The sequence below is a fragment of the Duganella sacchari genome, from assembly GCF_900143065.1.
Lineage (GTDB): Bacteria > Pseudomonadota > Gammaproteobacteria > Burkholderiales > Burkholderiaceae_D > Rugamonas > Rugamonas sacchari.
Genome location: NZ_FRCX01000015.1, coordinates 1 through 161,938 on the forward strand (window position 1 = coordinate 1; position 161,938 = coordinate 161,938).

Consider the following 161,938-nt stretch of genomic DNA (forward strand, 5'->3'; position numbering starts at 1 on the left):
GAGACCAACGAGGAAGGCGAACCGGAAGATATCTCCCTGATGGACCACTACCAGCCGCTGACGCCGGTGCCGCCCTACCGCATCAGCGTACCGTCGCGCGGGGTGTTTGCCGAGGCGGTGCAAGGCGCTTGCAATGCCTGCGAAAAAATCGAGACCGATCGCCTGCAGGACTGGAACCGCTTGCCCAACACCGACGAGCCCACCGCGTTCCTGCCGGTGCAGACGCCGACCCCGCAGGTCACCGACTGGAAGGCGGCATTCAAGGACTTCACCACGCCGCTGGTCAGCATCCAGAACGCGCCAGCGACACCAGCACCAGGCGCGGGCCTGGCTGGCCTGTCGGAGCTGCTGGGCAAGAGCGATGTGTTCAAGGACATCACGGGGCTCGACGGCAACCAGAAAAACGTCATGGCGACCTATTTGTCGAACCAGGAGAACGCCAAGGCCTTCGCCCAGATGGCCAAGGACATGGCGATGCAGGCCCACAATACGCAGAACTCCGACAAGATCATGGATTCGCTCAAGTCGGCCAAAGCCAGCGGCGCCATCAACCAGGACGACTACGGCAAGCTGGTCAAAGAACATTTGCAGCAGCAGATCGACGGCGGCGAAACTGCCAAGAAAGAAGCGGAGGCAGCCAAGCCCACCAAGCCCACGCTCACCGATGCGGCAGTCAAGGCAGTCGAGCAAGGCAAGGACGTCAAGGCGCAGAAAATCGACGCCGAAGGCAATGCGGAATCCGTCGATATCAGCGGTGGCAATGGCGACAATGTGCTGGCCAAAGCCGATGGCATCGTGCCCAGGCTTAAGCAGGACAGCAGCAATACCTGCTGGGCGACAGCCGCCGCCATCATGGTCGGCTGGAAGCGCAACAAAGTCATGGCCGTCAAGGACGTCATGACGGAGGCGGGCGATGTGTATCTGCAAAAGTACCTGAATAACCAGGGCCTGGTCTCCAGCGAGAAAGCCGATTTCATCTCGACCTTGAAGATGACCGGCGAGGCGCCCGCCAACTACACGCTGCAGCAGTACATCGACTGGCTCACTACCTACGGACCGCTGTGGGTGACCACCGACTCCTCCGTGACCACCGGGCCGTTCTCGCCGCATGCGCGCATCCTGACCAGGATCACCGGCACGGGCACGCCAAATGGCACGGGCACCAAGTTCATCTTCGTCAACCCCGCCACGGGCAATGAAGAAACGGAGAACTTCCTCGACTTCATCGACGTGTTCGAACAAATGGTGACCGACAATGCCGACGATCAGCTATTTGTTCAAATCGTCCACTTTGAACAGGCGATCCAGCCATCGGGTGAAGGCTACCAGGTGCAAGGACCGTGGAATATCAACCAGCCCATCCACGAGAACATTTCGCTGGCGGCGCTGATCAACTGCACCAGCAAGATCGTTCCCGCCGGGACCAAGGTCGGTTCGCCACAGGACGTCAATGAATTCCTGCGCGGCGTATTCTGGAACGACGATCCCGAAGTACTGCTGTTCGACGATAACAAATGGGACAACTGGGACTTCTCCAGCGGCATCACCTGGAAGAAGCATTTTGATGCCGCCGCCAAAGCTGCCAGCAATGATCTCAACAACCTCACGGGGCGCTCGCATTACTGGGACCTGCAGTTTGTGCACGCCATGGCGTCGGCCGTCGGCGAAGATCCCAAGGACACGCGCGCCAAGATCCTGCTGTGGGCCGAGACCATGTACAAGTTTGCGGTCGGCGAAGGCATTTCCGCTGGCGATACGCTGAAGTCGATTCCGGTCACCAGCGCGTTTGGCGCCAGCACCTATTCGATGAATACATTCTTCACCGCTGCCAGCACGCCGTCCGAGACGCAAACCATCGGCTATCTGATCAACCGCGGCACCAGCTACGTCGCCGTCAACAACGGCCGCCGTGCGATTGGGTCCCTGCTGCACCTGATCCAGGACTCGTATGCCAAAGGCCATGTCAAACGCACCTTGCTGAATCCGGGCGATCTGCTTGCCGGCAAAACGGACCAGTTCAAGCCCGGCACGTACGGCAAGTATGGCGACGTCGAGAACTTCCACTGCTATAAAGGACAGAACCATGCCGATCACGACAAGTACGACAACTTCGACGCCAGCAAACTGGATACCGGCAAGCTGGAGACCTTCAACCCATTAACCGGCAGCCGCGATGCGATAGACCAGTGCATGAAGCTGCTCGACTTCTGGAAGACAGGTACGCCGTACGCCAGCGGTCCCAAAGACCTGTTTGAAAACAAGATCTTCAAACTGTCCGGCGGTGCAACGCCAGCGGATGCGTTAGTGGACTAAGTAGTGGAATCGCCTTCGGGGCAGCGCACGCATCAGCAGCGCTGTCCCGGAGCTTGTGTATCAGTGATGGCCGCCGACCAGGAACACCACAATGGCCACGCCAGTGGCGATCAGCAGTACCTGCGGCACGGATTCGCGCAGCGTCGCACGGCGCTGCATCTGCGGCATCAGGTCGCTGACGGCGATATAGATGAAGCCGGACGAGGCAAACACCAGCACATAGGGAATCAGGCTGCTGGCGCGGTCCAGCGTGTAGTAGCCCAGCAGGCCGCCGGCAATCGCCAGCAGGCTGCACAGCAGGTTGTAGACATAGGCGCGTGTGCGCGAGAAGCCCGCATTCAGCAGCACGATGAAATCGCCGATCTCCTGCGGGATCTCGTGCGCGATGATGGCCAGGCCGGTCACCAGGCCCAGTTCCGGGTTGGCCAGGAAGGCTGCCGCAATCAGGATGCCGTCGGTGAAGTTATGCATGCCATCGCCCACCAGGATCATCCAGCCCGCCTTGCCGGCCTCGCTCTTGTCATGGCCGTGATGGTGGTGGTGGCCGTCATGCTCATGATGGTGCGAATGGCGCAGGATGGCCAGCTTTTCAAGCAGGAAGAACGCCAGCAGGCCGCCCAGCAGGGTGGCAAACAGGCTGCGCGCGCTGGCCTGCGATTCAAACGCCTCCGGCAAGGCATGCAGCAGCGAAGTCGATAGCATAATGCCAACCGACAGGCTGACCATGCGCTCGACGACTTTGGACAGCAGCGTAAACGAGAACACGGCTGCCGCAGTGATGCTCACTACGCCAGCCAGTGTGGTCGCTAACAATATGGAAATGAGTACGGGATCGATGTTATAGCCTCTGGTACCTGGAGCCGCGCACGCTGCTGCGCAAGCCGGGGCGCTATTTTACCGCCCGGCATGCTTTTCTGCTTAAAAACCCGTCAATTAACGCCGTTTTGCCTGAACCAGGCTAGTGTACGCTGCCAGCCATCTTTGGCATCCGCCTCCACATAGCTGGGTCGGTAGTCCGCATGGAAGGCATGGCCAGAGTTGGGATAGATCACAAACGCCGATTTGCTCGGTCCCAGCGCCAGCGCCGTTTCCATGGCCGCAACCGAGTCCTGCGGAATACCTGTGTCCTTGGCGCCGTACAGGCCCAGCACCGGGACTTTCAGAGTGCCAGCAACATCGATTGGGTGCCTGGGAAAGTTGGCGTTGACGTCCCCCTTGAGCCGTCCATACCACGCCACGCCGGCTTTAATCGCAGGGTTATGCGCCGCATACAGCCAGGTAATGCGGCCGCCCCAGCAGAAACCGGTGATGGCGATTTTGTCGCCGTTGCCGCCGTTGGTCCTGGCCCAATCCACCACCGCGTCGAGGTCGGCAAACACCTGCTCATCGGGGGTTTTGGCAATGATGTCGCGCTGCAGATCGGCGATGGAGGCCACCTTGGTGGCATCGCCCTGGCGCACGAACAGGTCCGGCGCCAGCGCCAGATAGCCTTGCTTGGCAAAGCGCCGTGCGACGTCGGCAATGTGTTCATGCACGCCGAAGATTTCCGACACCACCAGGATAACCGGCAGCTTGGTCTTGCCTTCCGGCTGCGCGCGGTAGACGGGCACGTTCTGGCCATGGACGGTGACGGTGATGGTGCCAGCGGTCAGGCCGGCCGTGTCGGTCTTGACGACGTTTTGCGCCATCACCGGCAAGGTCGCGGCGGCAAAGCCGCTACCCAGTGCGACCTTGAGAAAGTCACGGCGGTCAAGGCCATCCGACAAACTGGTTTTATCCAGCAAACTCTCCGCATCACGCATCAAATCGTCCATACCTACCCTCCGTTTGTAGAAGAAGCGTCATTCCCGCAGGCGCGGGGACGACGGATTAGTGTGCCTGATCCCAATTGCTGCCGACGCCCACTTCGGCAATCAGCGGCACTTTCAGCTTGGCCACGCCGGCCATCAGTTCCGGCAGCTTCTGCTTGACGAGTTCCAGTTCCGCGTCCGGCACTTCCAGCACCAGCTCGTCGTGTACCTGCATGATCATTTTGGTCTGCAGCTGTCCGGTTTCCAGCCAGTCCTGCACTGCGATCATGGACAGCTTGATCAGGTCCGCCGCCGTGCCTTGCATCGGCGCGTTGATGGCGGCGCGTTCGGCGCCCTGGCGGCGCGGGCCGTTAGGCGAATTGATCTCCGGCAGCCACAGGCGGCGGCCAAACACAGTTTCCACATAGCCGCGCGCCTTGGCTTGCAGGCGCGTGTCGTCCATATACTGCTTGACGCCCGAGAAGCGCGCGAAGTAACGCTCGATATAGCTCTGCGCTGCGGCACGCTCGATGCCCAGATTGCCCGCCAGGCCAAAGGCGCTCATGCCGTAGATCAGGCCGAAGTTAATCACCTTGGCGTAGCGGCGCTGCTCGCTCTCGACCGATTCCGGCGCCACGCCAAAGATTTCAGCGGCAGTGGCGCGGTGAATGTCCACGCCATCGGCAAACGCGCGCAGCATGTTCTCGTCTTCCGAAATGTGCGCCATGATGCGCAGTTCGATCTGCGAATAGTCGGCCGAGACGATGTGCGAACCGGCCGGCGCCACAAACGCTTCACGGATGCGGCGGCCTTCCTTGGTGCGGATCGGGATGTTCTGCAGATTGGGATCGTTGGACGCCAGACGGCCCGTTACCGCTACCGCCTGCGCGTAGTTGGTGTGCACACGCCCCGTGTCCTTGTTGATCCCTTTCGGCAGCTTGTCGGTATAGGTCGACTTGAGTTTGGACAGGCTGCGGTATTCCAGCAGCACTTTCGGCAGCGGGTAGTCTTCCGCCAGCTTTTGCAGCACTTCCTCGTCGGTGGACGGGGCGCCGCTCGGGGTCTTCTTCACCACCGGCAGCTTGAGCTTCTCAAAGAAGATCTCGCCGATCTGCTTGGGCGAGCCCAGATTGAACGGCTGCTCCGCCAGCTCGTGCGCCTTGGCTTCCAGCTCGACGATGCGCGCGCCCAGTTCAGCCGACTGCTGCTCCAGCAGCGCAGCGTCGATCTGCACGCCGTTGCGCTCGATCTTCTGCAGCACCACGGCGGTCGGCAGTTCGATCTGGCGGTAGATGAAGTTGAGCTTGTCATCCTTCTCCACTTCACCAATCATGTTCTGGTGCAGGCGTAGCGTGATGTCGGCATCTTCCGCCGCGTAGGCGGTGGCGCGGTCGAGCGCCACCTGGTCGAAGGTAATCATGCTGGCGCCCTTGCCGCACACATCCGAGAACGGAATCGTGGTGTGGTTCAGGTGGCGCAGCGCCAGGCTGTCCATGTCGTGCGTGCGGTGCGATTCAAACACGTACGATTCCAGCAGCGTATCGTGATGGATGCCTTGCAGGCGCACGCCGTGGTTGGCAAAGATATGGCTGTCGTACTTGAGGTTCTGGCCGACCTTGAGCTTGCTGGCGTCTTCCAGCCATGGCTTGAGCCGGGCCAGCACGTGTTCGCGCTCGAGCTGCACCGGCACGCCCTGGTAGGCGTGCGCCACCGGGATGTAGCACGCTTCGCCCGCCTTGACCGACAGCGAAATGCCGACCAGCTGCGCCGTCATCGGCTCCAGCGAGGTGGTTTCCGTATCGACGGCGGTCAACTCGGCGGTATTGATTTTGGCGATCCAGCTGTCCAGCTGCGCTTCGGTCAGCACGGTTTCGTACTCGGTGGCGACCGGCTCGGCAAACAGGTCGCCGGTGGCGGACACGGCGCCGCCGACCGGTGCGTCCAGCGCAGCCTTGGCGGCGGGCGCGGCGGCGCCGGCAGCGGAGCTCAGTTCACGCAGCAAGGTCTTGAAGCCGTATTTGGCAAAGAACGCCTGCAGCGCTTCCTTGTCTTCAGCGCGTGCGGTCAGCGATTCGGTGATCGATACCATGTGGCCGGACAGGTCGCAGTCCAGTTTGACGGTAATCAGTTCGCGGCCTTTCGGCAGCCATTCCAGCGCGTCGCGCAGGTTCTGGCCGACCGCACCGGTGATGTTGGCGGCGTTGGCCATTACGCCGTCCAGCGAGTCGTACTGGGTCAGCCACTTGAGCGCCGTTTTCGGACCGCACTTGGTCACGCCCGGCACGTTGTCGACGGTGTCGCCGATCAGGGTCAGGTAGTCGATGATGCGGTTGGGCGGCACGCCAAACTTGGCCAGCACGCCCGCCTCGTCCATCTTCTCGTTGGTCATGGTGTTGATCAGCATGACTTGCGGATTGACCAGCTGCGCCAGATCCTTGTCGCCGGTGGACACCACCACATTCATGCCGGCCTTGGCGGCATCGGCCGACAGCGTACCGATCACGTCGTCCGCCTCCACGCCTTCCACCATCAGGATCGGCCAGCCCATGGCTTTGACCGCCTCGTGGATGGGCTCGATCTGCAGGCGCAGGTCGTCCGGCATCGACGCACGCGTGGCCTTGTATTCCGGGTACATCTCGTCACGGAAAGTCTTGCCCTTGGCGTCGAACACGCAGGCGATGTAGGCGGCCGGAAAGTCCGCACGCAGACGGCGCAGCATATTGACCATGCCGTGCATGGCGCCGGTCGGATGGCCGTCCGGGCTGCGCAGGTCTGGCAGCGCGTGGAACGCGCGGTAAAGATAGCTGGAGCCGTCTACTAACAACAGGGTATTTTGCATAGGGAAACTAGATGAGGGTGCTTGGCCTTGAATGCAACATTATCGCAGGTTTTGGTCCCCCGCCGCCGGCGCCACAATGTTTTCACAACGACAATAGCCGCCCCGACCACAGAGGGAAAGCCCAGCGATGCGTGTCTGTTTGTTACAATGGACCATACATAAAAATTCTGCGGCTTTTTCTCTGCTAAAGGCGATCCATCATGAAGCGCATTTCCGTTCTCCTCCTGACACTGGTCGCCCATGCGGCGTTTGCACAGTCGACTCCGAGCCAGGCGCCGCCCAAGCTGGAAAAAATCGAAGAAATTGCCGACGATCCCATCACTGTCACCGCCAAACCCGGCACCGAAGGCAAAATCACGGAAAAACGCGACAACAGCGGCAACGTGACCGAAGCGACCGTCAAAAGCGGCCCGAGCACCTACACCCTACGTCCCAACCACCCGGCCGGCACCGCCCTGCCCGGTGATGCACTGGGCAGCAGCAACCGCGGCCCGCAATGGACGATCATGGAATTTGACATCGGCAAGAAGAAAAAGAAAACCACAGACGAAGACAGCGCGCCGGAAACCAACGCGCCGCCATCTCCGCCTGCCGCCAAATAACCCTACGCCGGCCTGCACGCCGCAGGCCGTCACCAACCACCCTATTCGCACATGGCAGTCTTTACCCCGGTATCGCTGGACGATGTCTCCCAGTGGATCACCCAATTCCCGCTCGGCCAGGCGCTTGAGCTCAAAGGCATCAGTTCCGGCATCGAGAACAGCAATTTCTTCCTCACCACCGAACGTGGCGAGTATGTGCTCACCCTCTTTGAAAACCTGTCGTTTGAGCAGCTGCCGTTTTACCTCAAGCTGATGCACCACCTGGCCGCCCACGGTGTGCTGGTGCCGGCCCCGATCGCCAACGACCAAGGCGAGCTGATCGTTGCACTGCACGGCAAGCCCGCGTCCATCGTCACCAAGCTCGCCGGCCGCTCGCAAATGGCGCCGCAGCCGGTGCATTGCGCCGCAGTGGGCGCCATGCTGGCGAAAATGCATCTGGCCGGCCGCGACTACCCACTCCAGCAGCCCAACCTGCGCGGGCTGGAATGGTGGCATGCAACCACGCCCGAGGTCCTGCCCTATATTCCGGCCGACAAGGCACAGCTGCTCAAGGCCGAAGTGCACTACCAGGAAACCTTTGCCGCCTGCGAAACCTATAAGCAGTTGCAGCGCGGTCCCGTGCACGCCGACCTGTTCCGCAACAACGTGATGTTTGAGGGCGAACGTCTGACCGGCTTCTTCGATTTCTACTTTGCCGGCTGCGACACCTGGCTGTTCGATGTGGCCGTCACCGTCAACGACTGGTGCATCGACCTCGACACCGGCGTACTCGATGCGGCCCGTGTGCGCGCCATGCTGGACGCCTACCATGCCGTGCGGCCGTTCACCGAAGCCGAACAGCACGCCTGGCAGACCATGCTGCGCGCCGGCGCGCTGCGCTTCTGGCTGTCGCGCCTGTATGACTACTATCGTCCGCGCGAAGCGGAAATCCTGACACCGCACGATCCCGGCCATTTCGAGCGCATCCTGCGGGAACGCATCGCCACCCCGGCGCCGGAGCTGTTCTGATGGAAAAACTCCCCGCACGCGTCGGCTGGCTCTGGGTGAAGCAAGGTCTGGACGTATTCCGCAAGCAGCCGGGCGCGTTGATGGCCCTGTTCTTCAGCTGCATGTTCATCGCCATGCTGTCGCTGTTCATTCCCCTGGTGGGCGGCATGGCGCCTGTGGTGCTGGCGCCGCTGTTCAGCGTGGCGCTGCTGCAAGCCTGCGCCGACATCGACCAGGGCCAGCGCGCATTGCCGAACCTGGCGCTGGCCGGTTTCCGCAAGCCGGTGCGCAAGCCCTTGTTGTTGCTGGGCGTGATCTACCTGCTGGTGATGATGCTGTCGATGATGCTGCTGACCTTGCTCGACGATGGTGTGCTGCTCAAAATGGCCACGCGCCAGATTCCGATGGACCAGGAGCTCATTGAAAAATCGCGCAGCGCGCTGTTCATTTCGTCGGTGGTGTACATGGTCGGCTGGATGCTGAGCTGCCTGGCCGCGCCGCTGATCTACTGGCAGAAAATGACGCTTGGCAAAGCGCTGTTCTTCAGCGTGGTCACGGTGAGCCGCGACATCAAGGCCTTCCTGACCACGGCCGTGTCGCTGTTCCTGATGTTCCAGATCCTGACGGCCATTCCGGTACTGCTGTTCAGTTCCGCGCAAATTGAATTGACGGCCATCTTCACCATCTTCCTGATGATGATAGTGCTGATGCATTGCACGCTGTATGCCAGCTACCGCCAGATCTTCGGCACGCCGGACGCCTCGCCGGCACGGTCCAAGGAGACGCCTTGAGCACGCCACGGCGGACGCTGGCGGAAGCCGCGGACGCCAGCGATAACGGCTTCAACCTGGTGCGGCTGGCAACGGCGCTGACGGTGGTCTATTTCCACGCCTATATGACCACCGGCACCATTCCGTCGCTAGAGCCGCTGGGCAAGCTGTTCTACCCGGCCGCCGATACCGGCCGCCTGGCGCTGGCCGTGTTCTTCCTCATCAGCGGCTTCTTTGTCACGCGCAGCTGGATCAACGATCCGCACCTGGGCCGTTTTGCCGCACGCCGCGCCGCGCGCCTGCTGCCGGCGCTGGCGGTGTGCGTGCCGCTGATGACGCTGTGCGCCGTGCTGTTCTTTTCCGCACCGGAAGCCCATGGCATCTTCAGCCGCGACACCTGGCAATACATCCTCGCCAATGTGGGCCTGCATGGCCTGCGCTTTGTGATTCCCGACACCGAATGGCATATCAACGGCGTACTGGGCGGACAAGCCATCAACGCGCCGCTGTGGACGCTGTTCTGGGAAGGCCGCATGTATGTGATGGTCGCGCTGCTGGGCATGGCTGCGGCGCTGCCGCTGCGCCAGTGGTTCATGGGCTGCGCCGCCTTCCTGCTGCTGGCGACGCAGCTGTTCCCCGACGTCGCCAGCGGCTATGTCTGGGAAACCCAGCTGTGGTCGATGTTCCTGGTGGGGATGTTGTGCTGCTCGCTGGCCGCGCAGTTGCGCGTGGGGCCGGTGCAAGCCGCGTGCGCCGTCGTGTTTGTCGCCATCAACTGGACCCGCACCGCATCGATGGGACCAACCGGCTTCACCTGGTTCGGCCTGGCGCTGGTCTGCACCGCGCTGGCGCTCTGGGCAGGCAGCACGCGCATGCAGCGCTGGGCCTATCTGCGCCGCCACGACTACTCGTACGGCATCTACCTCTATCACTGGCCCATCATGACCATGCTGAAAGCGGCCATTCCGTCCATGACCGCCCTGCCCATGATCGCGGCCGGCATCGGCCTGACCATACCGATGGCCATGCTGAGCTGGCATCTGGTGGAAGCGCCGGCCATGCGCGCCATGCGCCGCCAGCTGTCAGGCCGGCGGCTGCATGTGGTGGAGACTGCGGTTACAGACGATCCAGCTTGGCAACGCTCAGGTCCAGCACCTTCATCCCGGCAGCACCAAAATTGATCTGGGCGCGGGCGTTATTGCCGCTGCCCTCGATGTTCACAATCACGCCTTCGCCGAACTTGGCGTGGGCCACCGATTCACCGATGCGCCAGCCTGAGCCCGCGATGGCCTTGCTGGCGAACTTCTGCGCAATCGCGTTATCCGAGCCCACCAGCGGCGCTTCATCCCAGGCCGACTTGCGGCCGCCGAACCAGTTCGGCTGGACTTTCGGCGTCAGCCATTTCAGCGCATCTTCCGGCAACTCATCAAAGAAGCGCGACTTCATGTTGTAGCGGGTCTGGCCGTGCAGCATGCGGGTCTGGGCAAAGCTCAGGTACAGACGCTGGCGCGCGCGCGTGATGGCCACATACATCAGGCGGCGCTCCTCTTCCACGCCGTCGTGCTCGCGCGAGCTGCTCTCGTGCGGGAACAAGCCCTCTTCCAGACCGGTGATGAAGACGTTGTTGAATTCCAGGCCCTTGGCCGAGTGCACCGTCATCATCTGCACCGCTTCCTGGCCTGCGGTGGCCTGGTTGTCGCCTGCCTCCAGCGAGGCATGCGACAGGAAGGCCGACAGCGGCGACATCACGGTGGACAGCGGCGCATCCGCATCCAGAATCTCGACGCCATCGGCATTCAGGATGGCGTCGCCCGACGCTGCCTGCGCCTGCGGCCCCAGATGCGCGGGCGCCCCCTGGCCATAGCCTTCTTCCGACACAAACTGGGTGGCGGCGCTGACCATCTGCTCCAAGTTTTCGATGCGGTCGGCGCCTTCTTTTTCGGTGGCGTAGTGGGCCAGCAGCGTGGACTGTTCCAGCACCACGCGCACCAGTTCCGGCAGCGCCATCTGCTGGGTTTCAAAACGCGCGCCTTCGACCAGCTTGACGAAGCCGGCCAGCGAGGTGCCCGCCTTGCCCGTCACATAGGGTACCGCCGCGTACAGCGAAATGCCGTACTGGTCGGCCGCCGCCTGCAGCGTCTCGATCGAACGCACGCCAATGCCGCGCGCCGGGAAATTCACCACGCGCATGAAGGCGGAATCGTTGTGCGGATTGTCCATCAGCTGCAGGTAGGCGATGGCGTGCTTGACCTCGGCGCGCTGGAAGTAGCGCAGGCCACCGTACACATGATACGGAATGCCAGCCGAGAACAGCGCATGCTCGATCACGCGCGACTGCGCATTGGAACGGTACAGCACCGCGATCTCGCTGCGCGAAGCGCCGTCATGGATCAGGTTCTTGGTTTCTTCGATAATCCACGCCGCTTCGGACAGGTCGGAGTTGGCTTCGTAGACGCGCACCTGCTCGCCGTGACCGGCATCGGTGCGCAGATTCTTGCCCAGGCGCTTGCTGTTGTTGGCGATCAGCACGTTGGCGGCGTCCAGAATGTGGCCATGCGAGCGGTAGTTCTGCTCCAGCTTGATCAGATTCCTGACGTTGAACTCACGCTCGAACGCGCTCATATTGCCGACGTTGGCGCCGCGGAAAGCGTAGATCGACTGGTCATCGTCGCCGACGGCAAACAGCACGCCGCCCTGCTGGCCACCGTGGCCCGAGAGCAGCTTCAGCCATTTGTATTGCAGATCATTGGTATCCTGGAACTCATCGACCAGGATGTGCTGGAAGCGCTGCTGGTAGTGTTCGCGCAGCGGCTGGTTACGGCTGAGCAGCTCGTAGGTGCGCAGCAGCAGCTCGGCAAAATCCACCACGCCTTCGCGCTGGCATTGGTCGTCGTAAAGCTGGTACAGCTCGACCTTCTTGCGCTCGTCCGCGTTGTACGGGTCGATCTTGTCCGCTCGCAGGCCCTGATCCTTGGCGCCGTTGATGAAATACATCACCTCCTTGGCGGGGAACTTCTCGTCATCCACATTATTGGCCTTGAGCAGGCGCTTGATGGCCGACAGCTGGTCTTGCGTATCCAGGATCTGGAACGTCTGCGGCAGCGCGGCGTCGCGGTGATGGGTGCGCAGCAGGCGGTTGCACAGGCCGTGGAAAGTACCGATCCACATGCCGCGTGTATTAATCGGCAACATCGCCGACAAACGGGTCAGCATCTCCTTGGCGGCCTTATTGGTAAAGGTCACGGCCAGGATGCCGGAAGGCGACACCTGGCCGGTTTGAATCAGCCAGGCGATACGGGTCGTCAGGACGCGGGTTTTGCCGGAACCGGCGCCCGCCAGGATCAGGGCGCTCTGCGAAGGCAAGGTAACAGCAGCGAGCTGTTCATCGTTGAGATTATGGAGAAGATTTTGCATCCCGTGATTATACCGGGGACCCGCGCTCAATCCGGGGTCAGTTCTTGCAATCCAACACTGGCTCTGCTTTAGCGGCCGCTAAAGCAGAGCCCGTGTTGGATTGCAAGAACTGACCCCGGATTTTGACCCCGGATTTTTAGGCGGCGGGCGTGGGCACGGCTTTGCCGTTCTGCATGCTTTCCTGCATCAGCGCACGCAGCGCGCGCTCTGCTTCGCGTACGGCTTCGGCATGTTTTACGTTCAGCTCGCCCATCCGCTGGTTGAGCTCGCCCATGGGACGGCTAGCCTCAGCCATTTTCTGGTTGAGCGCGCGCATCGGTTCCTGCATGGCTTGCAGCTTTGCCATCTGCGGCGCCATCTCGCGCTGGTAATCGGCCATCTTTTGTTGCAATGGCGCCATTTCCGCCTGCAGGCTGGCTTGTTGTTTCTGGAATGCGCGCACCTTTTCTTCGCTGCTGTCGCGCGCCAGTTCGCGTGAGGCGCGTTCGATGCGGCGCGCGATGGCGTCCTGTTCGCGGGCCACCTGCTCCATCTTGCGCTGCTGGGCTTGCATGTCGCGCTCCGTCCCGGCTTCGGCCTTGTGCGCCACGGCGTCCATTTGCTCGCCGAGCGCGTCCATGATCTTGCCCTGCGCTTCCATTTTCTTGCCCTGCTCGTTCATCTGCTCGCCGATGGTGTTGACCGGCGTCCAGGCGGCGTCAACCTTGGCCAGCACGGCGGCGTCCTGGATCAGGTAGGTCTTGTCGCCTTCGCGGAACCACAGGAAGTCGCCTTTCACGCGCTCACGCAGCCGCGAGACGTTGCGGATATCGCGTGTGTTGGCGGAGACGGTCATGGTGTCCTTGCCGCCACGGACGATGACGTAGCTGCGGCTGTCATCGCCGCTGGCAACGCGCGGAACTTTCGCTGGCTTGGGTGGCTTGGGCGGCGCCGCCGGCAGGGCTGGAATCGCGGGCAGGGCCGGCACAGCGGGGCTTGCTGGTTCGGCGGGCACGGCCGGCAGCGCTGGAGGGGCCGCCGGTGCCGTCGGCGCCACCACGGCGGGCGGCGCTGGCGGTTCGGACGGTTGCGGTGCGGCCTGGACATAGAACACAGTACCGGCTGCCAACAGGCCTGCCAGCGGGATGGCCATTTTCCAGCTGACCGGTTCAACATCGGGACGCAGCAGGCGTTTAATACGAGACATGAGATTTCCTCCGTGAGCCGCATGGGCTAATTGTGTTGTATCGAACTGGAACTGGTCCAGTTGCGACAGGGCTTGCGCCAGCTTTTGGGGCTGACCGAGCATCTCGACAGCCAGGTCGTCGGCGATTTGTTCTCGCTCGTTCCGGATCCTGCGCGATATAGCCCAAACACTAGGGTGGTAGAAGAGGATGATCTCGATCGTGCTTTGCACGAGATTGACCAGGTAATCATGGCGCTTGATGTGCGCCAGTTCGTGCGCCAGCAGCGCTTCCAGCAAGTCCGCCGGCATGCCGGTGACCAGCGCGGCCGGCACCAGTACGATGGGTTTCCAGCAGCCTGCCGTGATCGGGCTGTCCAGCCTGTCGACCACACCAAGCCGCACATGCTGCTCGATGCCAAAGCGGCGCGCCAGTTCGGACAGGCGGCGCTGCCAGTACGGATTGCGGCTGTATTCGTCGGGACGGGTGCGGTCGGCCACCCATTTGAGGCCGACCGCAAGACGCAGCGCCATCAGCGCGGCCCCGGCCAGCCACAGGCCGACGATCCATGGCAGCTGCCGGCGCAGCAGTTCCTGTACAGCGTTCAGTGTGGAATCGGTGACGAATGTGATGGCGGCAGCGCCATCGGCGCCCTGGCCGGTGGCGCTCAGCACCAGCGTGGTGACGGCCGAGGTGCCGCCAGCGGCGCGCGCATCCAGCGCCTGCACGATGATGCTGGACAGCGGCAACGCCGCGCACAGCAGCAGGCCAGCGCAGGCAACGGCATAGCGCGTCTGCGGACGTGCCTTGCGCAGCAAGAACATGGCCAGCGCCACGCTCCAGCCGATCAGCAAGCCCTGCCACAGGAAATGCAGCAGCGCCCAGCCGACAATGAAAGTGAAATCCATGCCGTCCTCCGAGTCGATGGATGTAGAATAAATTATCTAGATCGTGAAGTCTAGAACTTTTTTTCTACATCCATCGCGGTGGATTTTAGTACAGCACCACCGAGCGGATCGATTCGCCGCTCTTCATGAGGTCGAAGCCCTGGTTGATGTCTTCCAGCTTGAGGCGGTGGGTAATCAGATCATCAATGTTGAGCTTGCCTTCCATGTACCAGTCAACGATCTTCGGCACGTCAGTACGGCCGCGCGCGCCGCCAAACGCCGAGCCCTTCCACTCGCGGCCCGTCACCAGCTGGAACGGACGGGTCGAGATTTCCTGGCCCGCTGCCGCCACGCCGATGATGATGGACTTGCCCCAGCCCTTGTGGCAGCACTCCAGCGCCTGGCGCATCAAGGTGGTGTTGCCCACGCACTCAAAGCTGTAGTCGGCGCCGCCGTCGGTGAGCTGGATGATGTGGTCAACCACGTTCTCGACGTCGTTGGGATTGATGAAGTGGGTCATACCGAACTTGCGCGCCATCGCTTCGCGGCCCGGATTGATGTCAACGCCGATGATCTTGTCGGCGCCCACCATCTTGGCCGCCTGGATCACGTTGAGGCCGATGCCGCCCAGGCCGAACACCACCACATTGGCGCCCGCTTCCACCTTGGCGGTGAACAGCACTGCGCCGACGCCGGTGGTGACGCCGCAACCGATGTAGCAAACTTTATCGAACGGCGCGTCCGGGCGGATCTTGGCCAGCGCGATCTCCGGCACCACGATGTAGTTGGAGAAGGTCGAGGTGCCCATGTAGTGGTAGATCGGCTTGCCGTCGATCGAGAAGCGGCTGGTCGCATCCGGCATCAGGCCCTTGCCCTGCGTCGAGCGGATCGACTGGCACAGGTTGGTCTTTTGCGACAGGCAGAATTTGCACTGGCGGCATTCCGGCGTGTACAGCGGAATGACGTGGTCGTCCTTCTTGAGCGATTTCACGCCAGGTCCCACGTCCACCACCACGCCCGCGCCCTCATGGCCCAGGATGGCCGGGAAGATCCCTTCCGGATCGGCGCCCGACAGCGTGTAGTAATCGGTGTGGCAAATGCCGGTGGCCTTGATTTCGACCAGTACCTCGCCTTCGCGTGGGCCGCCCAGTTCGACTTCTTCAATCGTCAGGGGTTTGCCCGCTTGCCATGCAACGGCTGCTTTAGTTTTCATGATGCTCCTTTCGGTGATCCGCCATCATAGCAAATCAGTCGTAAAAAGCGGCGACCGCTTTGCGCCGGCCAAGCATGAAGGCGTCGGCCACGTGGCGCAATGGCGCGACATCGACGTCCGACTGGCCGGCGCGGATCAGTGCGGCAAAGCGCCGGTACAGCGACAGGTACTCGGCTTCCTGCGCCAGTGCCTGCCCGGCGCCGTTGATCCAGAGGCGCGCGCCGCCATCGGTCAGGCGCAGTTCGCCGCCGACGGTGGTGACGATGATGTCCCAGCCTTGCTGGGCAGTCGGGCGCCAGTCGAATTCGGCATGCACCTTGATATCTGCGGCATCCTGGAAATGCAGGTCCGCGGCGATTGGCGCATCGCGGTTTTCCGGGAATGACAACGTGGCCTGGGTCAGGAACATGGCCGACGGCAGGATCTCCGTCAGGATGGACAGCGCGTTGATGCCGGGATCGAACACGCCCAGGCCGCCCACCTGCCAGATCCAGTCCTGGTGCGGGTGCCACTGGCGCACGTCTTCTTTCCAGCGCACCTGCACGGCAGTGGGCACATGCGCCGCCAGATGGGCTTTGGCCGGCTGCACGCCGGGCGCATGGCGCGAGTGCCAGCTGGCGAACAGGGTGACGCCTTTTTCAGCGGCAAACGCCGCCAGGTCGGCCACTTCCGACAGCGTGGCGCCGGGCGGCTTTTCAAGCAGGACATGCTTGCCGGCGGCCAGCGCCTGACGCGCGGCGGCGTAGCGGTACTGCGGCGGCATGCACAGCGAAACGGCGTCGATATCGGGATGGGCCGCCAGCATCGCCTCAATACTCGTGAAGCCGGGAATGTGGTCGATGGTGTGGTGGCGGCTGGCGGTGGCGACCAGGGAGAAATCATCGGCCCGCGCCGCAATCGCCGGCACGTGCTGGTCGTACACGATCTTGCCGACGCCAACGATGGCGAGTTTGATAGCTGACGTCATGGTGTTCTTCTTGGGTGAGGAGGATCAGGCCGAACAGCAGCCTATCACCTCACCCCAGCGTAAAACAAGCGCTGGTCGACGTCAGCGTGTAGAGATGATCAATGTTGCGATTATTGGGGTTCAACCGGCATCGCCGGGCCGATGCCTAGCAAATCCGACACGGTGCGCCACAGCTGGCGCGGCGAGGTCCACGGCTTGGGCAGGAAGGCATTGCCGGCGTAGTGCTGTTCGGGATGGCGGGCCGAGTACATCAGCACCCGCGCTTCGCGCTGCATGGCGCGCACTTCGTGCAGCAGGTCGACGCCATCGCCGTCCGGCAGGTCCGGGTCTAGCACCACCAGCGCAAACTTTTCGCGCTGCAGCAGTTCCTGCGCTGCGGCCATGGTCGGCACGTGGGTTACCTGGGTTTCCGGCACCAGCAGGGCCGCCAGCACCAGCGCGGCATCGTGGTCGCTATCGATATGCAGCACACGCGGCGCGGCGGCAAAAATGGAAAAACCAATTGCGCCACCGCTCTCTTCGGTAAAGGGACGATAGCTGCTCGTAGGGAAATCATTGGTCATGACGGTCTCCGCTTGGAAAGCTGAATACAAGCTCGGCGGAGTTGGGCCGAAGGAATGAGGCGTGGCGCGGGGAACAGGCGGCCATGGAAGCGGCAGGTGCGAATTGAGGCGCTGCCGCGATTGAGGCGGGCGGATAAGGCTTATCCGCCGCTCAGTCGACAGTGTATAACAAAAATGCCGTACGACAAGAAAAATTGTCCTGAACGTTTACTTTTTCAGACGGCTGCTGAAGGCGGCATGCAAGCTGTTCAACGTTTCTTCTGCTGCCAGCAACTGATCTGCAACTTCATTCACTTTACGGCGGTTGGAGCGTGCATGGTCGCGCAGCACTTCAAACGCGGTGTTGCGGTCCGTCTGGAATTTACACATCAGCAAGCCGACCGCCAGGCTGGTTTCACGGCCCGCCGCCAGTGCCGCGTTCAGGTTCAGCTCGGTACGGCGCAACTGGCGGATCTCATCCGCCCGCGCCAGACCGGCAGCAAACGCTGGCATGAGATGTTTTTCATCCACAGGTTTGACCAAAAAGCCCACCGCGCCATACGAGGCGGCCTGCTTGCCGGCGTCGGCGTCGCCGCGGCCGGACAGGAACATGAATGGCACCGAACTGGTGGCGTGCAGCTGCTTGGCCAGTTCCAGGCCATTCATGCCGGGCATGTGGATGTCCAGCAGGGCCAGGTCCGGCTCGCGCTGTGCAATCGACTGCAGGGCTTGCTCCGCCGAGGATGCCTTGACTACTTCGTAGCCGGCATGGCCCAGCACTTCGCCAAGGAAGTCGAGCAGCAGGGGATCGTCGTCAACGATGAGAACGAGACGTTTCGGTGCAGGGACGGATGCAGTCATAGGGGCGGAAACCTTAGTGTGATACTAACGCCCCATTATAAAACCGAAATCCGTCCACACTTCAAGCGTTTTTATCGCCCAGCGAAAAGCGATTGAAACTGACCCACTGCCTGCGCCACACTTTCGGCTTGATAGACGCTGCTGATGGCCGCCACCATATTGGCGCCGCGTTCGACCAGCGGCGCGGCGTTCTGCGGCGTCATGCCACCGATGACCACGGTCGGCACCTGGATCACGGTACGGGCCTGGTCAAGGATGGCCGGCGAGGTGGTCACCGCATATTTTTTCACGCGCGACGGGTAAAAGCCGCCAAACGCCACATAACTGGCGCTCGCCTCCTGCGCGTTCAGTGCGCGCAGCATGTCGCCGTAGCACGAGGCGCCGATGATTTTGCCCTTGCCCAGGCGCTTGCGCACCTGCGCCACCTCGGCATCGGTACCGCCCAGGTGCACGCCGTCGGCGTCAAGCTCGGTGCACAGGTCCACATGGTCGTTGACGATGAAGGGCACGCGGTGGCGGCGGCACAGGGCCAGCAGCGCGCTGGCCTGTTCGTGACGCAGCACGGGGCCGGCTTCCTTGTGGCGATATTGCAGCATGGCGATGGGCGCGGCCTTCATCGCCTCTTCGCTCAGTTGCAGCATACGGCTGGTGTCGTCCCAGTTGGGCGTGACGAGATAGAGTCCTTGCATGGAGGGCTTTCGTTCAAAAGTTAGCGCAGCGGGATGCGCTGGCCATCGGCGATGGCATACGCATCGCGCAATGCGTGGTAGACATAGCGCTGGGCGTTTTCCAGCGCGACAGCGGTCGGCAGGCCCAACGCCAGCTGGGCGGCGATGGCGGCCGCCAGCGTGCAGCCGCTGCCATGGAACTCGCCGGCCAGCCGCAGCCAGCGCCAGGTGTTGACCGGGCCGGCGCTGGCGTCGGGGCCATACCAGCGGTTGACCACATCGTCGCCGTCGCCATGACCACCGGTGACGAGCACATGGCGGCAGCCGCGTGCCTGTAACGCCTGCGCCTGCGCCTGTGCCTGCGCATCCGCCTGCGTGGCGCCGCTGAGCGCCAGGGCTTCCGGTCCGTTGGGCGTGAGCACGGTGGTCAGCGGCAGCAACGGCGCCAATGACTGCACTGCGTCGTCACGCGACAGCAGATCGCCATGGCCGCTGGCCAGCACCGGGTCCAGCACCACCGGCAGTTCCGGCTGGCGCGCGCGCAACTGCTGGATAAATGCCGCCATCGCGCGCGCGTTGGCGGCGCTGCCGGTAATGCCGATCTTGACCGCGCTGATGACGCATTTGTCGGCCAGCACCTGCGCCTGGCGCAGCAGCATGTCCGCGTCCACCGGCTGTACGCCGTAGACGCGGTCATTGTCCTGCACCGTCAGCGCGGTGCAGACCGTGAGCGCATGCGCGCCCTGCGCCGCCACCGACTGCGCATCCGCGATCAGGCCAGCGCCGCCGGACGGATCGAGTCCGGCAAACACCAGCACGCAAGGCCGCCCGCTGGAGGTCATGCCAGCCGGCCAGCCATCGGCGACGATGGCGATGCCGCAAACTTGCGCGCAATCCGCCCCGCCAGATAAGCCTCGCGGCCCGCCTGTACGCCCAGCTTCATGGCGCGCGCCATCCGCACCGGGTCCTGCGCGCCAGCGATGGCGGTGTTCATCAACACCCCGTCGCAGCCCAGTTCCATGGCGATCGCCGCATCGGAAGCCGTGCCGACACCGGCATCCACCAGCACCGGCACCTTGGCCTGCTCGATAATCAGCGACAGGTTCCACGGATTCAGGATGCCCATGCCGGAGCCGATCAGCGACGCCAACGGCATCACCGCCACGCAGCCGATCTCCTCCAGCATACGCGCCTGGATCGGGTCGTCGCTGCAGTACACCATGACGTCGAAGCCGTCCTTCACCAGCGCTTCGGCGGCGACCAGCGTTTCCGGCATATTGGGGAACAGCGTCTTCTCGTCACCCAGCACTTCCAGCTTCACCAGCTTGTGGCCGTTGAGCAGCTCGCGCGCCATTTGCAGCGTGTAGATGGCATCCTTGGCGTTGTAGCAGCCGGCGGTATTCGGCAGGATGGTGTACTGCGACGGCGGCAGCACATCCAGCAGGCTGGGCGCCTTCGGGTCCTGGCCGATATTCACACGGCGGATCGCCACCGTGATGATGTCCGCTTCCGCCGCATCCGTGGCTTCGCGGGTCTGCTGCAAATCCTTGTACTTGCCGCTGCCGACCAGCAGCCGCGACTTGTATTGCTTGCCAGCGATCGTTAATACGTCACTCATTTCCGTCTCCAGTTAACCGCCACCGATGGCGCGTACGATGTCCACTTTGTCCTGCGCCTGCAGCAGGCGCTCCGGCCACTGCTGGCGCGGCACCACGTTGCGGTTGACCGCCAGCGCCAGCGCCTGCCCTGTCAGGTTCAAGGCGTCGATCAGTTGATGCAGCGAGTGCTGTGCCGGCACCAGGTGCGGGGCGCCGTTCAATTCAATCTCAATCATGATTACGCCTTGCTGTACAGTTCCGCGCCGTTCTTGATGAACTCCACCGCCTTCACCTGCATGCCGTCTTCCGCATACTTGCGCACTTCCTGCGTGATCTTCATTGAGCAGAAATGCGGACCGCACATGGAGCAGAAGTGCGCCACCTTGGCCGAATCCTTGGGCAGCGTCTCATCATGGAATGAGCGCGCCTTGTCCGGGTCCAGGCCCAGGTTGAACTGGTCTTCCCAGCGGAATTCAAAGCGCGCCTTGGACAGCGCGTTGTCACGGATCTGCGCGCCCGGATGGCCCTTGGCCAGATCGGCCGCGTGCGCAGCGATCTTGTAGGTGATGATGCCATCCTTGACATCGTTCTTGTCCGGCAGCCCAAGATGCTCCTTCGGCGTGACATAGCACAGCATGGCGGTGCCGTACCAGCCGATCTGCGCGGCGCCGATGCCGGAGGTGATGTGATCGTAGCCAGGCGCGATGTCGGTGGTCAGCGGGCCGAGCGTGTAGAACGGCGCTTCGTGGCACTGCTCCAGCTGCAGGTCCATATTCTCCTTGATGAGCTGCATCGGCACGTGGCCCGGGCCTTCGATCATCACCTGCACATCATGCTTCCAGGCGATCTGCGTGAGTTCGCCCAGCGTTTTCAGTTCGCCCAGCTGCGCTTCATCGTTGGCGTCGTAGATCGAGCCGGGACGCAGGCCATCGCCCAGCGAGAACGACACATCGTACGCCTTCATGATCTGGCAGATGTCTTCGAAGTGCGTGTACAGGAAGTTTTCCTTGTGATGCGCCAGGCACCACTTGGCCAGGATGGAGCCGCCGCGCGAGACGATGCCCGTCATGCGCTTGGCCGTCAGCGGCACGTAGCGCAGCAGCACGCCGGCGTGGATGGTGAAGTAGTCCACGCCCTGCTCCGCCTGTTCGATCAGCGTGTCACGGAAGATTTCCCAGGTCAGGTCTTCGGCCTTGCCGTTGACCTTTTCCAGCGCCTGGTAAATCGGCACGGTGCCGATCGGGACCGGGCTGTTACGGATGATCCATTCGCGCGTTTCGTGAATGTGCTTGCCGGTCGAAAGATCCATCACCGTGTCGCCGCCCCAGCGGATCGACCAGGTCATTTTTTCCACCTCCTCGCCGATCGACGAGGTCACGGCCGAGTTGCCGATGTTGGCGTTGATCTTCACCAGGAAATTGCGGCCGATAATCATCGGCTCCACTTCCGGGTGGTTGATATTGGCCGGGATGATGGCGCGGCCACGGGCGATTTCATCGCGCACGAATTCCGGCGTGATCTCGGCCGGAATGCTGGCGCCATACGCTTGCCCCGGATGCTGGCGGCCCATCATCTCCGCCAGGCGCTGGCCGGTCGGGCCGGACGTCTTCAGGCTCTCGATGTATTCCTTGCGGCGCAGGTTTTCGCGGATGGCGACGTATTCCATTTCCGGTGTAACGATACCCTGGCGCGCGTAGTGCATCTGCGTGACGTTCTTGCCTTCGCGCGCGCGGCGCGGCTTGCGGTGCAGATCAAAGCGCAGCTCTTCCAGCGCAGGATCGGCCAGGCGCGCCTTGCCATAGACCGAGGTCGGGCCATCCAGTTCTTCGGTGTCTTCACGCTCCAGTATCCACGGCATGCGCGGCGTGGCGGCCAGGCCGGAGCGGATATCGATTTGCGCTTCCGGGTCGGTGTACGGACCGGAGGTGTCGTAGATATAGACTGGCGGATTGGCTTCAAAGCCGAACGATGCCGGCGTGTCGGCCTGCGAGACTTCGCGCATCGGCACGCGGATGTCGGCGCGGCTGCCCTGCACATAGGTCTTGCGGGAATTCGGTAGTGGCTGAATCGCTGCCTCATCCACCGTGGCGGTGGCGGACATGAATTTTGGGTTGGCGTTCATTTGGCTCCTTTGGTTGGCTACAGGAGCCAGCAAAGGAGGTTGGACGGCAGCCCGCGCACGGTGGAATGGTGGCGCGGCGTCATCCTAAGCTTCCCTTCGCTGGCATTATCCAGATCAGGTTCGGAGGGTATTTCTCACCCGCGCCGCACAATGCGAAGCAGGACCCCTAGCGTTTGCCACCTTGCGGTGACGCGGCGATTATACGCCCGGATTCGCCATTGCACAAAAAATACTGGCCTGCTTGATTTTTCCGTACGACAAGGCTAGCCTAGACAGATGACTAAGCCCCCGGGAAAGGCTGCCTCCGATGATCCGGCACAGCCGCGCAAGCGGTTGCGACTGGCCACGCTGGTCACGCTCGGGGTGTGCGTCACGGTAGCCGTGAGCACCGGCCTGCAGCTGCTGCTGGTCGATCACTTCACCATCTACTACGCCAGCCGGGAAGCGGAGCTGCGCTTGCAGCAGCAGTCGTGGCAGATGCGCGATGCGCTGAACCGGGTCGTCAGCAAAGCCGCCGGTGACGTCCAGCTGGTCGCCTCGCTGGCGCAAGTACGCGAAGCGCGCGATCCTGCCACCGCCCGCGCCGTACTGGACAGCCTGCAAAGCACCTTCCCCGATTACGCCTGGATCGGCGTCGCCGACATGGACGGCAAGGTCTATGCCGCCGCCCGCGGGCTGCTGGAAAAGGCCGACGTCAGCGCGCGGCCGTGGTTCCAGAAAGGGCAAGCCGGACTGCATGCAATCGACTACCATCCGGCCGTCCTGCTGGGCAAGCTGCTGCCGCAGGCGCCCGATCCATGGCGCTTCATCGACGTCGCGGTACCCGTGCGGCGCAGCAGCGGCGAGAAATGGGGCGTACTGGGCGTGCACATGAGCTGGACCTGGGCCCGTCATCTGGCCGGCAATCTGCTCACGCCCGCCCTGCGCGCCTACGGCGCCGAGATTGTCGTGGTACGCAACGACGGCACCGTGCTGCTTGGTCCGCCGGGCATGGAAGAGAAAAAAATCAACGCCCCCAGCCTGCCGCTGGCGCAGTCCGGCGAGACCGGCGCGCTGCGCGAAACCTGGAGCGACGGCAAAACCTATCTGACCGGCTACAGCCGCACCGGCCAGGACGGCGATCCCGCCAGCCTGCAATGGTCGGTGCTGGTGCGCCAGCCGGAAGATGCGGCGCTGGCGGCGCTGCACACGCTGGAGCAACGCATCCTGTGGCTGAGCATCGCCGTGGGCGCCGCGATGGCCGGCATCGCGGCCTGGGTGGCGCACCGGCTGGCCACCCCGATCGATCACCTGAGCAGCGCCATCGAGGCGCGCACGCAGGCGGCGCTGCTTGGCATGCCGTCACCGTCCATCCCCACCATCGACAGCTTCCGTGAAGCGCAGGTGCTGTCGGCCGCGATGAGCGACATGGTGCGCAACGAAGCGCAGCATATGCAGCAGCTGCAGACCATGAACGAACAGCTGGAAAGCACGGTCCGCAAACGCACCGCCGAGCTGCAGGACCTGGTCATGCGCGATGTGCTGACCGGCCTGCCCAACCGCCGCGCACTCATGGAAACCCTGCCCGAAGCCATGTACCGCGCCGCGCGTACGCAGCAGCCATGCGCGGTGATGTTCCTCGACCTCGACGGTTTCAAGGGCGTGAACGACACCTACGGCCACGAAGAGGGCGACGAGCTGCTGCGCCAGTTCGGCGCGCGCCTGGTGGATGCCGTGCGCCGCACCGACACTGTGGCGCGGCTGGCCGGCGACGAATTCGTCATCATCCTCGAGCACCTGCACGCACCGGCAGCGGCCGAGGAAATGGGCCACAAAATCATGCCCCGGCTGCGCCAGCCGTTCGCGCTGAAGACCGCCACCGTGTCGCTCAGCGCCAGCATCGGCATTGCCGTGTTCCTGCCGGATGATGGCGCCAGCCTTGACACCGTGCTGGCGCGCGCCGACCGCGCCATGTACCAGGCCAAACGATCAGGCAAAAACGCCGTCGTCATGGCGACCACTTAACCACTCAGAAGAAAGACCAATGAAAAAACTGACCAGCGCTGTAACCGTCTCCTGCCTGTCCCTGTCTTCCGCGTTTGCCGCCAGCTATCTCGACAAGCCGGTCGAAGACAACCTGCCATCCCTGGTCGGCATCTACAAACAGATTCACCAGTTCCCGGAACTGTCGCACCAGGAAGCCAAAACCTCGGCGCTGGTGGCGGACGAATTGCGCAAAGCCGGTTTTAAAGTGACTGAGCGGGTCGGCAAGTTCGCAGACGGCAGCCAGGCCTACGGCGTAATCGGCGTGCTGGAAAACGGCCCCGGCCCGCGCCTGCTGATACGCGGCGACATGGACGCCCTGCCCATCATCGAGGAAACCGGCGTGCCATACGCCAGCCAGGTACGCACCAAGAATGCGGCCGGCCAGGAGGTCGGGGTGATGCATGCCTGCGGCCACGACATCCACACCACCACGCTGATCGGCACCGCACGCCTGATGGCGGCCACGCGCCAGCAATGGAAAGGCACGCTGGTCATCGTCGGCCAGCCAGCCGAGGAAACCGCCGACGGCGCCAAGGCGCTGTTGGCGGACAATCTCTACGAACGCTTCGGCAGACCGGATTTCGCCATCGCCCTGCACGACACGCCAGGCCGCGCGGCAGGCCAGGTGGCGGTGACGAGCGGCCCCACCACGGCAGGCGTCACCTCCATCGATGTGGTGTTGCGTGGCGTCGGCGCACACGGTGCCGAACCGCAGAATGCAAAAGACCCGGTGGTGATGGCCGGCCAGTTCATCGTCCAGCTGCAAACCATCGTCAGCCGCGAACAGGATCCGCGCGATCCGGCGGTGGTCACGGTCGGCTCCATCCATGGCGGCACCAAACGCAACGTGATTCCTTACGAAGTAAAACTCGAACTCACCACCCGCTCTTTCAGCGACAAGGCCAACCAGATCATTGTCGATGGCGTCAAGCGCATCGCGCGCGGCGTGGCGATTTCAGCGGGCATCCCGGAAGACCGCATGCCCATCGTCACCGTGGTGGAGAAAGAGACGCTGCCATCCATGCACAACAATCCGGCCTTGAACGCCAGGGTCAAAACAGCGCTGACCAGTGCACTGGGCGCCAGCAACGTGTTTGAAGACGATGCGGTCATGAACAGTGAAGACTTCGGCCTGTTTGGCCTTGCCGGGCGCCAGATCCCCACCGTGATGTTCGGCCTCGGGATTGCCGATCCGGCGGAGCTGGCGGCAGCCAGGGCCGGTGGCAAGCCTGTCCCTGGCGCTCACACCAGCCGCTTCAAGCCCGTTCCGGAGCCTGGCCTGCGTGCCGGTGTGAAGGCGATGACTGCGGTGGCGACTTCACTGCTCCAGTAAGCCGCTCACCACTGCCGGTATATCAGCACATGCTGGTCGTACTGTGCCTGGAAGGCCGGCATGAGGTTCTGGTAGAAAGCACGGTTGTTGTTCACATCGACCAGGTTCTGGAAGCGATATGGTGCGGGCGCCAGCGTTGTGCGGTTACCGCCAGCGTCATTCCAGAACGCTGGCCCGAGATTCCAGGCCACGAAATTATCGACATTCACACCATTGGCCAGTACGGTACCCGATGTGAAATACACTTTGGCGCGGAAGATGGGATTGGAATACATCAGCCAGAACTCATGGCCGGTATAGCTGATGCGTTGCATGCCCTCATACAGGTAGCCGATGACGGGATCCAGCGGGGCTGCCGGCGCACGCGATTGCAGGCAGTTTGATGCGTTTTCAAGATGCGCGTATTTGACGCAGACCAGGTTTTGCCCGACGAGCGTTGGTGTCAGATCCATTTTGATTTGCTGGGCCGCATACATGAGGATCGCTTCCCGCTCACCGTTACCGATCAATGTATAGCCGGTCGCCACGCGCGGCTCATTGCCGCCCTGGCCCATGGCGAAACGAAGAAAGTTAGCCCGGACGTTCGGATCTGCCGGGTACTGATACAGGTTGCTATCACCTTGTGCCGTGGGAAGGCCGCAACGTAACAGCACCGCAGCTCGCCGCAGTCGCTGCTCATCGTTCAAGCCGGCATTGTTGTTGGGGTCACCCGGCACAAAGTGGAACCAGGACAGCTCACCAGCAACCAGGCCCTGGTTGACACGCTGCTGAAGGCGCGGGGTGGTGGACAGCACAAACGTAAACCGCGTATCCACATTATTCAACACCAGTCCGCCACCATTGAAATTGAGGGGTAGCGGCACATTCAGACATTCGGCCGGAATATCGACGGTGCGCCTGGTGCGGTCAATCTCCACCGGTACAGCGCTTGCGGTGTGGGTCAGCAAAGATACAAGGGCGAGGGCAAGAAAGCCCTGAATTGAACGGCGCATGTTGGGGTCTCCCGGAAAAAAGTGGTCATCGGACGCCGGCGCAAAAACTGCATCCGGCACCGATCCAGATTACTGGCGGGGAGACTTCCGAACGTGACGCTTTCTGACCGTATCAGCGGCCCATGCGGTCGAGCAGGCAGTCCAGCGCTTGCTGGTACTGTACGTTCATCACTTGAATCTGCCGCGGTTCGCTGCGCGCCGACACCAGCGCCAGGCCGCTGCCATGGGCATGATCGATGACGATGTCGCGCCATAGTTCTGCGTCATCCGTCATCTGCGCCAGCAGCGCGGTCAGATGGTCGGTGATATGGCGCGTGACGCCAGCAAAGGAGACCGGCGTGGCGAAGATGGCGAGGGTCAGCTGCGGATGGCTGCCCACGGCATGATAGTAGCGGATCATCAGCGCGCGGACATCATCCCGTACCGGCGAACCGGCGGCGCGGACCGGCGCCGCCAGCACCTGCGCATACACGCGGTCCGACAGCGCGCGCAGCAGGCTGTCGTGATCGCCGACATGGCGATAGAGGCTCATCGCGGTCACGCCCAGCCGTTGGGCCAGTGCGCGCATGGTCAAGCCCTGGCCGCCACCGTCATCGAGCAGCGCCAGCGCCGCATCCAGAATGTCATCGCGCGATACGCCGCTGCCTTGCGCGGGCCGTCCACGCGGGCGCGTCACGGCGCAATCCGATACGTGGACTGTACCAGGCCGGACGCAAACGCACGGCTGGACACCAGCTGCAAACTGACGTCGTCTGCCAGCGCGCCAAACAGCGGACGCCCTGCGCCGATCAGCACCGGCATCGTGGACACCACCATGTCGCTGACCAGCCCTGCGCGCAGGAACGACTGCACCAGCTGGCCGCCGTCCAGATACACCCGCTGCACGCCCTGCCGCGCCAGCTCGTCCATCGCGGCCTTCGGCGTGAGGTCGGCAAAGCGCACCTTGCCCTGCAGGGCTGCCGGCACCGGCGTACCGGCCAGCTGCCTGGACAGCACCAGCACCGGCAGCGCATAGCCCCAGCTGTCGAAAGTCAGCACTTTTTCATAGCAGCCGCGCCCCATCACTATCATGTCCTTGTCGGCGATGAAGGCGTGGTAGCCGTGATCTTCGGTGGGGTCATCGCGTTGCAGCAGCCAGTCGATATCGCCGTCAGCGCGCGCGATGAAGCCATCCAGGCTGGTGGCAATGAAAACGTGAGCGGTGGTCATGTTGAAGTCCAATTAATATACAGTGTATATTATTGTACACCCAAGAACTGACGCAGCACCACGCCCCATTCATCCCAGCTGAAATATGCGCTGGGGTGGCGGATAAATAGCATGTCCAGCGGTCTGCCACCGAGATCCAGTACCATCCTGAGCGGCCGGCTCCGGCCTATCTCAGACAGTCGCTTGCGCTCGACAACGGTAACCCCGGCATCCAGGGCCAGCGCCTCTTTGAGTGCCGCCAGCTTCAGCGGGTCCAGTCCATAGACCACGCAACGCCGCGCTTCCAGCTGCCGGGCCAGCGACAGAAAGGTCTGCCATCCTTCGAGATAGTCCCGCTTGCCGGGCCGGTGCTTTGCGGACTTCATCATGCGCAGCACGAGGTTGTAATAGACCATCTGGCGCCAAATCGCCTCCCGCTCCGCCTTGTTCACCTCGTGCTTCAAATAAAACGCCTTGGCAAAGTTGCGCAGATATTTGCTGACGCAGGTCTCATGAATGCCGTGCACCAGTTGCCGCTCGCGCAAGCTGCACCTTGCTTCGATCTGTACGCGCTTTGCCGCAACGCCTTTGCTGTAATCATAGATGCTCTCACCCAGCACGATGGTGCGCTGGGCCGAAGTCCGGTATTCGCTGCCTACCCACGGCAGCCACCGCAGGTCACGGAAGCCAGCATCAAACTGCGTATCGAGATAACCGTTGTCCATACCTCAGTCTTTGAACTGCGGTGCGGACTTGCTCATGGCGGCCATCATCGCGGCTTGCAGGTCGGCCGACATCAGCATGGCGGCGTTCCAGGTGGCGACGTAGTTGAGGCCATCGGCGATCGAGTGGTCACGCGTGTAGGTAATCATCTCTTTGGCGCCGCGTATCGACAGCGGCGATTTGGCGGCGATGGTAGCAGCGATCTCGCGCACGCCTGCGCGCAAGGCTTCCGGCGATTCGAATACGCGGTTGACCAGGCGGATGTCCCTGGCTTCCGCAGCATCGACCTTGCGCGCGGTGTAGGCCAGTTCGCGCGTGATGCCTTCGCCGATCAGGCGCGGCAAGCGCTGCAGGGTGCCGACGTCGGCCACCATGCCGATATCAATTTCCTTGATGGTGAACCAGGCATCCGACGAGCAGTAGCGCATGTCGGCGCAGCAGATCAGATCAATGCCACCGCCCACGCAGGCGCCGTGCACGGCGGCCAGCACCGGCTTGCGGCAGCGTTCAAGGCTGGTCAGCGTGTCCTGCAAATCCAGAATCACGCGGCGCAGGTTTTCACGCGTGCGGCCATCGCAATCATCGCGCACCTGGGCGCCCACGCCCATCATCATTTGCAGGTCGATACCGGCGGTGAAGCCCTTGCCCTCGCCTTCCAGAATCGCCACGCGGATCTCCGGCGTTTCGTCGATGTACTGGAAGGCGCTGCTGATGTCGTGCCACATCGCCAGGTTCATCGCGTTCAGCTTTTCCGGGCGGTTCAGGCGCACGGTGGCGATATGGTCTTCTACACTGAGGGTCAAGGTTTCAAAGCTGGGCATCAAGGTCTCCTGTAAGTTATCGCCCAAGGATAACCCAGAAGCAGCGGCCGGCACAGCGTGACCGGCCGCCTTGACGCTTACTGCGGCAGGTAGGTCACGGTCAGCGTGTAGCTCGACGCTGCGTAGCCATTCAGCAGCACGTAGGCGTTGCCGTTGGCGGTGTACGACACCGTGCAGTTCTCGGTGGTGGTCGGACCATCGGACTTGCAATCGTAGCTGGTGGTGGTTGGCGTACCGGCCTTGCGCACGTACAGATCGGTGTCGCCGCTGCCGCTCAGCGCTGCCTTAAAGCTGCCATTGGCCGCCACCTTGTAGGGACCGTAGGCACGGGTCTGGCCTTTGGTCAGGCTACCGGTGACGGTTTCGGTACGTTCGGCTGGCGGCGTGACGCCGGGACCGTCGCTGCCCAGCTCCACCGCATAGGCCAGCGCCATGCGCGCGAATTTCAGCGCGTGGTCGGCCTGGTTGCCGGAGTTGGCGTAGGTGTCGTTGGCGGTGTGGATGTAGGGATCATCTTCGCCCATCGCCGCTTCAAACGGCATCGACGACCAGTAGCCGGCCGAGGTCCACGAGGCATGGTCGGAGCAGGCGTAACCGCACTTGTCGTAGCCGATTTTCAGCGTGGGTAGATAGGTCGTGATCAGGTTGGCGACAAAGGTGTTCTGCGCGTTGTCGGTGTAGTCGGTGTACAGGTAGATGTCGTTGACCGAGCCTTTGTAGTTGGTCATGTCCAGCTGCATGACGCCGACCACGTTGACGTTGTTGGTCTTGTGGTTCTGGGCGATGTCCTGCGAGCCGCGCAGCCCTACCTCCTCGGCCGAATAGCCGATCATCTTGATCGTGCGGCGCGGCTTGTAGCCGCTGGCCACCATCACGCGCAGCACCTCGGTCATACTGGCGATGCCGGATGCGTCATCGTCAGCGCCCGGTGCGCGCGTGGTTTCGCTGGTGCCGGACAGGTTGATCGAATCCAGGTGGCCGCCCAGCACCACCACTTCGTTCGGATTGTCGGTGCCGGTGATGGTCAGGATCACCGACTTCTGCGGCCAGCCGCTGTGGGTGTACTGGGTGACGGCGATGTCGCTGCGGCCCGCCGCCATGGTGGTCCAGCGCTGCTTGAGCCAGTTGGAGGCATTCACGCCATTGTTGGTGGTGTAGTAGCGGTTGGCATACGAGGACATATCGATGATGGTCTGGCCGATATTACTGGCCTGCATTTGCGCCAGCATGGGATTGACCACGCTCTGCTGGTCGATCACATACGACGGCCGCGCCGGCGCCAGCAGCGCGCTACGCTGTTTCGGCGCGCTCACGGCAGCGATGCCTTCCGCTTCGCTGGTATGGAACATGAAACCGCCGCAGCGGCGCAGGTTACGGTGCACGGCGGCCGACAGCGCCAGCATCTGCTGTTCGTCAACCTCGACCAGGTGCAGCCGCTCCTGGCCCGCCACCAGCGCCTGCGGTGCGGCCAGGGTGGCGCGGCTCTCGCGCGACAGCGCCTGTGGCGCCACCTTTTGCAATTCGGCGTATGCGGCGTCGCCAACGCTGATCCAGACCTTGTTGGACTGGGTTTGCGCGGCAGCCGAAGCGCCGGCCAGCAAGCCAGCGATCAGCACAGCAATGATACGTGGGGTCATGTCCGTCTCCGTGTTGTTAAAAATTTATCGGGACTGGAAACGGTATGCTTTTGAGGGAAATGAGTCAAAAATCTTGCAAAATTCGACAATCCGGCCTGAAATGTCCAGTGTTTAACAAGTGCCCAAGTGGGCATGGCCTGCCGTGTCATCTATAATGGCTGTTTTCGCACACGCGTTCATCAAATATACCCATCAAATCATGGAATTAGCCAAGTCTTTCGAGCCTGCCGACATTGAACAGTTCTGGCGTACGGAGTGGGAACAGCGCGGTTACTACACCGCCACCCTCGACGCCGGCAAACCTTCTTTCAGCATCCAGCTGCCGCCGCCGAACGTCACCGGCACCCTGCACATGGGCCATGCCTTCAACCAGACCATCATGGATGGCCTGACCCGCTACCACCGCATGCTGGGCCATAACACCGCCTGGATTCCTGGTACCGACCACGCCGGCATCGCCACCCAGATCGTGGTGGAGCGCCAGCTGGACGCGCAGAAAATCTCGCGCCATGACCTGGGCCGCGAAAAATTCATTGAAAAAGTCTGGGAGTGGAAAGAGAAATCCGGCTCCACCATCACCGGCCAGATGCGCCGCCTGGGCGCCTCGCCAGACTGGCAGCGCGAATACTTCACCATGGATGCCGAGCGCTCCAAATCGGTGACCGAAGTGTTCGTGCGCCTGCACGAGCAAGGCCTGATCTACCGCGGCAAGCGCCTGGTCAACTGGGACCCGGTGCTGGGCACCGCCGTCTCCGACCTGGAAGTGGTGTCGGAAGAAGAAGATGGCTCGATGTGGTACATCCAGTACCCGCTGGCCGATGGCAGCGGCCACCTGACCGTCGCTACCACCCGTCCGGAAACCATGCTGGGCGACGTCGCCGTGGCGGTGGACCCGACGGATGAACGCTATCAGCCGCTGGTCGGCAAGATGCTCAAGCTGCCGCTGGTCGGCCGCGAAATCCCGATCATCGCCGACGAATATGTCGACAAAGCCTTCGGCACCGGCTGCGTGAAGATCACGCCTGCGCACGACTTCAACGACTACGCCGTCGGCCAGCGCCACAACCTGGACATGCCGTCGATCCTGACGCTGCAAGCCAAGATCGTTGACGATGCACCGGAAGCCTACCGTGGCCTGGACCGCTTTGAAGCGCGCAAGAAAATCGTCGCCGACCTGGAAGCGCAAGGCCTGCTGGAACAGGTCAAGCCGCACAAGCTGATGGTGCCGCGCGGCGACCGTACCGGCGTCGTCATCGAGCCGATGCTGACTGACCAGTGGTTTGTCGCCATGAGCAAGCCAGCACCGGAAGGCACTTTCTTCCCTGGCAAATCGATCGCTGAAACGGCGCTGGAAAAAGTCGCGTCGGGCGAAATCAAATTCGTGCCGGAGAACTGGACCACCACCTACAACCAGTGGCTGAACAACATCCAGGACTGGTGCATCTCGCGCCAGCTGTGGTGGGGCCATCAGATCCCGGCATGGTACGACGACGCCGGCAATATCTTCGTCGCCCGCACTGAAGAAGAAGCCCTGGCGCAAGCTGCCGCCAAAGGCATCACCGCGCCGCTGCGCCGCGACAACGACGTGCTGGATACCTGGTTCTCGTCCGCGCTGGTGCCGTTCTCCACGCTGGGCTGGCCGGAAGAAACGCCTGACATCAAAGCCTTCCTGCCATCGTCGGTACTGGTGACCGGCTTTGACATCATTTTCTTCTGGGTCGCGCGCATGGTCATGATGACCGCGCACTTCACCGGCAAGGTGCCGTTCAACACCGTGTACGTGCACGGCCTGGTGCGCGACTCGCAAGGCCAGAAGATGTCCAAGTCCAAGGGCAACACGCTGGATCCGATTGACCTGATCGACGGTATCGGCATCGACGCGCTGGTGGAAAAACGCACCACCGGCCTGATGAACCCGAAAGCCGCCGAGAAGATCGCCAAGGCTACCCGCAAGGAGTTCCCGGAAGGGATCGCTGCCTACGGCACTGACGCCGTGCGCTTCACCATGGCGTCCTACGCCTCGCTGGGCCGCAACATCAACTTCGACCTGGGCCGCTGCGAAGGCTACCGCAACTTCTGCAACAAGATGTGGAACGCCACCCGCTTCGTGATGATGAACACTGAAGGCAAGGACTGCTCGGCCAATGAAGCCGACCTGTCGAACGCCGACAAGTGGATCATCTCGCTGCTGCAGAAGGCCGAGCTGGAAATTGCCAAAGGCTTCGAAGACTACCGCTTCGACAACATCGCTTCGGCCATCTACAAGTTTGTATGGGACGAGTACTGCGACTGGTATCTGGAAGTGGCCAAGGTGCAGGTGCAGAACGGCACCGAAGGCCAGCAGCGCGCCACCCGCCACACCCTGCTGCGCGTGCTGGAAGTGGTGCTGCGCCTGGCGCATCCGGTGATTCCGTTCGTGACCGAAGCGCTGTGGCAAGCCATCGCGCCGCTGGCTGGCAAGACTGGTGATTCGATCATGCTGCAACCGTACCCGATCGCCAACACCGCCAACATCGACGAATCGGCCGAAGCGTGGATGCAGCAGCTCAAGGCACTGACCGATGCAACGCGTAACCTGCGCGGCGAAATGCAGCTGGCGCCGTCGCTGCGCGTGCCGCTGATCGTCGAACCGGGCAATGCCGCCGAGAAGGCCGCGATGGAAGGCTTTGCACCGTACGTGCAGTCGCTGTCCAAGCTGTCGGAAGTGCAGATCCTGGACGTGCTGCCGGATTCGCCAGCCGCTGTCGCCATCGTCGGCACCACCAAGCTGATGCTGAAAGTGGAAATCGACGTCAAGGCCGAGCGTGAGCGCCTGAGCAAGGAGATCGCCCGTCTGGAAGGCGAGATCAACAAGGCCAACGGCAAGCTGTCGAACGAAAGCTTCGTGGCGCGTGCGCCGGCGGAAGTGGTCGCACAGGAGAAAGAACGCGTCGCCAACTTCTCGGCCACGCTGGACAAGATGCGCGAGCAGATCGCCAAGCTGCCAGCGGCTTAACCCCGCACAGCCAGGTGGGGTCTGACCCTTCGGGTCAGACCCCTAAGTGGTACGGCAAGCGTATCGCTTAAGTTGCGGGTTCAGGCCAGCAGTTCTGCATAACGGGCAATATCAACATTGCCGCCGCTGATGATAATGCCCACGCGCTTGCCTTGCAGCTGCTCCTTGATCGAACGTGCTGCCGCCAGGCCCAGACACCCCGTCGGCTCCACCACCATCTTCATGCGCTCGGCAAAGAAACGCATTTCGGCGCGCAGCTGCTCGTCGGTTGCGGTCAGGATGTCGTTCACATCACGCTGAATAATCGGGAAAGTCAGGTTGCCCAGGTGCTGGGTCTGCGCACCGTCCGCAATCGTCTTCGGCGTCTCGATGTGCACGATGCTGCCGCTGCGGAAGGACTGCTGGCCATCGTTGCCCGCTGCCGGCTCCACGCCATACACCGTGGCCGTCGGCGACAATGCGCGCGTGGACAGCGCGGTGCCGCTCAGCAGGCCGCCGCCGCCCAGTGGTGCGAATACATAGTCCAGGCGCCCCACCTCTTCAAACAGCTCCTTGGCCGCTGTGCCCTGCCCTGCAATCACGTCCGCATGGTCGTAAGGCGGAATCAAGGTCAGGCCATGCCTGGCTGCCAGGTCACGGCCGATCTGCTCGCGGTCTTCCTTGTAACGGTCATAGATCACCACCTGCGCCCCATAGCCGCGCGTTGCGGCGACCTTGGCCGCTGGCGCATCATGCGGCATCACGATGGTGGCTGGGATGCCCAGCAATTTAGCCGACAGCGCAACCGCCTGCGCGTGATTACCCGACGAAAAAGCCACCACGCCCGCCTTGCGCTGCTCCGGTGTGAACTTGGCCAGCGAGTTATAGCCGCCACGGAATTTGAACGCGCCCATGCGCTGGAAGTTCTCGCACTTGAAGAACACTTCCGCGCCCAGTTCGGCATTGGCGGTTGACGAGGTCAGCACCGGGGTGCGATGCGCCACGCCAGCGATACGCTCGGAGGCGGCAACGATATCTTCATAGGTTGGGAGTTTCAGTTCACTCATGATGGATTCCTGTAGTGGATTTAGCGCGCGTCGTTGTAGACGGTGGCGCGGGAGACGTTGAGATAGGCGGCGACGATGTCCATGGCCCGGCGCACATCGCTGAGACCAGCGTCCTTGAGTTCGCGCATCAGGGCTTTGCGTTCGTCGGCTTTCAGCGCGCGTGGCGTAGTGCCAAGTCGCGCGGCAAATTGATCGATGCGCAGGCGGATCGCATCCGCACCGGCGGGCGCCATGGTTTCGCTGACGGCCGCCGCCGTGTCCACGCTGCCAAACTGCATCAGCATGGTGTTCAGGCTGCGGAACACGGTCAGGTCCACGTTCATGCACAGCGCGGCCACATACTGGCCCTTGCTGTCCTTGATGCCGATGGAGGTACTCTTCGCCAGACGGCCATCAGGAAAAGTATTGGGATAGTTGGCGATGACCTGCTCAAACTCCGGGTCAGCCGCACGCGCCAGCCCCAGCTCCGTGGCGGGCGCGCCGACGCTGCGGCCTGACAGGTTGTTATGGATGGCCAGGATGGCCTGCTCCGGCTGGGTCAGGTCATGCAGCACGACCTCGCAGAACGGCGCCAGCGTCTTGCCCAGCCCTTCCGCCACCTGCTGCAACTGGTCCAGCAGATTCTGGTGTTCAGATGTTTTTTTCATCTAAACATATTATCTCATTTTAGACTTTTCGTGTAATTTGACGCCAGCCTCTAATTTCGCAGGCCAAGGCATTCGTATAATCGCCAGACAACGATAACTTTGGAGACACATATGAAATTCCTGGCATTCATCGCCGCAGCAACCCTGGCCATGTCCCCGGCCTTCGCCCAGAGCAATTCGCCAGCGGGCCTGTGGAAGAACATCGACGACGAGACCGGCAAGCCAAAAGCGCTGATCCGCATTACCGAAAGCAATGGCGTGCTGACCGGCCAGATTGAAAAGCTGTTCCGCGAAGCCAACGAAGAACAGAATCCCAAGTGCGAGAAATGCGACGGCGCCCGCAAGGACCAGCCTATCGTGGGCATGACCATCCTGTCCAACCTGAAAAAAGACGGCGATGAATACGCCGGCGGCGAAATCCTCGACCCGAACAACGGCAAGACTTACAAGAGCAAGCTGCACCTGACCGACGGCGGCAAAAAACTCAGCGTGCGTGGCTACATCGGCGTCCCGATGCTGGGCCGCTCGCAAACCTGGGTACGCCAGGAATAAGTTCTTTTCGTCAATAAATTGACTATTTGGAATTCACATTGGATAATTAATTATTAATTAATCAATGTGAATTCAGATGAAGAAAATCTTGACGGTTGCGCTAGTCGGCTTAGCGTTTAGCAATGCCTCGCATGCAGCGATCTACAGCTTTGAATACACCGCGCGCGTCAGTAAAGTCGAAGAGGAAACCCGCCTCAACACCATGCGTACCTCGGTCAACTCCAGCAGCGTTGCAGGTGGCACCATCTCGGTAGGCGACAGGATCACCGGTGTCATCAGTTATGATTCCAACGCCCCCATCTCCACGCGCCATGTCAACGGCTCCGCAGTATCTATTTCCTATGGCTACCTGGACAGCCTGGAGTTGAGCGTCAACTTTGCGGCTGCAGGCATTCATTTCGAACCAAACAGCTACAAATGGGGCTACACCTTCTACGGCCATACCAATCCCGCGCTGACCAACTCATTCAGCGCAGGCACTTACCGCTATAATTTTATTCCCGGCGGCAGCATGACGCAGGAAACAGCGTCATTCCAGTTTGGCGACAGCACTGGCACCAGGATTGGCGACGCCCTGCCTGGCGCAGAAGCGGCTGGATTCGACAGTAACTGGCTGCGCTATCAACTGCTCAACAACGGCAATGCGGAAGGGGTATATGTCACCGCCGACTTCACCGACATGAAATTTACTCAAGCCGTGCCTGAACCGGAGTCCTACGCCATGCTGCTGGTCGGCTTGGCCGCGATCGGCTGGCGCCGCCGCAAGACAATCAACGCCTGATCGTCACGACCGCCAGAACCGATTGTCACGGCCGGACACTCAGTGTTACGATTCGGCCAAATGAAAATAATTCTCAATTCCATCGGAATTCTGGCGGTGATCCTGGGTGTGCTCGGCATCTTCCTGCCACTGCTGCCGACCACGCCATTTTTGCTGCTCGCCTCGGCGTGTTTCGCGCGCGCCTCGCCGCGCCTGCACAACTGGCTGCAAACCAACCACGTGTTCGGCAAATATCTGCGCGACTATGAAAACGGTCACGGCATTCCCTTGCGCGGCAAGATCTGGATCCTGATTTTTATGTGGGGTTCAATGAGCTATTCGATCTGGCGCACGGATCACTTGTGGGTGCGCCTGCTGATCGTGCTGACCGGCACCTGCGTGACGATCTACCTGACCCGCTTTGTGCCTACGATGCGCGTGAAGAAGTAAGCTTCTGTTTTGCCAGATGACGGTCCAGGCTGTTGGCAAAGTTCTGGCGGTCTGATTGGCTGAAAGCCGCCGGGCCGCCGGTATCCACACCGCTGCCACGCAGCTCGTCCATGAAGGCGCGCATGGTCAGCATCTGGGCGATATTATCGTTGGTGTAGAACTCGCCACGCGGATTGAGCGCAGAGCCGCCCTTCTTGAGCACATCTGACGCCAGCGGGATATCGCCAGTGATGACCAGGTCGCCCGGCGCCAGCAGCCGCACAATTTCCTGATCCGCCACATCCGCGCCGGACGGCACTTGCACTGAACGGATAAAGCGCGATGGCGGCACGCGCAGCAACTGGTTGGCGACCAGCGTGACCTGCATCTGCACACGGTCGGCGACGCGGTAGAGGATTTCCTTGATGACGGCTGGACAGGCGTCTGCATCGACCCAGATCTGCATCACATATCCCACAGTTCGCCGGTGGGATTGGTGCGCGGCGGATTGACGCCGAAGTGCTTGTACGCAGCGGCCGTGGCCACGCGGCCGCGCGGCGTGCGTTGCAGATAGCCTTGCTGGATCAGGTAGGGTTCCAGCACGTCCTCTATCGTATCGGCTGCTTCGCCAATCGCTGCCGCCAGATTGCCGATGCCGACCGGACCGCCACCGAATTTGTACAGCACCGCTTCGAGCAGCTTGCGGTCCATGACGTCGAAGCCCACCGTGTCCACATCCAGCATCACCAGCGCAGCGTCGGCTACGGCCTTGGTGATCTCGCCATTGCTCTTCACCTCGGCGTAGTCGCGCACGCGGCGCAGCAGGCGATTGGCGATACGCGGCGTGCCACGCGCACGGCGGGCGATTTCGCGCGCGCCCTCTTCGTCCATGTGCGCCTTCAGCAGCGCGGCGCTGCGGATGACGATCTTGGTCAGCTCTTCGGTGGTATAGAACTCCAGGCGCGCGACGATGCCGAAACGGTCGCGCAGCGGATTGGTCAGCATGCCGGCGCGCGTGGTGGCGCCCACCAGCGTGAACGGCTGCAAGTCCAGCTTGACCGAACGCGCCGCCGGGCCTTCGCCGATCATGATGTCGATCTGGTAGTCTTCCAGCGCGGGATACAGGATTTCTTCCACCACGGGCGACAGCCGGTGGATCTCGTCAATGAACAGGACGTCGTTGGCTTCCAGATTGGTCAGGATCGCCGCCAGGTCGCCCGGACGCTCCAGCACCGGGCCGGACGTCTGGCGCATGTTCACGCCCATCTCACGCGCAATGATGTTGGCCAGCGTGGTTTTACCGAGGCCAGGCGGACCGAACAGCAGCGTATGATCCAGCGCTTCCTTGCGCTTGCGTGCAGCAGAAATGAAGATCTCCAGCTGATCGCGGATCTTGGCCTGCCCGACATACTCATCGAGATGCTTGGGGCGCAGCGCGCGTTCGATCGCCTCTTCGTTGGGCGAGGAAGGGGCGGCGTCAATAATGCGCTGCTCGGTAAAAGTGTCGGTCTGAATGCTCATGCCGCCATTTTACCCTGCCTGGCCCTGGATTACCCTTTGGACAGGGCCTTGAGCGCCTGTTTGATGCCGTCCGAAACGCTGGCGCCGGCCGGGACGGTTTTTAAGGCCAGCAAGGCTTCCTTGTCGGAGTAGCCCAGCGCCAGCAGCGCGTTGAGAATGTCGGATTGCGAATCCGGCGCGGCATGCACGCCGCCCGCGCCGATGTCCGCGCCCAGCTTGCCTTTGAGTTCCAGCAGCAGGCGTTCAGCCGTCTTCTTGCCGATGCCGGGAACCTTGACCAGGCGCCCCGCTTCCTGCAGCGTCACGGCCTGCGCCAGGTCGGCAATCGACATGCCCGACAAGATCGACAACGCGGTACGGGCGCCAACCCCGGTAATCTTGATCAGCTGACGGAACACAGCGCGTTCTTCGGCATGGCCAAAGCCGAACAGCAGATGCGCGTCTTCACGGATGGCCTGGTGCGTGAATAGCACCACCTTCTCGCCCACGCCGGGCAGGTTGTAGAAGGTGCTCATGGAAACATCGACTTCGTAGCCGACGCCGCCCACATCGACCAGCAGTTGAGGAGGATTTTTTTCCAGCAGAATGCCGGAGAGACGTCCGATCATGTTTTACCTTTAAATGTTAGCCAACCAGCCGGCCACGGCGCAGACGCAAGCCGGCCAGTGGGCCGTTGGCCATGGCATTGGTGCCGCCGGCAATCAGCGTCAGTGTTTCGCGGCTGTGGGCGTGGCAGATGGCGATGCCAAGTGCGTCGGCCGCGTCCGTGCCCGGCATGCCCGGCATCGACAGCAAACGAACCACCATTTCCTGCATCTGCGCTTTCACCGCACGGCCCGTGCCGACGATGGCTTTTTTGATTTGGGTGGGCGAATACTCGGCCACGCTCAGGTCGGCCGACACCAGCGCGCAGATCGCCGCGCCGCGCGCCTGGCCCAGCAGCAGCGTCGATTGCGGATTGACGTTGACGAACACTTGTTCGATGGCCGCGCAGTCCGGGCCGTAGGTGCGCGCGACTTCGCCCACGCCGTCCAGTATCACCTTGAGCCGTGTCGGCAGGTCGCCCTCGCCGCTCTTGATGGTGCCGGAGGCGATGTAGCGCAGCTTGCTACCGTGCTTTTGTATGACGCCAAAGCCGGTGGTGCGCAAGCCGGGGTCGATGCCGAGAATAATCATTCAACGATTGTATGCAGTAAAGAAAAAGCCCGCAAGCTTGCGGGCTTTCTATTGGGCTAAACGGCGGGGATTAGTGGCGGAAGTGGCGGGTACCGGTGTACACCATGACCACGCCGCGCTCGTCCGCTGCGTCGATGACTTCCTGGTCGCGCATCGAACCGCCCGGGTGGATCACGCAGGTCGCGCCCGCATCCACCACCACGTCCAGACCGTCGCGGAACGGGAAGAAGGCATCCGACGCCACCACCGAGTTCGCCAGCGACAGCCCGGCATTTTGCGCCTTGATCGACGCGATACGGGCCGAGTCGATACGGCTCATCTGGCCAGCGCCCACGCCCAGAGTCATGTTGTTACCGCAGAAGACGATGGCGTTCGACTTGACGTATTTCGCCACGCGCCAGGCGAACATCATGTCCTGCAGTTCCTGCTGGGTCGGTTGTTTTTTGCTCACCACGCGGACGTCGGCCAGCATGACATTCTTGGCATCGGCCGACTGCACCAGCAGGCCGCCGCCCACGCGCTTGAAGTCCATCGCGTTGACGCCATCGCCGAGCGGGATTTCCAGCAGGCGCACGTTCTGCTTGGCCGACAGGATCTGCTTGGCTTCGGCCGTGAACGACGGCGCGATCAGCACTTCCACGAACAGCTTGGCCAGCTCGGTGGCCGCCGCCGCATCCACTTCCACGTTGAAGGCGATGATGCCGCCGAACGCCGAGGTCGGATCGGTTTGCAGCGCGCGCTTGTAGGCGTCGGCAGCGTTGGCGCCGAGTGCCACGCCGCATGGGTTAGCGTGCTTGACGATCACGCAGGCAGCCGACTGGTCGAAGCCGCCCATGCTCTTCACGCATTCCCACGCCGCATCGGCGTCAGCGATGTTGTTGAACGACAGTTCCTTGCCCTGCAGCTGCTTGTAGTTGGCCAGCGCGCCAGGCGTGGTCGCCACGTCGCGGTAGAACGCGGCCGACTGGTGCGGGTTTTCGCCGTAGCGCATGTCCTGCACTTTTTCAAATGCCACGTTCAGCTTGGCTGGATAGGCGCTGCGGCTGCCGTGGGCGCGCGTGGCGTCCAGGCTGGTCAGGTAGTTGGCGATGGCGCCGTCGTACTGCGCGGTGTGCGAGTAGACCTTGGTGGCCAGCATGAAGCGGGTGTCGTAGCTGACATAGCCTGGGGCGTTGTCGGTGGTCTTCATTTCCGCCAGCACCACGCCGTAGTCGGCCGGGTCGCAGATCACCACCACGTCCTTGTGGTTCTTGGCCGCGGAACGCAGCATGGCCGGGCCGCCGATGTCGATGTTTTCGATGGCGTCGTCCAGCGTGCAGGTGTCTTTGGCCACTGTGGCCTGGAAGGGATACAAATTGACCACCACCATGTCGATGGTCGGAATGCTGTGCTCTTCCAGCTTAGCCACATGCTCAGGGAAGTCGCGGCGGGCCAGGATGCCGCCGTGGACTTTCGGATGCAGCGTTTTCACGCGGCCATCCAGCATCTCCGGGAAGCCGGTGTAATCGGCAACTTCGGTGACCGGCACGCCGTTGTCGGCCAGCAGTTTGGCGGTGCCGCCAGTCGACAGGATATTGACGCCCATGGCGGACAGCGCGCGCGCGAAGTCCAGCACACCGGTTTTGTCGGATACGGAGATGAGAGCTTGTTTAATCATGGCGATGAATGACTAGATGGAGGTGGTTAAATAATTCGGGCGGTCCGGCATTGCGGCCGTCCCCAGCCACTTCATGCCGGATAGATCGGGCGCTATTACAGCAGGCCGTGCTCTTGTAATTTCTTGCGCAGGGTATTGCGGTTGATGCCCAGCATCTGCGCCGCGTGCGACTGGTTGCCGTCGGCGCGGGTCATGACCACTTCCAGTATCGGTTTCTCAACGGTCAGCACAACCATGTCATAGATGTTCGAGGCCTGTTGCTCGCCCAGGTCGGCGAAGTATTCTTCGAGACTTTTCTGGACTACTTCCTGGATACTTTCTTTGCTCATTTTCTTATCGTTCGGCTAATTAATCTGTTGACGCTGGCAAATCATTCCATTGGAAACGTTTGCCCTTCTGATGATATGACTTTTTTAGTAATTATTTCGACCGCTTATGCAGCCTGCAAATCTTCAGCGAGGCGGTATTGTAACCGCTCGCCGTACCGCCACTGCGATTCGAAGAATTGGTCTACAGCAAGTAGTTGTTCTTCGACGGACTCCAGCAGGTTCATTTTCTGCCGGAACGCCTCACCGCCTTCGAGTTCGCGCACATACCAGCCGATATGCTTGCGGGCAGTGCGTACGCCCAGGTAATCGCCATAAAACGCGTGGTGGGCGCGCAGGTGCTCATCCATGAGCGCGCGCACTTCGTCCACGTAGGGCGCCGGCAAATGCTTGCCGGTGCGCAGGTAATGGTCGATCTCGCGGAAAATCCATGGCCGGCCTTGCGCGGCACGGCCCACCATGACCGCATCGGCGCCCGTGTAATCCAGCACAAAGCGGGCTTTCTCGGGCGTGGTGATGTCGCCATTGGCCACCACCGGGATGGACACCGATTGCTTCACGGCGGCAATGGTGTCGTACTCGGCGTCACCCTTGTAACCGTCAGCGCGGGTGCGGCCATGCAAGGTCAGCATGGCGATACCGGCGTCTTCGGCGATCCGCGCGATCTTCAGCGCATTCTTGTTCTCACGGTCCCAGCCGGTGCGGAATTTCAGCGTGACGGGCACATCCACTGCGCCCACCACCGCATCGACGATGCGCTTGACCAGTTCTTCGTCCTGCAGCAGGGCCGAACCGCACCAGGCGTTGCACACCTTTTTGACGGGACAGCCCATGTTGATGTCGATGATCTGGGCGCCGCGCTCGACGTTGAAACGGGCGCAATCGGCCAGGTCTTTCGGGTCGGCGCCGGCGATCTGCACGGCCTTCGGCTCCATCTCGCCCGTATGATCGGTACGGCGCGAACTCTTTTCCGTGGCCCACAAACGCGGGTTGGAGGCTGCCATTTCGGAAACTGCATACCCTGCGCCCAGCTCTTTGCACAACTGGCGGAAAGGACGATCCGTGACCCCGGCCATCGGGGCGACGAAAACGTTGTTACGCAGTAAATGAGGGCCGATTTGCACTGGCAATACCTGAATGGGGTGAGAAGGAACCTTCTATTTTAACCGAAGCCCTGCTCAAATAATAAGCACTATTTTTTATGAAATCGGCAAATGTGCAGGTTTGCCGTTATGAGACGATGTTTCCATGCATAAATTTTAAGCACGGTCGTTAGATGACGTCATCCATGGAAACATGGAGGTGATCGACCTCGCCCCAGCTGTCCAGCAGCAGTTTTCCGGCGCCCGCGGTAAAACGGTTGACGCTGGCGTTTTTGACCTGGAAGTCGCGCGGACTGTCCAGCTGGATACCGCGGGCGGCACGGTAGGCGCATTCGAGCACACCGCCGTGGGCAACCACCGCCACGGTCTGGCCAGTGTGGCGTTCGGCCACTGCCTGCAGGGCGGCGATGGTGCGGTCGTAGAACTGGTGGAAACTTTCCGCCTTGCGCTCGCCGGCCGGCATCACGGCCTCGATATCGCGCGCCTGCCATTTGGCGAAATCGTCCGGGTACTGGTGCTGAATATCCTGGTACAGCATGCCTTCAAACACGCCATAAGCGCGCTCGCGCAGCTGGGCGTCGGTATGCAGTTGCAGATGCGGATGATGGCCGGCCACCGCTTGCGCGGTCTGCATGGCACGTTGCAGGTCGCTGGCAATGATGGCGTCCAGCTTTTCCCCGGCCAGCGCGCGCGCCAGTGCAGCAGCCTGGCGCTCGCCCTCCTCGTTGAGCGGGATATCGATGTGGCCCTGCAGGCGGCGCACGGCGTTCCAGGCCGTCTCGCCGTGGCGGATCAGCAAAATAGTGGTGGCGTTCATATCAAGTTCTTGTGTAAGTGCCGATCAGCTGCGCTTCGTCGACGATATGGCCGTATATGGCCTTTAAAACGTCGGCGCCGGTGAACTGCGCCGGCAACGCGAGGCGCGCGACATCCAGCGCATAGAGGCGAAAAATGTAATGGCGCGTCTGCTGCAGCGGCGGCAAGGGAGCATGATACCCGACCTGACCAAAATCGTTTTGCCCCTGCCTCAGCGGCAAGCTTGCCGCCTCGTTAAGGCAGGTCATGGACGGCGGGATATCCACCACGCTCCAGTGAAAGATGTCAGCGCCGCCAGGCGGCGCATCGGCATCCATGCACAGCAGTGCCAGCGAACTCACGCCCGACGGCACGCCGCTCCAGCGCAGTTGCGGACTGTGGATCGCCGGCATGGCGCTGCGGTCGCGGAAACTGTCGCTGGCGAGCTGCATCTTATTTAGCGTTGGTTTGCAGCCAGAAGGTGACGGGACCGTCGTTGGTCAGCGAGACTTTCATGTCGGCGCCGAACTGGCCGGTCTGCACCGTCGGATGCCTGAGGCGCGCCTGCTCAACAAAATAGTTAAACAGGCGCAGACCATCGGCCGGCGCGGCGGCCGGCGTGAACGACGGCCGCGTGCCGGACTTGGTGTCGGCCGCCAGCGTGAATTGGGGCACCAGCAGCAGGCCGCCATTGGTGTCCGTCACGCTGCGGTTCATCTTGCCCGCCTCGTCGGCGAACACGCGGTAGCCAAGCAGCTTGGTCAGCAGCGCATCGGCGTCCTTTTCTGTGTCGTTGCGTTCGGCGCAGACCAGCACCATGAGGCCGGCATCGATGGCGCCTATCGTGGCGCCATCAACCACCACACTGGCGCTGCTGACGCGTTGCAGCAGGCCGATCATGCGGACAGGGTCACACGTGCGAACTTGCGCTTGCCCACCTGCAGCACGAAGGTGCCGGCTTGCAGCTGCAAGCCCTTGTCGCTGATGACGGTGCCGTCAACCCGCACGCCGCCCTGCTCCACCATCCGCATCGCTTCCGAGGTGGACGCGCACAGGTTGGCCTGCTTCAGCAATTGCGCCACGCCCAGCGGCGCACCGCCCAGCGTCACTTCCGGAATATCGTCCGGGATGCCGCCCTTGGAGCGATTGACGAAGTCGGCCAGCGCATCTTCCGCTGCCTGTTGCGAGTGGAAGCGCGTGACGATTTCCTGCGCAATCGCCACTTTGGCGTCGCGCGGGTTGCGGCCGCCTGCCACTTCGGCTTTCAGCGCGGCGACATCGGCGATCGAGCGGAACGACAGCAGATCGAAGTATTTCCACATCATTTCGTCGGAAATGCTCATGATCTTGGCGAACATGGTGTTGCCCGGTTCGGTGATGCCGATGTAGTTGTTCTTCGACTTCGACATTTTTTCCACGCCATCCAAACCTTCCAGCAGCGGCATGGTCAAAATACATTGAGGCTCCTGGCCGTAGTCCTTTTGCAGTTCGCGGCCCACCAGCAGGTTGAATTTCTGGTCGGTGCCGCCCAGCTCCAGGTCCGACTTCAGCGCCACCGAGTCGTAACCCTGCATCAGCGGGTACAGGAATTCATGCACGGCAATTGGCGTACCGTTTTTATAGCGTTTGGTGAAATCGTCGCGCTCCATCATGCGCGCCACGGTGTAGCGCGAAGCCAGCTGGATCAGGCCGCGCGCGCCCAGCGGGTCGCACCATTCGGAGTTGTAGCGGATTTCGGTTTTGGCCGGATCCAGCACCAGCGATGCCTGCTTGAAGTAAGTCATGGCATTTTGTTCCACCTGCTCTTTGGTCAGCGGCGGACGCGTGGCGTTACGGCCCGATGGGTCGCCGATCATGGAGGTGAAGTCGCCGATCAGGAAGATCACCTGATGGCCCAGGTCCTGCAACTGGCGCATTTTATTGAGCACCACGGTGTGACCCAGATGCAGGTCGGGCGCGGTTGGATCCAGGCCCAGCTTGATACGCAGCGGCACGCCGCTTTGTTCTGAACGCGCCAGCTTTTGCGCGAACTCGCTTTCAATCAGCAACTCGTCGACACCGCGTTTGGTGATGGCAAGTGCCTCTTGTACGTTGTCGGATAACGGCAACGCTTTAGAGGGAGCCGCAGGTGTCGAAGAAGTAGTAGTCATAATTTTTTAAGCGTATTTTTCAGAAAAAGGTAGGCAGCTTCAGGAGTTTGTTATAATCCTCGATCCATCAATCTTGCCGCACGAAAACTAACAAAACATATAATTAGAAGAAATAAAACGTTCCTGAATAGTTCAAGCGGCAAATTTTAACTGATTGCATGAACCAAATACATAAATTCACAAGCTCACGCTTGTTCAGTCTGCTAGGTTCTACGCGCAAGGCGCGCATCATCAGCGCGTCTGCATTGTTTCTCGCAGTATGTGCTTTTGGTGCCGCCGGCGTAGCGCCGCTCGCCCCTGACGCGTCCGATCTGCCGGTGAAAACTGTACAGGAAGCTGTGGTCACGCCAGACCTGAGCGCGCAGATCAATGCGCTGGAACAGCAGTCTTCTAACGAGCATTTTGTGCACGAAGAAAAGATCCGCGCTGGCGATACCCTGGCGACGCTGTTGACCCGCCTGGGCGTGGATGACGATGCGGCCGAGAACTTTATCAAAAAAGATAAGGTGGCGAAAGGCGTCATGCAGCTGAAGACCGGCAAGCGTGTACAGGCCCAGACCGACGACGAAGGCAACCTGCAGTGGCTGCGCGCCACCGTGGTGGATGGCAAGGACGATCCCGTCACCAATATCAAGATCACCCGCAAGGCCGATGGCTTTGTCGCGACCGCCGAACCAGCCAAGCTGGAACGCCGCGTGGAAATGCACGCACGGAACATCACCTCGACATTGTATGCGGCCACCGACTCCAGCGAAGACGGCGCCAAGCTACCCGACAATATCGTCAAGCAGATCATTGAAATGTTCTCGACCAACGTCGACTTCCGGGGCGACCTGAAGCGCGGCGACAGCTTTAACGTGGTGTATGAAACCTTCTGGCAGGATGGCGAGTTCGTGCGAGCGGGCCGTGTGCTGGCAGGCGAACTGACCAACCGTGGCACGACCTATCAATCGGTGTGGTTTGAAGATCCGCAAAGCAAACAGGGCGGCGGCTACTACAGCTTCGACGGCAAATCGCTCAAGAAAGCGTTCCTGAAATCGCCGGTGGAGTTTTCGCGTATTTCGTCCGGCTTCGCGATGCGCGTGCATCCGATTTCCGGCCAGTGGAAAGCCCACAAGGGCATCGATTTCCCGGCGCCGACCGGCACGCCGATCCGCGCTGCGGGCGATGGCGTGATCGACTTTGCCGGCACCATGAATGGCTACGGCAACTTCATCGTCATCAAGCACTGGAGCAACTACACCACGGCTTACGCCCACATGAGCCGCTTTGGCAATGGCATGAAAAAAGGCGCCAAGGTCAGCCAGGGTGACGTGATCGGCTACGTCGGCACCACCGGCTGGTCGACCGGCGCACACTTGCACTACGAATTCCGCGTGGGTGGTGAAGCCAAAGACCCAGGCAAGATGAATGTACAGGCACAAGCACCATTGACCGCAGCGGAAATGGGCCGCTTCAAAGTCTATGCGAACGACATGATGCACCGCTTCGCGCTGCTACGTCCGGTGGGCGGCGGCGGCATACCGACCCGCGTCGCTGCGGCGAAGTAATCTGACAAAACAGGCCGCCTAGTCGGCCTGCTTTTTATTATCATGCGCTTCTGAGACAGTTCCTTCCGTGCGTAAGCACACACACATCCAGAGGCACGTATGACTTTGTACATCGGTTTAATGTCCGGCACCAGCCTGGACGGCGTTGACGGCGCACTGGCGCAATTCCACGGCGACGCCCTGACCACCATCGCAGCCACCTACCTCGCCTTCCCGCCAGCGCTGCGCGCCGAGCTGATGGCCTTGCAGGCCAGCGGCGCCAACGAAATCGAACGTGAAGCCCTGGCGGCCAACCAGCTGGCGCAATACTACGCCCAGTGCGTGGCGCAGCTGCTGCGCGAATCGGGCAAGCAGCCGCAAGACGTCCGCGCGGTCGCCGTGCACGGCCAGACCATACGCCACCGCCCGGAACTGGGTTTCACGCGCCAGACCAACAACCCGGCCCTGCTGGCCGAACTGTGCGGCATCGACGTGATTGCCGACTTCCGCAGCCGCGACATTGCTGCCGGCGGCCAGGGCGCGCCGCTGGTGCCGGCCTTCCATCAGGCCCTGTTTGGCAAGGCCGGACAGACGCGCGTCGTGGCCAATATAGGCGGCATCGCCAATATCAGCGTGCTGCGCGGCGACGGCAGCGTGATCGGATTCGATACCGGCCCCGGCAACGTCCTCATGGACGGCTGGATACACCGCCACCGCCAGCAGGAATATGATGCCGACGGCGCCTGGGCCGCCAGCGGCAAGCTCATTCCCGAACTGCTGTCGGCGTTGCTGACAGAACCCTACCTCGCGCTGCCCGCGCCCAAAAGCACCGGCCGCGACCTGTTCCATATGGATTGGCTCGACGCCCGTCTCCCCGCCCATATGCAGGCGACCCCGGCAGACGTCCAGCGCACGCTGACACAATACACGGCAGTCACACTGGCAGACGCCATCAAAGCCCACGGCGATGGCGCGGACGCAGCTTATATCTGCGGCGGCGGCGCCTATAACAGCGTGCTGATGGATGCGTTGGGAAGGGAATTGGGTACGCAGGTTATGGTAGCTTCCACGCAAGCCTTGGGCGTTGCGCCTAACCGCGTGGAAGCACTGGCATTTGCCTGGCTCGGCTATCGCTTCAGCGAGCGCCTGGCGGGCAATCTGCCGTCGGTAACCGGAGCCAAGGGCGACCGCATACTGGGCGCCCTCTACCCCCGCTAACGCTGCTTAGGCAGCAGCCTGTTTTTTACGGCCGCGCATCAGGCCGACCAGGCCCAGGCCGGCGCCCAGCATCAGATAAGTGCTTGGCTCAGGAACGGCGGTGATTTGCAGGGTGTCAATGCCAATGAAGTTGGAATTGTCGCCGGCCGGGCCGCCATCCTGCACCACGTAGCGGAAGGCAAATGCACCGCTGGTCGCGCCGGACAGACCGCTCAGCGTGACGCTGTATTTGGTCCACTCCTCAGGATAACCAAACAGATCCTGGCCAGGATTCACCGACAGCAGCAGTTTGCTAAAAGTGCCCACGCTGCTCGAGGTGTTGCCGACATTCGTGCCGCCAACATTGCTGAAACGGACTTCCAGATTGTCCGGCCACAGCGAAAAATCTGCGGTACGGGTATAGAACGACAGCGTATCGCCGTTGTGATAGGTGGAGGTCGGCAGGATCAGCCAGGTGCTGATGTCGGCGGTGCCTGAGCCACTATTGAAATTGGCACCCAGATAGGAGTCGGCCGCGCCCTGATGTGCGCTGAATACCGCAGGATTACCCTGGAACCAATCAGTCACGCCCACAGGCTGGCTCAGATTGTTCACGGTCCAGCCGGTGGGAACGCCATTATCAAAATTTTCTGTCAACGCATCAGCGGAAGCGACACCACTGAAAGCTAACGTTACGGCTAAGGCGAGAGCTGATTTAAAGGATACAGACATCTTGAAACCTCCATCGTAGAAGTGGAAGAAATATTTATGTTGTTGGCGGCCACCAGGCCGTCATAATCAAGATATCATGATTGTTAAATTATTGTGTAAATAAAAACAACTTTACATATTAAAATAACTTATAAAAACAACACTAAACATGAGCCTTTTGCGTGGTAAACATGCCCCGCAGTATCAGGTCTATCCCCACGAGAAAATCAGCCCGGTCATCATGTACCAGAAGTTGTTCAGCAACACTGCGTGTGAACGGAAATTGGTCCGCATCCAACCGCGCCCACGATGCCGCCACCTGGCCAAGAATTGCCGCCCTGTCGCCGCCCAGAGCCCGCCCCAACTGGGCATTTGCCGCATTTTGCACACTCACGCCAAGGATGTAATTCAGCAATGCCGACGCTGCCGCAAACTGCTGCGGCATGGGCACGCGCATGCGGCAGATCTGCTGTCCCAAGCCCTCCAAAATGTTTACCATAGGGGATTGCAAAGGAGCGCGCGTTAGCGCAGAACCAAGCCACGGCCGCGCGTCGATGGCGTCAAACAGGGCCAGCGCGAGCGCGCGGATGGCTTGCTCCGGCGACACATCGGCCGCAGCTGTCTTGAGCGTGCGTGTAACAATCTCATTGCAAGCCGAAGTCAGCAAATCGTTCTTATTGGAAATATGCCAGTAGATGGCGCCGGTCCCGGTTGCCAGCCGTTCCGCCAGAGCGCGAAAGGTCAGGCCGGCTTCGCCACGGCTATCCAGCAAGGCAATGGATTCTTCAATAATGCGCTCGCGGGACAGCCCATCTTCCCGGCGCGGAGTGTTTTTCTGCATGGCCGTTATCTTGACATACCTGGCCTGTTGCAGCAAAATCCGAATGGAACAACGTTCCATTTGGATTAAACAATGAAAAATATGCCCATTGCAATCATCGGTGCAGGCCTGGGCGGGCTGGTCCTGGCCCGCGTGCTGCACGTCCACGGCATCGCCGCCACGGTGTATGAAGCCGAAGCCTCGGCCACGGCGCGCGCACAAGGTGGCCTGCTGGATATCCACGATTTCAACGGCCAGCTCGCCCTCCGGGATGCAGGCTTATTCAAGGAATTCACTGCGCTGATTCACCATGGCGGCCAAGCCACACGCGTGCTCGACAAGCACGGCAAGCTGCTGTTCGCGCAGCATGACGATGGAACTGGCGGCAGGCCGGAAGTCCAGCGCGGCGAGCTGCGCCGCATACTGCTGGAGTCACTGCCCGAGGGCACGGTGCAATGGGGGCACAAGCTGACGCAGGCCATGCCACTCGGCGATGGCTGTCATATGCTGCATTTCGCTCACGGTTCCAGCACCACTTGCGGCCTGCTGGTCGGTGCGGATGGGGCCTGGTCCAAAGTGCGCCCCCTGTTGTCCGATGCCATGCCGGCATATGTCGGCATGGCGCTCATCGAAACCTGGCTGCGCGACGCGGACACCCGCTATCCGGCTACTGCAGCGGCGGCCGGAAGCGGCGCCATGTTCGCCATCGCGCCGGGCAAAGGCATCCTCAGCCACCGCGAGCCCAGCGGCATGGTGCACGCCTACATTGCACTCAACCAGCCGGAGGCATGGCTGGCGGAGATCGATTTCAGTGACGGCACGGCGGCCAAAGCCCGCATAGCGGCCGAGTTTGCCGACTGGTCGCCAATACTTACCGCACTCATTACTGCAAGCGATACGGCGCCGCTACTGCGCGCAATCCATGCACTGCCCCAGAAACATCACTGGCATCGCGTGCCCGGTGTCACGCTGCTCGGCGATGCCGCCCACCTGATGGCGCCGTCCGGCGAAGGCGCCAACCTTGCCATGTATGACGGCGCCGAATTGGCCAAAGCCATTGCCGCCCATCCTGACGATATCGAGACAGCGCTGGCGGCGTACGAACAGGAACTCTTCCCCCGCAGCGCCCAGGCCGCCGCCGAAGCGGCCGAGGTCCATGAGGTTCTGTACGGCGCCGACTCGCCACACAGTCTGGTAAATATGTTCAGTCAATAAGAAGAGGCTTGTCGAACTGCTGCGCCCTCATTCGTCGTGAGCATGAAACCCCATTTAAGGAGACGTCATGAACAAGCAGATCATTTTCAACCTGGCGGTCAAGGACCTGGATAAATCCAAGGCCTTCTTTTCCGCACTGGGCTTCAGCTTCAATGCCCAATTCAGCAATGAGCAAGCGGCATTCATGGTCATCACGGAGGGCATTTTTGCCATGCTGATGACCGAAGATTTCTTCCGCTCCTTCATCGACAAGCCACTCGCCCAGGCGAAGGAAGCCAATGAAGTCATCATTGCCCTGAGCTGCGAGAGCCGCGAGGAAGTCGACCATCTGATCGCCAGGGCCGCTGCTGCCGGCGCGCGCATCCCGCATCCGCCCGAGGACCATGGCTTCATGTACGACCAGGGCTTCGAGGACATAGACGGCCACCTGTGGAACCTGGTGTGGATGGCGACCGGCGAATAAAAAAGGCAGCCCGCAGGCTGCCTTTTCGGCGGACAAGTCCGAAACTTATACCGAGAACGACGAACCGCAGCCGCAGGTGGAGGTTGCGCTAGGATTCTTGATCACGAATTGCGCGCCTTCCAGGTCATCCTTGTAGTCGATTTCTGCGCCCACCAGGTACTGGTAGCTCATCGAATCGATCAGCAACTGGACGCCGTTCTTGACCATGGTGGTGTCGTCTTCGTTGACGATTTCGTCGAAGGTGAAACCATACTGGAAGCCGGAGCAGCCACCGCCCTGCACGAACACGCGCAGTTTCAGGTCTGGATTGCCTTCTTCCTCGATCAGTTGGGCCACTTTTTCAGCAGCGCTATCGGTGAAGATGATAGGCGCTGGCATTTCAGCAACAGCATTCATTTCTTACTCCCTACGAGAAAACAATTGGGCCCATTATAGACCTTGGGCGATTTTCCTGCTCCGCCCAGCTTTAAATTTGATGATAAAGCGCACAAAATCAAGGCGCTAGATCAAGGCAGCAGCGCGATCTGGGTCAGGCCGGTGGTTTCTTCCAGGCCAAACATCAGGTTCATGCACTGTACCGCCTGGCCGGATGCGCCCTTGACCAGGTTGTCCTGCACCACCAGCACGATGACGGTATTGCCATTGTCCGGACGGTGCAGCGCCAGGCGCAGCATGTTCGAACCACGCGTCGAGCGGGTTTCCGGATGCGAGCCAAACGGCATCACGTCCACGAAAGCGCTGTCCTTATATTGGTCCTCAAACAGCTTCTGCAAGTCTTCGTTGCTGATGTCCTTGGTCAGGCGCGCATACAGCGTCGAGTGCATGCCGCGGATCATAGGCACCAGGTGCGGCGTAAAGATCAGGCTGACCTTGTCGGCAGTGAACTTCTGCAGCTGGGCCGAGGTTTCCGGCGTGTGGCGGTGGCCTGCCACGCCATAGGCCTTGAAGTTGTCCGACGCTTCCGAGAACAGGGTGCCGATTTCCGCCTTGCGGCCAGCGCCCGATACGCCCGACTTGCAGTCAGCGATAAGCGAGCCGGCATCGATCAAGCCAGCCTTGAGCAGCGGGTAATAGCCCAGCTGCATGGTAGTTGGATAGCAGCCAGGATTGGCGACCAGATTGGCTTTTTGAATGTCTTCACGGTTCAGTTCGGCCAGGCCGTAGGCTGCCTGTTCCAGCAGGTCCGGGCAGGTGTGCTCGATCTTGTACCATTTTTCAAAGACGGCTTTTTCCTTGATGCGGAAGTCGGCCGCCAAGTCGATGACCTTGACGCCGGCTTTCAGCAGCTCAGGCGCCTGGGCCATGGCGACGCCGTGCGGGGTGGCAAAGAACACCACGTCGCACTTGCTCAGGTCGGCATTTTCCGGCGACGAGAATTTCAGGTTCACGCGGCCACGCAGCGAAGGGAACATGTCAGCGACTGGCAAGCCGTCCTCTTTGCGCGAGGTGATTGCCGTCAGTTCCACATTCGGGTGGACTGCCAACAAACGCAGCAGTTCTACCCCGGTATAACCGGTACCGCCGACGATGCCAACTTTGATCATTGTTTTTTCCTTAAAAGTGCGTGGGAGAGTGGGCCATTTTATCAGCCATGCGCTACCGCTGCATGACAGTAGCAAATAGCAAAAAAGCCGCCCGGCATGTAGCCGGCGGCTTTTTGGGAGATGCGCCGCAAGCAGCGCACCACAGCGTAAAAATTAACGCTTCGAGAATTGTTTTGCGCGACGTGCTTTGCGCAGACCAACTTTTTTACGTTCAACTTCACGTGCATCGCGGGTTACGAAGCCAGCGCGTGCCAGGTCACCTTTCAGGCCCGAATCGTAGTCGATCAGAGCGCGGGTGATGCCGTGACGAACTGCACCTGCCTGGCCGGACTCGCCGCCGCCGTGAACGTTGACTTTGATGTCAAAACGTTCAACGTTGCCGGTCAGTTCCAGAGGCTGGCGAATCACCATCAGGCCGGTTTCGCGCGAGAAGTATTCCGACGCTGGCTTGCCGTTAACGATGATTTGGCCAGTGCCAACTTTGATGAACACACGAGCTACTGCACTCTTGCGACGGCCGGTGCCGTAATTGTAGTTACCGATCATGTCAGTTCCTTAGATTTCGAGTGCTTTAGGTTGCTGAGCAGCGTGCGGGTGCGAACCTTCAGCGTACACTTTCAGCTTCTTGATCATTGCGTAGCCCAGTGGGCCTTTTGGCAGCATGCCCTTGACGGCTTTTTCCAGAGCGCGACCTGGGAAACGCTGTTGCATTTTCAGGAAGTTGGTCTCGTAGATGCCACCTGGGTAGCCCGAGTGACGGTAGTAGGTCTTCTCGGTTGCTTTGGTACCGGTCACGCGCAGTTTGCCTGCGTTGATGATGACGATGAAATCGCCGGTATCGACGTGAGGGGTGAACTCAGGCTTGTGTTTGCCGCGCAGTCGGAGTGCCACTTCGCTGGCAACACGTCCGAGGACTTTGTCCGTCGCGTCAATCACGAACCAGTCGCGCTGGACTTCATGTCCTTTAGCGGAAAAAGTTTTCATGTGATGACTTTCTGTATTAAGAAATTACACGCTCAAATGGTGGTTCCGCTACTGAAACAGCGGACTCGGCCTTTTTATTTTCTTTCCTGAGCGAATGGAAAGCCGACAATCATAACCGCTTGTAGGCTTCCGAGTCAAGCCCGATCTGGCGCGCAGGCCGCAGAAACACAGGGCTGGCGCGCTCCATTACAATATGGACAAAGTTTTCTCACACGGAGAGTGCAATGGAATGCAAAGTTAGCTGGAATGGCCCGTCGGGCATGAGTTTCCTGGCCCAGACCGGTTCCGGCCATCTGGTCACCATGGATGGCGCACCGGAAGGCGGCGGCCACAACCTGGCGCCGCGCCCGATGGAAATGGTGTTGCTGGGCACCGGCGGCTGCACCGCGTACGACGTCGTGCTGATCCTGAAAAAAGGCCGCGCCGACATCCGCGGCTGCGAGTGCGTCTTGAAAGCCGAGCGCGCCGATACCGAGCCCAAAGTCTTCACCAAGATCAACTTCCACTTTGTGGTGACCGGCAGCGGCCTGAAGCCGGAGCAGGTCGAACGCGCCATCACGCTGTCGCACGACAAATATTGCTCCGCGTCCATCATGCTGGGCAAGACCGCCGAAATCACCCATTCGTTCGAAATCATCGAGGCCGCGTGAGGCTGCCACGCAGCCAGCGTCAGATGTAGTAGGCAGTGCCGGTCATGACCTTGCCCATGGCGGACATGACGGCTTGCACCGGCGCCGGCACATTGGCCGCCCCCAGACGCTGGGCGGCAGCGCCGTGCTCAATTTCATCAATGCGCATCTGGTCGACAATCGCGCGCGACTTGGCGTCCTGCGGCGGCAGCCGGTCCAGATGGCTTTCCAGATGCGCCTCGACCTGGCGCTCGGTCTCCACCACAAAGCCCAGGCTGCGGGCATCGCCCAGCACGGCAGCCACCGTACCGAGCGCATACGCACCGGCATAAAACAGCGGATTGAGCACGCTGATGTGGGAATTGAGTTCGCCCAAGCGCTGCGCGGTCCACGCCAGATGGTCCTCTTCCTCCCGGCTGGAATGCTCGAACTGCTCGCGGATGGCGTCCGTACGTGCAAAACGCGCCTGTGCGTTGTACAGCGCCTGCGCGCACACTTCGCCCACATGATTCACGCGCATCAGGCCGGCGGCATGGCGGCGCTCTGCTTCGCTCATCTCCGCATCCGCCGCATGGGCCGCCGGCGTCGGCCGCGAGGCCGATGCAACGCCAGTCACCACGCGCAGCGCCTTGTCGGCGCCGGCAATGAAACGGTCCAGGGGGGGGTGAAGATATGCAGCCATGAGCAAACTCGTGTCGTCAGATGGAAAGTCCCATTATAAGGGACCACCCTCTTATTTTGCGTCTGCCGCCTCACGTAGCTGACGCTGGCGTTCGATGTAGTCCGCCACCGGCCCGCGCACATCGATCCTGGAGATATCTTTGGCCACGCCCAGGTTCAGGCCCAGCAGGAAGGGAATGTTCTCCAGCGGCACTTCCGTGCAGTACTCGCCAAATGCTTTCAGAAAGCGCCTGGACTCCACCACCTGCACCACCTTCTCCCCGCTCATGTATTGCAGGATGCTGGTAATGCTGTGGCCCTTGCCGATGGTGTGATAAATGAAGCGGTTGAATTCGCTATCGAGCTTGTCGAAATCCAGGGTTTCCTTGGTCATCAGGCTGGACAGGTAATACAGTCCCAGCGCCACGCGGAAAAAGCCGGTGGATTCTTCACGGTCTATGCCAAACTGCATTACCGCCAGTATTTTTTCTTTCAGCTCAGGATTCATTTTTTCGCGACGCTCCCGTATGCGACTATAGCAAGAATAACGGCAAAGCCATCGACATCCAGTAGCTTGCGTGCCGGAATTTTTGCATGCTATTCTTGAAACTTTTCAATCGGGGACGGCACGATGATCGAGGTAAGCAACCTGGCCAAACGCTTTCGCGGGTCCGCGCGCGGCGCTGGTAACGCCACCACCCGCGATCCGCGCGATCATGACGGCTGGTTCCATGCGGTGCGCGATGTAAGCTTCCGCTGCGGCGCGGGCGAGGTGCTGGGCCTGCTCGGCCCCAACGGCGCCGGCAAAACCACCACGCTGCGCCTGCTCTCCAGCGCGCTTAGACCCGACGCCGGCAGCATCCACGCCAATGGCATCGACCTGCTTGCCGATCCGCTGGCGGCGCGCAAGCACATCGGCTTTTTATCCGGCAGCACCGGCCTGTATGGCCGCCTGACCGCGCGCGAAAACATCGAATACTTCGGCCGCCTGCACGGCATGAGTCCGCCCTACCTCAAACGCCGCTGCGACGAATTATTCGACCTGCTGCACATGCATGAGTTCAGCAACAAACGCGCCGACCAGCTGTCCACCGGCATGAAGCAGAAATGCGCGATCGCCCGCACCGTGGTGCATGAGCCGCAGATCGTCATTCTGGATGAGCCCACCACCGGCCTGGACGTGATGTCCGCCAAAATCCTGCTGGACTTTATCGCCAGCTACAAAGCGCTGCGCATCCCGCTGATCTTTTCCACACACCACCTGCATGAAGTGGAAAAGCTGTGCGACCGCGTCTGCATTATCAACCACGGCAAGACCGCCTTCCACGGCACCATGGACGAGCTGCGCCACCTGGGCGCCAGCGCCGATCTGTACGACGCCTTTGTCAGCGTCGTCAACCAGGAAGCCTGAACCATGTGGACCATCTACCTGAAAGAACTGCTGGAACTGGCGCGCGACCGCCGCACCTTCTTCTTCACCGTGTTCATTCCCGTGTTTGCCATGCCGCTGCTGTTTGCCGGCTTTGGCCTGCTGTCGAGCAGCATGTTCAAGCAGGCCAGCACGGCCGACATGGCGTACGCGATGTTTGGCAAGGAGCATGCGCCACAGCTGGCGGCACGCTTCGCCAGGGAAAAAGGCTTTCACGAAATTGCGTTGACCAGCCCGGATGACATCAAGGGCGCGATTGCTGCCGAGCGCATCAAGTTTGCGCTAGTGATCCCGCCCGGCCTCGACAGCCAGCTCAGCGCGCAGCAGCAAGGCGTGATCCAGCTGCACTACAACAGCGCCGCCGCCATTGACCTGACGCGCAAGCGCGTGCTGTCCGTGATCGGCGGCGAGAACCGCGTACTGCGCGAACATGCGCTGTCTGCCCTCAAGCTCAACCAGCAGCAGCTGGCTTTCGCGCTCGATCCCATCACGCTGGAAGACCACTCCACCGCCGACAAGCGCGAACAAATCGGCGCCATGGTGGGCGGCATGTTGCCGTATGTGCTGTTGATGGTGTGCCTGATGGCAGCCATGTATCCGGCCATCGATACTGGCGCCGGTGAAAAGGAGCGCGGCACGCTGGAAACCCTGCTGCTGGCGCCCGTGTCGCGCACCGGCATCGTGCTGGCCAAGTTCCTGATGCTGTTCACCATCGGCCTGAGTTCGGCGCTGCTGATGATCCTCAGCATGGGGCTGCTGCTGCACTTCTTTGGTCCGCACATCGGCGGCGACCTGGTGCTCATGGTGCGCGCCATCGGCCCGCTGGACCTGGCCATGGTGGCGCTGATGCTGGTGCCCACCGCCGCCATCTTTGCCGCCATCCTGCTATCGATCTCGGTCTATGCCAAAAGCTACAAGGAAGCTGCGGGGCTGATTTCGCCGCTGATCCTGCTTGCCATCATACCGATTTTTGTGGCCCTGCTGCCTGGTGTCGAGCTGAACTGGAAATGGGCGATGGTGCCGCTCACCAATGTCTCGCTGGCCATGAAGGAACTGGTCAAGGGAACCATGGACTACCGGATGTTATCCGTGATATTAATGTCAACAACCATCACGGCCGGCCTGCTGCTGGCCCTGTGCCGCTGGTGGTTCAACCGGGAGCAGGTTTTGTTCAGGAATTGACTAAGTTGTCTATTCAACTACGTAACCGGCCCTTACAGCCTGTTCCGCCAATTCTGCACTCTGGCGCACATTTTTGCCGCCCATCGCAATGGCGCCCCGAGTCTGGAACAAATTCAATACAATGCCATCATGTGAAAAGTGGTTTGTCGCGCAGAATCAGGAGTTAGCATGGAATTAAGTATCAGCAATTTGTCCAAGACGTACGCCAACGGTGTTGTGGCGTTGGACAATATTTCGCTCACCATCCCCACCGGGATGTTCGGCTTGCTCGGCCCTAACGGCGCCGGCAAATCGACGCTGATGCGTACCATTGCCACCCTGCAGGAATGCGACTCCGGTTCGGTGTTCTTTGGCGACCTTGATGTGCTCGATGAAAAAGACGAGATCCGCCGCCTGCTGGGCTATCTGCCGCAGGATTTCGGCGTCTACCCGAAGGTGACCGCTTACGAACTGCTGGACCATTTTGCCGTGCTCAAAGGCCTGAGCAACCGCCACCGCCGCCGCGAAGTGGTCGATGGGTTGTTGCAGCAAACCAATTTATTCGAAGTGCGCCACCAGCGCCTGGGCGGTTTCTCGGGCGGCATGCGCCAGCGCTTTGGCATCGCCCAGGCGCTGCTGGGCGACCCGAAACTTATCATCGTTGACGAACCGACCGCCGGCCTCGATCCGCAGGAACGCGTGCGCTTCCACAACCTGCTGTCCGACATCGGCGAAGACAAGACCGTCATCCTGTCCACCCACATCGTGTCCGACGTGGCCGACCTGTGCGCCAACATGGCCATCATCAACAAGGGGCATTTGCTGCTGTGCGGTCCGACCCAGGAACTGATTCACGAAGTCAGCGACAAGATCTGGGCGCGCTTCATCGACAAGCGCGACCTGCAATCGTTCCAGCTGCGCCATCCGGTGATCTCGTCGCGCCTGCTGTCGGGCCGCACGCTGATCCACGTCTACAGTGATAACGATCCGGGCGATGGCTTCGAGGAAGCCATCGGCGATCTGGAGGATGTCTACTTCGCCACCATCGCCGGCCGCCACCGCGCCGCGAACACCTGCGATTAAGGGCGCATCATGTTTGCCATCGCCTTCTTTGAAGCGCGCCAGCGCCTCAAGCTGATGTCGACCTGGGTCTACTTCCTGGGTTTCCTGGCCCTCACAATGCTGTGGATGGCTGCCGCCGGCGGCTTCTTCAAAGGCGCTTCCGTCACCTTCGGCAGCCAGCTCATCGACTCGCCGCGGTCGCTGATGTTCACCACCAGCTTCCTCGGCTCGCTTGGCGTGATCGTGATTGCCGCCATGATGGGGCGCTCAGTCCAGCAGGACTTCGAGTACGACATGCAGCACTTCTTCTTCAGCGCGCCGATCAAAAAGCACCAGTACATGTTCGGCCGCTTCCTCGGCGCCTACTTCACGCTGGCCGTGATCTTCACCAGCATCCTGCTCGGCGCGTGGCTGGGCAGCTTTGTGCCCGGCATCGATCCGGAACGGCTGGCGCATGCCGAGGCGATCGCCTACGTGATCCCCTATCTGATTGTCATTCTGCCCAATATCTTCATCTTTGGCGCCGTCTTCTTCATCATTGCCGCGCTGACGCGGCGCATGCTGCCGGTCTACATCTCCAGCGTGGTCATGCTGATCGGCTACATGGTGGCGCCGGGCCTGGCGCGCGACCTCGACTACAAAACCTTTGCCGCGCTGATCGACCCGTTCGGCACCACCGCCGTGATCCGCCTGACCGAATACTGGCCCATCATCGAGCGCAATACGCGCATGGTGTGGCCGGAAGGCGTGTACCTGCTGAACCGCGTGATCTGGGGCTCTGCCGCACTGGTCGGCCTGCTGGTCGGCTACTGGCGCTTCCACTTCATCGCCACCAGCGACAGCGGCCACGGCAAGCGCACCAGCACCGGCGAAGGCGAAATACCGCAGCACCTGTCGCAGGTCTCGACCAATACCCAGGAAGCGCCAGACTTCCAGTCGCGCAGCCTGGCCTGGCTGCTGCTCAAATCCAGCTGGCTCAACCTGCGTGAAACCACCAAGAACATCTACTTCCTCGTGATCGTGCTGGCCGGCGTGCTCATGATGTTTGCCGCCTCGCTCGATATGGGCTCGATGTTTGGCACCAATACCTATCCGGTTACCTACCAGGTGCTGGACATCGTCACCGAAACCTTCGCGCTGTTCATGATGGTGATTACCACCTTCTACGCTGGCGAGCTGGTGTGGCGCGAACGCGAGGCGCGCATGGGGCAGATGCTGGACGCACTGCCGATTCCCAGCTGGCTGCCGCTGCTGTCCAAACTGTTTGCCCTGATCGGCCTGCAAGCGCTGCTCATGGTGGTCATCATGCTGACCGGCATGGCGATCCAGATTTTCAACGGTTACTTCCTGCTCGAGCCCGGCCTGTACCTGCACCAGCTGTTCCTGGTGCATATGCCCTACTACGTACTGATCGCCGTGTTGTCGATCGCCATGCAGGTGATGATCAACCAGCGCTACATCGCCTACTTTGCGATGATTATTTTCTACATCGTCAGCCTGACCGCCGGTACCACCGGGCTGGACAACCCGATGCTGGTGTATGGCAACACGCCTTCCATCATTTACTCGGCCATGAACGGCTACGGCCACTACCTGATCCGCGAACGCTGGTACGAAGCCTACTGGGGCGGCGCGGCGCTGCTGCTGACCGTGCTGTCGCTGCTGTTCTGGGCACGCGGCACCAACGACGGCTGGCGCCAGCGCCTGCAACTGGCACGCCATGCGCTGACCATGCCGGTGCTGGCCACGATAGCCGCCGGCGTGCTGATTTTTGCCGGCGCCGGCGCCGTACTGTTCTACAACCAGCACGTGGCCGACTGCTACAAATCGGCCTACGACAAGGAAGAAGAAAAAGCCAGCTACGAACGAAAATACAAGCAATACGCCGTGCTGCCGCAGCCGCGCATTACCGATGTCAAACTGAATGTGGACATCTGGCCGGAACAGCGCACGCTGATCGTCAAAGGCAGCTACACCTTGCAGAACAAGGGCAAGCAAGCCGTCACCGACATCATCGTCACGCAAGACAACACCGTGGCCCAATACCATGTGCGTTTCGGCCAGCAGGTCCGCAATGGCCTGCAGGACAGCGCGCTGGGCTTCTACACCTACAAGCTGACCACGCCGCTGGCGCCGGGCGCCCAGCTGGCCATGGAATTCGAAGTCAGCTATACGCCGCAAGGCATCCTGGGCATGGGCCGCGATACGCCCGTGATCGCCAACGGCACCTTCTTCAACAACAGCTTCATGCCGCACATCGGCTACCAGCAGGAAGCGGAACTGAACGACGCCCGCGACCGCAAGAAACACCAACTGCCGGCGCGCGAGCGCATGCTGCCGCGTGACGATCCGGCCGGCCTGGCCAACAACTTCGCCAGCAGCGACGCCGACTGGATCACCTTCGACGCCACCGTCGGCACCAGCGCCAACCAGACCGCGATTGCGCCGGGCATGCTGGTCAAGGACTGGACCAGCAAAGGCCGCCGCTACTTCCACTACAAGATGGACCAGCCGATGCTGAATATGTACGCCTTCCAGTCGGCGCACTACCTGGTCAAGCGCGACTGGTGGCAGGACGTCGGCATCGAGCTGTACTACCATCCGGGCCATGAATACAACCTGGACCGCATGGACAAAGGCATCAAGGAATCGCTGGACTACTACAGCAAAAACTTCGGCCCCTACCAGCACAAACTGGTACGCATCGTCGAGTTCCCGCGCTACGCGCAGTTTGCCCAGTCGTATCAGAACACCATCCCGTATTCGGAAGCGATCGGCTTCATCGCCAAGGTCAACGACAAGAATCCCAAAGACATCGACTACCCGTTCTACATCACCGCGCATGAAGTAGCGCACCAGTGGTGGGGCCATCAGCTGGTGGGCGGCAACACGCGCGGCAGCACCGTGCTGAGCGAAACGCTGGCCGAGTACTCCGCGCTGATGGTGATGAAAAAGAATTTCGGCGCCGGCAAAATGCGCCGCTTCCTGCACTACGATCTGGACATGTACCTGGTGGGCCGCGCGCTGGAGCGCAAGAAAGAACTGCCGCTGGCAGAAAACGAAAACCAGAACTATATCCAGTACCGCAAGGGCAGCCTGGCGATGTACCAGCTACAGGACATCATCGGCGAAGACAAAGTCAACGGCGCGCTGAAAGCCATGCTGCTCCAGTATGGTCACCAGTCCGGTCCTTATCCGAGCGTGAACGTGCTGGTGGACGCGCTGCGCAAGGTCACGCCGGCCGACCAGGCCTACCTCATCGACGACCTGTTCAACCACATCGTGCTGTACGAGAATCACGCCACACTGGCGACCGCGCGCAAGCTCAACGACGGCAAATACGAAGTCAGCTTCACCGTCAGCGCCGCCAAGGTGCGTGCCGGCGAACAGGGCGAAGAAAAAGACGTGCCGATGCGGGACTGGATCGACATTGGCGTCGACGACAAAGACGGCAACAGCCTGCTGCGCGAGCGCAAGCTCATCGACAAGAAAGACAGCAACTACACCGTGATCGTCAGCGGCCGGCCAGCGAAAGCGGGCATCGACCCCGACAACAAGCTCATCGACCGCAAGCCCGACGACAATATGATTAACGTCGAACTACAAACCCAATAAACCCGCCGTGTTCAGGCGGCGAGCTGCAGGCGCTGCTTGCCTGCGACGGGTGCCGGGTGCAGTTTAAAGACGGCGACAATGGCAGTCAGCGCATCGGCCTGATCGTGCAGCGAGGCTGCTGCGGCGGCCGCTTCTTCCACCAGCGCGGCGTTCTGCTGCGTCACCTGGTCCATCTGGCCGATGGCCTGGTTGACCTGCTCGATGCCGCTGCTCTGCTCCAGTGAAGCCGAGGTGATTTCACCCATGATGTCGGTCACGCGCTGGATGCTGTCCACCACCTCCGTCATCGTGGTGCCCGCTTGCGTGACCAGCATGCTGCCCGCATTGACCTTGTCCAGCGAGTCGTCGATGAGGCCCTTGATCTCTTTGGCAGCGGCAGCGCTACGCTGCGCCAGATTGCGCACCTCGGACGCCACCACCGCAAAGCCACGGCCCTGCTCGCCTGCACGTGCCGCTTCCACCGCAGCGTTGAGCGCCAGGATATTGGTCTGGAAAGCGATGCCGTCGATCACGCTGATGATGTCGGCGATCTTGCGCGACGAACCATTGATGGCTTCCATGGTATTCACCACTTCCGACACCACGCCGCCGCCACGCTGCGCGACTTCCGACGCTTTCACTGCCAGCTGATTGGCCTGGCGCGCGTTGTCGGCATTCTGCTTCACGGTCGAGGTCAGTTCCTCCATCGAGGAGGCCGTCTCTTCCAGGCTGGACGCCTGCTCTTCGGTACGGCCGGACAGGTCCAGATTACCGGCCGCGATCTCGCTGGATGCAGTCGAGATGCTTTCCGTACCGTTGCGCACTTCGGTCACAATGCCAATCAGGCCAGCATTCATTTTTTGCAAGGCGTCCAGCAGGCGGCCCGTTTCATCCGTGCTATTGACTTCGATATGGCTGGTGAGGTCCTTGCGCGCCACCGCCTCGGCGACTTCCACCGCCACCCCCAGCGGTATCGTAATGCCCCGCGTGAGACGCCATGCACAGACCACGCCCAGCGCCAGCACCAGCAGGCCCAGCACGATCATGAAGGTACGGCTGCGTTCATACAGGTCTTCAATGCGGGCCGCGTTGGCATCGATGCTCTTGCGCTGCAAATCGAGCAAGCCGCTCAGCGAGCCCAGGTAAGCCTTGCCGTCCGGCGTGAAACGCTTGTCCAGCACCTCCGCCGCTTCCTCGAACTTGCCGTCCTTCTTCAGCGCGACAATCGCGTCGCGCGAAGCCAGGTAACGTTTGCGGTTGGCCATCATGTCAGTGAACAGGGCTTTTTCCGCCTCGCTTTCCAGCAGCGGCTCCACCTTCTTCTGCAGGCCGTTCACCTCAGCGGTGGACGATGCCGTCTCCTCCGCAAAGAACGGCCCCAGCGACGGATCGGAACTCTTCGAGATGGCCGACGTACGGCGCACGCTCGTATGGATCAAACGATACCAGTCCGCAATCATGCGTTCCTTGGCCAGCGGCTGCTGCATCATGTCGCGCGTGGCGGTGGCAACCGACTGCATGTGACTGATACCGATCACCGTCATCAAAATCATCAACGCCAATACCAAACCAAAGCCCGCCGCAAGGCGCGTGCCAATTTTCAAATTTTTCATGATGAATGCGCCCGCGAAGGCAATATTGGAAATAAAGAAGCGTTACTACTATTGAAACTACGACTCGGGCAGAAGAAGTGAGTTGCCCTACAGAATCACCAGTTTAGCACAGCAACTAATTTAATGCTGGCGTGTGACTAGGCTGTGACGGACAACAGGTTGACGATGCCCATGTCGTAGGAACTGGAGATGACCGTGCCGGCCAGATTGGGATTGGTTTTCAGCAGCTCGGCCCAGTTGCTCGCGGCCTGTTCGGACAGTGTCGTGCTAATCGCGCCAGTGCCCGTATACACCCCCGAGGATGTCGCACTTTCCGTCAGCGAAGAAAGGATGTTCTGATCCTGTGCCAGCTGCGCCGTATTGGACGTATCCACATTGCTGCCCTCTTTCGGCGTAGCAATCGTTTCCTCGGCCTGGCCCGCCTGCTGCAAAGTATTCAACAGACCGGCAGGCGAATACACCGTCGCCCCGGTCGAGCCGCCCAGCGACGCCACCACGGCCGATTGCGCCGACAACGTCACCGCCTGCGACGACAACTCTGCAGCCGCCGTCGCTGCCGCAGGCGCAGCAGTAGGCACATACGGCTGATAAGCCGCATTGGAGGTCACAGTGTTGAGCGAGACAGTCATGATGCCTTCAATATAGTAGCTGGCAGCAGCATGCGCAAGCGCAAAAAATCCGGGGTCAGGTCCGTCATTTCTACATGAGCCCGTGTAGAAATGACGGACCTGACCCCGGATTGGGCTTAGATCTTGGCGGCGTCGTGGTCGCGCTTGACCTTGTCTTCGTGGCGCTGCACTTTTTCTTCGTGGCGCGCTACTTTGGTTTCCTGTTTGTCAGCCTGGCGATGGGCAATGACTTTTTCGTCATGCTTGATGTCCTGCTTCTGCTGCCGGATTACCTGCTGCTCGCCGCGACGTGCCTGGTCCAGTTGCTGGGCGCCGGCGAGGTCGCCTTTTTTCACGTCGGCTTGCTCGGCGCGGGCCAGCGTGGTGCGCTGCTGACGTTCGGCTTGCAGTTGCTGTTGGCCGGCGGCGACTTCATTTTTCTTCATGGCGATCACGGCATTGTCGTGCTTGATCTCGCGGTTGTCCTGATGGATCTGTTTGCTGTCCTGGCGTATCTGCGTGTTGTCTTGGTGGACCTGGGCCACTGGATTTTGCGCAAACGCTGCAGCGCTGATCATCGAAAGCAGGCCGGTCATCATCAGGGTTTTGGTTTTCATGACGGTGTTCCTTTTCTTGAGGTTTGCAGACCGCTGTTCATCAGCGTCTTGTGCATTCAACGCGGCCGCCTCTAGCAGAGAAGACCACATTTCCGTAAGAAAAGTTACGAGTTGTATCTGGCCAGCGCTGACGCCAGGTCGCGTTGCCAGGCACTGGCTTGCGCGCGGTTCCACACCAGCGCCACCTGTTCGACGCACTCGAACGCGCAGTCGGTGACGTGGATGCGGCGTAGCGCCGTATCGGCCAGCGCGAAGTCGGGCAGATAGGCCAGGGCCTGCCCTGCTTTCACCAGGCTGAGCAGCAGTTGCAGGTCGTCAGCCCAGTAACGGATCTTGCGCGGCAGCTGGTCGTCCCGCCAGCCGTCGGAGCGCGCGCCGCGCTGCATGCCGCAGAATAGCGAACGCGATGGACAGGCAAAATCGTGTTTCAATACTTCGGCAGTTTTCGCCTTGAGCTTACGCGCTTTAACTAGCGGATGATTTTTCCCCGCCATCAGGTGCAGTGTGATGCTGCCAAGTGGTGTCACTTCCCATTCGTCCGACCAGTGCTCGCCACGTCCCTCAATCACATCGCTGGTGACGATAGCGGCGTTGATGTCGCCACGTGCCAGTGCGGCCAGCGCTTCGTCTTCAAACATGGCTTGCATGCGCAGGCTCGCTTGCGGGTAGGCGCTTAATGCCTGCGACAGCATTTCGCCATGACGCCACAGCAGAATCGCCGGGCCGGCGATGCGGCTGTCGATCGCGGCCTGCTCGCCCATCAGATCCGCCTTGGCCTGGTCGGCCAGCGCCAGCAAGGTCTGCGCGCGGTTCAGCATGAGCTGGCCGCTGTCGTTGAGCACCAGCTGTTTGCTGCTGCGATCAAACAGCGGCTTGCCCAGTGCCTCTTCCAGCCGCTTGAGCGCCTTCGACACGGCCGATGGCGTCAGATGCAGCTCCTGCGCAGCCGCCCCCAGCGACGGGCGGCGCGCAGCGCTGACGAAGACGCGTAAATCGCTGAGGTTCATGGTTTCCTAGTGGGACACAAAGAGTGAATTTAAGTTGCTTTACTGGATACGCCCATCATCATACCATTCCAGCACTATGACCACGACCAAACAATGGATCTACCGCCGCCAGCCGACGGGCCAGATCACGACCGAACACTATGAACTCGTCGAGCAGACGCTGGACAGCACACTGTCCGATGGCGAGGTGCTCATCGCGGCACGCTACTTCAGCGTCGATCCCTATATGCGGATTGGCCAGTCGAGCAAGCCGACTTACGACGCCGAAGCGCATCCGCTGAACACCGTGCAGCAGGGTACCGTAGTCGCGCAGGTATTGGCGTCCAATGCCGCCGGCTTGCAGGAAGGCGATTGGGTGCAGAGCTACACGGGTTGGCAAACGCACGCGCGGATTCACGCCAGCGCCGTGAAGCGCATCGATCCCGATGCCGCACCAGTGACGACCGCGCTCGGCGTGCTGGGCATGCCCGGCCGCACCGCATGGTTCGGCTTGACGGAATCCGGCAAGCCGCACGCAGGCGAAGTGGTGGTGGTCTCCGGCGCTGCCGGTGCAGTGGGATCGCTGGTCGTGCAGTTCGCCAAGCGCCATGGTGCGCGCGTGCTGGGCATCGCTGGCGGCGCGGCCAAATGCGACTGGGTACGCGACACGCTGGGCGCTGATTGGGCCATCGACTACAAATCCTACCGCGATGCCGATACACTGGGCGCTGAGATCAAACGCCTGACGGGCGGTGTCGACGTCTACTTCGACAACGTTGGCGGCATGGTGACGGATGCGGTCATCCCGCTGATCAACCGCCGCGCGCGCATTGTGATCTGCGGCCAGATCAGCCAATACAGCGGCGGTCTTGAGACGCCAGAGCTGGGGCCACGTCTGCTGCACCACATGCTGTACCAGCGCGCCACGATACAAGGCATGCTGGCGCGCGACTACCTGCACCGCATGGATGAAATGATCCGCATCGTCGGGCCGTGGGTGAAGGCGGGCGACATCGTCTTTGAAGAAACCGTGATCGACGGCTTTGAACAACTGCCCACCGCACTGAATTCGCTGTTCACCGGCGACCACCGCGGCAAGCTGCTGGTGCGCGCATGAAAACCTTCGCCGCTTTGATGCTGCTGGCCGGTAGCGCAGCAGCGGCAGACGTCACCTACGGCGAACATGGCATGGCGCTCTTCGGTGGCAAGGAGGGCCTGTACGCCTCGCATCTGCCGATGTTCCATGCGCCGCACGATTATCAGGTGGTGCTGCAAGTGCATGTCGCCGATCCCGCCACCGATGCCGCGTTACGCCAGCGCCTCGATGGCAAGACGGCCTTGTGGACCATCGCGCCAGAAAAATTCGAGCTCTCGCGCCTGGCGCCACAAGCCGCCACGCCGCTCAGGCAGTTCAAGGCAGACCTGGTGCTCGGCCATTTTGAACAGGGCGGCAAAACCCAATACGCGGCCTCCACTATCGTTGTGGACAAGGTGCTGTTTTTCCACAAGCTCTCGCCCGAACAGCGTGCCAGCGTTAGCAGCACCTATATGCAGATCGGCGATGGCCAGCAGCGCTACCTCGTGAAGCAAATCGACAGCCGTCCTGATTACGACCACATCATCGCTTACCGCGCGGCACGTGGTGCAGCGCATACAGACATCACCGTCATCAAACGCGGGCTGAGCCAACCCAACGCCGCCGAACTGGCGGCTGCGCTGCACGCGCAGCGCAACACCATCCGCGGCACGATTTATTTTTATACCGACGATTTAAAATGAGCCAGCTAGCGTCAGCATTGCTTACGGTGTTGCCACGCCGTTGCTCCCAGGCTGCGAGATGCGTTTGCGCAGGTAGTCTGACACTTGTGGATCAAGTTGGCTCAGATCAAATTGACCTTGTTCGATCATTCCGGCGTTAACACCGCAAACGAATGCCTTGCTAGCCCAGCCTTTAGATGCGTCCTGCGGGATCAGCTTCTTATAATCGGTTTCAACCTGGTGCGGCACCTGCTTGTTGAGCATGTTATCAAGTTCAGCCTTAGCCGCCGGAGCATTGACCTCGTCCAGCAGTTCGCTTCGCACCCGCATGTTCTCCAGAAGGAGGTCGGCATGGCGTTTCTGCCAGGCTGCAACGGCAGCGGTCACCTTGTGCCGCGCAGATTTATCCGCGCTTGCACAATATGCTTCCACCTTCTTCAATAGCGATTGGGTCATGGCAGGTGAGTAGGCTGCACGTCCGCGCACAAATGATTCATCGACAGCAGCGGAGCCTTGGGCAGCTACGATCCTGGGCAGGACAATCGCCACGACTAATGCGCACAGTTTAATGGGAGGCATAGGCTGTAGAGTTTTTCTTACTGAGGTATGGAAACAGCAATTGGGTTCAATTGGCGACTCGGAGACGGCATCTAACTTTTTAACCGCTCGCACAATGAAAAACGGGACACTTGCGTGTCCCGTTTCTTTAAGCCGCTTTTTTAGCAACGGCCTTCTTGGCTGCCGGTTTTTTCGCTGCCGGCTTTTTGACGGCTGCAGCTTTTTTGACCGGGGCTTTTTTCACCACAGCTTTTTTCTCTTCCGCTGCGCCCTCTTCGGTCGCTGCGGCAGCTTTGCCTTTGGCTGGCGCCTTGGCTTTGCGCTCTTCGAACTCGAAGCTGATCTTGCCGTCCTTGCCCTTCACCAGGAAGGCCTTAAACGGACGGCGCGTGCGCTGCGAAACAAAGCCTGGCAGCAGATCGGTCTTGCCGTCGTTGAGCAGCTTGGCCATCTGCTCTGGCAGGATCTCCTGCTGCAGGATGATGCGGCCGCTGCGGAAGTCGCAGGTCTTCGGTTTGGCGACGCTATGTTCGCACACATAGGCCAGGCCCATTTCGTAGACGCCACCATTGCACTTCGGGCACGGACCCAGCGGGGTCTGGCCGGTGAAGTCCACGGGTTCCGAATCTTCCGAATCATCGTTCTGGCCGAAGTCGAACTCCAGCTTGAAGTTCTTGATCTCTTCATCTTTCACGATGCGCAGGATGGCGGCGAACGGACGGCCCATCTTGGAGCGGAAGCCTTGCAGCGGGCCGATGGTACGGTCGCGCAGCAGCTGTTCCACTTCATCGATTTCAAACTGGCGGCCACCTGGGGTTTTGCTCATCGAGAATTCGCACTTGGTGCAGGCGAAGCGGCGATAGTTTTCCTTCACCACGCTACCGCAGTTCGGGCATGGCGCCACCAGCGTGTGGTACTCGCCTGGAATCGTATCGTTGTCGTATTCCTTGGCGCGCTTGACGATCACCTGGGTCATCTGCGCAATCTCACGCATGAATTCATCACGCGAGATTTTGCCCTTCTCCATTTGCGACAGCTTGTATTCCCACTCGCCGGTCAGCTCTGGCGCGGTCAGTTCGTTGACGCCCAGGCCACGCAGCAGCGTCATGAGCTGGAATGCTTTGGCGGTCGGCATCAGCTCGCGGCCTTCGCGCAGCAGATACTTCTCGGAGATCAGACCTTCAATCGTGGCGGCGCGCGTGGCTGGCGTGCCCAGGCCCTTGCCGGCCATGGCGTCGCGCAGTTCGTCGTCTTCCACCAGCTTGCCGGCGCCTTCCATGGCGGACAGCAGCGTCGCCTCGGTGTAGCGTGCAGGCGGCTTGGTGACCAGACCGTTGGCGTCGACCTTGTCGGTCAGGACTTTCTCGCCTTTGGCCACCGGCACCAGGCTCTTGTTGCTGCCTTCTTTCTCTTTGTCGTCGCCGTCCGCTTCCTTGCCGTAGATCGCCAGCCAGCCCGGATTGGTCATGACCTTGCCTTCAGTCTTGAAGGTGTGGCCCGACACTTCGGTGTAGCGCGTGGTGACCTGGAATTCCGCCACCGGGAAGAACACGGCCATGAAGCGGCGCGTCACCAGGTCGTACAGTTTTTGCTCAGGCTCGGACAAATTCTTCGGTGCGATCGGCGTTGGGATGATCGCAAAGTGATCCGAGATCTTGGTGTTGTCGAAGATGCGCTTGTTCGGCTTGACCCAGCCCTTGTCCAGGATCTGCTTGGCGAACTGGTGATAGTTATTGTTCTCTTTCACCGAGTCCAGCGTCAGCTTGACGGTGTCCAGATAGTCTTCCGGCAGATGGCGCGAATCGGTACGCGGGTACGTCAGCACCTTGTGCTTTTCGTACAGCGCCTGCGCCAGGCCCAGGGTATTTTTTGCCGAGAAGCCGAAGCGCGAGTTGGCCTCACGCTGCAGGCTGGTCAGGTCGAACAGGCCAGGCGCCATCGAGGTGGTCGGCTTGGATTCTTCGGTAACGTTACCCTGCTTGCCGCGCACCGCCACCGCGATGGAGTCGGCCGCAGCCTTGCTCCACAGGCGTTCGGCGCGCTTCTCGGGATCGTTTTCGTCTTTCTTGAACTTGGTGTCCAGCCAGCGGCCTTCGTACACGCCGGCGGCGCAGACGAATTCGGCGCGCACTTCCCAGTAGTCGCGCGGGATGAATTTCTTGATTTTCTCTTCACGCTCGACCACGATCGACAGGGTCGGCGTCTGCACGCGGCCCACGGTGGTCAGGTAGAAGCCGCCCTCTTTCGAGTTGAAGGCGGTCATGGCGCGGGTACCGTTAATGCCGATCAGCCAGTCCGCTTCCGAGCGGCAGCGCGCGGCGTCGGCCAGCGGCATCATCTCGTCGTCGGTGCGCAGATGCGAGAAGCCGTCGCGGATCGCGGTCGGCGTCATCGACTGCAGCCACAGACGCTTGACCGGCTGCTTGGCCTTGGCGTTCTGCGCGATCAGGCGGAAGATCAGTTCTCCTTCGCGGCCCGCGTCACATGCGTTAATCAGGGTGGTCACGTCTTTACGCTTGATCAGCTTGTTGAGCACCTTGAGGCGGGCTTCGGTCTTGGCGATCGGATTGAGCGCAAAGTACGGCGGAATCATCGGCAGGTGCGCAAAGCTCCATTTGCCGCGCTTGACGTCATGTTCTTCCGGGACGGCGATTTCCAGCAGGTGACCGACGGCGGAGGACAACACGTACTCGTCGGATTCGAAGTACTCATCGTGCTTGGTAAAGCCGCCAAGCGTCTTCGCGATATCGTTCGCGACAGAAGGCTTCTCGGCGATGATGAGGGTTTTGCTCATATTTTTAATATCTCGTTTGTAACACTTTGGAGGGACAGCATGCGCATGATACATGCATAGCGCAGCAATCTGCACGTTTCTGTCACAGTCTTGTCAAAGCGCCAATAATAAGCGGATTGCCGGCGGCACTGCAAGCGCACTGAGACGCGACGCCGATTATGGCGTGCTTTTATTGCGCACAGGGAAGTTTTTGGACTTAATGCAACAGGCGCGGCGCCTGGTCTTCGTCCGAGCCAAACAGATCGTCAAACATCAGGGCATCCGGCTCTTTGCCCTGGCTCCAGAGCAACATCAGCACGATGACCTTGAGCTTGCCCAGCGATACCGGCATTTCGTCCAGCGCCAGCGCGCGCTCCACCACGATTTCGCGTTGCAATGGAGACAATACCTTGGCAGATTCCAGGAACTGGATGAAGCCAATGGCGGCCGGCCCCAGCGCATCCACTTCCTCTTCCACATAGAAGCGGGTGCCGGTCGAGGTTGCCGTGAGCGAATGTTCCACACCGGCCATGGCCGTCAGGTCAGTCAGCCACACCAGGGCCTCGGAGATCTCGACGTCGTCAAAACCGACGGCCGAAAGCTTCTTGGCCAATGCAGCCGGTTCCGGACAGGCATCGGGACGGTAATAAGTCTCGTAGAGATAAACAAGGACGTCGAACATGGCTCTACTCTATCAGTTAAAACAGATTGGATACAAGTGCTGTTCAGGTCCGCAGGCGCTGGAACATGCCGCCTGGCAAGCGTTCCAGCAGACCTGCCAGCTCCAGCGCCAGCAACTGTCCTTGCAGCTCGGCAGCGGATTGTCCCAGATGCAGCGCCAGCACTTCGGCCTGTACCGGGTCTGAGCCGACAGCCTCCAGTACGCGGTCGACAAAACTGTCATCGAATCCCGCCCTGCCGCCCGCCACGCCGTCCGTTTCCATTTGCAAAGCTTGCAATACATCCGCAGCAGTTTCCACCAGTTTGGCGCCCTCGCGTATCAGCTGGTGACAGCCTTTGGACAGTGTCGCATGAATTGATCCCGGCACGGCGTACACATCGCGGCCTTGCCCGGCGGCCAGCCGCGCGGTGATGAGCGAGCCGGACTTCTGCGCCGCTTCCACCACCAGCACGCCGCGCGACAGGCCGCTGATGATGCGGTTGCGACGCGGGAAAGTATCCTTGCTGGGCGCGGTGCCCAAAGGACACTCACTAATTAAACAGCCCTCTTCGGCGATCCGGCGCGCCAGTCCGCTATTGCGCGCGGGATAGATACGGTCGGCGCCCGTGCCCAGCACAGCGATGGTGCTGCCAGGGCCGTTCAGGCCGCCCGTGTGGGCAGCCGCGTCAATGCCCAGCGCCAGCCCGGACACCACCGTCACCCCCGCCTCGGACAGGCTTTGCGCCAGCTGTTCGGCATTCGCCACGCCCTGGCGGCTGGCGTTGCGCGAACCGACCACCGCCACCGAGCGCGCCAGCAACAACTCTGCACGGCCTTCACGTACAGTAGCAGCGGCGCGGCAACGATGTTGCTCAAGCATTCAGGGTAGCCAAGGTCACCCCATAGCAGCAAGCGGTTGCCGGGCTGCTGCTGCCAGGCCTGCATGGTATCCAGCCATGCCTCGGGCACGGCGGCGCGCGGCCCCAGGATGGCGTCGGCCTGACCTGGTTTGACGAGGGCCAGCAACTGCGCGCGGCTGGCCGCAAAGATGGCGCTTGGCGTCTTGAAGCGTTCCAGCAAGCGATGCGCTGTCAACAGGCCGATGCTGCCGGTCTGTTGCAGACGCAGCCAGTCCGCCAGCACCGGCCTGCTCACTTCGTTTGGGGTGTCCGTGGCTTGCACGGTAGGGCTTACTCCGGCGACTTGGCAACATCGCCCACTTCCACCGGCGCTGTCACCTGCATGATCAAGCCGTAGGAAATATGCTTGAACGTGCGGAAGATAAACAGGCTGCCCACTTCTTCATCCGGCAGCCTGACCTGCTGCTCACGCCCGAACCAGCCTTTCTTGGCCGTGGAATCGCTTACAGTTCTTCCCGCATGGTACAGCTGCAAAACCGCGCCAATATCGAGCCCATCAAGCTTTCCGCGATTAATACTGACAATCTGATTCTGGCCCGCGTGGGTCACGCCGCCGTAGACCGCCACCACGTGCGCCGCCACCTGCTGCTCCGGCGGATGCGGCACGTAGTTTTGCATCGGCGTCGGCGGCACGGCGCGCAACTGGTCACCCTTGCCCATTTCCTGATTGGCAGTCGCCACCGTAAAAGTGTGCACATCGCTGGCGCCCGGCCTGGCTTCCGCCTGCAATTTCAGCGTGCCCAGATAAAACGCCTCGTAGCCGATGATTTGTTTGGTAACCGGATCTTTCAACGGCGCACCTGGCCGGAACACCTGGAACGAACTGTTGTCCTTGAGCTCGCCGCGCACATAGGCCTTGTCGCCCTTGCCGAGGAAGACGCGCCCTTCCTGCGTGGCCACGATGCGCGGCGCTCCTTTCAACTCGTCATCTTCAATAATCAGCGGCTGGGTCAGGAACGGTTCGATCACACCGGCGGGAATGGAGGGCACGGCATCCTTGCCCAAGCCCTGAGTACGGGTGCGTGGCTGCAGGCGGTCATTGCTGAGTGAGCCGGCGCCGCCATCAGCATCGAGCCGATTGCCCAACCGCAGGCGGCCCGCTGCACGGTCAAACCAGATGATCTGGCCCGGATAGATCCAATGGGGATTGGCAATTTCTTCACGGTTCATGCCCCACACAGTGGGCCAGCACCATGGTTTTTGCAGGAAAGTCGCGGAAATATCCCACAGGGTATCGCCTTTGACGACCGTGTGGCTGTCCGGCGCATCGGCACGAAACTCGCAGCTGAGGGGCGCCGCCGAGGCGGCCGAGGCGGCGGTAAAAAGGGCGGCCAGTGCTAAGCGGGTACCGACTGTGCTAAAATTTTTCATTAATAGGTCCAGTAAGTGCGCCGCAAGCACACGGCAGCTGAGCAGTAAAGCTTGCCAATTTGAATCAAATTCTGCCCATAAAACCCTGAACTAGCAAGCGAAACCGCGCACCACAAAACGGCGTGGTTATCCGGCATTAACCCAGGCATTAGCAAGGCATTCACATAGTTTTCACTTCGTTATCATGGCTATTCTAAATATTCTGCGTTACCCCGATCCACGTCTGCACAAAGTGGCCGTACCGGTCACTGTCTTTGACGAGCGTCTGGAAAAACTGGTCGCCGACATGGCCGAAACCATGTACGACGCGCCTGGCATCGGCCTGGCCGCTTCCCAGGTGGACGTACACGAGCAAGTGGTGGTCATCGACACCACCGAAGACAAGAGCGCGCTGGTCGCCTACATCAATCCGGAAATCCTGTGGAGCAGCGACGACAAGCAGGTCTACGACGAAGGCTGCCTGTCCGTGCCTGGCATCTACGATGGCGTTGAGCGCCCATCCAAAGTCAAGGTGCGCGCCTACGACGTCAAGGGCCAGCCGTTTGAAGTGGACGCCGACGGCCTGCTGGCGGTCTGCATCCAGCACGAGATGGATCACCTGCTAGGCAAAGTCTTTGTCGAGTACCTGTCGCCGCTCAAGCGCAACCGCATCAAGGCCAAGCTGCAAAAGGAAGAACGCGGCATGCAGCGTGAAGCCCAGTTGCGCGCCCAGGGCCGCCGCTTTTAATCGATGACCCAGGCCATGAAAGTCATCTTCGCCGGTACGCCCGAATTTGCCGCTGTCGCCTTGCAGTCGCTGCACGAGGCAGGCTTTGAGATCCCGCTGGTCCTGACCCAGCCTGACCGCCCGGCCGGCCGTGGCATGCAGCTGCAGCCATCTGCCGTCAAGCAGTACGCGGTCAAGCATGGTATTAAAGTGCTGCAGCCGCTGTCGCTGCGCACCGACAGCAAGGATCCGCAGCGCGCGGAAGAAGCCAAGGCCGCGCATCAGCGCCTGCTGTCCACGCCCTACGATGTGATGGTGGTGGCAGCCTATGGCCTGATCCTGCCGCGCAGCACGCTGGACATCAAACCGTGCATCAACATCCACGGTTCGCTGCTGCCGCGCTGGCGCGGCGCCGCGCCGATTCATCGCGCGATCGAGGCGGGCGACAGCGAGACCGGCATCACCATCATGGAAATGGAAGAAGGCCTGGACACCGGCCCGATGCTGCTCATCGAACGCATCGCCATCGACGACAGCGACACCACCGGCAGCCTGCACGACAAGCTGGCCGCACTGGGCGGCAAGATGATCGTCGAAGCACTGGGCAAGATGCAGCACCAGCAGCTGGAGGCCGTGGTGCAGCCCGAAGAAGGCGTCAACTACGCCGCCAAGATCAGCAAGGAAGAAGCCACGCTGGACTTCACGCAATCGGCCGTGGAGATCAGCCGCAAGATCCGCGCCTTCAATCCCTTCCCTGGCGCGCATGGCTCGGTGAATGGCACCGTCATCAAACTGTGGGGTGCAGAGGTCCTGGATGGCGGCAGCAAATCGCCAGCAGGCACCGTGCTTGCAGCCGATGCGCAGCATGGCATCGTGGTCGCCTGCGGTACCGGTTCGCTGCGCCTGACCGAACTGCAAAAACCAGGTGGCAAGCGTCTGCCTGCCGCCGAGTTCATTAAAGGCTTCCCGCTGGAAGGCCTGAGCTTCGCTTAATTCACCGTGAAGTGTTCGGCGCAGACACCCTCCACCGGGTGGCCTGCGCCGTGATTCATCAACACCGTACGCAAGGCCAGCAACGACGCACGCTGCCTGGCCAGCGCGGCCTGCTGCTGCTCCACCTCCTGTAGCAAGATGCTGGTCTGCCGCATGGTCTTCTCGATCGAGCACTTGCCGTTCAAATCCAGCAGGTCGCGTATCACCTCCAGCGAAAAGCCCAGCTTCTTGGCTGTCTGTATCAGCTGCAGGCGCTCCGGCGCATTGTCGGCGTACTCGCGATAGCCGGATGGTGTGCGCGATGTCGGCGCCAGCAGGCCCTGCTCCTCGTAATAACGGATAGCGGAGGTGGCAATGCCAGCCTTCCGCGAAAGTTCGCCTATTTTCATGTAATCTCTTGACTCTCAAGTTGACTTGAAACTTTATTATAGGTCCGTCCTCCCTGGCCTGCCTGGCACAGGGCCTTATTACAAAATGGAGTAAGCATATGACTCAAGTGATCGATAAACTGAACTGGCGCTATGCCACCAAAAAATTCGACCCGGCCAAGAAGCTGGATGAAGCGGTGGTCGAGCGCATCATCGAAGCGGCGCGTCTGGCGCCTACCTCCAGTGGCCTGCAGCCGTTTGAAGTGTTCGTGGTGAAGAACCCGGACCTGCGTGCGAAGATCCGTGAAGTGGGCTGGAACCAGTCGCAGATCACCGAAGCGTCGCACCTGCTGGTCTTCGCGGCCTGGGACAACATCACGCCGGAGCGCGTGAACATGATGTTCGACCTGACCAATGAAGTGCGTGGGTTCATCAACGAAGGCTGGGAAGCTTACCGCAAACAGCTGCTGGGCATCGTCGCTGCACGCGGCGACCAGGCCAACTTCGACGCCGCTGCACGCCAGGCTTACATCGCACTGGGCACGGCACTGGTGGCCGCCGCCTTTGAAGGCGTGGATGCAACGCCGATGGAAGGCTTCGATCCAGCCGCTGTGGATCAGATCCTGTCGCTCAAGGAACGCAATCTGCGCAGCGTGGTGATCCTGCCACTGGGCCATCGCCAGGCAGATGGCGACTGGCTGGTGAACCTGAAAAAGGTACGCCGTCCACGCGACAAGTTTGTGACCGAACTGGTTTAATCGGTCAGCGAGAAGACACGGTCGCCGTCCGCAGGCTTGCAGCCTTCGGCGACCGGCGTCCAGCCTCGATGAACGACGACCTGTTTGTCATCGTGGCATAGCTCTACGCGTTCGCTTTGCGGAAAGCGGACGCGCACGAAGTGTTCAATCGTGGTGGGCAGGCTGATATGCAGCCGTAGCGCTTCACGGTCCTCGTCCGGATGATCGTCCAGATGCACCAGCGGCACAAAGTACGAGGCCAGCATCCACCAGCGCGAACCCACCTCCACCGGCGCCGGCGTGTAGTGTTCATTGCGCAGCCAGCGCTGCGCGCGTTCGCGCACATCCTCACCATCTTGCAGATCGCCCCAACCGGCAGCCATCATTTCGATCAGCCATTGATTGCAGTTCTGGTAGCGCAGGCCGTAGGCGTAGGCATTCGCGCTGTACTGCGCGGCCAGCAGATGCAAGGCGCGCGGCGTATCCAGCAGCGCGGGCTTGAGCGCCAGCACGGCTTGTGGCGGCAGGCGTACGATGCTCAGGTAGCCCAGTGCGGGATCGTCCGTCCCCATCGCAAAGCCGGCCAGGCCCTGATCGTAAATGCGTGGCCGGCCCTCGTCGCAAGCGTAGTACAGCTGGCGCGCAGACCAGATACCCTCTTCCGAACGCCAAGCCAGCGCGGCATGTGAATAGCGGATGTTGAAGCGCGACAGATCAAGGCCGGAGCGGCTGACCAGCGCCACGCTTTCCTCGCTGCCCGCCAGTTCCTCGCGCAGCACGGCGGCAAAGCGCAGCAGGCGATCCTGTTCGGCAGCGGTCAGTTCATGCGTACGGTCGCAGAAACGCGCGGACGAAGCATGGGCGGCGCCAGCGGCCATGCACAAGCCCAGCGCCAGTGACCGTAACAGTTTCAAAGGCTCAGCGGACGCGAAGCGAGTTCGCCATACCATTCATCCGCCAGCACCAGGTAGAACGGCTGACGGTTATCCGTGCGGCCAAACTCGATGCCGTAGACGCGGTTATGTGCATACATCGCATCGCCAACCGCCAGCTGCTGCTTGTCGAACGTGACTTGCGGCAGATCGAGCACGATGCGCTGTTCGGGATCGTCCGCCTGCATGGTCACGCGCGTGCGGTCAGCGCGGCCCGGGGTTGCCGCGATCTGGATGATGCGATAGTCCGCATCTGCCACGCGCTTGTGATTGTTCGAGCTATTGCTGGAGCCGGCGAACGAGTCGGACACGCTGCCGCTGGACGCGGAGCCAGCGCTGGATGCCGAGGAGGCAACGCTCTCCGCATAGCTGTTCATGGAAACGGCCAGCGCGCCGGCGGCGCAGATCAGGCGCATGGTTAAAGTGACATTCATCTGCACGTCCTTCCTGTCTAAAGAGGGCAGTATATCGCTTCAACCTTAAATTGCGGCAGCTTGTTCGATGATCCAATCGCGGACAACAACGGCATCCGCACTGGCGCCGGCATTCACATGCAGCCAATAGGCATAGCCACATTCAGACGGCGGCTGTGCGCTCGCCAGCACCAGCCTGCGTTGCGCCAGCAGATCCCGCACCAGCGGCACGCGGCCAAGCGCCACGCCCTGCCCCGCCAGTGCCGCCTGCACTACCTGGTCATACTGATTAAACCGCAGCACGCTGCGCGGCTTGGCACGCGCGGCGCCAGCGGCCTGCAGCCACGCTGGCCATTGCAGCCAGGGACGCGAAACATCATCAAATTCCAGCAGCGTGTGCTGGCGCAGCTGCGCCTCGATTGCGCTGACCTGCAGGGATGGATGCGCCACGGCGACCAGCGCTTCATCAAACAAATGCAGCGCGCCTGCCGGCGCATCTTCCGCGCGGCAGTAACGGATGGCCAGGTCGATCTGCTCGCGCTCAAGATCGGCAAAGCGGTTGCTGGCCGCCACACGCACATCGACATCCGGCGCGGCGTGCTGGAACGCGTTCAGGCGAGGCAGCAGCCATAAGGCGGTCACACCGATACTGGCGCTGATGGTGACTGGCTGGCGCGTCTCGCCGGGCCGCAGTGTATCCAGCACTTCACCAATCTGCTCCAGCATGGAATCCGCACTGCGGAACAGGCGCCGGCCTTCCGCCGTGAACTCGATCGAACGGTAGCCGCGCAGCAGCAGCGGATAGCCAAGCGTCGCCTCGAGCGCCTGCACCTGACGGCTCAGCGCAGATTGCGTCAGGCACAAGTCCTGCGCCGCCAGCGTGATACTCATGCGGCGGCCGACTGCGACAAAGCTACGCAGCAAATCCAGCGGCGGCAGATCAAGGAGTCGTTTGGTCATGGTCCAATGTATCACATGCCTGGAGCGAATGCGAAAGCATCCAGAATACCGTTTGAGCAGCCTGCGGCGATGCGGTTCAATGAAGCACATCAACCAAGGAGCCCGCCATGACACCTGCCCTCGCCACTTCGCTGGAATACCTCTGCCCGACGCCACATCGTCCGCACACCTGGATGTATCCGGCCCCAGATGGCCAGCCTGCGGACAACGCTGACTACGCACGCAAGCCCGTCACCATCCACAACGCGCGCAGTGCCGCCACGCTGCTGGACCAGGAAGGCTACACGCTGCGCCATGCGCCAAGCGCGGTGGCCGATTTCTTTGACAAGGAAGAAGTCGCGCGCCGCTACTACCCGGAGGTGGCGGAACTCGCTCTCTCCGTCACAGGCGCCAGCGAGGCGTTTGTATTTGACCACCTGGTCCGCCAGCGCCAGCCCGGCACGCCACAAGCGTTCGGCCGCGTCCAGGGCCAGCGCCCCGGTGCGGCGGGACGCGTGCATTGCGACTTCACCGCTGCCTCGGCACAGCGCCGCCTGATGCTCGAACTCGGCCCACGCACAGCGGACGTGCAGCGCTACGCCATCTTCAACCTATGGCGTTCTGTTCTGCACCCGGTACTGGATGCGCCGCTGGCGATGTGCGACGCCCGCAGCGTCGCACCCGAGGACCTGGTCGCCAGCGACATCATCTACCCCGAGCGTACCGGGGAAATTTATCAGCTACTCCACAATCCCGCTCATGCATGGTCCTACTTCCCGGCCATGACGCGTGACGAGGTACTGATCTTCAAGCAGTTCGATTCCGCCGCAGCGGCCTGCTACACGCCACACGCAGCGTTTGAACATCCGCTGGCGCCGCCCGATGCGCCGCCGCGTGTTAGCATCGAGATCCGCTGTCTGCTGGTTTATGCGTAAGGAGTAGACCATGAACGAAATCACCTGCTGGTTCGACTTTGCAAGCAACTACAGCTATCTGAGCGTGTTGCGGTTGGCGCGGCAAAAAGAAGTCATCGTGCACTGGAAGCCATTTTTACTCGGGCCGATTTTCAAGGAACTGGGCTGGAACAACTCGCCGTTCGTGCTCCAGAAGGACAAAGGCGATTACGTCTGGATGGACATGCCGCGCCAGTGTGCAAAGTATGATCTGCCGTGGCGCCAGCCATCCGAATTCCCGCGCCGCTCGATATTGGCGGCGCGTGTCGCGCTACTCGGTGACCATCAACCGTGGATCGCCGAATTCTGCGCACGCACCATGCTGGCCAATTTTGAACACGATGAGGACATTGGCAATGAGACTGTCATCGCCGGCATCCTCACCAGCATCGGGCTGGATGCTGACACGCTACTGACTGCCGCCCAGTCCGACGACAACAAGGCCCGCCTTCGCGCCCGCACCGAAGAAGCCCGCGCCCTCCACATCTTCGGCGCCCCCACCTTCTTCGCCGGCGCCGATATGTACTGGGGCAACGACCGCCTGGATGATGCTCTGGCTCAAGCGACGCGCTAGTTACAGCACCTGCACCAGCTGCGCGAGGGACAGGCGCGGGGTTTCCATCTGGCGGATTTGCGAGACGCGCGGCAGCACCAGCCGGTGGCGGCGCACGTGGCGGTTCCAGTCATGGTTGGCTTTTTCTTTTTCAGCGCAGTAGTAGCTGCGCTCATGGTCGAGGTGCAGGCTGACCAGCGTGTGGCGCGCGCGCACGCCGCGAATGCCGATGTGATTCAGCCGCAGACCGATATTCAGATCGCCGCCGCCATACGCCATCGCCTCATCAAAGCCCCCAACCGCCAGCACATCCTCACGCCACGCGCAGCTGTTGGAACCACTGAAGGCGTTACGCGGCGTCAGCCAGTCCATCAGCCGTGCCAGGCGGCGATTGCGCGTGAGACGGTTGGCGTTCTTGCGAAAGCCCGGTATCGCGCTCAGAAACGCATAGTCGAACACGCGCTGGTCGCCGATCGCCGCCAGCAGATCGTGGCGCTCGTGATAAGCCTCCGGAATGCTGACATGACTGCCGCCCGCCAGGAACATCCCCGGCTGCATGAGCCGCACATAGCGTTCGACAAAATCATCGCGCGGAATGCAGTCGCCATCGGTGAACAGCAGCAGTTCGCCACTTGCCGCCAGGATCGCCCGGTTCAGCGCGCGGAATTTGCCAAAGCCATGCTGCTCCTGCATCTGGTGCAGCAGCGGCGGCAGCGGCACGCCGCGCAAGCGCAGCGCATTAATTGCGGCGCCGATCGATGGATCAACGCCGTCCTGTGCAATGATGATCTGGTCCGGCCGGCGGGTTTGCTGTGCGTACCCGGTCAGCACGCATTCCAGTTCGCGTCCCTTCCGATGCGCCGAGATAATGACAGTTATTTTCATGGTGGCGCGCAATGAGTGGCAGTGAACACATTGTCAAAGCCGAACATTGCTGCGACATTGCGGCGTGTTGCGGTGCGTATCGGCTTTGTTTCCCATGCTGCGTCGTGTAAATCCTGGCAAAGAAGCAGATTGTTGCTGCAATGCCGCGCCTGGCTGAAGCTTATTCAGCTATGCCGTATAATCTCAGACCGCCCTCTGCTGTTGGCGCGCCTTCCACGACCTTAGAGATAGCAAATGAACAACTCCGTATCCCGCCCCGTCATGTCCACGACCGATGCCCAGCTGCGCGAGATTCTCGCGCGCCGCATCATGATCCTTGACGGCGCGATGGGCACCATCATCCAGCAATACAAACTGGATGAAATCGCCTATCGCGGCGGCCCAAACGGCAGGTTCATCGACTTCGCTGCGCCCGCCGGTTCCGGCGCGCGCGAACTGTTCGTCAAAGGGAATAACGAGCTGCTGACGCTGACGCAGCCGCACGTGATCCAGGAAATCCATGAGCGCTATCTGGCCGGCGGCGCCGACATCATCGAAACCAACACCTTCGGCGCCACCTGGATCGCGCAGGACGATTACTACATGGGCGAGCTGGCCTATGAGATGAACGTGGAAGCGGCCAGGCTGGCGCGCGCCGCCACCGCCAAGTACAGCACGCCGGACAAGCCGCGCTTCGTCGCCGGCGCACTGGGACCGACGCCAAAGACGGCCTCGATCTCGCCGGACGTGAACGACCCGGCCGCGCGTAACATCACCTTCGACCAGCTGGTCGACGCCTACTATCAGCAGACCAAGGGCCTGATTGAAGGTGGCGTCGATCTGCTGCTGGTGGAAACCATCTTCGATACGCTGAACTGCAAGGCCGCGCTGTTCGCCATCGACAAATACTACGAAGAGCATCCAGCGCAGCCACGCCTGCCGCTGATGATCTCGGGCACCGTGACCGATGCCTCGGGCCGTATCCTGTCCGGCCAGACCGTGCCCGCGTTCTGGAACTCGGTACGCCACGCCAAGCCGCTGACGATTGGCCTGAACTGCGCACTGGGCGCGGCGCTGATGCGCCCTTACGCTGAAGAGCTGTCGCAGATCGCCGATACCTTTGTGTGTATCTACCCGAACGCCGGCCTGCCCAACCCGATGAGCGACACCGGCTTTGACGAACTCCCAGCCGACACCTCGGCGCTGCTCAAGGAATTTGCCGAAGCGGGCTTCATCAACGTCGCCGGTGGCTGCTGCGGCACCACGCCGGACCACATCCAGGCGATCGGCGAAATCCTGTCGACCGTGCAGCCGCGCACCGTGCCGGAAGTCCCGGTGGCGCAGCGCCTGTCCGGTCTGGAGCCATTCACCATCGACGACAGCTCGCTGTTCGTCAACGTCGGCGAACGGACCAACGTCACGGGTTCCAAAGCCTTTGCGCGCATGATCCTCAACGAGCAGTATGACGAGGCGCTCAGCGTCGCCCGCCAGCAGGTGGAGAACGGTGCGCAGGTCATCGACATCAATATGGACGAAGCGATGCTGGACTCGCAGGCGGCCATGACGCGCTTCCTGAACCTGATCGCTTCCGAACCGGACATCTCGCGCGTGCCCATCATGATCGACTCGTCCAAATGGTCGGTGATCGAAGCAGGCCTCAAATGCGTGCAGGGTAAGTCCATCGTCAACTCCATCTCGATGAAGGAAGGCGAAGAAGAATTCATCCGCCAGGCCAAGCTGTGCCTGAGCTACGGCGCTGCCGTCATCGTCATGGCCTTCGACGAAACCGGCCAGGCCGATACCTACGAACGCAAGGTCGAAATCTGCGGCCGCGCCTACAAGGTGCTGACCGAAAAGGTCGGCTTCCCGCCGGAAGACATCATCTTCGACCCGAACATCTTTGCCGTCGCCACCGGTATCGAAGAACACAACAACTACGCGGTGGACTTCATCAACGCCACGCGCTGGATCAAAGAGAACCTGCCGCACGCGAAAATTTCGGGCGGCGTCTCCAACGTCTCGTTCTCGTTCCGCGGCAATGATCCGGCACGTGAAGCGATCCACACCGTATTCCTGTACCACGCCATCAAGGCCGGCATGACCATGGGCATCGTCAACGCCGGCATGGTGGGCGTCTACGACGACCTGCCAGCGGACTTGCGCGAGCGCGTGGAAGACGTGGTGCTGAACCGCCGCGAAGACGCCACCGAACGCATGATCGAATTCGCCGGTACCTTGAAAGCCGGCGCCGGCAAGCAGGATGCCGCCAATCTGGAATGGCGTAACGCGCCGGTGGAAAAGCGCCTGGCGCACGCGCTGGTGCACGGCATCACCCAGTGGATCACGGAAGACACCGAAGAAATGCGCGCGCAGGTCGCCGCCAGCAACGGCCGTCCGATCCACGTGATCGAAGGCCCGCTTATGGATGGCATGAACATCGTCGGCGACCTGTTCGGCCAGGGCAAGATGTTCCTGCCGCAGGTGGTGAAATCGGCGCGCGTGATGAAGCAGGCCGTGGCCCACCTTATTCCGTACATCGAAGAAGAAAAGCTGGCGGAAGAAAAACGCACCGGCATCGTCGCCAAGCCCAAAGGCAAAATCGTGATCGCCACGGTCAAGGGCGACGTGCACGACATCGGCAAGAACATCGTTTCGGTGGTCCTGCAATGTAATAACTTTGAAGTGGTGAACATGGGCGTGATGGTGCCGGCTTCCGAGATCCTGGCGCGCGCCAAGGTGGAGAACGCAGACATCATCGGCCTGTCCGGCCTGATTACGCCGTCGCTGGAAGAAATGGCCCACGTGGCCAAGGAAATGCAGCGCGATGAACACTTCCGCATGCTGAAGATTCCGCTGCTGATCGGCGGCGCCACCACCAGCCGCGCCCACACCGCCGTCAAGATCGCCCACAACTACGAAGGCCCGGTGGTGTATGTGCCGGATGCGTCGCGTTCCGTCTCGGTGGCGCAGTCGCTGCTGACGCCGGAATCGCGCGAGCAGTACATCGCCGAGATCGAGCAGGATTACGAACGTATCCGCGAACAGCACGCCAACAAGAAAGCGCTGCCGATGCTGTCGCTGGCCGACGCGCGCGCCAACAAGATGAAGCTGGCGTTTGACGGCACAAGCGCACCGGTGAAGCCGAAGTTCATCGGTCGCCGCGAATTCAAGAACGTCGATCTGGCCACCATCGCCAAATACATCGACTGGGGTCCGTTCTTCCAGACCTGGGACCTGGCTGGCCCCTTCCCTGCCATCCTGACCGATGAAGTGGTGGGCGAAGCGGCCACCAAGGTGTTTGAAGAAGGCCAGGCCATGCTGAAGAAACTCATCGACGGCCGCTGGCTGACCGCCAACGGCGTGATCTCGCTGCTGCCGGCCAACACGGTCAACGATGACGACATCGAGATCTACACCGACGACAACCGCAGCACCGTGGACTTCACCTACTACGGCCTGCGCCAGCAAGGCGTGAAGCCGGTAGTCGATGGCGTGCAGCGCCCTAACCAGTGCCTGGCCGACTTCATCGCGCCGAAGGCATCGGGCATCAAGGACTATATCGGCATGTTTGCCGTGACATCGGGCCTGGGTATCGAGAAGCACGAGAAGCGCTTTGAAGACGCGCATGACGACTACTCGTCCATCATGCTCAAGTCATTGGCCGACCGTCTGGCCGAAGCGTTTGCCGAATACCTGCACGAGCGCGTGCGTACCGACCTGTGGGGCTATCAGCCGAACGAATCGCTGAGCAATGAAGACCTGATCGCCGAGAAGTACATCGGCATCCGCCCGGCGCCAGGCTACCCGGCCTGCCCCGAGCACACCGTCAAGCGCGAGATGTTCAACACCATGCAGGCCGAGGACATCGGCATGGAACTGACCGATTCCTACGCCATGTATCCGGGTGCGGCGGTATCAGGTTTCTACTTTGCGCACCCGGAGTCGAAGTACTTCGTGGTCGGCAAGATCGGCGACGATCAGGTCAACGATATGGTCCAGCGCCGCAACGTCGACAAGATCGAACTGGAACGCTGGCTGGCGCCTAACCTGTCGTAACTCAACAAGTCAGAGCGCCGCCATCACCACGGTGGCTGGCGTTGCGATATGGGGTGCCGCTGGCGCCAGCAGCGTGGATGTTGGCGCCAGGCTTTGCTGGAACAATTTATAGGCTTCCGCGGTGAGTGCGACAAATGCATTCTGGTGCATTGCCAGCTGGCGCATCATCCATGCCCAGCCTTCATCGGTTTCGCACAGCCACACCATGCCGTCAGGGAAACTCTTGGGGATGGCCTGGGGCGGCGCCTTCACCACGATGCTGCTTTGCGGTCCCCACAGGTAATCGGGCGGCAGCTCGCGGTGCCAGCCGAAGCCGTTTTTTTCAGCGTATTCGTGATTGTGGCGGAATGTCAGATCCACCACCTCACGCTCGGCGATCAGATCGTCAGCGGACTCGATCCAGCAGTGATACGCGCCGCCGGCCGGGTTGGTGAAAGCGGCGTTGTCCATCATGCACATCAGCCGGCCCTTGCCGCAGTCGACCGCGGCAAGGCCCGCCACCGGCCGGTAGACCCGGTCCAGCACAATGCTGATCAGGTTGGAACCGACAATCGCGTACACATGGCACAAGGATTGATACTGCTCCGGGTAATGCTGGCGGATCACCTGATTGACGCAGTCGGCAATCAGGGACCGGACGGATAACGGCATGTAAAAAGCTCACGAAACTGTTTGTATCCTATTGTATCGGATTGTTTCGTGGAAACTTTAACGGCGGAAGCGCCACACCGCCAGCGCGCCAAATATGGCGGCAAAACCGAGTTGGACTGCAGCGGCCGGCCACACGCCCGCCAGACCCAGGCCACGCCAGGTGACGGCATCAAAACCGTCCACCGCCCAGCGCGTCGGCACCAGCAGCGTCACCTGTTGCATCCACTCAGGGAAGATGAACGACGGCACCCAGGCGCCGCCCAGCATCACCATGATCAGCGTGGCAAACGTGGCAATGCCGCGCGCTGCTTCTGGTGTCTTGCCGAACGCCGCAATCAGCAGGCCGAAGGCCGCCGTCATCATGGAAAAGCTGGCCGCTATCACTAGGAAGCCGGCCGGGCTGCTGATCTCGACTTTGAAAATCAGCATGGCGCACAGGAACATCGCGCACATCAGCCCCATCGCGATCAGCGCGCCGGAAATGGCACGCCCGGCCAGCACCGTGGTCATCGACACCGGCGCCGCCAGCAGGCGGTTCCAGATGCCCATGCGCTGCGCCAGCAGAATGCCGATGCCCATGTCGATGCCCATGAACAGGATGAACTGCACGCCCATGCCGGCGAACGAGTGGGCGTAGCCGTTGTACTTCGGACCACTGCTCAGTGCCGCATCTTTGGTGGTGTACGGCACGCTCATGCCGCCGGCAGGCGCGTCGTCCGCGCCAGATGCGGCAGGCTGCGCTGCTGCTGCGGTGGCGGCGCGCTGATCCTGGAACTTCTTCAGGCTGGTGAGAAAATCGCCCAGCTGCGCTTCGTCGGTACTACGCTTGTCAGCGGCAGGCAGGTCGGCCAGATAGCGGTCGGTGGACGCGCTGCCTTGACGGCCCATCACGGCGCTGCTGGTGGCCTGCATGACTTGCTGAGTCAGCAAGCCTTTGACCATTGCCAGCACGGTCGATTGCGATGGGTCGTAGAACAGCGGCAGCTCCGGCTTGTCCTTGCCGCTGAACAGTGCATCGCCGGCACGGTCGCCAAAGCCGGCCGGAATCACCACCGCCACCGGCAGTTTGCCGGTCCGGACTTTGGCCTGCGCTTCCGCTTCGCTCAACTCGGTCACGCGCAGCGTGCTGTCGGCTTTGAGGCCATCAACGATTTTCTTGCCGATGCCGGACTGGTCCAGCGCCACCACGCCAATATCGATCTTGCTAGTGCGTTCGGACGGCGTGCCGCCAAACAGCGAACCAAAGAACGCCGCCAGCACCACCGGCATCAGCAGGTGCAGCATGAGCGCGCGTTTGTCTTTCAAATACAGAATCAGATCCTTGCGGATCAGGGCTATCAATGCAGTCATGTGATGTGCTCTCAGTCGCGCAGGCTGCGGCCAGTCAGGTTGAGGAAGATGTTTTCCAGCGAAGTCTTGGCCGTGGCGAAGTGCAGCAGCGGCGTGCCATGTGCCGCCAGCCAGGACAGCACGGCCGGCGCATGGGCGGCATCGGCCAGGCCGATGTCCAGCGCATTGCCGACGTGCTGCACGCCGGTGACGCCAGGCTGCGCCTTGACGCCATCGAGCAGCAGCGCGGACGGCGCGCTCGCCAGTTCGGCATGCAATGCGGCCTGTGCCGGCAGGCGCTGGTAGAGCGCGGCCGGGGTTTCATCCGCCAGCACCTTGCCGTGATCGATGATGACGATGTGATCGGCCAGGCGTTCCACTTCTTCCATGTAGTGGCTGGTGTAGATCAGCGAGCGGCCTTGCGACTGCAGCACTTCCAGCGTGTCGAAGATGGCGTTGCGGCTTTGCGGATCGACGCCCACGGTGGGCTCGTCGAGGATCAGCAGCAGCGGATCATGCAGCAGGGCGGCGGCGATATTCAGACGCCGCTTCATGCCGCCGGAAAAAGTGGAAGGATGGTCCTGCGCGCGGTCGCTCAGGTTGACCAGCGCCAGCGCCTGTTCGCAGCGCAGCTTGAGATGCGCGCCCTTGAGGCCATACAGCGCGCCGAACAGCTTGAGGTTTTCCAGCGCCGACAGGTCTTCATACAGCGCCAGGTCCTGCGGCACGAAACCGATCTTGCTTTTGGCCGCACTGACGCCCTGCCCCATGGGCTCGCCGTCCATGAGGATGCGGCCACTATCCGCACGTAATAAACCGGAGATCATGCCCACCGTGGTGGACTTGCCCGCGCCGTTGGGACCGATCAGCCCGACCGTCTGGCCGCGCTGCACCTGGAACGACACGCCATCCACTGCCTTGCGCGCCCCGTAGGATTTGGCGATTTGCTCCACACTCAATAACACTGCTGCCTCCGTAATGTTGACTACGGGAAGCAGAATAGCGGGGCAATATCAAATTTGCAAGCTACTACAGCGCATAGCGCACCACATTGTCGCTCCATTCAAACGCGGCCATTTCCAGCTCCACCAGATCGTCGGTGGACATGGCCAGGTCGCGCAGCGTCGGCACGATGTGATTGTCCATTTCTTCGATGCGCTCGATGCATTCGACCAGCTTGAGCAGGTCGCCATAGAAGCCGCTGCGGGTCAGCAGCGCTTCACGCACGTCGCTGCCGACCGGGATCTGTTCCAGGATCTCGGTCATCGAAATACCAAACAGCGTATCCATGAGCGACATAATGCCGACCGTGAACGCGATGTCGGCCACTTCACGCTGGCTTGGGCGCAGTTTGCCGGCCAGCAGTTCCAGCAGGCGGCCGCGCGTGGTGGCCAGCATCAGCAGCGGCGTCATGCTGTGGCCGCGCTTGCTTGGCTCGGCGTACAGCATGATTTGCAGCCAGCGCTGCAACTGGCGGCGGCCGAGGACGGTCACGGCCTGGCTCAGCGAATCGATGCGCTGGCGCGCACCCACCGCCGGCGTGTTCACCAGGCGCAGCAGGTTCAGCGCCAGCGACACGTCGCGCTTGATGGCGCGTTCGATTTCCTGGTTGTCGGCATCGGAAGTCACCAGCGTCATGAGTTCCATCACCGCCAGCTGCGACGGCGACAGCTTCTTGCCGCTCATGATGACGGGCCGGGAGAAATAATAGCCCTGGAAATAGTCAAAGCCCAGGTCCAGGCAGTTCTTGAATTCTTCGCGTGTCTCGACTTTTTCCGCGACCAGTTTTTTCTTGTCCTGGCGGAAGCGCGGCGCCAGCTTCATGAGCGACGACAGCGGGATATTGCGCATGTCCATCTTGACGTAATCCACCAGCGGCAGCAGCGCCAGCACGTCCGGACTTTCTCCAGTCACATCATCCAGCGCAAAGCTGAAGCCGTGGCCCACCAGTTCGCGGATGCGCGCCAGCACCTGCGGCGTGGCCTGCATGGTATTGATGATCTCGAGCACCACCTTCTCGCGCGGCAGGAAGGGGAAGATGTCGCTCATGATGACATCGGCATCCACGTTGACGAAGCCCAGCGCGTCGCCGATGGTTTTTTCCATGCCCAGCTGCGACGCGTGGGCGATCACCGCCGCGGTTGCTGTCAGATCATTGGTGACATGGGCCGGTCCCACTGGAGCATTGCGGAATAGCAACTCGTAGCCGAACAGGGCCTGGTTGCGGTCCAGGATGGGCTGGCGTCCCAGGTAGAACTCGCGCACGCGCAGACTACGGGGGCCGGTGTCATGTAGGGTGAGATCGATCATTGCTCGTCCAAATAGGAGCGGAATGCCCCATTAGCAATTCTGCCAGCATTGGACGGCAATGTCTTGGAAAATCTGGGTCGCAAAAAGCTAGCCGGCGTTTTCCACCACGTCGGTGAACTGGGTGGCAATCAGCACCGCGCCGCACGAAGTCTTCATGCCCGCCACGGCCACGCCCTTGCCATACAGCGAAGTGCTCACCACGCCTTCGACAATGGTGTGGGTGCCGGGGCACTTGGGGCACGACACTTTATGGCCGATGTAGGCCACGGGCTTGCCGTGGCATATATCGGCTGGCGAGCCTTCCAGCACCTTGCCATGGTGGCTGGTGGGGTCGCCCTGACGAATAATTTCTCCTGCCATATGTCCTCATATTTCGCTTCAGGAAAAGCCGAGAAATCTTATCTGATTTACATACCGCGTGGCGTACCGGAGGATTATTGCGGGCAACCGTCAATGAACAGCTTGAGTTCGCCGGGCTGGAACGCAGTCCATTGTTCGTTGGTGGTCAGGGGCTGGGTGACGATGATGGCCACGCGGTCGTTGGGCGTGGTGACCTGGGCAAAGTCGACGCTGACGTCCTCGTCGGACAGCTTGGCGGTATCGAACGGATGCTGGCGCACCAGGTAGAACAGATTGGTCGAGCAATGGGCAAACAGCTCGCTGCCCGAGGACAGCATCATATTGAAGGTGCCATGGGTGGCAATCTCGTGCACCAGCGAACTCAGCACGGAGCGCAGCTGGTCCAGCGGCGGCCGCTGTTCGCCAAAGCGCGCACGCAGCTGCTGCAGGATGTAGCAGAAGGCGCGCTCGCTGTCGGTCGTGCCGACCGGCCGGAAAGCGCCGTTGAGCACGGGCGCGAATTCCTTGAGGTCGCCGTTATGGGCAAACACCCAGTATTGTCCCCACAGCTCGCGCACAAACGGATGGCAGTTTTCCAGCGCCACCACACCCTGCGTCGCCTTGCGGATGTGAGCAATCACATTGGTGGACTTGATCGGATAACGCTTGATGAGCTCGGCGATAGGCGAAGCGATCGCGGCCTGATGGTCGACAAAATGGCGCACGCCGGCGCCCTCGAAGAAGGCGATGCCCCAGCCGTCGTGGTGGGTATCGGTCTGGCCGCCACGCATGGCAAAGCCGGTAAAGCTGAACACAATGTCGGTCGGGACATTGCAGTTCATTCCTAGAAGTTGGCACATGGCGTGATTATACCCACGCCATGTGCAGCGCAGCCTAATTTAGTGCAGCAGCACGGGCTGGCTCATGATGGCATCGTAGCTGCCCAAGAATTCATCAATCTCGGCCATCGTTGGTTCGCCCGCGATGAGCTCATTGACGTCGCGGCGGAAGTTCTGTGCCAGCACGCCAGCAATGAAGATCTCCCGCTTGCCGCCCTTGTCGACGATTTCATAGCCGCCAAAACGCAAGGCATCGAGATTACGGTCGGCGCCGAACTCGACAACACTGTATTGCTCGCTGTTGTAGATGAGGTTCATTTTGCTTCCTTTCACAAGGGGGCGAAACACCTGCGTTTCCGCCTTCAACCCAGAATTGGGGGTGAAAACGGCCGATTTCAAGGCCAATCAGCGGGCTGGGGCGAGGCCGCGATGTTGTCTTGCAAATTCAGCAAAGCCCCGTAGGGCGCCTCGGACAACCAGGAACGCAGCTGTTCCAGGTGCTCGGCGGAGGCCAGGCTGATGTAGAGCCGCGCGGGGGGACGGCGCAGCACACGGTTTAATGTTACTCGCAAAATCAGATTACCGCTGCAATGCAGGCAGCCTGGGGCAATACGCAACACTTGCGGTAAGGAATCAAAGGGGAAAGGACCGTCTTCGGGGTCAAAGGCCAGCGCCGACCCACCGTCCGACAAGCCCTCCAGAATGATGACGCTGAGCCCATCCTTGGGCAGATGGGCTGCGATGGCCGCCTCGCGCGCGCTGGCGCGGGGGCCGGTGACCAGCCAGGTTGGCACCGGCGGCCGCGAATGGTCGGCGCCGGTGGCCATCTTGCCTGTCACGCGCTCACACTCAGGCGTTTTTCTTGGCCAGTTTGCCTGGCTCCACGCCCAGCTGCTTGAGCTTGCGGTACAAGTGGGTCCGTTCCAGGCCGGTCTTCTCGGCCACGCGCGTCATGCTGCCGCCTTCGCGGCCCAGGTGGTGCTCGAAGTACATGCGTTCAAACGCGTCGCGGGCTTCGCGCAGCGGCAGGTCGAACGACAGGTTGAACATGTGATTGTCGCTGCCCGCCACCGTGGCGCCGCCACGCACCGAAATGGCCGAGGCCGGGTTTTGCTGCACAAAGCCCGGCTGCACTGTTTCTTCCGGCTGCGCGGCCACCACTGGACGTGGCGCCAGCGCCGGCGCACGCACCGTCTCTTGCGCGCGGGTCAGGCCGGCCTGCACCGCCTTCAGCAGTTTTTGCAGCGCGATCGGTTTTTCCAGGAAATTGAGCGCACCGATACGGGTAGCCTCCACTGCCGTATCGATGGTTGCGTGGCCCGACATCATGATGACCGGCATGGTCAGCAGACCGTCGCGCTGCCATTCCTTGAGCAGCGTTACGCCGTCAGTATCCGGCATCCAGATATCGAGCAGCACCAGGTCCGGCGCGCCTTGGGCACGTGCTTCGCGTGCCTGCTGGGCGTTCTCCGCCAGTTGTATTGCATGTCCCTCGTCGCTCAAGATTTCCGAGAGCAACTCACGGATACCCATTTCATCGTCCACTACCAGAATGTTTGCCATCTTCCCTTGCCTTCCTCATTTCGCCGTCTCATGGACAGCAATGATTTTTGTAGTCCTTGAACCTTAGGTATTTTGCGACGCCGGTGCTAACTTTAACAGCAAAATCAACACTGACGCGCCACTTCTATCGACATGGTTCTGAATATCGATTCGTCCGCCATGTTCTTCGATAATTTTCTTCACCATCGGCAGGCCCAGGCCAGTGCCCCGGGCCTTCGATGTGACATAGGGTTCAAACGCCCGCGCCAGGATTTTGGGCGCGAAACCAGGCCCATTATCGGAGATCGCCAGGCGGACCGCGGTACGCGTGCTACCGTCCGCGCCCTGATAATGAATGGCTTCCGTGGTCACGTCAATGCGTGCCTGCGGTGCGCCTTCCGGCAACTCGGCCATGGCGTCCTGCGCATTCTGCAGCAGGTTGTGGATGACCTGGCGCAGCTGGGTCTCGTCGCCCATGATGAAGGGCAGTCCGGCCGCCAGCTGCGGGTGAATAATGTCGTTGCCTTCGCCGCTGATGTACAGGTGCAGGATCTCGTCGATGAGCGCGTTCAGGTCCAGCGGCTGCAGCACGGCCGGCGGCGTTTTGGCGTAGTCGCGGAAGTCGTCGACCATGCGCTTCATGGCCGCCACCTGGTTGACGATGGTGGCGGTGCCCTTGTTGAGCAGCTCGACGTCGGCCGGCATCAGCTTGTCTTCGAGTTTCATCTGCATGCGTTCGGCGGACAGCTGGATCGGCGTCAGCGGGTTCTTGATTTCGTGCGCCAGGCGGCGCGCCACCTCGCCCCAGGCGATCGAACGCTGGGCCGAGATCACGTCGGAGATATCGTCAAACACCACCAGGAAGCCGCTGCCGCTTTCAATCGGCAAGCGCGAGCCGCGTGTCAGCAGCGTCAGGTCGTTGCCCTCGACGCCATTCGACGGCCGCGGCACCTCGATCTGGCGCTGCCAGTGCAGGCGCGCGATATTGCGGCCGGCCGCCGACTGCGCACTCTGCGCTGCAAACGCCGCCACGATGGCGCCGCCGAATTCCTGCAAGCCTTCAATCTCGTCGAGCTTCTGGCCGATCATGGTGACGCCGGCCTGCTGCAGGATGCGCTCGACCGAGTCATTGCAGCTGATCAGATGGAATTCATGGTCCAGCACCATCACGCCGGCCGACATATTGGCCAGCACCGATTCCAGGTGGGCCTTGGCGTTTTGCAGCGCGGTGCGGTTGCGCTCCACGGCGCTGCGGGCGTCGGACAGCTGGCGCGTCATGGTGTTGAAGGACTGGGTCAGCGTGCCCAGTTCATCCGAAGTGGCGACAATCGGCCGCGGCGACAGATCGCCCTCGGCCACCGCGCGCGTGCCCTCGGCCAGCAGCAGCAGCGGCTGCGCCAGGTCGCTGGCGATCAGGAAAGCGCTGGCAATCGCGCCAAACACCGCCAGCAGCAAGGTCAGCGTCAGCGTCACGATGTACATTTTGCGCAGGCCGACGCGGGCGTCGAAACGCTCCTTGTAGTCGGCATAGGCGCGGCGGATGGTTTCGCCGTCGGCCGCCAGCTGCGATGGCGCCAGCTGGATCAGCTGCAGATAGCGCGGCGCCAGATGCGTGCCGTTGGGCTGGATGTGATCGGGTATCGCCATCAGCACGCGCAGACGCAGCTGGTTGCTGGCTTCGGCCGGCGTCATGGGCGCCACCGGCGCATTGACCAGGTCGCTGTGCAGCTCATTGCCGCCCTCCGGCCCGCCGTACACCTCGTCCTTCTTGACCTTGGCCATCATGTCGCGCGTCGGCAGGTCGGCGCTCAGGTTGCCGGCGCGGCTGGCGCGCGCACTGACCACCAGCCCGCCTTCGGCGTCGACAATGATGGCGTTCTGCAGGCCAGGCTCGTTCTTGACCACGGCCGCCAGCGTCGCGCGCTCGGTGCCGAACGGCCGGTCGGCCAGTTCCTGCACGGTGCGGGTAGCGGTGACGGTAAGTTCGCCGACCGCGCGGTCGAGGCCGGCGCGGCTCAGGTTGATGCCGGACTCGAGCGCCTCCTCGACCGGCACGTTGAACCAGGATTCAATCGAATGGGAAACGAACTGCACCGAGACCAGGAAGATCACCAGGCCCGGCAGCACGCCAATGGCGGCAAACAGCAGCACCAGCCGCGTCATCAGCTTGGAGCCGAATTTGCCAGCCTTATAGCGCGAGTACAGACGGAACAGCGAAACGATCACCAGCAGCGACAGCGACACCGCCACGGCGGCGTTCAGGCCCAGCAGCCAGGCGTAATAGCGGTCAAAGAAGCCGGAATTGTCGGATGCCGATGCCAGCAGGAACAGCAGGATGCTGACGATGGCGCCGCCAACGACTGAAAAATACCGCAGGGCCGTATTCACTTACTCGGCCCTGTACTGGAAGGATTTTTTGTCGGACGCCAGGCGCCACTCATTGTTGTTCAGGGCATTGACCTTGAGCGGCTTGGGCACGAAATTGGGGTCCAGCCCCATGCTCAGCTTGACGTTATAGGTTTCGCCCACCTTGAGCGCACCGCGCTGCGCCACCAGCCAGCGGTTGGGGCGGCGGATCAGGAACAGCGCGTCTTCCAGCGAGGAAAAGCTCTGGTGGACGCTGCCGCTGACGGCCACGTTGTACTGGCGCGTCAGCACGTTGTAGGACAGGCTGATGGTCTGGCGGTTGGTGATGGCTTTTTCATCGAACCAGTACCAGCGCGGACGCGTGAATTCGATTTCGGTGTAGAAGTACAGCGTTTTTCCGTACTGCAACGCCTCTTCCATTTCATGGCTGAGTTCAAACCCATACGTGGCCGACAGGCGGTAGCCGTCGTCGGTCGCTTCGACCAGCGCGCGGCGGATTTCGACACCCTCGGCCGCATAGGACGGCTGTGGCAGCAATGCCAGCATCAGCAGCAGAGAGGCGGTTAGAAGTCGAAAAAATCGGAGCGTCACGTGTGGGCCGGTACTCAAGAGCTTACGCATTTTTCTGGAACAGCGCGTAGAACAAACCATCGTGATCCTGCCCGGAGCCACCGACGGGGAGCAATTGACCGGGCGCATCCAGACGGACAGCCTGGTTGCGTAGTGCAAAAGCGGCCGCCTGCGCCTCGGATTCCTGCGGCCACAAGGAACATGTCACGAATAGCAATTTACCACCCGGGGCCAGCATCTGCCAAAGGTTGTCCAGGATTTTGCCGGAAAGTGTTGCAAGTTGGAGCGTGTCGCCCTTGCGGCGCAGCCAGCGGATATCCGGATGGCGGCGCACGATGCCGGAGGCGGTGCACGGCACATCGGCCAGGATGCGGTCGAACGGCTGGCCATCCCACCAGCCATTGGACTGGGCGTCGGCCGGCTTCAGCGTGGCCTGCAAGTGCAGGCGTTCAAGGTTTTCGCCGACGCGCGCCAGGCGTTTTGGATCGGCGTCCAGCGCTGTAACCTGGGCCTCGGCCAGCTCCAGGATATGGCAGGTTTTACCGCCCGGCGCTGCGCAGGCATCCAGCACGCGCATGCCGTCCTGGACGTCCAGCAGCGGCGCGGCCAGCTGGGCGCCGGCATCCTGCACCGAGACCAGGCCTTCGGCAAAGCCGGGAATCAGCTGCACGCCGACCGGCTTGGCCAGGCGTACGGCGTACGGCCCGATCTGGGTGGCGGCCATGCCGGCCTGCTCCAGCTTGGCCAGGTAGTCTGCCATGCTGGTCTTGCGGGCATTGATGCGCAGGGTCAGCGGTGGCGTATTGTTGCCAGAAGCTAGAATTTCCTGCCATCGTTGCGGCCAGGCCGTCTTGACCGCATCGATCCACCACTGCGGATAATTCCATTTGGCAACGGGCTGCAGCAGGGCCGCATCCAGCAAGACCTTGCGCTCGCGCAGGAAACGGCGCAGCACGGCGTTGATCATGCCCTTGGCGCGGGCCGTGTCCGGGTGTGATTCGGCCGCCGTCACGGTCTGGTCGACCACGGTGAAATCTTCGTAGGGCTTGACCTCGTCCGGCGCAGTCAGCAGCGCCAGCGCACACGACAGCAAGGCTGACACCAGCGCTTCGGGTGCCTTGGGCGCCATTTGCGCAGTCAGCACCTCGCTCTGGCCCAGCTGGCGCATGGCACGGTAGGCGATGTCCTGCATGGCGCCACGCGTCTGCGGCGTGGTTTCATGTTTGGCCCACACCTGGGCCAGCGCCTGCGGCAGGTTGGTGCCGGTTTTAACCTGGGCGATGGCATTGGCGGCGCCGATCAGGCTATAGGCCAGCGAATCGGCTTTGAGGCCGGTCTGGAAACTGGTCTGCAACGCCGGTTTCAGGTCGCGCGCATGGCTAGAGCGCAGTTTCGGCGCTGCCGGCTTGGCGGGCGACTTCAAAGTGAGCGTTGAACGCTTGTTCATATGATAATTCCAGTGGGTAACGGCCGTGATCGCGCAGTATACAGGAGAGCCTATGACATGGCGATTACGGCGTTAGTAAACGGTTGTATCAATTTATGTCAAAAGTGCAGACACTTTGAGGCGTATTATCGGCCCATGGCGACGCAAATCACACCCGGATCCGCTACCGACCAAATCCTGGCGCAGCTGGCCGATACGAACCAGCGGCTGGCCGTCGTAGAAATGGACATGGCGGTCATCAAGTCGAACCACGCGAGAAGGGAAGATATCGCCAAATTACAGAACACCCTGCTCAAATGGTTTGTCACTACCGCGATTACCCTGGCTGGCCTGTCAGGCAGCCAGGCGTTTCTCGCTGCCAGATTTATTCATTAAGCAACTCCAGCTGCCCGCCCCATTCCCCGCAAGTCGCCCCTCTGCCCAGCCAACACAGTATAATTACCGCTGTTTGGCCGGTGCCAGCGCACCCGCCGTTTCCACTATCTGATGAATTTTTAAGCGCATGTTAGCCCAACAAAAACAAGATATCACCGCCCTGTTCCAGGCCGCCCTCGCCCCGATTCTGACCGGCACCGAAGTGGTTGCCAACGTCGTGCTGGAGCGACCACGCGATCCGTCCCACGGCGACGTGGCGTGCAACATCGCGATGCAGTTGGCCAAACAGCTCAAAATGAATCCGCGCGAACTGGCCACCAGGCTGGTGGATGCGCTGCTGGCCGACCCGGCCCGCAACGGCCTGATCGACGCTGCGGAAATCGCCGGCCCAGGCTTCATCAACCTGCGCGTGAGCGCGGCCGCCAAGCAGGCAGTGGTCAAGAGCGTGCTGGCGCAAGGCGCCGCCTACGGCCAGGCCAGCGCCGGTGCAGGCAAGAAAGTCATCATTGAATTCGTCTCGGCCAACCCGACCGGTCCGCTGCACGTGGGCCACGGCCGCCAGGCGGCGCTGGGCGACGCGTTGTCGTCGCTGTTCGTTTCGCAGGGCTACGATGTGACCCGCGAGTTCTACTACAACGACGCCGGCGTACAGATCCAGACCCTGGCCAACTCGGTGCAGGCGCGCCTGCGCGGCTTCAAGCCGGGCGACGCGCAATGGCCGGAGTCGGCCTACAACGGCGACTACATCGCCGACATCGCCGAAGACTTCAAACAGAAGAAAACCGTATCGGCCTCCGACGGTTCGCCAGCCACCGCCTCGGGCGACGTGGAAGACATCGAATCGATCCGCGCCTTTGCCGTGACCTATCTGCGTAACGAGCAGGACATCGACCTGCAAGCGTTCGGCGTCAAGTTCGACAACTACTACCTCGAGTCCTCGCTGTACGCAGACGGCAAGGTGGACGCCGCCGTCGACATGCTGAACAAATCCGGCAAGACCTACGAAGAAGAAGGCGCGCTGTGGCTGCGCACCGAAGACTACGGCGACGACAAGAACCGCGTGATGCGCAAGAAGGACGGCACCTACACCTACTTCGTGCCGGACGTGGCCTACCACATCGTCAAATTCCAGCGCGGCTTCACGCAAGCGATCAACGTTCAGGGTTCCGACCACCACGGCACCATCGCCCGCGTGCGCGCCGGCCTGCAGGCAGTCAACGTCGGCATCCCGCAAGGCTACCCGGACTACGTGCTGCACAAAATGGTCACCGTGATGAAGGGCGGCGAAGAGGTCAAGATCTCCAAGCGTGCCGGTTCCTACGTCACCTTGCGCGACCTGATCGAATGGTCGGGCGGCGGCGAGATCGAGAAAGGCCGCGACGCCGTGCGCTTCTTCCTGATCTCGCGTAAAGCCGACACCGAATTCGTGTTCGACGTTGACGTCGCACTGAAGACCTCGGACGAAAACCCGGTTTATTACGTGCAGTACGCCCACGCGCGTATCTGCCGCATGCTGGAACAGTGGACCGGCGATGAAGCCGCGCTGGCCAACGTCGACCTGTCGCCACTGACCGCGCCAACCGAAGCGGCGCTGCTGGCCACCCTGGCTGCCTACCCGGAAACGCTGGCGCGCGCGCAGGCGGAACTGGGTCCGCACCAGATCGCGTTCTACCTGCGCGACCTGGCCGCCAACCTGCACAGTTTCTACTTCGCCGAACGCGTGCTGGTCGACGACGAAGCCCTGAAGGCCGCGCGTATCGCCCTGATGGTCGCGACCCGCCAGGTGCTGCGCAACGGCCTGGCGCTGATCGGCGTTTCGGCTCCCAACAAAATGTAATTGCGAAGGACATCCCGCACAATGAATTTCCGCTCCAGCTTTACTCCACGTTCGCAACAGCAGGGCAATACTTTCGTCGGCATCGTTATCGGTCTGGTCATCGGCCTAAGTATCGCTGTCGTCGTCGCACTGATGATTACCAAAGGCTCGACGCCGTTCACGGACAAGGGCCATCCGAGCAAGGCAGCGGAACCGACTGCGGGACAGGTCGCCGATCCTAACAAGCCGATGTACGGCAACAAGGATGCGGCGCGCGAAGCGGCCAAGGACTTCAACAAGGACCAGCAGCCAGCAACCGCGGTAACGCCGGCGCCAACCGCACCTGCGGTACCGGCGGCGCCGTCCAAGCCGGCAGCCGACCAGCTGCAAGCGATGGTCGACAAGATCCAGGGCACGCCAGCACCGGCGGCAAAGCCGGCGCCTGCGGCCGCGCCTAACGCGGCCAACGTCACGCCGCAGCCGGCCGCCAAAGCCGCACCGGCCGCCGACGCAGCCGCCGGCGACGACAAATTCATCTACTACCTGCAAGCGGGCGCCTTCCGTGAAGTGGCCGATGCAGAAAACGCCCGTGCCAAGCTGGCCTTGCTGGGCTTTGAAGCCAATATTTCGGACCGCTCCACCGACACCGGCGTGCTGCATCGTGTACGCCTGGGTCCTTACAACCAGGTGGAAACCATGAACAAGGTCCGTGGCAAACTGTCTGAAAACGGCATTGACGTTGCCGTCGTCCGCAACCAGAAATAACCCAAGGAGTAACGATGCGCTTCCTGAAATTCGCCCTGACCGCTTTCGCGCTGAGCGCAGTCGCACTGACTGCCTCGGCCTCTCCCGCCGATCCAAAGAACGGCGTGGAGTACAAAACGCTGAAAGCGCCGCAAGCTGTGGACACCGGCAAAAAAGTCGAGATCATCGAGTTCTTCGACTACGCCTGCCCGCATTGCGCCGCCTTCGACAGCGCGTTGGGCGCCTGGGTGAAAAAACAGGGCGACAACATTGTCTTCAAGCGCATGCACATCTCGCGTCCGGGCACCGACCTGCCGCAGGAAAAAATGTTCTTCACGCTGGAAGCCATGGGCGTGCTGACGCCTGAACTGCACGCCAAAGCCTTCAACGAAATCCACGTCAACCACAATCCGCTGCGCCGCGACGAACAGGTATTCGAGTTCATCGCCAAGCAAGGCGTGGACAAGCAGAAGTTCATCGACACCTACCGTGGCTTCGGCGTCGCGGGCCGCGTGCGCAAGTCGGTATCGATGATGGATGCCTACGAAATCGACTCCTGGCCGACGCTGACCGTGGACGGCAAATACCAGACCTCCCCGACCATGGCCGACGCTGAAAAGCAGTCCGCCACCACCGAAGCGCAGCTGCATGGTGAAGTGACGCAGGTGCTGGACGCGCTGGTCACCAAAGCCAAGGCAGAGAAGAAGTAGACATGACGCCTTTGCGCGTCTTCATCACCGGCGCTTCCAGCGGCCTGGGCGCCGCGCTGGCCCGCCAGTATGCGGCGCAAGGCGCCACCCTCGGCCTGCTGGCCCGGCGTGGCGAAGTCCTCGCCGATTTCATCGCCACACTGCCCAACGCGCAGCAGCACCGCGCCTATCCGGTGGATGTGCGCGACCATGCCGCCATCAACGCCGCTGCGCAGGCCTTCCTCGCGCACGCGGGCGGTGTCGATGTGGTGATCGCCAATGCCGGCGTGTCAGCCGGCACGCTCACGGAACACGCGGAAGACATCGCCGTGTTTGCCGACATTATCAACACCAATGTGATCGCCACCGCAGCCACCTTCTCGCCATTCATCGCTGCCATGCGCGCGCAGCGCACGCCGGGCCGGCTGGTGGGCATCGGCAGTGTGGCCGGCATCCGTGGCCTGCCAGGCGCCGAAGCGTACAGCGCCTCCAAGGCTGCCGTCATCAGCTACTGCGAATCACTGCGGCTGGAGATGAAGCCATATGGCATCCGCGTCGTGACCATCTGCCCCGGCTACATCGATACACCGATGACGCAGGGGAATCCCTACCCCATGCCGTTCCTGATGGCGCCTGAAAAATTTGCCGCTGTCGCCGCCGGTGTTATCAGCGCTGGCCGCAGCTACGCCGTCATCCCGTGGCAAATGGGCATTGTCGCCAAGCTGCTGCGCATGCTGCCGAACGTGGTCTACGATTTGGCCTTCAGCAAAGCGCCGCACAAACCCCGTAAAACAGCATCATGAATAATTTATCCGCCGCCGCGATCAGCGCCCATTGCGCCACCTCCGCCAGCCATATCGCGATTGAAACCGTCGCCGAAACCGGCTCCACCAATGCCGACCTGCTGGCGCGCATCGGCACGCTGCCAGGCCCGGTGCTGCGCATCGCGGAAAACCAGACCGCCGGCCGTGGCCGCGCCGGCCGCAGCTGGCTGTCCAGACCTGGCGCCGCGCTGATGTTCTCGCTGGCCTGGCGCTTCAAAGGCCCGCTGCACAATATGTCCGGCCTGCCGATGGCGGTGGGCGTGGCGCTGGCCGAAACCATCGTTTCGCTGGGTGTGCCGGTACAGATCAAATGGCCCAACGACCTGCTGCGCGACGGCGCCAAGCTGGCCGGCATTTTGGTCGAAACGCAGAAGACCGATGACGCCATCTGGGCCGTGATCGGCTGTGGACTCAACCTGCTGATGCCGGACGAACTGGAAGCGCAGATCGGCCGCGAAGTGGCAAGCGCGCCATGGCTGGCGCAGATGGACCGCAACCAGCTGATGGCGGCCCTGCTCGGCCGCCTGGCCGCCGTGCTGGCCGAATTCGACGATACCGGCTTCGCCCCATTCACGGAGCGCTGGAACGCGCTGCATGCGTGGCATGGCAAGGACGTGGTCCTGCTGGACAACGGCGCCGTGATGCAGCAAGGCCGCGCCGCCGGCGTGGACGCCATCGGCCGCCTGCTGCTGGATACGGACCAGGGCCGCGTTGAAATCCTTTCTGGCGACGTCTCGCTGCGTTTATCGGGAACACAACCATGATCTTGCTAATCGATGCTGGCAACACCCGCGTCAAATGGGCGCTGGCCACGGCGGACATGCCACTGGGCGCATGGATCGACAGCGGCGCCGTCACCCACGCCGACATGCCGCAACTGGAACTGGCCTGGTGCGAAGCCGCCGCCACCCATGGCGTCGAGCGCGTACTGATCGCCAACGTGGCGGGCAACGCACTGCGCGTGCAGCTGGAATATGTGCTGCAACGCTGCCTGCCCGATCTGCCGCTGGAGTGGTTTGCCTCGCTGCCCGCACTGGCCGGCCTGACCAACGGCTACCGCAACCCCGGCCAGTTGGGCTGCGACCGTTTTGCCGCCGCCATTGCCGGCCATATGCTGGCGCCGGACCTGCCCGTCATCGTGGTCAACTGCGGCACCGCCACCACCATCGATGCGGTAACGGCGGACGGCGTTTTCCTCGGCGGGATGATCTTGCCCGGCCTGGGCCTGATGGCCAGCTCGCTGGCGCGCAATACCGCCCAGTTGCCGCAGATCGCACAAGACGGTAAGCTGCCAGATGGATTTGCCGACAATACCGACGACGCCATCCTGAGCGGCATTCTGGCCGCGCAAGGCGGCGCCATCGAACATGCCTGCGCCCGGCACCACGCGACCGAGTGCATCATTTCCGGCGGCGCGGCGCCCTACATTGCGCCCATGCTGAAAGTGCCGTACCGTATCGTTGAAAACATTGTACTGATCGGATTACACGCTGCCGTCAGCAGCGCCGAATAAGAGGAAAGCCCTGTGCTGAAGTTTATTTTCTGGTCCCTGCTCGCTGTGAACGCCGCGCTGTTCGCGTATGGACGCGGCTACCTGGGCCACTTCAGCGGCAACGAGCACGAACCGGAGCGCCTGCTCAACCAGCTCAACGCCGACAAGCTGGCCATCATCCCGGCCGACAAAGCCAATGCGGCCAGCGTCGCCGCCACCGCGCCGGCTGCGCCCGAGATCAAGCCGGAAGCTTGCGTGGAAGTCGCCAGCTTCGTGCTGGCCGATGCGCGCCGTTTTGAAAACCAGCTGGAGGCGCTGAAACTGGGCGACCGGCAGTCGCGCCACAACCTGCCTGGCAGCGAGGTATCGAGCTATATCGTTTATATTCCACCGCAAGGCAGCAAGGAAGGCGCGGACAAAAAGGCCGGCGAACTGCGCGCGCTGGGAGTGACCAACTACTTCATCATGTCCGACAATTCGCCGCTGCGCTGGGGGATCTCGCTGGGCGTGTTCAAGACCGAGGGTGCAGCACAGAACCAGCTGGCGGCGCTCATGAAGCAAGGCGTGCGGACCGCGCGCATTGCACCCCGTATGAGCGGCAGCAAGCTGCTGGCCTTCCAGTTCCGCGACGTCGATCCGGAACTGAAAGCGAAACTGGAAAAAATCCGCGCCGGCTTCCCGAACGCGGACATCCGCAGCTGCAAATAGATCGGTTTAAATTCAGCGCTGAACCACGATGGGTTTGAGGCCCAGCGACGAAGGCAGCCCTTGTGCCGCCTGCTGCGCTTCCTGGCGGCTCGCATACGGACCGCCGAACAGGCGGAACACCGAACCGCCCTGCACCACTTCCAGGCCATTCAGCTTGCTGGTCAGCTTGGCGCGTATCGCTTCCGCATTTTCCGCGCGTGAGTAGGCGCCCAGTTGCAGATAGAAGCCGCCCGCCGCAGCCGGTGCTGGCGCCGCATAATCCGACGGCGCGCGATCAGCGAGCATGAGCGTTTCGATATCTTTCGGTGTCCCAGCAGCGCTAGCTGGCGCGGACGGTGTCAGCACCAGCGGCTGATTGATCATGGTCGCGGTGACGGTAGGTGTCGGTGCACCGGACGCCTGCGTCAGACGGTCCTTGGGCTGCGGCGTCAGACGCGCTTTGGTGGTGCCGGAGACGCCTTCACGCGTGGCGAGAATACGGTCTATCTCTTCCGGCAGGATACGTTCAATCTTGAGCTCATGACTGCCCTTGCCCAGCAAGCCCAGTTTCAGCGCCGCGGTGTAAGACACATCGATGGCGCGGTTGGCGTGGAATGGGCCGCGGTCATTGATACGCACAATGACGACGGCGCCACTCAGCATATTGGTCAGGCGTGCATACGATGGAATTGGCAGCACCGGATGCGCAGCCGTCATCTTGTACATATCGTACAGCTCACCGGACGAGGTGCGCTGGCCATGGAATTTTTTGCCGTACCAGCTGCCCACGCCGATCTGCGTGAACGGCTGGTCGTCGGTGATCGGCGTATAGGTTTTGCCGAAGACGACGTAAGGGCGGTTTGAGCGTGGCAGCAGCGGATCATTGCGCACATCGGCGTCCGGCGTTTCCATCAGATTGGGTGGTGGCGATTCGCCAGGGCCGTCGTCCTGGTAATAGCCGCCACGCCCCGAATTCGCGGGCGGCAGCACCGGCAGCGAAGGATCGGCCTTGCCAGTGGAAGGCGCTTTGATGACCGGTCCCGTGGCCGTCACAGGACGTGGCGATGGCTGGTTGGCCACCGGCGCCGTGCCGCAGCCGGCCAGCGCCAGCGCCGCCGCCATGGCCGGCAGCTTCAGGAGATGATTACGTTGCAGGCGCATCGCTGGTCTCCGCTTCTTGTTTTTCCACTTTGTTCTTGTCCTTCTCCACCGGGCGTTTGCCAAGCAGGTAATAGTCGAGCGCCTTGCGTGCAATTGGCGCGGCCTGCTCGCCGCCCTTGCCGGCGTTTTCCACCACCATGGCCAGCACGATGCGCGGCTTGTCCACCGGCGCAAATGCGGTGAACAGCGCATTGTCGCGCAAGCGCTCGGCCAGTCTGGCGGCGTTGTATTTCTCCCCCTTCTTGATCGTGATGATCTGCGCGGTGCCGGTCTTGCCGCCCACCGTGTAGCCTGCACCAGCAAAGGCGCGGTAGCCCGTTCCGCCTGGCTCGCTGGTCACGCCGACCATGGCGTTCTTGATGAAGTCGATGTTCTCCTGCTTGAGAGGGATGCGGTAACTCTCCTGCGCCACCGTCAGCTTACGCGCATGCGAGGCGCCATCCTCCACAATTTTCACCAGGTGCGGCTTCATCACCACACCGTTATTGGCCAGATTGGCAACAGCGTGCGCGATCTGCAAAATGGTGTAGGCGTTAAGTCCGGAACCATTGCTGACCGAGATAGTATCACCACCGACCCAGCGTCCTGCCGCACCTTTGAAACGGTTGCGCTTCCATTCCGGCGAAGGCAAGGCGCCGGTCTTTTCGTTTTCCAGGTCGATGCCGGTCTTCTGGCCGAAGCCGAATGGCTGCATGAAATCGTGAATCGCATCGATGCCCAGGTCATGCCCCAGCGCGTAGTAATAGGTATTACACGAGACGATGATGGACTTGCGCATGTCCACCGAGCCATGGCCGCCGGCCAGGTCGTCGTTGAAGCGGTGGTTGCCCAGCACGTAGTAGCCCGGGTCATACGTCACCTGCGTTGGCGTGCGCTTGCCCAGTTCCAGCGCGGCCAGTGCCATGAAGGGCTTGAAGGTGGAACCCGGCGCATAAGTGCCGGCCAGCGGGCGGTTGAACATGGGCCGCGCCGCCGAGTTATTCAGCTCATCCCAGCTTTGCGCATCGATGCCATCAACGAACAGGTTGGGATCGTAACCGGGACGCGAGACGTAGGCGAGAATGTCGCCCGTTTCAGGATTGATCGCCACCATCGCGCCGCGCCGGTCGCCGAAAGCTTCTTCGACAATTTTTTGCAGTTCAATGTCGATCGACAGTACCAGGTTGCTGCCTGCCGCCGGCGGCTTGCGCGACAACGTGCGTACCGCGCGGCCGCCGGCGGAGACTTCCACTTCTTCGTAACCGGTCTGGCCGTGCAGCTGCTTCTCGTAGCTCTTCTCCAGCCCTTCCTTGCCGATATAGCTGCTGCCGCGGTAATTGGCCGCGTCGTCGCCGTCCTCCAGCGCATCGGCTTCGGCGCGGTTGACGCGGCCGATGTAGCCGATCACGTGCGAGGCCGTTTCGCCCAGCGGATACTGGCGGAACAGGCGTGCCTGCACCTCTACGCCAGGAAAGCGGAAATGCTGGGCACTGAAACGCGCGACTTCTTCGTCGGTGAGACGGGTGCGCAGCGGCACGCTCTCGAAACCTTTGGATTCTTCCAGCATTTTCTTGAAGCGCTTGCGGTCCTTGATATCGACCGCCACCAGCTTGGCCAGTTCGTCGATGGTTTCGTCCAGCGTGGAGGTCAGCTTGGACGGCGTAATCTCCAGCGTGTATGCCGAGTAGTTGCGGGCCAGGACCACGCCATTGCGGTCCAAAATCAGGCCGCGGTTCGGCACGATGGGCACCAGGGAAATGCGGTTCTCTTCCGCTTTCACCGCAAAATCGCTGTACTTGATGATCTGCAGCCAGACAAAGCGCACCAGCAGCAGAAAGAAGCAAAGGAATACCAGGCCGCCCAGCACCGTGACGCGCAGACGGAACTCGCGCATTTCAACTTCGGTATCTTTAATTTCGGTCATGCGCGCACTCCGGTGCGTAGTTCCCGGCTATGCCGCTGAATGCTCATCAGGATGCCGCCGCCCAGGCCCAGCGTCATCAGCGCCGTGCCGCCGTAGCTCATGAATGGCAGCGGCACACCGACCACCGGCACAATGCCGCTGACCATGGCCATGTTGACGAAAGCGTAGGTAAAATAAATCATGGTGATGGCGCCGGCCAGCAGGCGCGTGAACAGTGTCGGCGCATTCAGCGTGATACTCAGGCCACGCCAGATCAGCAGCAGATACAGCGCCATCAGCACCAGGTTGCCGGCCAGGCCAAACTCCTCGGAGAACACGGCAAAGATAAAGTCGGTGGTGCGCTCCGGGATGAACTCCAGGTGGGCCTGTGTGCCGTGCGTCCAGCCTTTGCCCGTCACGCCGCCAGAGCCAATGGCGATCATCGACTGGATAATGTGGAAGCCCTTACCCAGCGGGTCGTGGTAAGGATCGATCAGCGTCAGCACGCGGTCGCGCTGGTAGTCGTGCATGAAGCTCCACAGCACCGGCAGGCCAGCGGCGCCGGTCGCCACCAGTGCGCCCAGCGCTTTCCAGGACAGGCCGCCAAGGAAGATCACACAGGCGCCGGCCGCAGTCACCAGCATGGCGGTGCCCAGGTCCGGCTGGCGCGCGATCAGGCCGGCCGGTATCGCCAGCAGCACCGCCGCTATCGCATACGACTGCCAGCGGATATGTCCCTGCTCGCGCTGGAAGAACCACGCCAGCATGAGCGGCATGGCAATCTTCATTAATTCGGATGGCTGGATCTGCGTGCCGATATATAGCCAGCGGCGCGAGCCGCCCTTGATGATGCCGAACAGCGCCACCGCCACCAGCAATGCCACGCCCGCCATATACACCGGCACCGCCAGCCGCATCATCGTCTGGGGCGAGATATTCGCGACAAACCACATCACCAGCACGGCCGCCGCGATGTTACGCATCTGGTCCCACACCTTGCCGGGAATGGCGATGCCGGCCGAGTACAGCGTGACCAGGCCGACCGACAGCAGGGCTGCAATGATGAGCGCCAGCGGCGCGTCAAACACCATCACATGGGGGCGCAGCCGCTGCCACCATGTGCGTCCTTGCGCAAGGCCCATCAGGTCTGCACCAGCTTGCGATGGCGTTGTATGCTCATCAGGATGCCGGCGCCCAGGCCCAGCGTCAGCAGCGCCGTGCCGCCATAGCTCATGAACGGCAACGGCACGCCTACCACCGGCAGGATGCCGCTCACCATGCCCATGTTGACGAAGGCGTAGGTGAAGTAGATCATGGTCACGGCGCCAGCCAGCAGGCGGGTGAAGAAGTTAGGGGCATTCCCGGCGATCATCAGGCCACGGCCAATCAGCATCAGGTACAGCACCATCAGGATCAGATTGCCGACCAGGCCAAATTCCTCCGAGTAGACGGCGAAGATAAAGTCGGTGGTGCGTTCAGGGATGAATTCCAGGTGGGCCTGGGTGCCATGCGTCCAGCCCTTGCCTGTCACGCCGCCGGAACCGACCGCGATGGTGGACTGGATGATGTGGAAGCCCTTGCCCAGCGGGTCAGTGGTTGGATCGATCAGCGTCATCACGCGTTCGCGCTGGTAGTCGTGCAGCACCGACCAGATGATGGGCAGCGCCGCCGCGCCGGCGACAAACAAGCCCACCAGCGCCTTCCACGACAGCCCCGCCAGGAAGATCACGCAAAAGCCCGCAGCCACCACCAGCAGCGCCGTTCCCAGGTCGGGCTGGCGCACGATCAGGCCGACCGGCACCACCAGCAACAGCACCGCAATCGCGTATGACTGCCAGGTCAGATGGCCGGAACGGCTCTGGAAGTACCAAGCCAGCATCAGCGGCATGACGATTTTCATGAACTCCGACGGCTGTATGTCGATCCCCACGTGCAGCCAGCGCCGCGCGCCCAGCTTGATGGTGCCGAACAGCGCTACGCACACCAGCAGAAACACCCCGATTGCATAAGCCGGAACGGCAATCCGCATCATCATCTGCGGCGAGATATTCGCCACCACCCACATGATGAAGAAGGACAGGAAGATATTGCGCACCTGGTCTTCCATCTTGCCTGGAATGCCGATGCTGGCCGAATACAGCGTAATCAAGCTCACCGTCAGCAGCATGATGATGATGGCGGTCAGCGGGCCGTCAAAGACGGTGAAATAGGGTCGCATGCGACGCCACAGCGAACGTCTTTCATGTATGCGCATGATGGGTGATCCTTATTGTTTCTTCCGTGCCGGCGCGCCCTGCTGCGGCACAGGCGTCGCGGCGGGGACGTTTGGCGCCACGGGCGCCGGTGCCGGCGCAGGTGCGCCCTGGCGCGCTTCCGCTGCCGCTTCGGCGGCGTCCGGATCTTCAATCGGCACCAGCTGCACCGCATCTTCCTTCGGCACCTTGGTGGTTTCCTTGTCGGCCGGGCGTTTGCCCAGCAGGTAGAAGTCCAGTGCCTTGCGGGCGATAGGGGCGGCAATTTCCGCCCCCCAGCCGGCGTTTTCCACCACCATGGCGACCACGATCTTCGGCTTGTCGGCTGGCGCAAACGCGGTGTACAGCGCGTTGTCGCGCAGGCGCTCGGCCAGCGCCGACGCGTTGTACTTTTCGTTGGCCTTGATGCCCACCACCTGCGCCGTACCGGTCTTGCCGCCGGAGGTGTAGGCGGCATTGGCGAAGGCGCGGTAAGCGGTGCCGCCTGGCTCGCTGTTCACGCCCACCATGGCGCTCTTGATGATGTCGATGTTTTCCTGCTTGAGGGCGATGCGGTAGCTTTCACTCGGCACCGTCAGCTTGCGCGCGCGCGTGCCGCCGTCTTCGACGATCTTGACCAGGTGCGGCTTCATCACCACGCCGTTGTTGGCCAGGTTGGCCATGGCGTGGGCGATCTGCAGCGGTGTGTAGGAGTTGTAGCCGGAGCCGTTGGACACCGAGATGGTATCGCCGCCGACCCACCTGCCGGCATTGCCTTTGAAGCGCTTGCGCTTCCACTCTTTCGACGGCAGCACGCCGGTCTTTTCATTATCCAGGTCGATGCCGGTTTTTTCACCGAAGCCGAAAGGCCGCATGAAGTCCGTGATCGAGTCGATCCCCATGTCGTTGCCAAGCTGGTAGTAGTAGGTATTGCAGGACACGATGATGGAACGGCGCAGATCGACGTTGCCGTGGCCACCGACTTTATCGTCGCGGAACTTGTGGCCGCCCAAATAGAAGAAGCCCGGATCGGGATACGCCGTCGCCGGATTGCGCTTGCCCAGTTCCAGCGCCGCCAGTGCCATGAAGGGCTTGAAGGTGGAACCCGGCGCATAAGTGCCGGACAGCGGACGGTTAATCATCGGCCGGTCCAGCGAGGTATTCAGTTCGCTCCAGCTTTGCGCATCGATGCCGTCCACGAACAGGTTGGGATCGTAGCCTGGGCGCGACACGTAGGCAAGGATGTCGCCCGTTTCCGGCTCGATCGCGACAAACGCGCCGCGCCATTCGCCAAAGGCTTCTTCCACCACCTTTTGCAGCTCGATGTCGATTGACAGGATCAGGTTATTGCCTGGTGTGGCGGGGGTACGCGACAGCGTGCGGATGGCGCGGCCACCGGCCGACACTTCCACTTCCTCGTAGCCGGTCTGGCCATGCAGCTGCTTCTCGTAGCTCTTCTCCAGGCCTTCCTTGCCGACATGGTCGGTGCCTTTGTAATTCGGGCCGTCGTCGGTCGCCTCGATCGCCTTGACTTCGGACTGGTTGATGCGGCCGATGTAGCCGATCACGTGCGACGCCGTTTCGCCCAGCGGATACTGGCGGAACAAACGCGCCTGCACCTCTACGCCAGGGAAGCGGAAACGCTGCGCGCTGAAACGCGCCACCTCTTCATCGGTCAGGCGCGTACGCAGCGGCACGCTTTCAAATCCTTTGGACTCTTCCAGCAGTTTCTTGAAGCGCTTGCGGTCTTTGATATCGACGCTGATCAGTTTGGACAACTCATCGATCGCCTCATCCAGCGTGGTATTCAGCTTGGATGGTGTGATTTCCAGCGTAAAGGCCGAGTAGTTACGCGCCAGGACCACGCCGTTGCGGTCCAGAATCAGGCCGCGGTTCGGCACGATGGGAACCACGGCGATGCGGTTCTCTTCCGCCTTCACCGCGAAGTCACTGTACTTCATCACCTGCAGCCAGATGAAACGCAGCAGCAGCAAGGCGAAACAGAAAAACACCATCCCACCCAGCACCGTCAGGCGCAGGCGGAACTGCTGCAGTTCGCGCTGGTTGTCCTTAATCTCAGTCATGCTGGCGGAGTGGCGTCAGATCGGTCGGGTGTGGTCGCGGTCCACCGCGCGGCGCTGGGGCGCCAGCAACAGCCAGGTGATCAGCGGCCACAGTAACGCGGCAGCCACGCTCTCAATAAAGTAGAACCAGCCGGGGAATTTGCCGGACACGAAAAAGCGCACGATAAACTGCGCCGACTGCGCCATCAACAGCAGCGGGAAGACGTGCATGGCCTGGGTCCAGATCGGGAACCACAGCATCCGGCGATGCAGCATGATGGCGAAGTACGACAGCAGGGTGTATGCCAGCGCATTCTCGCCCAGCAGCGTGGAATCGTGAACATCCATGAGCAGGCCCAGAACAAAGGCAGTGCCGATGCCGACCTTGCGCGGCTGGTGCACACCCCAGAATACCAGCAGCAGCGCGACAAAATCCGGCACGCCGATGAAGTGGCCCCAGGGCAGAAGATTAAACAGGAAGGCGCACAGCAGGCTGAATGCGATGAACAGCGGGCTGACCGGCAGCAGAATATAGTGAGGACGGTTCATCGGGCCGGCTCCTTGGGTTTGTTGGCGGCCGGCGCCTGGGCGGCGGGTACCGCTGGCGTGGCGGCTGCATTCGGCGTGGCGGCCGGCGTCGTGCCCGGCGTGGCGGCCGTTGCGGCGGCAGCCGGCGCCGGCTTGGGCATCACTGGTATCAGTCCCGGCGCACCGGTTGGCGCAGCGGCAGGCTGGCCTTCCGCGCCCTCTTTCGGCACGTCCTTGATCGGCGCCATCTTGTTATTGTGCTTGCGCAGCGCGCGCGGTTCTTCCTCCGGCGGACGTGCCGGCATCTCCGGCGTCGACATCAGAATCAGCAGCTGCGTGTTGTTGGTGATGCCGGCCAGCGGCTGGCAGATCACACCGCCGAACGAACCACCGGCACTGTTTTCCACCTGGCTGACGCGCGCCACCGCCAGGCCGGCCGGATACACGCCGTCCAGGCCAGAGGTGACCACAATATCGCCCACCTGGATATCCGCATTCGGCGCTGTAAAGCGCAGTTCCAGATTACCGGACTTGCCGCGGCCATACGCCACGCTGCGCAAGCCATTGCGCAGCAGCTGCACCGGAATCGCCTGCTCCTTGTCGGACAGCAGCGTCACCTCGGAGGTGAACGGGAACACGCGCGTGACCTGACCGACCACGCCCTGGTTGTCGATCACCGGCAAACCCAGCGCCACGTCATTGCGGGTGCCGCGGTCGAGAATGATTTTACGGCTGTTGAAATCGCGGGCGTCATACAGCACCTCGGCCAGCATGGACTTGACCGGCAATTGCTGGCGCGCGTCGAACAGGCGGCGCAGCTGCGCATTTTCTGCGGACTGGAGCTGCGCCTGCTGCAAAGCCTGCGAATTGAGTATCTGCTGACGCTTCAACTCCCGCACCTGCTTTTCCAGCGACGACAACGTGGAGAAATAATCACCGGCGCCATAAATGGCGTCGCGCGGCAGCAAGGCCGCCATTTGCAGCGGGTACAGTACGGTGGCAGCCGCCGTACGCACCAATGGCAGGATACGCATGTGCGAGTCGACCAGCAGCAGCACGATCGATATGCACGCGAACACCATCATCTTGACCCGGGCCGAAGCGCCTTGCTTGAAAAGTGGCGGAGGACTGTATTCCATGACTTCCAATAATCCGGCGCTCGCGCGCCATCGAGACTGTCAACTCACCCTAAAGCACCGGGGCCGCTATTTGGCGGCCCCGTTTTTGTCAGATCACTCGTAGGAGAAGATCGAACCCAGTTGGTCCATCCGCTCCAGCGCCATGCCGGAGCCACGTACCACGCAGGTCAGCGGATCTTCCGCCACCAGCACCGGCAGGCCGGTTTCTTCCATCAGCAGACGATCCAGGTCGCGCAGCAGTGCGCCACCGCCGGTCAGCATCATGCCTTTTTCGGCGATGTCGGCGCCCAGCTCTGGCGGGGTCTGTTCCAGCGCGTTCTTCACGGCCGAGACGATGTTGTTGAGCGGGTCGGTCAGCGCTTCCAGGATTTCGTTCGAGGAGATGGTGAACGAACGCGGAATACCTTCCGACAGGTTGCGGCCCTTGACTTCCATTTCCTTGACTTCGGAGCCAGGGAAGGCGGAGCCGATGGCTTTCTTGATGGCTTCAGCGGTCTGTTCGCCGATCAGCATGCCGTAGTTGCGGCGGATGTAGTTGACGATCGCTTCATCGAACTTGTCGCCACCCACGCGTACCGAACCTTTGTACACCATGCCGCCCAGCGAGATGATGCCCACCTCGGTGGTACCGCCGCCGATGTCCACCACCATCGAGCCGGTTGCATCCGACACTGGCAGGCCGGCGCCGATGGCTGCTGCCATCGGTTCTTCGATCAGGTACACCTGCGACGCGCCGGCGCCCAGTGCCGATTCACGGATCGCACGGCGTTCCACCTGGGTCGAGCCGCAAGGGACGCAAATGATGATGCGTGGCGAAGGACGGAAGAATTTGGAGTCGTGCACCATGCGGATGAACTGCTTCAGCATCTGCTCGGTGACGGTGAAGTCGGCGATCACGCCGTCTTTCATCGGGCGAATCGCTTCGATATTGCCAGGTACTTTACCCAGCATCTGCTTTGCTTCCTTACCAACTGCCTGAATCGTCTTCTTGCCATTTGGGCCGCCTTCCTGGCGGATGGCGACGACCGACGGTTCATCAAGGACGATGCCTTGGCCGCGAACATAGATCAGGGTGTTGGCCGTGCCCAGGTCGATGGCCAGATCAGAGGAAATGTAACGACGTAAAAAACCAAACATTAAAGTGTCCCGTGGCGCTACTAGGTGTGCGCGTAAACCGTTGAGTGAAAAATTCTGTCCGAATGCGTCTGTCCGAATGCGGCGGCAGCAATGATTCAGCGCCGACAACGCATCAACCCGCCATTCTACCTTATAATTTGGCTGCGATTTATCGAAAATCCACCCAAAAGTGTATAGCCTGAGGCCGCGATTTAAGCGGCATTCGTCGGGATTTGTAGACGAATAGGCAGAAATTCAAGTTTTTTATCAATATCACAATTAAACCTGCGCGGCCCGTCCGCGCCATACGCCATGTCCCTGACCTTATCCGACGTAACCCGCATTGCCAAACTGGCCCAACTTGAGATGAGCGAGCAGCAGAGCGCCACGGCGCTGGAACAGCTGAATGGCATCTTTGCGCTGGCCGAACAGATGCAGGCGGTCGACACCGAAGGCGTCGCCCCGCTGAGCCACCCGCTGGCGGCGCACATGAATAACATCGCCCTGCGCCTGCGCGAAGACGTGGCCAGCGAACCGAATCGCCGCGAAGACTATCAAACCGTTGCACCAAAGACCCAGGACGGCCTGTACCTGGTGCCGAAAGTGATCGATTAATTGACGCAATAGATGCAATAGATGCAACCGCGCTCACTGCGCCCTGCCCTTCGCACCGATCACGAATCTGAATTGAAACGCCATGCATACCAAAACCATTAAAGAGCTGTCCGCACTCCTGCAAAGCAAAGCGATTTCCGCCACCGACCTGGCCAAGCACTTCCTCGACCGTATCGAGCAAAGTGACCTGAATGCCTTCCTGCACGTGGACCGTGAGCTGACCCTGGCGCAAGCCGCCGAAGCGGACGCCCGCATCGCGGACGGCACCGCCACGCCGCTGACCGGCGTGCCGATCGCGCACAAAGACATCTTCGTCACCAAAGGCTGGCGCTCCACCGCCGGCTCGAAAATGCTGGGCAACTACGTCAGTCCGTTTGACGCCACTGTCGTTGAGAAGTTCAACAAGGCCGGCATGGTCACGCTGGGCAAGCTGAATTGCGACGAATTCGCCATGGGTTCGGCCAATGAAAACTCGGCCTTCGGCGCGGTGAAAAATCCGTGGGATAAAACCGCCGTACCAGGCGGCTCCTCGGGCGGTTCCGCTGCGGCAGTTGCCGCGCGCCTGGCGCCCGCCGTCACCGGCACCGACACCGGCGGTTCGATCCGCCAGCCGGCATCGTTCTGCGGCATTACCGGCATCAAGCCAACCTATGGCCGCGTATCGCGCTTCGGCATGATCGCGTTTGCCTCGTCGCTGGACCAGGGCGGCCCGATGGCGCAGACCGCGGAAGACTGCGCGCTGCTGCTGAACGCCATGGCCGGCTTCGATGAACGTGATTCGACCTCGCTGACGCCGGAACTGGGCGGCGTGGAAGAAGACTTCACGCGCGAACTGGGCCAGCCGCTGACCGGCCTGCGCATCGGCGTGCCAAAAGAGTACTTCGGCGAAGGCCTGGCGAAAGACGTGGAAGACGCCGTGCGCGCCGCGCTGGCCAAGTATGTTGAACTGGGCGCGACCCTGGTCGACATCTCGCTGCCGAACACCAAGCTGTCGATCCCTGCCTACTACATGATCGCGCCGGCGGAAGCGTCGTCCAACCTGTCGCGCTTTGACGGCGTGCGTTACGGCTTCCGCGCAGAAGGCTACAAGGACCTGCAGGACATGTACCGCAAGACCCGCGACCAGGGCTTCGGCAATGAAGTGAAGCGCCGCATCATGGTCGGTACCTATGTGCTGTGCCACGGCTACTACGACGCCTACTACCTGAAGGCGCAAAAGATCCGCCGCCTGATCGCGCAGGACTTCGAGAAAGTGCTGAATGGTCCGGACGCCGTGTGCGATGTCATCATGGGACCGGTCGCGCCGACCGTGGCCTGGGACCTGGGCGACAAGTCGGATGATCCGGTGGCCGCCTACCTGGCCGACATCTACACGTTGTCGACCAGCCTGGCCGGCCTGCCTGGCATGTCGATCCCGGTCGGCTTCGGCGCCAAGAACCGCCCTGTGGGCCTGCAGATCATCGGCAAGCACTTCGGCGAAGCCAGGCTGCTGAACGTGGCGCACGCCTATCAGCAAGCCACCGACTGGCACACCCGCGCTCCGGCCGGCATCTAAGAACAACCGTCATTCCCGCCTGCGCGGGGACGACAAACGGAAACATAAGCGAGAACAATATGGAATGGGAAGTCGTCATCGGTATTGAGAACCACGTACAGCTCACTACCGCATCTAAAATCTTCAGCGGCTCGCCGACCACCTTCGGCGCCGAAGCCAACACCCAGGCCAGCCCGGTTGACCTGGCGCTGCCGGGCGTACTGCCAGTCATGAACAAGCAGGCCGTCGACCGCGCGATCCGCTTTGGCCTGGCGGTCGGCGCCAAAATCGCGCCGGCGTCGATCTTCGCGCGTAAAAACTACTTCTACCCTGACCTGCCGAAAGGCTACCAGATCAGCCAGTTCGAAGATCCGGTGGTACAGGGCGGCACCATCACCTTCGGCTACGAGAAGGATGGCGAGTTCGTCACCAGGACCATCAACCTGACCCGCGCCCACCTGGAAGAAGACGCCGGCAAATCGCTGCACGAAGACTATGCCGGCATGTCGGGCATCGACCTCAATCGCGCCGGCACGCCGCTGCTGGAAATCGTCTCCGAGCCGGAACTGCGCAGCGCTGCGGAAGCAGTCGCCTACTGCAAGGCCCTGCACTCGCTGGTGATGTGGCTGGGCGTCTGCGACGGCAACATGCAGGAAGGCTCGTTCCGCTGCGACATCAACGTCTCGGTGCGTCCGAAAGGCCAGCAAGAATACGGCACCCGCTGCGAGATCAAAAACCTGAACTCGTTCCGCTTCATCGAAGAAGCCGTGCACGTGGAAGTGCGCCGCCAGATCGAACTGATTGAAGACGGCGGCAAAGTCGTGCAGGCGACCCGCCTGTACGATCCGGACCGCAAGGAAACCCGCGAAATGCGCAGCAAGGAAGACGCGCAGGACTACCGCTACTTCCCGGACCCGGACCTGCCGCCGCTGGTCATCTCCAACGCCTGGATCGAGCAGGTAAAAGGCACCATGCCTGAACTGCCAGCCGCGATGCGCGCGCGCTTCATCAGCGAATACGCGCTGCCGGACTATGACTCGCTGGTGCTGACCCAGTCCAAAGCCATGGCCAACTACTTCGTCGCCGTGGTGGATGCCGCCGGCAAGGAAAACGCCAAGGTCGCCGCCAACTGGCTGATGGGCGACGTCTCCTCGACCCTGAACCGTGAAGGCGTGGACATCGCCGACGCACCGGTCAAGCCTGCGCAGCTGGCGCTGATGCTGAAGCGTATCGCTGATGGCACCATCAACAACAAGACCGCCAAGGAACTGTTCGGCGACATGTGGGCCGCCAAGTCGGACGACGACAATCTGGTGGATGCGCTGATCGAGTCGAAAGGCCTGAAACAGATCTCCGACACCGGCGCGCTGGAAGCCATTGTCAACGAAGTCATCGCCAACAACGAGAAGTCGGTAGAACAGTACCGCGCCGGCAAGGAAGCAGCGATCAACGCGCTGATCGGCCAGGCGATGAAAGCCTCGCGCGGCAAAGCCAACCCGGCGCAGCTGACCGAGCTGCTAAAAGCCAAGCTGGCCGGCTAACACGACAAAGGACGCCTCGGCGTCCTTTTTTTATTGGTGCTCCGGACCGTCCCAACCCTCCAGGTACTTGGTCAGCGTATCCACCACATCGATTAAGCGATAGCGATAGAACAGGTGCATGGCCGGCTGCCAATCGGCCGGCAGCGTGCCGCCCGCCGCGCGCGCCACGATGCTGTTCGGGACCACGCGCATCCCAAGCCGGTTAGTGCCAAACAAGGTCTCGCCACACTGAGCGCAAAACGCCTTCGACAGCTGTTTGTGCGGATGTGCATAGCGCCTCACTTCCCCCGACAGCAAGGTCAATGCCTCCGGCGGCCAGGCCGTAGCGGACAACAACGTCACGCCATAGAAATCTCGGCAGGTATCACAATGGCAGTGAGCCCGTGCCGCCGGTGCACCGTTCAACGCATATCGCACACTTCCACAGCGACACGCAACAGTCAACGCCTTCAATGCATCAACGGGCGAGGAAGCCTCGCCAACATGTGTTTGAACCACGGTAGTCCTTTCTATCAGGTACGTGGGCACAGTCTACGGCAAACAGTATCGAACAGGTCAAGCCCCGGCTTGCATCTCACGCAAAGCAAACATAAAGTGCTTGACTTGAAGTGCACTCTAACTTTTAGGATCTGCTTATGGAATCGCATCTCAGCATTGAAGAAGCCGCACAACGTACCGGCCTGACGGCGCACACGCTACGCTATTACGAGCGTGTCGGCCTGATCGCGCCGGTTCCCCGCGCACCGGGCGGGCAGCGTCGTTATGCGGCGGCCGACATGGCCTGGATCGAATTCCTGCTGCGCCTGCGAACGACCAATATGCCCATCGCGAAGATGCAGGCATTCGCTCAACTGCGCAGCGCCGGTGATGCAACCGTGACGGACCGTCGCCAGATGCTGGAACTGCATCTGGCGGATGTCCTGGCACACATCGAGACGATGCAGCAGTCCGTCCACGCGTTGCAGGACAAAATCAAACACTATCGTGCACTTGAAAAGGAAGGACTCACTCATGGAAAACGAAAATCGCTACCAGCGCGGACTGGCAAAACTGCAGGAAATCGACGGTGAAGCCGGGGAGCGTGTCGTCGCCAGCCTTGAAGACATCGCACCGGACTTCGCGCGCTACCTGATCGAATTCCCGTTCGGCGACATCTACTCGCGCCCCGGCCTGGACCTGAAAAGCCGCGAGATCGCGACCGTCGCTGCGCTTACAGCACTGGGCAACGCCGCACCTCAGCTCAAGGTCCACATCCACGCGGCGCTGAACGTCGGCGTCACCCGTACCGAGATCGTTGAAACCATCATGCAGATGGCCGTCTACGCCGGTTTCCCGGCGGCCCTCAACGGCCTGGCCGCCGCCAGGGAAGTTTTTGACTATACATAATTGTCTACATCGGGCAACATAGGGGAAATAGACAAAAATTAAAGTATACATTCTTGTCTAGACATACTAATCTAGTTCTACCGCAACAGAGGAGCTGCCATGAGCATTCCCAAACCAACCGCGGCAGAACTGGAGCTGCTGCAAACCCTTTGGCCACTTGGCTCGGCAACCGCAAAGCAGGTGCACGAAGCCATGCTGGCCGAAAAACCTGACCTCGCCTACGGCACTGTACTGCGCCTGATGCAGATTATGCATACCAAGGGCATCCTCATCCGCGACGAAAGCCAGCGCTCTCACATCTACGCGCCGGCACAGGCGCAGGACACGCTGCAATCGAGCCTGCTCAAAGACCTGATGCACAAAGCCTTCGCCGGCTCGGCCAAGGCGCTGGTACTGGCCGCGCTGCGCTCTGGCATTTCGAAAAAAGAGCGCGAAGAAATCGAAAAGCTGCTGAAGGAAGAAAAGAAATGAGCGCCTTCATCTTCGCACTTGGCATGACGCTGATGCACTTCCTGTGGCAAGGCCTGCTGCTTGGTTGCGTCACCGCCGCCGCCCTCACCCTGCTGCGCAACAGCCGCGCCGAATACCGCTACCTGATCGCCTGCTCCGCCCTGCTGGCCTGCCTGTGCTGGCCTCTGTTTGACCTCGTGCAGCGCCTCACCATGGATACGGAAAGCGCCAACGCCAGCCTGCGTAACTTTGAATGGATAGCGGCCACCATCGGCGACGAAGAAACCTGGTTCACCCTGCTCAACTCATTGCGCGGTATCGTCGGCGTATGGGCGCTGTGCGCCGCCATACTGGCCTTGCGCATGATCGCAGGATTGCTGTGGATAGACCGTACCTCGCGTCAGCCGAGTAATTGCCAGCGCCATGAACAGCTGCATTGGGAAGCCGAGCTGGCACGGCTGGCAGAGCGCTTTGGCATCCGCCGCGAGGTGCGTTTACGTGTGGTTGATACGCTAGCCAGCCCGGTCACCGCGGGCTGGTGGCGTCCGATAGTGCTGGTGCCGGCGACGCTGGTATCCGGCATGCCGGCCGAGCTGTTATACGCCCTGCTGGCACACGAGATGGCGCACATCAAACGCCATGACTACCTGATTAACCTGCTGCAGAACGTGATTGAAACACTGCTGTTCTATCACCCCGCCGTCTGGTGGATTTCCAACCGCATCCGTATCGAGCGCGAACTGATTGCGGACGATGTCGCAGCAAGACAGCTCGGCGAACCTCGGCGCCTTGCCATTGCGCTATCCGAACTGGAAAAACACCATTTCTCGCCGCACCAACTGGCCCAGGCGGCCAATGGAGGAAATCTGATAATGCGTATTCAACATCTGCTGCGCCCTGCACCGCAGGCCCTGAACTGGAAAGCCGCTATTGCCATGATCGGCGTGGCGATAGCCTGTCTGTCGATCTACGCGGAAGCGACAGCGGCAGATAAAAACGTCTCGAATAAAACCACAGCGCTAGTTAACTTCAGCACCTGCGCCAAGCCGCGCTGGCCGCAGGCCGCGCTCAAGGAATCACGCACTGGCACCGTGCAACTGGGCTTCCTGGTTGATCGTCACGGCAAGGTGAAAAATTCCCGCATCGACAAGAGCAGCGGCCACAGCGACCTGGACGAAGCGTCGCGCATCGGCATCGAAAAATGCACGTTCAAACCGGCGACCAGAGCAGGTAAGCCTGTCGAGTCCTGGACGCACCTGCAATATGTGTGGATACTCGAATGATAAAAAGCGCATTCCTCCTCACCGCCTTATTGTCCAGCATCGCCAATGCCGCCAGTTTCGATCCCGAAGTTAACCTGGCCAAGGCGGAGCGGGAGGCACAGCGCCTGCGTACCCAACTGCGCAATCCGGCGCTGGCCTCGGACAAGGTAAAAATTACGCTCAACAGCAAGCTGCAACAACTCGGCAATCAACGCTCTTTCGTGGGAGACAGCGACGGCGCCATGGCTGCGTTTGACGAGACGGAGACGCTTCATGCGCGCCGCAATGCCGGAGCCGATGCCGGCGAATCGGCGCGGCTGGAAGCCGCCAAAGCGGAAGACGCGATCAGCGCCATCGTCCGCGAGGCCGCCAACCACCGCATCGTCATTCTCAATGAAGCACACCATGTTCCCTTGCACCGGGCATTCGCCATGCGGCTGGCGCGCGAACTGCGCAAGCTGGGCTACACCTGGCTTGCCTGCGAAACCTTCGAGAACACGCCACTGAAAAAAGGCTACCTGGCGCTGTCGGACGGCTACTACTCACGTGAACCCGCCTTCGGCAACTTCCTGCGCGACGCCGCAGCGGATGGCTGGAAGCTAGTGCAGTATGAGCCGTTTGATGAAATAACCGGTGAAACCGCCGCCCAGCAGATCGATCAGCGTGACAGTGGCGAAGCGCGCAATCTGGTAAAGCGCATCTTTGACCAAGACCCCAACGCCAAGGCATTCATTTATGTCGGCTATAGCCACGCGCAGAAAGTACCGCGCGTCGGCGACAGCGGCGGCGGCGCCTGGATGGCCGCGCAGCTGAGCCACATGACCGGCCTGGAGCCGCTCACGATCGACCAGACCATCATGATGGAACACGTCGATCAGGCAGCTGAATACCCTTTGTATGCAGCCGCCGTCGGTGGAGATACCGCAGAAAATGCGCCGGCCGGCCAAGCCATACTTCGTCTACGCTTATCCCAAAAACCAGCCGAAAGATGCCGTCCCGGCTGACATTGTGCAAATCACGCCGGGCAAGCCGCTGCCCAAGCTGATGCTGCCGGATGCGCAGTTCCGCTTCGTGCTCCGGCAATAGGACTTAATCCTTCACGCCTACCCAGCGGCCATTATCAAGGCGCAGGCGCTGTTTCATTTGCAGCTGTCCTTCGCCTTTCATGATGTAGGCGATCATCGGGAAGACCTGCTGCGCCGAAGCTTCTTTCATCCACGGCGCGGCAGCAAACTTGTAGGTATAGCTTGCGGTGCCGCTGGCTTCATCCCACGACGTCAACTTGGCCACACTGAGCTTACCGACGCAAAAATCACCGCTACGCGCGATCTTTTCACCGCTAGGCGATATGGTCGTCGTCGCTCGCTTGAGGTAGAACTTTCTGCCCGCCGCCGTCAGCGCATAGCGTTCGACCGGCACTTGCGCATCACCGCGCCTGGTCATGCCTCTTTCCGCGTGCACCAGTCCCAGTTTCGCCAGCACCGGCAGCTGTATCGCATCGCGGCTGCCCGCTTCCGCATCACCCGCTGCAACGTCGATCGGCCAATCGAATTTGCCAACACAGACATCGCCATGCTGCGACAGATAATTATCCAGTCCTGCCGCCATTGCGGCGCTGGGCTGCTGCGCCAGGTCCGCGTCCGTCAGCGTCTTGAGGAAAGCTTCCAGGTCCGCCATCTCCTGCTCCGTCATCGGCGGCGTACTGCCGCGCGGACGGCCGTCAAGCGGCATCTGCTTGTCGAGATTATCGCGATAGCGGACCGGCAGGTCGTTGAATTTCTGGACCACGCCCTTGACCTTCGGGTACCAGCGCTCCGGCTCCGTATCGCGCGTGTTGTAGAAGCGGATAACCTCGCTCAGCGATTTGATCGAACCGTTGTGGAAGAAGGCTGAACGCGTGGCGACGTTGCGCAGGGTCGGCGTCTTGAACATGCCGCAGTACTGTGCGCTGGCCGGACGCGGATGGTCAGGACGGTCGCAGATACCCAGATCGTTGTAACCGGCATTGCGGTTGGCCGGAATATCCTTGTTGCGCGGGACGCCAATCGCCGCATAGGTAAAGTCGGTAAACAGCTTGACGCTGCCATTCATCCCCGCACCGTTGTAGTGGCATGCGAAGCAGTTGCCCTTGTTCGGATCGCTATAGACGGCAAAGCCGCGCATTTCGGCGGCAGTCAGATCGCCGCCTATCTTGTTGCTGGAGTAGAGATCATATTTGCTGCTGTATGGGTGGAAGCTATTGTCTTCCAGCTGATATGCCTGCAGCGCGTCCAGCGCATGCTGGAAAGCTTGCTTGTTGTTGGCGAAGACTTCCGCACCAAAGGTATTGCGGAACTGGTCAGCATAAGCCGACGCCTTGATCTTGCGGACTACATCCGCCACGCTCTTGTTGGCCATTTCGTGTTTTGCCAGCAGCGGAATGCGTGCCTGGTCCGCCAGCGTGGCGGCGCGGCCATCCTGTGTGTGGCCGCCGCCCGGCCCCGGCGTGCTGATGCCGTCCGGGTTGTCCAGCATGTCCGCATAAGGCGGCGTGTATTCCTGATAGCGCAGCGATGGCACGGCGCGCACGCCTGCGGTACGCATCTTCGGACCACCCAGCTGCACCGCCAGGTTATTCGGTGGCGCATGCGCAAACGCAGGGTCGTGGCAGTTGGCGCACGCCAGCTTGCCGGACCCGGACAGGCTTTTATCGAAAAACATCTGCTTGCCGATTTCAGCGGCGGCGCTCAATGGCGCCGCCACCGGGACGGCAACGGCTTGCGCCGTCGCCGCAATCAGCACCATCATCAGTGCTGATTTCATCTTACTTGAGCGCCCATCCGTTACGCTGGTCGACATCCGGACCGACCTGCTTGATGGTTGGGTAGCCGTTCTTTTGCACATAGCCCGCCGGGATCACGTAAGTGTGATTCATCGGACGCACCGCGTCGAAGTGTGCATCGGCGCTGCCGGCGTATTCCGGCAGATTCAGGATGTTCGCGGCGATGAACTTCTGCGAATACTTCGAGCGGTTCATATACGACCAGTCATCCGAAGGATCGGCCAGCTGGAACATATCCTGCAAGGTGCGTACCAGCGAGATATGGCTGTAGGCATCGCTGTCCACCACGCCTTTAGGTGCGGCAGACTGGTTGTTCAACACCCCGAAGGTCGAGGTGCCATGGCCCTTGTTGCCCTGCTTGTAGTTGGTGATGACTTCATTGGACACCGTGCCATCGGCATTCTTCACCAGTGGACCCAGCGCCAGCGGACTGCCGTTCGTATTCCAGCCGCAGCAGGAATTGAAGCCGCTGGTCGCCGTGCCTTCGTCAAACATCATCACGATGGCGACACGCTTGTGTGGATTGTTCCACAGCGGCGAGGCCTGGATTTTCTTGATCAGATAATCCGTGTACTTGTCGCCACGATAGATCAACGCATTGCCCGAGCAATCGCTGGCCGCCTTGGTCGCGCTGCTGCCCGGCATAGTCCCCACCAGCGTCACGCCATGCATGTCGTCGCACTGGTCAGGTTCCAGGATATTCAGCTGGCCCACATCGCCGCTGGCCAGGTCGTCGCCGAACTGGTCTGCGTTCCAGCCGGCCGGCGCGATAGCTTTCAAGGCCTCGTCCCACTGGCCGCCGCCCATGGTGCGGTTATTCGCCAAAAACTCCGGCGAGCTACGGACATTCTGGAAGAATACGCTGCCATTATGCTTGGCGGCGTACAGCGCGCTCGCCAGACGCACTTGCAGGCCTGGCGTGCCGATCGCACCCACTGGCTCGTCGGCCGTGTACAGATAGTCCGGCGCGACGATGGTGCTGTCCGCCGTGCCGTCCTTGCGCCAGTCAGCGCCAGGGTTCTTGGACTCGCTGTACACACGCCAGCTCATGCCTTTGCTGGTCAGTGCGGTGAACAGATTCTGCTTGCCCTTGATATTGTGGTTGGTGGTGTTGCTGCATGCGTTCACGCCTGGCGGCAGCGGCAAATCCTCAATCGCGTTGGCGGCGGTGGTGCCGCTTGGGTAGCAGTTGAACGCACTGTCGTCGGTGATGCCAAAGTCGTCGGCGGAAGCAATCGCCAGGCGGTTAGGCTCGGATGGATTGCCGGTCGAGTAGTAGCTGGTGAACTGGTTGCCCGCGTTCAGGTAGGCATTGATGCGCGGTGCGTACTTCGAACCTTTGATCGACGACGTGGCCTTGTTCTCCAACACGATCAGGAACACGTGGTCGTAACGTGGAATACCTTCCAGGTTCATGGCCGTCAGCTGCGCTTCCTTCATCGTGATCGCAGGGCCGGTGGCGTTGGGATCAACCGCCAGTGCAGCCGGCGATACATCATGACGGTCCACCATTTTGGCAGCGAAGGCGAAGCGGCTGCTCAGCAGCACAGACTCTTTCAGTACCTCGGCGCTGGCGCCGGTGGTGTCGCTCAAGATCGTATCGGCGCTGACATTAAGGCGCGTGGCCAGATTGTTTTTTGCCGACTCGAAGCTGATGCGGTCATCGTCCATGATGCGGGCGACTTCCGTGGTCAGCGGCGAGATGGCGACACGGGCCGGCACCAGTGGATTGATCAGCGCAGCCGATACCTGGTCGGCTGGCGCGCGCAACACCATGCGCTGCGTGACAGCCTTGCCGTTGTTCAGCGACGTGGTGGAAATTTCGGCGAGCAGCGGACCGGTCGAGCGCGCGGCCAGCAGGAAGCTGCCATCGGCTTTGGTCAGCACACTGGTTTCACCAGCATCGCATACACCGTTGTCGTTGGCGTCCAGGCATACCTTGGCCGACTGGTACAGCGACGCGGCGACGCGCGAAGCAGCACTGGCGCCTGGCGAGTTGGCGATGACCGGCGGCGTGAATTCAGTACCGGATACTACGCCACGAATGGCGACCGGCGTGGCGGCAGCAAATGCCGGCGCAGCCAGCGACAATACGGCGCCCGCAACGGCGCCCGAGATCAGGGAGATTTTCAACATGGAGATTCCGTTTCGTCAGTGATGGGACCAGATCAAGCCTGGCGACGGCGAAGCGCAAACGTGCCCACCAGGCCCAGGCCGGCGAGCAGCATGGCGGTGCTGGCTGGTTCAGGCACCGGCGCGGCAACCAGCGACCAGGTCGCATTGCGGGTCGGCTGATCGAAAGCGATGTCGCCGTTGTTCCAGTTCACCGCGTAGGCTTGATTGCCAATCAGGGCGTCCCTGCTGTTGACGAAGTAGAATTGGGTACTGACATCCGCCGCGTTGTGCTGCGGGTCGGCGTCGGCGAAGATGAAATTGTTTTTGGCGGCGTTGGTCGACACCACCGCACCTGCGGCGCTACTCCAGTCATGCGTGACCGCGCTCCACGAAGCGCCACTCAGGGCGCCTGCGAAATCCGTGCCGTTGAAATTGATGTGGACATTGGAGACGCCTTCCACCAGGTCGCCAACCAGGTGGCCGGTCAGGGAACCGGTAACGGCCGGACCGTCAGCGAAGGTGTAGGAGAAGTTAAACGTTTCAGCGTGTGCGGATGCAAACGCCGCCAACAGGAGGGCTGCGCTAATAATTTTTTTCATTGATGGCTACCTGAGATGATGGGAGCCGGAATGATGTGATTCTTTTGTTACGTACGCATGACAACAAATTAATAACTGGCGTCCGTTTTGTTTCGTATTGTATCAACGGCTATTCAAACAGTCCGGCAATGGCCAGCGGTGTGCTGCCCGTAACAAGCTGCCCGGCCTCCGGCAAGGAAGCAAAGCGGTAAACCACCACGCGCAGGTTCTGCACCACATCGTCCGCAAACGCCGGTCCGTCCTTGACGGCCAGCGTGACCGGCGCAGCGCCAGTCGCATGGAACTGCACCTGCGCCGTATCACTGCGCCCATAAGTGAATTGCACACCCACGCAGCCTTTGCCGGCGTTGACGCCCGAGTAGCGCAAATACGCCAGCTGCTGTTCGCACGCGGTACGCAAGTCCGCCGCCGTGTAGACGCCATCCGGCCGCGTGACGATAGACACCCACGGCCCGGCCTTGAACTGGCTCGCCTTGCGGTTGACCACCAGTTCCGCGTTGTCGTCATACGCCGCTTTGGAAAACGGGAACACCGCACGGCCCAATGCATCCAGCGCGAGCGATACCTGCGCGGCTTTGCTGTTCAACGTCAGCCGCACGCCATCCATCGAGATGCTTTTGTCACGCGGCCGCAGGCGGTAATGATTCTGCAGGAACTGCTTGGGTTTACCGTATTTTTCAAACCAGATCATCTGGCGGTAGGCATCGCGGTAGGCGATCCAGTCGCTGTCCTCCTGCGCGCAGGCGAACGCCGTCAACAGGCAGAGGAGGAGCAGGATCACCGCACGCATGGTCAGAACCGGTACGCCAGGCCAGTGGACAACACGGTGAACGTGCGGCGTTCGACAATCGGGCTGGCGGCAGGCTCGCTGCCCAGGCGCGTCACCGTCACGGCACTGCTCAGCAGCCACCGGCTGTTCAATGACCAGTTCCAGTTGGCGCCTGCATTGACCGAAGCCACGCCGCCGGACGGCGTGTAATCCCGCACACCGCCAGCATCGCGGCGCACCTCATAGCGCTCGCGCATGACCGGGTCGCTGGCCAGCGATACGCCCGCAGACAGCGACAGTGTGTGATGCGGCGCCAATCCGGTCCAGCTCCGCTGCACACCTACATCGCCACGGAAGCCGTGTGCGCTGGTGTCGTACAGGATGCTGGAGCGCAGCCGCGCATCCTCGCCCAGGTAGTAATTGAAGAATCCGCCCGCATCCAGCGAACCGCGAATGGCATGCGAACCGCGCAAACGCCGGTCGTCGCGCGGTTCGCGCGAGTTGGTGGATGCCAGCAGCGGGCCATATTCCACGCCAGCCGTTTGCGACAGATGCCATCCGGCGATGCCGCCAGACGATACGAAGATGCCATTACTCCATTCCGCCTGCAGCAGCGGGCGCAGTAGCACCGGGCGTTTCTCCCCGGCTGCTGCTGCGTTGCCTGTCACGACTGCTATCCCCACATACATGTCCCGGCTACCGTCCGGCATCATCGACATGCTGTCTTCTGCGCACACCACGCCGCACAGCGGCAAGAGCATCAATGGGAATAGCTTGTTCATGTCTTCCTTAAAAACCGACCTTCACGCCCAATGAAAACTTATCCATCGACACGCTCAGGCCTGGCTGTTTGAGTTTATCCGTATGTTCCAGTTCCAGCTGCAGCGCCACATCCCTGGTGACCATATAGGCCACGCCGAGCCCCAGATACAGGCCGGTTTTATGCACCGAGCTACTGCCTGATCCGCTCTTGTCCGACAGATCCACCTTCATGCGTCCTTGCGCAACGCCCACCTTACCGTACAGCGACCAGTCATCGCTCAGCTGCCACGTGTTCCGCGCGGCCAGATAGGCTACGCTGGGCTTGAGCTTGAGGCGATAACTGTCCGGAAAATCAAACGTGTACTCATTACCCAGGCCACGATATCCAGCCTCCAGCGCCCAAGACGGCGACAGCACGTAGCCGGCAAACACGCCCGCATACACCGAGTTCTTGTTGGCGTCGCGATCAGCCTGGCCAGTGCCATCGGATAATTTGAGCTTGCCCTTGCCTGGACTGACGTTGGCGCCGAGGTACAGATCCTCGGCATGCGCCGCCGAACTTGCCGCGAGAACGATCAGGGTGGTGCACAAAAATTTGTTCATGTCAGATTCCGTGTGAAGTAAGAGCCTCCATGGTAGGGAAGCATCCGGACGGAATCCGCCGCGATCTGTCGCAGAATTGTCCTCAATTTGTAGGGCGCATTTGTATAAAAAGTGTACACAGTTGTACCTGATTGTCGAAAATGCCAATTTGGCCGCGCGCTCTACTACAATGGTGCTCCAAACAGGAGATGCGATGCAGCGTGTAATGCTTGTGGAAGACGATGCGCGGCTGGCCGCGCTGGTAAAGGAATACCTCGACGGCTACGACTACCAGGTCGATGTGGTCGGCCGTGGCGACCTTGCACTCGACCGCTTCCGCGATACGCAGCCCGACCTCGTGATCCTCGACCTGACGCTGCCTGGCATTGATGGCCTGGTGGTGTGCCGCCAGCTGCGCCAGCTCAGCGCCGTTCCCATCCTGATCCTCACCGCACGCGAAGACAGCTTCGACGAAGTCTCCGGCCTCGAACAGGGCGCCGACGACTACGTCAACAAACCGGTCCAGCCGCGCGTGCTGCTGGCGCGCCTGCGCGCACTGCAACGGCGTGGCGCCAGCATCGCCGGCAGCGATATCGTGTTTGGCCAGCTGCGCATCTCGCGCGAGAACCGCACCGTACACTGGCGCGCACAGGAAGTGCCGATGAACAGCGCCGAGTTCAAGCTGTTCCTGATACTGGCCGATGCGTCGGGCAAGGTCATGTCCCGCAACGACATTCTGGTCAAGATGCGCGGCATCGAGTTTGATGGCCTGGACCGCAGCATCGACAACTGCGTTTCGCGCCTGCGCCGCAAATTCGGCGACAGCGGCACGGACCGCATCAAGACCGTCTGGGGCGAGGGATACCTGTTCAGCCCTTCGGCCTGGGAATGAATCGCCTCTTCCGGCGCTTCGCACTCCTGGTGCTGCTGGCGATGACGCTGGCCAGCGCCGTGATCTACCTCACCTTCCGCCTGTTGTTTGGCGACCCGCTGGAACAGATCGCACGCCGCCAGGCGGCCGGCCAGATCTTCCTGCTGGAGCAGTACATCGACCAGGCGCCTGCCGATGAATGGCTGCCGCGCCTGAACAAGGTGCGCGAAGTCTCCGAAGTCACACTGGAACTGCAACCGCTGGCAACCGCACTGGCCGCCCTGCCCGCACGCCAGCACGCCGCGCTGCTGCGTGGCGAGGTGGTGATGGATGTGACAGACAAGGCCTACTACCGCCGCGTCGACCTCAGAGGCATGCGCTACATCGGCAGCGACGACGACGTGATCCACGCCCAGCACCTGCCCATCGACATCGGCGAGGCATTGAACATGGAGGCGATACGTTTCGGCCTGATTGCGCTGTTCCTGCTGGTGCCCATCGGCTGGTGGTCGCGCCGTCACTGGCGCGGTTTGCAGTCGCTGTCGCAGATGGCGGATGCCTTCGGCCGCGGTAACCTGACTGCACGCGCCAGCGTCGAGCGCAGCGCCAGCATTGCGCCGCTGGCAGGCCACATCAACGACATGGCGGAGCGCATCGCCGCGCTGCTGGAGGCCCGCCGCCATCTGCTGCACTCGGTATCGCACGAGCTGCGCACGCCCATCGCGCGGCTGGAATTCGGCATGGAGCTGCTGCGCGAACGTCATGCCGGCGACGACGAAGCGCTGCTGCGCCGCCTGGAGGCCATGGAAACCGATGTCGGTGAACTGAAAGCGCTGGTCAACGAGTTACTGAGCCTGAATCAGCTGGATCAAACGCAAGCCATGCAGCAGCAACCGTTTGCAGTCACGCCGCTGCTGCGCGCCTGCGTGCCGCAGCCGGGCACCCAGCACTTCAGCGCCAGCATCGCGGACGATCTGGGCGAACTGCACGGCGATGCGCGCCTGCTGGCGCGCGCCATCAACAACTTGCTGGGGAATGCGGCCAAGTACGCGCAGTCGCGCATCACGCTGACGGCAACGCGTGGCGAGCAGCTGCACATCGTGATTGAAGATGATGGCCCAGGCATTCCGCCACAAGCGCGCACCCAGGTTTTCGAGCCGTTCTACCGGCTGTCGCGTGACGCCGACCACGCGGCGGGAGGTTATGGCTTAGGACTGGCAATCGCTGCGCGCGCCATCCAGCTGCATGGCGGCGCCATCACCATCGACGAGTCACCGCTGGGTGGCGCCCGTTTTACTGCATCCATTTAAGGATGTCAGCAAAGATCTGTTCGCGATTGAGTTCGTTGAAGTTCTCGTGGAAGTTCTGCGGATAGCGGTGATAGCTCAGCAGATGCGCCGGCACGGCCTTCAGTATCGCCTCCCCGGCATCGGCATCGGCCAGCTTGTCGTCACCGGCCACCACCGCGAACAGCGGCTGCGTCCATCCCGGCATGCGTGCCGCCAGCCCTTGCTGGGCCGCCGTCAGCGCATTGCCAAAGCGGACCGTGATTTCGCTGGCGCGGATGTTGTCGCGCTCATCGTCGTAATGGCGCGCGGTGATGCTGCTGTCGTGCGTGAGCTGGTGCGTCAGCGATGCCAGCGGCACCTTCATGCGCGGCGCCAGCGCACCGAGCACACCGGACAGCGCCAGCAGCACCGGCGATACCTTGATCGCGTTCACGTAATACGGCGAAGACAGGATAAAGCCTTTAACGGCGGCGTCTCCGGCGAAATGGCCGAGGCCCAGGTGGGTGGCGATCAGCGCCCCCATCGAGTGGCCCATCACATACACCGGCAAGCCAGGATACTGCTGCTTCACCCATTTCAGGAACAGCGCACTGTCATCGAGGAAGATGTGGAAGCCGGGGATATCCACGCGCCGTGCATCCTGGTGGCCGCACAAGTCGTAGGCCACGGTGGCGATGCCATGCTGGCGGAAATACAGGGCCGGCGTGACATAGTCGCCGCCATGGGCCATGCCGCCGTGGATGGCCAGGATCACCGCGCGCGGTGCGGCAGGTTCCCATACGTGGACACGGCGCTGCACACCCTGCCCCGCGGTGAAGGTGGTGAGGCGGTCTTCGGCGAAGCGCATCAGGCGGTGATGCTCAGGTTAATGCCCATCTCGACCAGGGTAGTCATGTCGGCCAGCGACAGATCCAGCGTCGGCGTTGCCGCGCCTTCGTCGCTCGGGAAGGAGATGCGCAGCTCGGCTGCGACATCGGAACGCTCAAAATGGATGCCGCGCGCCTTGCATTCACCAAGGTAGAAACGGATCTGCTTGAGCAGCTCCACCGGATTCTGCTCCGTACCGATCGCCACATAAAAACCGGAATCGATACGCACACGGCCGTCCGGCTTGACGTCGCCTTTTTGCCAGTCGCCATGCGGTTCAGTTGGCAGGCCGTCGCGGACGTCTGCCAGGCCTTCCGGGTCGCCGTGTACTTTGAGTGTTGCGATGTTCATGGATGTGCCTTATTTTGGTCTCCTACCAAAATAAGGTTACACCATAGAAATATCAATGTCTAGCAATATAGCTAATTAAACAATGCCGTATTGGCTGCGGTAGGCGGCCACTGCGTCCTTGTACTGGCTCAGCTGCGGATCAGCGCCAGCGCCGTTCAGGTAAGCGAACAGGTCGTCCAGGTTGCCGATCGAGATGACCGGGATGCCGTACTTCTGGGTCACTTCCTGCACCGCCGACAGGTCGGAGATCTGGCCATCCTTGCCGCCGCGTTCCATGCGGTCCAGCGCGATCAGCACGGCGCATGGCTCGGCGCCGGCGGCGCGTATCATTTCCACCGATTCGCGCACCGAGGTACCGGCCGAAATCACGTCATCGATGATCACCACTTTGCCTTGCAGCTTGGCGCCCACGATGGTGCCGCCTTCGCCGTGGTCCTTGGCTTCCTTGCGGTTGAAGGCAAATGAGGTGTTGCGGCCTTTGCCGGCCAGCGCCACGGCAGTGGCCGAGGCCAGCGTGATGCCTTTGTAGGCCGGGCCAAACAGCATGTCGAACTGTACGCCGGAATCGAGCAGCGTCTGCGCGTAGAACTGCGCAACCTGGGCCAGCGTGGCGCCGTCATGGAACAGGCCGGCGTTGAAGAAGTAAGGGGACTGGCGTCCGGCCTTGGTGGTGAACTCGCCGAAGCGCAGTACGCCGCTCTGGACCGAAAACGCGATAAATTCCTGACGAAGATTGTTCATGATGCCTCATTTCTTTAAAGTGCCCGTATTTTACCGCTACACTAGCGCATTCCGACATTTCCGCAGCGATTCATCTATGCCAAAAATCATCTCCGCCAATCTGAACGGCATCCGTTCCGCCTCGTCCAAAGGCTTCTTCAACTGGATGGCCAAACAGGACGCCGACTTCGTCTGCGTGCAGGAACTCAAGGCGCAAGCGCCGGACATGACGCCGGAATTCCTCAACCCGGGCGGCTACCACGGCCACTTCCACTACGCCGAGAAAAAAGGCTATTCCGGCACCGGCGTGTATAGCAAGATTGAACCGGACCGCGTGGTCATCGGCTTCGGCGCGCCAGAGTTCGATGCGGAAGGCCGCTACGTGCGTTGTGATTTCGGCAATCTGACCGTAATTTCCGTCTACTGCCCGTCCGGCTCGTCCGGCCCGGAGCGCCAGGAAGCCAAATTCCGCTTCATGGACCTGTTCCTGCCCCACCTGCAGCAGTTGCATGCCGAAGGCCGTGAAGTGGTCATCTGCGGCGACTGGAACATCGCCCACAAGGAAATCGACCTGAAGAACTGGAAAGGCAATAAAAAGAATTCCGGCTTCCTGCCCGAGGAACGCGAATGGATGACCCGCATCTTTGACGAAGTGGGCTTTGTCGACGTCCACCGCGGCCTCGATCCGCGTGAAGAGCAATACACCTGGTGGAGCAACCGCGGCCAGGCCTACGCCAAGAACGTCGGCTGGCGCATCGACTACCACGTGGCCACCCCGGGCATCGCCGCCAAGGCCACCACGGTCGCCATCTACAAAGAAGAGAAATTCTCCGACCACGCACCGCTGACCATCGAATACGGCGCGCTGTAAGCGATTCAGCGTTGCTCCACGGCCGCTGATCTGATAACGTTGGCCGCAAGGGCTTCCTTTTCCACTTGCGGCCACATATGAGCGTTCTCGGGACTGGTATTTATCCACTCAGCCAAGCCGCCAAGCTGCTTGGCACAGAGCCGCGCGCGCTACGCCGCTGGCTGTATGGATACGCCCGTAAATACCACGGCAAACACGTTAGATCATTACCGCTCTGGACCACACAACATGAAGGCCAAGGGCTTCCTGGGGAAGTCATTGGCTTCCGGGATTTGCTGGAAGCGCGCATGGTCCTGGCCTTCCTGCAGCACGGAGTCAATCTTAAAGTCATCCGTGCCACCATTGAAGCAGCGTCCCAACAATACGGCACTGACTTCCCACTCACCCAGCGAGCGTTCCTCACTGACGGAAAACGGATATTTCTCAATGCTGTAGAGACAGCCACGGGCGAAGAAAAGATCATCGACGTACTGAAAAAACAGTTTGTTTTTTCCGACATCATCAAACCCTCCCTGTATGCGGGCATTGAATATGGCATCGATGGCGCAACGCGCTGGTATCCATTAGAAGACAAGAAAACCGTCGTCCTCGACCCTGGCCGCCAATTTGGAACGCCCATCATTACGGACAGCGGCATCCCTACTGACACGATTTATGCGTCCTACCTGGCAGAGTTGCGCGACACCGCAATGGTGGCGCGCATCTTCAATCTTTCTCCTTCCATGGTCGATGACGCGGTAGAGTTTGAAGAAAGACTCGCGGCTTGAAATATTTCTTCGACAACAGCCTGTCGCCTCACCTGGCACACGGGATTCAGGCTCTGTCGGCCGTGGATCCCGCTGTCGAACAAGTCATTCATCTGACCGAACGGTTCGCCCGCAATGCTCCCGATCTGACCTGGATAGGTGAACTGCAACACGATGGTCCCTGGTGCATCATTTCCATTGATCGATTCAAAAAGCAGCACAATGCAGAACGTGCAGCAATTCGCCGTGCAGGGCATATCATTTTTATCCTGGACAGCCAATGGTCCCGGCAGCGCTACTGGGTACAAGCCGAACGTCTGGTTAAATGGTGGCCGCAAATCATCACCCATTCGGTACAGGTCAGCGATGGGGCATATCGGGTACCGTGGCGGCGTGCTGCCGTGAGCAGGTTTCAAACTGTCGCGCTATAAGGCGTTGTTTAGCCGCACAAACTGTCGTTTATGAAATTTACTAATTAGAAAGGACTGTGTTTCGTTGTTATCATTGGCACTTCGCTTAGGATTTCCTTGAACTGCCATGACCACGCCTGTCCTGCTGTCCGTAACCGCCTCCAGTAGCACTACCATTACCCTGCACTTCGACCGCGCCATCAAGGCCGGTACGGGCAATATTGTGATCAGCGATGGCAACAGCCAGTCCTATATGGGCGCTGGCGGCCTGTCCAGCCGCATCATCGGCGCGACCGATACCCGCACGCTGGTCCACAACGACACGCAAATCAGCTACAGCGGCCAGGATGTCATCATCCAGCTCAGCGCTGCACTCAAAGCGGGCCTGCACTACAGCGTCACCATGCAGTCGGCCGCGCTACTCGACAACAGCACCAATGACGCCTCTTCCAGCATCAGCTCGACCCGGCTGTTTGGCTTTACCGCCAGTGGCAGCAGCGCACCGGCAACGCCGGCGGCGGTGATCGGCGCCAGCATCCATTTCACCGATACCGGCACCAGCAGCGCGGATTACATTACCTCCGCGCAGGAACAAACCCTGAGCGGCACGTACACCGGTACGCTGGGCGTCAACGAATTCATCCAGGTCTCGCTCGACAACGGCGCCAGCTGGCATCAGGGCACCGCGAATGCCGATACCCATGCCTGGAACTACATCGGCGTGATCGATACCGGCAACCTGACGGGCAGCACCTTCAGCGGTTTTAACGGCACCCTGCTGGCTCGCGTCAGCAACAGCGCTGGTGGCAACAGCGGTACGGCCAGCCACAGCTACACGTACAGCCATCACCCGATCGAGGCCAACGTCAGCAGCACGATGACCTTCTCCAGCGACACCGGCGGCAGCAGCACCGATCTGATTACCCAGACTGCGGCGCAAACGGTCAGCGGCACGTATAGCGGCAAGATAGAGAACGACCAGACACTGCAAATCTCGCTGGACGGTGGCGCCAGCTGGGTCAATGTCGCGGCGGACAACCACAGCTGGCAGGCGAATGTCACGCTGACGGCCGGCAGCCACACCATCCTTGCACGCGTAAGCGACATTGCAGGCAATACCAGCAGCACCACCTCCGTCGATTACAAGCTGCTCACCAGCACGGTGGCGCTCGCGGGCCACGCACTGGCGCTGGCCACGGGCAGCGACACCGGCGTATCGTCCAGCGATGGCATCACCAACAATCCGCAGAAGGTCACGCTGAACGTGGCTGGCCTGCACGGCTTCCATGCCGGCGACACCATCGAGATTATCGACACCAATCACAGCTCGGCCGTGGTGGGCAGCTACGTGATCCAGGCCGCCGACCTGTATTACGGTGATGACTACTTCACCATCAATCAATACAACCCAGCCGCGCGCAACACGGTCGATATCAGCCTGAGCGGCCTCAGTGACGGCAGCCACGGTCTGGCCGCGCGCATTGTGGATGTCGCAGGCAATACCGGCAGCACCAGCAGCGGCGCCGCCATCACCGTCGATACGCAAGGATTCCCCAACGACACGCTGAGCGGCAACCACTTCATCGAGACGCAAACCAGTGTCACCGGCACGCTGACCACCGCTTCGGCCATTACCGACCAGGTGGTTCAGGTGACCATGAACCACGGCGTCAGCTGGCAGGCCGCGACGCTGACGCAAACGGATGCCACCCATGCCGGCTGGAGCCTGGCCACCGACCTGTCGACGGCGCAGGAATATGGCGTACGCATCTCCGACACCGCCGGCAACGTCACCGCCACCGCCTACTACCTGAGCGCGCGCGAGACAACGTATCACCATCAGGAGTACACCGGCATTACGCTGTACGCGGGCGGCGGTATCGACAACATTACCGTCGGCGCCAACGCCTGGGTCAATGGCGGCGGCGGGTATGGCGACACCATCAACACCGGTGACAATTCGACGGTCATTGTCGGCAACGATAGCTATGTCACCACCGGCAATGGCGCCAACACGGTCAGCACAGGTTTCGGCGCCCATGTCACCACCGGCACCGGCAATGACGTGATTTATTGCAGCACCATCGACGGTGTAGTGATTCGCGGCGGCCTGGGCAGCGACAAGCTCACGGCCAACACCCAGTTCTCGGGCACGATGGGCGGTGCGAACCTGGATGTGCAAGGTATCGAAGAACTCCACTTCGGCTTCCAGGGAGCCAACAGCCTGACCATCCTCACAGGCAGCGCTGTCCGCACCTTCAGTGACAGCGGCACGCTGTCCATCAGCGCGGACGCCACCGGCTCGACCATCCACCTGAACGGTTCCCTATGGTCTTCCGGCGGCACGCAGAACGGTTACCAGCAGTATCACACCGTCGGCAACGAGATCCTGCTGATCGGCGCCAACATCACCATCGATACAAGCCTGACCTCGGCCTAACCCTGCAGCGTGCGGCGCGAGCGGAACTCGCGCCACTCGCCGCTGAGCGGATCGACGAAGCTGATGCACCGCGCCAGCAGCTGCAAGGGCTGCGAGACGTCGTCCTGCTTGCACGGCAGCGCCACCGGATAAAACGCATCATTCACAATCGGGATGCCCAGTGAAGCCAGGTGCAGGCGCAGCTGGTGCTTACGGCCCGTATGCGGGAACAGGCGATACAGCGTGAAGTCGCCGCGATGTTCGATGACGTCGATGAGCGTTTCGGAATTCGGCTCGCCCTGCTCTTGCTTCATGATGAAGAACTTGTCGCCATCCACCATGCGGCTGCGGTAAGTGAACGGAAAATCGACGCCGTGCAGGCGCGGCGCCAGCGCCTCGTACTCCTTCTCGATCACGCGCTTCTGGAACATGGACTGATACTTGCCGCGGCTTGCCGCGTTGCGCGAAAAGATCACCACGCCGGCCGTCTCGCGGTCCAGACGGTGAATCGGCGTCAGGTCCGCTTCGCCCAGCGTTTTTTTCAGCCGCACCAGCAGGGTCTCGTGCAGGAAGCGGCCGGTGGGTATCATCGGCAGGAAGTGCGGCTTGTCGACCACCACCAGGTGATCGTCGATATACAGTATCTCCTCCTTGAACGGGATCGGCGTTTCCGGCGCATCCAGCTCGCGGTAGTAGAAGATGCGTAAGCCGCGCTTGAAGCGGCTGTCGGGATTCAAGGGATTGCCGTCGCCATCCACCACGTCGTTGCGCGCCATGCGTTCGCGCCACGCGCTTTCCGGCACATCGGGAAAGCGCTCGATCAGGAAGCTGAGCAGATTCGGCCAGCTTCCTTCCGGCAGATACAGATAGCTGGGCGCGACACCGTCGCGCATGGGCAGCGGATGGCGCGGCATATCAGGACTTGGGCAAGGCGATCGAGCGGTATGGCGGCAGGTTGTTGGCATCCAGCCCTTTGGCGCGCGCGAATACCGGCAGCACCAGGTTCATATTCTTGTTCATGTCCTCGATGCGCTGATTGCCGCTCGGGTGGGTGGACAGGAAAGGCAATGGCTGGTTCTTGTTCACCGCGCCCATTTTCTGCCACAGCGCGATACCGGCACGCGGGTCAAAGCCGGCACGCGCGGCCAGGTCCATGCCCACCATATCCGCCTCGCTTTCATCGCTGCGCGAGAAGCTCAGCGACGCCATCTTTGCCGCGCCATTGCCCAACGCATCGCCAACACGCGGATCAACACCGAAGTAGGCAGCGCCAGCGGCGCCAGCGATACGGCCGAACAGCGAAGCGACGTTGTTCTTGCCAGCCTGCTCGCGCGCGTGTTCGCGCAGTGCGTGGGCGATCTCATGCCCCATCACCATCGCCACTTCGTCATCGGTCAGATTCAGCTTGGTCAGGATGCCGTTGTAGAAGGCGATACGGCCGCCCGGCATGCAGAAGGCATTCACGGTGGGAGAATTCAGCAGGTTGACCTGCCAGTCCCATTTGGCGGCATCCGGATTCCAGCGTGTAGTGAACGGGATGATGCGCTTGGCGATGGCGCGCAACCGTATCAGCTGCGGATTGGTGTCGGTGGCCACCGCATCCTTCTTGTGCGCTTCGGCCAGCATCTGGTTGTATTGCAGTTTCGATTGCTGATCGAACTGCGTGGCATCGCCGCCCAGGCCGCGCATGCGCGACAGCTTATCAACGGGAATACCATCATTCTGTGCGTGCAGCGACAGGGCGCCGGTACACAGCACCAGCGCCAGTGCGACGCTCTTCAATTTAAACTTTTTCATGTCTACTATTCCACGGAGCGATTTTCGGCAGCATCATCATTGCAGGGAAAGCGAGGATGAAGCACACGATAAAGAACCAGAACCACCCGGTTTCCGCAACAATATAACCTACCGAAGAATTGATGAATGTGCGCGGCACCGCCGCCAGGCTGGAAAACAGCGCGTACTGGGTCGCGGTATAGCGTGGATCGGTGGCGCGCGACATGAAGGCCACCAGCGCCGCCGAACCGAGGCCCAGGCTGGCAAACGCCTCAAAGCCGAAGACAGCGCTGAGCAGCACTGGATCAGGCCCGGTTTTCGCCAGCCAGGCAAAGCCCAGGATCGCCAGTGCCTGCAACACGCCAAACACCCACAGCGCGCGGTTGATGCCCAGCTTGATCATCCAGATGCCGCCCACCGCACCGCCAGCCAGGCTGGCCCACCAGCCGGTGGCATTGGCGGCCAGGCCGATCTGCTTGGTGGTAAAACCGAGGTCGAGGAAGAACTTGGTCGACAGCGCGGTGGTCATCGTATCGCCGATTTTATACAGCAGCACAAAGGCGATGATGAACAGCGCCTGGCGGATGCCATCGCGCTTGATGAATTCACGGAACGGCAGCACCACCGCCTCTTGCAGATTCTTCGGCGGCTCGCCGTACAGCGACGGTTCCCTGGTCAGCAGCGTGCAGACCAGGCCTGGCAGCATGAAGGCCGCCACCGTCCAGAACACCACCTGCCACGGCTGGCTGTCCGCCATCACCAGCCCCAGCGCGCTGGGAATCAGGCTCGCGGCCTTGTAGGCGTTGACGATAATCGCCGCCCCCAGGCCCTGCTCTTCTTCCGCCAGGATCTCACGGCGGTAAGCGTCGATCACCACGTCCTGGCTGGCGGACATGAAGGCGATCAGGAACACCACGCCGGCAATCAGCGACAATTCCAGTTTCGGATCCAGCATACCGAGGCCGCCGATAAACACGAACAGCGCCAGCTGCGTCAGCGCCATCCAGCCGCGCCGCCGGCCCAGCGGGCCGATGGTGTAGCGGTCCATCAACGGCGCCCACAGGAACTTGAACGTGTACGGGAACATCGCCAGGCCGAACAGGCCCAGCGCCTTCACGTCCAGCCCGGCCTTGGCCAGCCACGCCTGCATCAGGTAGATCAGCGTGTAGAGCGGCAGCCCGGAGCTGAAGCCCAGGAACAGAATGGAAACGGTGCGTCCGTTGATGTAGCTATACCAGGGCCGGGTGTCGGTCATTGAGCGGTCGTTATTTTTTACGTAGTCGGAATACGGCCAGATCGCCGCGCAGATTAGGCAGGAAGGATACACGCTTCCCCTCCGCCAGCGCTACACATTCCATCACCTGCAAGCCACACTCTTCCGCCAGGTCGCGAAAATCGTTGATGGTCGCGCAGCGCAGGTTGGGCGTGTCGTACCACTCGTACGGCAGCGACTCCGACACCGGCATACGCCCCTTCAGCAAGGCCACGCGGTGCGGCCAGTAGGCGAAGTTGGGGAAGGAGACGATGGCTTCCTTGCCGACGCGGACGATATCGCGCAGCAGCGCTTCCACATGCTTCATCATCTGCAGCGAGGACAGGCACAGCACAGTATCGAAGGTGTTATCGCCAAACAGCGCCAGCCCGTTTTCCATATCCTGCTGGATCACGCGCACGCCGCGCCGGGTACTGGCCAGCACTTCGTCGTCGGCCAGTTCGATGCCATAGCCGCTGCACTGCTTGTCGCTTTGCAGGTAGTCCATCATCACGCCGTCGCCGCAACCGAGGTCCAGCACGTGCGCCTTGTTCTGCACCCAGTGCGCGATGAACGCCAGGTCCGGGCGCGCGCTGCTCAAATCATTGAAGTTCATACCTTGTCCCCGATCTCGTTCCACACCTGGCCGTAATACGCGCGCACCATGTTCATGTAGCGCGGATCTTCCAGCAGAAAGGCATCGTGGCCGTGCGGCGCATCGATTTCCGCATACGTGACCTGACGGCGGTTGCTGACCAGCGCCTGCACGATTTCACGGCTGCGCTCCGGCGAGAAGCGCCAGTCGGTGGTGAAGGAAGCCAGGAAGAACTTGGCCTGCGTGCCGGCCAGCGTCCTGGCCAGATCGCCGCCATGGTGGCGCGCGGGATCGAAATAGTCGAGCGCCTTGGTAATCAGCAGATAGGTATTGGCGTCGAAGTACTCGCTGAACTTGTCGCCCTGGTAGCGCAGGTAGGATTCGATTTCGAAATCGACGCCAAAGTCGAATTTGTAGTCGCCGCTGGTGGCGATATCGCGCAGCTTGCGGCCGAACTTCTCGGCCATGTCGTCGTCCGACAAATAGGTGATGTGGCCGACCATGCGTGCCACGCGCAAGCCGTTTTTCGGCACCACGCCATGTGCGTAGAAATCTCCGCCGTGATAGTCCGGGTCCGACAGGATGGCCTGGCGCGCAACGTCGTTGAACGCGATGTTCTGTGCCGACAGCTTGGCGGTCGAGGCGATCACCACGCAATGGCGCAAACGCTGCGGGTACATGATGGACCAGGCCAGCGCCTGCATGCCGCCCAGCGAACCGCCCATGACGGCGGCGAACTGCTGGATGCCCAGCGCATCGGCCAGGCGCGCCTGCGCGGCTACCCAGTCTTCCACCGTGACCACCGGGAAGGCGGCGCCATAGGGCTTGCCCGTCGCCGGGTTGGTGTGCATCGGCCCCGTCGAACCGAAGCACGAGCCGAGGTTGTTGATGCCGATGACGAAGAACTTGCTGGTGTCCAGCGGCTTGCCGGGACCAACCATATTGTCCCACCAGCCGGCGCTTTTCGGCTGGCCTTCATATTCGCCGGCGACGTGATGTGAGGCGTTGAGTGCGTGGCAGACCAGCACCGCATTGGATTTGTCGGCGTTCAGCGTGCCGTAGGTTTCATACATCAGCATATAGTCGCGCAGCGACGCGCCGCTTTGCAGAACCAGTGGTTCGGCAAAATGCATGGTTTGCGGCTTAACGTATCCCAGAGAAGACATCGTTGATCTAGTTTTTATGGGGGCGGCCCCGCGGGCCATCTATCAAGGCGGAACCGCGAGGGTGGGTTCCGCCACGTGCTACATCAACTGCAATTGTTCGACCGCGTCTGCAATTACGTTGGGTTCCATCGAGCGCATGATCTTGCGTGTCTGCGGCATGATGCGTGCAAGGTCGCTGTTCAGGATTTCTTGTTTGACCGACAGCAGCTGCGCAGGGTGCATCGAGAATTCGCGCAGGCCCATGCCCAGCAGCAGGCGTGTCAGTTTGACATCCCCTGCCATTTCGCCGCAGACGGCGACGTCGATCCCGGCTTTATGCCCGGCCGCAATCGTCATCGAGATCAATTGCAGCACAGCCGGATGGAGCGGATTGTAAAGGTGTGCGACTTCATAATCAACCCGGTCGATGGCCAGCGTGTACTGGATCAGGTCATTGGTACCGATGGACAGGAAGTCCATGCGCTTGACGAACATCGGCAGCGCCAGCGCGGCCGCCGGTATCTCGATCATGGCGCCGACATCGATATCGTCGTCAAACTTGATGTTCTGCTCACGCAGCTCGGCCTTGGCCTGCGCCACCATGGCCAGCGACTGGTCGATCTCGAACGCATGCGCCAGCATCGGTATCAGGATGCGTACCTTGCCGAACGCCGAGGCGCGCAGGATGGCGCGCAGCTGGGCCAGGAAGATCTGCGGCTCCGCCAGGCAGTAGCGGATCGCGCGCAGGCCCAGCGCCGGATTGAGCGCGGTCTGCTCGCTCTGGTCGAGCGGCTTGTCGGCGCCGATGTCCAGTGTGCGGATCGTGACCGGGCGGCCCTTCATCGCCACCACGGCTTTTTTGTACTGCTCGAACTGTTCGTCTTCCGACGGGATCTTGTTGTTACGGCCCATGAACAGGAACTCGGAGCGGAACAGGCCGACGCCATTGGCGCCCGCCTCCATCGCGGCCGGGCAATCGTCCGGCAGTTCGATATTGGCCAGCAGCGTGATCTCGGTGCCATCCTTGGTGATGGCGGGCGTCTTCTTGAGCTTCTGGAGTTTTTTGCGCGCGCGGGCGGCGGCGTTCTGGCGTTCGCGGTACTGCTCCAGCACCAGCGCGCTGGGGTTGGCGATGACCACGCCGGCATCGCCGTCGATAATCAGCCAGTCATCCTGCTCGATCAGCGAGGAAGCGCCGGACATGCCGACGGCCGCCGGAATGTCGAGCGAACGCGCCACAATCGCCGTATGCGAGTTCTGGCCGCCGACATCGGTCACGAAGCCGATGAAGGAACGGTCGCGGAACTGCAGCATGTCGGCCGGCGAGATATCGTGGGCGACGATAATCATTTGCGGCTGGTATTCATCGTCGCCGGCCGGCGCGGCGTCCGGCAGCAGGCGCTCGGTGCCCATGAGGACCTTGAGCACACGCTCGGCGACCTGCTGGATATCGGCCTTGCGCTCGCGCAGATAGGGGTCTTCGATTTCGTCGAACTGCGCCGACAGCTCATCGATCTGCGTCAGCAGCGCCCATTCGGCGTTGTAGTGGCGGGTGCGGATGATGTCCAGCGGCGCTTCCGAAATCATCGGGTCGGACAGGATCAGCGCATGCACGTCGATGAACGCGCCCAGCTCGGTCGGTGCATCCTTGGGCAGCTCGTTCCACAGCGTCTGCAGTTCCTTGTGCACGGCGGCCAGCGCCTGCTGCAGGCGCGTGACTTCGGCCTCGACCTGCTCTTCTGCCACCAGATAGTGCTGCACGTCGAGCGCCGCAGGCGCCATCAGGTGCGCGCGGCCGATGGCGATGCCGCGCGAAACCGGAATGCCATGCAGCGTGAACGAGGCCATCGGCGGGCCTACCTGGAATCGGGGTCGGCTGCGCTCCGGCGACATTACTCGCCTTCGCCGAACTTGTCGTTAACCAGCGCGGTCAGGGCGGCGATGCAATCGCCTTCGTCGTCACCGTCGGCTTCCAGCATGACTTTGGCGCCCTTGCCGGCGGCCAGCATCATCACGCCCATGATGGATTTGGCGTTGATGCGGCGCGCATTACGCGTGAGCCAGACGTCGCTTTTGTATTTTGCTGCCAGTTGGGTGAATTTGGCGGAGGCACGCGCATGCAAACCAAGCTTGTTGATAATTTCAAGTTCTTGCTGAATCATTTTTCTTCTGTCTCAATCAGATTGCGCATTGCTAAAAAACGTCAGGCTTCCCCGACGCGTATCCGGTTGTCGACGCGCACTGCTCCACTTTGCGCGCCTGCCAGGGCCATTTCAACCACCACATCCAGCGTATCGCGGCGGTAGGTGATGGCCCGCAGCAGCATCGGTAAGCTGATGCCTGCAATGACCTCCACCCGGCCCGCATCGGCCAGCCGGTTGCAGCAGTTGGCGGGCGTGCCGCCTTTGACATCGGTGATGACCAGCACGCCTTCGCCATCGTCGAGACGTTTGATGGCCGCCGAGGCCAGCGCCTGGACTTCGCCGAGGTCCTGGTCGGCGACCACGTCGATCGCTTCCAGATGCTCGGTCGGACCACGAAACACATGCGCGCAAGCCGCAAGAAAGGCTTGGCCCAGTGGTGCGTGTGTCATAAGCAGTATGCCTACCATATTGTTAAACCGCCAGTAAGTAATGAATATTTCTTGTCATAGGAGACATTATTCCGACGCTGCAACAGCCGCCTCGATCGCATCGATGAAAGTCGCCGCCACCGGGAAGCCGGTTTGCTGGGTAATCTCCTGGAAGCAGGTCGGGCTGGTGACGTTGACTTCGGTCAGATGGTCGCCAATCACGTCTAATCCTACCAGCAACAGGCCGCGGGCAGCCAGTATCGGTCCCAGCGCATTGGCGATCTCGAAGTCGCGTTCGGTCAGCGGCTGCGCCACGCCAATGCCGCCGGCCGCCAGGTTGCCGCGCACTTCGCCGTTCTGCGGAATGCGCGCCAGCGAGAACGGCACCGGCTTGCCGGCGATGACCAGGATGCGCTTGTCGCCCTTGACGATGTCCGGGATGTAGCGCTGGACCATGATGGTGTACTTGCCGTTGCCGGTCAGCGTTTCGATGATCGAGCCCAGGTTCATGCCATCCGCGGTCACGCGGAAGATGCCGGCGCCGCCCATGCCGTCCAGCGGCTTGAGGATGACGTCGCCGTGCTGCTTCTGGAAGGCGCGGATGCGGGCTTCGTCGGACGTCACCAGCGTCGGCGAGGTGAATTCGCTGAACTGGGTGATGGCGACCTTCTCGTTGTGATCGCGGATCGCCGACGGCTTGTTGAACACCTTGGCGCCCTGCTTTTCCGCCAGCTCCAGCAGATAGGTGCCGTACACGTATTCCATGTCGAACGGCGGGTCCTTGCGCTGCAGGATGGCGTCGAACTCGCCCAGATTGGTTTCCGCCGGTTCGTCAGCGCGGTACCAGTCCTGGCTGTCGCCGGTAAAATGGATGCGCGCCACCCTGGCCGTCACCACGCCCTGCTCCACCGCCATGTCCTTTTGCTGGAACGCATAGACCTCGTGACCGCGCTTGCCGGCTTCCACCATCATGGCGTAGGTGGAGTCCTTGTAGGTTTTAAAGGTCGACAGGGGATCGGCAAGGAAGGCGATTTTCATGGAGGCGTCCAGTAGAGGTAATAATGGATTTTAGCCGAGATCGGCAAAGCGCTCAGTAGACCTCTGGATTCGGGTCGGTGCGTTCCATTTCCAGCGACGCCGCCAGCAGCGCCAGGCGCGCCACCACGCCATAGACATAGAAGCGGTTGGGCGCGGCCGTCCCCGGCTTGGCCTTCAGGTCCGGCACCGCGTGCTGCTGCGCGAACGCCAGCGGCACGTACTGCGAGCCCGGTGCGTTGAGGTTCTGGTCGATGCCCTTTTCCGCGTGGATGCGGTAGAAGCCGCCCACCACATAGCGGTCGATCATGTAGACGACCGGCTCGGCCACGGCGCTTTCGATGCTCTCGAACGTCGGCACGCCTTCCTGGATGATGAAGTCGGTGACTTCCTTGCCATCCTTGATGACGATCATCTTGTCGCGCTGGGCCTGGGTCAGGTCCTTGATTTCGCTGGAATCCTTGATGGTCAGGATGCTGGTGCCGTAAGTGCCGGCATCCGGCTTGACGATCACGAACGGCTTCTGGTCCTTGATGCCGTATTCCTTGTATTTCTTCTTGATCTTGGCCAGCAGCGCATCAACATTGGCGGCCAGGCATTCGTAGCCCTCGCCAGTGCGGAAGTTGACTGCATCGCACTTGGCGTGGAAGGGATTGAGCATCCACGGATCAACGCCGATCAGCTTGCCGAACTTCTTGACCACCTCGTCGTAGGCGTTCATGTGGTTGCTCTTGCGGCGCAGCGCCCAGCCTGCATGCAGCGGCGGCAGCAGGCTTTGTTCGTGGATATTCTGCAGGATGTCCGGGATGCCCGCCGACAGGTCGTTATTCAGCAGGATAGTGCACGGATCGAAGTCTTTGAGGCCGACGCGGCGGCCGTTCGGCGAACGCACCAGCGGCTCGACCACCAGCATATTGCCGTCTGGCAAAGCGATCGGGGTCGGCTGGGTCACGTCCGGCGACAGCGAGCCCAGGCGCACGTGCAGGCCGGTCTGGCGGAAAATCTGCATCAGACGGGCGACGTTCTGCCAATAGGTTGGATGGCGCTGGGTAATTTCCGGGATCAGCAGCAAGTTGCGCGCGTCCGGACAATACTTGTCGATCGCGGCCATGGCGGCCTGCACCGACAGCGGCAGCATCTCGGTGGCCAGCATGTTGAAGCCGCCCGGGAACAGATTGGTATCGACCGGCGCCAGCTTGTAGCCCGCGTTACGCATATCCACCGAGCAATAAAACGGCGGTGTGTGCTCCTGCCATTCGAGGCGGAACCAGCGTTCAATCGCAGGAGTGGCGGCCAGGATTTTTTCTTCTAAGTCGAGCAGCGGTCCGCTCAGGGCCGTGACGAGGTGGGGAACCATGTTTACATCCTTATTACCGTGCAGACTATGCCACATGAGGGCAAAAATCCTATTTTAAAGGCAGGAAATAAAAAAAGCGCCCCGCGGGGCGCTTTTGGATGAAACATTATCAATTAAGCATGGTAAGCGGATTCGCCGTGGGTGGTGATGTCCAGACCTTCGCGCTCTTCCTCTTCCGGTACGCGCAGGCCGATGACCACGTCAACCAGCTTGTAGGCGATCAGCGCGACGATGCCGGACCAGACGATGGTCGTGCCCACACCGGTTGCCTGAATAATCACTTGCGAGCCGATCGAGTAGTCAGCCGAAGCCTTGTTGGCAACGTAGTCGAAGATGCCCTGGCCGCCCAGCGATGGGGCCGCAAACACACCGGTCAGGATGGCACCCAGGATACCGCCGACGCCGTGCACGCCAAACACGTCCAGCGAGTCGTCCGCGCCCAGCAGGCGTTTCAGGCCATTCACGCCCCACAGGCAGATCACGCCCGCCAGCAGGCCCATGATCAGCGCGCCCATCGGACCGACGAAGCCGCACGCCGGGGTAATCGCCACCAGGCCAGCAACCGCGCCCGAAGCACCACCCAGCATCGATGGCTTGCCTTTGAAGAGCCATTCAGCGAATACCCACGACACGGTGGCCGCCGCAGTTGCCAGCAGCGTGTTGACGAAGGCCAGCGCAGCGATGTCGCCCGCTTCCAGTGCCGAGCCGGCGTTGAAACCGAACCAGCCCACCCACAGCAGCGATGCGCCGATCATGGTCATGGTGACCGAGTGCGGCGCCATCGATTCGCGGCCGTAGCCGACGCGTTTGCCCATCATGAAGGCGCCGACCAGGCCAGCGACAGCGGCGTTGATGTGCACCACGGTACCGCCAGCGGTATCCAGCGCGCCTTTCTGGAACAGGAAGCCGCCTTTGGCCGTTTCCGTCGCCAGCGTTGCAGCGTCCTTGATGGCGTCAGGGCCGGTCCAGAACCAGACCATGTGCGCGATCGGCAGGTAGGCAAAGGTGAACCAGATCACCACGAAAGCCAGCACGGCGGTGAACTTGGCGCGCTCGGCGAAGGCGCCGATGATCAGGCCGCAGGTAATCGCGGCAAACGTGCCTTGGAAGGCGACGAAGATGAACTCAGGAATCACCACGCCTTTGCTGAAGGTGGCAGCGTAGGCAAACGCGCCTTTGGCCGGGTCCCAGATACCGTTCAGGAAGGTGCGGTCATGCAGGTTGCCGAAGAACGCATTGCCTTCGGTGAACGCCAGCGAGTAGCCGTAGATGGCCCACAGCACGATGATGAGCGCGAAGATCATGAACACTTGCATCAGGATCGACAGCATGTTTTTCGAGCGCACCAGGCCGCCGTAGAACAAGGCCAGGCCGGGAATGGTCATCAGGATCACGAGCAAGGTGGAGACCATCATCCAGGCGGTGTCGCCTTTTTGCGGCGCTGGCGCTGGCGCAGCTGGTGCGGCCTCTGCCGGAGCAGCTGGCGCGGCGGCGGCTGGCGCAGCTGCAGTTGCCGCAACAGGCGCGGCAACCGGCGCCGAGGCGGCAGGTGCGGATGCGGCAGCAGCGGCAGGCGCTTCAGCGGCCGGCTTGGCGTCCTGCGCGTACACGGGTGCGGCCAGCGCGAACAGGATAGATACCCCAGCCAGCACGCTTGTTATAGTTTTTTTCATCAGTCTTCCCCTTAAAGAGCTTCGTTGCCGGTCTCGCCGGTACGAATGCGGATCACTTGTTCCAGGTTGTACACGAAGATCTTGCCGTCACCGATCTTGCCGGTACGGGCAGCGCCTTCAATCGCTTCGATGGCCTGTTCGACGACGGAATCGTCCACCGCCGCCTCGATCTTGGTCTTCGGCAGGAAGTCCACCACGTACTCCGCGCCGCGATACAGCTCGGTGTGACCTTTCTGGCGGCCGAAGCCTTTTACTTCGGTCACGGTAATGCCCTGCACGTTAATTGCCGACAGGGCTTCACGCACCTCGTCAAGCTTGAACGGCTTGATAATGGCGGTAATCATTTTCATACTGGCCTCGCTTAGAAGGTTTTGGAGATGGTCAGGACAGCACCGGTTTTACCCAGGTTCTTTCCCTGTCCGACGTAGGCGTCCGTGTCGGCATAGACCGCCGCCAATGCCACCGTCACTACGCCGAAATCTTTGGTCACGCCGATTTTGTAATCCGTGTAGCTGGAGGCGCTGTTGTTCTTCACGTTCTGACGGCCGATGTGCAGGTTCAGGGTGTAACCGTCATACACTTCCTGATTGAGCTGGCCATCGACATAGCCGGAGTTCTTGGAATCGGCAAAGCCGAACAGATTGGTGGTCGACTGCGAATACTTCAGCGAGAATGGACCGGCCGAGATCTGGCCGTACAGTTCAAAGGTATTCGCGCTCGGGTTCAGCTTGTTCGACGGATAGTAGTAATACAGGCCGCCGACGTCATAGCTGATGGTGTCAGTGATATTGCCGCGCTTGCCGGCATACAGGTCCCATTCGACGCTGCCGTCGCCACCGCCGTCCTTGACCCACTTGATGGTCGACAGCCAGGTGCCGGCATAGAAGCCGGTAGGGTTATTGACGTAATCCGCGCCACCTTGCAGGGCAGGCTTCAGGCGGGTTTGCGATACGCCGCGGTAGCGGTAGTCGCTGACAACGGCAGCGTTAAAGCTGACTTCGTTGTCGGGTTTGGCTTCTGGGGCGGGTGCCGCCTCTTCAGCGTGCGCCAGGGACGCGAATGCTAAGGTCAACGCAGCAATCAGGGTTAAGTTCTGGGCCATTTTCATAGTTGTTTTCCTAGTGAGTTGAACTTGATTAGCAGATGCGGTTTAAAATCCTTATTAATGAAGCAGTGAAAGCATTCAATGGCTTCTTTAGCAGAATGTGTGCCAGCTAATTTTGTCTAGGAGTTTGGTGCCGTATCATCGTTGATAACGGGCCAGCCAGGATGAGCGTGAGAATCCGCACCAGATTAACGCCGGATCGCACCATGATGGTGCAGTGAAGGACCAACCAGAGCAAGGAATAATATGGATATGAACACTTTTTTTAACGACTTGCAAAACAAGATCAGCCAAGCCATCGAAAACTCACCAGCAAAGGACATTGAGAAGAACGTCAAGTCCATGATGACGCAAGGTTTCGCCAAACTGGACCTGGTGACGCGCGAGGAATTCGACATCCAGACCCAGGTGCTGGCCAAGACCCGCGCCAAGCTGGAAGCGCTGGAAACCCGCCTGGCTGAGCTGGAAGGCAAGATCAATCAGTAAGTCTTGCGATGCGCTCGCCCGTTTGGGTTAGCGCAAACGTGACGCGGCGGCCTTGGGCTACGCTGGCGGCTGGTTCTTCTTGTCCATCCGCCCAGCCATGTCCATCCTCGCCGTACTCAAGAGCCGCGCTCTGGCTGGCATGGAAGCGCAGGAAGTCAGCGTAGAAGTGCATCTGGCCAACGGCCTGCCCGCTTTCACCATCGTCGGCCTGGCCGATACCGAAGTCAAAGAAGCCAAAGACCGCGTCCGCGCCGCCATCCAGAATGGCGGTTTTGAATTTCCCGCCCAGCGCATCAGGCGGTTTTTATAGACTATAGTGGTTGTCAAGCGAACCGGACAACCCTAAATTTTCACTCTGCATCCCTACGCCGTTTCGCCGCGAATATTGACAATCTTTATTGACAATTTTCTTTGGGGCGGACTGACATGCTTCTCCTCCGAAAAATCTCCGCAGAGCGGGCCTGTCTTTGGCTCACAGATGAAGACGGCGCCGCCACAATGTTCGAGCTGGATGAATTTTCCTGGCTTAACGCAAACGACGTGATCGCATTTTTGCAGCCTGCTATCGACTTCTACAACGGGCGACGTGTTAGCACGCAGAAAAACTATATGTCAAAGCTACGGCTGTTCGGCAAGGAAATGCGCCGCCTTGGCGTTAATGCGTTGCCTGAAGGCGAGGAGGCTTGGCAGACGTTCATTTTCGATGCTTTTACCATCTGGATGACGAGAGCCTGTAAGGCGACGATAAGCTCCAACGCTGGCGTTTGGGACTCTATCATTCGACCATTCTTACAGTTACTCAGAGATGTGGCGGATTTGATACCGCTAGGAGTAATAGTACCTGATGCGTCGCAAGCCGTCACAGATGACATTTCTTCCGAAGATTCATTAATTGGCAACGTCAATCCGGAGGAAGTATCTCGAACAGATCAACTTGTCGTAACTATCGACCTTGAACGCAGCGACGCGGAGTACTTAGACGAGCTTCGCGATGAACTCGTGCACCGGTCAAGCATTCTTGAGCAATGCTGTCTTGCGTGGTGGGAACAAGTCGAGCAGCACTATAGGTATGGGGCGGACCTGATTGCGGGGACAAATTGGCAGGGACTACTTGAGCGTTTAATGAGCGGCAAATATCTAGATCCGCAATTTGGACGACGCGGTGGCGCCCGCTTTCACTTTGCTAACGGGCGAAGTAAAGAGTCCCTTGGCAACCTGCTTTCTATATTAGCCAAGCTTCATGGAAGAAATACCAATAAAGCTTTGATTGAGAAGACTGCCTCTCTACCATGTTATAGCTGTATTCGGATTCCGAATTCTGCACCTGAAACAGTTTCGCCGCTCGTCACCTTAAGGCAACGCTTGAATTGGATGCTTGGAAACCTATGTGCGACGGATTATTCCTGTGCCATGGTACTGCTAACAATGAATCATCCAAAATTTACAACAAGTAGTCTACTAAAGGCAAAGTTGAAAGACAAGAATGGGCATCCTTATGTTGAGGTCGATGATTTTGGAACTTCATTTCGGATCGACAAACATCGAGCTAACACCATCAAGAGCGAAACTTTGTCAGTCCATTGCGAGTCGATCCTAAATTTGATAATTGAGATGACATCCCACCGGCGGGACGAGCTTAGCCGCATCCAATCCCCATTCGCCAACAGCCTTTTTTTAATCGGAAATCGATCCCAAATTATGCCGCTAGACCCCACACATGCAACAAGTTTTTTGTCTGGCTGGCCGTGGATGAATAGCAGGGCGGAGAGAAGATGGCTCGGTAGCTATTTTCCGCAATTGGAGAAAGCAGGGATTTCTCAGGGTACGTTAACGTTAAGAAGGGTCAGGGCAACGCAAGGCGTTTTGGCCTGGTTTTCTTCTGGCTCAGCGGAATCGATGGCCCGAACGTTGGGAAACACAGCTGCCGTAAGCGTGGAAAATTACTTACCTAGAGCTCTGCTTAACGCTTGGAACACGCGTCAGTTGCGCAGGTTTCAAAATATTTGGCTGTCCGTGGCTGCCGCCAATGAAAGCTATCAGGTGACCGCGACCGACTTCAGCGATCTCTCGGCTCTTAACTCGTTTCTATTGAGAGCCATAGAGATATTACCAAACGGCTCTTCACCGTTAGCCAATGAATTGCATGAACGGTTGCAACGATCAATTTCGGGTCAGAGTTCGACTCAACTGCCTGAGGGAGCACTATCAATTCCGGCTTCAAAAAATTGCCTTTTAGCGCTGTACCTTTATAAAGAAGCAGCCGCCCTCGCCGGCATTTCCCCTTCTGCCCTGCGAACCATCGACATATCAACTGGAATATGCCCTAACGACATCATTACGCTTTCTGATTTGGTCAGAAGTCGGGCTATTGAAGATCGCAATCCGAAAGTACGCCAAGCTCATGAAAATGCGGTCAAAGAACTTCCTGAAATCATGGCGCGCACGAATTGGCAGCACTTATTTGCCAGATGGGGAAACAATTATGAGCAACTCCCAGAATGAACCAATGCCGCGCTCGCATACCGTCGCTCGACTCATTGAACACGCTAGAGCACAGGCTCGGCCTTACGCGGGCTCCTTCGACGCATCATGGAATTTAACTAGCTTTGATTCGGAAGTGTGGATCCTACAGACTCCCGCAACCAGGCGGTGTCAGGATGGTTCTTGGGCGGGAGTTATCTTCGTCCGGTGGAAAGTACTTTTGCCTGACGGAAGCCATCTAACTGACATAACAAATACCGTAATGCTGACGACGATGAAAAAGGTCCTCGTTTTGGCTACAACAGAACCAGACGGCATTAAAATGAGTGGGCCGTTACTGACATTTTTTTTAGATCTTACTGTAATCGTGAAATGGATGTATATCCACAAAACGAAATATCATCCAGAAAAATTTGGTTTCGCATTACTGGATAGGCAGGCATTAGAAAGCTTTATGACAATTTTCATAAAGGAAGGAAATCTCGGAGTACTAAATTATCATGGCATACTAATCAAATATCTGTATGACACGATTCCTGAAATATCATTCAGCCCCACATTAATGGAAGATCCATATCACCTACCAGCCGAAGATGTTAGACATATTATAAAATGGTTTGAAATAAATGAGTTTTATATAAAAAGAGGAATCAGAAAATATGATAATTCTCTCACGCTATCTCGCAAAAAGATCGCAAAACTCATTGGCACCGAAGCCAAAGTATTAACATCCGAAAAGATCACGGCATTTTTTCGTCAATTTGAACCCGATTTGGTTTCACAGCATTCACTCCTATTATTACCGGTTGCGTCTTCCTCCACTGAATATATTTCACATAACGTTCGTACAATTTCCGAAGTCATTAACGCCCCCATAACTTATACTGCAAACTCAGCGACCTTGAGTGCATGGGAACGAATTTTTACTCTTCATCGCCACATCCCTGATTATCTGCCCACGTCGGACCACGTTAAGTTCTCTGCGACTAGAAAAATGATGATCGAATCTTCGACTCCGAATAGCAAAACGCCTTGGATTCCGCTACCAATCGCTCTAAAATATACAAACGAATCATTAAGGATGGTATTAAATTTCGGACCGGCATTAAAAGATTTCTACATTAAAGCGGTCTGCTTTTTCTTCAAGAATGGACTATTCAACGTCGATGAAGAAAGTACATTCGAAATGGCAAGAAAGAGAAATGAGAGAAACAAGTGGGTGCAGGATAATATTCCGCAAGATTTGCAGACACTTAACATCAATGGATGGACCACAAACTTCCATCCAAACACAGAAAGCTCCTGGAATTCCTTTAGGCAAACGCCGAGCTTATCTGATCTTATCACGACATTAATTGGTGCAACTTTGGTTTTAACGACAACTCTAAAGCCTATGCGCATGGGTGAAGTTTGTTTATTAAAAAAAGATTGCATACTCTACAAATCTAACGACGGCTATTATTTAAAGCACGTGCAAGAAAAGAGAAATACACGGGATGTTTTTACGGAAATTATCCGCCCAGTACCTCGCGTTGTCGCGGATGCGTTGAGTTTGCTTGTAGATATTAGTGACGCGTTGAAATTAGTAACTTCTGAGGCCGATCCATATTCATGTGAGATGCTAATGTATTTTTGTGGCGTAAACAAAAACGCCACGATTCAACCGTCCGTCATGTCTAAAAAATACCTAATTTCTTGTATCGACCGATTTTGCGATTGGGTAAATACAGATCCCGACGAGTATGGCAGAAGATGGTATTACCGTGTTCACGAGGGCAGGAAGTCTTTTTTGATTACGTTCTTTTGGTGTTTCAAGTATGCCAGCCTTGGTGCAGCAAGCTGGATGGCTGGACACGGAAGTTGGAAGGAGACACTTACCTACATAACGTCTAGCTTTCCCGGAGACGAACTACCTGAATTCGAGGCGCAGTATGCTGCAGAACAGCTATGGCAATTAGAAAAATATGGCAATAGTGAAGCCTCAAACACCCGACAACTTTACCTGTCAATTTGTGACCATTTTAACGTTACTCAAGTTAATCTAATACCAGAAAATGATTTGAGATATTGGTTAAAAAAAGCGTTTGAGGAAAAAATTTATTCCATCACTCCTATAATTATCCAAAATTCCGAAGCTGCAAATTCCGTAGAAGTTGCATTTAAAATTAAAAAGGGAAAGCCAAATGCCTCGCGTAAAGGCAGTACAAGATAGTCGAATGAGGGAGCACGATATTGGATTCCAAATGCGCCTGGCAGCACTCACGGCTATTTTGGCCGGGAAAGTCACCAGCGATAGAATTGCTGCCGCGTGCGTAAGTCAATCAGCACTTGCGAAGCTAAATCTACCGGAAAAAAATATTAACCCCATGAGCCTTAACACGTTAAAATCCGCTGCTCAGAGAAGCTCTCAATCGGGGTGGGAAAATTTGGACGATCTGAGAAAGAAGGTGCTGCTAAAAAATAGCGAAAGAAAAAATAGTATTAGTAAAGCCAACCGTGCGTCCGTAGTAAAACACTCACTGCAAAACGAAATTGATGAATCTTTTCGTGTTCGATCTTTCCTCTACAGGGCTTACTCTGACCTTTTAGCATTAGCTGAAGCACATTCGCGTACAGATAGTTCATTTCAGGAAAAATTGCTTCAGCACAAAGAATTGTTTTTAATCGAAATTGGTTTTCACATAGTTCGTTCAGACAATGAAAAATAACCACCAACTCTTTAGGGTTATAAATGACGTAGAATTACCAAGTCATCTCAACCCACATACCAAAACAATAACCAAAGATATAAAAACTTTACTGGCATTTCTATGGCCAGACGGGTCTCCCTGCGTGCCAATTGAACTTTTCCTACTTGAAAAGAGCTATGAGGTAACGGTTCGATCTTACGATGGAGGTTCTCTGAAAGTTTGGGCATCTCATCTTAGTCACTTGGCGAGATATTGCTTTAACAATTCAATTCAATTCCAAGATTTAGATGATAATTCATTTAAAAACTTTGCAATATATCACTTGGGAAACCAGGAAATATCGAAGTTCGGCTTTCCCAGCAGGTCCAATAATACAAATCGCGCTGTAATTAGGTCTTGTATTTCATTTCTTCAATGGTTGCAAACAACGTTATTCATTGATCGGGTTATTGTTGGATCGCGAGAATTGTCGCCGCAGATAAGACTAATTAAAAAAGAAAAGCGGGGGCGCGGATTAGAAAAAAAGACCATACTTGAATATCCCTATGCTCCGTCGCCAGATACACCGGAGCCCAAAGGTCCTATGCCAGGTACAATAAGGAACAAACTGTGGGACATCGCTTTGGAGAGTCGTAATCATACGTTCCGGGAATGCTACCTTCAAGCGCGTCGAGAACAAATCCTTTCTCTTCTCGAGGCAACCGGGTGTCGTCCAGGCGAACTTGCAATGATGGCAATTGATGAAAACCCGCAACCGGTAAAGATGGGTGCCGTTTTCTTACGTACTGAAAAGCGCCGCAGAAAAATCGACCCTTTGCGTAGAATTCCTGTTTCGCTGGAAGTTTGCATTACACTAGAGCGATACTTAATGGTTGAAAGAGCTGATCTAATTGCAGAGCTCAAATTTGACGGACATACTCCGAATGATCGCTACGTGTTCTTGACCGCAGACAAGGGATTGCCCATATCGCCTTCCGCCATGAACAAGGACTTTACACGAATGGTAAAACGGGCGGGCATCACTCAGCGCGCGTGCATGAGCATGTTTCGCCATCGTTTTATTACTATCCAAGTCGCTTTGCATCTACAAGACTATCTAGCTAGCCATAACGTTACGACGACAAATCAAATCCTCATCTTAGATAAAATTAGCATCCTGACCCGAGTGGCCGCAATCACAGGCCACAGTAACCCTGAGAGTCTCCTTCCCTATATCGATCTGGCGTGGGAGTATCTAGGAGCATTCAGACCCATAGATGGTGCCAGAGAACTTGTCAGTCTGCTGAACGAAAGCGCCGGTTACATTCGAACATTAGGCAAGGCCGCCGGCAAAACGGCCCACATGACGAAGACAGCAATCGTCGAATCGACGGTCAATGAACTCCGCGCACTTGAACGGCGCATTCGGAAATTGATCGATCCCCCTAAGTGTGGTCCGGATACGTCAACTTGAGCGCCTTTTACGGAAAGGTGAGAGATGGCCCGCCAAGAACGAATCTCGGAACATGGCAAATGAGCATCAGCCTGTTTATGCTAGCCTTCGGAGCTCAAAAGGCGGCAAGTGAGTATTCTTCCCATAGCGGGAGCCACTCATGATATTTTTGAATTTACTTAACACAACCGCTATCAACTGGCGAAGCACTGGCTATTTGACTAAGTGTCGCCACACACATGTCTTTATCTTGCCGTCGCCGGACGTCACTCGCCAATGGGGGCATTACTGGCACACCTTTCAATGTCGAGCTGCTCACCACTGTAGTATCTACAACGTATAATTTATCAGGAAAAGCGTGAGATGAATTCGCTAACATCCAATACCCTAACTTTCATTCCTAGTACTTTGATGATAAATCGAGATTTTGCCAAAGAATCGATGTCTGCAGTCACGAAAAATTTTGCATCAGATGCTGAATATAAATGCTTCATGTCACGCAACTGATTCGAAGGACGGTTCTTGTTAGTAACCTTTTCAGCGAACAGAGGTTGAAAATCTAGCAATTCATAAGCAAGTTCAAGCTTAGCTCCAAAAGTGAGATTTTTAAAATTTCGCCCGGAAAATTTCGCAAATGCAGAGACTGCTTCTATAAATATTGCTTGAACATCGTCAATTTTTTCCGCTGACAAATATTTTAAAAATGGCAAAATTTCTGTATGTAGCGCTGGAAAATCTTTGATTATGGAGGTCGGCCTTTTCTCGATATTCATAACAATTTTCTGCGCTTGACGGCGAAATATTTTATAAAATCCGGGGTCGTTTTTATTTTCCCAAAGCATCACAAGAATGCGTTGCATCACGGATGAATCAAATTTCCCATCGTTGTCTTTGAGTGCAGCAAAAAAGATATCATCCTTTTCCAATAGCGAGAGTTCGATTGGAACTCCTCCCTTGCTGTCGGCGCGAAAGCTCATTGTCGCCCCATTTTCGTTGCTTACTGCTTGGACAATAAACGAAAAGTCAACTTCAATATTGCGAACCTGAATTTCCAGAAATTCTCTCCCCGTACTTTCATCGCGAGCAAATACGACAGCTTTGGATCCCGTCAATTTCTTAAGGAACTCGACGTCTCTCTCCGAGTAATGTTTTTTTTCTTCTGAGTGTCCAGAAGCCAAGTCCCGCAGATGGGCTTCGGAGTACGGAATATCATATCGCCTAGCTAAACGGGTAGCTATTGGTAATATGGCATCATCGTATTTCCCTATGCGCGGCTGCAGAGCGTATTTAATGACGTTCCAGTCAAAATAAATATATTCCCTCATACTAGTCAGAACCTAAACATCGTCATAGATTGATGGTAAATCTTTACCCCAGTTCGCTGTGAGTAGTTTCCCCTCTTCCCACGCCTCAATATCATATCCAAGTCCAATTAATAATTCTCGCGCGTCTTTTGCCATTATAAATTTTCCATAATTGAGGTACGCCAATTCACTTTTTGGTTCAGTGTTCAAGTAGGCGTAAGAGAATGTTGGGCCAGGATGCGATACTTTAACGATATTTCGTCGAGTAGTAATGCCGCTGTTTTTTGCGCTAACCAAGTTATCAAATGTCATTAGCTCAATCCCTTCTCGTTGCAGGTCGGCATACATTTTCTTTCTGGCACCGGTGTTATTTTCACTACTACGTCCGTAGATCAGAGCATATTTTACGTCCCAGCTATTCAACGCCATGCCAGATAACCCCATCATAGCTCTAAAGTCAGATATTAGTTTAGAGTAATTCTCTGGTTCCCGCAGATCAGCTCGCCATCGCTGTACTTGTTCGAAAGCCTTAACAAAAGCGTCCGATTTTTCGGGCTTAATTGGTGTTCCTACCCACATTTTCTTGGCAGGGTCTTCGATCTCAACCAGTACGATTGTATTACTCGCAGACGTAGTCACCAGGTAAGCAAAATCAGTAACATTACCACTAGGGAGAGGATACTTTGTCAGAACCCAGTTGAACCAGATCCCATGATGTTTCACAAAGGGAAGGTGTAGATACTCCGAATGACGGCATAACGATTTATGAAACGCTTCTTCTCCAGTTGCGGATTTTAGTGCAGTGGATAAATCGGGAATACTTGTGGCGGTCTGCTTTCCATGTCGCAGCATCTCCAGTTCAGTATCAATTAAAAATCCTTTAGTCATACCATCACCTTACCTTTGCCATTCGAATAGAGTGGCATTAAGCATATCACCTTACTATGGCGCAACGGCGCCTAGCTACCGAGCAACTCTGTTACATATGTCAATTTGGCCAAGGTCTATCTTGACCATGGAGAATAACATCTTGCTCATCTGAAAAATACGCGAAATCTCACACTCCTGAGTGGCAGCAATGTATGAGAAGTGGCGGCGACTTATGAGAATTGGTGGCCGCAGTGATGAGAATCCTCAAGCAAGCTGCTCGAATACCATTCACAGCTCATTTTTAGGTCAAAGGAATCAACTTGGACAGTTCACTAATAATTTTCCTCATCCACATGCGGCGAGACTCGTCAATTACCATTCTGAATTCCCTGACAGGGATACTTTCATGAGTCGGCAACGCTGGCGAGCGCTCGCGCTCACGCGCGCTCAATAAAGCGGATCGGATGACAGCAGCCCACGGTCGGCAACAGCAAGGACGCGTTTGACGGGAAAGCGGGCGATGATTTTTTCGATGGTTGGCTTGAGCGTCCTCTCGACGGTATTGTCATCAAATACTTCGTGATAAAGCGGCCGACCTTCGGCCGTGCTCGAGCGTGCCTGTCGCGGCCTTATCGTTAAACACTTTGCTAGGCAATCTTCAGCTGCGGAATGCCGGCATGGCTTGTGAAGTCGACCTGCACGAGATATGGCCGGAGTGCTTCTAGTTCACTACATTCGCGTTTGCGGATCTCGTCTGCCATTGACTGAAGCAGTTGCTCATGGTCCCTAAGAAATGCTCTGACCGTGGCAATCTGTGCAAACCTCAGCCGGGTTAGGACGTCACGGTTGGAAGCCGCTTCCGCATTGGATTTTGGGTTCAGGTAATAACTTTCGCCATGCCCTTTTTTCAGCCAGGTTTTGGCCGCTTCTTGCCAGTTCTCATAGTCCCCCGCTCCTCCTTGTCCCGGATCGTCGTATACGACATATTCAGCTTCCACGCCGGCCAGTGCCATTAGCATGCGCCACTCCAAGTAGTTGGCGGTGTGGTTGCTGGACTTTTTACGGTCAGCGGCGACGAAGCCTGCCATCGTGTCATCGGCTCCCATGGTCTGCGCGACGCAGGCCCTAAGATTAGGTGGGAGCGGGTCGAGTGCAGCATAAAAAAGAGCATGGCCGGCTTCATGGATCGCTGAGCGGTCTTGAGATTCCCGGTCAATCGGCTCTCGCCCAATAACCTCGGCATAGGGCGAGCGATTGACAAAGCGCCACACGCAATCCAGGAACACCAGAGTCAGTAAGCCAAATGCAGCAGCAATCACGTGCTCTGGATTGTTCTTGACCCAGGCCTTCGCATCCTCCAGAGGAGCATGGAAGGCACAGATTAGTTTTAATCCGACATACAGCCAAAGGCAACGTTCTATACCCGTAAAAATGGGGATCAGTATTGCCTTGGGATGGGGGTGTCTTGAATGCTCATTGATCAATGAACCCACGCTTTGGACAAATATCGCCGAGTAGCCAATATACGCCGCTACTGCATAAGCAATTTTCATCACCTGTGAAAGCGCCTCTTCACCCGGGCCAAACCACATCAGGAGCAATGCCGAGATGCCGATTGCAATTTGCGGGGTCAAAATCTTTGCCCGCTGTTTTACTCGGTGTTTGCGTAGGCATCTGGCGAATAAGGTTCGCCCTGTCGCTAGGTGGCGCGGGAGCATGGATGTTTTCATGGCGCAAGTATACGGGCGTTCCAGTCCTAGCGTCCAGCAACTCAGACCGCTGCCGTTACCAGATGTGTTGCCGTAACTCGGGTGCGCAGATGGCGCTGGTGTGTGTGATCGGAGTTGCTTCTTGAATCTCCAGCCTGCTCTGGAATCATGCCAGTGCATACGTGGCTGTTCGCGCAGAAGGTAGCATCCTCACGGATCGCCGGTTACCAGGCATTTACACAGAGCCGTGACAATCCGAGAGAATTGTTGAAGTCTTTTCGCTTACAGTAGTGAAACAAAATACCAAAGAAGGAACAACAACAACAACAACAACAACAACAACAAC

155 protein-coding genes, 2 pseudogenes and 1 riboswitch are annotated in these 161,938 nt (G+C 60.3%); of the genes and pseudogenes, 56 read left to right on the forward strand and 101 right to left on the reverse strand.

Annotated features, from left to right (window positions below; genetic code table 11):
• Positions 1 to 2,313, forward strand: a 2,313-nt coding sequence (locus BUA36_RS25630; RefSeq protein WP_307188249.1) for a papain-like cysteine protease family protein, incomplete at its 5' end; no start/stop codon positions are given.
• A 60-nt stretch (positions 2,314 to 2,373) separates the two neighbouring features.
• Here the strand turns inward: BUA36_RS25630 and BUA36_RS25635 are convergent.
• The 3 genes from BUA36_RS25635 to polA form a co-directional block, all read right to left on the reverse strand.
• Positions 2,374 to 3,078: a ZIP family metal transporter gene (locus BUA36_RS25635; protein ID WP_084560359.1), complete on the reverse strand. Its 705-nt coding sequence runs from the start codon at positions 3,076 to 3,078 to the stop codon at positions 2,374 to 2,376.
• A gap of 164 nt (positions 3,079 to 3,242) precedes the next feature.
• Positions 3,243 to 4,127 (reverse strand): dienelactone hydrolase family protein, encoded by an 885-nt coding sequence (locus BUA36_RS25640; RefSeq protein WP_072788913.1) that lies wholly within the window; start codon positions 4,125 to 4,127, stop codon positions 3,243 to 3,245.
• 55 nt (positions 4,128 to 4,182) lie between these two features.
• Positions 4,183 to 6,942 carry a DNA polymerase I gene (gene polA, locus BUA36_RS25645; RefSeq protein ID WP_072788915.1) on the reverse strand — a complete coding sequence of 920 codons (2,760 nt, stop codon included), beginning with the start codon at positions 6,940 to 6,942 and terminating at the stop codon, positions 4,183 to 4,185.
• 200 nt (positions 6,943 to 7,142) lie between these two features.
• On the opposite strand from polA, the gene BUA36_RS25650 reads away from it, so the two are divergent.
• Genes BUA36_RS25650 through BUA36_RS25665 form a run of 4 tightly spaced genes read left to right on the forward strand, consistent with a single transcriptional unit; the run spans position 7,143 to position 10,482 of the window.
• The gene (locus BUA36_RS25650; protein ID WP_072788918.1) at positions 7,143 to 7,544 is read left to right on the forward strand and encodes a hypothetical protein; all 402 of its coding nucleotides are present in this window, start codon (positions 7,143 to 7,145) and stop codon (positions 7,542 to 7,544) included.
• Between the two features lie 51 nt (positions 7,545 to 7,595).
• Positions 7,596 to 8,552: a homoserine kinase gene (locus BUA36_RS25655; RefSeq protein WP_072788920.1), complete on the forward strand. Its 957-nt coding sequence runs from the start codon at positions 7,596 to 7,598 to the stop codon at positions 8,550 to 8,552.
• Positions 8,552 to 9,322 (forward strand): BPSS1780 family membrane protein, encoded by a 771-nt coding sequence (locus BUA36_RS25660; protein ID WP_072788922.1) that lies wholly within the window; start codon positions 8,552 to 8,554, stop codon positions 9,320 to 9,322. The genes BUA36_RS25655 and BUA36_RS25660 overlap by 1 nt, the downstream gene beginning before the upstream one ends.
• A complete protein-coding gene (locus BUA36_RS25665) occupies positions 9,319 to 10,482 on the forward strand; it encodes an acyltransferase family protein (RefSeq protein WP_072788924.1) in 1,164 nt (387 codons plus the stop codon). The genes BUA36_RS25660 and BUA36_RS25665 overlap by 4 nt, the downstream gene beginning before the upstream one ends.
• On the opposite strand, the gene BUA36_RS25670 is transcribed toward BUA36_RS25665, so the two are convergent.
• The 11 genes from BUA36_RS25670 to thiC form a co-directional block, all read right to left on the reverse strand.
• On the reverse strand, positions 10,418 to 12,715 hold the full coding sequence (locus tag BUA36_RS25670) for a UvrD-helicase domain-containing protein (protein WP_072788926.1): 2,298 nt from the start codon (positions 12,713 to 12,715) through the stop codon (positions 10,418 to 10,420). The genes BUA36_RS25665 and BUA36_RS25670 overlap by 65 nt on opposite strands.
• Before the next feature lie 136 nt (positions 12,716 to 12,851).
• Positions 12,852 to 14,786: a M56 family metallopeptidase gene (locus BUA36_RS25675; RefSeq protein WP_072788928.1), complete on the reverse strand. Its 1,935-nt coding sequence runs from the start codon at positions 14,784 to 14,786 to the stop codon at positions 12,852 to 12,854.
• Positions 14,787 to 14,871: 85 nt separating this feature from the next.
• The gene (locus BUA36_RS25680) at positions 14,872 to 15,978 is read right to left on the reverse strand and encodes an S-(hydroxymethyl)glutathione dehydrogenase/class III alcohol dehydrogenase (RefSeq protein WP_072788930.1); all 1,107 of its coding nucleotides are present in this window, start codon (positions 15,976 to 15,978) and stop codon (positions 14,872 to 14,874) included.
• 34 nt (positions 15,979 to 16,012) lie between these two features.
• Complete coding sequence (locus tag BUA36_RS25685) at positions 16,013 to 16,945, reverse strand: Gfo/Idh/MocA family protein (protein WP_072788932.1); 933 nt, start codon at positions 16,943 to 16,945, stop codon at positions 16,013 to 16,015.
• Positions 16,946 to 17,055: 110 nt separating this feature from the next.
• Entirely contained in the window at positions 17,056 to 17,508 is a 453-nt protein-coding gene (locus tag BUA36_RS25690; protein ID WP_072788935.1) for a response regulator, read from the reverse strand.
• Between the two features lie 207 nt (positions 17,509 to 17,715).
• Positions 17,716 to 18,348: an ANTAR domain-containing response regulator gene (locus BUA36_RS25695; RefSeq protein ID WP_072788937.1), complete on the reverse strand. Its 633-nt coding sequence runs from the start codon at positions 18,346 to 18,348 to the stop codon at positions 17,716 to 17,718.
• 71 nt (positions 18,349 to 18,419) lie between these two features.
• Positions 18,420 to 19,037, reverse strand: a complete 618-nt coding sequence (gene thiE, locus BUA36_RS25700) for a thiamine phosphate synthase (protein WP_072788939.1) — start codon at positions 19,035 to 19,037, stop codon at positions 18,420 to 18,422.
• Positions 19,038 to 19,057: 20 nt separating this feature from the next.
• Positions 19,058 to 19,858 (reverse strand): bifunctional hydroxymethylpyrimidine kinase/phosphomethylpyrimidine kinase, encoded by an 801-nt coding sequence (gene thiD / locus BUA36_RS25705; protein ID WP_072788941.1) that lies wholly within the window; start codon positions 19,856 to 19,858, stop codon positions 19,058 to 19,060.
• On the reverse strand, positions 19,855 to 20,634 hold the full coding sequence (locus BUA36_RS25710; RefSeq protein ID WP_072788943.1) for a thiazole synthase: 780 nt from the start codon (positions 20,632 to 20,634) through the stop codon (positions 19,855 to 19,857). The genes thiD and BUA36_RS25710 overlap by 4 nt, the downstream gene beginning before the upstream one ends.
• Before the next feature lie 12 nt (positions 20,635 to 20,646).
• Positions 20,647 to 20,850 (reverse strand): sulfur carrier protein ThiS, encoded by a 204-nt coding sequence (thiS, locus tag BUA36_RS25715; RefSeq protein ID WP_072788945.1) that lies wholly within the window; start codon positions 20,848 to 20,850, stop codon positions 20,647 to 20,649.
• Between the two features lie 2 nt (positions 20,851 to 20,852).
• Complete coding sequence (thiC, locus tag BUA36_RS25720) at positions 20,853 to 22,736, reverse strand: phosphomethylpyrimidine synthase ThiC (protein ID WP_072788947.1); 1,884 nt, start codon at positions 22,734 to 22,736, stop codon at positions 20,853 to 20,855.
• 74 nt (positions 22,737 to 22,810) lie between these two features.
• A riboswitch (TPP riboswitch) is annotated at positions 22,811 to 22,914 on the reverse strand.
• Between the two features lie 98 nt (positions 22,915 to 23,012).
• On the opposite strand from thiC, the gene BUA36_RS25725 reads away from it, so the two are divergent.
• Together BUA36_RS25725 and BUA36_RS25730 are read left to right on the forward strand one after the other, a co-directional pair.
• Positions 23,013 to 24,740: a diguanylate cyclase domain-containing protein gene (locus BUA36_RS25725; RefSeq protein ID WP_072788949.1), complete on the forward strand. Its 1,728-nt coding sequence runs from the start codon at positions 23,013 to 23,015 to the stop codon at positions 24,738 to 24,740.
• A gap of 19 nt (positions 24,741 to 24,759) precedes the next feature.
• Positions 24,760 to 26,094, forward strand: a complete 1,335-nt coding sequence (locus BUA36_RS25730) for a M20 metallopeptidase family protein (protein ID WP_072788951.1) — start codon at positions 24,760 to 24,762, stop codon at positions 26,092 to 26,094.
• Positions 26,095 to 26,099: 5 nt separating this feature from the next.
• Here the strand turns inward: BUA36_RS25730 and BUA36_RS25735 are convergent, their stop codons facing one another.
• From BUA36_RS25735 to BUA36_RS25760, 6 genes are all read right to left on the reverse strand, one after another.
• The gene (locus tag BUA36_RS25735) at positions 26,100 to 27,086 is read right to left on the reverse strand and encodes a hypothetical protein (protein ID WP_139260692.1); all 987 of its coding nucleotides are present in this window, start codon (positions 27,084 to 27,086) and stop codon (positions 26,100 to 26,102) included.
• 112 nt (positions 27,087 to 27,198) lie between these two features.
• Positions 27,199 to 27,762, reverse strand: coding sequence for a TetR/AcrR family transcriptional regulator (locus BUA36_RS25740; RefSeq protein WP_072788955.1), 564 nt, complete (start codon positions 27,760 to 27,762; stop codon positions 27,199 to 27,201).
• Positions 27,759 to 28,295 carry a dihydrofolate reductase family protein gene (locus tag BUA36_RS25745; RefSeq protein ID WP_072788957.1) on the reverse strand — a complete coding sequence of 179 codons (537 nt, stop codon included), beginning with the start codon at positions 28,293 to 28,295 and terminating at the stop codon, positions 27,759 to 27,761. The genes BUA36_RS25740 and BUA36_RS25745 overlap by 4 nt, the downstream gene beginning before the upstream one ends.
• Before the next feature lie 29 nt (positions 28,296 to 28,324).
• Positions 28,325 to 28,999 carry a hypothetical protein gene (locus BUA36_RS25750; protein ID WP_072788959.1) on the reverse strand — a complete coding sequence of 225 codons (675 nt, stop codon included), beginning with the start codon at positions 28,997 to 28,999 and terminating at the stop codon, positions 28,325 to 28,327.
• Positions 29,000 to 29,002: 3 nt separating this feature from the next.
• On the reverse strand, positions 29,003 to 29,818 hold the full coding sequence (locus tag BUA36_RS25755) for a crotonase/enoyl-CoA hydratase family protein (protein ID WP_072788961.1): 816 nt from the start codon (positions 29,816 to 29,818) through the stop codon (positions 29,003 to 29,005).
• Positions 29,819 to 29,895: 77 nt separating this feature from the next.
• Entirely contained in the window at positions 29,896 to 31,455 is a 1,560-nt protein-coding gene (locus tag BUA36_RS25760; protein ID WP_072788963.1) for a M28 family metallopeptidase, read from the reverse strand.
• A 199-nt stretch (positions 31,456 to 31,654) separates the two neighbouring features.
• On the opposite strand from BUA36_RS25760, the gene BUA36_RS25765 reads away from it, so the two are divergent.
• A complete protein-coding gene (locus BUA36_RS25765) occupies positions 31,655 to 34,450 on the forward strand; it encodes a valine--tRNA ligase (protein WP_072789230.1) in 2,796 nt (931 codons plus the stop codon).
• An 80-nt stretch (positions 34,451 to 34,530) separates the two neighbouring features.
• On the opposite strand, the gene BUA36_RS25770 is transcribed toward BUA36_RS25765, so the two are convergent.
• Positions 34,531 to 35,496, reverse strand: coding sequence for a threo-3-hydroxy-L-aspartate ammonia-lyase (locus tag BUA36_RS25770; protein ID WP_072788965.1), 966 nt, complete (start codon positions 35,494 to 35,496; stop codon positions 34,531 to 34,533).
• Between the two features lie 20 nt (positions 35,497 to 35,516).
• Positions 35,517 to 36,143: a helix-turn-helix transcriptional regulator gene (locus tag BUA36_RS25775; RefSeq protein WP_072788967.1), complete on the reverse strand. Its 627-nt coding sequence runs from the start codon at positions 36,141 to 36,143 to the stop codon at positions 35,517 to 35,519.
• Positions 36,144 to 36,254: 111 nt separating this feature from the next.
• Here BUA36_RS25775 and BUA36_RS25780 point away from each other — a divergent pair, with 111 nt between their 5' ends.
• From BUA36_RS25780 to BUA36_RS25790, 3 genes are all read left to right on the forward strand, one after another.
• Positions 36,255 to 36,695: a DUF2147 domain-containing protein gene (locus tag BUA36_RS25780; RefSeq protein WP_072788969.1), complete on the forward strand. Its 441-nt coding sequence runs from the start codon at positions 36,255 to 36,257 to the stop codon at positions 36,693 to 36,695.
• A 76-nt stretch (positions 36,696 to 36,771) separates the two neighbouring features.
• Positions 36,772 to 37,476 carry a PEP-CTERM sorting domain-containing protein gene (locus BUA36_RS25785; protein WP_072788971.1) on the forward strand — a complete coding sequence of 235 codons (705 nt, stop codon included), beginning with the start codon at positions 36,772 to 36,774 and terminating at the stop codon, positions 37,474 to 37,476.
• A gap of 60 nt (positions 37,477 to 37,536) precedes the next feature.
• The gene (locus BUA36_RS25790) at positions 37,537 to 37,905 is read left to right on the forward strand and encodes a YbaN family protein (RefSeq protein ID WP_072788973.1); all 369 of its coding nucleotides are present in this window, start codon (positions 37,537 to 37,539) and stop codon (positions 37,903 to 37,905) included.
• On the opposite strand, the gene BUA36_RS25795 is transcribed toward BUA36_RS25790, so the two are convergent.
• The 11 genes from BUA36_RS25795 to tyrS all read right to left on the reverse strand — a co-directional run bounded on the left by BUA36_RS25795 (position 37,883) and on the right by tyrS (position 46,612).
• Entirely contained in the window at positions 37,883 to 38,350 is a 468-nt protein-coding gene (locus BUA36_RS25795) for a YaiI/YqxD family protein (protein ID WP_072788975.1), read from the reverse strand. The genes BUA36_RS25790 and BUA36_RS25795 overlap by 23 nt on opposite strands.
• The gene (gene ruvB, locus BUA36_RS25800; RefSeq protein ID WP_072788978.1) at positions 38,350 to 39,405 is read right to left on the reverse strand and encodes a Holliday junction branch migration DNA helicase RuvB; all 1,056 of its coding nucleotides are present in this window, start codon (positions 39,403 to 39,405) and stop codon (positions 38,350 to 38,352) included. Before ruvB ends, BUA36_RS25795 begins: the two co-directional genes overlap by 1 nt.
• Before the next feature lie 29 nt (positions 39,406 to 39,434).
• Positions 39,435 to 40,013, reverse strand: coding sequence for a Holliday junction branch migration protein RuvA (gene ruvA, locus BUA36_RS25805; RefSeq protein ID WP_072788980.1), 579 nt, complete (start codon positions 40,011 to 40,013; stop codon positions 39,435 to 39,437).
• Positions 40,014 to 40,029: 16 nt separating this feature from the next.
• A complete protein-coding gene (ruvC, locus tag BUA36_RS25810; RefSeq protein ID WP_072788982.1) occupies positions 40,030 to 40,581 on the reverse strand; it encodes a crossover junction endodeoxyribonuclease RuvC in 552 nt (183 codons plus the stop codon).
• 70 nt (positions 40,582 to 40,651) lie between these two features.
• A complete protein-coding gene (purH, locus tag BUA36_RS25815; RefSeq protein WP_072788984.1) occupies positions 40,652 to 42,238 on the reverse strand; it encodes a bifunctional phosphoribosylaminoimidazolecarboxamide formyltransferase/IMP cyclohydrolase in 1,587 nt (528 codons plus the stop codon).
• Between the two features lie 95 nt (positions 42,239 to 42,333).
• Positions 42,334 to 42,567 (reverse strand): helix-turn-helix domain-containing protein, encoded by a 234-nt coding sequence (locus tag BUA36_RS25820; protein ID WP_072788986.1) that lies wholly within the window; start codon positions 42,565 to 42,567, stop codon positions 42,334 to 42,336.
• A gap of 104 nt (positions 42,568 to 42,671) precedes the next feature.
• Positions 42,672 to 43,688 (reverse strand): tRNA dihydrouridine synthase DusB, encoded by a 1,017-nt coding sequence (gene dusB / locus BUA36_RS25825; RefSeq protein WP_072789233.1) that lies wholly within the window; start codon positions 43,686 to 43,688, stop codon positions 42,672 to 42,674.
• A gap of 148 nt (positions 43,689 to 43,836) precedes the next feature.
• Positions 43,837 to 44,484: a histidine phosphatase family protein gene (locus BUA36_RS25830; protein ID WP_072788988.1), complete on the reverse strand. Its 648-nt coding sequence runs from the start codon at positions 44,482 to 44,484 to the stop codon at positions 43,837 to 43,839.
• A gap of 1 nt (position 44,485) precedes the next feature.
• The gene (locus BUA36_RS25835) at positions 44,486 to 44,914 is read right to left on the reverse strand and encodes a YbhB/YbcL family Raf kinase inhibitor-like protein (protein ID WP_072788990.1); all 429 of its coding nucleotides are present in this window, start codon (positions 44,912 to 44,914) and stop codon (positions 44,486 to 44,488) included.
• A gap of 1 nt (position 44,915) precedes the next feature.
• On the reverse strand, positions 44,916 to 45,362 hold the full coding sequence (gene dtd, locus BUA36_RS25840; RefSeq protein ID WP_072788993.1) for a D-aminoacyl-tRNA deacylase: 447 nt from the start codon (positions 45,360 to 45,362) through the stop codon (positions 44,916 to 44,918).
• Positions 45,359 to 46,612 (reverse strand): tyrosine--tRNA ligase, encoded by a 1,254-nt coding sequence (gene tyrS / locus BUA36_RS25845; RefSeq protein WP_072788995.1) that lies wholly within the window; start codon positions 46,610 to 46,612, stop codon positions 45,359 to 45,361. Before tyrS ends, dtd begins: the two co-directional genes overlap by 4 nt.
• A gap of 158 nt (positions 46,613 to 46,770) precedes the next feature.
• Here tyrS and BUA36_RS25850 point away from each other — a divergent pair, with 158 nt between their 5' ends.
• Entirely contained in the window at positions 46,771 to 48,162 is a 1,392-nt protein-coding gene (locus BUA36_RS25850) for a M23 family metallopeptidase (protein WP_072788997.1), read from the forward strand.
• A 99-nt stretch (positions 48,163 to 48,261) separates the two neighbouring features.
• A complete protein-coding gene (locus BUA36_RS25855) occupies positions 48,262 to 49,359 on the forward strand; it encodes an anhydro-N-acetylmuramic acid kinase (protein ID WP_072788999.1) in 1,098 nt (365 codons plus the stop codon).
• 6 nt (positions 49,360 to 49,365) lie between these two features.
• Here BUA36_RS25855 and BUA36_RS25860 read toward each other — a convergent pair whose 3' ends face one another.
• Both BUA36_RS25860 and BUA36_RS25865 read right to left on the reverse strand, forming a co-directional pair.
• A complete protein-coding gene (locus tag BUA36_RS25860) occupies positions 49,366 to 50,070 on the reverse strand; it encodes a choice-of-anchor J family PEP-CTERM protein (RefSeq protein ID WP_072789002.1) in 705 nt (234 codons plus the stop codon).
• A gap of 142 nt (positions 50,071 to 50,212) precedes the next feature.
• The gene (locus BUA36_RS25865) at positions 50,213 to 50,890 is read right to left on the reverse strand and encodes a TetR/AcrR family transcriptional regulator (RefSeq protein WP_072789239.1); all 678 of its coding nucleotides are present in this window, start codon (positions 50,888 to 50,890) and stop codon (positions 50,213 to 50,215) included.
• Positions 50,891 to 50,971: 81 nt separating this feature from the next.
• Here BUA36_RS25865 and BUA36_RS25870 point away from each other — a divergent pair, with 81 nt between their 5' ends.
• Together BUA36_RS25870 and BUA36_RS25875 are read left to right on the forward strand one after the other, a co-directional pair.
• The gene (locus BUA36_RS25870; RefSeq protein WP_072789236.1) at positions 50,972 to 52,084 is read left to right on the forward strand and encodes an FAD-dependent oxidoreductase; all 1,113 of its coding nucleotides are present in this window, start codon (positions 50,972 to 50,974) and stop codon (positions 52,082 to 52,084) included.
• Between the two features lie 67 nt (positions 52,085 to 52,151).
• A complete protein-coding gene (locus tag BUA36_RS25875) occupies positions 52,152 to 52,547 on the forward strand; it encodes a VOC family protein (RefSeq protein WP_072789004.1) in 396 nt (131 codons plus the stop codon).
• Positions 52,548 to 52,592: 45 nt separating this feature from the next.
• On the opposite strand, the gene erpA is transcribed toward BUA36_RS25875, so the two are convergent.
• The 4 genes from erpA to rplM all read right to left on the reverse strand — a co-directional run bounded on the left by erpA (position 52,593) and on the right by rplM (position 55,075).
• Entirely contained in the window at positions 52,593 to 52,943 is a 351-nt protein-coding gene (gene erpA / locus BUA36_RS25880; RefSeq protein WP_072789006.1) for an iron-sulfur cluster insertion protein ErpA, read from the reverse strand.
• Positions 52,944 to 53,053: 110 nt separating this feature from the next.
• Positions 53,054 to 54,091: an N-acetyl-gamma-glutamyl-phosphate reductase gene (argC, locus tag BUA36_RS25885; RefSeq protein WP_072789008.1), complete on the reverse strand. Its 1,038-nt coding sequence runs from the start codon at positions 54,089 to 54,091 to the stop codon at positions 53,054 to 53,056.
• Between the two features lie 153 nt (positions 54,092 to 54,244).
• Positions 54,245 to 54,637 (reverse strand): 30S ribosomal protein S9, encoded by a 393-nt coding sequence (rpsI, locus tag BUA36_RS25890; RefSeq protein ID WP_072789011.1) that lies wholly within the window; start codon positions 54,635 to 54,637, stop codon positions 54,245 to 54,247.
• A 9-nt stretch (positions 54,638 to 54,646) separates the two neighbouring features.
• Positions 54,647 to 55,075, reverse strand: coding sequence for a 50S ribosomal protein L13 (gene rplM, locus BUA36_RS25895; protein ID WP_056157909.1), 429 nt, complete (start codon positions 55,073 to 55,075; stop codon positions 54,647 to 54,649).
• 224 nt (positions 55,076 to 55,299) lie between these two features.
• Between rplM and BUA36_RS25900 the strand changes: the two genes are divergently transcribed.
• Positions 55,300 to 55,725: an OsmC family protein gene (locus BUA36_RS25900; RefSeq protein WP_072789013.1), complete on the forward strand. Its 426-nt coding sequence runs from the start codon at positions 55,300 to 55,302 to the stop codon at positions 55,723 to 55,725.
• A 19-nt stretch (positions 55,726 to 55,744) separates the two neighbouring features.
• Here the strand turns inward: BUA36_RS25900 and coq7 are convergent, their stop codons facing one another.
• The gene (coq7, locus tag BUA36_RS25905; protein ID WP_072789015.1) at positions 55,745 to 56,386 is read right to left on the reverse strand and encodes a 2-polyprenyl-3-methyl-6-methoxy-1,4-benzoquinone monooxygenase; all 642 of its coding nucleotides are present in this window, start codon (positions 56,384 to 56,386) and stop codon (positions 55,745 to 55,747) included.
• Between the two features lie 51 nt (positions 56,387 to 56,437).
• Complete coding sequence (locus BUA36_RS25910) at positions 56,438 to 56,872, reverse strand: hypothetical protein (RefSeq protein WP_072789017.1); 435 nt, start codon at positions 56,870 to 56,872, stop codon at positions 56,438 to 56,440.
• Between the two features lie 123 nt (positions 56,873 to 56,995).
• On the opposite strand from BUA36_RS25910, the gene BUA36_RS25915 reads away from it, so the two are divergent.
• The 4 genes from BUA36_RS25915 (at position 56,996) to BUA36_RS25930 (ending at position 63,631) form a co-directional block, all read left to right on the forward strand.
• Complete coding sequence (locus tag BUA36_RS25915) at positions 56,996 to 57,775, forward strand: ABC transporter ATP-binding protein (protein ID WP_072789019.1); 780 nt, start codon at positions 56,996 to 56,998, stop codon at positions 57,773 to 57,775.
• A 3-nt stretch (positions 57,776 to 57,778) separates the two neighbouring features.
• The gene (locus BUA36_RS25920) at positions 57,779 to 58,975 is read left to right on the forward strand and encodes an ABC transporter permease (protein WP_072789021.1); all 1,197 of its coding nucleotides are present in this window, start codon (positions 57,779 to 57,781) and stop codon (positions 58,973 to 58,975) included.
• A 168-nt stretch (positions 58,976 to 59,143) separates the two neighbouring features.
• Positions 59,144 to 60,037, forward strand: coding sequence for an ABC transporter ATP-binding protein (locus BUA36_RS25925; protein WP_072789023.1), 894 nt, complete (start codon positions 59,144 to 59,146; stop codon positions 60,035 to 60,037).
• Between the two features lie 9 nt (positions 60,038 to 60,046).
• Positions 60,047 to 63,631: an ABC transporter permease/M1 family aminopeptidase gene (locus BUA36_RS25930; protein WP_072789025.1), complete on the forward strand. Its 3,585-nt coding sequence runs from the start codon at positions 60,047 to 60,049 to the stop codon at positions 63,629 to 63,631.
• Positions 63,632 to 63,642: 11 nt separating this feature from the next.
• Here BUA36_RS25930 and BUA36_RS25935 read toward each other — a convergent pair whose 3' ends face one another.
• The 4 genes from BUA36_RS25935 to BUA36_RS25950 form a co-directional block, all read right to left on the reverse strand.
• On the reverse strand, positions 63,643 to 65,223 hold the full coding sequence (locus BUA36_RS25935) for a methyl-accepting chemotaxis protein (RefSeq protein WP_072789027.1): 1,581 nt from the start codon (positions 65,221 to 65,223) through the stop codon (positions 63,643 to 63,645).
• A gap of 137 nt (positions 65,224 to 65,360) precedes the next feature.
• Positions 65,361 to 65,852, reverse strand: coding sequence for a hypothetical protein (locus BUA36_RS25940; protein ID WP_072789029.1), 492 nt, complete (start codon positions 65,850 to 65,852; stop codon positions 65,361 to 65,363).
• Between the two features lie 116 nt (positions 65,853 to 65,968).
• Positions 65,969 to 66,448, reverse strand: a complete 480-nt coding sequence (locus tag BUA36_RS25945) for a hypothetical protein (RefSeq protein WP_072789031.1) — start codon at positions 66,446 to 66,448, stop codon at positions 65,969 to 65,971.
• Between the two features lie 104 nt (positions 66,449 to 66,552).
• Complete coding sequence (locus BUA36_RS25950; protein ID WP_072789033.1) at positions 66,553 to 67,455, reverse strand: LysR family transcriptional regulator; 903 nt, start codon at positions 67,453 to 67,455, stop codon at positions 66,553 to 66,555.
• Positions 67,456 to 67,531: 76 nt separating this feature from the next.
• On the opposite strand from BUA36_RS25950, the gene BUA36_RS25955 reads away from it, so the two are divergent.
• Positions 67,532 to 68,551 carry an NADP-dependent oxidoreductase gene (locus BUA36_RS25955; protein WP_072789035.1) on the forward strand — a complete coding sequence of 340 codons (1,020 nt, stop codon included), beginning with the start codon at positions 67,532 to 67,534 and terminating at the stop codon, positions 68,549 to 68,551.
• Complete coding sequence (locus tag BUA36_RS25960) at positions 68,548 to 69,213, forward strand: hypothetical protein (protein WP_072789037.1); 666 nt, start codon at positions 68,548 to 68,550, stop codon at positions 69,211 to 69,213. Before BUA36_RS25955 ends, BUA36_RS25960 begins: the two co-directional genes overlap by 4 nt.
• 21 nt (positions 69,214 to 69,234) lie before the next feature.
• Here the strand turns inward: BUA36_RS25960 and BUA36_RS25965 are convergent, their stop codons facing one another.
• The 5 genes and pseudogenes from BUA36_RS25965 to BUA36_RS25985 all read right to left on the reverse strand — a co-directional run bounded on the left by BUA36_RS25965 (position 69,235) and on the right by BUA36_RS25985 (position 75,475).
• On the reverse strand, positions 69,235 to 69,741 hold the full coding sequence (locus tag BUA36_RS25965) for a hypothetical protein (protein ID WP_167544335.1): 507 nt from the start codon (positions 69,739 to 69,741) through the stop codon (positions 69,235 to 69,237).
• A gap of 157 nt (positions 69,742 to 69,898) precedes the next feature.
• Positions 69,899 to 72,544: a DNA topoisomerase III gene (locus tag BUA36_RS25970; RefSeq protein WP_072789041.1), complete on the reverse strand. Its 2,646-nt coding sequence runs from the start codon at positions 72,542 to 72,544 to the stop codon at positions 69,899 to 69,901.
• A 196-nt stretch (positions 72,545 to 72,740) separates the two neighbouring features.
• Entirely contained in the window at positions 72,741 to 73,205 is a 465-nt protein-coding gene (locus BUA36_RS25975) for a Smg family protein (RefSeq protein ID WP_072789042.1), read from the reverse strand.
• Positions 73,206 to 73,248: 43 nt separating this feature from the next.
• Positions 73,249 to 74,366 (reverse strand): annotated as a pseudogene (gene dprA / locus BUA36_RS25980) (DNA-processing protein DprA).
• A gap of 8 nt (positions 74,367 to 74,374) precedes the next feature.
• Positions 74,375 to 75,475, reverse strand: coding sequence for a LysM peptidoglycan-binding domain-containing protein (locus tag BUA36_RS25985; RefSeq protein WP_072789043.1), 1,101 nt, complete (start codon positions 75,473 to 75,475; stop codon positions 74,375 to 74,377).
• Between the two features lie 184 nt (positions 75,476 to 75,659).
• Between BUA36_RS25985 and def the strand changes: the two genes are divergently transcribed.
• Together def and fmt are read left to right on the forward strand one after the other, a co-directional pair.
• Positions 75,660 to 76,202 carry a peptide deformylase gene (def, locus tag BUA36_RS25990; RefSeq protein WP_072789044.1) on the forward strand — a complete coding sequence of 181 codons (543 nt, stop codon included), beginning with the start codon at positions 75,660 to 75,662 and terminating at the stop codon, positions 76,200 to 76,202.
• Positions 76,203 to 76,217: 15 nt separating this feature from the next.
• Positions 76,218 to 77,174 (forward strand): methionyl-tRNA formyltransferase, encoded by a 957-nt coding sequence (gene fmt, locus BUA36_RS25995; RefSeq protein WP_072789242.1) that lies wholly within the window; start codon positions 76,218 to 76,220, stop codon positions 77,172 to 77,174.
• On the opposite strand, the gene BUA36_RS26000 is transcribed toward fmt, so the two are convergent.
• Positions 77,171 to 77,563: a MerR family transcriptional regulator gene (locus BUA36_RS26000; protein ID WP_072789045.1), complete on the reverse strand. Its 393-nt coding sequence runs from the start codon at positions 77,561 to 77,563 to the stop codon at positions 77,171 to 77,173. The genes fmt and BUA36_RS26000 overlap by 4 nt on opposite strands.
• A 98-nt stretch (positions 77,564 to 77,661) precedes the next feature.
• On the opposite strand from BUA36_RS26000, the gene BUA36_RS26005 reads away from it, so the two are divergent.
• Positions 77,662 to 78,300, forward strand: coding sequence for an NAD(P)H-dependent oxidoreductase (locus BUA36_RS26005; protein WP_072789046.1), 639 nt, complete (start codon positions 77,662 to 77,664; stop codon positions 78,298 to 78,300).
• Here BUA36_RS26005 and BUA36_RS26010 read toward each other — a convergent pair.
• From BUA36_RS26010 to BUA36_RS26020, 3 genes are read right to left on the reverse strand one after another with little or no spacing between them, the layout of a single operon-like run.
• A complete protein-coding gene (locus BUA36_RS26010) occupies positions 78,297 to 79,229 on the reverse strand; it encodes a DUF2145 domain-containing protein (RefSeq protein WP_072789047.1) in 933 nt (310 codons plus the stop codon). The genes BUA36_RS26005 and BUA36_RS26010 overlap by 4 nt on opposite strands.
• Positions 79,190 to 79,645, reverse strand: a complete 456-nt coding sequence (locus tag BUA36_RS26015; protein ID WP_072789048.1) for a hypothetical protein — start codon at positions 79,643 to 79,645, stop codon at positions 79,190 to 79,192. The genes BUA36_RS26010 and BUA36_RS26015 overlap by 40 nt, the downstream gene beginning before the upstream one ends.
• A gap of 45 nt (positions 79,646 to 79,690) precedes the next feature.
• Positions 79,691 to 80,584: a LysR substrate-binding domain-containing protein gene (locus tag BUA36_RS26020; protein WP_072789049.1), complete on the reverse strand. Its 894-nt coding sequence runs from the start codon at positions 80,582 to 80,584 to the stop codon at positions 79,691 to 79,693.
• A 107-nt stretch (positions 80,585 to 80,691) separates the two neighbouring features.
• Here BUA36_RS26020 and BUA36_RS26025 point away from each other — a divergent pair, with 107 nt between their 5' ends.
• Positions 80,692 to 81,498, forward strand: a complete 807-nt coding sequence (locus BUA36_RS26025; RefSeq protein WP_072789051.1) for a CmcJ/NvfI family oxidoreductase — start codon at positions 80,692 to 80,694, stop codon at positions 81,496 to 81,498.
• A gap of 10 nt (positions 81,499 to 81,508) precedes the next feature.
• Positions 81,509 to 82,090 carry a 2-hydroxychromene-2-carboxylate isomerase gene (locus tag BUA36_RS26030; protein ID WP_072789053.1) on the forward strand — a complete coding sequence of 194 codons (582 nt, stop codon included), beginning with the start codon at positions 81,509 to 81,511 and terminating at the stop codon, positions 82,088 to 82,090.
• Here the strand turns inward: BUA36_RS26030 and BUA36_RS26035 are convergent, their stop codons facing one another.
• Positions 82,091 to 82,954: a glycosyltransferase gene (locus tag BUA36_RS26035; RefSeq protein ID WP_072789055.1), complete on the reverse strand. Its 864-nt coding sequence runs from the start codon at positions 82,952 to 82,954 to the stop codon at positions 82,091 to 82,093.
• A 261-nt stretch (positions 82,955 to 83,215) separates the two neighbouring features.
• Here BUA36_RS26035 and metH point away from each other — a divergent pair, with 261 nt between their 5' ends.
• Positions 83,216 to 86,989: a methionine synthase gene (gene metH, locus BUA36_RS26040; RefSeq protein ID WP_072789057.1), complete on the forward strand. Its 3,774-nt coding sequence runs from the start codon at positions 83,216 to 83,218 to the stop codon at positions 86,987 to 86,989.
• A 9-nt stretch (positions 86,990 to 86,998) separates the two neighbouring features.
• Here metH and BUA36_RS26045 read toward each other — a convergent pair whose 3' ends face one another.
• The 12 genes from BUA36_RS26045 to rsmB all read right to left on the reverse strand — a co-directional run bounded on the left by BUA36_RS26045 (position 86,999) and on the right by rsmB (position 98,383).
• Positions 86,999 to 87,640 carry a hypothetical protein gene (locus tag BUA36_RS26045; RefSeq protein WP_072789059.1) on the reverse strand — a complete coding sequence of 214 codons (642 nt, stop codon included), beginning with the start codon at positions 87,638 to 87,640 and terminating at the stop codon, positions 86,999 to 87,001.
• 57 nt (positions 87,641 to 87,697) lie between these two features.
• Positions 87,698 to 88,990, reverse strand: a complete 1,293-nt coding sequence (locus tag BUA36_RS26050; RefSeq protein WP_072789061.1) for an ABC transporter permease — start codon at positions 88,988 to 88,990, stop codon at positions 87,698 to 87,700.
• Between the two features lie 11 nt (positions 88,991 to 89,001).
• On the reverse strand, positions 89,002 to 89,934 hold the full coding sequence (locus tag BUA36_RS26055) for an ABC transporter ATP-binding protein (RefSeq protein WP_072789063.1): 933 nt from the start codon (positions 89,932 to 89,934) through the stop codon (positions 89,002 to 89,004).
• Positions 89,935 to 89,998: 64 nt separating this feature from the next.
• Positions 89,999 to 91,279 carry an EAL and HDOD domain-containing protein gene (locus BUA36_RS26060; protein WP_072789065.1) on the reverse strand — a complete coding sequence of 427 codons (1,281 nt, stop codon included), beginning with the start codon at positions 91,277 to 91,279 and terminating at the stop codon, positions 89,999 to 90,001.
• A gap of 87 nt (positions 91,280 to 91,366) precedes the next feature.
• On the reverse strand, positions 91,367 to 91,639 hold the full coding sequence (locus BUA36_RS26065) for a PAAR domain-containing protein (protein WP_072789067.1): 273 nt from the start codon (positions 91,637 to 91,639) through the stop codon (positions 91,367 to 91,369).
• 74 nt (positions 91,640 to 91,713) lie between these two features.
• Complete coding sequence (locus BUA36_RS26070) at positions 91,714 to 92,478, reverse strand: class II glutamine amidotransferase (RefSeq protein WP_072789069.1); 765 nt, start codon at positions 92,476 to 92,478, stop codon at positions 91,714 to 91,716.
• 39 nt (positions 92,479 to 92,517) lie between these two features.
• The gene (locus BUA36_RS26075) at positions 92,518 to 92,775 is read right to left on the reverse strand and encodes a BTH_I0359 family protein (protein ID WP_072789072.1); all 258 of its coding nucleotides are present in this window, start codon (positions 92,773 to 92,775) and stop codon (positions 92,518 to 92,520) included.
• A 77-nt stretch (positions 92,776 to 92,852) separates the two neighbouring features.
• The gene (locus BUA36_RS26080) at positions 92,853 to 93,284 is read right to left on the reverse strand and encodes a GTPase (RefSeq protein ID WP_072789075.1); all 432 of its coding nucleotides are present in this window, start codon (positions 93,282 to 93,284) and stop codon (positions 92,853 to 92,855) included.
• A 22-nt stretch (positions 93,285 to 93,306) separates the two neighbouring features.
• Positions 93,307 to 94,020 (reverse strand): response regulator, encoded by a 714-nt coding sequence (locus BUA36_RS26085; RefSeq protein ID WP_072789077.1) that lies wholly within the window; start codon positions 94,018 to 94,020, stop codon positions 93,307 to 93,309.
• A gap of 63 nt (positions 94,021 to 94,083) precedes the next feature.
• A complete protein-coding gene (locus tag BUA36_RS26090) occupies positions 94,084 to 96,387 on the reverse strand; it encodes a sensor histidine kinase (protein ID WP_072789078.1) in 2,304 nt (767 codons plus the stop codon).
• Positions 96,388 to 96,987: a DUF4390 domain-containing protein gene (locus tag BUA36_RS26095; protein ID WP_072789079.1), complete on the reverse strand. Its 600-nt coding sequence runs from the start codon at positions 96,985 to 96,987 to the stop codon at positions 96,388 to 96,390. It lies immediately after the preceding gene.
• Positions 96,980 to 98,383 (reverse strand): 16S rRNA (cytosine(967)-C(5))-methyltransferase RsmB, encoded by a 1,404-nt coding sequence (rsmB, locus tag BUA36_RS26100; RefSeq protein ID WP_072789080.1) that lies wholly within the window; start codon positions 98,381 to 98,383, stop codon positions 96,980 to 96,982. The genes BUA36_RS26095 and rsmB overlap by 8 nt, the downstream gene beginning before the upstream one ends.
• A gap of 135 nt (positions 98,384 to 98,518) precedes the next feature.
• Between rsmB and BUA36_RS26105 the strand changes: the two genes are divergently transcribed.
• From BUA36_RS26105 to BUA36_RS26140, 8 genes are all read left to right on the forward strand, one after another.
• A complete protein-coding gene (locus BUA36_RS26105) occupies positions 98,519 to 98,758 on the forward strand; it encodes a hypothetical protein (protein WP_139260693.1) in 240 nt (79 codons plus the stop codon).
• Between the two features lie 127 nt (positions 98,759 to 98,885).
• Positions 98,886 to 100,595: an arginine--tRNA ligase gene (argS, locus tag BUA36_RS26110; protein WP_072789082.1), complete on the forward strand. Its 1,710-nt coding sequence runs from the start codon at positions 98,886 to 98,888 to the stop codon at positions 100,593 to 100,595.
• Positions 100,596 to 100,616: 21 nt separating this feature from the next.
• On the forward strand, positions 100,617 to 101,339 hold the full coding sequence (locus BUA36_RS26115; protein WP_072789083.1) for an SPOR domain-containing protein: 723 nt from the start codon (positions 100,617 to 100,619) through the stop codon (positions 101,337 to 101,339).
• Between the two features lie 14 nt (positions 101,340 to 101,353).
• Entirely contained in the window at positions 101,354 to 102,028 is a 675-nt protein-coding gene (locus BUA36_RS26120) for a thiol:disulfide interchange protein DsbA/DsbL (RefSeq protein WP_072789084.1), read from the forward strand.
• A gap of 2 nt (positions 102,029 to 102,030) precedes the next feature.
• Entirely contained in the window at positions 102,031 to 102,810 is a 780-nt protein-coding gene (locus BUA36_RS26125; RefSeq protein ID WP_072789085.1) for an SDR family oxidoreductase, read from the forward strand.
• Positions 102,807 to 103,595 carry a biotin--[acetyl-CoA-carboxylase] ligase gene (locus tag BUA36_RS26130; protein ID WP_072789086.1) on the forward strand — a complete coding sequence of 263 codons (789 nt, stop codon included), beginning with the start codon at positions 102,807 to 102,809 and terminating at the stop codon, positions 103,593 to 103,595. Before BUA36_RS26125 ends, BUA36_RS26130 begins: the two co-directional genes overlap by 4 nt.
• Positions 103,592 to 104,344, forward strand: coding sequence for a type III pantothenate kinase (locus tag BUA36_RS26135; protein ID WP_072789087.1), 753 nt, complete (start codon positions 103,592 to 103,594; stop codon positions 104,342 to 104,344). The genes BUA36_RS26130 and BUA36_RS26135 overlap by 4 nt, the downstream gene beginning before the upstream one ends.
• 12 nt (positions 104,345 to 104,356) lie before the next feature.
• On the forward strand, positions 104,357 to 105,031 hold the full coding sequence (locus tag BUA36_RS26140) for an SPOR domain-containing protein (RefSeq protein ID WP_072789089.1): 675 nt from the start codon (positions 104,357 to 104,359) through the stop codon (positions 105,029 to 105,031).
• A gap of 12 nt (positions 105,032 to 105,043) precedes the next feature.
• Here the strand turns inward: BUA36_RS26140 and BUA36_RS26145 are convergent, their stop codons facing one another.
• From BUA36_RS26145 to BUA36_RS26180, 8 genes are all read right to left on the reverse strand, one after another.
• Complete coding sequence (locus BUA36_RS26145; protein WP_072789091.1) at positions 105,044 to 106,171, reverse strand: septal ring lytic transglycosylase RlpA family protein; 1,128 nt, start codon at positions 106,169 to 106,171, stop codon at positions 105,044 to 105,046.
• Positions 106,155 to 108,074, reverse strand: coding sequence for a penicillin-binding protein 2 (mrdA, locus tag BUA36_RS26150; RefSeq protein ID WP_072789093.1), 1,920 nt, complete (start codon positions 108,072 to 108,074; stop codon positions 106,155 to 106,157). The genes BUA36_RS26145 and mrdA (BUA36_RS26150) overlap by 17 nt, the downstream gene beginning before the upstream one ends.
• Positions 108,071 to 109,195 (reverse strand): rod shape-determining protein RodA, encoded by a 1,125-nt coding sequence (rodA, locus tag BUA36_RS26155; protein ID WP_072789095.1) that lies wholly within the window; start codon positions 109,193 to 109,195, stop codon positions 108,071 to 108,073. Before rodA (BUA36_RS26155) ends, mrdA (BUA36_RS26150) begins: the two co-directional genes overlap by 4 nt.
• The gene (gene rodA / locus BUA36_RS26160) at positions 109,195 to 110,307 is read right to left on the reverse strand and encodes a rod shape-determining protein RodA (protein WP_072789097.1); all 1,113 of its coding nucleotides are present in this window, start codon (positions 110,305 to 110,307) and stop codon (positions 109,195 to 109,197) included. The genes rodA (BUA36_RS26155) and rodA (BUA36_RS26160) overlap by 1 nt, the downstream gene beginning before the upstream one ends.
• A 12-nt stretch (positions 110,308 to 110,319) precedes the next feature.
• Positions 110,320 to 112,368, reverse strand: a complete 2,049-nt coding sequence (gene mrdA / locus BUA36_RS26165) for a penicillin-binding protein 2 (RefSeq protein ID WP_072789099.1) — start codon at positions 112,366 to 112,368, stop codon at positions 110,320 to 110,322.
• A 15-nt stretch (positions 112,369 to 112,383) separates the two neighbouring features.
• Complete coding sequence (gene mreD / locus BUA36_RS26170) at positions 112,384 to 112,896, reverse strand: rod shape-determining protein MreD (protein WP_072789101.1); 513 nt, start codon at positions 112,894 to 112,896, stop codon at positions 112,384 to 112,386.
• Complete coding sequence (gene mreC, locus BUA36_RS26175) at positions 112,893 to 114,014, reverse strand: rod shape-determining protein MreC (protein ID WP_072789103.1); 1,122 nt, start codon at positions 114,012 to 114,014, stop codon at positions 112,893 to 112,895. The genes mreD and mreC overlap by 4 nt, the downstream gene beginning before the upstream one ends.
• Before the next feature lie 93 nt (positions 114,015 to 114,107).
• On the reverse strand, positions 114,108 to 115,151 hold the full coding sequence (locus tag BUA36_RS26180; protein WP_072789105.1) for a rod shape-determining protein: 1,044 nt from the start codon (positions 115,149 to 115,151) through the stop codon (positions 114,108 to 114,110).
• A 291-nt stretch (positions 115,152 to 115,442) separates the two neighbouring features.
• Here BUA36_RS26180 and gatC point away from each other — a divergent pair, with 291 nt between their 5' ends.
• The 3 genes from gatC to gatB all read left to right on the forward strand — a co-directional run bounded on the left by gatC (position 115,443) and on the right by gatB (position 118,820).
• Positions 115,443 to 115,745, forward strand: a complete 303-nt coding sequence (gene gatC / locus BUA36_RS26185) for an Asp-tRNA(Asn)/Glu-tRNA(Gln) amidotransferase subunit GatC (RefSeq protein WP_072789107.1) — start codon at positions 115,443 to 115,445, stop codon at positions 115,743 to 115,745.
• Between the two features lie 82 nt (positions 115,746 to 115,827).
• A complete protein-coding gene (gene gatA / locus BUA36_RS26190) occupies positions 115,828 to 117,300 on the forward strand; it encodes an Asp-tRNA(Asn)/Glu-tRNA(Gln) amidotransferase subunit GatA (RefSeq protein WP_072789109.1) in 1,473 nt (490 codons plus the stop codon).
• 44 nt (positions 117,301 to 117,344) lie between these two features.
• Positions 117,345 to 118,820 (forward strand): Asp-tRNA(Asn)/Glu-tRNA(Gln) amidotransferase subunit GatB, encoded by a 1,476-nt coding sequence (gatB, locus tag BUA36_RS26195; RefSeq protein ID WP_267875124.1) that lies wholly within the window; start codon positions 117,345 to 117,347, stop codon positions 118,818 to 118,820.
• 30 nt (positions 118,821 to 118,850) lie between these two features.
• Here the strand turns inward: gatB and BUA36_RS26200 are convergent, their stop codons facing one another.
• Positions 118,851 to 119,273: a GFA family protein gene (locus tag BUA36_RS26200; protein WP_072789113.1), complete on the reverse strand. Its 423-nt coding sequence runs from the start codon at positions 119,271 to 119,273 to the stop codon at positions 118,851 to 118,853.
• Positions 119,274 to 119,455: 182 nt separating this feature from the next.
• Here BUA36_RS26200 and BUA36_RS26205 point away from each other — a divergent pair, with 182 nt between their 5' ends.
• From BUA36_RS26205 to BUA36_RS26225, 5 genes are all read left to right on the forward strand, one after another.
• Positions 119,456 to 119,890 (forward strand): MerR family transcriptional regulator, encoded by a 435-nt coding sequence (locus BUA36_RS26205; RefSeq protein ID WP_072789114.1) that lies wholly within the window; start codon positions 119,456 to 119,458, stop codon positions 119,888 to 119,890.
• Complete coding sequence (locus BUA36_RS26210; RefSeq protein ID WP_072789116.1) at positions 119,832 to 120,206, forward strand: carboxymuconolactone decarboxylase family protein; 375 nt, start codon at positions 119,832 to 119,834, stop codon at positions 120,204 to 120,206. Before BUA36_RS26205 ends, BUA36_RS26210 begins: the two co-directional genes overlap by 59 nt.
• 99 nt (positions 120,207 to 120,305) lie before the next feature.
• The gene (locus BUA36_RS26215; RefSeq protein ID WP_072789119.1) at positions 120,306 to 120,677 is read left to right on the forward strand and encodes a BlaI/MecI/CopY family transcriptional regulator; all 372 of its coding nucleotides are present in this window, start codon (positions 120,306 to 120,308) and stop codon (positions 120,675 to 120,677) included.
• Positions 120,674 to 121,939: a M56 family metallopeptidase gene (locus tag BUA36_RS26220; protein ID WP_072789121.1), complete on the forward strand. Its 1,266-nt coding sequence runs from the start codon at positions 120,674 to 120,676 to the stop codon at positions 121,937 to 121,939. The genes BUA36_RS26215 and BUA36_RS26220 overlap by 4 nt, the downstream gene beginning before the upstream one ends.
• Complete coding sequence (locus BUA36_RS26225; protein ID WP_139260694.1) at positions 121,936 to 122,922, forward strand: hypothetical protein; 987 nt, start codon at positions 121,936 to 121,938, stop codon at positions 122,920 to 122,922. The genes BUA36_RS26220 and BUA36_RS26225 overlap by 4 nt, the downstream gene beginning before the upstream one ends.
• Before the next feature lie 85 nt (positions 122,923 to 123,007).
• On the opposite strand, the gene BUA36_RS26230 is transcribed toward BUA36_RS26225, so the two are convergent.
• The 6 genes from BUA36_RS26230 to BUA36_RS26255 form a co-directional block, all read right to left on the reverse strand.
• Positions 123,008 to 124,720, reverse strand: coding sequence for a cytochrome-c peroxidase (locus BUA36_RS26230; protein WP_229255815.1), 1,713 nt, complete (start codon positions 124,718 to 124,720; stop codon positions 123,008 to 123,010).
• A 1-nt stretch (position 124,721) separates the two neighbouring features.
• Positions 124,722 to 126,875: an alkaline phosphatase family protein gene (locus BUA36_RS26235; RefSeq protein ID WP_072789125.1), complete on the reverse strand. Its 2,154-nt coding sequence runs from the start codon at positions 126,873 to 126,875 to the stop codon at positions 124,722 to 124,724.
• A gap of 32 nt (positions 126,876 to 126,907) precedes the next feature.
• Positions 126,908 to 127,453: a PEP-CTERM sorting domain-containing protein gene (locus BUA36_RS26240; RefSeq protein ID WP_084560354.1), complete on the reverse strand. Its 546-nt coding sequence runs from the start codon at positions 127,451 to 127,453 to the stop codon at positions 126,908 to 126,910.
• A gap of 109 nt (positions 127,454 to 127,562) precedes the next feature.
• Positions 127,563 to 128,243: a hypothetical protein gene (locus BUA36_RS26245; protein ID WP_072789129.1), complete on the reverse strand. Its 681-nt coding sequence runs from the start codon at positions 128,241 to 128,243 to the stop codon at positions 127,563 to 127,565.
• A 2-nt stretch (positions 128,244 to 128,245) separates the two neighbouring features.
• Positions 128,246 to 129,004 (reverse strand): MipA/OmpV family protein, encoded by a 759-nt coding sequence (locus BUA36_RS26250; RefSeq protein WP_072789131.1) that lies wholly within the window; start codon positions 129,002 to 129,004, stop codon positions 128,246 to 128,248.
• Between the two features lie 7 nt (positions 129,005 to 129,011).
• Complete coding sequence (locus BUA36_RS26255) at positions 129,012 to 129,587, reverse strand: porin family protein (protein ID WP_072789133.1); 576 nt, start codon at positions 129,585 to 129,587, stop codon at positions 129,012 to 129,014.
• 193 nt (positions 129,588 to 129,780) lie between these two features.
• On the opposite strand from BUA36_RS26255, the gene BUA36_RS26260 reads away from it, so the two are divergent.
• Together BUA36_RS26260 and BUA36_RS26265 are read left to right on the forward strand one after the other, a co-directional pair.
• Positions 129,781 to 130,458 carry a response regulator gene (locus BUA36_RS26260; protein ID WP_072789135.1) on the forward strand — a complete coding sequence of 226 codons (678 nt, stop codon included), beginning with the start codon at positions 129,781 to 129,783 and terminating at the stop codon, positions 130,456 to 130,458.
• Entirely contained in the window at positions 130,455 to 131,747 is a 1,293-nt protein-coding gene (locus BUA36_RS26265; RefSeq protein ID WP_072789137.1) for an ATP-binding protein, read from the forward strand. The genes BUA36_RS26260 and BUA36_RS26265 overlap by 4 nt, the downstream gene beginning before the upstream one ends.
• Here the strand turns inward: BUA36_RS26265 and BUA36_RS26270 are convergent.
• The 3 genes from BUA36_RS26270 to pyrE all read right to left on the reverse strand — a co-directional run bounded on the left by BUA36_RS26270 (position 131,731) and on the right by pyrE (position 133,685).
• On the reverse strand, positions 131,731 to 132,573 hold the full coding sequence (locus BUA36_RS26270) for an alpha/beta fold hydrolase (protein ID WP_072789139.1): 843 nt from the start codon (positions 132,571 to 132,573) through the stop codon (positions 131,731 to 131,733). The genes BUA36_RS26265 and BUA36_RS26270 overlap by 17 nt on opposite strands.
• A complete protein-coding gene (locus tag BUA36_RS26275; RefSeq protein ID WP_072789141.1) occupies positions 132,573 to 132,944 on the reverse strand; it encodes a hypothetical protein in 372 nt (123 codons plus the stop codon). Before BUA36_RS26275 ends, BUA36_RS26270 begins: the two co-directional genes overlap by 1 nt.
• Positions 132,945 to 133,019: 75 nt before the next feature.
• Positions 133,020 to 133,685, reverse strand: a complete 666-nt coding sequence (gene pyrE / locus BUA36_RS26280; protein ID WP_072789144.1) for an orotate phosphoribosyltransferase — start codon at positions 133,683 to 133,685, stop codon at positions 133,020 to 133,022.
• Between the two features lie 76 nt (positions 133,686 to 133,761).
• On the opposite strand from pyrE, the gene BUA36_RS26285 reads away from it, so the two are divergent.
• The 4 genes from BUA36_RS26285 (at position 133,762) to BUA36_RS26300 (ending at position 138,131) form a co-directional block, all read left to right on the forward strand.
• A complete protein-coding gene (locus BUA36_RS26285; RefSeq protein ID WP_072789147.1) occupies positions 133,762 to 134,535 on the forward strand; it encodes an exodeoxyribonuclease III in 774 nt (257 codons plus the stop codon).
• Between the two features lie 77 nt (positions 134,536 to 134,612).
• Positions 134,613 to 135,302: a DUF433 domain-containing protein gene (locus BUA36_RS26290; RefSeq protein WP_072789150.1), complete on the forward strand. Its 690-nt coding sequence runs from the start codon at positions 134,613 to 134,615 to the stop codon at positions 135,300 to 135,302.
• Positions 135,299 to 135,712, forward strand: coding sequence for a PIN-like domain-containing protein (locus tag BUA36_RS26295; RefSeq protein WP_072789153.1), 414 nt, complete (start codon positions 135,299 to 135,301; stop codon positions 135,710 to 135,712). The genes BUA36_RS26290 and BUA36_RS26295 overlap by 4 nt, the downstream gene beginning before the upstream one ends.
• A 106-nt stretch (positions 135,713 to 135,818) precedes the next feature.
• Positions 135,819 to 138,131 (forward strand): beta strand repeat-containing protein, encoded by a 2,313-nt coding sequence (locus tag BUA36_RS26300; RefSeq protein ID WP_072789156.1) that lies wholly within the window; start codon positions 135,819 to 135,821, stop codon positions 138,129 to 138,131.
• Here BUA36_RS26300 and BUA36_RS26305 read toward each other — a convergent pair.
• The 13 genes from BUA36_RS26305 to BUA36_RS26365 form a co-directional block, all read right to left on the reverse strand.
• Positions 138,128 to 139,024 carry a pseudouridine synthase gene (locus BUA36_RS26305; RefSeq protein WP_072789161.1) on the reverse strand — a complete coding sequence of 299 codons (897 nt, stop codon included), beginning with the start codon at positions 139,022 to 139,024 and terminating at the stop codon, positions 138,128 to 138,130. The genes BUA36_RS26300 and BUA36_RS26305 overlap by 4 nt on opposite strands.
• Before the next feature lies 1 nt (position 139,025).
• The gene (locus tag BUA36_RS26310; protein WP_072789164.1) at positions 139,026 to 139,907 is read right to left on the reverse strand and encodes a M48 family metallopeptidase; all 882 of its coding nucleotides are present in this window, start codon (positions 139,905 to 139,907) and stop codon (positions 139,026 to 139,028) included.
• Entirely contained in the window at positions 139,894 to 141,141 is a 1,248-nt protein-coding gene (locus BUA36_RS26315) for an AmpG family muropeptide MFS transporter (protein WP_072789168.1), read from the reverse strand. The genes BUA36_RS26310 and BUA36_RS26315 overlap by 14 nt, the downstream gene beginning before the upstream one ends.
• A gap of 10 nt (positions 141,142 to 141,151) precedes the next feature.
• On the reverse strand, positions 141,152 to 141,754 hold the full coding sequence (gene metW / locus BUA36_RS26320; protein ID WP_072789169.1) for a methionine biosynthesis protein MetW: 603 nt from the start codon (positions 141,752 to 141,754) through the stop codon (positions 141,152 to 141,154).
• Positions 141,751 to 142,899, reverse strand: a complete 1,149-nt coding sequence (gene metX / locus BUA36_RS26325; RefSeq protein WP_072789170.1) for a homoserine O-succinyltransferase MetX — start codon at positions 142,897 to 142,899, stop codon at positions 141,751 to 141,753. Before metX ends, metW begins: the two co-directional genes overlap by 4 nt.
• A 78-nt stretch (positions 142,900 to 142,977) precedes the next feature.
• The gene (gene ptsP, locus BUA36_RS26330; protein ID WP_072789172.1) at positions 142,978 to 144,726 is read right to left on the reverse strand and encodes a phosphoenolpyruvate--protein phosphotransferase; all 1,749 of its coding nucleotides are present in this window, start codon (positions 144,724 to 144,726) and stop codon (positions 142,978 to 142,980) included.
• Positions 144,727 to 144,770: 44 nt separating this feature from the next.
• Complete coding sequence (locus BUA36_RS26335; RefSeq protein WP_072789174.1) at positions 144,771 to 145,040, reverse strand: HPr family phosphocarrier protein; 270 nt, start codon at positions 145,038 to 145,040, stop codon at positions 144,771 to 144,773.
• Positions 145,041 to 145,081: 41 nt separating this feature from the next.
• A complete protein-coding gene (locus tag BUA36_RS26340) occupies positions 145,082 to 145,489 on the reverse strand; it encodes a PTS sugar transporter subunit IIA (RefSeq protein WP_072789176.1) in 408 nt (135 codons plus the stop codon).
• Between the two features lie 48 nt (positions 145,490 to 145,537).
• Positions 145,538 to 146,488 carry a glutathione synthase gene (gene gshB, locus BUA36_RS26345; RefSeq protein WP_072789178.1) on the reverse strand — a complete coding sequence of 317 codons (951 nt, stop codon included), beginning with the start codon at positions 146,486 to 146,488 and terminating at the stop codon, positions 145,538 to 145,540.
• Positions 146,489 to 146,540: 52 nt separating this feature from the next.
• Positions 146,541 to 147,842 carry a glutamate--cysteine ligase gene (gene gshA, locus BUA36_RS26350; protein WP_072789180.1) on the reverse strand — a complete coding sequence of 434 codons (1,302 nt, stop codon included), beginning with the start codon at positions 147,840 to 147,842 and terminating at the stop codon, positions 146,541 to 146,543.
• A 113-nt stretch (positions 147,843 to 147,955) separates the two neighbouring features.
• Positions 147,956 to 149,515, reverse strand: a complete 1,560-nt coding sequence (locus tag BUA36_RS26355) for an ammonium transporter (protein ID WP_072789182.1) — start codon at positions 149,513 to 149,515, stop codon at positions 147,956 to 147,958.
• An 11-nt stretch (positions 149,516 to 149,526) separates the two neighbouring features.
• Positions 149,527 to 149,865: a P-II family nitrogen regulator gene (locus tag BUA36_RS26360; RefSeq protein WP_072789187.1), complete on the reverse strand. Its 339-nt coding sequence runs from the start codon at positions 149,863 to 149,865 to the stop codon at positions 149,527 to 149,529.
• An 11-nt stretch (positions 149,866 to 149,876) separates the two neighbouring features.
• Positions 149,877 to 150,623: a TorF family putative porin gene (locus tag BUA36_RS26365; protein WP_072789190.1), complete on the reverse strand. Its 747-nt coding sequence runs from the start codon at positions 150,621 to 150,623 to the stop codon at positions 149,877 to 149,879.
• A gap of 243 nt (positions 150,624 to 150,866) precedes the next feature.
• On the opposite strand from BUA36_RS26365, the gene BUA36_RS26370 reads away from it, so the two are divergent.
• From BUA36_RS26370 to BUA36_RS30050, 6 genes and pseudogenes are all read left to right on the forward strand, one after another.
• Positions 150,867 to 151,106 (forward strand): accessory factor UbiK family protein, encoded by a 240-nt coding sequence (locus tag BUA36_RS26370; protein WP_072789195.1) that lies wholly within the window; start codon positions 150,867 to 150,869, stop codon positions 151,104 to 151,106.
• 97 nt (positions 151,107 to 151,203) lie between these two features.
• Positions 151,204 to 151,401, forward strand: a pseudogene (locus BUA36_RS26375) (magnesium chelatase domain-containing protein); the annotation flags it as partial.
• Between the two features lie 203 nt (positions 151,402 to 151,604).
• Complete coding sequence (locus BUA36_RS26380; RefSeq protein WP_139260695.1) at positions 151,605 to 153,608, forward strand: hypothetical protein; 2,004 nt, start codon at positions 151,605 to 151,607, stop codon at positions 153,606 to 153,608.
• 253 nt (positions 153,609 to 153,861) lie between these two features.
• A complete protein-coding gene (locus BUA36_RS30465; protein WP_208861932.1) occupies positions 153,862 to 155,799 on the forward strand; it encodes a hypothetical protein in 1,938 nt (645 codons plus the stop codon).
• A 4-nt stretch (positions 155,800 to 155,803) separates the two neighbouring features.
• Positions 155,804 to 156,295, forward strand: coding sequence for a hypothetical protein (locus BUA36_RS30470; protein ID WP_139260697.1), 492 nt, complete (start codon positions 155,804 to 155,806; stop codon positions 156,293 to 156,295).
• Complete coding sequence (locus BUA36_RS30050; RefSeq protein ID WP_084560355.1) at positions 156,285 to 157,730, forward strand: tyrosine-type recombinase/integrase; 1,446 nt, start codon at positions 156,285 to 156,287, stop codon at positions 157,728 to 157,730. Before BUA36_RS30470 ends, BUA36_RS30050 begins: the two co-directional genes overlap by 11 nt.
• Positions 157,731 to 158,056: 326 nt before the next feature.
• Here BUA36_RS30050 and BUA36_RS26390 read toward each other — a convergent pair whose 3' ends face one another.
• The 3 genes from BUA36_RS26390 to BUA36_RS26400 all read right to left on the reverse strand — a co-directional run bounded on the left by BUA36_RS26390 (position 158,057) and on the right by BUA36_RS26400 (position 161,517).
• Positions 158,057 to 159,034: a hypothetical protein gene (locus BUA36_RS26390; protein WP_072789205.1), complete on the reverse strand. Its 978-nt coding sequence runs from the start codon at positions 159,032 to 159,034 to the stop codon at positions 158,057 to 158,059.
• 12 nt (positions 159,035 to 159,046) lie between these two features.
• A complete protein-coding gene (locus BUA36_RS26395; protein ID WP_072789208.1) occupies positions 159,047 to 159,901 on the reverse strand; it encodes a Shedu anti-phage system protein SduA domain-containing protein in 855 nt (284 codons plus the stop codon).
• A 629-nt stretch (positions 159,902 to 160,530) separates the two neighbouring features.
• Positions 160,531 to 161,517 (reverse strand): hypothetical protein, encoded by a 987-nt coding sequence (locus BUA36_RS26400; RefSeq protein ID WP_167544337.1) that lies wholly within the window; start codon positions 161,515 to 161,517, stop codon positions 160,531 to 160,533.
• Positions 161,518 to 161,938: the final 421 nt, after the last annotated feature.

Bases quoted from the DNA above. Each gene is read 5' to 3' on its own strand.
- BUA36_RS25640 (WP_072788913.1), bottom strand. From the start codon at position 4,127: ATGGACGATTTGATGCGTGATGCGGAGAGTTTGCTGGATAAAACCAGT.
- polA (WP_072788915.1), bottom strand. From the start codon at position 6,942: ATGCAAAATACCCTGTTGTTAGTAGACGGCTCCAGCTATCTTTACCGC.
- BUA36_RS25650 (WP_072788918.1), top strand. From the start codon at position 7,143: ATGAAGCGCATTTCCGTTCTCCTCCTGACACTGGTCGCCCATGCGGCG.
- BUA36_RS25655 (WP_072788920.1), top strand. From the start codon at position 7,596: ATGGCAGTCTTTACCCCGGTATCGCTGGACGATGTCTCCCAGTGGATC.
- BUA36_RS25660 (WP_072788922.1), top strand. From the start codon at position 8,552: ATGGAAAAACTCCCCGCACGCGTCGGCTGGCTCTGGGTGAAGCAAGGT.
- BUA36_RS25670 (WP_072788926.1), bottom strand. From the start codon at position 12,715: ATGCAAAATCTTCTCCATAATCTCAACGATGAACAGCTCGCTGCTGTT.
- BUA36_RS25675 (WP_072788928.1), bottom strand. From the start codon at position 14,786: ATGGATTTCACTTTCATTGTCGGCTGGGCGCTGCTGCATTTCCTGTGG.
- BUA36_RS25680 (WP_072788930.1), bottom strand. From the start codon at position 15,978: ATGAAAACTAAAGCAGCCGTTGCATGGCAAGCGGGCAAACCCCTGACG.
- BUA36_RS25685 (WP_072788932.1), bottom strand. From the start codon at position 16,945: ATGACGTCAGCTATCAAACTCGCCATCGTTGGCGTCGGCAAGATCGTG.
- BUA36_RS25690 (WP_072788935.1), bottom strand. From the start codon at position 17,508: ATGACCAATGATTTCCCTACGAGCAGCTATCGTCCCTTTACCGAAGAG.
- BUA36_RS25695 (WP_072788937.1), bottom strand. From the start codon at position 18,348: ATGACTGCATCCGTCCCTGCACCGAAACGTCTCGTTCTCATCGTTGAC.
- thiE (WP_072788939.1), bottom strand. From the start codon at position 19,037: ATGCAAGGACTCTATCTCGTCACGCCCAACTGGGACGACACCAGCCGT.
- thiD (WP_072788941.1), bottom strand. From the start codon at position 19,858: ATGACCTCCAGCGGGCGGCCTTGCGTGCTGGTGTTTGCCGGACTCGAT.
- BUA36_RS25710 (WP_072788943.1), bottom strand. From the start codon at position 20,634: ATGAGTGACGTATTAACGATCGCTGGCAAGCAATACAAGTCGCGGCTG.
- thiS (WP_072788945.1), bottom strand. From the start codon at position 20,850: ATGATTGAGATTGAATTGAACGGCGCCCCGCACCTGGTGCCGGCACAG.
- thiC (WP_072788947.1), bottom strand. From the start codon at position 22,736: ATGAACGCCAACCCAAAATTCATGTCCGCCACCGCCACGGTGGATGAG.
- BUA36_RS25725 (WP_072788949.1), top strand. From the start codon at position 23,013: ATGACTAAGCCCCCGGGAAAGGCTGCCTCCGATGATCCGGCACAGCCG.
- BUA36_RS25730 (WP_072788951.1), top strand. From the start codon at position 24,760: ATGAAAAAACTGACCAGCGCTGTAACCGTCTCCTGCCTGTCCCTGTCT.
- BUA36_RS25735 (WP_139260692.1), bottom strand. From the start codon at position 27,086: ATGCGCCGTTCAATTCAGGGCTTTCTTGCCCTCGCCCTTGTATCTTTG.
- BUA36_RS25745 (WP_072788957.1), bottom strand. From the start codon at position 28,295: ATGACCACCGCTCACGTTTTCATTGCCACCAGCCTGGATGGCTTCATC.
- BUA36_RS25750 (WP_072788959.1), bottom strand. From the start codon at position 28,999: ATGGACAACGGTTATCTCGATACGCAGTTTGATGCTGGCTTCCGTGAC.
- BUA36_RS25755 (WP_072788961.1), bottom strand. From the start codon at position 29,818: ATGCCCAGCTTTGAAACCTTGACCCTCAGTGTAGAAGACCATATCGCC.
- BUA36_RS25760 (WP_072788963.1), bottom strand. From the start codon at position 31,455: ATGACCCCACGTATCATTGCTGTGCTGATCGCTGGCTTGCTGGCCGGC.
- BUA36_RS25765 (WP_072789230.1), top strand. From the start codon at position 31,655: ATGGAATTAGCCAAGTCTTTCGAGCCTGCCGACATTGAACAGTTCTGG.
- BUA36_RS25770 (WP_072788965.1), bottom strand. From the start codon at position 35,496: ATGAGTGAACTGAAACTCCCAACCTATGAAGATATCGTTGCCGCCTCC.
- BUA36_RS25775 (WP_072788967.1), bottom strand. From the start codon at position 36,143: ATGAAAAAAACATCTGAACACCAGAATCTGCTGGACCAGTTGCAGCAG.
- BUA36_RS25780 (WP_072788969.1), top strand. From the start codon at position 36,255: ATGAAATTCCTGGCATTCATCGCCGCAGCAACCCTGGCCATGTCCCCG.
- BUA36_RS25785 (WP_072788971.1), top strand. From the start codon at position 36,772: ATGAAGAAAATCTTGACGGTTGCGCTAGTCGGCTTAGCGTTTAGCAAT.
- BUA36_RS25790 (WP_072788973.1), top strand. From the start codon at position 37,537: ATGAAAATAATTCTCAATTCCATCGGAATTCTGGCGGTGATCCTGGGT.
- BUA36_RS25795 (WP_072788975.1), bottom strand. From the start codon at position 38,350: ATGCAGATCTGGGTCGATGCAGACGCCTGTCCAGCCGTCATCAAGGAA.
- ruvB (WP_072788978.1), bottom strand. From the start codon at position 39,405: ATGAGCATTCAGACCGACACTTTTACCGAGCAGCGCATTATTGACGCC.
- ruvA (WP_072788980.1), bottom strand. From the start codon at position 40,013: ATGATCGGACGTCTCTCCGGCATTCTGCTGGAAAAAAATCCTCCTCAA.
- ruvC (WP_072788982.1), bottom strand. From the start codon at position 40,581: ATGATTATTCTCGGCATCGACCCCGGCTTGCGCACCACCGGCTTTGGC.
- purH (WP_072788984.1), bottom strand. From the start codon at position 42,238: ATGATTAAACAAGCTCTCATCTCCGTATCCGACAAAACCGGTGTGCTG.
- BUA36_RS25820 (WP_072788986.1), bottom strand. From the start codon at position 42,567: ATGAGCAAAGAAAGTATCCAGGAAGTAGTCCAGAAAAGTCTCGAAGAA.
- BUA36_RS25830 (WP_072788988.1), bottom strand. From the start codon at position 44,484: ATGAACGCCACCACTATTTTGCTGATCCGCCACGGCGAGACGGCCTGG.
- BUA36_RS25835 (WP_072788990.1), bottom strand. From the start codon at position 44,914: ATGCAGCTCGCCAGCGACAGTTTCCGCGACCGCAGCGCCATGCCGGCG.
- dtd (WP_072788993.1), bottom strand. From the start codon at position 45,362: ATGATCGGCCTGCTGCAACGCGTCAGCAGCGCCAGTGTGGTGGTTGAT.
- tyrS (WP_072788995.1), bottom strand. From the start codon at position 46,612: ATGACTACTACTTCTTCGACACCTGCGGCTCCCTCTAAAGCGTTGCCG.
- BUA36_RS25850 (WP_072788997.1), top strand. From the start codon at position 46,771: ATGAACCAAATACATAAATTCACAAGCTCACGCTTGTTCAGTCTGCTA.
- BUA36_RS25855 (WP_072788999.1), top strand. From the start codon at position 48,262: ATGACTTTGTACATCGGTTTAATGTCCGGCACCAGCCTGGACGGCGTT.
- BUA36_RS25860 (WP_072789002.1), bottom strand. From the start codon at position 50,070: ATGTCTGTATCCTTTAAATCAGCTCTCGCCTTAGCCGTAACGTTAGCT.
- BUA36_RS25865 (WP_072789239.1), bottom strand. From the start codon at position 50,890: ATGCAGAAAAACACTCCGCGCCGGGAAGATGGGCTGTCCCGCGAGCGC.
- BUA36_RS25870 (WP_072789236.1), top strand. From the start codon at position 50,972: ATGCCCATTGCAATCATCGGTGCAGGCCTGGGCGGGCTGGTCCTGGCC.
- BUA36_RS25875 (WP_072789004.1), top strand. From the start codon at position 52,152: ATGAACAAGCAGATCATTTTCAACCTGGCGGTCAAGGACCTGGATAAA.
- erpA (WP_072789006.1), bottom strand. From the start codon at position 52,943: ATGAATGCTGTTGCTGAAATGCCAGCGCCTATCATCTTCACCGATAGC.
- argC (WP_072789008.1), bottom strand. From the start codon at position 54,091: ATGATCAAAGTTGGCATCGTCGGCGGTACCGGTTATACCGGGGTAGAA.
- rpsI (WP_072789011.1), bottom strand. From the start codon at position 54,637: ATGATCGGTAACTACAATTACGGCACCGGCCGTCGCAAGAGTGCAGTA.
- rplM (WP_056157909.1), bottom strand. From the start codon at position 55,075: ATGAAAACTTTTTCCGCTAAAGGACATGAAGTCCAGCGCGACTGGTTC.
- BUA36_RS25900 (WP_072789013.1), top strand. From the start codon at position 55,300: ATGGAATGCAAAGTTAGCTGGAATGGCCCGTCGGGCATGAGTTTCCTG.
- coq7 (WP_072789015.1), bottom strand. From the start codon at position 56,386: ATGGCTGCATATCTTCACCCCCCCCTGGACCGTTTCATTGCCGGCGCC.
- BUA36_RS25910 (WP_072789017.1), bottom strand. From the start codon at position 56,872: ATGAATCCTGAGCTGAAAGAAAAAATACTGGCGGTAATGCAGTTTGGC.
- BUA36_RS25915 (WP_072789019.1), top strand. From the start codon at position 56,996: ATGATCGAGGTAAGCAACCTGGCCAAACGCTTTCGCGGGTCCGCGCGC.
- BUA36_RS25920 (WP_072789021.1), top strand. From the start codon at position 57,779: ATGTGGACCATCTACCTGAAAGAACTGCTGGAACTGGCGCGCGACCGC.
- BUA36_RS25925 (WP_072789023.1), top strand. From the start codon at position 59,144: ATGGAATTAAGTATCAGCAATTTGTCCAAGACGTACGCCAACGGTGTT.
- BUA36_RS25930 (WP_072789025.1), top strand. From the start codon at position 60,047: ATGTTTGCCATCGCCTTCTTTGAAGCGCGCCAGCGCCTCAAGCTGATG.
- BUA36_RS25935 (WP_072789027.1), bottom strand. From the start codon at position 65,223: ATGAAAAATTTGAAAATTGGCACGCGCCTTGCGGCGGGCTTTGGTTTG.
- BUA36_RS25940 (WP_072789029.1), bottom strand. From the start codon at position 65,852: ATGACTGTCTCGCTCAACACTGTGACCTCCAATGCGGCTTATCAGCCG.
- BUA36_RS25945 (WP_072789031.1), bottom strand. From the start codon at position 66,448: ATGAAAACCAAAACCCTGATGATGACCGGCCTGCTTTCGATGATCAGC.
- BUA36_RS25950 (WP_072789033.1), bottom strand. From the start codon at position 67,455: ATGAACCTCAGCGATTTACGCGTCTTCGTCAGCGCTGCGCGCCGCCCG.
- BUA36_RS25955 (WP_072789035.1), top strand. From the start codon at position 67,532: ATGACCACGACCAAACAATGGATCTACCGCCGCCAGCCGACGGGCCAG.
- BUA36_RS25960 (WP_072789037.1), top strand. From the start codon at position 68,548: ATGAAAACCTTCGCCGCTTTGATGCTGCTGGCCGGTAGCGCAGCAGCG.
- BUA36_RS25970 (WP_072789041.1), bottom strand. From the start codon at position 72,544: ATGAGCAAAACCCTCATCATCGCCGAGAAGCCTTCTGTCGCGAACGAT.
- BUA36_RS25975 (WP_072789042.1), bottom strand. From the start codon at position 73,205: ATGTTCGACGTCCTTGTTTATCTCTACGAGACTTATTACCGTCCCGAT.
- BUA36_RS25985 (WP_072789043.1), bottom strand. From the start codon at position 75,475: ATGAAAAATTTTAGCACAGTCGGTACCCGCTTAGCACTGGCCGCCCTT.
- def (WP_072789044.1), top strand. From the start codon at position 75,660: ATGGCTATTCTAAATATTCTGCGTTACCCCGATCCACGTCTGCACAAA.
- fmt (WP_072789242.1), top strand. From the start codon at position 76,218: ATGAAAGTCATCTTCGCCGGTACGCCCGAATTTGCCGCTGTCGCCTTG.
- BUA36_RS26000 (WP_072789045.1), bottom strand. From the start codon at position 77,563: ATGAAAATAGGCGAACTTTCGCGGAAGGCTGGCATTGCCACCTCCGCT.
- BUA36_RS26005 (WP_072789046.1), top strand. From the start codon at position 77,662: ATGACTCAAGTGATCGATAAACTGAACTGGCGCTATGCCACCAAAAAA.
- BUA36_RS26010 (WP_072789047.1), bottom strand. From the start codon at position 79,229: ATGGTATGGCGAACTCGCTTCGCGTCCGCTGAGCCTTTGAAACTGTTA.
- BUA36_RS26015 (WP_072789048.1), bottom strand. From the start codon at position 79,645: ATGAATGTCACTTTAACCATGCGCCTGATCTGCGCCGCCGGCGCGCTG.
- BUA36_RS26020 (WP_072789049.1), bottom strand. From the start codon at position 80,584: ATGACCAAACGACTCCTTGATCTGCCGCCGCTGGATTTGCTGCGTAGC.
- BUA36_RS26025 (WP_072789051.1), top strand. From the start codon at position 80,692: ATGACACCTGCCCTCGCCACTTCGCTGGAATACCTCTGCCCGACGCCA.
- BUA36_RS26030 (WP_072789053.1), top strand. From the start codon at position 81,509: ATGAACGAAATCACCTGCTGGTTCGACTTTGCAAGCAACTACAGCTAT.
- BUA36_RS26035 (WP_072789055.1), bottom strand. From the start codon at position 82,954: ATGAAAATAACTGTCATTATCTCGGCGCATCGGAAGGGACGCGAACTG.
- metH (WP_072789057.1), top strand. From the start codon at position 83,216: ATGTCCACGACCGATGCCCAGCTGCGCGAGATTCTCGCGCGCCGCATC.
- BUA36_RS26045 (WP_072789059.1), bottom strand. From the start codon at position 87,640: ATGCCGTTATCCGTCCGGTCCCTGATTGCCGACTGCGTCAATCAGGTG.
- BUA36_RS26050 (WP_072789061.1), bottom strand. From the start codon at position 88,990: ATGACTGCATTGATAGCCCTGATCCGCAAGGATCTGATTCTGTATTTG.
- BUA36_RS26060 (WP_072789065.1), bottom strand. From the start codon at position 91,279: ATGATCGATCTCACCCTACATGACACCGGCCCCCGTAGTCTGCGCGTG.
- BUA36_RS26065 (WP_072789067.1), bottom strand. From the start codon at position 91,639: ATGGCAGGAGAAATTATTCGTCAGGGCGACCCCACCAGCCACCATGGC.
- BUA36_RS26070 (WP_072789069.1), bottom strand. From the start codon at position 92,478: ATGTGCCAACTTCTAGGAATGAACTGCAATGTCCCGACCGACATTGTG.
- BUA36_RS26075 (WP_072789072.1), bottom strand. From the start codon at position 92,775: ATGAACCTCATCTACAACAGCGAGCAATACAGTGTTGTCGAGTTCGGC.
- BUA36_RS26080 (WP_072789075.1), bottom strand. From the start codon at position 93,284: ATGGCCACCGGCGCCGACCATTCGCGGCCGCCGGTGCCAACCTGGCTG.
- BUA36_RS26085 (WP_072789077.1), bottom strand. From the start codon at position 94,020: ATGGCAAACATTCTGGTAGTGGACGATGAAATGGGTATCCGTGAGTTG.
- BUA36_RS26095 (WP_072789079.1), bottom strand. From the start codon at position 96,987: ATGCGTAAGCTCTTGAGTACCGGCCCACACGTGACGCTCCGATTTTTT.
- rsmB (WP_072789080.1), bottom strand. From the start codon at position 98,383: ATGAACAAGCGTTCAACGCTCACTTTGAAGTCGCCCGCCAAGCCGGCA.
- BUA36_RS26105 (WP_139260693.1), top strand. From the start codon at position 98,519: ATGGCGACGCAAATCACACCCGGATCCGCTACCGACCAAATCCTGGCG.
- argS (WP_072789082.1), top strand. From the start codon at position 98,886: ATGTTAGCCCAACAAAAACAAGATATCACCGCCCTGTTCCAGGCCGCC.
- BUA36_RS26115 (WP_072789083.1), top strand. From the start codon at position 100,617: ATGAATTTCCGCTCCAGCTTTACTCCACGTTCGCAACAGCAGGGCAAT.
- BUA36_RS26120 (WP_072789084.1), top strand. From the start codon at position 101,354: ATGCGCTTCCTGAAATTCGCCCTGACCGCTTTCGCGCTGAGCGCAGTC.
- BUA36_RS26125 (WP_072789085.1), top strand. From the start codon at position 102,031: ATGACGCCTTTGCGCGTCTTCATCACCGGCGCTTCCAGCGGCCTGGGC.
- BUA36_RS26130 (WP_072789086.1), top strand. From the start codon at position 102,807: ATGAATAATTTATCCGCCGCCGCGATCAGCGCCCATTGCGCCACCTCC.
- BUA36_RS26135 (WP_072789087.1), top strand. From the start codon at position 103,592: ATGATCTTGCTAATCGATGCTGGCAACACCCGCGTCAAATGGGCGCTG.
- BUA36_RS26145 (WP_072789091.1), bottom strand. From the start codon at position 106,171: ATGCGCCTGCAACGTAATCATCTCCTGAAGCTGCCGGCCATGGCGGCG.
- mrdA (WP_072789093.1), bottom strand. From the start codon at position 108,074: ATGACCGAAATTAAAGATACCGAAGTTGAAATGCGCGAGTTCCGTCTG.
- rodA (WP_072789095.1), bottom strand. From the start codon at position 109,195: ATGGGCCTTGCGCAAGGACGCACATGGTGGCAGCGGCTGCGCCCCCAT.
- rodA (WP_072789097.1), bottom strand. From the start codon at position 110,307: ATGCGCATACATGAAAGACGTTCGCTGTGGCGTCGCATGCGACCCTAT.
- mrdA (WP_072789099.1), bottom strand. From the start codon at position 112,368: ATGACTGAGATTAAGGACAACCAGCGCGAACTGCAGCAGTTCCGCCTG.
- mreD (WP_072789101.1), bottom strand. From the start codon at position 112,896: ATGAACCGTCCTCACTATATTCTGCTGCCGGTCAGCCCGCTGTTCATC.
- mreC (WP_072789103.1), bottom strand. From the start codon at position 114,014: ATGGAATACAGTCCTCCGCCACTTTTCAAGCAAGGCGCTTCGGCCCGG.
- BUA36_RS26180 (WP_072789105.1), bottom strand. From the start codon at position 115,151: ATGTTTGGTTTTTTACGTCGTTACATTTCCTCTGATCTGGCCATCGAC.
- gatC (WP_072789107.1), top strand. From the start codon at position 115,443: ATGTCCCTGACCTTATCCGACGTAACCCGCATTGCCAAACTGGCCCAA.
- gatA (WP_072789109.1), top strand. From the start codon at position 115,828: ATGCATACCAAAACCATTAAAGAGCTGTCCGCACTCCTGCAAAGCAAA.
- BUA36_RS26205 (WP_072789114.1), top strand. From the start codon at position 119,456: ATGGAATCGCATCTCAGCATTGAAGAAGCCGCACAACGTACCGGCCTG.
- BUA36_RS26210 (WP_072789116.1), top strand. From the start codon at position 119,832: ATGGAAAACGAAAATCGCTACCAGCGCGGACTGGCAAAACTGCAGGAA.
- BUA36_RS26215 (WP_072789119.1), top strand. From the start codon at position 120,306: ATGAGCATTCCCAAACCAACCGCGGCAGAACTGGAGCTGCTGCAAACC.
- BUA36_RS26220 (WP_072789121.1), top strand. From the start codon at position 120,674: ATGAGCGCCTTCATCTTCGCACTTGGCATGACGCTGATGCACTTCCTG.
- BUA36_RS26225 (WP_139260694.1), top strand. From the start codon at position 121,936: ATGATAAAAAGCGCATTCCTCCTCACCGCCTTATTGTCCAGCATCGCC.
- BUA36_RS26230 (WP_229255815.1), bottom strand. From the start codon at position 124,720: ATGAAATCAGCACTGATGATGGTGCTGATTGCGGCGACGGCGCAAGCC.
- BUA36_RS26235 (WP_072789125.1), bottom strand. From the start codon at position 126,875: ATGTTGAAAATCTCCCTGATCTCGGGCGCCGTTGCGGGCGCCGTATTG.
- BUA36_RS26240 (WP_084560354.1), bottom strand. From the start codon at position 127,453: ATGAAAAAAATTATTAGCGCAGCCCTCCTGTTGGCGGCGTTTGCATCC.
- BUA36_RS26245 (WP_072789129.1), bottom strand. From the start codon at position 128,243: ATGCGTGCGGTGATCCTGCTCCTCCTCTGCCTGTTGACGGCGTTCGCC.
- BUA36_RS26250 (WP_072789131.1), bottom strand. From the start codon at position 129,004: ATGAACAAGCTATTCCCATTGATGCTCTTGCCGCTGTGCGGCGTGGTG.
- BUA36_RS26255 (WP_072789133.1), bottom strand. From the start codon at position 129,587: ATGAACAAATTTTTGTGCACCACCCTGATCGTTCTCGCGGCAAGTTCG.
- BUA36_RS26260 (WP_072789135.1), top strand. From the start codon at position 129,781: ATGCAGCGTGTAATGCTTGTGGAAGACGATGCGCGGCTGGCCGCGCTG.
- BUA36_RS26265 (WP_072789137.1), top strand. From the start codon at position 130,455: ATGAATCGCCTCTTCCGGCGCTTCGCACTCCTGGTGCTGCTGGCGATG.
- BUA36_RS26270 (WP_072789139.1), bottom strand. From the start codon at position 132,573: ATGCGCTTCGCCGAAGACCGCCTCACCACCTTCACCGCGGGGCAGGGT.
- BUA36_RS26275 (WP_072789141.1), bottom strand. From the start codon at position 132,944: ATGAACATCGCAACACTCAAAGTACACGGCGACCCGGAAGGCCTGGCA.
- pyrE (WP_072789144.1), bottom strand. From the start codon at position 133,685: ATGAACAATCTTCGTCAGGAATTTATCGCGTTTTCGGTCCAGAGCGGC.
- BUA36_RS26285 (WP_072789147.1), top strand. From the start codon at position 133,762: ATGCCAAAAATCATCTCCGCCAATCTGAACGGCATCCGTTCCGCCTCG.
- BUA36_RS26290 (WP_072789150.1), top strand. From the start codon at position 134,613: ATGAGCGTTCTCGGGACTGGTATTTATCCACTCAGCCAAGCCGCCAAG.
- BUA36_RS26300 (WP_072789156.1), top strand. From the start codon at position 135,819: ATGACCACGCCTGTCCTGCTGTCCGTAACCGCCTCCAGTAGCACTACC.
- BUA36_RS26305 (WP_072789161.1), bottom strand. From the start codon at position 139,024: ATGCCGCGCCATCCGCTGCCCATGCGCGACGGTGTCGCGCCCAGCTAT.
- BUA36_RS26310 (WP_072789164.1), bottom strand. From the start codon at position 139,907: ATGAAAAAGTTTAAATTGAAGAGCGTCGCACTGGCGCTGGTGCTGTGT.
- BUA36_RS26315 (WP_072789168.1), bottom strand. From the start codon at position 141,141: ATGACCGACACCCGGCCCTGGTATAGCTACATCAACGGACGCACCGTT.
- metW (WP_072789169.1), bottom strand. From the start codon at position 141,754: ATGAACTTCAATGATTTGAGCAGCGCGCGCCCGGACCTGGCGTTCATC.
- metX (WP_072789170.1), bottom strand. From the start codon at position 142,899: ATGTCTTCTCTGGGATACGTTAAGCCGCAAACCATGCATTTTGCCGAA.
- ptsP (WP_072789172.1), bottom strand. From the start codon at position 144,726: ATGGCCTCGTTCACGCTGCATGGCATTCCGGTTTCGCGCGGCATCGCC.
- BUA36_RS26335 (WP_072789174.1), bottom strand. From the start codon at position 145,040: ATGATTCAGCAAGAACTTGAAATTATCAACAAGCTTGGTTTGCATGCG.
- BUA36_RS26340 (WP_072789176.1), bottom strand. From the start codon at position 145,489: ATGGTAGGCATACTGCTTATGACACACGCACCACTGGGCCAAGCCTTT.
- gshB (WP_072789178.1), bottom strand. From the start codon at position 146,488: ATGAAAATCGCCTTCCTTGCCGATCCCCTGTCGACCTTTAAAACCTAC.
- gshA (WP_072789180.1), bottom strand. From the start codon at position 147,842: ATGGTTCCCCACCTCGTCACGGCCCTGAGCGGACCGCTGCTCGACTTA.
- BUA36_RS26355 (WP_072789182.1), bottom strand. From the start codon at position 149,515: ATGAAAAAAACTATAACAAGCGTGCTGGCTGGGGTATCTATCCTGTTC.
- BUA36_RS26360 (WP_072789187.1), bottom strand. From the start codon at position 149,865: ATGAAAATGATTACCGCCATTATCAAGCCGTTCAAGCTTGACGAGGTG.
- BUA36_RS26365 (WP_072789190.1), bottom strand. From the start codon at position 150,623: ATGAAAATGGCCCAGAACTTAACCCTGATTGCTGCGTTGACCTTAGCA.
- BUA36_RS26370 (WP_072789195.1), top strand. From the start codon at position 150,867: ATGGATATGAACACTTTTTTTAACGACTTGCAAAACAAGATCAGCCAA.
- BUA36_RS26380 (WP_139260695.1), top strand. From the start codon at position 151,605: ATGTTCGAGCTGGATGAATTTTCCTGGCTTAACGCAAACGACGTGATC.
- BUA36_RS30465 (WP_208861932.1), top strand. From the start codon at position 153,862: ATGAAAAAGGTCCTCGTTTTGGCTACAACAGAACCAGACGGCATTAAA.
- BUA36_RS30470 (WP_139260697.1), top strand. From the start codon at position 155,804: ATGAGGGAGCACGATATTGGATTCCAAATGCGCCTGGCAGCACTCACG.
- BUA36_RS30050 (WP_084560355.1), top strand. From the start codon at position 156,285: ATGAAAAATAACCACCAACTCTTTAGGGTTATAAATGACGTAGAATTA.
- BUA36_RS26390 (WP_072789205.1), bottom strand. From the start codon at position 159,034: ATGAGGGAATATATTTATTTTGACTGGAACGTCATTAAATACGCTCTG.
- BUA36_RS26395 (WP_072789208.1), bottom strand. From the start codon at position 159,901: ATGACTAAAGGATTTTTAATTGATACTGAACTGGAGATGCTGCGACAT.